The organism is Streptomyces flavalbus (assembly GCF_042674625.1).
Classification (GTDB): Bacteria; Actinomycetota; Actinomycetes; order Streptomycetales; family Streptomycetaceae; genus Streptomyces; species Streptomyces flavalbus.
The window spans coordinates 678140-908825 of sequence record NZ_JBHTEB010000001.1 but is presented as its reverse complement, the minus strand read 5'-3'; the positions used below and the strand labels follow the sequence as shown (position 1 = coordinate 908825).

General features: G+C 73.8%; 164 protein-coding genes and 3 pseudogenes (2 of these 167 cut by a window edge). 90 read left to right on the top strand and 77 right to left on the bottom strand.

Annotated features, from left to right (window positions below; translation table 11 throughout):
- A protein-coding gene (locus ACFQZ6_RS03845) for a cation-translocating P-type ATPase (protein WP_381604934.1) crosses the window boundary here: on the top strand, positions 1 to 1149 show its final stretch. 3168 nt of this gene lie to the left of the window's left edge; the window shows 1149 of its 4317 coding nt (coding positions 3169–4317); its start codon lies beyond the left edge, outside the window; the stop codon is at positions 1147 to 1149.
- On the opposite strand, the gene ACFQZ6_RS03840 is transcribed toward ACFQZ6_RS03845, so the two are convergent.
- Both ACFQZ6_RS03840 and ACFQZ6_RS03835 read right to left on the bottom strand, forming a co-directional pair.
- On the bottom strand, positions 1146 to 2567 hold the full coding sequence (locus ACFQZ6_RS03840; protein WP_381604933.1) for a nucleobase:cation symporter-2 family protein: 1422 nt from the start codon (positions 2565 to 2567) through the stop codon (positions 1146 to 1148). The genes ACFQZ6_RS03845 and ACFQZ6_RS03840 overlap by 4 nt on opposite strands.
- Positions 2568 to 2731: 164 nt before the next feature.
- The gene (locus tag ACFQZ6_RS03835; protein WP_381604932.1) at positions 2732 to 4072 is read right to left on the bottom strand and encodes an FAD-dependent oxidoreductase; all 1341 of its coding nucleotides are present in this window, start codon (positions 4070 to 4072) and stop codon (positions 2732 to 2734) included.
- Between the two features lie 190 nt (positions 4073 to 4262).
- Between ACFQZ6_RS03835 and ACFQZ6_RS03830 the strand changes: the two genes are divergently transcribed.
- Complete coding sequence (locus ACFQZ6_RS03830) at positions 4263 to 4727, top strand: DUF6214 family protein (protein ID WP_381604931.1); 465 nt, start codon at positions 4263 to 4265, stop codon at positions 4725 to 4727.
- Between the two features lie 70 nt (positions 4728 to 4797).
- Here ACFQZ6_RS03830 and ACFQZ6_RS03825 read toward each other — a convergent pair whose 3' ends face one another.
- Positions 4798 to 5463, bottom strand: a complete 666-nt coding sequence (locus ACFQZ6_RS03825) for a DUF305 domain-containing protein (protein ID WP_381604930.1) — start codon at positions 5461 to 5463, stop codon at positions 4798 to 4800.
- A 190-nt stretch (positions 5464 to 5653) separates the two neighbouring features.
- On the opposite strand from ACFQZ6_RS03825, the gene ACFQZ6_RS03820 reads away from it, so the two are divergent.
- Positions 5654 to 7156 (top strand): LVIVD repeat-containing protein, encoded by a 1503-nt coding sequence (locus ACFQZ6_RS03820; RefSeq protein ID WP_381604929.1) that lies wholly within the window; start codon positions 5654 to 5656, stop codon positions 7154 to 7156.
- Here the strand turns inward: ACFQZ6_RS03820 and ACFQZ6_RS03815 are convergent.
- The 5 genes from ACFQZ6_RS03815 to ACFQZ6_RS03795 form a co-directional block, all read right to left on the bottom strand.
- The gene (locus ACFQZ6_RS03815) at positions 7144 to 7848 is read right to left on the bottom strand and encodes a TetR/AcrR family transcriptional regulator (RefSeq protein WP_381604928.1); all 705 of its coding nucleotides are present in this window, start codon (positions 7846 to 7848) and stop codon (positions 7144 to 7146) included. The two genes, ACFQZ6_RS03820 and ACFQZ6_RS03815, sit on opposite strands and share 13 nt — an antisense overlap.
- A gap of 127 nt (positions 7849 to 7975) precedes the next feature.
- Positions 7976 to 8689 (bottom strand): HAD family hydrolase, encoded by a 714-nt coding sequence (locus ACFQZ6_RS03810; protein ID WP_381604927.1) that lies wholly within the window; start codon positions 8687 to 8689, stop codon positions 7976 to 7978.
- A gap of 50 nt (positions 8690 to 8739) precedes the next feature.
- Entirely contained in the window at positions 8740 to 9435 is a 696-nt protein-coding gene (locus ACFQZ6_RS03805; protein ID WP_381604926.1) for a phosphatase PAP2 family protein, read from the bottom strand.
- 79 nt (positions 9436 to 9514) lie between these two features.
- On the bottom strand, positions 9515 to 10450 hold the full coding sequence (locus ACFQZ6_RS03800; RefSeq protein ID WP_381604925.1) for a M56 family metallopeptidase: 936 nt from the start codon (positions 10448 to 10450) through the stop codon (positions 9515 to 9517).
- 112 nt (positions 10451 to 10562) lie between these two features.
- The gene (locus ACFQZ6_RS03795) at positions 10563 to 11117 is read right to left on the bottom strand and encodes a DUF5134 domain-containing protein (protein ID WP_381604924.1); all 555 of its coding nucleotides are present in this window, start codon (positions 11115 to 11117) and stop codon (positions 10563 to 10565) included.
- 145 nt (positions 11118 to 11262) lie between these two features.
- Between ACFQZ6_RS03795 and ACFQZ6_RS03790 the strand changes: the two genes are divergently transcribed.
- Together ACFQZ6_RS03790 and ACFQZ6_RS03785 are read left to right on the top strand one after the other, a co-directional pair.
- The gene (locus ACFQZ6_RS03790) at positions 11263 to 12981 is read left to right on the top strand and encodes an FUSC family protein (RefSeq protein ID WP_381604923.1); all 1719 of its coding nucleotides are present in this window, start codon (positions 11263 to 11265) and stop codon (positions 12979 to 12981) included.
- Entirely contained in the window at positions 12978 to 13538 is a 561-nt protein-coding gene (locus ACFQZ6_RS03785) for a MarR family winged helix-turn-helix transcriptional regulator (protein ID WP_381604922.1), read from the top strand. Before ACFQZ6_RS03790 ends, ACFQZ6_RS03785 begins: the two co-directional genes overlap by 4 nt.
- 92 nt (positions 13539 to 13630) lie before the next feature.
- Here the strand turns inward: ACFQZ6_RS03785 and ACFQZ6_RS03780 are convergent, their stop codons facing one another.
- Positions 13631 to 14395 carry a VOC family protein gene (locus tag ACFQZ6_RS03780; protein WP_381604921.1) on the bottom strand — a complete coding sequence of 255 codons (765 nt, stop codon included), beginning with the start codon at positions 14393 to 14395 and terminating at the stop codon, positions 13631 to 13633.
- Positions 14396 to 14565: 170 nt separating this feature from the next.
- Between ACFQZ6_RS03780 and ACFQZ6_RS03775 the strand changes: the two genes are divergently transcribed.
- A complete protein-coding gene (locus tag ACFQZ6_RS03775) occupies positions 14566 to 15510 on the top strand; it encodes a GNAT family N-acetyltransferase (protein ID WP_381604920.1) in 945 nt (314 codons plus the stop codon).
- On the opposite strand, the gene ACFQZ6_RS03770 is transcribed toward ACFQZ6_RS03775, so the two are convergent.
- Positions 15492 to 15884 (bottom strand): VOC family protein, encoded by a 393-nt coding sequence (locus ACFQZ6_RS03770; protein WP_381604919.1) that lies wholly within the window; start codon positions 15882 to 15884, stop codon positions 15492 to 15494. The two genes, ACFQZ6_RS03775 and ACFQZ6_RS03770, sit on opposite strands and share 19 nt — an antisense overlap.
- Positions 15885 to 15961: 77 nt before the next feature.
- On the opposite strand from ACFQZ6_RS03770, the gene ACFQZ6_RS03765 reads away from it, so the two are divergent.
- Complete coding sequence (locus ACFQZ6_RS03765; RefSeq protein WP_381604918.1) at positions 15962 to 16516, top strand: GNAT family N-acetyltransferase; 555 nt, start codon at positions 15962 to 15964, stop codon at positions 16514 to 16516.
- A gap of 65 nt (positions 16517 to 16581) precedes the next feature.
- Here the strand turns inward: ACFQZ6_RS03765 and ACFQZ6_RS03760 are convergent, their stop codons facing one another.
- Positions 16582 to 17265 (bottom strand): glycerophosphodiester phosphodiesterase, encoded by a 684-nt coding sequence (locus ACFQZ6_RS03760; RefSeq protein WP_381604917.1) that lies wholly within the window; start codon positions 17263 to 17265, stop codon positions 16582 to 16584.
- 198 nt (positions 17266 to 17463) lie between these two features.
- On the opposite strand from ACFQZ6_RS03760, the gene ACFQZ6_RS03755 reads away from it, so the two are divergent.
- The 4 genes from ACFQZ6_RS03755 to ACFQZ6_RS03740 all read left to right on the top strand — a co-directional run bounded on the left by ACFQZ6_RS03755 (position 17464) and on the right by ACFQZ6_RS03740 (position 21424).
- The gene (locus ACFQZ6_RS03755; RefSeq protein WP_381604916.1) at positions 17464 to 18861 is read left to right on the top strand and encodes a DUF6421 family protein; all 1398 of its coding nucleotides are present in this window, start codon (positions 17464 to 17466) and stop codon (positions 18859 to 18861) included.
- A gap of 56 nt (positions 18862 to 18917) precedes the next feature.
- On the top strand, positions 18918 to 19664 hold the full coding sequence (locus ACFQZ6_RS03750; protein ID WP_381604915.1) for an SDR family NAD(P)-dependent oxidoreductase: 747 nt from the start codon (positions 18918 to 18920) through the stop codon (positions 19662 to 19664).
- Positions 19661 to 20731 (top strand): threonine aldolase family protein, encoded by a 1071-nt coding sequence (locus tag ACFQZ6_RS03745; RefSeq protein WP_381604914.1) that lies wholly within the window; start codon positions 19661 to 19663, stop codon positions 20729 to 20731. The genes ACFQZ6_RS03750 and ACFQZ6_RS03745 overlap by 4 nt, the downstream gene beginning before the upstream one ends.
- Before the next feature lie 87 nt (positions 20732 to 20818).
- On the top strand, positions 20819 to 21424 hold the full coding sequence (locus ACFQZ6_RS03740; RefSeq protein WP_381604913.1) for a transglutaminase domain-containing protein: 606 nt from the start codon (positions 20819 to 20821) through the stop codon (positions 21422 to 21424).
- 2 nt (positions 21425 to 21426) lie between these two features.
- Here the strand turns inward: ACFQZ6_RS03740 and ACFQZ6_RS03735 are convergent, their stop codons facing one another.
- Positions 21427 to 22155 carry a lysophospholipid acyltransferase family protein gene (locus ACFQZ6_RS03735; RefSeq protein ID WP_381604912.1) on the bottom strand — a complete coding sequence of 243 codons (729 nt, stop codon included), beginning with the start codon at positions 22153 to 22155 and terminating at the stop codon, positions 21427 to 21429.
- Positions 22156 to 22394: 239 nt separating this feature from the next.
- On the opposite strand from ACFQZ6_RS03735, the gene ACFQZ6_RS03730 reads away from it, so the two are divergent.
- From ACFQZ6_RS03730 to ACFQZ6_RS03710, 5 genes are all read left to right on the top strand, one after another.
- A complete protein-coding gene (locus ACFQZ6_RS03730) occupies positions 22395 to 22721 on the top strand; it encodes a TlpA family protein disulfide reductase (RefSeq protein ID WP_381604911.1) in 327 nt (108 codons plus the stop codon).
- 130 nt (positions 22722 to 22851) lie between these two features.
- Positions 22852 to 23361, top strand: coding sequence for a flavin reductase family protein (locus ACFQZ6_RS03725; RefSeq protein WP_381604910.1), 510 nt, complete (start codon positions 22852 to 22854; stop codon positions 23359 to 23361).
- A gap of 217 nt (positions 23362 to 23578) precedes the next feature.
- Positions 23579 to 24364 (top strand): electron transfer flavoprotein subunit beta/FixA family protein, encoded by a 786-nt coding sequence (locus ACFQZ6_RS03720; protein WP_360219802.1) that lies wholly within the window; start codon positions 23579 to 23581, stop codon positions 24362 to 24364.
- Positions 24365 to 24418: 54 nt separating this feature from the next.
- Entirely contained in the window at positions 24419 to 25381 is a 963-nt protein-coding gene (locus ACFQZ6_RS03715) for an electron transfer flavoprotein subunit alpha/FixB family protein (protein WP_381604909.1), read from the top strand.
- 170 nt (positions 25382 to 25551) lie between these two features.
- Positions 25552 to 26856, top strand: coding sequence for a DUF6986 family protein (locus ACFQZ6_RS03710; protein ID WP_381604908.1), 1305 nt, complete (start codon positions 25552 to 25554; stop codon positions 26854 to 26856).
- 51 nt (positions 26857 to 26907) lie between these two features.
- On the opposite strand, the gene ACFQZ6_RS03705 is transcribed toward ACFQZ6_RS03710, so the two are convergent.
- Together ACFQZ6_RS03705 and ACFQZ6_RS03700 are read right to left on the bottom strand one after the other, a co-directional pair.
- Positions 26908 to 27636, bottom strand: a complete 729-nt coding sequence (locus tag ACFQZ6_RS03705; protein ID WP_381618051.1) for a hypothetical protein — start codon at positions 27634 to 27636, stop codon at positions 26908 to 26910.
- 121 nt (positions 27637 to 27757) lie between these two features.
- The gene (locus ACFQZ6_RS03700) at positions 27758 to 28822 is read right to left on the bottom strand and encodes a LacI family DNA-binding transcriptional regulator (protein WP_381604907.1); all 1065 of its coding nucleotides are present in this window, start codon (positions 28820 to 28822) and stop codon (positions 27758 to 27760) included.
- A gap of 186 nt (positions 28823 to 29008) precedes the next feature.
- On the opposite strand from ACFQZ6_RS03700, the gene ACFQZ6_RS03695 reads away from it, so the two are divergent.
- The 3 genes from ACFQZ6_RS03695 (at position 29009) to ACFQZ6_RS03685 (ending at position 31543) form a co-directional block, all read left to right on the top strand.
- Positions 29009 to 29962, top strand: a complete 954-nt coding sequence (locus ACFQZ6_RS03695; protein ID WP_381604906.1) for an ROK family protein — start codon at positions 29009 to 29011, stop codon at positions 29960 to 29962.
- A gap of 138 nt (positions 29963 to 30100) precedes the next feature.
- Complete coding sequence (locus ACFQZ6_RS03690) at positions 30101 to 30352, top strand: hypothetical protein (protein ID WP_381604905.1); 252 nt, start codon at positions 30101 to 30103, stop codon at positions 30350 to 30352.
- Between the two features lie 144 nt (positions 30353 to 30496).
- Positions 30497 to 31543 carry an NUDIX hydrolase gene (locus tag ACFQZ6_RS03685; protein ID WP_381604904.1) on the top strand — a complete coding sequence of 349 codons (1047 nt, stop codon included), beginning with the start codon at positions 30497 to 30499 and terminating at the stop codon, positions 31541 to 31543.
- A gap of 115 nt (positions 31544 to 31658) precedes the next feature.
- Here ACFQZ6_RS03685 and ACFQZ6_RS03680 read toward each other — a convergent pair whose 3' ends face one another.
- Positions 31659 to 33014: a dipeptidase gene (locus ACFQZ6_RS03680; RefSeq protein WP_381604903.1), complete on the bottom strand. Its 1356-nt coding sequence runs from the start codon at positions 33012 to 33014 to the stop codon at positions 31659 to 31661.
- 193 nt (positions 33015 to 33207) lie between these two features.
- Here ACFQZ6_RS03680 and ACFQZ6_RS03675 point away from each other — a divergent pair, with 193 nt between their 5' ends.
- Positions 33208 to 34500, top strand: coding sequence for a geranylgeranyl reductase family protein (locus tag ACFQZ6_RS03675; protein ID WP_381604902.1), 1293 nt, complete (start codon positions 33208 to 33210; stop codon positions 34498 to 34500).
- A 9-nt stretch (positions 34501 to 34509) separates the two neighbouring features.
- Here ACFQZ6_RS03675 and ACFQZ6_RS03670 read toward each other — a convergent pair whose 3' ends face one another.
- Complete coding sequence (locus ACFQZ6_RS03670; RefSeq protein WP_381604901.1) at positions 34510 to 34965, bottom strand: nitroreductase family deazaflavin-dependent oxidoreductase; 456 nt, start codon at positions 34963 to 34965, stop codon at positions 34510 to 34512.
- 149 nt (positions 34966 to 35114) lie between these two features.
- On the opposite strand from ACFQZ6_RS03670, the gene ACFQZ6_RS03665 reads away from it, so the two are divergent.
- From ACFQZ6_RS03665 to ACFQZ6_RS03655, 3 genes are all read left to right on the top strand, one after another.
- On the top strand, positions 35115 to 35831 hold the full coding sequence (locus tag ACFQZ6_RS03665) for a TetR/AcrR family transcriptional regulator (RefSeq protein ID WP_381604900.1): 717 nt from the start codon (positions 35115 to 35117) through the stop codon (positions 35829 to 35831).
- Positions 35832 to 35932: 101 nt separating this feature from the next.
- Positions 35933 to 37219: a sensor histidine kinase gene (locus ACFQZ6_RS03660; protein WP_381604899.1), complete on the top strand. Its 1287-nt coding sequence runs from the start codon at positions 35933 to 35935 to the stop codon at positions 37217 to 37219.
- On the top strand, positions 37216 to 37881 hold the full coding sequence (locus tag ACFQZ6_RS03655; RefSeq protein ID WP_381604898.1) for a response regulator: 666 nt from the start codon (positions 37216 to 37218) through the stop codon (positions 37879 to 37881). The genes ACFQZ6_RS03660 and ACFQZ6_RS03655 overlap by 4 nt, the downstream gene beginning before the upstream one ends.
- On the opposite strand, the gene ACFQZ6_RS03650 is transcribed toward ACFQZ6_RS03655, so the two are convergent.
- From ACFQZ6_RS03650 to ACFQZ6_RS03640, 3 genes are all read right to left on the bottom strand, one after another.
- The gene (locus tag ACFQZ6_RS03650; RefSeq protein ID WP_381604897.1) at positions 37842 to 38078 is read right to left on the bottom strand and encodes a DUF6332 family protein; all 237 of its coding nucleotides are present in this window, start codon (positions 38076 to 38078) and stop codon (positions 37842 to 37844) included. The two genes, ACFQZ6_RS03655 and ACFQZ6_RS03650, sit on opposite strands and share 40 nt — an antisense overlap.
- A 27-nt stretch (positions 38079 to 38105) precedes the next feature.
- Positions 38106 to 38600: a hypothetical protein gene (locus tag ACFQZ6_RS03645; protein WP_381604896.1), complete on the bottom strand. Its 495-nt coding sequence runs from the start codon at positions 38598 to 38600 to the stop codon at positions 38106 to 38108.
- Between the two features lie 101 nt (positions 38601 to 38701).
- Positions 38702 to 45067, bottom strand: coding sequence for a DNRLRE domain-containing protein (locus tag ACFQZ6_RS03640; RefSeq protein ID WP_381604895.1), 6366 nt, complete (start codon positions 45065 to 45067; stop codon positions 38702 to 38704).
- A 217-nt stretch (positions 45068 to 45284) separates the two neighbouring features.
- Here ACFQZ6_RS03640 and ACFQZ6_RS03635 point away from each other — a divergent pair, with 217 nt between their 5' ends.
- Complete coding sequence (locus ACFQZ6_RS03635) at positions 45285 to 46451, top strand: sensor histidine kinase (RefSeq protein ID WP_381604894.1); 1167 nt, start codon at positions 45285 to 45287, stop codon at positions 46449 to 46451.
- On the opposite strand, the gene ACFQZ6_RS03630 is transcribed toward ACFQZ6_RS03635, so the two are convergent.
- On the bottom strand, positions 46392 to 46994 hold the full coding sequence (locus tag ACFQZ6_RS03630) for a response regulator transcription factor (RefSeq protein WP_381604893.1): 603 nt from the start codon (positions 46992 to 46994) through the stop codon (positions 46392 to 46394). The two genes, ACFQZ6_RS03635 and ACFQZ6_RS03630, sit on opposite strands and share 60 nt — an antisense overlap.
- Positions 46995 to 47137: 143 nt before the next feature.
- Complete coding sequence (locus ACFQZ6_RS03625) at positions 47138 to 48625, bottom strand: MFS transporter (protein WP_381604892.1); 1488 nt, start codon at positions 48623 to 48625, stop codon at positions 47138 to 47140.
- A gap of 86 nt (positions 48626 to 48711) precedes the next feature.
- Between ACFQZ6_RS03625 and ACFQZ6_RS03620 the strand changes: the two genes are divergently transcribed.
- A complete protein-coding gene (locus ACFQZ6_RS03620) occupies positions 48712 to 49107 on the top strand; it encodes a MarR family winged helix-turn-helix transcriptional regulator (protein ID WP_381604891.1) in 396 nt (131 codons plus the stop codon).
- A 19-nt stretch (positions 49108 to 49126) separates the two neighbouring features.
- Here the strand turns inward: ACFQZ6_RS03620 and ACFQZ6_RS03615 are convergent, their stop codons facing one another.
- Positions 49127 to 49876: a maleylpyruvate isomerase family mycothiol-dependent enzyme gene (locus tag ACFQZ6_RS03615; protein ID WP_381604890.1), complete on the bottom strand. Its 750-nt coding sequence runs from the start codon at positions 49874 to 49876 to the stop codon at positions 49127 to 49129.
- A 237-nt stretch (positions 49877 to 50113) separates the two neighbouring features.
- Here ACFQZ6_RS03615 and ACFQZ6_RS03610 point away from each other — a divergent pair, with 237 nt between their 5' ends.
- Together ACFQZ6_RS03610 and ACFQZ6_RS03605 are read left to right on the top strand one after the other, a co-directional pair.
- Positions 50114 to 51004 carry an SDR family oxidoreductase gene (locus ACFQZ6_RS03610; RefSeq protein WP_381604889.1) on the top strand — a complete coding sequence of 297 codons (891 nt, stop codon included), beginning with the start codon at positions 50114 to 50116 and terminating at the stop codon, positions 51002 to 51004.
- Positions 51005 to 51145: 141 nt separating this feature from the next.
- Positions 51146 to 52189, top strand: a complete 1044-nt coding sequence (locus ACFQZ6_RS03605) for an N-acetylmuramoyl-L-alanine amidase (protein WP_381604888.1) — start codon at positions 51146 to 51148, stop codon at positions 52187 to 52189.
- Between the two features lie 3 nt (positions 52190 to 52192).
- Here ACFQZ6_RS03605 and ACFQZ6_RS03600 read toward each other — a convergent pair whose 3' ends face one another.
- Together ACFQZ6_RS03600 and ACFQZ6_RS03595 are read right to left on the bottom strand one after the other, a co-directional pair.
- Positions 52193 to 52987 carry a thioesterase II family protein gene (locus tag ACFQZ6_RS03600; protein ID WP_381604887.1) on the bottom strand — a complete coding sequence of 265 codons (795 nt, stop codon included), beginning with the start codon at positions 52985 to 52987 and terminating at the stop codon, positions 52193 to 52195.
- 52 nt (positions 52988 to 53039) lie between these two features.
- Complete coding sequence (locus ACFQZ6_RS03595; protein WP_381604886.1) at positions 53040 to 53249, bottom strand: ferredoxin; 210 nt, start codon at positions 53247 to 53249, stop codon at positions 53040 to 53042.
- Between the two features lie 484 nt (positions 53250 to 53733).
- Here ACFQZ6_RS03595 and ACFQZ6_RS03590 point away from each other — a divergent pair, with 484 nt between their 5' ends.
- Both ACFQZ6_RS03590 and ACFQZ6_RS03585 read left to right on the top strand, forming a co-directional pair.
- Positions 53734 to 54774, top strand: coding sequence for a ParB/RepB/Spo0J family partition protein (locus ACFQZ6_RS03590; protein WP_381604885.1), 1041 nt, complete (start codon positions 53734 to 53736; stop codon positions 54772 to 54774).
- Between the two features lie 78 nt (positions 54775 to 54852).
- On the top strand, positions 54853 to 55065 hold the full coding sequence (locus tag ACFQZ6_RS03585) for an MbtH family protein (RefSeq protein ID WP_381604884.1): 213 nt from the start codon (positions 54853 to 54855) through the stop codon (positions 55063 to 55065).
- 47 nt (positions 55066 to 55112) lie between these two features.
- Here ACFQZ6_RS03585 and ccrA read toward each other — a convergent pair whose 3' ends face one another.
- Complete coding sequence (gene ccrA, locus ACFQZ6_RS03580) at positions 55113 to 56456, bottom strand: crotonyl-CoA carboxylase/reductase (protein WP_381604883.1); 1344 nt, start codon at positions 56454 to 56456, stop codon at positions 55113 to 55115.
- A 380-nt stretch (positions 56457 to 56836) separates the two neighbouring features.
- Here ccrA and ACFQZ6_RS03575 point away from each other — a divergent pair, with 380 nt between their 5' ends.
- The 8 genes from ACFQZ6_RS03575 (at position 56837) to ACFQZ6_RS03540 (ending at position 90525) form a co-directional block, all read left to right on the top strand.
- Positions 56837 to 65479, top strand: coding sequence for an SDR family NAD(P)-dependent oxidoreductase (locus tag ACFQZ6_RS03575; protein ID WP_381604882.1), 8643 nt, complete (start codon positions 56837 to 56839; stop codon positions 65477 to 65479).
- The gene (locus ACFQZ6_RS03570; protein WP_381604881.1) at positions 65476 to 68766 is read left to right on the top strand and encodes a type I polyketide synthase; all 3291 of its coding nucleotides are present in this window, start codon (positions 65476 to 65478) and stop codon (positions 68764 to 68766) included. Before ACFQZ6_RS03575 ends, ACFQZ6_RS03570 begins: the two co-directional genes overlap by 4 nt.
- Positions 68763 to 72101 carry an amino acid adenylation domain-containing protein gene (locus ACFQZ6_RS03565; RefSeq protein ID WP_381604880.1) on the top strand — a complete coding sequence of 1113 codons (3339 nt, stop codon included), beginning with the start codon at positions 68763 to 68765 and terminating at the stop codon, positions 72099 to 72101. The genes ACFQZ6_RS03570 and ACFQZ6_RS03565 overlap by 4 nt, the downstream gene beginning before the upstream one ends.
- 5 nt (positions 72102 to 72106) lie before the next feature.
- Positions 72107 to 77809, top strand: coding sequence for a type I polyketide synthase (locus tag ACFQZ6_RS03560; protein ID WP_381604879.1), 5703 nt, complete (start codon positions 72107 to 72109; stop codon positions 77807 to 77809).
- Positions 77810 to 77876: 67 nt separating this feature from the next.
- Entirely contained in the window at positions 77877 to 78623 is a 747-nt protein-coding gene (fabG, locus tag ACFQZ6_RS03555; RefSeq protein ID WP_381604878.1) for a 3-oxoacyl-ACP reductase FabG, read from the top strand.
- Positions 78624 to 78723: 100 nt separating this feature from the next.
- Positions 78724 to 88002: an amino acid adenylation domain-containing protein gene (locus ACFQZ6_RS03550; protein WP_381604877.1), complete on the top strand. Its 9279-nt coding sequence runs from the start codon at positions 78724 to 78726 to the stop codon at positions 88000 to 88002.
- Positions 88003 to 88067: 65 nt separating this feature from the next.
- Positions 88068 to 89276: a cytochrome P450 gene (locus ACFQZ6_RS03545; protein ID WP_381604876.1), complete on the top strand. Its 1209-nt coding sequence runs from the start codon at positions 88068 to 88070 to the stop codon at positions 89274 to 89276.
- Between the two features lie 34 nt (positions 89277 to 89310).
- Positions 89311 to 90525, top strand: a complete 1215-nt coding sequence (locus ACFQZ6_RS03540; protein ID WP_381604875.1) for an MFS transporter — start codon at positions 89311 to 89313, stop codon at positions 90523 to 90525.
- 16 nt (positions 90526 to 90541) lie between these two features.
- Here ACFQZ6_RS03540 and ACFQZ6_RS03535 read toward each other — a convergent pair whose 3' ends face one another.
- Genes ACFQZ6_RS03535 through ACFQZ6_RS03510 form a run of 6 tightly spaced genes read right to left on the bottom strand, consistent with a single transcriptional unit; the run spans position 90542 to position 96718 of the window.
- Complete coding sequence (locus ACFQZ6_RS03535) at positions 90542 to 91396, bottom strand: STM4011 family radical SAM protein (RefSeq protein WP_381604874.1); 855 nt, start codon at positions 91394 to 91396, stop codon at positions 90542 to 90544.
- A 10-nt stretch (positions 91397 to 91406) separates the two neighbouring features.
- Positions 91407 to 92759: an STM4012 family radical SAM protein gene (locus ACFQZ6_RS03530; RefSeq protein WP_381604873.1), complete on the bottom strand. Its 1353-nt coding sequence runs from the start codon at positions 92757 to 92759 to the stop codon at positions 91407 to 91409.
- The gene (locus tag ACFQZ6_RS03525) at positions 92756 to 93562 is read right to left on the bottom strand and encodes an STM4013/SEN3800 family hydrolase (RefSeq protein ID WP_381618048.1); all 807 of its coding nucleotides are present in this window, start codon (positions 93560 to 93562) and stop codon (positions 92756 to 92758) included. The genes ACFQZ6_RS03530 and ACFQZ6_RS03525 overlap by 4 nt, the downstream gene beginning before the upstream one ends.
- 31 nt (positions 93563 to 93593) lie before the next feature.
- Positions 93594 to 94805 (bottom strand): STM4014 family protein, encoded by a 1212-nt coding sequence (locus ACFQZ6_RS03520; RefSeq protein ID WP_381604872.1) that lies wholly within the window; start codon positions 94803 to 94805, stop codon positions 93594 to 93596.
- Positions 94786 to 95754 (bottom strand): STM4015 family protein, encoded by a 969-nt coding sequence (locus ACFQZ6_RS03515; protein WP_381604871.1) that lies wholly within the window; start codon positions 95752 to 95754, stop codon positions 94786 to 94788. Before ACFQZ6_RS03515 ends, ACFQZ6_RS03520 begins: the two co-directional genes overlap by 20 nt.
- A 7-nt stretch (positions 95755 to 95761) precedes the next feature.
- A complete protein-coding gene (locus tag ACFQZ6_RS03510) occupies positions 95762 to 96718 on the bottom strand; it encodes an STM4015 family protein (protein WP_381604870.1) in 957 nt (318 codons plus the stop codon).
- 204 nt (positions 96719 to 96922) lie between these two features.
- On the opposite strand from ACFQZ6_RS03510, the gene ACFQZ6_RS03505 reads away from it, so the two are divergent.
- The 7 genes from ACFQZ6_RS03505 (at position 96923) to paaE (ending at position 102335) form a co-directional block, all read left to right on the top strand.
- Positions 96923 to 97249, top strand: a complete 327-nt coding sequence (locus ACFQZ6_RS03505; protein WP_381604869.1) for a hypothetical protein — start codon at positions 96923 to 96925, stop codon at positions 97247 to 97249.
- Between the two features lie 225 nt (positions 97250 to 97474).
- Positions 97475 to 98491 carry a DUF6745 domain-containing protein gene (locus tag ACFQZ6_RS03500; protein WP_381618045.1) on the top strand — a complete coding sequence of 339 codons (1017 nt, stop codon included), beginning with the start codon at positions 97475 to 97477 and terminating at the stop codon, positions 98489 to 98491.
- 128 nt (positions 98492 to 98619) lie between these two features.
- A complete protein-coding gene (gene paaA, locus ACFQZ6_RS03495; RefSeq protein ID WP_381604868.1) occupies positions 98620 to 99573 on the top strand; it encodes a 1,2-phenylacetyl-CoA epoxidase subunit PaaA in 954 nt (317 codons plus the stop codon).
- Entirely contained in the window at positions 99570 to 99866 is a 297-nt protein-coding gene (gene paaB, locus ACFQZ6_RS03490; RefSeq protein WP_381604867.1) for a 1,2-phenylacetyl-CoA epoxidase subunit PaaB, read from the top strand. The genes paaA and paaB overlap by 4 nt, the downstream gene beginning before the upstream one ends.
- A gap of 20 nt (positions 99867 to 99886) precedes the next feature.
- Positions 99887 to 100726 carry a 1,2-phenylacetyl-CoA epoxidase subunit PaaC gene (paaC, locus tag ACFQZ6_RS03485; RefSeq protein WP_381604866.1) on the top strand — a complete coding sequence of 280 codons (840 nt, stop codon included), beginning with the start codon at positions 99887 to 99889 and terminating at the stop codon, positions 100724 to 100726.
- A complete protein-coding gene (gene paaD / locus ACFQZ6_RS03480) occupies positions 100720 to 101235 on the top strand; it encodes a 1,2-phenylacetyl-CoA epoxidase subunit PaaD (RefSeq protein WP_381604865.1) in 516 nt (171 codons plus the stop codon). The genes paaC and paaD overlap by 7 nt, the downstream gene beginning before the upstream one ends.
- A complete protein-coding gene (gene paaE / locus ACFQZ6_RS03475) occupies positions 101235 to 102335 on the top strand; it encodes a 1,2-phenylacetyl-CoA epoxidase subunit PaaE (RefSeq protein ID WP_381604864.1) in 1101 nt (366 codons plus the stop codon). The genes paaD and paaE overlap by 1 nt, the downstream gene beginning before the upstream one ends.
- Positions 102336 to 102353: 18 nt before the next feature.
- Here paaE and ACFQZ6_RS03470 read toward each other — a convergent pair whose 3' ends face one another.
- Positions 102354 to 103226, bottom strand: coding sequence for an alpha/beta fold hydrolase (locus tag ACFQZ6_RS03470; RefSeq protein WP_381604863.1), 873 nt, complete (start codon positions 103224 to 103226; stop codon positions 102354 to 102356).
- Positions 103227 to 103568: 342 nt separating this feature from the next.
- On the opposite strand from ACFQZ6_RS03470, the gene ACFQZ6_RS03465 reads away from it, so the two are divergent.
- The 3 genes from ACFQZ6_RS03465 to ACFQZ6_RS03455 are packed head-to-tail and all read left to right on the top strand — an operon-like array spanning position 103569 to position 106347.
- Positions 103569 to 104684 carry a Gfo/Idh/MocA family protein gene (locus ACFQZ6_RS03465; RefSeq protein ID WP_381604862.1) on the top strand — a complete coding sequence of 372 codons (1116 nt, stop codon included), beginning with the start codon at positions 103569 to 103571 and terminating at the stop codon, positions 104682 to 104684.
- The gene (locus tag ACFQZ6_RS03460; protein WP_381604861.1) at positions 104681 to 105607 is read left to right on the top strand and encodes a DUF6807 domain-containing protein; all 927 of its coding nucleotides are present in this window, start codon (positions 104681 to 104683) and stop codon (positions 105605 to 105607) included. Before ACFQZ6_RS03465 ends, ACFQZ6_RS03460 begins: the two co-directional genes overlap by 4 nt.
- A complete protein-coding gene (locus tag ACFQZ6_RS03455) occupies positions 105604 to 106347 on the top strand; it encodes a cupin (RefSeq protein ID WP_381604860.1) in 744 nt (247 codons plus the stop codon). Before ACFQZ6_RS03460 ends, ACFQZ6_RS03455 begins: the two co-directional genes overlap by 4 nt.
- Here the strand turns inward: ACFQZ6_RS03455 and ACFQZ6_RS03450 are convergent.
- The 10 genes and pseudogenes from ACFQZ6_RS03450 to ACFQZ6_RS03405 all read right to left on the bottom strand — a co-directional run bounded on the left by ACFQZ6_RS03450 (position 106337) and on the right by ACFQZ6_RS03405 (position 115484).
- A complete protein-coding gene (locus ACFQZ6_RS03450; protein WP_381604859.1) occupies positions 106337 to 107227 on the bottom strand; it encodes an ABC transporter permease in 891 nt (296 codons plus the stop codon). The genes ACFQZ6_RS03455 and ACFQZ6_RS03450 overlap by 11 nt on opposite strands.
- Entirely contained in the window at positions 107214 to 108002 is a 789-nt protein-coding gene (locus ACFQZ6_RS03445; RefSeq protein ID WP_381604858.1) for an ABC transporter ATP-binding protein, read from the bottom strand. Before ACFQZ6_RS03445 ends, ACFQZ6_RS03450 begins: the two co-directional genes overlap by 14 nt.
- A gap of 36 nt (positions 108003 to 108038) precedes the next feature.
- Positions 108039 to 109148 carry an aliphatic sulfonate ABC transporter substrate-binding protein gene (locus ACFQZ6_RS03440; RefSeq protein WP_381604857.1) on the bottom strand — a complete coding sequence of 370 codons (1110 nt, stop codon included), beginning with the start codon at positions 109146 to 109148 and terminating at the stop codon, positions 108039 to 108041.
- Between the two features lie 310 nt (positions 109149 to 109458).
- Entirely contained in the window at positions 109459 to 110364 is a 906-nt protein-coding gene (locus ACFQZ6_RS03435) for a TauD/TfdA dioxygenase family protein (RefSeq protein WP_381604856.1), read from the bottom strand.
- 25 nt (positions 110365 to 110389) lie between these two features.
- Positions 110390 to 110638, bottom strand: a pseudogene (locus tag ACFQZ6_RS03430) (LLM class flavin-dependent oxidoreductase); the annotation flags it as partial.
- 95 nt (positions 110639 to 110733) lie between these two features.
- Positions 110734 to 111651: an ABC transporter permease gene (locus tag ACFQZ6_RS03425; RefSeq protein ID WP_381604855.1), complete on the bottom strand. Its 918-nt coding sequence runs from the start codon at positions 111649 to 111651 to the stop codon at positions 110734 to 110736.
- Positions 111648 to 112481, bottom strand: coding sequence for an ABC transporter ATP-binding protein (locus ACFQZ6_RS03420; protein ID WP_381604854.1), 834 nt, complete (start codon positions 112479 to 112481; stop codon positions 111648 to 111650). The genes ACFQZ6_RS03425 and ACFQZ6_RS03420 overlap by 4 nt, the downstream gene beginning before the upstream one ends.
- A 4-nt stretch (positions 112482 to 112485) precedes the next feature.
- Positions 112486 to 113508: an ABC transporter substrate-binding protein gene (locus tag ACFQZ6_RS03415; RefSeq protein WP_381604853.1), complete on the bottom strand. Its 1023-nt coding sequence runs from the start codon at positions 113506 to 113508 to the stop codon at positions 112486 to 112488.
- A 202-nt stretch (positions 113509 to 113710) separates the two neighbouring features.
- Positions 113711 to 114883, bottom strand: a complete 1173-nt coding sequence (locus tag ACFQZ6_RS03410; RefSeq protein WP_381604852.1) for an acyl-CoA dehydrogenase family protein — start codon at positions 114881 to 114883, stop codon at positions 113711 to 113713.
- A gap of 19 nt (positions 114884 to 114902) precedes the next feature.
- Positions 114903 to 115484, bottom strand: coding sequence for a winged helix-turn-helix domain-containing protein (locus ACFQZ6_RS03405; protein ID WP_381604851.1), 582 nt, complete (start codon positions 115482 to 115484; stop codon positions 114903 to 114905).
- A gap of 429 nt (positions 115485 to 115913) precedes the next feature.
- On the opposite strand from ACFQZ6_RS03405, the gene ssuE reads away from it, so the two are divergent.
- Positions 115914 to 116471 (top strand): NADPH-dependent FMN reductase, encoded by a 558-nt coding sequence (ssuE, locus tag ACFQZ6_RS03400; protein ID WP_381604850.1) that lies wholly within the window; start codon positions 115914 to 115916, stop codon positions 116469 to 116471.
- A gap of 31 nt (positions 116472 to 116502) precedes the next feature.
- On the opposite strand, the gene ACFQZ6_RS03395 is transcribed toward ssuE, so the two are convergent.
- The gene (locus ACFQZ6_RS03395) at positions 116503 to 118071 is read right to left on the bottom strand and encodes an amidohydrolase (RefSeq protein ID WP_381604849.1); all 1569 of its coding nucleotides are present in this window, start codon (positions 118069 to 118071) and stop codon (positions 116503 to 116505) included.
- A 290-nt stretch (positions 118072 to 118361) separates the two neighbouring features.
- On the opposite strand from ACFQZ6_RS03395, the gene ACFQZ6_RS03390 reads away from it, so the two are divergent.
- Positions 118362 to 119438, top strand: coding sequence for an iron-siderophore ABC transporter substrate-binding protein (locus tag ACFQZ6_RS03390; RefSeq protein ID WP_381618042.1), 1077 nt, complete (start codon positions 118362 to 118364; stop codon positions 119436 to 119438).
- A 62-nt stretch (positions 119439 to 119500) separates the two neighbouring features.
- Here ACFQZ6_RS03390 and ACFQZ6_RS03385 read toward each other — a convergent pair whose 3' ends face one another.
- Both ACFQZ6_RS03385 and ACFQZ6_RS03380 read right to left on the bottom strand, forming a co-directional pair.
- Positions 119501 to 119710, bottom strand: coding sequence for an MbtH family protein (locus ACFQZ6_RS03385; protein ID WP_381604848.1), 210 nt, complete (start codon positions 119708 to 119710; stop codon positions 119501 to 119503).
- A 35-nt stretch (positions 119711 to 119745) separates the two neighbouring features.
- Positions 119746 to 138561 (bottom strand): amino acid adenylation domain-containing protein, encoded by an 18816-nt coding sequence (locus ACFQZ6_RS03380; protein ID WP_381604847.1) that lies wholly within the window; start codon positions 138559 to 138561, stop codon positions 119746 to 119748.
- Between the two features lie 210 nt (positions 138562 to 138771).
- Here ACFQZ6_RS03380 and ACFQZ6_RS03375 point away from each other — a divergent pair, with 210 nt between their 5' ends.
- Genes ACFQZ6_RS03375 through ACFQZ6_RS03365 form a run of 3 tightly spaced genes read left to right on the top strand, consistent with a single transcriptional unit; the run spans position 138772 to position 141770 of the window.
- Complete coding sequence (locus ACFQZ6_RS03375) at positions 138772 to 139812, top strand: FecCD family ABC transporter permease (RefSeq protein WP_381604846.1); 1041 nt, start codon at positions 138772 to 138774, stop codon at positions 139810 to 139812.
- A 4-nt stretch (positions 139813 to 139816) separates the two neighbouring features.
- Positions 139817 to 140914 (top strand): FecCD family ABC transporter permease, encoded by a 1098-nt coding sequence (locus ACFQZ6_RS03370; protein ID WP_381604845.1) that lies wholly within the window; start codon positions 139817 to 139819, stop codon positions 140912 to 140914.
- Positions 140915 to 140918: 4 nt separating this feature from the next.
- On the top strand, positions 140919 to 141770 hold the full coding sequence (locus tag ACFQZ6_RS03365) for an ABC transporter ATP-binding protein (protein WP_381604844.1): 852 nt from the start codon (positions 140919 to 140921) through the stop codon (positions 141768 to 141770).
- Between the two features lie 3 nt (positions 141771 to 141773).
- On the opposite strand, the gene ACFQZ6_RS03360 is transcribed toward ACFQZ6_RS03365, so the two are convergent.
- Positions 141774 to 142721, bottom strand: coding sequence for a methionyl-tRNA formyltransferase (locus ACFQZ6_RS03360; RefSeq protein ID WP_381604843.1), 948 nt, complete (start codon positions 142719 to 142721; stop codon positions 141774 to 141776).
- Between the two features lie 123 nt (positions 142722 to 142844).
- Between ACFQZ6_RS03360 and ACFQZ6_RS03355 the strand changes: the two genes are divergently transcribed.
- Entirely contained in the window at positions 142845 to 144170 is a 1326-nt protein-coding gene (locus ACFQZ6_RS03355; RefSeq protein WP_381604842.1) for a lysine N(6)-hydroxylase/L-ornithine N(5)-oxygenase family protein, read from the top strand.
- A 21-nt stretch (positions 144171 to 144191) separates the two neighbouring features.
- Here ACFQZ6_RS03355 and ACFQZ6_RS03350 read toward each other — a convergent pair whose 3' ends face one another.
- Both ACFQZ6_RS03350 and ACFQZ6_RS03345 read right to left on the bottom strand, forming a co-directional pair.
- Positions 144192 to 145064 (bottom strand): cytochrome c biogenesis CcdA family protein, encoded by an 873-nt coding sequence (locus tag ACFQZ6_RS03350; protein ID WP_381604841.1) that lies wholly within the window; start codon positions 145062 to 145064, stop codon positions 144192 to 144194.
- Positions 145065 to 145070: 6 nt separating this feature from the next.
- Positions 145071 to 145664, bottom strand: a complete 594-nt coding sequence (locus ACFQZ6_RS03345; protein ID WP_381604840.1) for a redoxin family protein — start codon at positions 145662 to 145664, stop codon at positions 145071 to 145073.
- A 132-nt stretch (positions 145665 to 145796) separates the two neighbouring features.
- On the opposite strand from ACFQZ6_RS03345, the gene ACFQZ6_RS03340 reads away from it, so the two are divergent.
- Positions 145797 to 146447, top strand: a complete 651-nt coding sequence (locus tag ACFQZ6_RS03340) for a phosphoribosyltransferase (protein WP_381604839.1) — start codon at positions 145797 to 145799, stop codon at positions 146445 to 146447.
- A complete protein-coding gene (locus ACFQZ6_RS03335; RefSeq protein WP_381604838.1) occupies positions 146444 to 147310 on the top strand; it encodes a universal stress protein in 867 nt (288 codons plus the stop codon). The genes ACFQZ6_RS03340 and ACFQZ6_RS03335 overlap by 4 nt, the downstream gene beginning before the upstream one ends.
- 11 nt (positions 147311 to 147321) lie before the next feature.
- Here the strand turns inward: ACFQZ6_RS03335 and ACFQZ6_RS03330 are convergent, their stop codons facing one another.
- The 3 genes from ACFQZ6_RS03330 to ACFQZ6_RS03320 form a co-directional block, all read right to left on the bottom strand.
- Positions 147322 to 147780 (bottom strand): archease, encoded by a 459-nt coding sequence (locus tag ACFQZ6_RS03330; RefSeq protein ID WP_381604837.1) that lies wholly within the window; start codon positions 147778 to 147780, stop codon positions 147322 to 147324.
- Positions 147781 to 147824: 44 nt separating this feature from the next.
- Positions 147825 to 149678, bottom strand: a complete 1854-nt coding sequence (locus tag ACFQZ6_RS03325) for a glycoside hydrolase family 15 protein (protein ID WP_381604836.1) — start codon at positions 149676 to 149678, stop codon at positions 147825 to 147827.
- A 94-nt stretch (positions 149679 to 149772) separates the two neighbouring features.
- The gene (locus ACFQZ6_RS03320; protein WP_381604835.1) at positions 149773 to 150552 is read right to left on the bottom strand and encodes a DeoR/GlpR family DNA-binding transcription regulator; all 780 of its coding nucleotides are present in this window, start codon (positions 150550 to 150552) and stop codon (positions 149773 to 149775) included.
- A gap of 128 nt (positions 150553 to 150680) precedes the next feature.
- Between ACFQZ6_RS03320 and ACFQZ6_RS03315 the strand changes: the two genes are divergently transcribed.
- Together ACFQZ6_RS03315 and ACFQZ6_RS03310 are read left to right on the top strand one after the other, a co-directional pair.
- Positions 150681 to 151613, top strand: coding sequence for an SIS domain-containing protein (locus tag ACFQZ6_RS03315; RefSeq protein WP_381604834.1), 933 nt, complete (start codon positions 150681 to 150683; stop codon positions 151611 to 151613).
- Positions 151601 to 152464 carry a class II fructose-bisphosphate aldolase gene (locus ACFQZ6_RS03310; RefSeq protein ID WP_381604833.1) on the top strand — a complete coding sequence of 288 codons (864 nt, stop codon included), beginning with the start codon at positions 151601 to 151603 and terminating at the stop codon, positions 152462 to 152464. Before ACFQZ6_RS03315 ends, ACFQZ6_RS03310 begins: the two co-directional genes overlap by 13 nt.
- Here ACFQZ6_RS03310 and ACFQZ6_RS03305 read toward each other — a convergent pair.
- On the bottom strand, positions 152445 to 153578 hold the full coding sequence (locus ACFQZ6_RS03305) for a methyltransferase (RefSeq protein WP_381618039.1): 1134 nt from the start codon (positions 153576 to 153578) through the stop codon (positions 152445 to 152447). The genes ACFQZ6_RS03310 and ACFQZ6_RS03305 overlap by 20 nt on opposite strands.
- A gap of 231 nt (positions 153579 to 153809) precedes the next feature.
- Here ACFQZ6_RS03305 and ACFQZ6_RS03300 point away from each other — a divergent pair, with 231 nt between their 5' ends.
- The 4 genes from ACFQZ6_RS03300 to ACFQZ6_RS03285 all read left to right on the top strand — a co-directional run bounded on the left by ACFQZ6_RS03300 (position 153810) and on the right by ACFQZ6_RS03285 (position 158800).
- The gene (locus tag ACFQZ6_RS03300) at positions 153810 to 155057 is read left to right on the top strand and encodes an ROK family protein (RefSeq protein ID WP_381604832.1); all 1248 of its coding nucleotides are present in this window, start codon (positions 153810 to 153812) and stop codon (positions 155055 to 155057) included.
- A gap of 148 nt (positions 155058 to 155205) precedes the next feature.
- A complete protein-coding gene (locus tag ACFQZ6_RS03295; RefSeq protein ID WP_381604831.1) occupies positions 155206 to 155487 on the top strand; it encodes an SHOCT domain-containing protein in 282 nt (93 codons plus the stop codon).
- Entirely contained in the window at positions 155484 to 156242 is a 759-nt protein-coding gene (locus ACFQZ6_RS03290; RefSeq protein WP_381604830.1) for an ABC transporter ATP-binding protein, read from the top strand. Before ACFQZ6_RS03295 ends, ACFQZ6_RS03290 begins: the two co-directional genes overlap by 4 nt.
- Positions 156239 to 158800 carry an ABC transporter permease gene (locus tag ACFQZ6_RS03285; RefSeq protein ID WP_381604829.1) on the top strand — a complete coding sequence of 854 codons (2562 nt, stop codon included), beginning with the start codon at positions 156239 to 156241 and terminating at the stop codon, positions 158798 to 158800. The genes ACFQZ6_RS03290 and ACFQZ6_RS03285 overlap by 4 nt, the downstream gene beginning before the upstream one ends.
- Positions 158801 to 159025: 225 nt before the next feature.
- Here the strand turns inward: ACFQZ6_RS03285 and ACFQZ6_RS03280 are convergent, their stop codons facing one another.
- Positions 159026 to 159514 (bottom strand): ATP-binding protein, encoded by a 489-nt coding sequence (locus ACFQZ6_RS03280; protein WP_381604828.1) that lies wholly within the window; start codon positions 159512 to 159514, stop codon positions 159026 to 159028.
- Positions 159515 to 159697: 183 nt separating this feature from the next.
- Positions 159698 to 160018 carry a hypothetical protein gene (locus ACFQZ6_RS03275; RefSeq protein WP_381604827.1) on the bottom strand — a complete coding sequence of 107 codons (321 nt, stop codon included), beginning with the start codon at positions 160016 to 160018 and terminating at the stop codon, positions 159698 to 159700.
- A 338-nt stretch (positions 160019 to 160356) separates the two neighbouring features.
- Here ACFQZ6_RS03275 and ACFQZ6_RS03270 point away from each other — a divergent pair, with 338 nt between their 5' ends.
- The gene (locus ACFQZ6_RS03270; protein ID WP_381604826.1) at positions 160357 to 161511 is read left to right on the top strand and encodes a PLP-dependent cysteine synthase family protein; all 1155 of its coding nucleotides are present in this window, start codon (positions 160357 to 160359) and stop codon (positions 161509 to 161511) included.
- Between the two features lie 22 nt (positions 161512 to 161533).
- Here the strand turns inward: ACFQZ6_RS03270 and ACFQZ6_RS03265 are convergent, their stop codons facing one another.
- Both ACFQZ6_RS03265 and ACFQZ6_RS03260 read right to left on the bottom strand, forming a co-directional pair.
- Positions 161534 to 162010 carry an SRPBCC family protein gene (locus tag ACFQZ6_RS03265; protein ID WP_381604825.1) on the bottom strand — a complete coding sequence of 159 codons (477 nt, stop codon included), beginning with the start codon at positions 162008 to 162010 and terminating at the stop codon, positions 161534 to 161536.
- Positions 162011 to 162106: 96 nt separating this feature from the next.
- Entirely contained in the window at positions 162107 to 162946 is an 840-nt protein-coding gene (locus ACFQZ6_RS03260; RefSeq protein WP_381604824.1) for a DeoR/GlpR family DNA-binding transcription regulator, read from the bottom strand.
- 288 nt (positions 162947 to 163234) lie between these two features.
- Between ACFQZ6_RS03260 and ACFQZ6_RS03255 the strand changes: the two genes are divergently transcribed.
- Positions 163235 to 165571 carry a hypothetical protein gene (locus tag ACFQZ6_RS03255; protein ID WP_381604823.1) on the top strand — a complete coding sequence of 779 codons (2337 nt, stop codon included), beginning with the start codon at positions 163235 to 163237 and terminating at the stop codon, positions 165569 to 165571.
- 12 nt (positions 165572 to 165583) lie between these two features.
- Here ACFQZ6_RS03255 and ACFQZ6_RS03250 read toward each other — a convergent pair whose 3' ends face one another.
- The 4 genes from ACFQZ6_RS03250 to ACFQZ6_RS03235 form a co-directional block, all read right to left on the bottom strand.
- Positions 165584 to 168022, bottom strand: coding sequence for a right-handed parallel beta-helix repeat-containing protein (locus tag ACFQZ6_RS03250; RefSeq protein ID WP_381618036.1), 2439 nt, complete (start codon positions 168020 to 168022; stop codon positions 165584 to 165586).
- A gap of 131 nt (positions 168023 to 168153) precedes the next feature.
- Positions 168154 to 168756, bottom strand: a complete 603-nt coding sequence (locus tag ACFQZ6_RS03245) for an Rv1733c family protein (RefSeq protein ID WP_381604822.1) — start codon at positions 168754 to 168756, stop codon at positions 168154 to 168156.
- 186 nt (positions 168757 to 168942) lie between these two features.
- Positions 168943 to 169767 carry an MOSC domain-containing protein gene (locus ACFQZ6_RS03240; protein ID WP_381604821.1) on the bottom strand — a complete coding sequence of 275 codons (825 nt, stop codon included), beginning with the start codon at positions 169765 to 169767 and terminating at the stop codon, positions 168943 to 168945.
- Positions 169768 to 169810: 43 nt separating this feature from the next.
- Positions 169811 to 170257 carry a DUF6643 family protein gene (locus ACFQZ6_RS03235; RefSeq protein ID WP_381604820.1) on the bottom strand — a complete coding sequence of 149 codons (447 nt, stop codon included), beginning with the start codon at positions 170255 to 170257 and terminating at the stop codon, positions 169811 to 169813.
- Positions 170258 to 170560: 303 nt separating this feature from the next.
- Between ACFQZ6_RS03235 and ACFQZ6_RS03230 the strand changes: the two genes are divergently transcribed.
- Entirely contained in the window at positions 170561 to 171898 is a 1338-nt protein-coding gene (locus ACFQZ6_RS03230) for a TerD family protein (protein WP_381604819.1), read from the top strand.
- A gap of 1 nt (position 171899) precedes the next feature.
- Here ACFQZ6_RS03230 and ACFQZ6_RS03225 read toward each other — a convergent pair whose 3' ends face one another.
- Entirely contained in the window at positions 171900 to 173075 is a 1176-nt protein-coding gene (locus ACFQZ6_RS03225) for a glycosyltransferase (RefSeq protein WP_381604818.1), read from the bottom strand.
- A gap of 57 nt (positions 173076 to 173132) precedes the next feature.
- On the opposite strand from ACFQZ6_RS03225, the gene ACFQZ6_RS03220 reads away from it, so the two are divergent.
- On the top strand, positions 173133 to 173918 hold the full coding sequence (locus ACFQZ6_RS03220; RefSeq protein ID WP_381604817.1) for a glutamate racemase: 786 nt from the start codon (positions 173133 to 173135) through the stop codon (positions 173916 to 173918).
- A gap of 73 nt (positions 173919 to 173991) precedes the next feature.
- The gene (locus ACFQZ6_RS03215; RefSeq protein ID WP_381604816.1) at positions 173992 to 174549 is read left to right on the top strand and encodes a hypothetical protein; all 558 of its coding nucleotides are present in this window, start codon (positions 173992 to 173994) and stop codon (positions 174547 to 174549) included.
- Here ACFQZ6_RS03215 and ACFQZ6_RS03210 read toward each other — a convergent pair whose 3' ends face one another.
- A complete protein-coding gene (locus tag ACFQZ6_RS03210; protein WP_381604815.1) occupies positions 174550 to 175608 on the bottom strand; it encodes an O-antigen ligase family protein in 1059 nt (352 codons plus the stop codon). It lies immediately after the preceding gene.
- Positions 175609 to 175844: 236 nt separating this feature from the next.
- Here ACFQZ6_RS03210 and lnt point away from each other — a divergent pair, with 236 nt between their 5' ends.
- The 4 genes from lnt (at position 175845) to ACFQZ6_RS03190 (ending at position 180908) form a co-directional block, all read left to right on the top strand.
- On the top strand, positions 175845 to 177455 hold the full coding sequence (gene lnt / locus ACFQZ6_RS03205) for an apolipoprotein N-acyltransferase (protein WP_381604814.1): 1611 nt from the start codon (positions 175845 to 175847) through the stop codon (positions 177453 to 177455).
- 68 nt (positions 177456 to 177523) lie between these two features.
- Positions 177524 to 178003, top strand: coding sequence for an NUDIX hydrolase (locus ACFQZ6_RS03200; protein WP_381604813.1), 480 nt, complete (start codon positions 177524 to 177526; stop codon positions 178001 to 178003).
- Positions 178004 to 178057: 54 nt separating this feature from the next.
- Positions 178058 to 178858 carry a 3-hydroxybutyrate dehydrogenase gene (locus ACFQZ6_RS03195; protein ID WP_381604812.1) on the top strand — a complete coding sequence of 267 codons (801 nt, stop codon included), beginning with the start codon at positions 178058 to 178060 and terminating at the stop codon, positions 178856 to 178858.
- 76 nt (positions 178859 to 178934) lie between these two features.
- Entirely contained in the window at positions 178935 to 180908 is a 1974-nt protein-coding gene (locus tag ACFQZ6_RS03190) for a helix-turn-helix domain-containing protein (RefSeq protein WP_381604811.1), read from the top strand.
- Positions 180909 to 180954: 46 nt separating this feature from the next.
- Here ACFQZ6_RS03190 and ACFQZ6_RS03185 read toward each other — a convergent pair whose 3' ends face one another.
- Together ACFQZ6_RS03185 and ACFQZ6_RS03180 are read right to left on the bottom strand one after the other, a co-directional pair.
- On the bottom strand, positions 180955 to 182340 hold the full coding sequence (locus tag ACFQZ6_RS03185; RefSeq protein WP_381604810.1) for an MFS transporter: 1386 nt from the start codon (positions 182338 to 182340) through the stop codon (positions 180955 to 180957).
- A 310-nt stretch (positions 182341 to 182650) separates the two neighbouring features.
- Positions 182651 to 183378: pseudogene (locus ACFQZ6_RS03180) on the bottom strand (dienelactone hydrolase family protein).
- 521 nt (positions 183379 to 183899) lie between these two features.
- Here ACFQZ6_RS03180 and ACFQZ6_RS03175 point away from each other — a divergent pair.
- From ACFQZ6_RS03175 to ACFQZ6_RS03140, 8 genes are all read left to right on the top strand, one after another.
- A complete protein-coding gene (locus ACFQZ6_RS03175; protein WP_381618033.1) occupies positions 183900 to 184508 on the top strand; it encodes an ATP-dependent Clp protease proteolytic subunit in 609 nt (202 codons plus the stop codon).
- A 50-nt stretch (positions 184509 to 184558) separates the two neighbouring features.
- Positions 184559 to 185215: an ATP-dependent Clp protease proteolytic subunit gene (locus ACFQZ6_RS03170; protein WP_381604809.1), complete on the top strand. Its 657-nt coding sequence runs from the start codon at positions 184559 to 184561 to the stop codon at positions 185213 to 185215.
- Positions 185216 to 185657: 442 nt separating this feature from the next.
- Positions 185658 to 186845 carry a cytochrome P450 family protein gene (locus ACFQZ6_RS03165; protein ID WP_381618030.1) on the top strand — a complete coding sequence of 396 codons (1188 nt, stop codon included), beginning with the start codon at positions 185658 to 185660 and terminating at the stop codon, positions 186843 to 186845.
- A 166-nt stretch (positions 186846 to 187011) separates the two neighbouring features.
- Positions 187012 to 188064, top strand: coding sequence for a methyltransferase (locus tag ACFQZ6_RS03160; protein ID WP_381604808.1), 1053 nt, complete (start codon positions 187012 to 187014; stop codon positions 188062 to 188064).
- A gap of 240 nt (positions 188065 to 188304) precedes the next feature.
- Entirely contained in the window at positions 188305 to 189051 is a 747-nt protein-coding gene (locus ACFQZ6_RS03155) for an SDR family NAD(P)-dependent oxidoreductase (RefSeq protein ID WP_381604807.1), read from the top strand.
- A gap of 54 nt (positions 189052 to 189105) precedes the next feature.
- Positions 189106 to 190209, top strand: a complete 1104-nt coding sequence (locus ACFQZ6_RS03150; protein WP_381604806.1) for an SIS domain-containing protein — start codon at positions 189106 to 189108, stop codon at positions 190207 to 190209.
- Positions 190210 to 190255: 46 nt separating this feature from the next.
- Positions 190256 to 197473 (top strand): amino acid adenylation domain-containing protein, encoded by a 7218-nt coding sequence (locus ACFQZ6_RS03145; protein ID WP_381604805.1) that lies wholly within the window; start codon positions 190256 to 190258, stop codon positions 197471 to 197473.
- The gene (locus ACFQZ6_RS03140; RefSeq protein WP_381604804.1) at positions 197470 to 198651 is read left to right on the top strand and encodes an FAD-dependent monooxygenase; all 1182 of its coding nucleotides are present in this window, start codon (positions 197470 to 197472) and stop codon (positions 198649 to 198651) included. Before ACFQZ6_RS03145 ends, ACFQZ6_RS03140 begins: the two co-directional genes overlap by 4 nt.
- 185 nt (positions 198652 to 198836) lie before the next feature.
- Here the strand turns inward: ACFQZ6_RS03140 and ACFQZ6_RS03135 are convergent, their stop codons facing one another.
- Complete coding sequence (locus ACFQZ6_RS03135; protein ID WP_381604803.1) at positions 198837 to 200483, bottom strand: glycoside hydrolase family 27 protein; 1647 nt, start codon at positions 200481 to 200483, stop codon at positions 198837 to 198839.
- Between the two features lie 511 nt (positions 200484 to 200994).
- Between ACFQZ6_RS03135 and ACFQZ6_RS03130 the strand changes: the two genes are divergently transcribed.
- Positions 200995 to 201684 carry a TetR/AcrR family transcriptional regulator gene (locus ACFQZ6_RS03130; RefSeq protein WP_381604802.1) on the top strand — a complete coding sequence of 230 codons (690 nt, stop codon included), beginning with the start codon at positions 200995 to 200997 and terminating at the stop codon, positions 201682 to 201684.
- 834 nt (positions 201685 to 202518) lie between these two features.
- Positions 202519 to 204444: a hypothetical protein gene (locus ACFQZ6_RS03125; protein ID WP_381604801.1), complete on the top strand. Its 1926-nt coding sequence runs from the start codon at positions 202519 to 202521 to the stop codon at positions 204442 to 204444.
- 24 nt (positions 204445 to 204468) lie between these two features.
- On the opposite strand, the gene ACFQZ6_RS03120 is transcribed toward ACFQZ6_RS03125, so the two are convergent.
- From ACFQZ6_RS03120 to ACFQZ6_RS03110, 3 genes and pseudogenes are all read right to left on the bottom strand, one after another.
- Complete coding sequence (locus ACFQZ6_RS03120) at positions 204469 to 205119, bottom strand: CBS domain-containing protein (protein WP_381604800.1); 651 nt, start codon at positions 205117 to 205119, stop codon at positions 204469 to 204471.
- Between the two features lie 184 nt (positions 205120 to 205303).
- Positions 205304 to 206173, bottom strand: a pseudogene (locus ACFQZ6_RS03115) (oxygenase MpaB family protein); the annotation flags it as partial.
- Positions 206174 to 206329: 156 nt separating this feature from the next.
- The gene (locus ACFQZ6_RS03110; protein WP_381604799.1) at positions 206330 to 206911 is read right to left on the bottom strand and encodes an AMIN-like domain-containing (lipo)protein; all 582 of its coding nucleotides are present in this window, start codon (positions 206909 to 206911) and stop codon (positions 206330 to 206332) included.
- Between the two features lie 509 nt (positions 206912 to 207420).
- On the opposite strand from ACFQZ6_RS03110, the gene ACFQZ6_RS03105 reads away from it, so the two are divergent.
- The 3 genes from ACFQZ6_RS03105 to ACFQZ6_RS03095 all read left to right on the top strand — a co-directional run bounded on the left by ACFQZ6_RS03105 (position 207421) and on the right by ACFQZ6_RS03095 (position 212763).
- A complete protein-coding gene (locus ACFQZ6_RS03105; protein ID WP_381604798.1) occupies positions 207421 to 208626 on the top strand; it encodes a cytochrome P450 in 1206 nt (401 codons plus the stop codon).
- Between the two features lie 24 nt (positions 208627 to 208650).
- Positions 208651 to 209679 (top strand): (-)-alpha-amorphene synthase, encoded by a 1029-nt coding sequence (locus ACFQZ6_RS03100; protein WP_381604797.1) that lies wholly within the window; start codon positions 208651 to 208653, stop codon positions 209677 to 209679.
- 168 nt (positions 209680 to 209847) lie between these two features.
- Positions 209848 to 212763 (top strand): ATP-binding protein, encoded by a 2916-nt coding sequence (locus ACFQZ6_RS03095; RefSeq protein ID WP_381618027.1) that lies wholly within the window; start codon positions 209848 to 209850, stop codon positions 212761 to 212763.
- A 16-nt stretch (positions 212764 to 212779) separates the two neighbouring features.
- Here ACFQZ6_RS03095 and ACFQZ6_RS03090 read toward each other — a convergent pair whose 3' ends face one another.
- The gene (locus ACFQZ6_RS03090; RefSeq protein ID WP_381604796.1) at positions 212780 to 213256 is read right to left on the bottom strand and encodes a CBS domain-containing protein; all 477 of its coding nucleotides are present in this window, start codon (positions 213254 to 213256) and stop codon (positions 212780 to 212782) included.
- A 185-nt stretch (positions 213257 to 213441) separates the two neighbouring features.
- Here ACFQZ6_RS03090 and ACFQZ6_RS03085 point away from each other — a divergent pair, with 185 nt between their 5' ends.
- Entirely contained in the window at positions 213442 to 214023 is a 582-nt protein-coding gene (locus tag ACFQZ6_RS03085) for an Rv1733c family protein (protein ID WP_381604795.1), read from the top strand.
- A 46-nt stretch (positions 214024 to 214069) separates the two neighbouring features.
- Here the strand turns inward: ACFQZ6_RS03085 and ACFQZ6_RS03080 are convergent, their stop codons facing one another.
- Together ACFQZ6_RS03080 and ACFQZ6_RS03075 are read right to left on the bottom strand one after the other, a co-directional pair.
- On the bottom strand, positions 214070 to 215368 hold the full coding sequence (locus ACFQZ6_RS03080) for an ArsB/NhaD family transporter (RefSeq protein ID WP_381604794.1): 1299 nt from the start codon (positions 215366 to 215368) through the stop codon (positions 214070 to 214072).
- Positions 215369 to 215444: 76 nt separating this feature from the next.
- The gene (locus tag ACFQZ6_RS03075) at positions 215445 to 216695 is read right to left on the bottom strand and encodes a cation:proton antiporter (RefSeq protein WP_381604793.1); all 1251 of its coding nucleotides are present in this window, start codon (positions 216693 to 216695) and stop codon (positions 215445 to 215447) included.
- 217 nt (positions 216696 to 216912) lie between these two features.
- Here ACFQZ6_RS03075 and ACFQZ6_RS03070 point away from each other — a divergent pair, with 217 nt between their 5' ends.
- From ACFQZ6_RS03070 to ACFQZ6_RS03045, 6 genes are all read left to right on the top strand, one after another.
- Positions 216913 to 217650, top strand: a complete 738-nt coding sequence (locus tag ACFQZ6_RS03070) for a hypothetical protein (RefSeq protein WP_381604792.1) — start codon at positions 216913 to 216915, stop codon at positions 217648 to 217650.
- Positions 217651 to 217808: 158 nt separating this feature from the next.
- A complete protein-coding gene (locus ACFQZ6_RS03065; protein ID WP_381604791.1) occupies positions 217809 to 218249 on the top strand; it encodes a hypothetical protein in 441 nt (146 codons plus the stop codon).
- A gap of 107 nt (positions 218250 to 218356) precedes the next feature.
- On the top strand, positions 218357 to 223225 hold the full coding sequence (locus tag ACFQZ6_RS03060; protein WP_381604790.1) for a DNA repair ATPase: 4869 nt from the start codon (positions 218357 to 218359) through the stop codon (positions 223223 to 223225).
- A 96-nt stretch (positions 223226 to 223321) separates the two neighbouring features.
- Positions 223322 to 223846, top strand: a complete 525-nt coding sequence (locus tag ACFQZ6_RS03055) for a MarR family winged helix-turn-helix transcriptional regulator (RefSeq protein WP_381604789.1) — start codon at positions 223322 to 223324, stop codon at positions 223844 to 223846.
- Between the two features lie 127 nt (positions 223847 to 223973).
- The gene (locus ACFQZ6_RS03050; protein ID WP_381604788.1) at positions 223974 to 224258 is read left to right on the top strand and encodes a hypothetical protein; all 285 of its coding nucleotides are present in this window, start codon (positions 223974 to 223976) and stop codon (positions 224256 to 224258) included.
- Positions 224207 to 224668 carry a hypothetical protein gene (locus ACFQZ6_RS03045; RefSeq protein ID WP_381604787.1) on the top strand — a complete coding sequence of 154 codons (462 nt, stop codon included), beginning with the start codon at positions 224207 to 224209 and terminating at the stop codon, positions 224666 to 224668. Before ACFQZ6_RS03050 ends, ACFQZ6_RS03045 begins: the two co-directional genes overlap by 52 nt.
- On the opposite strand, the gene ACFQZ6_RS03040 is transcribed toward ACFQZ6_RS03045, so the two are convergent.
- The 6 genes from ACFQZ6_RS03040 to ACFQZ6_RS03015 form a co-directional block, all read right to left on the bottom strand.
- The gene (locus tag ACFQZ6_RS03040) at positions 224669 to 225967 is read right to left on the bottom strand and encodes an ArsB/NhaD family transporter (protein ID WP_381604786.1); all 1299 of its coding nucleotides are present in this window, start codon (positions 225965 to 225967) and stop codon (positions 224669 to 224671) included.
- A gap of 207 nt (positions 225968 to 226174) precedes the next feature.
- Positions 226175 to 226642, bottom strand: a complete 468-nt coding sequence (locus ACFQZ6_RS03035; RefSeq protein ID WP_381604785.1) for a CBS domain-containing protein — start codon at positions 226640 to 226642, stop codon at positions 226175 to 226177.
- Between the two features lie 140 nt (positions 226643 to 226782).
- Positions 226783 to 227505 (bottom strand): potassium channel family protein, encoded by a 723-nt coding sequence (locus ACFQZ6_RS03030; RefSeq protein WP_381604784.1) that lies wholly within the window; start codon positions 227503 to 227505, stop codon positions 226783 to 226785.
- Entirely contained in the window at positions 227498 to 228877 is a 1380-nt protein-coding gene (locus ACFQZ6_RS03025) for a TrkH family potassium uptake protein (protein WP_381604783.1), read from the bottom strand. The genes ACFQZ6_RS03030 and ACFQZ6_RS03025 overlap by 8 nt, the downstream gene beginning before the upstream one ends.
- Before the next feature lie 190 nt (positions 228878 to 229067).
- On the bottom strand, positions 229068 to 230072 hold the full coding sequence (locus ACFQZ6_RS03020; protein WP_381618024.1) for a PucR family transcriptional regulator: 1005 nt from the start codon (positions 230070 to 230072) through the stop codon (positions 229068 to 229070).
- 276 nt (positions 230073 to 230348) lie between these two features.
- Positions 230349 to 230686: the 3' portion of a TetR/AcrR family transcriptional regulator gene (locus ACFQZ6_RS03015; RefSeq protein WP_381604782.1), read on the bottom strand. 340 nt of this gene lie beyond the right edge of the window; the window shows 338 of its 678 coding nt (coding positions 341–678); the start codon falls outside the window, past its right edge; the stop codon is at positions 230349 to 230351.

The following is a 230686-nucleotide window of genomic DNA, read 5'->3' as shown; positions in this document are numbered from 1 at the left end:
GCCGAGCAGGACACGGACGTCCTCGAAGAGCCCCTGCGCGACCTGGAGTTCACTGGCCTCCTTGCGCTGGCCGACGTGGCGCGCGACACCTCCACCGCGCTGGTCAGCGGGCTGCGCGAGGCGGGCGTACGGCCCGTGATGCTGACCGGCGACCATCCGCAGACCGCCCGCGCGATCGCCGTCGAGCTGGGCTGGCCCGAGGACACCGCCGTGATCACCGGCGACGAACTCGCCGCCGCCGACCGCTCCGAACGCTCCCGGCTGCTGCACGGCGTCGACGTCGTCGCCCGGGTGGCGCCGGAGCAGAAGCTCCAGGTCATCGAGGCCCTGATGGACGCGGGCCGGGTGGTCGGCATGGTCGGTGACGGCGCCAACGACGCCGCCGCCATCCGCGCCGCCGACATCGGCGTCGGCATCAGCGCCCGGGGTTCGGCCGCCGCGCGCAACGCGGCCGACCTGGTGCTCACCAGCGACGACCTCACCGTCCTGGTCGAGGCGATCGCGGAGGGCCGCGCCCTGTGGCACAGCGTTGCGGACGCCGTGGCGATCCTGATCGGCGGCAACGCGGGTGAGATCGGCTTCGGCGTCGTCGGCACCCTGCTCGCCGGGTCCGCGCCGCTGTCCACCCGTCAGATGCTGCTGGTGAACCTGTTCACGGACCTGTTCCCGGCGATGGCGGTGGCGGTCACCCCGCGGCGGGAGCCGGAGGAGGACGCCTCCGCCCTGGAGGTGGCGGGCGGCGCCCCGCTCGGCAACGAACTGCTCGGTGAGCCGCTGATGAAGCAGATCCGCGACCGTGCCCTGACGACGTGTCTGGGCGCGGTGACCGCCTGGCTGATCGGCCGCTTCACCCCGGGCACCGCCCGCCGCTCCACGACCATGGCCCTGTGCGGCGTGGTCGGCACCCAACTGGCGCAGACCCTGGCCGACCGCCGCGACAGCCCCCTGGTCCGCGCCACCTCCCTGGGCTCCGCCGCCGCCCTGGTCGCGCTGATCCAGACCCCGGGCCTGAGCCAGGCGTTCGGCTGCACGCCGCTGGGCCCGGTCGCCTGGGCCGGGGTGGCCGCGGCCATCGCGGTGGCGGTGACGGGCCAGCGGGCGCTGCCGCGGCTGGAGCAGGCGGTCGCCACCCTGCGCCGTACGGCCTAGGCGGTCTGCTGGACCGTTTCTCCCGTGCCGTCCTTCCCGACTCCCTCGCCCGCCTCCGCAACCGGGGCGGGCGAGGCGGGCGAGGCGACAGAGGCGGGCGACCCCGAACCGCCGCGCGACGGCAGGTGGTTGAACAACAGGTTCAGCACGATCGCCGTCAGGCACCCCGCGCTGATGCCGCTGTGCATGATGGTCTGGAACCAGTCGGGGAACCTGTCGTACACGGTCGGCACCCCCACCGGCAGCACCCCCATCGCCACCGACACGGCCACCACGGTCAGGTTGTCGTTGCCCTTGAAGTCGACCGCGGCCAGGGTCCGCAGACCGCTGGCCGCCACCGTCCCGAACATCACCAGGCCCGCGCCGCCCAGCACCGGCGCCGGTATGGCCGCCACCACCGCGCCCAGCTTGGGCAGCAGACCGAGCACCACCAGGATGCCGCCCGCCGCCGCGACCACCCAGCGGCTGCGCACCCGGGTCATGCCGACGAGGCCCACGTTCTGCGCGTAGGCCGTGTACGGGAAGGTGTTGAAGACACCGCCGAGGACGGTCGACAGGCCGTCGGCGCGCAGCCCGTCCGCGAGGGAGCGCGGCTCGACCTTGCGCCCGGTCAGCTCCCCGACGGCGATGAAGTCACCGGTCGTCTCGGTCATGCAGACCAGGGCCACCACCAGCATCGAGATGACGGCCGACGCCTCGAACGTGGGCGCCCCGAAGTGGAACGGCGTACTCACGCCGACCCAGTCGGCGTCGGACACCCCGCCGAAGTCCGTGAACCCGAACGGCACCGCCACCGCCAGCCCGACCACGATGCCGACCAGCACCGCGATCCGGCTCAGGAACACCGGCGCGAACCGCTGCACCCCGACGACCACGGCCAGCACGAACGCGGCCAGCGCCAGGTTCCTGGGCTCCCCGAAGTCCTCCGCACCGGCGCCGCCCGCGGCCCAGTTCCCCGCGACGGGGAGCAGCGACACCCCGATGATCAGGATCACCGTGCCCGTCACCAGCGGCGGGAAGAACCGCAGCAGCCTGCCGAAGACCGGCGCCAGCAGCACGATCGCGAGCCCCGCCACGATCACCGAGCCGTAGATCGCGGGCAGTCCGCCGCCCGTCGTACCGATCAGCACCATCGGCGACACGGCGGCGAACGTACAGCCCTGCATGATCGGCAGCCGGACCCCGAACCGCCAGAAGCCGACGCACTGGATCAGCGTGGCGATGCCGCACACCAGCAGGTCGGCGGTGATCAGGTACGCCAGGTCGGCGGGCGGCAGCCCCATCGCGCCGCCGACGATCAGCGGTACGGCGACGGCGCCCGCGTACATCGCGAGCACGTGCTGCAGGCCGAAGGCGGCCAACTGCCGTACGGGCGGGACCTCGTCGACGGGGTGGACGGTGGGCGTGGTGGAGGCCATGGGCACACTCCAGAGCGGCGATCGGGGAAGCGGGGGGCGGGGAACATCCGAACTGCCGACGACCGTAAGCCGCTTGAACAGTTTGTTGATTTCCGGTGTGTTGCCGGTGTGTGTCCCGGCCACCGACCCGGACCGACCGATCCCGCCGCCCCGGACAGGGCGCGCTACGAGGCCCGCCGCGCCGCCGTCCGCAGCGACTCCCAGTCCGGCAGCTTCACCACACCCCGCCCCAGCGAGGCCCCAAGCTCCGCCTCCGCCCGCTCGATGGCCTGCCACCCCGTCCACCCGACCGGCTCGATCCCGAGCGCCCGCAGCGCGGTGAGGGGATCCTCCCGGACCTCCCCGCGTACGAGCGTGGCGGCGTCCGCGAGCAGCGAGGCGACCGTCTCCTTGGCGCAGGGCCGGTTGGTGCCGATGACCCCGGTCGGGCCCCGCTTGATCCAGCCCGCCACGTACTCGCCCGGCGCCACCACGCCCCCGCGCAGCACCCGCCCCGCCGACTGCGGCACCGTCCCGTGCTCGGCGTCGAACGGCAGCCCCGCCAGCGGCACCCCGCGGTAGCCCACCGACCGCAGCACGAGCTGCGCCTCGACCTCCTCGTGGCGCCCGGTGCCCACCACCCCGCCCCGCCCGTCCGGCGCCGTGTGCTCGAAGCGCACCGCGCCCACCCGGCCGCCCTCGGCGAGCAGTTCCACCGGCCGCAGGAAGAACCGCAGCCGGACCCGCCGCCCCGCACCCCGCGGCGTGCGCTCCGCCCACTCTCGCAGCACCTCGACGTTCCGGCGCCGCGCGGCGGGCAGCGCGGACGGGTCGGCGTAGGCCGGGTCCAGGGCCAGCTCCGCCGGGTCCACCAGGACGTCGGCGCCGGGCAGGGCGCCCAGTTCGCGCAGCTCCTTGGTGGTGAACCGGGCCTGCCCCGGACCGCGCCGCCCCACCATGTGGACGTCGGTGATCCGGCTCGCGGTGAGCGCGGTGAGCGCCGACTGCGGCATGTCGGTGCGGCTCAGCTCCGCCGCGCCGCGCGCCAGGATGCGGGTGACGTCGACGGCCACGTTGCCGACGCCGATCACCACGGCCGAGCGGGCGCCGAGCGCGAAGGAGTCGGCGGCGGCGTCCGGGTGGGCGCTGTACCAGGACACGAACTCCGTCGCCGAGAAGCTGCCCGGCAGGTCCTCGCCGGGGATGCCGAGCCGCCGGTCGGCCGCCGCGCCCACGCAGTACACCACCGCGTGGTACAGCTCCCGCAGCCGGTCCACGGGCACCCCGCCCGGCCCGACCTGCACGCCGCCGAGGAACCGCACCCGCTCGTGTTCGAGGACCGTACGCAGGTTGTTCTGGAGCGACTTGATCTTCTCGTGGTCCGGTGCCACGCCGTACCTGACCAGGCCGTACGGGCACGGCAGCCGGTCCAGGACGTCCACGAGCACCCCGGGGTCCTGCTCGACCAGTCCCTGGGCGGTGTAGACCCCGCTGGGTCCGGAGCCGACGACGGCGACACGAAGCACTGGGGAACTCCTCGTCCGAGGGGGTCAACAGGCGATCGCTGACGCCTCCAGCATCGCACTGGGGCGGTTGCGCTGACAGGGTGCGGGAGCGCGTGTCCGTTCGTATGGAATGTGATCATGCGGTTACGTTGCGTGTGTGCTCGCAGCATCCTTTCTTCATCTTTCTGATCGCCACCCGGCGGACGGCGCCGTGTCCGTGGGGCCCGTATGGGAAGTGCAGGAGGACGCCGGTGCGACGACCTGGTCGCAGGTGCGGCTGACGTTCACCGATGGCGCCGAGGTGGCCGTCGTCGCGGTGGTCTCCGGCGGCCGCGTCTGCCTGGAGGAGGTGCGCGCCCGGCCCGCGCTGTCCCTCGACGACCTGACCGTGCTCGCCGACTGGCTGGAGGGGCCGCTCGCGGAGGCGTGCGGCGCCGGGGAGGGGCCGGTGGCGGAGGGCGGGGCGCGGCGCGCGCGGCCCGGCTGGCCGCGCGGGAGCGAGGGGCGGTGGCTGGTCGCGCGGGAGTACCGGACGGCCCAGGAACAGGGCGCGGACCCCGTTCTCGCGGTGATGCGCGCGACCGGGCACAGCCGCCACGGGGCGCTCCGGCTGATCGCGGGGGCGCGGGACGCGGGCTTCCTGAACAGGCGCCACGCGCGCCCCCACCGCTGCTGAACGCGCGCCACGCGCGCCCCCACCGCTGCTGAACGCGCGCCACGCACGCCCCCATCGCCGCTGAAGCGCGTCAGAGCATCTTGCGCATCCGCGTGATCTCACTGCTTTGCTGCGCGATCACGTCGTCCGCCATCTCCTCCACCCGCACGTTGTTGCCCTGCGCCTTCACATCCGTGGCCATGGTGATCGCCCCCTCGTGATGGGTGATCATCAGGGTGAGGAAGAGCTGGTCGAAGGCGTCACCACGCGCCGCCCGCAACTTCTTGAGCTGCGCCTCCGTCGCCATCCCTGGCATCGAGCCGTGGTCGTGGCCGCCCGCGTCCCCGTCGCCCCCCTTGTCCTTGCCGTACTGGGTGAGCCAGCCCTCCATGGCGCCGATCTCCGGCCCCTGCGCGGCGGATATCCGCTCCGCGAGCGCCGTGACCTTGGACGACTTGGCGCGGTCGGGGACGAGTTCGGTCATCTGCAGGGCCTGCCCGTGATGCTCGATCATCATCCGTACGTAGGAGACGTCGGCGGAGTTGGGGGTGTCGTCGTCGGAGCGGTGCTTGGCCGCCTCCTCGGCGGACATCGTGCGGTTCTCCTCGCCGGGCTTGCCGGGGACCAGCACCGAGGGGCCGCTCGCCGCGTCCGGCGCGGGATCGGAGCCGGAGTCGCAGGCCCCGAGGGCGAGCACGGCGAACGCGGTCAGCGCCCCCAGGACGTGGCGGACGCTGCGGTTTCGGCGGTTGGGCACGACGACCTCCTGTAGCAGGCGCAGGGCTGACACCTCGTGAGTGTCGACGACCGTCCTAGCACTGTTCCGCGCCTGAGTGATCAAAAACCTCAACTACGGCTCCGAATACCTCTTTTGATCTGGCCATGTCCAGGACCATACTTCGTTGATCCGTGCACCGTTCTTCGTGAACGGAACGAGGGAGGAAGCAGTGACCCTGTCGAACGATTCCCGAACGCGGCACAGACGCCTCGGCGTGGCCACGGCGGCCGTCGGACTCCTGGCGGCCCTGCTCACCGCACACCCCGCGGTGGCGACCCCCGACCCCGGCGACGCGCCGCCCGCCCGCGAGGGCGTCTCCCGCGCCACGCAGGAGCAGGTGAGGGAGGCGATCACCGAGGGGGACATACCCGGCCAGGACGAGATCGTCCACTCCGCCAACATCGAGCACCTGACGAACATCCCCAAGGACCTGCTGCCCGGCACCAACTCGGACCTCGCCTTCCAGGGCAAGTACGCCTTCGCGGGCAACTACGACGGCTTCCGCATCTTCGACATCAGCGACCCGACGGCGCCCGAGACGGTCGCCCAGGTGCTGTGCCCCGGCTCCCAGAACGACATCTCCGTCTCCGGGAACCTGCTGTTCCTGTCCACCGACTCCTCCCGGAGCGACGACAGTTGCAACAGCACCACGCAGCCGGTGACCGAGAAGTCCTCCTGGGAGGGCATGAAGGTCTTCGACATCAGCGACAAGAGCAACCCGAAGTACGTCGCCGCCGTCGAGACCGCCTGCGGCTCGCACACCCACTCGCTGGTGCCCGAGCGCCGCAACGTCTACATCTACGTCTCCTCCTACTCGCCGAACGCCGCCTACCCCGACTGCCAGCCGCCGCACGACGGCATCTCGGTCATCAAGGTGCCGCGGAACGCGCCCGAGAAGGCGGCCGTGGTGAGCTTCCCGGTGCTGTTCCCGGGTGAGGGCCCCGACGGCGGCGGCAACCCGGGCGCGCCCACCAACCCGGGCGTCTCCAAGACCACCGGCTGCCACGACATCACCGTCCTGCCCTCCGAGGACCTCGCGGCGGGCGCCTGCATGGGCGACGGCATCCTGATGTCCGTCAAGGACCCGGAGCACCCCAAGGTCATCGACCGGGTGCAGGACAACGTCAACTTCGCGTTCTGGCACTCGGCGACCTTCAACCAGACCGCGCGCAAGGTCGTGTTCACCGACGAACTGGGCGGCGGCGTCGGCGCCACCTGCAACGAGGAGACCGGCCCGACCCGCGGCGCCGACGGCATCTACGACATCGTCGGCAAGGGCGAGAAGAGCAAGCTCGTCTTCCGCAGCTACTTCAAGATCCCGCGCCACCAGGCCAGCACCGAGAACTGCGTCGCCCACAACGGCTCGCTGATCCCGGTCAAGGGCAAGGACCTCATGGTCCAGGCGTGGTACCAGGGCGGTGTCTCCGTCTGGGAGTTCACCGACTCGGCCCACCCGAAGGAGATCGCCTACTTCGAGCGCGGCCCGCTCAGCACCACCAGCCTGGTCACGGGCGGCTCCTGGTCGGCGTACTACTACAACGGCTACATCTACTCCAACGACATCGCCAAGGGCTTCGACGTCCTGAAGATCAGCGACCGGCGGACCGACCCGGCCAAGCGGGTGCGGCTCGGGGAGCTCAACGTGCAGACCCAGCCGGACTACTTCGACTGATCCCCGGCCGTCTCACCCGTTTCACCGGTTCCGAGCGGCTCGCCCGTCGCGAAGAACCGTGACAGATCATCGCGGCACGCCCCGCCGGACGCCTCCACGGTGTCCGGCGGGGCCCCGTGCCGCCAGTCGAGCCGGTAGCGCCTGAACAGCTCGGCGCGCAGCGGCCGTACCGGCATCCCGGCGTTCGGCAGCACCATCGCGTACACCGCCCCCATCAACTGGGCGCGCAGCATCGGGTAGTCGGTGTCGACCTCGCACGAGCCGTGCCGGACGACGGTGTCGCGCAGCAGCTCCGCGAGCCGCTGCTGCTCCGGGCACTGCACGAAGCCCTCGGAGTCGAGCAGGCCCGCCATGTGCTGGCGCATCAGCACCGGCCGGTCCCTGGCGAGACCGAGGATCGCGTCGATGGCGCGCGCCATCCGCTCCCGCCCGTCGTCGGTGCGCGGCTCGCCCTCCAGGGCCTCCTCCAGCGTGCGGTGCATCAGCCGGTGCACGGCCGACTGCACCAACTGGCGCTTGCCGGGGAAGTAGTACGACACCAGTCCGCGGGCCGACCCCGCCCGGTCGGCGATGTCCGCCAGCGTCGTGGCCTCGTACCCCCGCTCCGCCACGATCTCGACGGCCGCCTGGAGCAGCCGTTCCCGGGAACGCCGCCGCAACTCTTCATTGACCGCGGGGCTACGAGGGGACATGCTGGACTCCGACGTTGACTGGCTGCCAGCCAACTATACTCAGAGCGTCCGGTCCGGCCCTGCGCCGGGCCGTGCGGCCGTTCCGCTCTGGGCGACGCGGGGGATCGTCCAGAGCGGACCGGCATGGTCAGGGCCGCCCGGCGACCCCGCCGTGATCTACCAGGTCGAGCACCGGGCGCAGCCCGTCCGGCCGTTCGGCGACCGGCAGGTGGTCCACGAAGTGCACCCGGCAGCCCAGCGCCGCCGCGCCGCCGTCCGCCCGGCGGTCGTCCCCCACCATCAGCGTCCGCCCCGGCTCCACGCCGAGCGCCGCGCAGGCCGTGGCGAACAGCCGCGCGTCGGGCTTGCGGACACCGTGCTCGTACGACAGCACGTACGCGTCCACCAGCGGGTCGAGGCCGTGCGCGCGGAAGACCGGCCGCAGGTCCCAGCCGATGTTGCTGACCACCCCGACCTTCACGCCGCGCTCCCGCAGCGCGCCCAGCACCTCCACGGCGTCGGGGTACGGCGCCCAGGCGGCCGGGGTCATATGGCGGTCGTACAGGGCGTCGTGCAGCGCCGGATCGGGCAGCGGAACCAGGCGGGACAGGCCGGTGTACGCGGCCCGGTGCAGCGCGGAACTCTCGTCCCGCACCTCCCACACCCCGGCGAGCGCCGCGGGCAGCCGCTCGGGGTACGCCCCGCCCGGCAGCGCGCCCGCCGCCTCCAGGGCCCGCGCGGTGGCGGCCAACTCGGGCTCCGGCAGGGCGGTTCCGCGCTCCGCGAGGACGCTGCGCAGCCATGACTCGGCGGACTCGATCCGGAACAGGGTGCCCGAGAAATCGAACAGGACAGCGGTCATACGGCGATCCTAGGACGCACGCGGCGTCCGTCCCGCGGGTCTCGGCGTCCTCACGCCCCGCGCCCCACACCCGGCGCGGCCGGTGACCGGTGCTCGAAGACGGCCACCGCCACCGCCACCACCGTCGCGCCGAACAGCCAGCCGCCGACCACGTCCGTGATCCAGTGCACGCCCAGCCACACCCGGGTCAGCCCCACGCCGACCACGGACACCAGCGCCACCCCGAGGGCGGTGCGCCACAGGACGCCGTCCACGCCGTGGCGGCGCAGCAGCCACAGCAGCAGCCCGCACACCACCGTCGCCGTCATGGCGTGCCCGGAGGGGAAGGCGGCGTAGTGGGCGGAGTCCACGGGGTCCGGCCAGACCGGGCGGGCCCGGCCCACCGCCGCCTTCAGGACCTGCTGGAGCGCCGTGGCCAGGGCGACGGTCACCAGCAACCAGCCCGCCGTCCACCACGCCGAGCGCCGCCACACCAGCCACACCAGCACGACCCCGACGAGGACGCGCAGGGTGTTGGGGTCCCAGACCCAGTCGGTGAGGACGCGGCAGGCCCGGGTCAGGGCCGGGTCCTGGTGGGCCCAGCGGTGCGTGGTGCGGGCGATGCCGTCGTCCAGGGAGATCAGCGGCCCCCACTCGAGCGCGACGAGGGTGAGCAGGAGCAGCGAACACCCGGCGAGGGCGAGCGCGGTACGGACGGCGGCACGTTGGTCCGGCGGGCGGGGCGGGGCGGCGGGCGCGTTGTGCATGGTGCGATCCTCGCCGAACCGTGGGGCGCGACACCAACCCCGGGGCGGAAGAAGGCCGGACGGCCCCCTCCCCGGCGCGCTACCCGAGCGCGTGCAGACCCGGTCCGAACGCCACCAGCACCGGCACCACCGGCACCAGCGCCGCCGTCGCCGTCAGCCCGAGGCGGCGGGCCGCGGTGAGCCGGTCCGGGGGCGTGAGCAGGCGGTTCACCCGCTGCGGCACCTGCGCCTGCGGGGTCGGGCAGGGGCCGAACGCGCCGCGGTCCTCGTTGAGGCCGACCAGGGCCAGCGCGGTGGTGAGGCGGCCGAAGCGCCGGGAGGCCACGTCGTCGGCGGCGAGCTCCACCAGCCGGTGCATCTCGTCGCGGAACGCCGCGAACACCGGCACCTGCGGAAAGCCCTCCGCGAGCGCGGACGAACAGTGCCGCAGCCAGTCGTGCCGGGCCTGCGCGTGCCCCTGCTCGTGGGCGAGCAGGGCGTCCAGTTGGCGGCCCTTCAGTCGGCGCAGCGCGGCGGTGGTGACGACCAGCCGGGGCGCCGTCCCCGGCAGCCACCAGGCGTCGGGCCGCTCGCCCTCCAGCACCACCAGGCGGCCCTCGCCGGGCTGCTCGCCCGGCAACAGCGGGGCCCGCACCAGCAGTTCGGCCCGGCGACGGCGCCGTCGCGCGCGGGCCCGCAGCACCTCGCGGACCAGCATCGCCGCGCTCCACAGCCCGCCGCACGCCAGCGCCACCGCGGTCGCCGCCGCCCAGGGCCCGGCCGCGCCGAGCGCGTACGCCTCCACGACCGCGCTGGGCGCCGGGGCGAACACCGGGCCGCGCACCGCCTGCCAGGCCGCCGCCGCGCTGAGCGTCATCGACAGCGCGCAGCACAGCAGTACGGCCGCCACCACGCACTGCCACGCCCACAGCGCGACCACCGGTTCGCGGTCCGGCCAGTCGGCCCGGGCGAGGAGTCGGGGACCGGCGAGGGCGGTCAGCGCGCCGAGCAGCAGCAGTACCGCGGGGACCATCATGGGACTCACCCTAGGAGGGCGGGCTGGCCGGGGGCACCGCCTGCGGGCCGAAGTGACACAGACCACGGTTTCGTCCACGCGGGCACCGCGGCCACTCGGCCGCTCCCGGTGCTCACATGGTCAGCAGCATCGCGACCATGGCGATCCCCATCGACAGCCTGCACGCCCGCGCCAGCTCCGGCCGGTCCGCCCACCCGGTGACCGGCGGGCCGCCCGCCACGCCCGGTACGGGGACCAGCCGGGCGCCGGACAGCAGGACGTACCCGGTGAAGTAGAGCAGCAGCGCGCCGGTGAGCGCGGGGACGCCGGAGCCGCCGTGGCCGTGCCCGGCGGCGTGGGCGGGGGAGCCCGCCATCACCACCGCCATGTAGACCATGGCCGCCGCCCCCACCAGGTGGTGCAGATGGCGGGCGTCGGCGCGCGCCACCCACAGGGCGTGCAGCGCCGCCGCCCCGAACACCGCGCCGTACAGCGGCCACGCCCACCACGGCGGCGTGAACACCGCCGTGGGCACCGCCATCGCGGCCATCCCGAACCCCATCAGCGCCTCGCCGCCCGCGGCCCGGCGCTGCTCCTCGACACCGCTCCTCAGCCGCAGCAGACAGTAGGCGCCGGTCGCCGCGCACAGCGCCACCAGCAGCCAGCCGGGCGAAGCCGATCCGTGCACGCGCACCTCCCGCTCGGACGGTCAGCAGCAGTCGACACCTGCCCGGCCCTCACGGCGCGCACGCGAGCGCAAGGGTGTACGGCGGGGGGCGTGCGGCGGTACATGGATTCATTTACGAGTAAAATACTTGCTAAGCTCTTTCTCCATGAGCACCACGAGCACCCCCAGCACCGCTCCCCACCCCCGCCGTCTCCCGCTCGCCGGTGTGCTGCGCCTGGGCCGCCCCTCCGACATCTGGTTCAAGCCCGCGCTCAGCGTGGTCGCCGCGGTCGCCCCGCCCAACCTGCTCCTGCTCGCCCTCGGCCGCCTCGACCTGGCGACGTACACGATGGCCGGGTCCCTGTGCGCCCTGTACGCCCACCACCGCCCCTACGCCGCCCGCGCCCGCGTCCTCGCCTGGGTCGTGCTCGGCATGGTCGGCGGCCTCGCCGTCGCCCTGCTCACCGCCGCGCTCACCCGCGACGCGGTCGTGCTGGTCACCGTCGGCGCCCTGCTGGCCGCCGCGCAGAAGGCGCTCAGCGACGCCACCCGGCTCGGCCCGCCCGGCAACGTCATCCTCACCTTCGTCAGCTCCGCCGCCCTGTTCGCGCCCCAGACCCCCGGCCAGATCCCCGGCCACCTCGGCCTGGCCGCCGCCGCGGGCCTGTGGGCCTGGCTGGTCGGCATGGCCCCCGGGCTGCTCCGCCCGCACGGCCCCGAACGCCGCGCCACCGCCGCCGCCCTGACCGCCGCGGCCACCCACGCCGCCGCCCGCTCCGCCGAGGACCACGCCCGCACCCGCGCCACCACCGCGGCCGCCGTCCAGACCGCCTGGCAGACCCTGCTGGCCTCCAAGGCCCCCACCCGCACCCGGCACGCCCTGGAACGCCTCCTGGTCCGCGCCGAGGTCGCCCTCGCCGCGCCCGCCGACACCGACCCGGCACGCCTGCGCGCCTGGGCCCGCGACCTGCGCGGCACCGGCCCCGTACCCCGCGCGCAAGCCCCCGCCGACGACCACGGAGCCGCCGCCGACGAACTCCTCGGCGTGGACACCGAACTCGCCGCCCCGCCCCGCTCCCTGTGGGCCCGCCTCGGCCCGCTCACGCCCCTCGCCGCGCGCACCGCCCTCGGCTGCGCCCTCGCCGGGTACGCCTCCCTCGCCCTCGGCATCGGCCGCCCCTACTGGGCCCTGGTCACCGCCGCCGCCCTCTACCAGGCCAACCTCACCCTCACCTGGAGCCGCTGCGTCCAGCGCGTCGTCGGCAACCTCGCCGGGGTGCTGCTGTTCGCCGCCGTCGCCCCGCTGGCCCATCTGGGCGAGGTGGCCCTCGTGCTGTGCTGCCTCGCCCTCAACTTCGGCGCCGAGGCGCTGATCAGCCGCAACTACTGGCTCGGCAGCGTCTGCGTGACCCCGATGGCGCTGCTCATCACCGAGTTCACCGGCTTCCAGGACCCCGGCCGACTGATCACCGAACGGGTCGTGGACACCGTGGTCGGCGCGCTCGTCGGCCTCGCCGCCGCCGTCGCCGTGACCAACCGCCGTACCGGAGACCGCCTGGAGCGGTCGCTCGCGCACGCCGAGCGGGCCCGGGAGCGCGCCGCCCGGCTGCTCGCCGCGCCCGACGCCACCCCCGGCGCCCTGGAGGCCGCCCGCCGTGCCCTCGCCGCCGCGCTGGCCGACCTGCGCGCCACCGCCGACGCCGCCTCCGGCGAGTGGTGGCAGCGGGCCCTGCCCCAGGAGCGGGTCGTGCTCGCCGAGCAGGCCGGACACCGTACGCTCGCCGTTACGGTACGACGCCAGGGACTGCTCCCGGACGGGCCCGCGCACGCGGCCGGTGGGGCGCCCGGAACGACGGACGAGGAAGCGGAGGACGTACGGCGATGACGGGGACGAACGGACGGCCGACGGGCGGCGGCGCGGGGGGCCGCACGGCAACGGATGACACGGTCGCCGCGGTCGTACGGCAGTGGCGGGCCGTCCACCCCGGGCTCGACACCGGCCCCATCGAGATCATCGGCCGGGTCAACCGCTGCGCCGCCCTCCTCCAGCAGGCCGAGGACGCCCCGTTGCGCCGGGCCGGGCTCAGCCGCCCCGAGTTCGACCTGCTCGGCGCGCTGCGCCGCACCGGCCATGAACTCACCCCGGGGGAGCTGGCCCGCGAGACGTACTCCTCGGGCGCCGCCGTCACCAAACGGCTGAAGCAGCTCACCGAACGCGGACTGGTCGAGCGGCGCGGCGACACCCGGGACCGCCGGGTCGCCCACGTCCGCCTCACCGACGCCGGACGCGACGTCGTCGACGGCATCCTGCCCGAGCAACTCGCCTACGAGACCGCCGTACTGTCCGGCCTCGGCCTGCCCGAGCAGGGCGAACTGGCGGCCCTGCTGGGCGAGTTGCTGGCCCAGCTAGAGGGCCGCCTGGCGGCACCGCCGCGCGCCTGAGGGCCTACCTGGGCCGCCCCGGGAGCGCCTGAGTCCCCGCCAGGGCCGCCCGAGGGGCACCTGGTGCCCCACCGGCGCCCTCTGGACCGTGCTCAGAACCCGGACCCCGCCCGGTACACCCCGAACACCGCCCCCTGCGGGTCCCGCAGCACCGCGATGCGCGGGCCGTCCGGCAGCGACGTCGGGTCCATCAGGGCCGCGCCGCCCGCCTGGACCGTGTCGGCGTTGGCGGCGTCCACGTCCGCGACGGCGAAGTACGGCAGCCAGTGCGGGGGCACCTCGGGCGGGAACTTCTCGTCCATCGTGACCATGCCGCCGAAGTCCCGGCCGTCCACGCCCCACTGGTTGTAGTTCCGTGAGGCGTGCACGGTCCAGCCGAACACCGCCGGGTAGAAGTCGGTGGCCCGCGCCGGTTCCCGGGTCAGCAGCTCCGCCCAGCCCAGCGAACCGGGCGCGTTGAACACCCCGGCGCCGGGGAAGTCCCGCGCCTGCCACAACTGGAAGACCGCGCCGCCCGGGTCGACGGCCACCGCGAACCGGCCCGCGTCGAACACGTCCAGCGGACCGAACAGGACCGCGCCCCCGGCCCCGGTCACCCGGCGGGCGGCGGCGTCCGCGTCGGTCACCGCGAAGGACACGTTCCAGGCGACGGGCTGCGCCTCCTGGTACAGCGGGGTCAGCGCGGCGACCGCGGCGCTCCCGAGACGCGCGGTGGTGTACCCACCGGCCTCCGGGCGGGGGTCGGTCTCGGTCCGCCACCCGAACAGCGCCTCGTAGAAGCGCCGCGCCCCGGCCACGTCGCTCGTCCCCAGCTCCACCCAGCAGGGCCCGCCGGTCACCGGCCTGTCCAGCTTCATGCCATTCCTCTCGCAGCGGGGGCACCCCCACGAGCACGCTAAGCGGCACCCCGGCCCCCGGCCAGCCGACGCCCGGCCCTCTGGTGCCCGGCCCTGGTGGCGGCGTACCCTCGGCCGCGTACCGCACCGCATGGCGGCCTCCACCCCACCACCCCGTCCGGAGGACCCCCATGCCCGCAGCGCAGGTGGCGCAGGTGCGCCCCTTCCACCGTGCCGACCGCGACCAGCTCACCGACCTGGTCAACCGGCACGTCGCCGCCGTCGTCCCCGGTGTCTCGGTCTCCGTGAACACCGTGCTCAGCGAGCTGGAGCGGCGGCCCGACGAGTTCATCGTCGACCCCTGGGTGAGCGAGCGGGCCACGCTGGTGGCGGAGCTGCGCGGCCATGTCGTCGCCGCGGCCCACCTGCTGCGCTACCGCGCCGACGACGAGGTGGGACCCCACTACCGCGACGTGGGCGAGGTCGCCTGGTTCGTGAGCCACCCGCCCGCCTCGTTCCAGCCCGGCACCGACGAGGCCGCCGACCTGCTGATGACCGCCTGCCTCGCCCAGTTGGCCCGCTGGCGGGTCCGCGCCCGCCTCGCCGACGGGTCGCTGCCCGCGCCGCTGGTCTACGGCCTGCCCCGCACCTGGCCGCACGTCCGCGCCGTCTACGAGCGCGCGGGCATCCGGCACACCGGCGACACCGAGGTGATCCTGCTGGCGCGGGTGGCCGACCTGCCGGTGCCCGAGCCCCGGCCGGGCGTGACCTGTGAGCGCACGGTGGGGGAGTGCGGCACCCGCCTCACGGCGTACGCCGACGGGCGCGCCCTCGGCTTCATCGAGGTCGACACCGCGCTCGCCCGCCCCGAACGGCACCCGCGCGGGGCGGGCCTCGCGGACGTCGGCAACCTGCGCACCGACCCCACCGAGCAGGGGCGCGGCCTGGAACGGCACCTGCTGGCGCGGGCCGCCGACTGGCTGCGGCTGTGCGGCGTCGACCGGCTCGCGGCCTACGAGGCGGCCACCGACCGGGCGGCGATCGACCGGCTGACGAGCGCCGGGTTCGCCGAACTCACCCGCACCGACCGCGGCTGGGAGCACCGGCCCGGCACGGCTCAGACGCCCGGCCGGTAGCGCAGCGGATGGTCGGCCGGGACCTCCACCAGCACGATCGGCACGCCGTCCGGGTCCGCGACCCACATCTCGACCAGGCCCCACGGCTCCCGCACCGGCGGTCGCGTGACCTCGACGCCCGCCTCCCGCAGCTCGGCGTGGGCGGCGGTGACGTCGGGGACCTGGAGCCAGAGCCGGACGGCGGGGGACGGCGGCTCGGCCGAGCGCCCGGACAGCTCCAGGAAGCCACCGCCGAGGAAGTACACGGTGCCGCGCTCCGGCCCGGTGCCGAACTCCCGGTACACGGGCAGTCCCAGCCGCTCGCCGTAGAAGGCGCGGGAGCGGTCGGGATCGGTGGGCCGGAGCAGGACCCGGCTGCTCAGTACGTGCACCATGCCGGGAGCCTAACCAGGAGGCGCCGGGGTTAGGCTCGTCCCGGTCCGAGCCGCGCCGAGATCGGAGACGTACCCGTATGGACACCGCCGCCACCGCCGCCACCGCCACCGCACTGAGCTTCCGTGATGCCACCGTCGACGACGTGGACACGCTGGTCGCGCTGATCGAGTCCGCGTACCGGGGCGACGCCAGCCGGGCCGGGTGGACCACCGAGGCGGACATCCTCCAAGGGCAGCGCACCGACCCGCGGGGCGTGCGGGAGGTCGTCGAGTCGTCCGGCAGCCGGTTGCTGACGGTGGAACGGGACGGGGCCGTCGTCGCCTGCTGCCAGTTGGAGCACCGCGGCGCGCACGCCTACTTCGGGATGTTCGCGGTCAGCCCCACCCTCCAGGGCGGCGGCGTCGGCAAGGCCGTGATAGCGGAGGCGGAGCGGCTGGCGCGCGAGGAGTGGGGCGCGACCGAGATGCACATGACCGTGATCTCCGTACGCGAGGACCTCATCGCCTGGTACGAGCGCCGCGGCTACCGCCGTACGGGCCGGATGACCCCCTTCCCGTACGGCGACGAGCGGTTCGGCATCCCGCAGCGCGACGACCTGGAGTTCGAGCTGCTGGTGAAGGAACTGGCCTGAGCGCGCCGCTCGGCTCCCCTGCCTGAACGCGCCGCTTCGTTCCTTGCCCGCCCTGAGCGCGCCGCTCAGCCCCGCTCTCCCAGCGCGCGGGCGGTCTCCGGCAGGTCGGTCGTCGCGCCGTCCAGGCCGAACGCCCGCACCAGGCGCACGTGCTCCGGTGTGTTGACCACCCAGCCGATGATCCGCAGGCCCGCCTCGCGCGCGTGCTCCACGGTCTCCAGGGTGAGCCGCCGGATGTTGAGGCAGACGGTGGCCGCGCCCACCGCCACGGCGCGCTCGACCACCCCGGTGTCGTACCGGCTGGCGATGAGCGCGGTGCGCACGCCGGGCACCAGCCGGGCGACCTCGGCCACCGCCTCGTCGTGGAACGAGGAGACCTCGACCCGTCCCACCAGGTCCCGCGCGGTCAGCACCGCCGCCAGCGCCCGTGCCGCCCGCACGTCCTTGATCTCCGCCTGCAACGGCGTGTCCACCGCGTCCAGGACCTCCTCGAACACCGGCACCCGCTCACCCCGCCCGGCGTCCAGCGCGCGCAGCTCGGCGAGGGTCAGCTCGGCGATCGGACCGCTGCCGTCGGTGGTGCGGTCCACGTCCTGGTCGTGCATCACGACCAGCGCGTCGTCCTTGCTGAGGTGCAGGTCCAGCTCGATGACATCGACCCCGGCCGCCCGCGCGGCGACGAAGGACCGCAGGGTGTTCTCCGGCTCGGCGCCCATGATCCCGCGGTGTCCGATGGTGACGAAGTTCAAGGTTGGCTCGCTTCCGTCGACGGCGGTGCATGGGCAGCCTAGTTGTGGGTAGAAGTCGCCGCGTTAGCCGTAGCCGACAGGAAAAAGTGAGGTTAACCCCCGGGTTGGGCAGAAGAATTTTCACCCGCTCGTCTTGCTGGAGTGAACCCGCTGTGTATACGGTTTCCATACGCAAGGTTCTCCAGTGGAGGATGGGACATGACGGAAATTCTTGTGCAGGCGGCGACGGAGGACAGGGTTCCTCCCGCGACCAGGGTGGTGGAGCACCCGGCGTGGCCCGTGCTCAAGGATGCCGTGGAGCGGATCCGGCCATGGCAGTCCAAGGACGGGTCGATCGACTTCGACGCCGACGGCGCCCCGGCCCGCGCGACCGCGGAGGCCGCCGTACGCCAGGTCACCGAGGCCGTCGAGGCGCTCTCCGGGCTGCTGCCGCACGACGCCGCCTACCACCGCGCCCTCGTCGCGGACCTGCGCAAGTGGGCCGACGGCGGCTTCGCCGTGCCGGACTTCCTCGACTCGCTGCTCGCCTTCCACCCCGCGGCGGACCGCCGGGACGGCCTCCAGCACCTGGTCGTCTTCCCGATGTACACCCAGAACGGCAACCCGGACCGCAACCTGGAGGCGGTCGTGCTGCGCATGGTCTGGCCCGACTGGCTGGCGGAGCTGGAGCGCACCCGCTACGACAACCCGCTGTTCTGCGGCATCTCCTTCGAGGACTTCACCTCCGGCTACGACACCAACTCGGCCGTCCTCTTCCCGGAGACCATCGCCGTCCGCGAGGCCCCCGAGCGCTTCACCTGGGGCGGCATCTTCTGCGACCGCGAGGCCGCCCGCTTCCGCCGGGTCACCGCCGCCGCCGTCGACCTCCTCGGCCTCGAACTGCCCGAGGACATCGCCGCGATGGTCCACGACCAGAAGCGCAGCGAAGAGGCGTTCGTCCTGTGGGACATGGTCCACGACCGCACCCACAGCCACGGCGACCTGCCCTTCGACCCGTTCATGATCAAGCAGCGGCAGCCGTTCTGGATGTACGGCCTGGAGGAGCTGCGCTGCGACCTCACCGCCTTCAAGGAGGCCGTGAAGCTGGCCGACGAGGGCGTCCCGCAGGCCCGTGACGTGCAGTACGCCGTCCTGTTCGACCGCATGTTCCGCTTCCCGGTCACCGGTGAGCGCACCCGCAACTACGACGGCCTCGGTGGGCAGCTCCTCTTCGCCTACCTGCACCAGCACGACGTCGTCCGCTGGACCGACAACAAGCTGTCCATCGACTGGCAGCGCGCCCCGCAGATCACCAACCAGCTCTGCGCCGAGATCGAGAAGCTCTACCGCGACGGCATCGACCGGCCCAAGCTGGTCCACTGGTTCGCCGGGTACGAGCTGGTCTCCACCTACCTCGCCCCGCACCCCGGCTCCAAGTGGGCCAAGGGCCCGGACGCCCTGGACCTGACCCTCCCGCCGCGCAAGCTCGTCGACGACGTGCTTCCGGACGAGTTTCCGCTGAGCATGTTCTACGAGGCGCTGTCCAAGAAGCTCAAGAACGTGATTGCCTCGACCCGGGGCATAACGGCGGACGGCACCGAGCGGGCCGCCGCGTGAGCGACGGCGCGCGCGGCACGGCCCAGACGGCCCGGACGGCTCAGGAGGCGAGGACCATGGGGAACGGGGCGCTCAACGGTGCGGTGATCGCGGTCGCCGGTGCGGGCGGACCCGCCGGGCGCGCGGCGCTGCGGCGGCTCGCCGAGGCGGGCGCGACCGTCGTCGGCGCGGACAACGACCCGGAGCGGCTCGCCGAGGCCGTGGACGCCGCGCGGTACGCGCACGGCGGCGCCACCGTCACCGGCGAGACCGTCGACCTGCTCGACCTCGACTCGACCCGGGACTGGGCCGCCCGCACCGAGAAGGAGTTCGGCCGCGTCGACGGCCTGGTCCACCTCGTCGGCGGCTGGCGCGGCAGCGAGACCTTCATCAAGACCAGCCTCGACGACTGGGACTTCCTGGAACTGCTGCTGATCCGCACCGTCCAGCACACCTCGCTCGCCTTCTACGAGGCACTCCAGCGCAGTGAGCGCGGCCGGTACCTGCTGATCAGCGCCGCGGGCGCGACGAAGCCGACGGCGGGCAACGCCTCGTACGCCGCCGCCAAGGCCGCCGCCGAGGCGTGGACGCTGGCGCTCGCCGACGCCTTCCGCAAGGCGGGGGGCGGGCAGGAGCTGACGTCGGCGGCTGCGATCCTGGTGGTGAAGGCGTTGGTGCACGACGCGATGCGCGCCGAGCGCCCCAACGCGAAGTTCGCGGGCTTCACGGACGTCGAGGATCTCGCCGAGGCCATCGTCGGTGTCTGGGACCGGCCCGCCGCGGAAGTGAACGGAAACCGTCTGTGGCTCACCGAGAAGCCGTGAACCCCGCGAAGACCGACGCGCGTCGCCACCACGACCCCGAGGTACGCGGTTTCGCCAGCGACAACTACGCCGGGGCCCACCCGGAGGTGCTCGCCGCCCTGGCCCTGGCCAACGGCGGGCACCAGGTCGCCTACGGCGAGGACGACTACACCCAGAACCTCCAGCGGATCGTCCGCAGCCACTTCGGCGCCACCGCCGAGGCGTTCCCGGTCTTCAACGGCACCGGGGCCAACGTCGTCGCGCTCCAGGCGGTCACCGACCGCTGGGGCGCGGTGATCTGCGCCGAGAGCGCGCACATCAACGTCGACGAGGGCGGCGCTCCGGAGCGCATGGGCGGGCTCAAGCTGCTCACCGTGCCCACCCCGGACGGCAAGCTCACCCCCGAGCTGATCGACCGGCAGGCGTACGGCTGGGACGACGAGCACCGCGCGATGCCGCAGGTCGTCTCGATCACCCAGAGCACCGAGCTGGGCACCCTCTACACCCCGGACGAGATCCGCGCGATCTGCGACCACGCCCACGCGCACGGCATGAGGGTGCATCTGGACGGCTCCCGGATATCCAACGCCGCCGCCTCCCTGGACGTCCCCATGCGGACCTTCACCAACGCGGTCGGCGTCGACCTGCTCTCCCTCGGCGGCACCAAGAACGGCGCCCTGTTCGGCGAGGCGGTCGTGGTCATCAACCAGGACGCCGTGCGGCACATGAAGCACCTGCGCAAGCTGTCCATGCAGCTCGCCTCCAAGATGCGGTTCGTGTCCGTGCAGTTGGAGGCGCTGCTGGCGAAGGACCTGTGGCTGCGCAACGCCCGCCACTCCAACGAGATGGCCCAGCGCCTCGCCGAGGGCGTCCGCTCCGTGCACGGCGTGGAGATCCTCTACCCGGTGCAGGCCAACGCGGTCTTCGCGCGCCTCCCGCACGACGTGAGCGAGCGGCTGCAGAAGCGGTTCCGCTTCTACTTCTGGGACGAGGCCGCGGGCGACGTCCGCTGGATGTGCTCCTACGACACCACCGAGGACGACGTGGACGCCTTCGTCGCGGCGCTCAAGGAGGAGATGGCCCGCTAGCGAGCCCTCTGGACGGCAGTGCATAGATATGCGGTCACCTGGAAATTCATTGACTGTCGGGTGATCGCATACCTATGCTCTGCGGACATGCAACTCATCCAGGAAAACCCTGACCTCTCGGCGTACCTCCAAGCCGACGAGGTCATCGACCATGAGCACCCGGTGGTACGGGACACCGCCGCACGGCTCGCCAAGGACGCCACCGACTCGTATGGCTATGCACGGGCGGCCTACGAGTACGTCCGTGACACCATCCCGCACTCGCAGGACTCCGGCGACCTGCGCGTCACCTGGCGCGCCTCCGACGTGCTCACCCAGCGCACCGGCATCTGCTACGCCAAGGCGCACGCCCTCGCCGCGCTGCTGCGCGCCGAGGACATCCCCACCGCGCTCTGCTACCAGCGGCTGGCCGACGACGACGGAGCCGGACACGTCGTCCACGGACTGGTGGCCGTACGCTTCCACGGCGCCTGGCACCGGCAGGACCCGCGCGGCAACAAACCCGGCGTGGACGCCCGGTTCTCCCTGGACGGCGAACGGCTCGCGTGGGTCCCCGACCCGCGGTCAGGCGAGGCCGACTACCCCGAGCTGTACGCCGCGCCCCACCCGGACGTGCTCGACGCCCTCAGGACCGCCCAGGACCGGCCGCACCTGTGGCGGACGCTGCCCACCGCGCTCGGCGCCGAGGGCTGACGTCAGCCCGCCTCGGCCGCGCGGACCTGCTCCGGCGTCGGGGCCGTGCCGCCGAGGTGGGCGGGCAGCCACCAGGAGTCGTCCGCGCCCTTGGGCCGCGCGGGGTAGGCGCGCTGTGCGGCGTCGAGCAGCTCCTGCACGCGCTCGCGCAGCCGCCGGGTGATCGCGCCCGCGTACTGCTCCCGGGACGCCTCGATCGCCTCGCCGACCCGGATGGTCACCGGGATGTGGCTGCGCTTGAAGTTGCGCGGGTGGCCCTTCGTCCACAGCCGCTGGGTGCCCCACACCGCCATCGGGACCAGCGGCACGCCCGCCTCCTGGGCCAGGCGCGCGGCGCCCGACTTGAAGCTCTTCAGCGTGAACGACGGGGAGATGGTGGCCTCGGGGAAGACGCCGATCACCTCACCCGAGCGCAGCGAGTCCAGCGCGTGGGCGTAGGCGGCCTCACCCTGCTCGCGGTCCACCGGGATGTGCTTCATGCCGCGCATCAGCGGACCGGAGACCTTGTGGCGGAAGACGGACTCCTTCGCCATGAAGCGCACGAGGCGCTTCTGTGGCAGCGCGGCGAGACCGTTGAAGATGAAGTCCAGGTAGCTGATGTGATTGCTCACCAGCACGGCACCACCCGAGCGCGGGATGTTCTCCGACCCCTTGCAGTCGATCTTCAGGTCCCACGCCTTGAACATCGTGAGGGCGAGACCGATGACGGGACGGTAGACAAGCTCGGCCATGGACGGTGTTGGCCCTTCCTTCTTCTCTGCCTGGGAAGGGGATCCCGGCGGGAAAGTTACGCAGCCGTAGGTTTACGGCATCTCGCAGATCGTGCCCGAAGAACGCACGGGTAGCCAGCCCTGGTGCCGGTAACCGGCGAGATCCTCGTCACGTCCCGCGCGGACCATCGGGGAATCAACGCGCCCCCGGGGGCGCTGAGAGGGGGAAGGCGGTCACGGAGGGAACGAGGGAGTGGCGTATGCGGGAGGGCCAACAGCGGCTGCTGCCAGCCGAACTGGGCGGACGGCTCGGTGAACGCGCCACCCTCGTACAGTTCTCCACCGCCTTCTGCGCGCCCTGCCGCGCCACCCGGCGAATCCTCGGAGAGGTCGCCGCCCTCGTTCCCGGTGTCACCCACGTCGAGATCGACGCCGAGGCCCGGCTGGACCTGGTGCGCGCCGTGGGCGTCCACAAGACGCCGACTGTACTGGTCCTCGACGCCGAGGGCCGTATCGTGCGGAGGGCGGTCGGGCAGCCGCGCAAGGCGGACGTGATCGCGGCGCTGGGAGCGGCGGTTCAGGGGTGAGAGCGTCCGGAAGCGCGACCCGTCCGGGGGTGAGAGTCGCTGGTGAGAGTCATCTCCCACTTGCTGGGACGAACTTGACTGCACGGACCAACTATCGTCAGTCTGACCGTATGTCTGCGGAGACCACTCCATGACGGCAACGTCCGACCTCGGGGTCCATCAGCTCGCCTCACCCGACCTGCTGCGGTCCGCCTTCCGGCGGCACGCGGCCGGGGTCGCGGTGATCACCGCCCGTGGCGAGGCGGGCCCCGTCGGCTTCACCGCCACCTCCCTCACCTCGGTCTCCGCCGAGCCCCCGATGCTCTCCTTCGGCATCAGCGCGGGCTCGTCCAGTTGGCCCGCGATATCCAGCGCCGACCACGTCGGCATCCACATCCTGGGCGAGCACCAGCGGGACCTCGCCGCCACCTTCGCCCGCAGCGGCGCCGACCGCTTCGCCGCCCCCACCTCATGGCGGGAGGGTCCGGAGGGCGTCCCCGTCCTCGACGGCGTGCTCGTCTGGCTGGTGTGCCGGGTGGTGGCGCTCGTGCCCGCCGCGGAGAACCGCATCGTGCTGGCCGAGGTCGCCGTGGGCGACCCCACGGGCACCGGACGCCCGCTCCTCTACCACCAGGGCCGCTTCACGGCGCTGCGGGATTGATCACTCTCCGTCCGCTCTGCGGAACCGTCCGGTTCCGGTTACGCTGCGTTGCGAAGGTCACAGTTCAAAGCGCTTGCTTAGCGGGCATGAACTGGGTGTACTGGCGAGTAATATTTCGGTCGGAGCGCGGGTCGCCCCAACCGGGATCGGCCGCTTGGGGCGCCTATGCTGCCTGCAAGAGGCAGCCGAAAAATGACGATGCAGTAGGAGAGCCGGCGTGAGCTTGAGGATCGTTGTCACTGTGAAGTACGTGCCCGACGCCACTGGCGACCGGCACTTCGCCGATGACCTGACCGTCGACCGCGACGACGTGGACGGCCTGCTCTCCGAACTGGACGAGTACGCGGTCGAGCAGGCCCTCCAGATCGCCGAGGACGCCGACGACGCCGAGGTGACCGTGCTGACCGTCGGCCCCGAGGACGCCAAGGACGCCCTGCGCAAGGCCCTGTCGATGGGCGCCGACAAGGCGATCCACGTCGAGGACGACGACCTGCACGGCACCGACGCCATCGGCACCTCCCTGGTGTTGGCCAAGGCGATCGAGAAGGCCGGTTACGACCTGGTCGTCTCCGGCATGGCCTCCACCGACGGCACCATGGGCGTCGTCCCCGCGCTGCTCGCGGAGCGCCTGGGCGTCCCGCAGGTCACGCTGCTCTCCGAGGTCTCCGTCGAGGACGGCACGGTCAAGGGCCGCCGCGACGGCGACGCCGCGAGCGAGCAGTTGGAGGCGCGGCTCCCGGCGGTCGTGTCCGTCACCGACCAGTCCGGCGAGGCGCGCTACCCGTCGTTCAAGGGCATCATGGCCGCCAAGAAGAAGCCGGTGGAGTCCTGGGACCTCTCCGACCTCGACATCGACGAGGACGAGGTCGGCCTGGAGAACGCCTACACCACGGTCGACGCCGCGGCCGAGCGCCCCGCGCGCACCGCGGGCACGATCGTCAAGGACGAGGGCGAGGGCGGCAAGCAGCTCGCTGAGTTCCTCGCGGGCCAGAAGTTCATCTGAGCCGCAGTTAGCTGACCGCCCCTCATCTTTCGCAAGCAGGAGAGAAGAAGTCCCATGGCTGAAGTTCTCGTCTACGTCGACCACGTGGACGGCGCCGTCCGCAAGCCGACCCTTGAGCTGCTCACCCTCGCGCGCCGCATCGGCGAGCCGGTCGCCGTCGCGCTGGGCAACGGCGCCGCCGACACCGCCGCCGCCCTCGCGGAGCACGGCGCGACCCGCGTCCTGACCCACGAGGCCGCCGAGTACGCCGACTACCTGGTCGTCCCGAAGGTGGACGCCCTCCAGGCCGCCTACGAGGCCGTGTCCCCGGCCGCCGTGCTGGTGCCGTCCTCCGCCGAGGGCAAGGAGATCGCCGCCCGCCTCGCGCTGCGCGTCGGCTCCGGCATCATCACCGACGCCGTCGACCTGGAGGCCGGTGACGAGGGTCCGGTGGCCACCCAGTCGGTGTTCGCCGCCGCCTTCACCACCAAGTCCCGCGTCACCAAGGGCACCCCGGTCATCACCGTCAAGCCGAACAGCGCCGCCGTCGAGGCCGCCCCGGCCGCCGGTGCCGTCGAGGCCCTGTCGGTGACCTTCTCCGCCCAGGCCACCGGCACCAAGGTCACCGCGCGCACCCCGCGCGAGTCGACCGGCCGTCCGGAGCTGACCGAGGCCGCGATCGTCGTCTCCGGTGGCCGTGGCGTCAACGGCGCGGAGAACTTCGCGATCATCGAGGCGCTCGCCGACTCGCTCGGCGCGGCCGTCGGCGCCTCGCGCGCCGCGGTGGACGCGGGCTGGTACCCGCACACCAACCAGGTCGGCCAGACCGGCAAGTCGGTCTCGCCGCAGCTCTACATCGCCTCCGGCATCTCCGGCGCGATCCAGCACCGCGCCGGTATGCAGACCTCGAAGACGATCGTGGCCATCAACAAGGACCCCGAGGCCCCGATCTTCGACCTGGTCGACTACGGCGTCGTCGGTGACCTGTTCGACGTCGTCCCGCAGCTCACCGAAGAGGTCAAGACCCGCAAGGGCTGATCCCGCGCCAGCAGTACGAGGCCCCCGCGACCGCCGCCGGTCGCGGGGGCCTTCGCGTCCCGGGAGGGTGTTGACCGGCGGGAAGCGCGCCGGATAACTTCATTCAACGGATTGTTGATTCCGTACTGCGGAAAACGTAAGGCGTACCGCGGAAGACGAGAGGACGTGGCATGGACCAGGGCCAGCAGGAGCAGGTGGCGACGAGCCTCGCGGGCGCCGTCAGCGCGGAGATCAGCGCCTCCCTCGCACCGGTCGACGCCGAACTGGCGCGCCGCTACCCCGGCGACCCCGGTACCCGCCAGCCCGTCCACACCGTCTACGTCCCCGGCGACGCCCTCACCGCCGACACCCCGCGCACCTGGGGCGACCGCGCCCTCGCCGCCCTCGACGAACACGCCCCGGACGCCGCCGCCTTCGCCGCCGTCCTCGGCCTCGACGACGACCTCGCCGGACCCGTGTACGCGCGTGTGCGGGCCAAACTGGAACGCGAACCCGTGGAAGACCTCCGCGTCGACTTCGAGGACGGCTACGGCCCCCGCCCCGACGCCGAGGAGGACCAGACGGCGGCCCGCGCGGCCCGCCTGGTCGCCGCCGCGTACGCCGACGGCACCGCCGCCCCCTACACGGGCATCCGCATGAAGTGCATGGAGGCCGCCGTCCGCGACCGGGGCATCCGCACCCTCGACATCTTCCTCACCGGCCTGATGGCCTCCGGCGGGCTGCCCGCGGGGCTCGTCCTCACCCTCCCCAAGGTGACGTACCCCGAGCAGGTCACCGCCATGGTCCGGCTCCTGGAGTCCTTCGAGCGGGCGCACGGCCTCGCCCCCGGGCGGCTCGGCTTCGAGATCCAGATCGAGACCAGCCAGGCCATCCTCGCCGCCGACGGCACCGCCACCGTCGCCCGCATGATCCAGGCCGCCGAGGGCCGCGCCACCGGACTGCACTACGGCACCTTCGACTACAGCGCCTGCCTCGGCGTCTCCGCCGCCCACCAGGCCAGCGACCATCCCGCCGCCGACCACGCCAAGGCCGTGATGCAGGTCGCCGCCGCGGGCACCGGCGTACGCGTCTGCGACGGCTCCACCAACGTGCTGCCGGTCGGTCCCACCGAGCGGGTGCACGACGCCTGGCGGCTGCACTACGGCCTCACCCGCCGCGCCCTGGCCCGCGCCTACTACCAGGGCTGGGACATGCACCCCGGCCACCTCCCCACCCGCTACGCCGCCGTCTTCGCCTTCTACCGCGAGGGCTTCGCCCAGGCCGCCGCCCGGCTCGCCCGCTACGTCAGCCGCGCCGACGGCGACGTCATGGACGAGCCCGCCACCGCCAAGGCCCTCAGCGGCTACCTGCTGCGCGGCCTGGACTGCGGCGCCCTCGACACCGCCGAGGTGGCCCGCGCGACGGGTCTGACACGGGCCGACCTGGAGGGCTACGCCGGGCCCCGGCGCGGGGACCTGACGGCCGCGGGGAGGTGACCCGGGGGAGCGGCGGGCCGGGTGGGCTGGCGGTGCCTCAGCCGGGCCCGCTCACTGGGTCACGTACCCCTCAAGCCCCGACCGCGTGACGAGCTTCTCCTCCGCCAGCAGACGGGTGCCCCGGGCGCACAGGGCCGGATTGCCGCGGGCACGGGCGCAGAACTCCTCGGGGGTCACCCCGAAGAGCTCCCTGAGGCGCGGCAGGGTCAGCAGCAGTTCGCTGAGCAGGGCGCGCTGGCCGGGGTGGCGGCGGGGCGCGCCGGTGCCGTCGTGCAGGACGCCGTGCTGGTTGACGTAGACGTGGGCGCCCGGCAGGCGCTGGCCGCCGTCGAGTTCGACGCGCACCTCGCCGTCGGGCAGCCAGGCGCGGCGGTAGTTGCCGTCCGGCAGCGGGACGCCCTCGCTGGCGTCGACGACGGCGAGCTGGCGGGCGTCCAGCCAGATGACGAACAGCTCACGCATGGTCCCCGGCGCGCTGACCGGTGAGGCGCTGACGTACCCCATCCGGCTCACGTGCGCGGAGACGCCCACGTCGACCCCGGTGACCCGGGCCTTGACCATGGGCAGCGGCGAGTCGATCCCGAACCGGGCCATCTTGTGGCGGAGTTGCCCGGGACTGGCGTTGGAGCCGATGGCGAGCACCGGCGTGCGGTCCTCGTGCACCAGCCGGGTGAGCGGCAGGAACCGGTCGCCGTCCAGCAGCCCGGACTCCGCGGGCCAGGTGCCGGGGTACGTCAGCGGGTGCTCGCGGGGCGCGGCGGCCAGGCCCAGCGACTCCAGGGTGCGGTCGTCGGGGGAGGGCGGGCTGGTGCGGGGGTGGTGGTCGACGGGCGCGGGGGTGTCGTCGTGAGGGTGCAGGGCCGTCTCCGGTCTACTCCGGGTGCGTCCGGGCGTACGGGTGTCAGTCCGCCGGGGGGAGTTCACCCGAGCCGCGGGTGACGAGGCGGGTGGGCAGCTCTATCCGCTCCGGTCGCGGCAGCGTGCCGTCGAGCTGGCGGAAGAGCCGCTCGGCGGCGGTGCGGCCGAGGGCGGCGGAGTCCTGGGCGACGACCGTGACACCCGGCTGCAGCAGGTCGGCCAGCTCGATGTCGTCGAAGCCGACCAGGGCCACCGGGCGGGTCTGCTCGGCGAGGACGCGGATCACGGTGACCGTCACCCGGTTGTTGCCGGTGAAGATCGCGGTGACCGGGTCGGGCCCGGAGAGCATCTCCCGCGCGGCCCGCCGCACCCGCTCCGGATCGGTGACGCCCAGGGACATCCAGGCGTCCGCCACGGCTATCCCGGCGTCCTCCATCGCCGCCCGGTAGCCGCGCAGCCGCTCCGCGGCGGTGTGGATGCGGGGCATGTCGCCGATGAAGCCGATCCTGCGGTGGCCGTGCGCGATCAGGTGGGCCACGCCGTCGCGGGCGCCGCCGTAGTTGTCCGACAGCACCACGTCGGCGTCGATCTGCCCGGCCGGGCGGTCCACGAAGACCGTGGCGACGCCCGCCTTCAGCTCGGGCTCCAGATAGCGGTGGTCGTCCCCGGCCGGGATGACCACCAGCCCGTCCACCCGCCGCGCGCACAGCGCGAGCACCAGTTCCTGCTCGCGCTCGGGGTCCTCGGCGCTGGAACCGTTGATGAGCAGGGCGCCGTGCGCGCGGGCCACCTCCTCCACGGCCCGGCTGAGCGGCCCGTAGAACGGGTCGGCGAGGTCCTCCAGGACCAGGCCGATGCTCGCCGTACGGCCCTTGCGCAGCACCCGCGCGCTGTCGTTGCGGCGGAAGCCGAGCGCGTCGATGGCCTCCTGGACGCGGCGCTCCGTCTCCGGGGTGACGCCGGGCTCACCATTGACGACACGCGAGACCGTCTTCAGGCCGACCCCGGCACGTGCGGCGACGTCCTTCATGGTCGGGCGGTTGCCGTAGCGGCTCTCGGATCGGCGGTGGGTGTCGGGCACGTTTCGGCGTCCTGTCCTGTCGGTCACGGGGATGCGTCAGCTCGTGGTTTGTATGAGGATGTGGCGTCGAGCATAGAGCCTGGACAACGTTGTCAGGCGCAGGGGACACTGTCCCTACCAACTTCCGGCCCGCGCCCCCACCGCTGGACCGGCCTGCCCTTTTCCCCCGCTCGCGGGGGATGCCGACCTGGTTGACGGGGAGTTCTGAGACTCATGCACACCGATCTCGTGGCCGCACTGGACATCGGCGGGACCAAGATCGCCGGAGCGCTGATCGACGGTCACGGCCGGATCCTGGTGCGGGCACAGCGCCCGACGCCCGCCCAGCAGGACGGCGACACCGTGATGCGGGCCGTCGAGGAGGTGCTCGGCGAGCTGACGGCGGCGCCGCTGTGGGCCCGCGCGGGCGCCGTCGGCATCGGCAGCGCGGGGCCGGTGGACGCGTCCGCGGGCACCGTCAGCCCGGTGAACGTGCCCGGCTGGCGGGACTATCCGCTGGTCGAGCGGGTCCGGGCGGTGACCGGGGGGCTGCCGGTCGAGCTGATCGGCGACGGCGTCGCGATCACCGCCGCCGAGCACTGGCAGGGCGCGGCGCGCGGGCACGACAACGCGCTGTGCATGGTGGTGTCCACCGGCGTCGGGGGCGGTCTGGTCCTCGGCGGCCGACTGCACCCCGGGCCCACCGGCAACGCGGGCCACATAGGGCACATCAGCGTCGACCTCGACGGTGACCCGTGCCCGTGCGGGGCGCGCGGCTGCGTCGAGCGCATCGCCAGCGGTCCGAACATCGCCCGCCGGGCGCTGGCGGACGGCTGGCGCCCCGGTCCCGACGGTGACGCCTCCGCCGCCGCGGTGGCCGCCGCGGCCCGGGCCGGGGACCCGGTGGCGGTGGCCTCCTTCGAGCGGGCGGCGCGGGCGCTGGCCGCCGGGATCGCCGCGACCGCGACCCTCGTGGAGATCGACATCGCCGTGATCGGCGGCGGGGTCGGCAAGGCGGGCGACGTCCTCTTCGCCCCGCTGCGCAGGGCCCTCGGCGACTACGCCACCCTCTCCTTCGTCCGCCACCTGACGGTGGCCCCGGCCCGCATGGGCACGGACGCGGGCCTGGTGGGGGCGGCAGCGGCGGTCCTGGTGGGGCGGGAGAGGGCGGCTGCGGCGGGGGTGTGAGGGGCGGGGGCGCGGGGGTCGGGTCGCGGGCGGCTCGCGCGGGTGGGCGGTCGCACCGGGTTCGTCCGGGCCGGGGCGCGTGCGACGTTCGCGGGAGCAGGGCGTGACCTCCGTTCGGTTCCGGGCGTTGGGCCGGGCATGAAGAAGCGCAGCATGTTCGCCATCGCCTCCCTCGCCGCCGGGTTCGTCGTCGCGGCGGTCACCCCGTCCCACGCCGCCACCGGCCCGCTGGGCGGCGTGGACGTCGAGAAGGCCCTCGGCACGGTCGGCAAGACCCTCGGCAAGGACAGCCTGTCCATGGAGGACAGCCCCAAGGACAAGGCCAAGGAGGCCAAGGAGGCGGACGACGCCGCCGAGGCCGCCGACGCCGGGTCGCGGGAGAGGGACTGACCAGCACGACAGCCGACCCCGAGGCGCCGGGCCCCCACCGCGGGGGCACCGGCGCCCGTCGCTTTTCGGGCCCTCAACTGCGGCTGGTTTCCATGGCAGGGTGGAGCGGGCAAGCCTCAGGGGTCCAAAAGAAGAGGGGGAAACGTGATCGTTGTTTGGATCAACGGCGCGTTCGGTGCGGGGAAGACCACGACCGCACGGGAACTGATCGAGCTGATCCCGAACAGCACGCTCTTCGACCCCGAGGTCATCGGCGGGGCGCTCACCCACCTGCTGCCCGCCAAGCACCTGGCCGAGGTCGGCGACTACCAGGACCTGCCCATCTGGCGACGGCTCGTCATCGACACGGCGTCCGCGATGCTGGCCGAACTCGGGGGCACCCTGGTCGTGCCCATGACCCTGCTGCGCCAGGAGTACCGCGACGAGATCTTCGGGGGCCTCGCCGCCCGTCGGATACCGGTCCGGCACGTCCTGCTCGCCCCGGCCGAAACGATACTGCGCGAGCGGATAGCCCACCGCGAGACACCGTCGGACCTGCCCGACGCGGAGCTCCGCGTGCGCCAGTGGTCCTACGACCACATCGAGCCGTACCGCGCCGCCCTCGCCGCCTGGCTCACCGCCGACGCCCACCCCGTCGACAACGGCGGCCTCACCCCGTACGAGACCGCCGCCCGGATCGCCGAGGCCGTCACCTCGGGCACCGTGCCCGCCTGCGACATCGTGCAGTCCCCGGAGCCCACCGCCGAGACCCTCGCCGCGGGCGTCCTGCTCTTCGACGAGGACGACCGCGTGCTGCTCGTCGACCCGACGTACAAGCCGGGCTGGGAGTTCCCCGGCGGCGTCGTCGAGCCGGGGGAGGCGCCCGCCCGCGCCGGGATCCGCGAGGTCGCCGAGGAGACCGGCATCCGCCTCGACGAGGTGCCGCGGCTGCTCCTCGTCGACTGGGAACCGCCCGCCCCGCCCCGCTACGGCGGGCTGCGCCTCCTCTTCGACGGCGGACGGCTCGCGCCCGCCGAGACCGCGGGGCTGCTGCTGCCCGGCCCCGAACTGCGCGACTGGCGCTTCGTCACCGAGGAGGAGGCGGCGGCGCTGCTCCCCCCGGTCCGCTACGAGCGCCTGCGGTGGGCCCTGCGGGCCAGGGAACGGGGGGCGGCGGTGTACCTGGAGGCGGGGATTCCCGTCGGGGGGTGAGGGGAGGGTGGGGCGGGAGCGGCCGCCGGGTCCTCCCCGCGCGCCCGTCGCCTCAGCCGGTCGGTGGGTTCTCGCCGAGCCCGTCCGCCCTCATCGGGCCCCCGCCCCCGTCGGCTCAGCCAGCCGCGTAGTTGCGCAGGAACAGGGCCTCCGCCACCGACAGGCGCTCCAGTTCCTCCGGGGAGACGCTCTCGTTCACGGCGTGGATCTGGGCCTCCGGCTCGCTCAGGCCGATCAGCAGGATCTCCGCGCTCGGGTACAGGGCGGCGAGGGTGTTGCACAGCGGGATCGAGCCACCCTGACCGGCGTACTGCATCCGCTGCCCGGGGTACGCCACCGCCATCGCGTCGGCCATCGCCTGGTACGCCGGGCTGCTGGTGTTGGCGCGGAACGCCTGCCCCTGCCCGACCTGCTCCACGCTGACCCGCGCCCCCCACGGCGTGTGCGCCTGGAGGTGGGCCGTCAGCAGCTTGGTCGCCTCCGCCGCGTCCACGCCCGGCGGCACCCGCAGGCTGACCGACGCCCGCGCGCTGGCCTGCACGGACGGCGTGGCGCCCACCACGGGCGGGCAGTCGATGCCGAGCACGGTGACCGCGGGGCGGGCCCAGATGCGGTCGGCGACCGTGCCCGAGCCGATCAGGCCGACGCCGTCGAGCACCTTGGCGTCCGCGCGGAACTGCTCCTCGTCGTACTGGATGCCGTCCCACGACGCCTCGCCGGTGAGCCCGTCGACGGTCGTCGAACCGTCCTCGGCGCGCAGCGAGTCCAGTACGCGGATCAGCGCGGCCAGCGCGTCGGGGGCGGCGCCGCCGAACTGGCCCGAGTGCAGGTTGCCCGCCAGCGTGTCGACCTTCACCCGCAGCAGGGTCATCCCGCGCAGCGTGGCGGTCACCGTCGGCAGCCCGACGCGGAAGTTGCCCGCGTCGCCGATGACGATGGTGTCCGCCTCCAGCAGCTCCGGGTGGTCCTCGGCGTACCGCTCCAGACCGCCGGTGCCCTGCTCCTCCGAGCCCTCGGCGATCACCTTCACGTGCACGGGTATGCCGCCGTTGGCCTTCAGCGCGCGCAGCGCCAGCAGGTGCATGATGACGCCGCCCTTGCAGTCGGCGGTGCCGCGCCCGTACCAGCGCCCGTCGCGCTCGGTCAGCTCGAACGGCGGAGTCGCCCACCCGGCCTCGTCGAGCGGCGGCTGCACGTCGTAGTGGGCGTACAGCAGGACGGTCTTCGCGCCCTCGGGGCCGGGCAGGTGGCCGTACACCGACTGGGTGCCGTCCGGGGTGTCGAGCAGGGCGACGTCCTCGAAGCCCTCGGCGCGCAGCGCGTCCGCGACCCAGCGCGCCGCGCCCTCGCTCTCCTCGCGGGGGAACTGGTCGAAGTCCGCCACCGACTTGAAGGCCACCAGCTCGGTGAGTTCCGCCTTCGCCCTGGGCATCAGGGAGGCGACGGTCTCGGCGACCGGATTCGACGACATGGGCACGCTCCTCGTGGGTGCGACGTTGTACTGACGGGTGGCGGTCCGCGCGCCCGTGGCCGTCCGGTCGCGTGGACCGGGCGCCCGGCGCGGCGGACGCCGCCGATCCTCCCACAGTGGCCTGCGGAGATCGCCGCCGTAGGATGCGGGGGACAACACGGGCAGGCGGCTGGATCGGGAGCAGTAGACCATCGTGAGCAGCGAGAACTCTTCGGCGGACGATGTGCGGCAGGTGTGGGACGTCGTCGTGGTGGGCGCGGGACCCGCTGGGGCGTCGGCGGCGTACGCCGCGGCGGTCGCGGGGCGCCGTGTGCTGTTGCTGGAGAAGGCTGAGCTGCCCCGGTACAAGACCTGCGGCGGCGGGATCATCGGCCCGTCACGCGACGCCCTGCCACCCGGCTTCGACCTGCCGCTGCGCGACCGGGTGCACGCCGTGACGTTCTCCCACAACGGCCGCTTCACCCGGACCCGGCGCTCCCGGCAGATGCTGTTCGGGCTGATCAACCGGCCCGAGTTCGACCAGCAGCTCGTGGAGCACGCGCAGAAGGCGGGCGCCGAACTGCGCACCGGCGTCACGGTGTCGCGGGTCGAGCAGCACGGCTCGGCGGTGCCCGACCGGCGCACGGTCGCCGTCGTCCTCCAGGGCGGGGAGACGCTGCTCGCGCGGGCCGTGGTCGGCGCCGACGGCAGCGCCAGCCGGATAGGAGCGCACGTCGGGGTCAAGCTCGACCAGGTCGACCTCGGTCTGGAGGCGGAGATTCCGGTGCCAGAGACCGTCGCGGAGGACTGGCGGGGGCGGGTGCTGCTCGACTGGGGGCCCATCCCGGGCAGTTACGGCTGGGTCTTCCCCAAGGGCGACACGCTCACCGTCGGCGTGATCTCCGCGCGCGGCGAGGGCGCCGCCACCAAGCGCTACCTGGAGGACTTCATCGGGCGGCTGGGCCTCGCCGGGTTCGAGCCGAGCGTCTCCTCCGGTCATCTGACCCGCTGCCGGGCCGACGACTCGCCGCTGTCGCGCGGCCGGGTGCTGGTCTGCGGGGACGCGGCGGGCCTGCTGGAGCCGTGGACCCGCGAGGGCATCTCCTTCGCGCTGCGCTCCGGGCGGCTGGCGGGGGAGTGGGCGGTGCGGATCGCGGAGGCGCACGACGCGGTGGACACCCGGCGGCAGGCGCTGAACTACGCCTTCGCGATCAAGGCGGGCCTGGGCGTGGAGATGGCCGTCGGCAAGCGGCTGCTGACCGTGTTCGAGCGGCGGCCCGGGGTCTTCCACGCGGCGCTGACCGGACTGCGGCCCGCCTGGCGGGCGTTCATGGACATCACCCGGGGCTCCACCACCCTGGGCGAGATGGTCCGCAACCGCCCGATGGCCCAGCGCGCCCTCGCCGTGCTGGACCGCCGCGTCGGGGGCGGCGACGGCCAGCTCCCGGTCGGCGGACCCGCGGCGAAGGAGTCCGGCGACGACGGTGACAGTGACGCCACTTCGTGACGGTGACGTTCACTTCGTGACGGTGACGCGGAAGACGGGGTGGTCGGGGGCGGCGGCGATGATCTCCTCGTCGGAGGACTTCGCCGTGACCCCCTGGAAGTACTGGTTGACCTCCCAGCCCCACTTCTCCAGGTAGCTCCGCAGGATCGGGAGCTTCTCGTCGTCGGGAAGCTCCCCCACGGTGAAGGCGCGCACCTTGCGCCCGACGCGCAGCTCCCCGCCCCCGGCGGCGCGCATGTTGCGCACCCACTGGGAGTGGCCGCGGGCCGAGACCAGGTACTGCGCGCCGTCATACGTGTGCGGGTTGACCGGGATGCGCTGGAGGGCGCCGCTCTTGCGGCCGCGGACGGAGAGTTCGGCGGTCCCCGCGACGCTGACGCCGTGCCGGGCGAGCCAGCCGACGACCGTGTTGAAGCGGGTGGCGATGGGGCCCGCCTGGAAGTAGTAGGGCTGCGACGACGCCATGAGGGCCTCCGGTGAGAGAATGAGAGCACCGCTTCCTTTGGTGAGCACTGCTCTCGCTTGAGAACAGTGTGCGCCGCGTCGGCACCGGAAAGCAAGAGCGCTGCTCTCCTTTGTGTGCGCCGCTCTCTTCTCGTGCGACACTCGTCCCCATGAGCACCGCACACGGAGTCCGAGCCCGGGCCAGGATCGAAGTCACCGCCGCCATCAAGGACGCGGCGCGCGAGCAACTCGCCGCCGACGGCGCCGCCAAGCTCTCCCTGCGCGCCGTCGCCCGCGAACTCGGCATGGCCTCCTCCGCGCTCTACCGCTACTTCCCCAGCCGCGACGACCTGCTCACCGAGCTGATCATCGACGCCTACAACTCCCTCGGCGAGGCCGCCGAGATCGCGCACGCCGAGGTCGCCGACGCCGGTCCGGTCCGGCGCTGGACGCGGGTCTGCGAGGCGGTGCGGGCCTGGGCGCTCGCGCACCCGCACGAGTACGCGCTGATCTACGGCTCCCCCGTGCCCGGCTACAGCGCGCCCCAGACCACCGTCCCGGCCGCCGCCCGCGTGGGGCTGCTGCTCATCGGCGTCCTGCGCGACGCGCACCAGACGCACGGCGTGACCCCGCCCCCGCTCGCCGCCGCACTGCGCGCCGAGGCCGAGCGGATGACCGCCGACCTCGCCCCCGACCTGCCGCCCGAGGCGGTCGCGGCACTCGTCGCGGCCTGGGCGCAGCTCTACGGGCTGGTCGGGTTCGAGGTGTTCGGACAGTTCCACCGGGTGGTGGAGGACCGCGAGCCGTTCTTCCGGCAGGCGGTGGGCCAGCTCGCGCGGGGGGTGGGGCTGACCGACCCGCCCGAGGGCGCCGGGCCCGGGGCCTGACACCGAGTCTTCGCGGTGGCGTGCGTACTTCGCGGGGAGTACGCGCGGTCACCTCGCGCGGGTGACGTCCCCGTGGGCGCCCGGCGTCTAGCGTGGCGGGCATGGACGAGCAGCGCGTACGGGGTTCGGGGCCGCCGTCGGCCGGGCGGTTCCGGCACGGCCCCGCGTGGTGGCGGAGTGGGCCGCCGTGGGCCGCCCGGTGGGGGGACGACGGCGAGCGGAACGCCGTCGCCGCCTGGCCCTGGGCGTCCACGCTGCTGCTGACCGCCTTCGTGCTGGTCGGCTCCACCTTCGCCGCGCGGGGCCAGGAGGGCGAGCGGGCGGACCTGGACCTGTTCGCACGGGTGCTGCTGGTGATCGCCGCGGGGCTGCTGCTGTGGCGCGGGCGGTACCCGGTGGCGGTGCTCTTCGGCACGGCCACCGCCACCGCGACCTACCTGGGCGCCGGGTATCCGTACGGGCCGGTCTTCCTGACCGTCGCCGTCGCCTGCTTCAGCGCCGTCGTCGCCGGGCACCGGCGGGCCGCCTGGGCCGCGGTGGGGGCGTTGTGGGCGGCGCACGTGCTGGTGGCGCACTGGCTGTACCGGTGGTTGCCGCCGAGCGGGGACGCGGCGGCGTCCTGGGGGCAGGAGGCCGTGGTCCTCGCCTGGGTGGCGGCGATCATGGCCGGGGCGGAGTTGGCGCGCGCCCGGCGTGAGCAGTGGGCCCGGGAGCGGGCCGAGCGGGCGCAGGCGGCGCGGCGGCGCGCGGACGAGGAGCGGCTGCGCATCGCCCGCGAACTGCACGACGTCCTCGCGCACAGCATCTCCGTGATCAATGTGCAGGCGGGCGTCGGCCTCGCCCTCCTGGACAGCGACCCCGAGCAGGCGCGTACGGCGCTGACCACCATCAAGTCCGCCAGCAAGGAGGCGCTGGGCGAGGTCCGCCAGGTGCTCGACAACCTCCGCGCGCCGGGAGAGGCGCCCCGCGCGCCCGCGCCCGGCCTGGACCGGCTCCCCGAGCTGGTGGCCCAGGCGGCGAGCGCGGGCCTCACCGTCGAGGTCGAGGGCGAGCCGCCCCGGCTGCCGCCCGGCACGGACCTCGCCGCGTTCCGGATCGTGCAGGAGGCCCTCACCAATGTCGTACGGCACTCCGGTTCGCGGCACGCGCGCGTGCGGCTCGACCGGGCGGGCGGTGCGGGGGGCGGCGCGCTGCGGTTGTGCGTGGACGACGACGGGCCCGCGACGGGGGCCGACGCGGGCGGCAGTGGCAACGGTCTGGCGGGGATGCGGGAGCGGGCCGCCGCGCTGGGTGGCACCATCGAGGCGGGCCCGCGTCCGGAGGGCGGCTTCCGGGTGCTCGCCGTACTGCCGTTGGGTGCCGCCACGGCCAAGGAGGGTGACCGGTGATCCGCGTCCTGCTCGCCGACGACCAGTCGCTGGTCCGCGCCGGGTTCCGGGCCCTGCTGGACGCGCAGTCCGACATCGAGGTGGCCGGGGAGGCCGCCGACGGTGCGGAAGCGGTGCGGCTGGTGCGTGAACTGCGGCCGGACGTCGTCCTGATGGACATCCGGATGCCCGCGCTGGACGGACTGGCCGCCACCCGGCGCCTCACCGCCGACCCGGCCCTGGCGGACGTCCGGGTCGTCATGCTGACCACCTTCGAACTCGACGAGTACGTCTTCGAGGCGATCCGCTCGGGCGCCTCCGGGTTTTTGGTGAAGGACACCGAGCCGGAGGAACTGCTGCGCGCGGTACGGGCGGTGGTCGCGGGCGACGCGCTGCTCTCCCCCGGGGTGACCCGACGGCTGATCGCGGAGTTCGCGGCCCGCTCCAAGGAACCCGCCGGGGCCGACGCCCTCGCCGGGCTCACCGAGCGGGAGCGGGAGGTGATGGCGCTGGTCGGCATCGGCCTGTCCAACGAGGAGATCGCCCGCCGCCTCGTCGTCAGCCCCCTCACCGCCAAGACCCACGTGAGCCGCACCATGGTCAAACTAGGCGCCCGCGACCGCGCCCAACTGGTCGTCCTCGCCTACGAGTCGGGCTTGGTCCGACCGGGCTGGCTGGGCTGACCGGCACCCCGCCCGAACCGGACGAGGACGGCGACGACGCGGACGGCGAACAGGAGCGGCGCGAGGACCGTGCCGGTGCGCAGCAGCGCCGTCTCCACGGGGCGCGGCAGGTCGAACAGCAGCGCGGGGCCCGCGACCGCGCCGAAGACCACCGCCGCCGCGAACGCCGCGCTGCACAGCGCGTACCCGTGAGCCAAACAGGGGGAGCCCTGCGGGGCGGTGGGTCAGCGGCCGTTGGCGGGCAGGAAGGCCCACACGCAGGCCGCGAGGAACGGTAGGAGGAGGATGTCGGACCAGCCGATGCGGAGGGTGCGCTTGACGGTCGGGTCCACGTGCTCGTCCGTCTCGTGGGCCTGGAGCACCGCGTGGCGCAGGGCGCGGCGGGCCTCGTTGGCGCGGGGGCCGTCGAAGAGGGAACGGGTCAGGGCCCAGGGCGTTGCCTGGCCGAGTCCCTCGATGGACAGGGCGCCGCCCTTCTGGGACCTGCCGAGCAGCCGCACCCGGGACAGGGGCGCGGAGTAGCGGACGAAGGGGTTGCAGATGGTGAGCCGTCCCCCGCCCCACTGGACGTACGGGGTCAGACCGACGCGCAGCAGGACCCAGACGACGCCGCTGGGGACGGCGAGGGCCAGCACCACGTCCCACGGGTCGCGCGGCGCGCCCGAGTCGAGGAACAGGAAGTAGACGGCCGCCGCCAGCATGGCCACGGTCAGTGCCACGGACACGGCGTGAACCGGCCGGTTCTTGTAGTGCATTCCGGTCTCCAGGATCACGGGGTGCCGTGCGCGACGCACGGCACCCCGGCTTCAGCGACGAGCGCCTAGCAGTAACGCATCTTCCAGCTCATGCCGCACGTGAGCGTTCCCGTCCACGCGTTACCGGCATAGTTCCAGGCCGTACGCCGGTAGGAGAACCGCATCCGGTGCCTGGCCCGGCCCGCGGCGTGGCGGCCCGAGCGGGCGAAGCCCCGGCTGGACTTCCACCAGGAGCCCGCCGCGAAGCGGCCCGCGCCGACCCCGACCGCCGTCCAGGCCGCCGAACGGGCCGTGGACCTCCAGTAGCTCCGCGTCCGCCACCTGCCGTGTCGGCCGTCGGCCACCGCCGTGGCCGCGAACACCGCGACGCTCGCCACGGCGCACGTCCCGGCCGAGGCCACGATGCACGCGGCGGTCGCCCCGTACCCGGCATAGGTGCGCCAGTTGCGGCGCACATGGCGGCCGACGCGGCGCGCGGCCCGCTTGACCTTCTTCCAGCTCCACCACTTGCCGTCGAGGTCATAGCGGTTCAGCGGGTCCGCGTACACGTAGTCGTACGCGTTGGCGCCACCGCCGTAGACCGGGTCCATGGACAGGAACCGGCCGGTGACGGGGTTGTAGAGCCGTACGCCCATCAGCGTCAGGCCGGTGAGCGTCTCGCTGGAGCGCTGCTTGCCGCCGAGCCAGCCGTAGCGCGCCGCGGTCTGGCCGACGCGCGGGTTGCCGTACTCGTCGGCGTCCAGGGCGACGGGTGCCCTGCTGGTGTCCAGCGGGAGCTGGAGCGCCACGTCACCGTGGATGTTGGACAGGTGCAGCACCGTGTCGCCGGTCTTCGTGGTCGTCGCGGCCAGGTCGCCGGACGCGGAGTCGACGTTGCGGCTGACGGCGCCGGTGGCGGTGTCCTCCACCACCCAGCGGGGGTTGTCGCCGTCGCTGTCGTAGTGGTTCAGCTTGGCGGCGCTCTGCGTCCACGTGCTGCCGCTGCCGGTCTCGACCGTCCAGGAGCGGAACCGCAGCGCGGCGTCGAGCTGCCAGGTCTGCCGCCTGCCGTTCGCGGTCTGCCGGTACGCCAGGTCGTTGGCGTAGTAGCCGACGGTGCCCTGCCCGGGAACCGCCGTGGTGCGGCCGAACGCGTCGTAGGCGTACCCGGAGTCGACGATCCGGTCCGCGCTGTCGTACGTGGAGCGGGTGGTGGTGCCTCCGCTCGTCGGGCAGTCGGCACCGGGGGTGCCGGTCGCGGTGGTCAGGGAGGTGCGGTTGGTGCGCGCGTCGAAGCCGTACGAGCGTCGGGTGCAGACCGTCTCGGAGGTGTCCTCGACGGTGGACAGCCGCCCGATCGCGTCGTACCGGTACGTCTGGTCGGACCAGCCCGCGTGCCGGGTGACCTGGCCGTGGACGGACTCGGCCACGGTGTCGGCGTAGACGATCGTGCCGTCGCTGTCGCGCGTGTACGTGCGGTCGGTGGCGGACCCGGTGGTGTCCTCGCCCTGTGTGAGGGTGTACCCGCCGGGCAGCTTCTCGGTGGCGACCGAGCCGTCCGCGTCGTAGGTGGCCCGGAAGGTGCCCGCGACCGAGTCGGTGGTGCTGGTGACCAGGCCACGCGGTTCGGCGGTGTGGTCGTAGGTGTAGGTGACGGTCGACGGGACGGTGTCGGTGACCTTGACCGGCCGGTTCAGCAGGTCGTACTGGGTCGTGGTGGTGCCGCCGTCGGCGTCGGTGTACGAGATCTGGCGGCCGAGCTTGTCGTACGCCTTGGTGATCGTGCCGCCGGTGGGCGAGGTCGTCCTGACCGCCTGGCCGGTGGCCGGGTCGTACTCGGTGGTGGATTCGGGGACCGCCTGGCCGACGCCGCCGGTGATGGCGACCTTGGTCTGCCGTCCCCCGTCGTCGTAGGACGTGGTGGTCGTGCGGGTGCTGCCGTTGGCCGTCTCGGTGACCTTGTTCGGGTTGCCCCACCAGTCGTACTCGGTGGTCGTCGTGGGCAGTCCGGTCGGCTGGGAGCCGCCGCCGGTGATGGCGCCGCCCGCGGACACGGAGCAGACCAGGTCCGCCCACTCCGGACGCCCGGCGCAGGCGCCGGTGCCCGTCGCGGACCAGTAGGTCGTCACGCGCGTCCCCGCGTCGGTGCCGGTGGCGTCGGGCAGGAGCTGGCGGACGGTGCGGCCCTGGGCGTCGTACTCGGTGACGGTGGTGAGGGCGAGACCGGCCGGGTCCTGGACGGTCTTCGTGGGCAGGCCCTTGGCCCAGTCGTACACCGTCTGGGTCACCCGCGTCTCACCGTGGACGGAGGGGTGCTCGCGCACCTGGGCGCCGACCGTGGCCTTGGTGACCTGGTCCTTGACCTTGGCGGTGCCGTCGGTCGGGCGGCCCGCGTCGTACTCGTTCACCGTCCAGGTGCGGGCCGTCACCGAGGTGCCGGAGGGGACCAGGGTGGTGGTGCCCTGCTTCAGGTCGGCGGTCAGGTCGACGCGGCGCAGCGGCCCGAACTCCTCCAGCTCCCGGGTGCCGGTGTCGTTGTAGACGGACCGGGTGGCCAGCAGGTCGGCCCGCTCGGCGCTGCCGAGCTGGGCGATGCCGAGGTCGGCCTGGGCGGCCCGGTCACCGGCGGTCAGGCCGAGGGCGACGGCGCGGTTGGCGGCGCTCAGCGCGCGCACCGTGTTGCCGAACCGGTCGTACTCGGTGCTGGTGATGTGCCCGCCGGGGGTGGCGGAGTTGACCTCGCGGCCGGAGACGCCCAGGTAGTGGACGTCGGCCCGCCGGTAGTCGGCCGCCGTCAGCGTGCCCCCGGAGTGGGCGGCGGGCACGGCGTCGGCGGGGAAGACCGCGGTGGCGTCCGTGGGGGCGTCGAGCTGGCCCCACGCCCGCACGTCGGAGGCGCCCAACTGGTAAGGGGCGGCGGTGCCGGTGAGCGGCACGTCGTAGACCACGCTGGTCGCCGCCGTGCCCTCCTCGACATCGGCCGTGCCCTGCTTCAGCCCCGGGCGGGACGCCTTCAGCAACATGCCCTCACCGGCGGTCGCGGCGTTGCCCGCCTTGCCGTAGGTGAAGGTCCACGGCAGTTCGCCCGCCGGGGTGAGCCTGGTGACGCGGCCCGCGGTGTCGTAGCCGTACTCGGTCTTCAGCGAGGGGCTGATCTGCGGGTTCCACGCCTGGCGCAGTCGGCCGCCGCCGTCGTACAGGTACATCTGCACCGACTTCGAGGTGGCCGTGGCCGCGCCCGGCGCGGTGGACCACAGGCGGATCTCCTTGACCTGCCCGGCGAAGTCGCCGTACGCGGTGTCGGTGGCCGTGGTGGTGGTCGCGTACACGAAGTCCAGCAGGCGGCAGCCCTTGGTGGACGGGTCCGAGGTGCAGGCGGCGGCCGTCGCGGCGGAGGTGGGCGCGATGATCCGCTTGGGGCGGGCGACCTTCTTGCCGTCGACCGTGACCGTCTCGGAGACCACGGTGGTGGTGGAGTTCGACAGCCCGTCCAGCAGGGTGCTGGAGACCTGCCAGGTGGTGGCCGCGCTGTCGGGCCTGGTGAACTCGGTGACCGTGCCCTCGGTGTCGGTGAGGGTGAAGCTGCCGGTCACGCTGCCCCTGAGCGTCAGGTCCTCGGAGCCCGGCTCGGGTATCCAGGCCGTCCTGGCGGCGTTGGTGGTGAAGTGGGTCTCCTCGCCCTCGGAGTCGACGACGGCCACCGCGGTGTCGGAGATCCGGCGCACATGGCTGTAGTCGGAGTCCGTCATCTCGGCGGCGGTGCCCGCCACCCACTCCTTGCCGAAGATCGGCGCCTGCCCCTCCTGCCTCGCGCCCTGGTCCGGGGCGCGCGAGGACGCGCTGCGCGACACCGCCAGGTCGAACGCGGAGGCGTCCGTGGCCGACAGGGTGTAGTCACCGGTCAGCAGGTTCACGCTGCCCGGCCCGACCTCCTCGGCGGCGGCGCCGTCGGCGTTGCGGTCGACGACGACGGTCAGCGGCTCGGTGCTGCCGGAGGCGCCGTTCGGGCCGGTGAAGTCGGCCTTGATCTGCACGGTCCCGTCCGGGTCGACCGTACCCGCGGCGTTCCACACGAGCCGCGCGTTCTTGCCGCCCGCCAGCGGTACGGGCCACGCGGTGAGCGCGCTGCCGTCGGAGGTGACGTCGCCGACAGGGATCTTCGTCCAGGTGTCGGCCTCGGAGCGGCGCCAGGAGAAGGAGACGCTGTCGTACTTGGCGGCGTCGGCTTCGGCGACCAGGGGCAGTCGGCGGGCGGTGCGTTCGCCGTCGGAGGGCTGGACGAAGCCGCCCGGTCCGGCGTGGAAGGTGTACTCGACCGCCTCGGACTTGTTGTCCGCCTTGTCGACGGCGCGGACCTGGAGGGTGTGGGTGCCGTCCTTCGGCGGGGTGACGGTCAGCGCCTTGTCGCCGCTCGCGCCGCCGGTGGCGACCTTGGTCCAGGTGACGCCGTCCAGCGACCACTCCAGCCAGTTGTGGTCGGCGGCGGGCGGGGTGACGGTGAAGGTGCCGGGCTGGCCCGCGCCCTTGACCCACGCGGTGGACGGGTAGTCGGTGGAGGTGACCCGCGTCGGGGCGGACGGGGCGCTGGTGTCGACGGTGAACGTCTTCCACGCCGACCAGCCCACGTTGTAGTGCGTGCCGTCGTAGGGGCTGGTACGGAACTTGTACGTCTTGCCGTTGGCCAGCACTCCCGCGGGCACGGTCACCGAGGCGACCTGCCCGGAGGGCACGTACGTGGAGACGAGGACGTCGCCGACCTGGGTGTTGGTGGCGTTGTCGAAGATCTGGAAGGTGCCGTTGACCTTGTCACCGTCGGCGTCGACGAAGGTGTCGCGCAGCGTGGGCGTGGCCGTGTTGACGGTGTAGGCGCCGCCGTAGGAGAAGTACGGCGGTCCGGCCTCCTGCTTGGTGCCGGTGCGCGGCCGGTAGTTGTAGGTCACGACCAGCTTCGGCGGGTTCGTCGCCGCGTTGGCGGAGCGGACCTGCTTCCACTCGGCGGTGGCGGCCGAGGGAGCGCGCAGCCCCATGTGCGAGCGGGTGTTCTTCGCCGACGCCCACACCTGGGCCAGGTTGGTGACGTCCGCGCTGATCCAGCCGTCGCCGCCGCAGTTGTCACGGCCCTTGGTCTGGGTGGAACTGGCGTACTGCTGGAGCCAGGTGGGCTGGCTGGTCCACCGGGAGGCGGTGGACGGCGCCGTGGTCTCCCACACCGTCCAGGTGGCTCCGGCGCAGTCGGTGTTGCCGGAGTGGAAGTTGTAGAGGGACAGCTTGGCGTCGAGGACCAGCGCGTCCTGGATCGGCGTGGTGTTCCAGGTGATGAAGGACCGCGCGTAGCGGGGGGTGCCGTCGGCGTTGAAGGTGCCCGGGTTGCCGAGGTCCAGCTCGGTGTCGGTGGACCAGTCGACGGTCTCGCCCTGCTGGACGTAGGTGTCGAAGACGTTGGACAGCGCGGAGGTGGACGGGTCGACGGTGACCGGGTACCGGGTGTCGGGGTCCGCGAGGAACTCCGCGTCCGGGGTCACCACCAGGTCGACGGACGATCCCTTCTGGACGACCTTCAGGCCGACCTTGGCGCGGTGCGTGTGCTCGCCGGAGCGCTCGTCGACGGTGGCGTCCCACATCACCGGGGCGGGCATCACGGCCCGCTTCCTGTTCTTCCGGTCGGTGAACAGCACACTGCCGTCAGCCAGTTGCCTGGCCTTCAGCCCCTTGGCCTTCAGCGGCAGGGTGTACGTGTAGTCGCCCGCCGCGGGCCGCTCGTTGATCTCGACGAACTGCTCGAAGCCGGTGCGGGTGGCCTCCACGACCACGTCCGCGCCGGGGACGGCGTTGAGGTACTCCGCGCGGGTGCCGTCGAGCTTCGGCTTCGGCAGACCGCCCTTCCACTGGAGGGTGATCTCCTGGTCGCCCTCGCCGAGTGTCACCAGGTCGGTGGCCTCGGCCTCGCGGGCGGCCTTGAGCGAGCGCGCCGGGGTTCCGGTCCGGCCCGCCAGCCGCAGCCCCTCCGGGTGCGCCTTCGGCTCCACGCCGCCGGGGACCTCCCGCAGCGCCACGTCGACGTCGGTCCACTGGCCGTCGCGCTGGAACCGGACGGGTCCCGCGGCCAGTTCGGTGGTGAGGCTGCCGTCCTCGTTGACCCACGTGGTGGACGTCTCGGTGCGCTCGCTCAGCGCCTCCACGCGGTGACCGTACAGCCGGGCGGCGACACGGGCGGAGGGGATGTCGTCGGCCTGGCGGACGCCGGGCTTCTCGGGCTGGGCGGCCTTCGCCTCTTGGCGGTTACCGGAGAGGTTGAGCGCCACGGCGTCACCCGTGTCGCCGACCAGCATGGCCGCCTCCACGACCAGCAGCGCGGCGGCGCTGAGAGCGATGTGCGACAGGGCCCGTCCGCGGCGCTGGGGGGCTGGTCGGGAGCCCTCCGGGTCTCGTGGCGGGGGAACGTGATGTCTCATCGAACAGGCATCCTTCGGGTGTCCGAACATACGGCCGCCCGATCCGATCACCTTCCTGATCACCGGGGAAGTGAGATCTTCACCAGTTCCCCGCACAACCTCCGCGCTTCCCCGGCGGTCATAATCTTCCGGTGACGTGTGCCGCGAGCCCGCAGGGGAACGGGGGACGGGTGCGCAGCGGCGTGCGGTGTGAGGGCAACGCGCGGGAGGGAACGCAGTGATACGTCGGGCACGTCCGAGCCAGGGCGCCGCCGTGGCCCTCGTCGCCGTGGCCGTCCTGGTCGCCGGGTCCCTCGCCCTGCTGGCGGTGGACGTCCTGGGCCAACCCCTCAGCAGACGCACCCTGATCACCGGCGTCGTCCTGCTGATCCTGCTGCCCGCGGTGCTGCTCGGCCAGTACGCGCCCCCGCCCTACCGCCTGCCGTACCGGTGGCGCTGGCGCCTGCTGGGCGTGCAGGCGCTCCTCACCTATCTGCCGGTCCTCCTCTTCGAGTACGCGTGGCTGAGCCTGCTCGGCTTCCTGGCGGGGGCGGTGCTGCTCACCGTGCCCCGGCCGGTGTCCGTGGTGATCGCGCTGGCCGTCGTCGCCAGCGGCCCCGCCCTGGTGCACAGCAGCCTGGCCAGCACGCACCGCAGCGGGATGAGCGTGCTGGTCTCCACCGTGGTCACCGGCAGCGCCGTCTACGCGGTGGTGCACCTCGCGCTGCTGGCGGCGCGCCTCCAGGCGTCTCAGACGCAGGCGGCCCGGCTCGCCGAGTACCGGGAGCGCGCCCGGATCGCCCAGGACCTGCACGACCTGTTCGGCTCCTCCCGCGTCTCCATCGCCGTGCAGAGCGAGGGCGCCCTGCGCCACACCGAGCCCGCCACCCCCGCCCACGAGGCGCTGAGCGAGATCGCGCGGCTGGCCCGGCAGGCCCACCACGAGGTGCGCGGCCTCACCAGCGCCCACGCGCCCGCCCAGCTCCACGCGGAACTCGCGCACGCCCGGCGCCTGCTGTCCGGTGCCGGGGTCGCCACCACGACCACCCTGCCGCCGCGGCTGAAGCTCCCCGCCGCGGTCAGCGGCTGCGTCGGGGCCGTACTGCGGGAGGCGGTCAGCAACGTCCTCCAGCACAGCCGGGCGACGCGGTGCGACATCGTGCTGACGGCCCGTCCGTCCCGGGTGCGGTTATCCGTCCGCAACGACGGCGCTCCGCCCAGGGCCGCCCCGGGCCCGCACGCCGGGAGCGGACTGGCGGGCCTGCGGTTCCGCGCCCTGGTGCTGGGCGGCACGGTCGAGACCGCGTGCGCGGACGGCCGTTTCGCGTTGACCGTGGAACTGCCCCTAGATCCAGCCGTTCCGCTCGGCGATGCGGATCGCGTCCACCACGGTGCGGGCGTGTAGCTTCCCCACCGCCGCCGAGAGGCGGTTGCGTACGGTGCCCACGCTCAGGAACAGGTCGCCCGCGATGGCCCGGCTGTCCGCGCCGCTCGCCGCCAGCCGCAGTACCTCCGCCTCGCGCGGGGTCAGCGGGGTCACCGTGCGCGCCGACTCGGCCAGTTCGGGCGGCTCGATCACCCGGCCGCCGGTGGCGACCGCGCGTACCGTCTCCGTGAGCGCCGTCGGGGAGACGCTCTTCAGCAGGTACCCGGCGACGCCCGCGTCCAGGGCGCGCCGCACATGGCCGGGTCTGTCCAGCGCGGTGAGCATGACGGTACGGCAGGACGGCGCGCGCCCGGCCAGTTCGCGGGCCAGGGCGAGTCCGTCCACGCCCGGGAGGTCGATGTCGAGCAGGGCGACGTCGGGCACCCCGTGGGTGAGGGTGGCCAGGGCGTCGGGGGCGTCGCCCGCCTGAGCGACGACCTCCATGCCGAACTCGGCGTCGATGAGAGCGACCAGGCCCGCCCGGACCACCTGCATGTCTTCGACGACCAGGACCTTGATCATCATTGCATGATCCGCCGCGTTCCCGCCGTGCGCATTGCCTGCCTGCGGCAATGTGGGTGCTGTCCTGACTGCCGGGTTCCGGCAGCACCGAGCGCCCACTCCTGCCGGGTGGCGGAGCGGGCGCTCGCGGTGCGGGGCGCGGGTCAGTCGCGGACGGCCACCCGCTCGTCCTCGAACTCCGCCTCCGGGGCCGCCGACTTGGCGACCACCACCGACTGCTGGGCGGGGCGGGTGCGCAGGCCGGTCAGGGTGATGAGGAGGCCAGCGAGGGCTATGCACATGATGACGATCAGGCCGGGGCGGTAACTGTCGAGGACGGCCTGGGGGGTGGGGTTCTCCGGGGCGTGTGCGGTGACCACCGCCGTCACCACGGCCAGGAAGATCGCGCCGCCGACCTGCACCGAGGTGTTGAGCAGCCCGGAGACCATGCCCTGCTCGTGGTCCTCGACCCCGTTGGTGGCCTGGATGTTGAGGGAGGGGAAGACCAGCGCGCAGGCCGCGCCGATCAGCAACATGCTCGGCAGGATCGCCACCGCGTACACCGGGTCAAGGTCGACGCCGAGGAACAGCGCGTAGCCGACGGCCATGAAGGCGAAGCCGAGGGTGAGCAGCCGCGGGGTGCCGAAGCGGTCGACGATCGCGCCCATCTTGGTCGCGGACAGCGCGACCAGCACACCGGCGGGCAGGAAGGCGAGCGCCGTGTGCAGCGCGGACCAGCCCAGCAGGGACTGCATGTAGAGCGTGACCAGGAACTGGAAGCCGACGTACGAGCCGAAGAAGGCCATCGCGCCGAGCTGGGCGCGGATCTGGTTGCCGGAGCGCAGCACGCCGAGCCGGATCAGCGGGCCGGGGGAGCGCCGTTCGACGGCCACGAAGACGGTCAGCAGGACGGCGACGGCCAGGAAGGACAGCAGCGTGCGGGCGCTGGCCCAGCCGACCTCGGGCGCCTGGACGACGGTGAAGACCAGCAGCAGCATCGAGGCGGTGCCGATGACGGCGCCCGGGATGTCGTAGCCGTCGTGGTCCTTCTCGCGGGTGCTGCGCGGCAGCAGCTTCAGACCGGCGAGCAGGGCGAGCAGCGCGATCGGCGCGGGCAGCAGCATGGTCAGCCGCCAACTGGCCTCGGTGAGCAGGCCGGAGAGCACCAGGCCCATGGAGAAGCCGGTGGCGGCGCAGGTGGTGTAGATGGACAGGGCGCGGTTGCGCAGGGTGCCCTGCGGGAACGTGGTGGTGATGATCGACAGGCCCGCGGGAGCGGTGAAGGCCGCGCTGAGGCCCTTGATGAAGCGGCTGGCGATCAGCAGCGGACCCGAGTCGACGAGGCCGCCGAGCAGCGACGCGAGCGCGAAGACGCCGAGGGCGACGAGGAAGACCTGGCGGCGGCCCAGCAGGTCGGCGGTCCGGCCGCCGAGGAGCAGCAGACCGCCGTAGCCCAGGATGTAGCCGCTGACGATCCATTGCAGCGTCGAGGTGGACAGGCCGAGGTCGGAGCCGATGGAGGGGAGGGCGACGCCGACCATGGAGACGTCGAGCGCGTCGAGGAACATCGCGGCGCAGAGCACCAGCAGGGTGCCCCAGAGCCGGGGCGTCCAGCGGCCCTCGGACGCGGGGAGGGTGTGCGGAGTGGTCATGACCCCAGACACTACATGCACATGCATCGAATGCAAGCGCATTTAATTCCGATGCAATAAGTTTGTTTCTCTGCTACCGTGCCGTCATGGCGGCGAAGACGGCTGAACAGGCTCTCGTGGAGCAGTGGCGCGACATCCTGGCGCTGCACTCCCGCACCCAGTGCGAACTCGACCGCGCCCTGCACGAACACGGCCTGTGCGCCAGCGACTTCGAGGTCCTCGACGTGCTCGCCGAGAACGGCGACGCGGCGGACTGCGTCCGCTCCTACCGCGTCCAGGAGATCGCCGAGCGCGTCCACCTCAGCCAGAGCGCCCTGTCCCGGCTGATCGCCCGGCTGGAGAAGGACGGCCTCGTCGAACGCGGCATGTGCCCGGAGGACCGCCGAGGCGTCCGCGTGGGACTCACGGAGCGCGGGCGCGCGCTGCACGGGCGGGTGCTGCCGGTGCAGCGCGCGGTCCTGACCCGGATGCTGGCGGGCTGAGCCCGCCCCGGTCGAGCGCTCAGCTCCAGGTGACGGCGGAGGTCGCGCGCCACAGGTCGGCGACGGCGCCGTCCCCGGTCACCTCCGGGAACGGCGCCCGGTTCCACAGCGCGAGGTAGAGCCCGCCCGCCGGACCGCTGATCTCACAGTCGGCGTCGCCGGTGCCGGTCCCGCGCTCCGTCACCAGGGGCTCGTCGGAGAGCCGTACGGTCCACAGCCCGCCGTCGTCCGGCACGTCCGTCGCCCGTATCCGCAGCACCCGGGGCTCGGCGCTGCGGACCCGGCTCTTGCCGCGGGCGTGGAAGCCGCGCAGCAGCTCGTCGACACCGTCCACCGCGAAGCCCGGGTCGATCCCGGTGGGTGTGCCGCCGCGGGCCGACTCGGCGTCGTAGCGGTGCACGGTCGTCTCGTGCGCCTGCCGCCGCGCCCAGAACGCCACCGGTGACGGGGCGGGCAGGAAGTGCCAGCAGTCCAGGTCGGACGGGGCGGCGGCGAGGGTGTCGACCAGCGTCCGGTGGCCCTGTGCGAACCAGTCGAGCAGCGCGTCGCCGTCGAGGTCGGGCAGCCCGCCGTCGGGGCGGTACGAGGTGAGTCCCTCGGCGACGAACGCGGTGGCCCAGCGGTGCACCATGCCGGTGTGCCGCAGCAGGTCGCGCACCTGCCAGCCCGGACAGGTCGGCACCTTGGCGTCGGGCCCGGCCCCGGCGGCGGCAGCGGCCAGGGCGCGGCCCTCCCGGTCCAGGACGTCGATGTAGTCGGCGGTATCCATGCGCAGGAGTCTGCCCGATGGAACAGGCCCAGGGCAGGGGCGTCTCACGGGCGGGGCGCCGCCCGGGGCGGGCTGGCTGGCGGGCGCCTGCCGGGAGGGCGAGGGGCCGTGGGCGGATAGTCGAACGAGAGGGGCGGCGGGGGAGAGGGCCCGGGGCGGGCTTTTCGGACAGGGCGGGGCGGGAACCCGGCACAGGACCCACGCCCCACGCGTTCCACCGGTACCGAGGAGGCCCCTGTGACCGGCGCACCGCACTCCCCCCAGAACCCGGCTACCCGCCACCCCCGGCCGGACTTCCCCGCGCAGGATCAGCCGCACCCGGGCTGGACGGGACCCATGGACCCGCCCCCCGACCACGGTGAGGAGACCTACCGCGGCAGCGGTCGGCTCGCGGACCGCAGGACCGTGATCACCGGCGGGGACTCCGGCATCGGACGCGCGGTCGCCCTGGCCTTCGCCCGGGAGGGGGCCGACGTCCTCTTCACGTACCTGGACGGGGAGGAGGACGACGCCCGCGAGACGGCCCGGCTGGTGGAGGACGCGGGCCGCAAGGCCGTCGCCGTCCGCTGCGACATCCGCGAGGAGGCCAACTGCCGGGAGCTGGTCGATCGGGCGGTCGCCGAGTTCGGCCGCATCGACGTGCTCGTCAACAACGCGGCGTTCCAGATGTCGCGGCCCGAGGGCATCGAGGCGATACCGACCGAGCAGTTCGACCGGGTGATGCGGACCAACCTGTACGGCATGTTCTGGCTGACCAAGTTCGCCCTGCCGCACATCCCCGCGGGCGGCAGCGTCATCAACTCCACGTCGGTGCAGGCGTACAAGCCCAGCCCGCACCTGCTCGACTACGCGATGACCAAGGGCGCGATCGTCACCTTCACCCACGGGCTCGCCCAGTCGCTCGCGGAGCGCGGCATCCGCGTCAACGCGGTCGCGCCGGGCCCGGTGTGGACGCCGCTGATCCCCGCGACGCTGCCCGACACGGTCGAGTTCGGCAAGCAGAGCCCGCTGGGCCGCCCCGCGCAGCCCGCCGAACTCGCCCCCGCCTACGTCTACCTGGCGTCACAGGAGGCGAGCTTCGTCACGGCGGAGATCCTCAACGCGACCGGAGGCACACCGCTGCCCTGAACGCGGCCACCCCACCGCCGCAACGGCGGAATTTCCCGGTCCACTCGGCGGATCGGCCCCGAGGTCAATGGGCACACTACAGACGGCCCCGCCGCGCGGCGCGGCCGTCAGCCCGCGTCGGAGACCTCGACGGGAGGAACGATGAGGACCGGACCCCAGCGCTATCCGGGTGCCTCGACGGCGTACTGGTACCAGAACGCCTATCCGGGCTCTCCGATGGAGACCAACGTCATACTCTGGCACTCCACGGAAGGCACCTCGCTGCCCTCCTACGGAGGCGGCGCGTCCGCGCCGAACTTCACCGCGAAGCCCGACTTCGCCGCCAGGCGGCTGGTCTGGTACCAGCACTTCGACTTCGACACCTCAAGCCGGGCCTTACGCAACCTGTCCGGCGGGGTGGAGACGAACACCCTGAACGTCTGCCAGGTGGAGATCGTCGGCACCTGCGACCCGACCACCCACCGGCGGTGGGGTTCGACCCGCCACCTCTACACGCCCGAACTGCCCTCCTGGGCGGTGCGGGACCTGGCCGCGTTCGCGCGTTGGGCGCACGAGCGGCACGGGGTGCCGCTCACCTCCGGGCTGACCTTCAAGCCGTACCCCAGCTCGTACGGCGCCAACGGCGTGCGCATGTCGGCCTCGCGGTGGCTCAGCTTCAAGGGCCACTGCGGGCACCAGCACGCCCCGGAGAACGACCACGGTGACCCCGGCGCGTTCCCCATGGCCGCCATCCTCGCCGCCGCCAAGGGCACCCCCCAGGAGGACGACATGCCCAAGTACGTCAACCTCGGTCTCGCCGAGCCCTACACCCTGCGGCCCGGGACCTGGGACTCCGTCGAGTTCACCAAGGAGTGGAGCGACGAGACCGGCGACCACGCCACCAACGGCAGCGTCTGGGCGCGCGGCCCGGCCCGTTTCACCGGCTCCCTCAGCCTGACGGTCATCGGACTGCCGGTCGGCGCGGTGCTCCAGGCCCGCATGTCGGAGTACGAGGGCGACGAGCACCGCACCGACCACCCCATCCACGAGATCGTCGGCACCTCCGGCAGCACGTTCGCCGTCATCCCGGTGACCAAGCGGCTCGGCTCCCGCCGCGGGATGCGCGTACGGCTGCTCAACCAGGCCGACGAGCCGGTCACCATCAACAGCGCGGTCCTCACCCTGATGGTGTGGAAGGAGAGCTGACGGTCACGACACCGGCGCCCCCGACCCCGCGGCGGTCCGCGGGTCGGCGGTGCCGGGCGGGGTCGGTGGCAGGGCGCGGGCGATCGTGTCCATGATCGTGGGTGCCGTGGTGTGCAGGAAGAAGTGGCCGCCGGGCAGCATCCGGAGCTGGGACCCGGCGGACGACTGCCGACGCCAGCCGTGCAGCCGGGCCGGGGAGACCAGGGCGTCGGCGTCCCCGCCGAACACCGTCAGGGGCACCGGCAGCGGGGGCTCGTCGCGGTACTCGTAGCTCTCCAGCACCGAGAAGTCGGCGCGCACCGTGGGCAGCACCAGCTCCATCAGCTCCGCGTCGTCCAGCAGGCTGCGCGGCGTGCCGCCGAGCTGACGCAGGTGGTCCAGCACCTCCGCGTCCGGCGCGTCGTGCAGCCGCCTGCCGTCGTCGGGCGCGTCGGGCGCGGAGCGGCCGGACACGAACAGGTGGGCGGGCAGCGGCTGGCCCCGCCGGACCAGGGCCCGGGTCAGCTCGAAGGCGAGCAGGCCGCCCATGCTGTGCCCGAAGACCGCGAACGGCCGGTCCAGGAACGGCCCGACCGCGCCGGCCAGCGCGTCCACCAGCGGACGCAGCCTGCTGATCGGGGGATCGGCGATCCGGCCACCCCGGCCGGGCAGCTCCAGCGGGCACACCTGGATGTGCGCGGGCGCGAGCGCGTGCCACTGGCGGTACGCCGCGGCGGCACCACCGGCGTACGGCAGGCAGAACAGCCGGTAGGCGGCGTCCTCCCGGGGTCTCCAGGGGCCGAACCACGGGTCGTTCACTTCGCGTCTCCTTCACAGCTCGGGCCGGTTCCCCGGCGGGCGGTGCGCGCGGTCAGCTCGCGGCGACGGTGCCCACCAGCCGCAGGGCGCGGGAGGGACAGCGCTCCACCACCCCCCGGACGGCCGGGAACCGGTCGGCCGGAGGGACGGAGCGCAGCACCACCACGGTGCCGTCGTCGTCGGACTGGTCGAACAGGTCGGGCGCGGCCAGGGCGCACATGCCCGAACCGACGCAGACCTCGGGATCGGCCTCGATGCGCATCCTCGTCGCTCCAGATGGTCAATGGGTGGTCAGGAACGGGGAGCAAATCACGCGTTGACGGCGGTGGTGACGGTGATGGCGGTCATGACGGTATTCCGCCTCCCCTTTGCCGTCCTATTCGCCGCCCGTGTGCAGGGCCCAACCTTCCAAGAACGGGGCGAGACCAGTCAAGGGCCCCGGGTGCCGTGGCGGCGGGGCCGGATGCCATCGGAAGATCCACTCAAGAGATGCTGTACACCTGGTCGACATTCGAGTAAGACGCGCGTAGATGTGCCTTGACACGTGTGTTGGCAGCGGCCGATATTAACCGCCGTAAGGACGCTCCCCTGGGGCGCCCCCGCCGCACGACCGACCGCACGTCACGTCTGGTCGGCATTCCGCGCGCTACCCCACCGGCGTTTCTCCGACGTCGCGCGTCTGCGGGTGTCATCGCCTTCGCCGAAGCAGTCCTGCCGCACCACCAGAACTACGGAGGAACCACCACGTGTCCGAAGCATGGGCCGGTGCAGAGCCGCAGTCACCCACTGACGAACCCGTCGTCTCGCAGCAGACGCACTTAGTCCCCCTCGACTCCCTGGTGGCGGCCGACTCACCGCGGCTGACGGGGGAGGTCGAGGAGCACGCGAGGACGCTGGCCGAGTCGGAGGCCGCCCTGCCGCCCATCGTCGTCCACCGGCCCACCATGCGGGTCGTCGACGGGATGCACCGGCTGCGGGCGGCCGTACTCCGCGGGGACGACGTCATCGAGGCGCGGTTCGTGGAGGGCTCCGTCCAGGACGCCTTCGTCCTCGCCGTCAAACTCAACGCCGAGCACGGGATGCCGCTGTCCCGGCAGGACCGGGTGGCCGCGGCGGGCCGCATCCTGGAGAGCCACCCGGCCTGGTCCGACCGGCGGATCGCCGCGGTCACCGGCCTGTCCCCGGGGATGGTGGGCTCGCTGCGCGCCCGGGTCGGGGGCGGTCCCCAACTGGCCCTGCGCATCGGGCGGGACGGCCGCAACCGCCCCGTCAACGGGGCCGCCGGACGGCTGGCCGCCAGCAAGGTCATCGCGGAGAGCCCGAACGCCTCGCTGCGGGAGATCGCCAGCCGGGCGGGCATCGCGGTCGCCACCGCACGGGACGTCCGCAGACGCATCCGGCTCGGCCAGGACCCGGTGACCCCGCGGCTGGCGCTCAGCATGAAGGTCGGCGACGACACCGGCGAGCGGGCCGACGACTCCGCGACGCCGCCGCTGGGCCTGGAGGCCGTACTGGCCCGTATGCGCAGGGACCCCTCGCTGCGGATGTCGCAGGTCGGGCGCACCCTGCTGCAACTGCTGCGCACCCATCTGCTCACCGCGGAGCAGCGCAAGGACCTCATCGACGGCATCCCCGCCCACCGCGCCGCCGACGTGGCGCAGATGGCCCGGCTCTGCGCCTCCCGGTGGCTGCAGTTCGCCCGGGACGTCGAGGGCAGGCTCCCGGCCGGGGAGGGCGCGGCGGGCGGGCAGCAGCAGGTGCCGCAGCACCTGTCCCGCGGCGCCTGAGCCGCTGCCCGGACACCACCCACGACCTATGACGCACGGCCGGTGACCTGAGCGGCACCGGTCGGGAGGGGAACCGAGATGGCCAGCCCGTTCGACGACCAGCAGGCGCGTTACCTCGTGATCGTCAACGCCGAGCACCAGCACTCCCTGTGGCCCGCGTTCGCCGCGGTGCCCGACGGGTGGACCGTGGCGCACCAGGAGGCCGGGCACCAGGAGTGCCTGGAGTACATCGAGCGCGCCTGGACGGACATGCGGCCCCGAAGCCTGGTCACCGCAGTGGGCGAGGACTGACCCCCGAAACCGGCGGCGGCGCCCCCGGGGGCGCCGCCCACCCCCCGTCACCCGGCCACGGGTTCGGTACGGAACCGGTTGATCGCGGCCTCGTGACGCGCCCGCAGCTCCGCGTTCCGCACCCCGAGCCCCTCCTGCGGCGCGAGGCACAGCACGCCCACCTTGCCCTGGTGCCGGTTGTGGTGGACGTCGTACACCGCCTGCGGGGTCTGCTCCAGCGGTACGACGCGGGAGAGCGTCGGGTGGACGCGGCCCTTGGCGATGAGCCGGTTCGCCTCCCACGCCTCCCGGTAGTTCGCGAAGTGGGTGCCGACGATCCGCTTCAGGTGCATCCACAGGTAGCGGTTGTCGTACGTGTGCTCGTAGCCGCTGGTGGACGCGCAGCTCACGATGGTGCCGCCGCGGCGCGCCACGAACACGCTCGCCCCGAACGTCTCCCGGCCTGGGTGCTCGAAGACGATGTCCGGGTCGTCGCCCCCGGTCAGCTCCCTGATCCGGGACCCGAACCGCCGCCACTCGCGCGGGTCCTGGGTGTGCTCGTCGGACCAGAAGCGGTACCCCTCCGCCGACCGGTCGATCACCAGCTCCGCGCCCATCCGACGGCACACCTCCGCCTTCTGCGGGCTGGACACCACGCACACCGGCGTGCCCCCGCCGTTGAGGACGAGCTGGGTGGCGTACGAGCCGAGGCCGCCGGACGCGCCCCAGATCAGCACCGTGTCGCCCTGCTTCATGCGCGCCCCGGCCGGTGAGACGAGCTGCCGGTAGGCGGTGGAGTTGACCAGGCCGGAGGCGGCGGCCTCCTCCCAGGTGAGGTGGTCCGGCTTCGGCATCAACTGGTTCGCCTTGACCAGCGCCAGCTCGGCCAGCCCGCCGAAGTTGGTCTCGAACCCCCAGATCCGCTGCTCCGGGTCGAGCATCGCGTCGGCGTGCCCGTCGGGGTGGTCCAGCTCCACCGACAGGCAGTGCGCCACCACCTCGTCGCCGGGCCGCCAGGCGGTCACCCCGTCGCCGCAGCGCAGCACCACCCCGGCCAGGTCGGAGCCGAGCACGTGGTACGGCAGGTCGTGCCGGGCCGCCTGCGGTGACGTCCTGCCGTACCGGGACAGGAAGCGGAACGTCGGCATCGGCTCGAAGATCGACGACCAGACGGTGTTGTGGTTGATCCCGCTGGCCATCACCGCGACCAGCACCTCCCCGGCGGCGGGCCGCGGTACGGCCACCTCGTCGAGGTGCAGCGAGGCACGCGGGTCCTTGTCCCGGCCGTGGAGGCCGTCGAACATCGCGACCTCGTCGGCGTGCAGCGTGATGCCCCGGCAGAAATCGGGCACCGGGAGGGCCGCGACGGCGTCCGGCTCACCGGCCAGGATCGCGTCGAGGATCTTCTGCATGTTTCGGGCCTTTCGATCGTGAGAAAAAGGACATGCAAGAATTACGGGATTCGCGAATTATTCATGCTGCACGCGGTCGGCGTGCGAGTCCAGCGAACCGGTGAGTGCCGCACCGCGCGGGGTGTTCAAGTGTCCGGGAAGGTCAGTTGAACACCGGGTTTCCACCCCCGGTGGAGCCGGAAACCGGACGTTTTGTGCGAGGCCTCAAGGACCGGCGGAGCGGTCCTCAATAGACGCCTGAAATCCGCATGAGCAACTCGAATGCTTTGACGATGCGGATGCGCTCGTGGATCCTGACTTGCCGAACAGGGTGCATGTTGCCGGAATTGAATTCGGGCAAAGGCTTTCCCGTAGGTTGTCCAAAGTGAGAGGACGGTTTGATGCCGGGCCCCGATTCCGAATCGCTCGTCGATCATTTCCGGACGGCCTTCGGTGAGAACCCGCGGTTCCAGACCTTCCGGTTCCTCGTGGACGGTGAGGGCGAGCCGCAGCGGCTGACCAACGCCGAGGTCGACCTGCGGGCGCGCGCCATCGCCGCCGTCCTGCGGGAACGATTCCCCGTGGGGGAGCGGGCGCTGATCCTGTGCCCGGCCGGGCTGGACTACATGGTGTCCTTCTTCGCCTGCCTGTACGCGGGCATCATCGCCGTCCCCGCCTATCCGCCGGACCCGGCGTTCCTCAAGCGGACCCTGCCGCGGCTGGTCGCCGTCATGGAGGACGCCGAGCCGGTGGTGATCCTCGCCCCGGCGAAGACCGTCGCCCTGGCCGACTCCTTCGCCGAACACGCCCCGGCGCTGCGGGACATCACCTGGGTCGCCGTCGACGACCTGGACACCGCGGCGGCCGACGACTGGCGGCACCCCGGCACCCGCCGGGACGACATCGCCTTCCTCCAGTACACCTCCGGCTCCACCAGCCGCCCCAAGGGCGTGATGGTCAGCCACGGCAACCTGCTGCACAACTTCGACGCCATGAACGGCAGGTTCTTCGCCAACGACCCCGACCCGCACGTGGTGAGCTGGCTGCCGCCCTTCCACGACATGGGCCTGATCTTCAGCCTGCTCACCCCGGCGTACGCCGGGTTCCCGGTCACGTTCATGGCGCCGTACTCCTTCCTCAAGCGGCCGTTCCGCTGGCTGAAGGCGCTCTCCGACACCGGGGGCACCGCGAGCGCCGCGCCCAACTTCGCCTACGACCTCGCGGTGGCCAAGGTGACGCCGCAGGAGCGCGCCACGCTGGACCTGAGCAGGTGGCGGGTGGCGGCCAACGGCGCGGAGCCGGTGCGCCGGGAGACCCTGGAGCGCTTCTCCGCCACCTTCGCCGAGTGCGGGTTCCGGCCCACCGCGCACGGGCCGTCCTACGGCCTCGCCGAGGGCACCCTGATGGTCTCCACCGGCGACCCGGAGAACGACCCGGTCTCGCGCGACCTGAGGCCGGACGCGCTGGCGGCGGGCACCGCCGAGGACGCCGCGCCGGGCGAGCCGTCCCGGACGCTGATGGGCTGCGGCTACTCGGTGCTCGACCAGCGCGTGGTGATCGCGGACCCGGAGACCCGCACCGCCGTGCCGGACGGCACGGTCGGGGAGATCTGGGTGTCCGGGGCGAGCGTCGCCCACGGCTACTGGCGCCGCGGCCCGGAGACCGAGGAGACCTTCCGCGCCCACCTGGCCGACACCGGCGAGGGCCCCTTCCTGCGCACCGGCGACCTCGGCTTCGTCGACGGGCCCGAGCTGTACGTCACCGGGCGGCGCAAGGACGTCGTCATCATCGCGGGCCGCAACCACTACCCGCAGGACATCGAGCGCACCGTCGAGGCGGTCGACCGCGGACTGCGGCCGGGCTGCGGGGTGGCGGGCTCCCGGGACATCGACGGCGAGGAGCGGCTGATCGTCGTCCAGGAGTACCGGGGCAGCAAGGACCCCGCGGAGCACCAGCGGGTCATCGCCGCGATCCGCGCCGAACTCGCCCGCGAGCACAGCCTGCAGGCCTTCGCCGTCGCCCTCGTGCGGGCGGGCACCGTGCCGAAGACGTCCAGCGGCAAGCTCCAGCGCTCCGCCTGCCTGGACGCGTTCATGGACGACACCCTGAAGGCGGTGGCGATCTGGCGGCAGGACCGGGACGGCGCGCTGCCGACGGCGCCCGCCGCCCCCGCCGAGCCCGCCGCACCCGCCGTCTCCGTGGCGCCGCCCGTCACGGTGACCGCCGTCGAGATCGAGGGGTGGCTGCGGGAAGCGCTGGCCGACGCGGTCGGCGGCCGGGCCCAGGACATCGACCCCGCGCTGCCGTTCGCCTCGTACGGCCTCCAGTCGGTGCAGATGGTCACCATGGCCGGTGACCTCGAACGCCGCCTCGGCCGCCCGGTGGACGCCACCGCCGCGTGGCACCACCCCACCGTGGAGAAGCTGGCCCGGCACCTGGCGGGGGGGCCGGACACCGGCGCCGCGCCGGACACGGACACCGCGTCCGCCCTGCCCACCGTTTCCGCCCCCGCCACCGCGCCCACCCCCGACACCGAGGCCGACCCCGTCGCCATCGTCGGCATCGGCTGCCGCTTCCCCGGGGGCGCCGACGGGCCGGACAGCTTCTGGCAGTTGCTGCGCGAGGGCCGGGACGCCGTCACCGAGGTGCCCGCCGAGCGGTGGAGCGCCGAGGAGTTCACCGCCGACGACCCCAAGACCCCCGGCCGCACCAACAGCCGCTGGGGCGGGTTCCTGGAGGGCGTCGACCAGTTCGACCGCGGCTTCTTCGGCATCGCGCGCCCGGAGGCCGAGCGCATGGACCCGCAGCAGCGGGTGCTCGCCGAGGTCGCCTTCGAGGCGCTGGAGGACGCCGGACTGCCCGCCGACCGGCTCGCCGGCACGGCGACCGGCGTGTTCGTCGGCATCTCCTCCTTCGACTACGCCGCGCACCAACTGCGCGACCTGGACGCCATCGACGCCTACACCGGCACCGGCAGCGCGCTCAGCATCTCCGCCAACCGGCTGTCGTACCTGCTGGACCTGCGCGGTCCCAGCATGGCCGTCGACACCGCGTGCTCGTCCTCGCTGGTCTCGGTCCTCCAGGCCGCCGCGAGCCTAGCCCGGGGCGACTGCGACCTGGCGCTGGCCGGTGGCGTGAACCTGGTGCTCTCCCCGGCCATGGCCATCAACTTCAGCAAGGCGGGCGCGATGTCCGCCGACGGCCGCTGCAAGCCCTTCGACGCCAGCGCCAACGGCTACGTCCGCTCCGAGGGCGCCGGGATCGTCGTCCTCAAGCCGCTCAGCCGGGCGCTCGCGGACGGCGACCGGGTCTACGCCGTGATCCGCGGCGGCGCCGTCAACTCCGACGGCGCCAGCAACGGCCTCATGGCCCCCAACCCGCAGGCCCAGGAAGCCGTCCTGCGCACCGCCTACACCCGCGCCGGGGTCAGCCCCGCCGACGTGCGCTACGTCGAGGCGCACGGCACCGGCACCATCCTGGGCGACCCGATCGAGGCCAAGGCGCTCGGCGCCGTCCTCGGCGAGGGCCGCGACCCGGAACGGCCCTGCCTGATCGGCTCGGTGAAGTCCAACGTCGGGCACATGGAGTCCGCCGCGGGCATCGGCGGCCTGATCAAGACCGCCCTGGTGCTGCACCACCGCGCCGTGCCGCCGACCGTGCACTACCGCGAGCCCAACCCGCACATCCCCTTCGACACCCTGCCGCTGCGGGTGGCGGACGCCCTCCAGCCCTGGCCCGACGGCGACGGCCCCGCCCTCGCGGGCGTCAGCTCCTTCGGCTTCGGCGGCACCAACGCCCACGTCGTGCTCCAGGAGGCGCCGCCCGCCCCCGCCGCCGCCCCGCCCGCCCCGGACGGCGCGGTACTGCTGCCGGTGTCGGCCCGCGACGAGGGGGCGCTGCGCGAGCTGGCCGCCCGCTACGCGACCCTCCTGACCGACGCCGCAGCCGACCTCACCCCCGGCGTCCTCGCCTCGGCGGCGGCCCTGCGCCGCACCCACCACGAGCACCGGCTGGCCTGCACCGGCACGACCCTCGACGAACTGCGCGCCGCCCTGGCCGCCTTCGGCCGCGGCGAGCAGACCACCGGCCTCTCCTCCGGGGTCCGCCGCGTCGGCTGGCGCCCCCGCCCGGTGTTCGTGTTCTCCGGGCAGGGCCCCCGCTGGTGGCCGGTCGCCGCCGACCTGCTCGACGGCGAACACGGCGAACCGGCGTTCCGCGCCGTCGTCGAACGCGCCGACGCGCTGCTGCGCCGCCACACCGACTGGTCGCTCCTCGACCAGCTCACCGCCGACCAGGACCGCTCCCGGCTGGCGGACACGGCGGTCGGCCAGCCCGCGCTGGTCGCGGTGCAGATCGCCCTGGCCACGCTGTGGCGGTCCTGGGGCGTGGAACCGGCCGCCGTCGTCGGGCACAGCGTCGGCGAGATCGCCGCCGCGCACGTGTCGGGGGCGCTGTCCCTGGAGGACGCCCTCGTCGTCGCGCTGCACCGCGGCACCGCCCTGCACAGCGCGTCGGGCAAGGGCCGGATGGCCGTCGTCGGCCTCTCCCTGGACGAGGCGCGGCGGCTGCTCGACGAGCGCAGGCCCGGACCGGTGTGGGTGGCGGCGGCCAACAGCCCCGGCGCGACCGTCCTGTCCGGCGAGAGCGCCGCGCTGACCGAGCTGGCCGCGGTCCTGGAGGCCGAGGGCGTCTACTGCCGACTCCTGGAGTCCGTCGACTTCGCCTCCCACTGCCCGCTGATGGAACCCGTCGCGAGTGAGCTGTGGCGGCTGCTGTCCGGCCTCAAGCCGCGCGTCGCCGCCCTGCCGATGCTCTCCACCGTCACCGGCGAACTGGTCGCCGGGGACCAGCTCGACGCGGAGTACTGGGCCGCCAACCTCACCCGCCCGGTGCTGTTCGACACCGCCGTCACCGCGCTCGCCGAGTCCGGGCACGACGTGTTCGTCGAACTCTCCCCGCACCCGATGCTCACCGACGCCATGACCGAGCGGCTGTCCTCCTACGACCACACGGTCACCGTCTCCTCGCTGCGCCGCGACGGCTCCGGCCGGGCCGCCGTGCTCTCCGGGCTCGGGCAGCTCTACAGCGCCGGGTTCCCGGTCGACTTCACCCGCGTGTACGGCACGTCCGGTCCCCTGCCCGCCCTACCGACGTATCCGTGGCAGCGCACCCGGTGCTGGTTCGGCCGGGACACCGCCGTACGCCGCGCCGTCTGGGACGGCCACCCCGTGCTGCGGTCCTTCACCCGCTCCGCGGTCGCGCCGTACGCCGACCACTGGTCCGCGCCCGTGGACCTGGCGGGCTTCGGCTACCTGAAGGACCACCAGGTCGCGGGCGGCGCGGTGCTGCCCGCCAGCCTGGTCCTGGACGCGGCGCTCGCCGCCGCCCGCACCCGGCTCGGCCCGGACGTCGCCGTCACCGACCTGCACCTGACCCGGCTGACCCCGGTGCCCGACCGCTGCGCCGACGCCACCGTGCAACTCGTCCTCCAGCCGGAGACCGCCGAGACCGGCGCGCTGCGCCTGTTCAGCCGCGGCGGCGAGGACGACGACTGGGCACCGGCCGCCCACGGCTCCTACCACCGCGCCACCGGTCAGCCCGACGCCGCGCCGCTGGCCGAGCTGCGCGCCCGCTGCGCCGACGCCGTCGAGGCCCGCGACCACTACGCCGCGCTGCACCGCTCCGGCCTGCCGTACGGACCGGCGTTCCAGGGCATCGGGGAGCTGTGGCGGGGCTCAGGCGAGGCCCTCGCGCGGCTGCGCGACGCGACGGAACTCACCGACGACCGCGGCGCCCACCTCGTCCACCCGGCCGTCCTGGACAGCGCCCTGCAGACCCTCGGCGCGGCCCTCCGCGGCGCCGACGAGCGCACCTACCTGCCGGTGCGGGTGGGCCGCTTCACCCTCTTCACCGACCGCGCGCTGCCGCGCTGGGCCCACGCCACGGTGCCCGCGCGGGAGCCGGACGCCGACGAGATCACCGACGCCACCGTGGTGCTGTACGACGACTCCGGCGCCGTCCTCGGCGAGCTGACCGGCATCGCCCTGCGCGCGGCGCAGCGCACGGACTCCGGCGACCAGGCCAGCCGCGACCTGTACCGGATCGACTGGGTCGAGCGGGCGGCCGACGAGCCCGCCCCGTCGGTCCGGCCCGGCCGCTGGCTGCTGTTCACCGACCGCGGCGGCGTCGGCACCGGCGTCGGGGCCGCGCTCACCGCCCGCGGCGGCACCTGCGTCACCGTCACCGCCGGTCCCGGTTACCGCCGTACGGAACCCGGCCGGTACGAGGTCGACCCCGCGAGCCCGGACGACCTCGCCGCGCTGCTGGCCGACGTCACCGTGTCCGGCGGCGTCGACGGCATCGTGGACGCCCGGGTCCTGGACCTCGACCTGACCGAGGACGCCACCGTCGAACAGCTCCTCGACGCGCAGGACGCGGCCTGCGTGCCCGTTCTGCACCTGGTCCAGCGGCTCGCCTCCGCCCCACTGGAGCCGACGCCCCGGCTGGTGCTGCTCACCCGGGGCGCCCAGCAGGCCGACGACACCGGCCAGGCCGCCGTCGCCCAGTCGCCGCTGTGGGGCCTCGCACGGGTCATCGGCCTGGAGCACGGCGAGCTGCGCCCGCTGATCGTCGACCTCGACCCGGCCCGCCCCGCCGACGAGGCCGAGCACGTCGTGGCGGAGCTGCTGCGCCCCGGCGATGACGACCAGGTGGCCCTGCGCGCCGGGACCCGCCGCACCCCCGCCCTGCGCCCCTGGAAGGACGGCGGCACCGGAGTGGACCGGGCGCCGCGCTGGCCCTTCGACGCCGAACGGGACGGCAACCACCGCCTCCTGGCCGCCCGTCCGGGCCTGCTGTCCAGCCTGCGGCCCACCCTGTGGCACCGCACCCCGCCGGGCCCCGGCCAGGTGGAGATCGAGGTGACCGCCGCGGGCCTCAACTTCAGCGACGTCCTCAAGGCGCTGAACACCTACCCGGGCGCCGAGGGCGTCGTGCCGCTGGGCGCCGAGTGCGCGGGCCGGATCAGCGCCGTCGGCGAGGGCGTGACGCAGTACCGGGTCGGGGACGCGGTGCTCGCCGTCGGCGGCAGCAGCATGGCCGCCTTCACCACCGTCGCCGCCGACCTGACCGCCCCGCTGCCCGAGGGCCTCACCTTCGAGCAGGGCGCCGCGCTGCCCATCGCGTTCCTCACCGCCGTACACGCCCTGGAGCGGCTCGCCCGCCTCCGCAAGGGCGAGAAGGTGCTGATCCACTCCGCGACCGGCGGCGTCGGCCTCGCCGCGCTCCAGGTCGCCCAGCGCAACGGCGCCCAGGTGTTCGCCACCGCGGGCACCGAGGAGAAGCGGGAACTGCTGCGCTCCCTCGGCGTGGAGCACGTGATGGACTCCCGCTCCCTGGCCTTCGCCGACGAGGTCGAGCGGGCCACCGACGGACGCGGCGTCGACGTGGTCCTCAACTCCACCACCGGCGAGGCCCTGGTCCGCTCCATGCGGCTGCTGGCGCCCGGCGGGCGGTTCGTGGAGATCGGCAAGCGGGACATCCACGACAACAGCCACATCGGCCTCGGCTTCTTCAAGGACAACCGGGCCTTCTTCGCCGTCGACCTCGAACGCAGCATCCGCGAGCGGGACGACCTCATCCCGGAACTCCTGCACGAGGTGAGCCAGGGCTTCGCCCGCGGCGAGTTCAGCGCGCTGCCGGTGACCGTCCACCCGTACGCCGCCGCCTCCGAGGCGTTCACCGCGATGGCCAGGGCCCGGCACACCGGCAAGCTCGTGCTGTGCCCCGACCCGCGCGAGACGGTCACCACCGGCCCGGAGCGGGCCCCCGTCCGGCCGGGCGCCACCTACCTGATCACCGGCGGTCTGGGCGCCCTCGGCCTGGAGACCGCCCGCTACCTGACCGAGCAGGGCGCCCGGCACCTGGTGCTGGTCGGCCGCAGCGCCCCCTCGCCCGACGCGGAGCGGGCCGTCGCCGCGCTGCGCGCCACCGCCGAGGTGAGCACCGTACGCGCCGACCTGTCGCGGTACGACGCCGTCGCGGACGTCCTCGCCCGGATCGACGCGGAGATGCCGCCGCTCGCGGGCGTCGTGCACGCCGCCGGTGTCCTGGACGACGGACTGCTGACCGGGCTCGACCGGGACCGGTTCCGCACCACCGCCGCGCCGAAGTCCCTCGCCGCCTGGCACCTGCACCGCGCCACCGCGGACCGCGACCTGGACTTCTTCGTCCTGTACTCGTCCGCCGCCGCCGTGCTCGGCTCGCCCGGCCAGGGCAACTACGCCGCCGCCAGCGCCTTCGTCGACGCCCTCGCCCACCACCGCAGGTCCCGCGGCCTGCCCGCGCTCACCATCGACTGGGGCCCCTGGTCGCGGATCGGCCTCGCGGCCCGGCCCGACCGCGGCGGCGCCCTCGCCACCCGCGGCGTGCAGAGCATCAGCCCAGAGCAGGGCATCGCCACCCTCGACCTGCTGCTGCGCGGCTCCGCGACCCAGGTGTGCGTGCTGCCGCTGGACCGCGACGCCCTGCGCGGCCACACCGCCGCGGGCCTGCTGCGCACCCTGGCCGACCGGCCCGCGCGGACCGGAGCCGAGGAGCGGGACGACGTACGGCGCCGGATGCTCGCCGTCGAGCCCGGCCGCCGCCGCAGGGCCGTGCTGACCGAGCACTGCCGCACCCTCGCGGCCCGCGTCGTCGGCGGCCAACCGGCCGCGATCGACAGCAGCGCCCCCTTCACCGCCCTGGGCTTCGACTCCCTGCTCTCCCTGGAGCTGCGCGTCGGCCTCGAAACCTCCCTCGCGGTGTCCCTGCCGTCGACCGTGACCTGGCGCTTCCCCACCATCGACCAGCTCGTGCCGTTCCTCGCCGAGCGCATGGGGATCGAGCTGGAGGCCGCGGCCGAGCCGAGGCCGGAACCCGAAGCCGCCACCCCCGCAGCCGCCGAGGAGGACGGGCTGCCGGACCTCGACACGATGTCAGCCGCCGAACTCGAAGCCCTGCTGCTGGCCAAGACCCAGCAGATAGACGAAGGGGGCCAGTCATGACGGAGCCGGGCCAGGACCGCGTGTCGGCCGACACGCTCAAGCGCGCCTACCTGACCATGGCGCGCCTGCAACGCCAGGTCGAGGAGTACGAGCGGGCCAGGAGCGAACCGATCGCCATCGTCGGCGTCGGCTGCCGCTTCCCCGGCGGCGTCACCGACACCGACACCTACTGGCGGCTGCTCACCGACGGCGTCGACGCCATCCGCGACATCCCGGCGGACCGCTGGGACAACGACGCCTTCTACGCCGAGGAGCCGGGCAGGCCGGGCACCATCAACACGCGTTCCGGTGGCTTCCTGGACCGCATCGACCAGTTCGACCACGACTTCTTCGGCATCTCCCGGCGCGAGGCCCTGGCCATGGACCCGCACCAGCGCCTCACGCTGGAAGTGGCCTGGGAGGCGCTGGAGAACGCGGGCCAGGCACCCTCCGCGCTCGCCGGGAGCCGTACCGGTGTGTTCATGGGCGTGGCGACCTCCGACTACGTCACCGCGCAGATCCGGCACATCGAGGACGTCAGCGCCTACACCAGCTCCGGCGCCGCGCAGAGCTTCATCCCCGGCCGGATCGCCTACCTGCTCGACCTGCGCGGCCCCAACCTCGCCGTCGACACCGCCTGTTCGTCGTCGCTGGTCGCGGTGCACCAGGCGTGCCAGAGCCTGCGCACCGGGGAGTGCGACACCGCGCTGGCCGGGGGCGTCAACGTGGTGATGTCGCCGGTGCTGCTGGTCTCCCAGTCGCAGTTCGGCTCGGTGTCCCGCCAGGGCAGGGCGATGACGTTCTCCGACAGCGCGGACGGCTACGTGCGCGGCGAGGGCTGCGGTGTCGTCGTCCTCAAGCGGCTCTCCGACGCCGTACGGGACGGCGACCGCGTGCTCGCCCTGGTCCGGGGCGGCGCCGTCAACCAGGACGGCCGCAGCTCCGGCATCACCGCGCCCAACGGGGCGGCGCAGCGCGAGGTGTACCGGGCCGCCCTCGACGCCAGCGGCGTCAAACCGCAGCAGGTCGGCCTGATCGAGACGCACGGCACCGGCACCCGGCTCGGTGACCCGATCGAGGCCGAGTCCCTCGCCGACGTCTACGGCCGCCCGGACGGCGACCCCGTCTACCTCGGCGCCGTCAAGACCAACCTCGGCCACCTGGAGGCCGCGGCCGGGGCCGCCGGGCTGATCAAGGCGGCGCTGTGCCTGGCGCACGGCGAGATCCCGCCCAACCTGCACTTCACCAAGCTGAACGCCAACATCTCCTTCGAGGGCACCACCTTCGCCGTGCCCACCCGGGTCACCCCCTGGCCGGAGTCCGACGGGCCCCGGTTCGCCGCCGTCAGCAGCTTCGGGCTCAGCGGCACCAACGCCCACCTGATCCTGGAACAGGCCCCGGCGGCCCCCGCGCCCGACCCCGACGAGCGCCGCCCCGCCTCGGTGCTGCCGCTGTCGGCCAGGAGCGAGACCGCCCTCACCCACCTCGCCCGCCGCTACCGCGACCGCCTCACCGCCGCCGACGACACCCCGCTGGCCGACCTGTGCCACACCGCGGGCACCGGCCGCTCGACGTTCCGGCACCGGCTCGCCGCCGTCGGCGGCACCCGCCAGGAGGTCGCCGACCGGCTGGACGCCTTCCTGCGCGGCGAGAGCGCCCCCGGCCTGGTCCACGACGAGGCCGAGAACACCGACGTCGTCTTCCTCTTCACCGGCCAGGGCGCCCAGCGCCCCGGCATGACGGCCCGCCTCTACGACACCCAGCCCACCTTCCGCGAGGCCGTCGACACCTGCGCCGAGATCCTCCAGCCGCTGCTCGACCGGCCGCTGCTGTCCGTGCTGTTCCCCGCCGACCCCGACGACGGCCGGATCAACGACACCGCCTACGCCCAGCCCGCCACCTTCACGGTCGAGTACGCCATGGCGCGGCTGTGGCGGTCCTGGGGCGTGGAACCGGCCGCCGTCCTCGGCCACAGCTTCGGGGAGATCGTGGCCGCCTGCGTCGCGGGCGCCATGTCGCTGGAGGACGGCCTCCGGTTCACCGTGGAACGGGCCCGCATCATCCAGGAGTTCTGCAAGCCCGGCACGATGGCCGCGGTGTTCGCGCCGGAGGCGGAGGTCGCCGCCCGGATCGCGGACGACCCCGACCGGATCTCCATCGCCGCCGTCAACGGCCCCGCCAACACCACCATCTCCGGTGAGCGGGAACTGGTGGAGGAGGTCTGCGCCGACTTCGCCGCCCGCGGCGTCACCGTCAAGCCGCTGCGCATCGCCTCCGCGGGCCACTCACCGCTGATGGACCCGGTGGTCGACCCGCTGCGCGCCGCCGCCCGCAAGATCACCTTCAGCGCCCCGGCCATCCCGCTGGTCTCCAACGTCACCGGCGAGCTGTGGCCATGGGACCAGGCGCCCGAGGCCGACTACTGGTGCCGCCACGTCCGGCAGGCCGTGCGGTTCGCGGACGGCGTGCGCACCCTGCACGACCTGGGCTACCGCGCCTTCGTCGAGGTCGGCCCCGCCCCCACCCTGCTCGGCCTGGTCAGCGACGCGCTGCCGCCCGACCACGACGACCTGCTGCTGCCCAGCCTGCGCCCGCGCACCGACGACTGGGAGGTGCTGCTGCCGACCGTCGCCGCCCTGTGGGCGCGCGGCGCCACCGTCGACTGGGCGGGCTTCGACAAGGACTACACCCGGTCCAAGGCGGCGCTGCCCACCTACCCGTTCGACCCGACCGAGTGCTGGCAGCCGCCCCGGCCCTGGCACGACGGCACCGCGCCCGCCGCCCCCCGGGAGGCCGACGGCGCGCCGGACGCGCCCCGCCAGGAGACCGCCGCGGCCCCGGCCCGGCGCAGGCGCAGGCAGAGCCCGATCCCCACCGCCGAGGAACTGCTGGCCCTGCCCGAGCAGGACCGGCTGGCCACCCTCACCGACCGGTTCGTGCTCGTCGTCAGGAACGTGCTCGGCTCCGCCTCCGCCTCGGTCGGCGTGGACGAGCAGCTCACCGGCCTCGGCCTGGACTCGCTGATGGCCGTGGAACTGCGCAACGACATCCAGAGCAGGCTGCGGGTCACCCTCCCCGTCACCGACTTCCTCGGCGGCGCCACCATCCGGTCCCTCGCGGAACGCGCCCTCGCCCAGCTCCCCACCGACGGCGACGCCGCGCTGCCCGCCCAGGACAGCGGGCCCGCCCGGGGCGCCCGCTCCGCGCCGATCCGCCGCCGACGGCGCGCCGACGCCAGCGCCGCCGCCGACGTGCTGGCCCAGCTCGACGCCCCCGCCTCCGGTACGACGGGAGAGGACCGGACGTGACCGACGACCTCGCCACCCGGCTGGCCGCCCTCACCCCCGAGCAGCGGGCCCGGTTCGACGCGCTGATGGCCGAACGCGCCGCGGCCGAGGACACCTTCCCGCTGTCCGTGCTGCAACGCGGCACCTGGTTCCTCGAACAGCTCCGCCCCGGGAACCCCGGCTACATCGTGCCCGGCGCCGCCCGCGTCGTCGGCCCGCTGGACGCCACCGTGCTGCGGGCCGCCGTGGCCGAGATCGTGCGCCGCCACGAGGCCCTGCGCACCACCTTCCGCGTCGAGGACGGCACCCCCGTCCAGGTCGTCCACCACGAACTGACCGTGGACGTCCCCGAGACCGACCTGCGCGGCGAGCGGTTCACACCCGCCGACCGGCAGCGCCACGTCGACGAGGCGCTCGCGGAGCCGTTCGACATCACCACCGGGCCGCTGCTGCGGGTGCGGCTGCTGCGCACCGGCGCCGACGAGTCGGTGCTGGTGACCGCCATGCACCACCTGATCTCCGACCGCTGGTCCACCGCGGTGTTCCTGTCCGAACTCTCCGAGCTGTACGAGGCGTTCGCCGCGGGCAGGCCCTCACCGCTGCCCGAGCTGGAGATCCAGTACGGCGACTTCGCCGACTGGCAGCACCAGCAGCTCGCCGACGGCGCCTGGGACGAGGACCTGGCCTACTGGCGCCAGCACCTCGACGGCGCCCCCGCCGCGCTCGACCTGCCCACCGACCGGCCCCGCCCGCCCGTCCAGGGCTTCAACGGCCGCTCCGTCCCCGTCGAACTGCCCGAGCCGCTGATGCGCGCCCTGGGCGCGCTGGCCGGACGGCACGGCGCGACCCCGTACATGGCGCTGCTCGCCGTACTCCAGATCCTGCTGCACCGCCACAGCGGCCAGGACGACATCGTCGTCGGCGTGCCCATCGCGCAGCGGGACCGCGTCGAGGTCGAGCCGGTGATCGGCTACTTCGTCAACACCCTGGCGATCCGCGCCGACCTGGGCGGCAACCCCTCCTTCAGCACCGTCCTGCACCGGGTCAGGGACGCCTGCCTCGGCGCCTACGCCCACCAGGACGTGCCCTTCGAACTCGTCGTCGCCGACCTGAAGCTGGCCCGCGACCTCAGCCGACCGCCGCTGTGCCAGGTCAGCTTCAGTTACGGCCGGGAACCGGTGCCGCCGCGGGCGCTGGGCGGCGCGCACCTGAGCAGGCTGCCGGTGCGCAGCGAGGGCGCCCGCTTCGACCTGGAACTCCAGGCGTTCGACAGCGGCGGCGCCCTCACCGGCTGGTTCGAGTACGACCGCGATCTGTTCGACGAGGCGACGGTGGTCCGCCTCGCCGCCCGCTTCCACCGGCTGGTGGAACAGGCCACCGCCCACCCGGACACCCCGGTGGACGACTTCGAGCTGCTCGACGACGCCGAACGGCACCTCGTCCTCACCGAGTGGAACGCCACCGACCGCGACTGGGGCACCGAGGACGGCTGGGTCCACCAGTGCTTCGAGGCGCGGGCCCGCCGCCACCCCGACGCCGAGGCCGTCCGCTTCGACGGCCGGTCGCTGACCTACGACGCCCTCAACCGCCGCGCCAACCGGCTCGCGCACCGGCTGCGCCGCCAGGGCGTCGGCCGCGACACCGTCGTCGGCGTGGCCATGGAACGCTCCCTGGACCTGGTGGTCGGCCTGCTGGCCGTCCTCAAGGCGGGCGGCGCGTACCTGCCGCTCGACCTCGACCTGCCGGAGGCACGCCTCGCGGCCATCGTCGAGGACGCCCGGCCGCCGGTGGTGCTCACCCACGGCCCGGTGACCGACCGGCTGCCCGCGCTCGACTGCCCCGTCCTCGACGTCGACGCCCTCGCCGCCGACCTGGCTGCCGAGCCCGAGGACAACCCCGACGTCCCCGTGGACGGCGAGGACCTGGCCTACGTCATCTTCACCTCCGGCTCCACCGGCCGCCCCAAGGGCGTGATGAACGTCCACGCCGCCCTGCGCAACCGGCTGCTGTGGATGCAGGACGCCTACCGCCTCGACGCCTCCGACCGGGTGCTCCAGAAGACGCCGTTCTCGTTCGACGTCTCGGTGTGGGAGTTCTTCTGGCCGCTGATGACCGGCGCCACCCTCGTCGTCGCCCGCCCCGGCGGCCACCGCGACAGCGGCTACCTCGCCCAGGTCATCCAGGACGAGGCCATCACCACCTGCCACTTCGTGCCGTCCATGCTGCACGTCTTCCTCACCGAACCGGTGGAGAAGTGCACCAGCCTGCGCCGCGTGGTGTGCAGCGGCGAGGAGCTGACCCGCGACCTGCACGACCGGTTCCTCGCCCGCTCCCAGGCCGCACTGCACAACCTCTACGGCCCCACCGAGGCCGCCATCGACGTCACCGCCTGGCACTGCCGCCCCGACGACACCGACCGGCGGCCCGTCCCCATCGGCCACCCCATCGCCAACACCCGCCTGTACGTCCTCGACCAGCGGCGGCGCCCGGTGCCCGTCGGCGTGCCCGGCGAACTCCACATCGGCGGGCGCGGCCTGGCCCGCGGCTACCTCAACCGCCCCGACCTGACCGCCGAACGCTTCGTCGACGACCCCTTCGTCCCCGGCGAGCGCGTCTACCGCACCGGCGACCTGGCCCGGTACCGGACCGACGGCGCCCTGGAGTTCCTCGGCCGCGTCGACCACCAGATCAAACTGCGCGGCCAGCGCATCGAACTCGGCGAGATCGAGGCGGTGCTGACCACCCACGGGGCCGTCCGGGAGGCCGTCGTCGTCGCCCGCGAGCACGCCCCCGGCGACATCCGCCTCGCCGCCTACGTCACCCCCGCCACCGACACCGCCCCGGCCCCCGGCGACCTCGCCGCCCACCTGCGGCGCCGCCTCCCCGAGTACATGGTGCCCGCGTCCTTCACCACCCTGGAGCGCCTCCCGCTCACCCCCAGCGGGAAGACCGACCGCAAGGCCCTGCCCGCGCCCGCGCCGACCCGGCCCGACCTCGGCACCCGGTTCGTCGCCCCCCGCGACGAGACCGAGCGGGCGCTCGCCGCCCTCTGGCGCGACCTGCTCGGCGTGGAACGCGTCGGCACCCGCGACAACTTCTTCGACCTCGGCGGGCACTCCCTGCTCATGGCCGAGTTCCGGACCGCCCTCGCCGCCACCCTCGGCCACGACCTGACCATGGTGGAGCTGTTCCAGCACCCCACGGTCGGCTCCCTGGCCGAGTACCTCAGCGGCACGCGGACGGCGGCGTCCGAGTCCCGAAACGGCGCCCGCGAACGCGCCGAGAACCGTCGACAGTCCCGCAACCGGCGGCAGCAGGCAGCCGAACGTCGGGCTCTTTCCCGCGAGGACAGGTGAACCACGTGTCAGAGCCAGACCACGCCCAGGAACGCGCCGAGGACCGGGACCTCGACCGCATCGCCGTCATCGGCATGGCGGGCCGCTTCCCCGGCTCCCCGGACGTCGAGACGTTCTGGACCCACCTCGAACAGGGCGAGGAGGGCATCAGCGCCTTCACCGACGAGGAACTCCTCGCCGACGGCGTCGACCCGGCCCTGCTCACCCGCGACGACTACGTCAGGGCCAAGGGGTTCCTGAAGGACGCCGACCTGTTCGACGAGGGCTTCTTCGGCTACAGCCCTCGCGAGGCGGAGATCCTCGACCCCCAGCACCGGGTCTTCCTCGAATGCGCCTGGCAGGCCCTGGAGTCCGCCGGTGTCGACCCGCACCGCTTCGACGGCCGGATCGGCGTGTTCGCCGGGGCGGGCTTCAACTCCTACCTGCCGCTGAACCTGATGAACAACCAGCGGGTCCTGGACGCGGCGGGCATGTACCAGGTGATGCTCGGCGGCGACAAGGACTTCCTGGCCACCCGCACCTCGTACAAACTCGACCTCAAGGGCCCCAGCGTCACCGTCCAGACCGCCTGCTCCACCTCGCTGACCGCGGTGCACCTCGCCTGCCAGGCCCTCCTCAACGGCGAGTGCGAGATCGCCGTCGCGGGCGGCGTGTCGGTCTCCGCGCCGCTGCGCTCCGGCTATGTGCACGAACCCGGCGGCATCCTGTCACCCGACGGGCACTGCCGCCCCTTCGACACCGCGGCGTCCGGAACCGTCGCGGGCAACGGCGTCGGCGTGGTGGTGCTCCGCCGCCTCGCCGACGCCCGGGTCGGCCACGACAACGTCGACGCCGTCATCCTCGCCACCGCCGTCAACAACGACGGCTCCCTGAAGGCCGGGTACACCGCGCCCAGCGTCGACGGCCAGACCGACGTCATCTCCGAGGCGCTTGCCCTGGCCGACGTCGACCCGGCCACCATCGGCTACGTCGAGACCCACGGCACCGGCACCCCGCTCGGTGACCCCATCGAGATCGCCGCCCTCACCCGCGCCTTCCGGGACGGCACCGACGAACGCGGCTACTGCGCCATCGGCTCGGTCAAGAGCAACGTCGGCCACCTCGACGCCGCCGCCGGGGTCACCGGCCTGATCAAGGCCGCCCTCGCCCTGAAGCACCGGGCGATCCCGCCGACCCTGCACTGCGAGACGCCCAACCCCGACCTCGCCCTGGACTCCAGCCCGTTCTACGTCAACACCGAGCTGCGGCCCTGGCCGCGCACCGGTGAGCCGCGCCGGGCGGGCGTCAGCTCCTTCGGCATCGGCGGCACCAACGTGCACGTCGTCCTGGAGGAGGCACCGGCCACCGACCCGGCCGACCCCGGCCCGGGCCCCGGCCGCCCGCGACGGCTGCTGACGCTGTCCGGGAAGACGCCCCAGGCGCTCGCCGACAACGCGAGCCTCCTGGCCGACCACCTCCAGGCCCACCCGGACACCGACCTCGACGCCGCCGCCCACACGCTGGCCTGCCGCAGGCACGCCTTCGACCACCGCGCCACCGTCGTCTGCGAGGGCACCGACGACGCCGTGACGGCGCTGCGCGACCTCGCCGGGTCCGCCACGTCCGTACCGGCGAGCGCCGAACGCGCCCCGGTCGCCTTCCTGTTCCCCGGGCAGGGCGCCCAGTACGTCGGCATGGGCCGCGAACTGTACGAGCGGGAGCCGGTGTTCGCCGCCGAGTTCGACCGGTGCGCCGACCTGTTCGCGGAGCACCTGGACACCGACCTGCGCACCCTGGTCCTCGCCCCGGACGGGGACGCCGAGGCGACCGCCCGGCTCACCCGCACCGAGTTCGCGCAGGCCGCCCTGTTCAGCGTCGAGTACGCGCTCGCCCGGCTGTGGAACTCCTGGGGCGTGACCCCGAGGGCCATGGCGGGCCACAGCGTCGGTGAGTTCACCGCCGCCTGTCTGGCCGGGGTGTTCTCCCTGCCGGACGCGGTACGCCTGGTCGCCGCCCGCGGCCGACTGGTGGGGGCGATGCCGCCGGGCGCCATGCTCAGCGTCTTCCTGTCGGAGGAGGAGACCGCCCGGTGGCTGGAAGACGGGCTGTCCATAGCGGCCGTCAACTCCACCGCCCTGACCGTGGTCTCCGGCAGCGCGGGTGCGATCGACGCCCTGGAGGCCCGGCTGAAGGCCGCCTCCGTCGCCTGCCGACGGCTGCACACCTCGCACGCCTTCCACTCGCCGGACATGACCGGCGCCGTCGAGCCGTTCACCGACGAGGTGCGCACCGCCGTCCTCAAGGCCCCGCAGATCCCGTTCCTGTCCAACGTCACGGGCACCTGGATCACCGACGAGCAGGCCACCAGCCCCGAGTACTGGGGCACCCACCTGCGCCAGCCCGTCCGGTTCCGCGACGCCCTCGACGTGCTCTGCGCCGACCCGGCGCTGCTGCCGCTGGAGGTCGGCCCCGGGCAGACCCTCGCCAACTTCGCGCGCGCCCACCGCTCCTGGACCGCCGGGCGGACCGTGGCGGGCTCGCTGCCGCACCCCGGCGACCACACCGCCGACAGCGCCCTGCTGCTGGCCAGCCTGGGCGCGCTGTGGAGCGCAGGGGCCGACGTGGACTGGGACGCCTTCTACGGCGGTGGGCCGCGCCGCCCGGTCCGGCTGCCCGGGTACGCCTTCCAGCGGCGCCGCTACTGGGTGGAGCCCGACGCGCGGACCGCGCCCTCCCGCCCGCAGGCCCCCGAGGCCCTCTCCCCGGCCGACTGGTTCTCCAGCCCCGGCTGGAAGCGGCTGCCGTTCACCCCGCGACCGGACGCCTCCGGCGCCGTCTGGGTGCTGCTCGGCGCCGAACTGCCCCTCGGGCGCGCGCTGGCCGCCCGGCTGACGGCGGCGGGCGAACAGGTCGTGCCGGTCACCGCGCCCGGCGCGGGCGCCGACGGCGACCACACCGCCGACCCCGCCGACCGCGGACAACTGGCCGCGCTGCTGCGCTCACCGGCCGTCCAGGACGCCGGGGAGGGGCGGGGCGTCCACCTGGTGCACCTGTGGAGCACGGCGACCGCACCGGCCGACGGCCCGCCCACCGAACGGCGCCTCGACGACGCGCGGCGGCTCGGCTTCGACAGCCTCCTCGCCCTCGCCCAGGCCCTGGCCGACGCCCGCCCGGACGCCCCCGTGACGCTCGACGTCCTGTGCCGGGGCGTGTTCGCGGTCACCGGCGACGAACCGCTCCAGCCGGAGAACGCCACCGTCCTCGGCGCCTGCACCGTCATCCCGCAGGAGACCGCGGGCGTCACCTGCCGGGCCCTGGACATCACCGGCGCCCAGCCCCACGAGACGCTGGCCGAGGCCGTGCACACCGCCCTCGCCGCGCCCGCCGACACACCCGAACTCGCCCTGCGCGGACGGCACTGGTGGTGCCGCGACTTCGACCGGGTGAACCTCAAGAGCGCGGACGGCGCCGACCGCACCGGCCTGCGCGACGGCGGCGGCTACCTGATCACCGGCGGCCTCGGCGGCATCGGCCTGGCGATGGCCGAGCACATCGCCCGCACCGCCGACCGGCCCGTGCTCGGCCTGCTCGGCCGCTCCGCGTTCCCCGCCGAGGACACCTGGGACGCCTGGCTCGCCGACCACGACGACCAGGACCCGGTCAGCGTCCGCATCCGCCGCCTGCGGCACCTCGCGGAACTCGGCGCCCGGGTCCTCGTCCTGCGGGCCGACGTCACCGACGAGGAGCAGACCGCCGCCGCCGTGCGGCGGGTACGCGACCTGGCGGGCGCGCTGCACGGCGTCGTCCACGCCGCCGGGCGGCCCTCCCAGGGCATGATCCTCACCAAGACCCGCGCCGAGAGCGACGACGTGCTCGCCGCCAAGACGCTCGGCACCCTCGTCCTGGACCGCGTCTGCCACGCCGACCAGCTCGACTTCCTGCTGCTGTGCTCCTCCGTCACCGCCCTGCTGGGCGGCCCCGGCCAGAGCGACTACGCCGCCGCCAACGCCTTCCTGGACGCCTTCGCCCAGTACAAGCGGCAGGTGAGCGACGTGCCCGTCACCGCCGTGGGCTGGGACACCTGGCGGGAGGTCGGCATGGCGGCCGGGCTGGGCGACCGGTTCGGCGCCGGTGCCAGCGGCGCCCCGACCGGGCACCCGCTGCTCCAGCGGCTGGTGCACACCGGGCCCACGTCACGCACGTACGCCACCACCTTCAGCACCGCCGACCTGTGGATCGTCAACGACCACCGCATCATGGGCCACGGCCTCGTGCCCGGCACCGCCTACCTGGAACTGGTGCGGGCCGCCGTCGCCGAACAGGCCGACGGTCGCGTGATCGAGATCGGTGACGTGCAGTACCTGACGCCGGTCGTCGTCCCCGACGGGCAGACGCGGGAGGTGTTCACCACCGTCGAGGAACGCGACGGCGGCTGGCGGTTCGCGGTGCGCAGCCGTACCGGCGCCCCCGGGGCGGTGTCCTGGACCGACCACGCCCTGGGCACCGTCGCCTTCCACGAGCCCGGCCCCGACACCGTGCGGGACCTGGCCGCGCTGGTGGCCGACTGCGACGTCACCGACGTACTGGACACCACCGAGGCGATCACGCGGGGGCTGCGCCTGGACCGGTTCCAGTCCGGCGGCCCGATCGAGTTCTCCTTCGGCCCCCGCTGGGACTGCATGGACCGCATCGAGGTCGGCCCGCGCAGCCTGTTCGCCACCCTGAGCCTCGGCCCCGAGCACACCGCCGACCTCGACGCCTACCTGCTGCACCCGGCGCTGCTCGACGCCGTCGGCGGCACCGCCCGGGTCTACGCCACCGACACCTACTACCTGCCCTTCAGCTACCGGAGCCTGCGCGTCCACCACGGGCTGACCCCGACCATCCACTGCCACGCCCGGCTCAAGGAGTCGAGCGACGCCACGGGCGAGACGATGACCTGCGACTTCGAGGTCCTCGATACGGACGGCCGGGTGCTGGTGGAGATCACCGACTTCACCATCAAGCGGATCAACGACCTCCACGGCCTGCGCGAGCAGATCACGCGCGCCGCCGAACCACCCGCCGACACCGAGGCGGAGGGCGCGGGCGGTGTCCTGCGCGCGCTGGGCGAGGGCATCAGCGAGCGGCAGGGCCAGGACGCCTTCGCCCGCCTCCTGGCCGCCCCGGACCGGCCCGGCCACCTGCTGGTCTGCCACCGGGACATAGCGGAGCTGCGGGAGCTGGCCCGCACCCTCACCCCCGAGCTGCTGGCCCAGGAGATGGACCAGTTCGCCCCGCCCGGCGGCGTCCACCCGCGCCCCGACCTCGCCACCCCCTACGTCGCCCCGCGCACCGAGCGGGAACAGGCCGTCGCCGGGGTCTGGTGCGACATCCTCGGCCTCGAACGGGTCGGCGTCGACGACGACTTCTTCGCCCTGGGCGGCCACTCGCTCGCCGCCGTCCAGATCGGCACCCGGATCAAGGGCCTGCTGGGCGTCGAACTCGACCTGCGGGCGTTCTTCGAGAACCCGACCGTCGCGCACACCGCCGCGCTGCTGTCCGCCGGACCCGGCGAGGACAAGCCGGAGGACGTCATCGAGGTCATCTCCCGCGACGACGACGGCCCGGACGCGGCGGACGCGCTCGACGACCTGTCCGCGCTGTCCGACGAGGAAGTGGAAGCCCAACTGCGCGCCCTGCTGGCCGCCGAGGCGAGCGACGAGACGACCGGGGGAGAACCCGCATGAACGACCGGGGGAGGACCCGCACGAACGACCGGGGAAGGACCCGCATGAACGACCGGGGAGAACCCGCATGACCGCGTCCCCGGCCCCCGTCGCCCTCGTCTCGGGCGGCTCCCGGGGCATCGGCCGGGCCATCGCCCTGCGCCTCGCCGAGGACGGCTACGACATCGCGACGTGCTACGCCACCAGCGACGACGCCGCCCGCGCGCTGGAGAAGGAGATCACCGGGCTGGGCCGCCGCGCCCTCGTCCGCCGCGCCGACGTCAGTGACCCGGCCGCCGTGGACGCGCTGGTCGAGGAGGCCGAGAGCGCGCTCGGCCCGCTCGACGCCGTGGTCACCTCCGCCGCCGTCCTGCGCGACAACCCGCTGATCGCGATGGAGGACGAGGACTGGCACGACGTGCTGCGCGTCAACCTCGACGGCGTCTACCACGTCTGCCGCTCCGCCATCGAGGGCATGGTCAGGCGCCGCCGCGGCGCGATCGTCGCCCTGTCCTCGATCGCGGGCCTGCACGGCAACGCCGGACAGACCAACTACGCCGCCTCCAAGGCCGGGATCATCGGCTTCATCGGCTCCCTGGCGCGCGAGGTGGGCCGGTACCAGGTCCGCGCCAACGTGGTGGCGCCCGGCTTCATCACCACCGACCCGGTCATGAGCCTGCCGCAGGACCTGCGGGACGGCTTCGCGCAGCGCATCGCGCTCGGCCGGTTCGGCCGCCCGGAGGAGGTCGCGGACCTCGTCTCCTTCCTGGTCTCGGACCGCGCCGCCTACATCACCGGCGGCACGTTCCGGATCGACGGCGGCATGAGCGGCTGACCGGCGCCCCGGGCAGGCCCGGGACCACTCGACGACCACCTTCGTAACGCGGCCCACGGCAGCCGTCCGCCGCCGAGACCAACGATCAGGAGCAGGGCGCATGACCGACATCGACCTGACCAGCCTCACCCCGGAGCAGAAGCGCGCGCTGCTGGCGGAGCGGCTGCGGCGCACGGGCGGCGGTCGGACACCGGCGCGCAAGCGGCGGTTCCCCGCGTCGTTCCCGCAGCAGCGCATGTGGTTCCTCGACCAGCTCAACCCGGGCAGCGCCGCCTACAACATCCCGGCGGCGGCGCGCGTGCACGGCCCGCTCGACGTGGAGCTGTGGCGCCGCGCCCTCGCGGAGATCGTCCGCCGCCACGAGTCGCTGCGCACCACCTTCGACGAGGAGGACGGCGAGCCCGTGCAGGTCGTGCACGACTCCGGTGAGCTGGAGCTGACCGTCGTCGAGTGCGGGCACCTGCGCGGCCCCGACGGTGAGGAGGGCGTGCGGGAGCTGGCCCGCCAGGAGTTCGCCCGCCCCTTCGACCTGGGCACCGGGCCGCTGATGCGGATGACGTTCCTGCGGCTGGCCGACGACGAGCACGTCCTGCTGCTCACCATGCACCACATCGTCGCCGACCTGTGGTCCACGTCGGTGCTCTTCGGTGAGCTGATCGCCCTCTACCAGGGCTACCTCACCGGCACCGCACCCCAACTGCCCGAACTGCCCGTGCAGTACGCCGACTACGCGGCCTGGCAGCGCAAGAAGCTCGCGGGACCGGGCTTCGCGGACGAGCTGGAGCACTGGAAGAAGACCCTCGACGGGGCCGCGCCGATCCTCGAACTCCCCACCGACCGGCCGCGCCCGGCCGTCCTCGGCACCTCGGGCGGCTCACGCCCGTTCCGGCTGCCCGCCGAGGTGATGAACGACGTGCGCGAACTGAGCCGCCGTACCGGGGTCACCCCGTTCATGACGCTGCTCGCCGCGTACGTCGTGCTGCTGCACCGGTACAGCAGGCAGGAGGACGTCGTCGTCGGCGTGCCGGTGGCCAACCGGGGGCAGTCCCAGGTGGAGCGGCTCATCGGCTACTTCGTCAACACCCTCGCGATCCGCAACGACGTCTCCGGGAACCCGACGTTCACCGAACTGCTCGGCCGGGTGCGCGCCGCCGCCCTCGACGCCTTCGCCCACCAGGAGGTGCCCTTCGAGCGGCTGGTGGAGGAGCTGGCGCCGGAGCGGGACCTGTCGCGGTCGCCGGTGTTCCAGGTGTCGTTCGTGTTCCAGAACATCCCGGTGCCCGAGTTCGACGTCGGCGGGCTCCGCTTCGAACTGCTGGAGGTCGCCAGCTCCACCGCCCGGTTCGACCTCGAACTCCAGGTGTTCGAGCGGGGCGAGGCGCTCGACGGCTGGTTCGAGTACAACACCGAGCTGTTCGACGCGGCCACCGTCGACCGCATGGGCGGCCACCTCCGGGTGCTCCTGGACCACCTCCTCACCGACCCGGACCAGCCGGTCCTGGACGTCGCGCTGCTCACCGAGGAGGAGGAGCGGGCCCAGCGCCAGGAGCGCGAGGACACCCGCGCCGAGTGGCCCGACGAGCTGCTCACCCACCAGCGCGTCGAACGGCAGGCGGCGCTGCGGCCGGACGCCGAGGCCGTGTACTGCCAGGGCGAGACCCTCACCTACGCCCAGCTCGACGCCGCCGCGAACCGGCTCGCCCGCAGGCTGCGCGGCCTCGGCGTCGGACGGGACGTCATGGTCGGCGTCTGCCTGGAGCGCTCCCTGGACATGGTCGTCGCGGTGCTGGCCGTGCTGAAGGCGGGCGGCGCCTACGTGCCGGTCGACCCGAAGCTGCCCAGGGACCGGATGGCGTTCATGATCGAGGACGCCGGGCTGCCCGTCCTGATCACCCAGACCTCGGTGGCGCCCCACCTGCCCGAGTCGGCCGCCACGACCCTGTGCGTGGACGCGCTGCGCGAGGAGCTCGCCGCCGAGTCCGCCGAGGCCCTCGACGCGCCCGTCGACGGCGCCGACCTCGCCTACGTCATCTACACCTCCGGCTCCACCGGCCGTCCCAAGGGCGTCCAACTGCCGCACCGCGCGCTGCGCAACCTGTTCCACGCCATGAAGCAGTGGCCCGGCATCGACGCCGACGACAGCCTGCTCGCCGTCACCACCCTGTCCTTCGACATCGCCACGCTGGAGCTGCTGCTGCCGCTGGTCGAGGGCGCCCGCGTCGTCCTCGCCACCCGCGAGGTCGCCACCGACGGCCACCTCCTCGCCGAGGAGATGGCCCGCACCGGCGCCACCATGATGCAGGCGACCCCGTCGACCTGGCGGATGCTGCTCGACGCGGGCTGGCCGGGCAGGCCGGGGCTGCGAGGGCTGATCTGCGGCGAGGCGCTGCCCCCCGACGTGGCGCGGCGGCTGCTCGCCAAGGGCGTCGACCTGTGGAACATGTACGGCCCCAGCGAGACGACCATCTACTCGCTGGGCACCCGCATCGTCGACGACACGATCACCATCGGCAGGCCCATCGCCAACACCGAGGTGCACATCCTCGACCCCGAGGGCCGCCCGGTGCCGCCCGGCGTCCCCGGCGAACTGTGCATCGGCGGCGCCGGACTGGCCCGCGGCTACCTCAACCGGCCGGAGCTGACGGCGAAGCAGTTCATCGCCAACCCCTTCGCCTCCGACCTGGCCGACCGCCTCTACCGCACCGGCGACCTGGTGCGGCGCCGGGTCGACGGCACCGTCGACTACCTCGGCCGCATCGACCACCAGGTCAAACTGCGCGGCTACCGCATCGAGCTGGGCGAGATCGAGTCGGTGCTGATGTGGCAGGAGCAGGTACGGGACTCGGTGGTCGTGGTCCGCGAGGACCGGCCCGGCGACCAGCGCCTCGTCGCCTACGTGGTGCCCGACCAGGCCGCGGGCCCGCACGACGAACTCCGCCGCCGACTGCGGTCCGCGCTGGGCGGCACGCTCCCCGACTACATGGTCCCGTCGTCGTTCGTGTTCCTCGACGCGCTGCCGCTGACCCCCAGCGGCAAGACCGACCGCAACGCGCTGCCCGCCCCCGAACGAGGCGAGGAGACCCGCGCGGCGACGGCGTACGTCGCCCCCCGCGACGCCGCCGAGACGGCCCTGTGCGACCTGTTCGCGCAGGTGCTGGGCGTGCCGAAGGTCGGCATCGACGACAGCTTCTTCGCCCTCGGCGGGCACTCCCTGCTCGCCACCCGGCTGGTCGCCCGCATCCGCGCCGCCCTCGGCGTGGAGCTGCCGGTGCGCGCCCTGTTCGAGAAGCAGACCGTCGCCCAGCTCGCGGAACTGCTGCGGGACGGCGGCGGCGACGCGCGGCCCGCGCTCACCCCGATGGACCGGCCCGAGACGCTGCCGCTGTCGTTCTCCCAGCAACGGCTGTGGTTCCTGCACCAGATGGAGGGCCCGTCACCGACCTACAACCTGCCGGTGGTGCTGCGGCTGACCGGCGCGCTGGACGTGGACAGCCTGCGGGCGGCCCTCGCCGACGTCGTCGCCCGCCACGAGGCGCTGCGGACCGTCTTCCCCGACACCGGCACCGCGGCGTCGCAGCGCGTCCTCGACCCCGCCGAGGCGCGGCCCGCGCTGCCGGTGACAGAGGTCGACGAGGCCGGACTGGACGCCGCGGTGGCCGCCGCCGTCCGCCACGCCGTCGACCTGACCACCGACATCCCGCTGCACGCCGAGCTCTTCCGCGTCGCCGCCGACACCCACGTGCTGGCCGTCGTCGTCCACCACATCGCGGCGGACGGCTGGTCGCTGGCGCCGCTGCGGCACGACCTGGCGACCGCCTACCGGGCGCGGCTCGCCGGACACGCGCCCGACTGGGAGCCGCTGCCCGTGCAGTACGCCGACTTCACGCTGTGGCAGCGGCAGCACCTGGGCACGCCGGACGACCCCACCAGCACCTGGTCCCGCCAACTGGACTACTGGCGCGGCGCGCTGGACGGCCTCCCGGAGCGGATCGCCCTCCCCGTCGACCGGCCGTACCCGGCCCAGGCGTCCCACGACGGCGACACGCTCACCTTCCGCTGGGAGCAGGACCTGCACGAGGGCCTCGCCCGGCTGGCCCGCGACTGCGACACCAGCGTGTTCATGGTGCTCAACGCCGCCCTCGCGGTACTCCTCGGCCGCCTCGGCGCCGGTACGGACATCCCCCTCGGCGTGGCGACCGCGGGCCGCGACGACCAGGCCACCGAGAACCTGATCGGCTTCTTCGCCAACACCGTCGTCCTGCGCACCCGCACCTCGGACCGCCAGACGTTCCGCGAACTCCTCACCGAGGTGCGCGAACGCACCCTCGACGCGCTCGCGCACCAGGACATCCCGTTCGAGGCGCTCGTGGACAGCCTGCGGCCGACCCGGTCGATGGCGCACCACCCGCTCGTGCAGGTCATGCTCTCCTGGCAGAACGTGACCGACGAGAGCCTGGACCTGCCGGGCGTGACCGCCGAGCCGCTGGTCAAGGGCACCGGCACCGCGCGCATGGACCTGGTGTTCCTGCTCCGCGAGCACCTCGCGGACGACGGCGTGCCGCGCGGCATCGACGGCGGCATCGAGTACCGCGCCGACCTCTTCGACCCGGAGACCGTGCGCACGATGGTGCGCAGGCTGCGCCAGGTGCTGCTGGCGATGGTCGCCGACCCCGACCAGGCCGTCGGTGACGTCGACCTGCTCACCCCGGCCGAACGGCACCGCCTGCTCACCGAGTGGAACGGCGCGGGCGGCGCGGCCATCACGGCCGGGCTGGCCGAGCTGTTCGCCGCGCAGGCCGCCCGCACCCCGGACGCCACCGCCGTGAGCTGCGGCGACGACCGGCTGACCTACGCCGAACTGGGCGCCGCCGCCGACCGGCTCGCCGTACGGCTGCGCGCCCTCGGCGTCGGCGCCGACGGCGGCGAGGACGCCGTATGCCTGCTGATGGAGCGCTCCGTGCGGCTGCCCGTGGCGATCCTCGCCGTGGTCAAGGCCGGTGGCGTGTACGTGCCGCTGGACCCCCGCTACCCCGCCTCCCGGATGCGGCTGATCATGGCCGACACCGCGGCGGGCGTCCTCCTCGTGGACGGGGAGGGCCTTGAGCACCCCACCACCGACGGGATGCGCGTCCTGGACGTGGCCGCCGAACTGGCCACCGCGCCCGAGGGCGCCGTCCCCGCCCCCGTGGGCGGCCCGGACCGCACCGCCTACGTCATGTACACCTCCGGCTCCACCGGGCGGCCGAAGGGCGTGGCGGTCACCCACCGGAACGTCGCGAGCCTCGCCGCCGACCACGTGTGGCGCGGCGGCCACCACACCCGCGTCCTCATGCACGCCCCGACCGCGTTCGACGCCTCAACCTACGAACTGTGGGTGCCGCTGCTGTCCGGCGGCGAGGTCGTCGTGGCACCCGGCGGCGAACTCGACCCGGACGCCCTGGTGCGTACCCTCACCGAACGCCGCGTCACCTCCGCGTTCTTCACCGCCGCCCTGTTCAACCTGCTCGTCGAACGCGACCCCGCCGCGCTCGCCGGGATGCGCGAGGTGCTCGCGGGCGGCGAGGCCCTGTCGCCGCCCGTGGTCGCCAAGGCGCTGGCCGCGTGGCCCGAGACCGTGCTCACCAACGGGTACGGGCCCACCGAGACCACCACGTTCGCCGTGCTGCACAGCACCCGCGAACTGACCGACGGCACCGTGCCGATCGGCACGCCCATGGACGACACCCGCGCCTACGTCCTCGACGAGCGGCTGCGCCCGGTGCCCGCGGGCGTCCCCGGCGAGCTGTACCTCGCCGGAGCGGGCCTGGCCCGCGGCTACCTCGGGCAGCCCGCGCTGACCGCGCAGCGGTTCGTCGCCTGCCCGTACGGCGCCCCCGGCGAGCGCATGTACCGCACCGGCGACCTGGCCCGCTGGCGCGCGGACGGCCGCCTCGAATACCTCGGCCGCACCGACGACCAGGTCAAGATCCGCGGCTTCCGCATCGAACCCGCCGAGATCGAGAAGGCGCTCGGCAGCCACCCGGCGGTCGCGGACGCCGCCGTGACGGTCCGCGAGAAGCCCTCCGGCGGCAAGGACCTCGTCGGCTACGCCGTCCTCGCGGACGGCGCGCACGCCGAGCCCGCCGAGCTGCGCGCGTTCGTCGCCGAGCGGCTGCCCCAGTACATGGTGCCGGTCGTGGTGATGGTGCTCGACGCCTTCCCGATGACCGGCAACGGCAAGCTCGACCGCCGCGCCCTGCCCGCCCCCGACCTGGGCGACGCCACCGGGTCCCGGGCCCCGGAGACCCCGGCCGAGCGGACCCTGTGCGCGGTGTTCGCGGAGATCCTCGGGGTGCCCGAGGTCGGCGCCGACACCGGCTTCTTCGACCTGGGCGGCGACAGCATCCAGGCCACCCAGCTCGTCGCCCAGGCCCGCACCGCCGGGCTGGTGTTCACCGTCCGGGACGTGTTCACCCACCAGACGGTCGCGGGCATCGCCCGGGTGGCGCGCACCGCCGACGACGACACCGGCGCGAGCGTCACGGACGTCGGCACCGGCGAGATCCCGCTGCTTCCCGTCATGGAACGGCAGCGCCAACTCGGCGGCTCCCCGGTCGGCTTCGACCTCTCCGCGACGGTCGGCCTGCCGTCCGGCGTGGACGAGGACCGGCTCACCACGGCACTCCAGGCGCTCGTCGACCGGCACGACGCCCTGCGCACCCGCCTCGTCACCGAACCGGACGGACAGTGGACGCTGCACGCCGACGAGGTCGGCGCGGTACGCGTCGCGGACGTCCTGCGCCGCGTCGACACCAGCGGCCTCAGCGAGACCGCCGCGCGGACGCTCATCGCCGAGGAGACCGCCGCCGCCAAGCACCGGCTCGACCCGGCCCGGGGCGCCATGCTGCAACCGGTGTGGTTCGACGCCGGACCCGACCGCGCGGGCCGACTGCTGCTCGCCGTCCACCACTTCGCCGTCGACGGCGTGTCCTGGCGCATCCTGCTGGCCGACCTCGCCGCCGCCTGGGACGCGGTGGCCGCGGGCCGCGCACCGGTCCTCGCGCCGGTGGCGACGTCGCTGCGCGGCTGGGCCGACCGGGTCGCCTCCGCGGCGGCCGTCGCCCGGCACCGCGCCGAACTCCCCGTCTGGGAGGACGTCCTGCGCGACGCGGAACCGCTCGTCGCCGGGGAGCCGGACCCCGACCGGGACGTCACCGGCACCGAGGGACGCCTCACGGTCACCCTGCCCGTCGACGACACCATGCCGCTGGTCGGACAGGTGCCCGCCCTGTTCCACACCGGCATCCAGGACGTGCTGCTGACCGCCCTCGGCCTCGCCGCCGCCCGCTGGCGCCACCGCAGGTCCGGCGCCGACGCCGGGCCCGTGGTGCTGGACGTGGAGAGCCACGGCAGGCACGAGCACCTCGTCGACGGCGTCGACCTGTCCCGCACGGTCGGCTGGTTCACCAGCGTCCACCCCGTCCGCCTCGACGGCGCCCTGCCCTGGGACGAGGTGACCGGCGCGGGCGACGCCCTGGCCGCCGCCGTCGTCCGCACCGGCGAACAGCTCCGGGCGCTCCCGCGGCGCGGCCTCGGCTACGGCGTCCTGCGCTACCTCGACCCGCGCGGCGCCGGACGGCTCGCCGCACTGCCCGCACCCCGGATGCTGTTCAACTACCTCGGCCGGGTGCCCGTCACCGACGCGGAGACGCCGTGGCTGCCGCTGCGCGACGACACCGCCCCCGGCACCACCGGCGCCCGGCCGCTGCCGTACCCGCTGGAGGTCAACGCCGTCACCCAGGACGGCCCCGACGGGCCCCAACTGGTGGCCAACTGGAGCTGGGCCGCCTCACTCCTCACCGAGGACGAGGTACGCGACCTCGCCGACGCCTGGTTCGAGGCGCTGCGCGCCGTCGCCCGCTGCGCCCGCGCCGTCGAGGACGGCACCGTCACCCTCGCCCGCGCCGCCGACCCGCACGCCACCGCCGCCAGCGCCACCGACCTGCTGCACGCCCCGATCCCCAGGGCCGACCGGAGCGACGGCGCCGGACTGTCCTTCGGACAACTGGAGTTCCTGCTCCAGCCGGTGGGCCCCAACCACCCCCACCACGGCGTCATCACCGCCTGGCGCCTGCGCGGCCCGCTCGACACCGCCGCGCTGCGCCGCGGCCTGGACGACCTCGTGCGACGGCACGACATCCTGCGCACCCGCTACGTCCAACGCGGCTCCGCCACCCTCCAGTTCGCCGACGGCAGCCCCACCTGGCCCCTCGAAACCGTCGACCTGCGCGGCCACGCCGAGCGGGACCGCCACGAGGAGTTGCGCGCCCTGCTGACCCGGGAGACCGGGCGGCCGTTCCGCATCGAGGACGGCAACCTGGTCCGCGCCCTCCTCGTCCGCCTCACCGACGAGGAACACGCGCTGGTCCTCGTCGCCCACCACATCCTCGTCGACCACTGGGGCTTCCTCGTCATCGTCGACGAACTGTCCGAGCTGTACGCCGCCCACACCACCGGACGGCACCCGGAACTGCCCGACGTCCAGGTCCAGCACCTCGACTACGCCGCCTGGGAGCAGGGACTGCTCGCCAGCGGCGCCCTCGACCAGCACGTGGAGCACTGGCGCGGCGAACTCGACGGCGCCGCGCACGCCCTCGACTTCGACGCGCCGCCGCACCAGCACGACGACCACGTCGACGGCTACAGCCACGCCGTCGTGATCGACGCCGAGCTGATGGCGGCGGTCAGGGACGCCGCCCGCCGCGAGGGCGTGACCCTGTTCATGATGCTGATGACGGCGTTCCACGTGCTGCTGCACAGCTACACCGGCGCCACCGACATCGCGGTCAGCCACCCGCTCGCCGGACGCGAACGGCCGGAGACCAAGTCGATGGTCGGCCCGTTCATCAACATCATCCTCAACCGCTCCCGGATGGCCGACGACCCGACCGCCCACGAACTCGTCCAGCGGGTGCTGCGGAGCGAACTCGACGCCTACTCGCACCAGAACGTGCCGCTGCGCGCCCTGGTCCACGACGGCGTCGTGGGCGACGGCAACCAGCTCCCGCTGCGCGTGATGCTCAACCTGCTCGGCGTGCCCAGCGGCGCGCTGACCCTGGACGGCCTCGACGTGGCGCCGCTGGACGTGCAGGTCGGTGACGAGAGCCCGCTGCCCGGACTCATCCTCGACATCGAGCCGCACAACCTCGACCTCTACCTGGTGGCCCGCGAGGTCGACGGCGAACTGCGCGGCCTGTGGGTGTACTCGCCGGACAAGATCGCGCCGCCGGTCATGGGCGCGCTGGTCCGCCAGTGGCCGCGAGTGCTGGAACTCGTCGCCCGACACCCCGAACTGACGGTCTCGCAACTGCGCGAGCGGGTGCGCGCCGCCTCCGACTGACACCCCCCCTTTCCACCGATCACCGCCTGAGGAAGACGTACCACACCATGGGAGAGACAGCAGACATGGCAGAGATGGCAGACATGGCCGAGAAGAAGTGCCCCATCACCAACGGGCTGCCGACGCTGCGGGAGCGGCCGTTCGACCCGCCGGAGGCGCTGCGCGCCGTGGACACGTTCTCCCGGATGACCTTCCCCGACGGCCACGAGGGCTGGCTCGTCACCGGGTACCGGCAGGGCCGGGAGATCCTCGCCGACAAGCGGTTCAGCTCGGCCGCCCGGCACAAGCACCTGGCGTTCCCCTCCAACCGCGCCTCCGACCTGGAGGCCGAGATCCCCGGCCTGTTCGAGCACATGGACCCGCCGGACCACACCCGCTTCCGCAAGCTCCTGGCCGGTCAGTTCACGCTGCGCCGGATGCGGCAGCTCACGCCCCGCATCGAGGAGATCACCGCCCAGTACGCCGACGCGATGCTGCGCAAGGGACCGCCCGCCGACCTCGTCACCGACTACTCGGTCCCGGTCTCCTCGCAGGTGATCTGCGAACTGCTCGGGGTGCCGGTCACCGACCGGGACCGGTTCGAGGCCGCCTCCGAGAAGCTGCTGCGTCTGGACATCGACCCGCAGGAGGTGCAGGCGGCGCTGATGGACCTGGTCGACCTCACCGCCCAGCTCCTCATGCGCAAGCAGGCCGAACCCGCCGACGACGTCCTCAGCGTGCTCGTCGCGGGGGAGGACGTCACCCTGGAGGAGTCGATCGGCGCCACCCTGCTGCTGCTCGTCGCCGGGCACGAGACCACCGCGAACATGCTCTCGCTGGGCACCTACGCGCTGCTGAACAACCCCGACCAGATGGACCTGCTGCGCATGGACGAGTCCCTCGTCGAGAACGCCGTCGAGGAACTGCTGCGCTACCTGACCGTCGTCCACGTGGGTGTGCAGCGCAGCCCCACCGAGGACGTCGAGATCGACGGCGTCACCCTGCGCGAGGGCGAGACCGTGCTGATCCACCTGCCCACCGTCAACCGCGACCCGCACCAGTTCACCGACCCCGACCGCCTCGACGTCACCCAGGGCGGCCTCGGCCACCTCACCTTCAGCCACGGCATCCACCAGTGCCTCGGCCAGCAGCTCGCCCGCCTGGAGCTGCGCATCGGCTACACCACCCTGCTGCGGCGCTTCCCGGGCCTGCGCCTGGACGCCAAGCCGGACGACATCCCCATGCGCTCCAACATGACCGTCTACGGCGTGCACCAGCTGCCGGTGGCGTGGTAGCGGCGATGCGCCAGGCCCGGACGGGGGCGGCGCGGTGACCACCGCGCCGCCGCGCCGCTCACCCCTGCGGAGCTGGCAGTTCCGCAGGGTCATCACCGCGGAGTTCATCTCCTCGGTCGGCACGCAGATGACGACGCTGGCGCTGCCGTGGTTCGTCCTGACCACCAGCGGCTCACCGGCGCGGATGGGTCTGGTGTTCGTCATCCAGATCCTGCCGGTGCCGCTGCTGAGTATGCCCGCCGGGCTCCTCGTGGCCCGGTGGGGTGCCCGCCGGGTCACGATCGTCGGGGACGTCGTGAACGCCGTCCTGCTGGCGGCCGTGCCCACGCTGTACCTCGCGGACATGCTGCCGTTCTGGGCGCTGCTGGTGATCGTCGCCCTCGTCGGCAGCGTCGCGTCGGCGTACCTGTCCGCGCAGCGCATGTTGCTGGCCGAGGCCATCGGCCCGGACGAGGGCGCCGTCACCGCGGGCAACGCCCTGTTCGAGACGGCGACCTCGTCGGCGCGGCTGGTCGGGCCCGCCGTCGCCGGTTTCCTCATCGCCCAGTTCGGCGCGCTGAACGTGCTGTGGATCGACGCGGCCACGTTCGCGCTGTCGGCCGCGCTGATGACCGGCCTGCCGCGCCGCGAGACGGTGCCGGAGAAGCTGTCGGCGAACAACATGGCGGAGGGCGTGCGCTACCTGCTCCGGGACCCGGTGCTGCGCACGATGTCGCTCGCCGCCCTGGGCTACGGCACCCTCATGCCCGTCGTGCTGCTCGCCCTGCCGGTCATGGCCAAGGCCCGCTACGGCGAGGACCCGCACGTCGCCGGACTGCTGCTGGCCGCGTGGGGCGGCGGCACCGCGGTGGGCACCGTCGCGGTCGCCCGGCTCGCGCGGCGGATCTCACCGACGCGGTTCGCGGCGTACGGCGGGGTGGGCGCCGCGGTCATGCTGTGGCTGCTGCCCTGGGACCAGCCAGCCGCCACCGTCGCGGTGGTGGTGGCGGCCAGCTGCATGTTCCTGCCCGCGGTGACCGCGCCCGCCGTCGCGCTGCTGACGCTGCGGCCACCGGAGCACCTGCGCCCGCACGTGCTGCCGGTGTTCGGCGCCGCCGTCTTCCTCGCGAGCCCGCTCGCCTACGCGGTCGCGGGCGTCCTCTTCGAGCACCTCGCGGTGAGCACGGTGCTCGTGGCGGTCGCCGTGGGCGCGACCCTGTGCGCGCTGGTGCTGCTGAACCTGGCCGGTCGCAAGGCGGAGGCGGCCTGACCCGCGCCCCGGCGGGTCAGGCCGTGGGCAGGGCGGCGGGGACGCGCTCCAGGACACCGCCCGCGAACACGTCGTACAGCGGCAGCGTCTCCAGGTGGACGTAGCCGATGTGGCAGTCGCAGACCGCCAGCGGGCAGGGGCGCGGGCGCAGCGCGTCCCGGTAGGAGCCGTCGTAGAGGTTGCCCAGTTCGGCGCGGACGAAGTGGCAGCGGCGGACCGTGCCGTCGCCGTCCACCGAGACCACCGACGCGCCGGTGCGGCACGGCAGTCCCGCGCTGCGGTGCGGGTGGCGGCTGTAGGGGAACAGCGGGTCGAGGGCCGTCCACGCGTCGGCCTCCGGGTCCGTGTAGGTGTGCCCCTCCGCCGCGTTGACCCACAGGTACACGTGCGCGGGCAGGTCGGCGCGCAGCCGTCGGGCGTGCTCCAGGTGCTCGGGCAGCCCGACGACGCCGACGCTGAACCGGATGCCGCGGGCCGCCAGGTCCCGGCACTTGGCGAGGAAGCGGTCGTACGGCGTCTGCCCCGGGTGGTATGTGCACCACAGGGCGAGGGTGTCCGGGTCGGCGTCCGCCAGCCAGTCGGTGCGGCAGCTCAGGTTGGTCTGGATCGCCACCCGGTCGATGTGCGGCTGGTGGCTCAGCTCGGCGAGGGTACGGCGGTACCAGGAGCGCACCAGGCCCTCGCCCCACGGCGTGAACAGCAGCGACAGCCGGTCGTCGCGCCGCGCGGTCGCCCAGTCGGCGAAGCGGGCCAGCGCCTCCCGGTCCGCCGTGAGCTGGGCGCGGCTGTCGCGGCGCTTGGCGAACGGGCAGTACGGGCAGTCGTAGTCGCAGGACGCCAGCGGGCCGCGGTACAGGATCGTCAGGTCCATGGCCGCGCCGTCACTTGGTCTCGTAGGCGGCCATGCGCTCCCGCACCGCCGGGGAGAACAGCTCGGGGCCCAGCGCGTCGGAGTGGGCGAGGCCCTCGGGGGTCAGGCGCAGCAGGTCGGGCGCGGCACGGTCGTCCAGCCAGCCACGGGCCGCGAAACCGGCCAGCTCACGCCCGAAGTCGGCCTCCGGCGCCGTGCCGAAGCGGGCCCGGTAGTCCGCCACCGCCATGCCCTCCGCCTGGAGCAGCGACTGGAGCAGATGGCGGCGCCGGGACTCGTCCGCCGTCATCCGCCAGCCGAAGTCCGCGTGCCGGAACTCCTCGGCCGAGCGGGCCGTGTAGTCGTCGACGATGCCCCGGATACGGCGCATGTCCACGGCGTAGTCGAAGGAGTAGTGCAGCCTCGACGTGTACGAGCGGGCGCCGCAGCCCAGGCCGATCATGCCGTCGGACTGGCAGGAGTAGTCCTCGCCGCCGCTGTCCGGGGCGTCCGCGCGGCGGAACATGCGCATCGACACCTGCTCGTAGCCGTGCGCGAGGAGGTGGTCGCGGCCCTCGCGGTACAGCCGCAGCCGCTGCTCGTCCCAGTCGGCGTCGGCCGTCGTGCCGCCGCGGTGCCGGTCCAGGCCGGTGAGGGGACGCACGTACAGGGGGTACAGGTACAGCTCCTCGGGGCGCCAGGCCAGCGCGGCGTCCAGGGAGGTGCGCCAGGTGTCGGCCGTCTGGCCCGCTATGCCGTAGATCAGGTCGATGTTGAGGACGGGGAAGCCCGCGTCGCGGATCCGGGCCAGGGCCGCCTCCACGTCGGCGCGGCGCTGCGGGCGGACCGCCGTGCGGGCCTCGCTGTCGACGAAGCTCTGCACGCCCAGGCTCAGCCGGGTGGTGCCGCGCCCGGCGAGCACGGCCAGCCGGTCCGCCGTCGCGGTGGCGGGCGACGCCTCCACCGACACCGGCACCGCCCGCAGGTCGGCGCCGAGACCGTGCTCGGCCAGGTCGCACAGCCGTTCCAGCTCGGCCGCCGTCAGGAACGTCGGGGTGCCGCCGCCGAAGGCCGCGTTCGCGAACCGGGCGCCCTCGCCCAGCGCCTCGCGCACCGCCGTGGCCTGGCGTTCCAACGCGTCCAGGTAGGCCGTGGTCAGGCCGTCCGGCGCGCCGATCCGGGTGAAGAGGTTGCAGAAGCCGCAGCGCACCTCGCAGAACGGGATGTGGAAGTACAGCGACAGGGCGTCCTTCGGTTCCCCCGCCCACATCTCGCGCAGGTCCGCCGCCTCGCGCGGCAGCGGGCGGTAGGCCGTCTTGTGCGGGTAGGCGTAGACGTACTGCTGGTACGGGCTCAGGGTGCGGGGGGCTGCTGCGGTGGTCATCGGGCCTCGTCGAGGAAGAAGTGGGCGTAGGGCACGGTCCAGACCACGTCGTGGCCTATCCGGTGGCCGGTGTGGCCGTCCTCGCCGTACGCGGTGCCGTGGTCGGAGCAGACGACGGCGAAGCACGGGCGGCGGGAGCGGGCGGCGTCGAAGAGGCGGCCGACGTGCCGGTCGACGTACTCCAGCGCCGCGGCGTGCGTCTCGCGCGTGTCGCCCGCCTCGCGGGTGGCGCCGGGCAGGTGGAACCAGTTGGGCTGGTGCAGCGCCGACACGTTCACGAAGAGGAACAGCCGCCGCTCACGCGGGAGCGCGGCGACGACCTCCTCGGCGCGGGCCACCTGCGCCTCGAAGGACGTGGGCGACGGCACCCCGAACTCCGGCTCCCAGTGGCTCTCCTGGAAGAAGCCGGGCAGCACCGAGCCCAGCGGGCCGCGCTTGTTGAAGAACCCCACGCCGCCGACGCACACCGTGTGGTAGCCGACGGCGGCCAGACCGGACACCAGGTCCGGGGTGTCGTAGACGAAGGTGCCCTCCGCCGTGGACTCGCTGCCCGCGAACGCGGCGGCGAACAGCCGCGGGTGCGGGCCCGGGGTCGCCGGGGTCGGCAGGAAGCCCGCGAACATCGCCTGGTGGGAGGCGTAGGTGAAGCTGCCCGGCGCGTGCCGCCGCTCCCACGCACCGCCGGGCAGATGGCGGGCCAGGTTCGGGATGCGGCCCTCGGCCGCCAGTTGCTGGGCCACGTCGTAGCGGAGCGTGTCCAGGGTGACCATCAGCAGGTCGTGGCCGCCGACGACCTCGTTCATGTCGACCGGCGGCATCGTCGCCGACAGGGGGTCAGCCGGTGGCGTCATGGTGGTGCTCCTCGTGCCGTTCTCCGTGTTCCTCGCGCCGGTGGTCCTGCTGTCCTCCGTGCCGGTGGCGCCGCATCGCCTCCGGTACGGCGGCCACCTGCGCGCCGTAGGTGTCCAGCCCCTCCGCGCCGCTGCCGGGCAGACCGGTCAGCCGGGGCAGCAGGTCACCGAAGGCGTTCACCTCACCGACGGTGAAGCGGCGCCAGCCGGTGGACGGCAGGACGTCCACGCCGACGCAGAGCGTGCCCGGGAAGCAGGCCGCGGCGCGTTCCGCGAGGCGCAGGGCGTCCTCGAAGGCGCCGCCCGCCGCCCGGACCGCCGCGCGGGCGGCGCCCAGGTCACCGCGGGCGCCGCCCAGGTGGAGGTTGGTCATCGGGTGCCGACTGGTGCGCACGACGGCGTGCGTGGCGCGCCCGGCGACCACGACCACGCGCAGGTCGGCGGCCCGGCCGCGCTGCGTCGCCTTGGGCAGCCAGCGCTCGACGTGCAGCCCGTCCGGGGCGAGCGCGTCGACCAGGGCGGCGACCTCCGGCTCCGAGGTGTAGTGCCGGACCCGCAGGGAGTTGAAGAGCCCGCCGTCGGGCGCCGTCTCCACCGAGGTGGTCGCCTTGACGCGGCCCCGCCCGGCCACCGTGAGCGCCAGCACGCCGGACGCCGACGACCCGTGCGCCGGTTTCACGAACGCCCGCGGGACGCCCGCCGCCGCCAGCCCCTCCCGCAGGTCCGCCCAGCCGCGGACCGGGCCCGGCAGGGCCCACGGCACCGCGACGTCCGCCGCTGCCAGCCGGGCGTGGCAGCGCCGCTTGTCGAACATCACCGCCACCTCCCCGGCGTCCACGGACGGCACGGCGCCCGCGCGGCGTGCCGTGTCGGTCAGCTCCCGGACCGCCGCGGTGAAGCGGCGGTACCACAGGGCCGTGCCTTCCACGCGCGTGGGATCGTCGGTGCCCCGCAACAGCCGGTCGACCTCGGCATTCTCCCCCGGGGAGTCGATCCGCGCGAACTCCCCGGGCGCGAAGGCGTACTCACCGCGCAGCACGTCGCGCCAGGCCAGCACCCGGGGCGCCGGACGGCCCGCCGCGCGGACGGCGTCCGCGAACAGCGTCGTACGCCGGTTCTCCGGGTTGCCGACGACGACGCACCGCCAACCGGCGTCAGCCGCCTCGCCCGCGCGGTCACTCGGAGACGGCGACATAGCGCCACTCCGTGTCCCGCCACACCTGCGGCACCTGCCGGTCCGACAGGTCCACCTCGGTCCCGGCCGCGGCGAGGGCGGCGCGCACCCGGTCGGCCATGGCCTCGCTCAGGAAGTGGTGGTGCAGGTCGAGCCGCTTGAGGTGACCCAGCGGCTGCCCGCCGAGCAGCGCCTCGGCGCCGGTGTCCGTCAACGTGCCCATGGCCAGGCTCAGCGACTCCAGTTGGGCGACGACCGGGGCGGAGGCGACCGCCGCGGCGATCTCGTCCTGGATCTCGCTGTCCTCCAGGCCGAGGTGGCGCAGCGCCGGGAACCGGCCGCCGCCCAGGATCGGCGCGAGGTCGGCGACGGCCGCGTCACCGCCGTACTGCCGCACGCCGAGCCACATGTCCAGGCGTTCCAGGGCGGGCAGTTCGCACGCGCCGACCGCCCGCACCACCTGACCGGGCAGACCGCCCGACTCGAACCGCAGGACCCGCAGCGCCTCGTGCCGCACCGGGCGCAGCGACAGCGGCTCCTCGCCGAGCCCCGACGAGTCACCGCCGCGCACCCCGAACTCCTCCAGCAGGGGGAACGCCTCAAGGGCGGGGGTGACATCGGTGAGCTGCAGCCAGGAGATCTCGCACTCCTCGCTGGTGGCGTCGGCGAGGAACAGGGCACGCAGCGCGGGGAACCGGTCGGCGGCGGCCACGATCTTCTCCAGCACGGGGAGCAGGTCGTCGTAGCCGTCCTCGCCCCACCAGGGGCCGATCACCAGGGCCCGCACGGACGCGCTCGGCACCCGCTCGGTGAAGCTCTCCCACAGCTTGTCGAAGGCCACCAGGTCGGCCGCGAAGGTGTCCAGCCGCCAGGCCACCGAGTCGGCCGCGGGGAGCTCCTCCGCGTCGAGACCGGGATAGGTGTGGACGGGAAGGCCGTTGAACGTCGTGAGGTGTTCCGCGAAGGTCATGACGGCCTCACTCCGCGACGGCGGTGAAGCGGTGGACGACGCCGTCGTCCTCCCACTCCTCGCCGGTCTCGGACAGGTCGACCTCCACACCGGCCGCCTCCAGCGCCGCGCGGGCGCGCTGGGCCACCGCGTCGGAGACGAAGTTGTGGCGCAGGTCGAGCCAGGTCAGATGGGTCAGCGGCTGGCCGTCGAGGAGCGCCGTCAGACCCTCGTCGGTGAGCACGCCGAGCGACAGGTCGAGCGACCTGAGCTGGGCGACGACGGGAGCGGAGGCGACCGCCGCGGCGATCTCGTCCTGGATCTCGCTGTTGCGCAGGCCGAGGTGGTGCAGCGCCGGGAACCGGCCGCCGCCGAGGATCGGCGCGAGGTCGGCGACGGTCGCGTCACCGCCGTACTCCTCCACGCCGAACCACAGCTCCAGGTACTCCAGGGCGGGCAGTTCGCTGGCGGCGACACCGCGCACCACCTCGCCGGGCAGGCCGCCCGCCTCGAAGCTGAGCGTGCGCAGGCGCTCGTGGCGGACGGCCGGGAAGCGCAGGCCGGTGCCGCCGCGCACGCCCAGCTCCTCCAGCAGCGGGTAGGCGTCGAGGACCGGGGTCACGTCGGACTGCTCGATCCAGGAGATCTCCGCCTCCTCCATCTCCAGGTCGCCTATGAACACCGCCCGCAGCCCGGTCAGCCGGTCCTTGGCGTCCACCAGCCGCCGTACGACGACCCCCGAGTCGTTGTCGTACGGCTCGCCCCACTGGCCCACGACGAGCGCGCGGACCCCGGCCGGGTCCACCGTGTCGAGGAACCGGTCCCACAGCTCGCCGAAGTTCTCCTTGGCGTCGCTGGCGTAGGGGTTGACGGACAGTCGCCAGGCGACGGCCCCGGCCTCCGGCAGGTCCCCCGGCCCGTCCGGTGGGGGGAAGTCGTAGGCGGCGAGGCCGTGCAGTTCCCGCAGGTGCTCGACGTAGGACATGACTGGTCTCCTCGGATGTACGGCCCCGGCGCGCTCGGCCGGTCCGCGAGATTTCTACCAAGCCGCACTGACAACGCCGTTCGCGGGCCGCCCGGACCACCGGCGCCCGGCGGGCGGGGGCTTGGGCGGGGGGCGTTGTCAGACCCCTGCCGTAGCGTCGTGGACATCGGGTCGGCGAAGTGCCGACGGCGGAGGGAGACACGTATGTACCGGCAAGGGGATGTCCTGATCGTGCCTGTGAGCGAGTCGGCCGTGCCCCCGGGCACCGACCGGCTGCCGCGGCAGCCGAGGGACGCGCGGGGGCGGCTGGTGCTGGCGCTCGGCGAGGTGACGGGGCACGCCCACGCCGTGGTCGGGCCGGGCACGCTGGTGCGGGAGAGCGGGCCGTTCGGCGCCGCCTACCTCCATCTCCCGGACGGCGGCCGGGTGGTGCACGAGGAGCACGCGGCGATACCGCTGCCGAAGGGCTGGTACCGGGTGGTGCGCCAGCGGGAGTACGTGCCGGGCGCGGTCCGCGTGGTCGCGGACTGACGAACACGGCTGACAAACGGCTGACGAACGACTGACGACTGACGACTGACGGCTGACGACTTACGGCTGGCCGCTGACACCTGACGGCTGGCGCTGACGGACCCGGTGGTCCGAGACGGCGAACCGGGAAGACGGACGGGAACAGTGGGGGAGAGCGAGACGATGACGACGACGGAGACCTTGGTGACCGCGCCCGCGACGACCGCACCGGCGGACGCGACGGTGCTGGAGACGACGGCGCGCTGGCGCGAGGTCGCCGCCGCCACCGGCCCGGCGGACCGCGCCGCCGCCGAGGAGGGGGTGCGCCTCGCCTACCGGCTGGCCGGGCTGCCCGAGCCGGAGCGGATCGTGTGGGCGGGCTCGCCCCGCGAGGCCGCGGTCCTGGCGACCCGGCTCATGGAGGAGGACGCGACCGGGCGCGGCGTCCGCGAGGAGGTGCGCACCCGGCCGTGGGCCGCCGCCCGGCAGCGGATCGCCGAGCGGCTCGGACCGGCCGGATGGGCGGAGCGCTGGTCGCAGACCGGCGCCCAGCTCTGGGACGGCACGACCGGGCTGACCGAGCGCGTCAAGACGGGCGTGGTCGAGGCGCTGTCCGAGACGCCCGACGGCGAGCGCGCCGTCCGGCTGGTGCTGCTCGACGCGGTCCTCGGGCAGCACGACGCGGCCTGGCTCGCCGCCTTCGAAGGACTGGACGGCGCGGAGCCGCTCGCCGGGATCGCCGCCGTCGCCCGCGCGGCGGGCTGGTGGTGGCCGTACGAGAAGGTCGCCGTCGTCGCCGAGCGCCCGGTGGAGCTGCACCGGGACGAGGCGGGCCGACTGCACCGCGGGGACGGGGCGGCGCTCGCGTTCCCCGACGGGTTCGCGCTGCACGCCTGGGGCGGGATGCCGGTGCCCGCCGCCTTCCTCGACGAACTCGCCGCCCTCACCCCGCGGCGGATACGCGAGGAGGAGAACGCCGAGCTGCGCCGCGTGATGCTGGAGCACTACGGCTACGACCGGTACCTGGAGGAGTCCGGCGCCGAGCCCGTGCACCGGGACGAGACCGGGGTGCTGTGGCGGATCGAGCTGGAGGGCGACGAGCCGCTGGTGATGGTGGAGGTCGTCAACTCCACCCCGGAGCCGGACGGCAGCCACCGCACGTACTGGCTGCGCGTGCCGCCGCGCACCCGCACCGCGCGGGAGGGCGTCGCCTGGACCTTCGGCCTGGACGCGGCGGACTACACGCCGGAGCGGGAGACCTGAGCGCGGACCTGACGGAGTGAGCTGAGGAGGGGACCGCGCACGGAAGATCGCGTGCGCGGTACTTACCAGAACACCGGTGGCCGTCGTAACATGGAACCGAACGAATGGTCGGTTGGGGAGAGGGATGGATGGACACGGAGCCGGAACTCCAGACGCACTTCGAGGCGACCATCGCGCGGGACCAGCGGATCGAGCCGCGTGACTGGATGCCGGACGGCTACCGCGGCACGCTCGTCCGGCAGATCGCCCAGCACGCGCACTCGGAGATCATCGGGATGCAGCCGGAGGGCGAGTGGATCACCCGCGCCCCGTCGCTGCGCCGCAAGGCCATCCTGTTCGCCAAGGTCCAGGACGAGGCCGGGCACGGCCTCTACCTGTACTCGGCGGCGGAGACGCTGGGCGCCGACCGCGCGGAGCTGACCGAGCGGCTCATCGAGGGCCGCCAGAAGTACTCGTCGATCTTCAACTACCCGACCCTGAGCTTCGCCGACGTCGGCGTCATCGGCTGGTTCGTGGACGGCGCGGCGATCTGCAACCAGGTCCCGCTGTGCCGCAGCTCCTACGGGCCGTACGCGCGCGCGATGGTGCGCATCTGCAAGGAGGAGTCCTTCCACCAGCGGCAGGGCTACGAACTGCTGATGACGATGATGCGCGGCACGGCCGCCCAGCGGGAGATGGTGCAGGACGCCGTGGACCGCTGGTGGTGGCCGTCGCTGATGATGTTCGGCCCGCCCGACCACGACTCACCCAACTCGGCGCAGTCCATGGCCTGGAAGATCAAGCGGCACAGCAACGACGAACTGCGCCAGCGCTTCGTCGACATGACGGTCCCGCAGGCCGAGAGGCTCGGCGTGACCCTCCCCGACCCGGAGCTGCGCTGGAACGAGGAGCGCGGCCACCACGACTTCGGCACCCCCGACTGGGGCGAGCTGAAACGGGTCATCAAGGGCGAAGGACCGTGCAACGCCCAGCGCGTGGAGCGGCGGCGCACGGCCCACGAGGAAGGCGCCTGGGTGCGCGAGGCGGCGAGCGCGTACGCGGCCAAGCAGGCGGCACGCGCGGCGAAGGGAGCGGTGGCATGACCGCCGAGAAGCAGCACGGCTGGCCCCTGTACGAGGTGTTCGTGCGCGGCAAACGCGGACTGAACCACGTCCACGTGGGCTCGCTGCACGCCGCCGACGACCGGATGGCCCTCACCCACGCCCGGGACCTCTACACCCGCCGCAACGAGGGCGTCAGCATCTGGGTGGTGCGCTCCGAGCACATCACCGCCTCCACCCGCGACGAGAAGGACCCCTTCTTCGAGCCCAGCGCCGACAAGGTCTACCGCCACCCGACCTTCTACGACATCCCCGACGACGTCCCCCACATCTAGCCCCGCCCCGAGGATCAGCCATGAGCGCCGCGCATGACGACGACCACGTCTACCTGACCCTCGCCGAGGGACACGAGGACGACACCCGCTGGGCCTACGGCACCGGCTTCGAGGACCCCCTGCACGGCGTCGACACGACCGTGCCCGAGGGGGTGGACGCCGCCGCGCTGGCCGCGCTGTGCCTGGCGCTCGCCGACGACGCCCTGGTCAGCGCGCAGCGGCTGGCCCAGTGGATCACCCGCGCGCCGGAGCTGGAGGAGGAGGTCGCCCTCGCCAACACCGGCCTCGACCTGCTCGGGCAGGCCCGGCTGCTCTACACCCGCGCCGGGCAGGCGGACGGCACCGGGCGCGGCGAGGACGCCTACGCCTACTTCCGCGACCCCGGCGACTTCCGCAACGTACGCCTCGCGGAGCTGCCCAACGGGGACTTCGCGTTCTCGATGGTGCGGCTGCTGGTGCTGTCCGGCTGGCGGCTCGCGCACTTCCAGCACCTGGCCTCGCACGCCGATCCGGTGCTGGCGGCGGTCGCCGCCAAGGGCGTCAAGGAGCTGGCGTACCACCGGCAGTACGCGGCCGAGTGGGTCGTGCGCCTCGGCGACGGCACCGAGGAGTCGCACCGCAGGACCCGGGCGGCCCTGGAGCGGGTCGGCCCCTACCTGGGCGAGCTGTTCACCGCCTATGACGCCAGGGACGAGGTCGTCGGCGTCCTGAAGCAGGTCACCGACGCGGCCGGGCTGCCCATGCCCGTCTACCGGCCGCTGCCCGGCGCCGGACGCGCCGGGGAGCACACCGAGCACCTCGCTCCGCTGCTGGCCGAGCTGCAGGACGTGGCCCGCGCCCACCCGGAGGCGACATGGTGACGACCCACCTGGACGCCCACCGCGCCCGCCGCGTCGCCGAGCGGGTGCCGGACCCCGAGCTGCCCATGCTCACCCTGGCCGACCTCGGCGTCCTGCGCGCCGTCGAACTCACCGACGACGGGACGGTGGTCGCCAGCCTCACCCCCACCTACTCCGGCTGCCCGGCGATGGCGGAGATGCGCGCCGACGTGGCCGCCCGGCTGCGGGACGCCGGGTACGCGCGCGTGGAGATCCGCACCGTCCTCGACCCGCCCTGGACCAGCGACTGGATCACCCCGGCCGGGCGCCGCAAGCTCACCGAGCACGGCATCGCCCCGCCCGGCGCCGCGCCCCGTCGCGACCCCGGCCCCGTCCCGCTGGTGCTGTCGCCCACCCGGCGCACGGTGCCCTGCCCGCGCTGCGGCTCCGCCGACACCGAGGAGACCTCCCGCTTCGCCGCCACCTCCTGCAAGGCGCTGTGGCGCTGCCGCGACTGCCGCGAGCCGTTCGAGTACGTCAAGGAGATCTGATGACCGCGACCGTCCCGTCCCGGGCCGTGCGCCCGCGCCGCCGTGCGGCCTTCCACCCGCTGCGCGTCGCCGAGGTGCGGCGGCTGTGCGCGGACGCGGTGTCCGTCGGCTTCGAGGTCCCGCCGGAGCTGGCCGAGGAGTACGCGTTCGTGCCGGGCCAGTCGCTCACCCTGCGCCGTGACGTCGACGGCCGGGACGAGCGCCGCTCGTACTCCATCTGCGCCCCGGCCGGAGCGGCGCCCCGCATCGGCGTCCGCGCGGTCCCCGGTGGACTGTTCTCCTCCTGGCTGGTCAACGAGGTGCGCCCCGGCGACACCGTCGAGGTGATGGCCCCCACCGGCGCCTTCACCCCCGACCTGACCACCCCCGCCCACCACGTCCTCATCGCGGCCGGTTCCGGCATCACCCCGATGCTGTCCATCGCGGAGTCCGTCCTCGCCGCCGACGACCGCTCCACCGTCACCCTGTTCTACGGCAACCGCCGCACCGACACGGTGATGTTCGCGGAGGAGCTGGCCGACCTGAAGGACCTCCACCCGGCCCGCTTCCACCTCGCCCACGTGCTGTCCCGGGAACCCCGCGAGGCCGAGGTGCTCTCCGGCCGCCTCGACGCCGACCGGCTGTCCGCGCTCGTCGGCGCCCTCGTCGACGTGTCCACGGCCGACCACTGGTGGCTGTGCGGCCCGCACGGCATGGTCGAGGACGCCCAGCGGGTGCTGTCCGGCCTCGGCGTGCCCCGCGACCGCGTCCACCGCGAGCTGTTCTTCGCCGACGACGAACCGGTGCGCGAGGTCCGCCACGAGGAGACCGGCCCGAGCGGACCCGTCAGCCAGGTCACCCTCACCCTCGACGGCCGCTCCACCACCGCCGCCCTCCCCAGGGACCGCACCCTCCTGGAGGGCGCCCAGCGCACCCGCCCCGACCTGCCCTTCGCCTGCAAGGGCGGCGTGTGCGGCACCTGCCGCGCCCTGGTCACCGACGGCGAGGCGGACATGCGCCGCAACTTCGCCCTGGAGGACGCCGAGGTCAGCGCGGGCTACGTCCTGACCTGCCAGTCGTACCCGGTGTCCGAGACGCTCACCGTCGACTACGACTCCTGAGGCCAGGGCGGCGGCGCGTCAGACCGCCCGGCCGAGGAGCCGTTCCAGCGCGGTGTTGACCTCGGACGGGCGCTCGTCCATCACCCAGTGCCCGGCGTCGTCGATCATCGTCAGCTCGGCGTGCGGAATGCGGGCCGCCAGCTCGGTGGCGATGGCGGGGCTCAGGTACTTGTCGCCGCGCCCCCAGATGACCGCCGTGGGGCAGCCGACCTGGCCCAGGCGGCGGCGCAGCTCGGGGCGCGCGGCGGTGCGGTAGTGGCCGAAGAAGTGCAGCAGCCAGCGGCGGCTCTCCAGGGGCCGCACGTGGTCGAGGTAGCCGTCCATGACCTCACGGTCGACGTAACCGGCCTCGACCAGCGGCCCGAAGGCGATGCGGTGCAGGGCGCCGTAGGGCAGCCGCGCGGCGAGCGACCGCAGCACGGGCGTCCGGCCCGCCAGCGTGAACGCGGTGAACAGGGCCCGCCAGTGCGGGACGAAGGTGGCCTGCGAGCGGCTGTTGAGGAGGGCCAGCCTGCGCACCCGGCCGGGGTGGGTCTGGGTGAAGCCGAGGGAGAGGAAGCCGCCGTAGTCGTGGCCGACGAGGTTGACGTCGTCGATGTCGAGGGCGTCCAGCAGCCGTCCGATCCGGGCCACCTCGCTGTCGTAGTCGAAGGCGAGGCCGTGGGGCTGCTCGGAGTCGCCCCAGCCGAGCAGGTCCGGGGTGATCACGCGGTGGGCGCGGGACAGCGCGGGGACCTGGTGGTCCCAACTGTGGTGGTTCGCGGGGTAGCCGTGCAGCAGCAGTACCGGCTCGCCGTCCTCGGGTCCCGACTCCCAGCAGACGAGCCGGGCGCCGTCGACCTTGACGGTCCGGGCCCGGGTCCGCTGGGTGGTGGGGCCTGTCGTGCTCATGGATCGCTCCTCGCCGTTTCGCGTGTCGTGCCGCCCCTGGTCAGCGGCTCTGCCTCGAAGAACGCCCGTCCTCCGCACTGGATTACGTACCGGCGCGAAGGACATCCGTGGGGGTGGCGTACCGGGCGCACGGCGCCGTCATCACTTCGGGTGACCGTGCGCGTCCGGGCGGCGGACAGGGGCGGCGCGGGGAGTGCGGGCTTTCGTACGCGCCCCCAGGGGGGTTGTTCCGTCCTGGTGGGGGCGCCTAAGGTCTCCCCTCGGGGAGGGCAAGCGCTTTCTATCTCCATCGGTGCTCTCCACTCCCCGCCCGTCCGTCGGTCGGCCGTCGAGGAGCGCCGCATGTCCCTACCGCAGGTCCGCCGCCGTGTCGCCGTGGTCGGCACCGGCGCCATCGTCGTCGGCAGCCACCTCGACGCGCTCACGGCCCACGCCGACCGCACCGAGCTGGTCGCCGCCGTCGACGTCGACGAGGACCGCCTCACCGCCTTCCGCGCGCTGGCGGGCGACCACGTCGCCGGGTACACGTCGATGGCGGACATGCTGGACGCCGTACGCCCCGACCTGGTGCTCATCGGCACGCCGCCGTCGCTGCACCGGGAGCAGACCGTCGCGGCGCTCAAGGCGGGTGCCTGGGTGCTCTGCGAGAAGCCGCTCGTCCTGTCCCTCGCCGAGTACGACGAGATAGCCGCCGCCGAGGAGGCGTCCCGGGCGTACGCGTCCGTCATCTTCCAGCACCGCTACGGCTCCGGCGCCACGCACGCCCGCGAGCTGATCGCCAGCGGCGAGCTGGGCGCCCCGCTGGTCGCGCACTGCCAGACCACCTGGCACCGCGACGCCGCCTACTACGCCGTGCCCTGGCGTGGACGCTGGGCCAGCGAGGGCGGCGGGCCCACCATGGGCCACGGCATCCACCAGTACGACCTGCTGCTGCACCTGCTCGGTGCGTGGGAGGAGGTCCGCGGCATGGCCGCGCGCCTGGTCCACGACACCGAGAGCGAGGACGTCTCCACCGCCCTGGTCCGCTTCCGCAACGGCGCCCTGGCCACCGTCGTCAACAGCGTGCTCTCCCCGGACGAGGTCAGCCGCGTCCGCGTCGACTGCGCCGACGCCACCGTCGAGCTGACCCACCTGTACGGGCACCGCAACGACGACTGGACCTACACCCCCGCCCGGCACGTCGCCCCCGAACGCGCCGCCGCCTGGCGCACCCCCGCCGCCGACGTGCCCAGCTCGCACACCGCGCAGCTCGGCGCCGTCCTCGACGCCTACGACACCGGCACCCGCCCGCCGGGCAGCGGACCCGAGGCCCGCGCCACGCTGGAGTTCGCCGCCGCCCTCTACAAGTCGGCGTTCACCGGCTGCCCCGTGCGGGCCGGGGAGATCGGGCCCGGCGACCCCTTCCACGCGGCGATGCACGGCGGCCACCCCGACTGGGCCCCGAAGGAGCGCGCGTGAGCATCCGCGTCAGCCACACCCACGGCGACCACCTCGCCGTCACGGCACCGGGCGGCACCGAGATCCTGCGCTACGTCTACCGCCCCGACCCCGACCCGTTCGAGTCCCGCAAGCCCTACGCCCATCCCGTGCGCACCCTCGCCGGGCGCACCGTGACCGGGTACCGCCCCAACGACCACCGCTGGCACAAGGGCCTCCAGATGACCGCCAGCCACCTGTCCGGGCAGAACTTCTGGGGCGGCAACTCCTACGTCCACGGCGAGGGCTACCTCGCCCTGCCCGAACGCGTCGGCTCCATGCGGCACGACGGCTTCGACGCGCTCACCGCCACCGGCGACCGGCTCACCGTGACCGAGCGCCTGACCTGGGTCGCGCACGACGGCGCCGAGTGGGCGCGCGAGCGGCGCGGGCTGACCGTGCACTCCGTCGACGAGGACGCCGGTGCCTGGGCGTTGGACTGGTCGATCCACCTCACCAACGTGCGCGCCGCACCGCTGCTCTTCGGCTCCCCGACCACCGCGGGCCGTGAAATGGCCGGGTACACCGGCCTCCAGTGGCGCGGCCCCCGCGACTTCACCGGCGGCCACGTCTTCGCCCCCGACTCCGACGCCGGGGCGGCGCGGCTGATGGGCAGCCAGGGCCCGTGGCTCGCCTTCACCGCCGAGCACGACGAGGTCGACGCGCACTCCACCCTCGTCTTCGCACACGCCCCGGAGAACCTCGACGAGCGGACCGCGATCCACCCCTCCCACTGGTTCGTCCGCGCCGAGCCGATCCCGTCCGTGGCGTTCTCCTGGGCGTTCTTCGAGGAGTTCGCGCTGGAGCCGGGGGAGTCCTTCGCCTACCGCTACCGGATCGTCGTCGCCGACGGCGCCTGGGACCGCGACCGCGTCGGCGCCCACCTGGCGGCCCTGCCGTGGTGAGCCACCCACTGCCGGGCGCCGTCGGCCTGTCCCACCTCAGCGCCTACGACTGGGAGGCCGCCGACGGCGTCCGCGGCGGCACCCCGCACCTGCACCTGGTGTGCGCGGAGGCGTACGTCGTCACCGGCGGCCGGGGTGCCGTGCAGACGTTGAGCCCCGACGGCTACCGGGACATCCTCCTGGAACCGGGCGCGGTCGCCTGGTTCACGCCGGGGACCGTGCACCGCATGGTGCAGGGCGGTGACCTGCGCATCACGGTGCTGATGCAGAACAGCGGCCTGCCCGAGGCCGGGGACGCCGTGTTCACCTTCCCGCCGGAGCTGCTCGCCGACCCCGACGCCTACGCCGCGGCGGCCACGCTGCCGCCGGGCACCGGGCCTCGGACGGAGGCCGCGGCCCGGCGGCGCCGGGACCTCGCCGTCGAGGGGTACCTGCCGCTGCGGGAGGCCCTGGTCGCCGGGGACGCCGGTCCGTACCGGGAGTTCCAGCGGGCCGCCGCCCAACTGGTGCGGGCCAGGGTGCCCGACTGGCGTGAGCTGTGGCGCGCGGGCGCGCTCGCCGCGGCGGAACGCACCGGCGCCCAGCTCGCCGCGCTGGCGGACGGCGACGCCGCCTACCTCGACGAGGCGACGGCGTACGCGTCCGGGCCGACCCGTCGCGGCGGCTACGGCATGTGCGGGCGCCGCGACGAGTACGCCCTGCCGGGGACGACCCTGCCGTACGACGGCGTCAGCGGCTGACCAGCAGCCCGCGCCCGCGCAGCACCCAGCGCTCCAGCGGGCTGAAGACGAGCAGGTCGATGGCGATGCCGACGACGAGGATGAGGAGGATGGCGAGGAAGACCATGGACATGCTGCTGTTGTTGCGGCCGTTCTCCAGCAACTGCCCGAGGCCGACGCCGAGGTCGGGCGAGGAGGCGATGATCTCGGCGGCCATCAGGGAGCGCCAGGCGAACGCCCAGCCCTGCTTCAGCCCCGCGACGTAGCCGGGCAGCGCGGCGGGCAGCACGATGTGCCAGGTGCCCTTGAGGCCGGTGGCGCCGAGGGTGCGTCCGGCGCGCAGGTACAGGGGCGGGATCTGGTCGACGCCCGCGACCAGGCCGTTGGCGATGGAGGGGACCGCGCCGAGCAGGATGACGGCGTACATCATCGAGTCGTTGAGGCCGAGCCAGATCACGGCGGGCGGCACCCAGGCGACGGACGGTAGCGACTGGAGGCCGGACAGGATCGGGCCGATGGCCGCCCGCACGAAGGGGACGCGGGCGACGAGCAGACCGAGCGGGGTGCCGATGGCGAGGGCGAGCAGGAAGCCGAGCAGGCCGCGGGAGACGGAGGTCCAGACGTACTCGTGCAGGGTGCCCTGGAGCCAGGCGGCGCGCAGCTCGTCCCAGACGTCGGCGGGGGCGGGGAGCTTGTAGTCGGGGGCGACGTCGGCCCAGACCAGCACCTGCCAGACGGCCAGCACGAGGACGACGGCGACGGTGGGCGGCAGCACCTTGCCGGTGAGGGTGGTGCGCAGCGGGGTGCGGGCGGCGGGGGCGGTGTCGAGGGCGTCGAGGCCCGCTTCGAGCCCGGCGAGGTCGTTGCCGTCCCTGGCTGGGGTGGTGTCAGTGCTGGCCATGGCGGCGGATCTCCCCACGGAGTTCTTCGGTGATCTCGACGGACAGCTCGGCGACGGCGGTGTCCTCGATGCGGCGGGGCTGCGGGATGCCGACGGTCCACTCCCGGGCGACCCGCCCCGGCCGGGACGACAGCAGCACCACGCGCTGCGCCAGCTTCACCGCCTCGCGGACGTTGTGCGTGACGAACAGCACCGACAGTCCCGTCTCGCGCCAGATGCGGGTGAGTTCGTCGTGCAGGACGTCGCGGGTGATGGCGTCCAGCGCGGCGAACGGCTCGTCCATGAGGAGGAGCTTGCTGTCCTGGGCGAGGGCGCGGGCCATGGCGACGCGCTGGCGCATCCCGCCGGAGAGTTCGTGGACGCGCTTGCCGTGGGCGCCCTGGAGGCGGACCAGTTCGAGGAGTTCCTCGGCGCGCTCGCGCCGCTCGGCCTTCGGTACGCCGCGCAGTCTGAGGGCGAGTTCGATGTTCTTGCCCGCGGTGAGCCAGGGGAACAGGGCGTGTTCCTGGAACATCAGCGCGGGGCGGCCGTCGGTGGTGATGGCCCCGGCGGTCGGCTTGTCCAGGCCCGCCACCAGGTTGAGCAGGGTGGACTTGCCGCAGCCGGAGGCGCCCAGGAGGGTGACGAACTCGCCCGGGGCGACGTCGAGGGAGATGTCGTCGAGGACGAGCTGCGCCCCGGTGGGGCCGGTGAAGGACTTCGACACGTGGTCGATGCGTGCGGCGGGCTCCACGGACGTGTCCGTGTCGGCGGCCTTGGCGAGGGCGGTTGCCATGGTCGTCACCTCCTGGGTTCTCACGGGGTTGCGGGGTTACTTGGCGCCGAGTCCGGCGTCGTCGACGGTCGGTTCGCCCTCGGCCTTGAGGACCTTGTTCAGCGGGGCGAGGTCGTAGATGCCGTTGAGGTCGGGCTGTTCGAGGAGTCCGGCCTTGACGGCGTGGTCGGCCTGGGCGTCGAGGGTGGCGGCCAGCGGGTCGTCGAGGAAGGCGATCGACTTCCACGCCGGGTCGAGCACCTCGGCGGGCAGCGCCTTGCCGGACAGCTTCTCCAGCGCCGCGTTGGCGGACGCCTTCGCCTTCTCGGGGTTGGCGTTGATCCACGCGTTGGTCTTCACCGAGCCGCGCAGCACGGCCTCGACGACGTCGGGGTGCTCCTTGAGGAAGCTCTGCGAGACGATGATGTTGGTGATCACGAACTTCTTGTCCGGCCACAGGTCGGCCTCGTCGAGCAGCACCTTCGCGCCCTCCGCGACCAGCTTGGACGCGGTCGGCTCCGGCACCCAGGCGCCGTCGAGGGAGCCCGCCTTGTAGGCGTCGGGCGTGACCTTGTTGTCGGAGCGGACCACGGACACGTCGCCCTTGCCGCTCTCCGCGTCGACCTTCCAGCCCTGCTCGGCTATCCAGTTGAGGAAGGCGACGTCCTGGGTGTTGCCGAGCTGAGGGGTGGCGATCTTCTTGCCCTTGAGGTCGGCCACGCTCTTGACCCGGTCCGGGTTGACGACCAGCTTGACGCCGCCCGACGCCGCCCCGGAGACGATGCGGAGGTTCTTGCCGCCCGACTTGGCGTAGCCGTTGATCGCCGGGGACGGGCCGATCCAGCCGATGTCGATGGACCCGGCGTTCAGCGCCTCGATCTCGGAAGGTCCGGCGTTGAACGTCGCGGTCTTGATCTCGGTGCCGCCGAGTTCCTTCTGGAGCAGGCCCTCCTGGACGCCCACCAGGGCGGTGGCGTGGGTGAGGTTGGGGAAGTAGCCGATCTTCACCTCGTCGGCGGAGAGCTTCTCGGCGTCCGCCGCGACCTTGGCGCGCTGGTCGTCGTCGGTGGACTCGGCGCCGTAGCCGCAGGCGGTCAGCAGGAGGGGGAGGGCGGCCAGGGCGGCGAGGGTGCGCAGGGCGGCGGTGCGCGGTCGTGCGGCAGACACGTGGGTGTCCTCTCAGGAAGGTCAGGAAAGCGCGATCAGGGTGGCGCCGTAGTGGCGCGGTGGCGGGGGAGGCTCGTCCGGACGCGACAGAGGGCGGTGGCGGTGCGGCCGTAGTCGATGTGGCGGCGCGAGGTCAGCAGGGGCAGTGACCGGTCGACGCGGTGCGACGCGCCCATGGGCCACCCCCTCCCGTAGATCCCTAGCTTTCCTACCTGGTTGCTAGGGATCGTGGCAGAAGGTGGCCCGCACCCCAAGGGGGCGTTCATATGATGGACAGATGTATTCCGATGGGTGAGACTGCGATCGGGCGTCAGGCCGCGGCGGCCGGGGTGTAGTGGGCGGCCTCGTCGCCCTCGACGACCTGGCTGAGGGTGCCGTCGACCCCGGCCGGTACGTCGCCCGCGACGGTCACCCGGTGCAGCAGGCGCGGCAGGTCGCCGTAGTCGTCCGGGGCGAGGTGCTGGGTGATGCGGTTGTCGAACAGGACCAGGTCACCCGGGTTCCAGGCGATCCGCACGATGTTCTCCGGGCGGGTGACGTACGACTGGAAGATGCGCAGCAGGTCACGGGAGTCGGAGTGGGAGAGGCCGACGAGGGTCTGGGCGAAGCCGCCGATGAACAGCCCGCGCTCCCCGGTCTCGGGGTGCACGCGGACGACGGGGTGGGCGGTGCGGTACTTCCGGGACACGAACCGCCTGCGGTACTCAGCCGCCTTCTCGTTCTTCGGCGCGGCGTAGTCGTAGTCGTTGGTGTGCACCGCCCACAGCTTGTCCGCCAGCTCGCGCAGCGGCTCGGGCAGGTCGCGGTAGGCGGCACCGGCGTTGGCGATGAGGGTGTTGCCCCCGTAGGGCGGGATCACGAGCGCCCGCAGGGTGGACGCCTTGGGCGGGGTCCGGACGAAGGTGACGTCCGTGTGCCACTGGTTGGCGCGGACGCCCTCGTCGCCGTCGACCGGCAGGATGTGCGGCTGTCCGTCCACCGAGGCGACGGTGGGGTGCGCGGTGGTGAGGTCGCCGAAGAGGGCGGCGAAGCGGAGCTGTCCGGCGTCGTCCAGCCGCTGGCCGCGGAAGACCAGCGCCTTGTGCTCCAGGAGGGCGGTGTTGAGGTCGGTGACGACGGCGGGGTCCAGCTCGGCCGACAGGTCGACGCCGACGATCTCGGCGCCGATCCGGCCGCCGATCCTGCGGAGGCCGAAGGTCGTGGTGCTGGTGGTCATGGGTTTCCTTCCGGTGGGTGGGCGGTCACGGGGTGGGCCGTGGCCGTGGGGCGGGCAGGCCGTAGTGGTCGCGCAGGGTGCGGCCGGTGTACGCGGTGCGGAACAGGCCGCGCCGCTGGAGGATCGGGACGACGTGGTCGACGAAGTCCTCCAGGCCGCCCGGCAGCAGCGGCGGCATGATGTTGAACCCGTCGGCGGCGCCGTGCGTGAACCACTCCTCCAACTGGTCGGCCACCTGCTCGGGCGTCCCGGCGAACACGCGGTGGCCGCGTCCGCGTTCATCAGGAAGGCGTTGAGGCGCAACTGCCGGGGGCGGTGTGCGGGCATGGGTGTCCTCACGTACGGGGGTCGGGCGAGCCGGTGGGGGCGTCAGGCGTCGGAGGGGAGCCGCCAGGAGCTGAGCCGTCGTTCGACGGTCACCAGGAACTGGTTGAAGGCCACGCCGATGGCGGAGATCGTGACGATGCCCGCGTACATCTGCGGGATCGCGAAGTTGTACTGCGCGGAGTTGACCAGATAGCCGAGGCCCGCCTTCGCGCCGATCATCTCGGCGGCGACCAGCACCAGGATCGACACCGCCCCGGCGAGCCGGATGCCGGTGAACACCACCGGCACCGACGCGGGCAGGATGACCTTCCGGAACAGCCGGGGCGTCGACAGGTCCATGGACCTGGCCAGCTTCAGCAGCGTCGGGTCGACGTCGCGGACCGCGCTGATGGTGTTGAGCAGGATCGGCCAGGTGCACGCGTACACCACGATGGCGATCTTCGACGTCTCACCGATGCCCAGCAGCAGCACGAACACCGGCAGCAGGGCCAGCGCGGCGGTGTTGCGGAACACCTCAAGGAGCGGGCCCAGCAGGTGGTCGAGCGGCCGGTACCAGCCGATCAGCAGGCCCAGCGGCACGGCGAGGACCAGGGCGAGCCCGAAGCCGCTCAGCGAACGCACCAGGCTGGCGCGGGCGTTCTCGGCGAGCTGGCCGTCGGCCGCCAGCTCCCACCAGGCGCGGGCGACCTCGCTGAACGGCGGCAGGAAGGTCCGGTCGACGAGCCCGAGCCGCGGTGCCGTCTCCCACAGCAGGAGCAGCGCCACGACCGCCGCGGACCTCGTCACCGCCCTCAGCAGCAGGGACGGCAGCCCGCGCGCCATCCGGAAGCGGCGCGGGCGCGGGCCCGGGTCCGGGACGGGCGGCGCGGCGGCGGCGCCGGTCCGCACGGTGCCGGTCGCCGTGTCGTCGGTCGCCGGGTTGCCGGTCGTGTGGGTGCCGGTCGTCGTCGTGGTGCTCATGCGGCGGCCTCCGCCCGCTCCCACTGCCGCGCCCGCGCCACCTCGTCGTGGAGCAGCGACCAGACCCGGTGCCGGTGGTGCGCGAACTCGGGGCTGGAGCGCAGGTCGTCGGTGGCGGAGCGGTCCCCCAGGTCGACCGGCACGACCTGCTTGATCCGGCCCGGCCGCGAGGTCATGACGGCGACGCGCTGGCCCAGGTAGACGGCCTCGTCGATGCCGTGGGTGATGAAGACGACCGTCTTGCCGGTGCGCTGCCAGATGTGCCGCAGTTCGTCCTGGAGCGACTCCCGGGTCTGGGCGTCGAGCGCGGCGAACGGCTCGTCCATCAGCAGCACGTCCGGGTCGTAGGCGAGGCTGCGGGCGATCGCGACCCGCTGCCGCATCCCGCCGGACAGCTCATGGGGGTGCCGGTCCTCGAAACCGGCGAGCCCGACCAGGCGCAGGAAGTCCCGAGCCAGGGCGGCGCGCTTGCGCCGGGGGACGCCGGTGGCCTCCAGGCCGAACTCGACGTTGCCCAGCGCGGTGCGCCACGGCAGCAGCGCGTACTGCTGGAAGACGATGCCCCGGTCCAGGCCGGGACCGGTGACGGGCCTGCCGTCCAGCAGGATCCGCCCGCCGGTGGGCCGGGTGAGGCCGCCGAGCAGGTCCAGAAGGGTCGACTTGCCGCAGCCGCTGGGGCCGACCAGGACGACGAACTCGCCGTCCGCTATCTCCAGGTCGATGCCGTCGAGGGCGACGAACCGCTCGGCGGTGGGCTTCGGCCCGTCCTTGACGGTGAATTCCTTGCGCACGTCGGCGAACACGATTTTCGGTGGGGTGGATTCGGGCATGGGATCAGCTCCGGGCGGCCTTGTTGAATTCATTGGTGAAGAGGTCCGGTGCCTTGACCCGGCCCTTGGGTATGTCGCCGCGGTCGGCGAGCCAGTCGATCCACAGTCGGATCTCCTTTTCGGTGATCCGGCCCGCCGTTCCGGCGACTCCATAGGAGCGCCAGTACGTGAGCGGCGCGGTGTCCTCGTTGCGGCGGCGTCTTTCCACGATGTCCGTCATCCGGGCGACGACTTCCTCACGCGGTGTGGTCCGGGACCATTCGATGGCCTTTCCGACACCGGTGACGAACACCTCCGCCGTGTCGGGGTTCCGTTCCAGGAACCGGTTCGTCATCACGTAGGTCCCGGCGCTGAAGGAGCCCAGCAGTTGGTGGTCCGTGAACAGCGGGCGCACGCCCCCGGCCGCCAGCGCCTTGTCGCGGAGGACCCCGCCGAGCACGGCCACGTCGATCTGCCGCTGCCGCAGCGCCTGTTCGGTGCTGACCGGCGGTACCACCAGGGCCTCGACGTCGTCGGTGTCCGCCCGGGACAGTCCGCCGCGTTGCAGGTAGATGTCGAGCATCGCCTCGGCGTGGGCGCCGAGCGTGTTCATCCCGACCTTCCTGCCGACCAGGTCCCGGGCCGAGCGCAGGGGGCTGTCCTCAAGGACGTAGTAGCCGTTGTAGGCGTACTTGTCGGAGCCGTAGTAGCTGATGACCGACGTCACGGGGGCGTTGTTCGCGGCCAGTTTGACGACCGCGCCGTTGAACGCGCCGCCGAAGTCGGTCTGTCCGGTGGCCGCGGACTGGATGTCCTGCGGTCCGCTGATGGTGTTGCCGACCCACTCCAGCCGTACGTCCTCCAGATAGCCGAGGTCCGCGGCCAGCTCCGGAGGGGTGACCTGGCCCGCCCAGCCCTGGTAGCGCAGCGTCCTGGTACGCCCCTGGCCGGACGCGGCCCCGGTCGCCGCGGTGCCGCAGCCCACGGCGACCGTCGAGAGGCCGAGCAGGGTGAGGAACTGGCGTCGGGTCGATGCCGTGGTGGCCATGGAAAGGTCTTCCTGTTCAGGGAGGGGGAGGGGAAAGGGAATTCGGGAAAGCGCCCATTGACGCGGGCGGTGCTTTCTGAATTCAGCGAAAGACTTTCAGCCGGTTCCGGCCGGGTCAATATCGACCACCCGGACGTTGCGCGTTCTCCATGGCGCGACATACGGCCGAAGTACGGCGTTCACGATGACCGTACGGCGATGTTCAGGCGGGCAGCGCGAACGGCGGGTGGGTGCCGTTGAGGAAGTAGTCGCCGACCTCGCGGACGCGGTGGGCGACGGGCTCGTACAGGGTGTGGGTGCGGGCGTTGCGCCAGAAGCGGTCGAAGCCCAGCCGCGCGGAGGCGGCGCGGGCGCCGATGACGTCCAGGGCGCGGGCGGTGGACTCCTGGGCGGCGCGGGAGGCGGCGGCCCCGGCCATGGCGACCAGGACGGAGATCTCCGCGCACTCCTCGTGGTCGAGGTCGGCGCCCCGGGCCAGCCCGTCGCGTACGGCGGCCGTCGCCTGGTCGGTGAGCGCGGACGCCGAGCGGGTCAGCACGGTCAGTTCGCCGTAGGCGGTCAGGACGTGCGGTTCCCGGGGGGAGCCGGAGCCACGGTACTCGCGTACCTCCGCGAGCACTCCCTCGGCCATGCCGAGCAGGAGGTGCACGGAGACCAGGTGCCCGAGCGGCGCGGCCAGCGCGGTGGCGGGCGGCAGGACGTCCTCGTCGGCGGCGAGGGAGCCGAGCACGTCGTCGGCGCCGACCGGCACGGCGTGGAACTCCACGGTCCCGCCGCCCGCCAGCCGCTGGCCGAAGGTGTCGCCGTCACCGTCGACGCGCACCCCGCGGCGGGCGGGGTCGATCACGACGGCGAGCGGCTCACCGGTGTCCGCGCGCACCGCGCGGACCACGAGCCGGTCCGCGACCAGCGCCCCGGTGGCGTAGCCCTGCCGACCGTCGAGGACCCGCCCACCGGCCGTCCGCACCAGCCGCGGGGACGGCTCCCGCTGGCCGAGGCCCCCGCCCCAGCACCACTCCTCGGCCGCCGACCGCCGCTCCAGTTGGGCGGCGAGCGCCGGTTCGGCGAAGAACCGGGCGCTCCACGACAGGAAGTAGTGACCGCCGAGGAGTTGACCGACCGCGGCGTCGGCCGCGGCCAGCTCGCGGACCACGGCACAGGCCGTCACCCAGTCCCCGCCGCCGCCCCCGGCCCCGGCGGGGGCCAGCAGCGTGAGCAGGCCCGCCTCCCGCAGTCGTGACAGCTCGTCGAACGGGGCCTTGCCCGCCTGCTCCCTGGCCGCCGCGTCGATGGCCAGGTCGTCCGCCGCCTCGCGGGCCGTGCGCAGCCAGTGCGCGCGGCCCGGCGTGACGGCGGTCTCCGCCGAAGCTGTCATCTCGGGTCCCGGGACCGGCTCAGGTCCGGTCGGACGACGCCGGGGCGCGGGTGTCCGCCAGCGGGCCCGGCACGTACTTGTAGCCGACCCGCCGCACCGTGACGATCCGGCCGCGGTGCGCCGCGCCGAGCTTCTGGCGCAGCCGGGCGATGTGCACGTCCACGGTGCGCCCGTCGCCGATGTGGTCGTAGCCCCAGACGGCGGCCACAAGACGGTCGCGCGGGTGCACCTGGTGGGGATGCCGTACGAGGTGCGCGAGCAGCTCGAACTCCAGGTACGTCAGGTCGAGTTCGCGTCCGTCGACCTCGGCGACGTGCCGCGCGGGGTCGATGCGGACGGCGTCGTCCCCGGTGCTCCGGCGGTCGGCGGCCGGAGCGGTGGTGGGCACGGGACGGATCTCGGGCCGTGGGCCGTCCTTGACGAAGAGCGCGGCGAGATCGGTGCCCTCGGGGACGAACACGAGGTAGCCGACGAGGGGCGGGGAAGGGGGTGGTGCGGTGGCGCCGGGAGCGGGGTCGGCGGCCACCAGGCGCAGGCGGCGGGGAGTGGTCTCCTGGGCCTCTGCGGGCCCTGCGGTCTCTTGCGGAAGTGCCGTGGTCATGGCGGTTGTCCCTCAGGAAGTGGTGTCGGGCCGTCGGACGCGGTGCGTCAGGCGCGACAGCACGCGGCGCTGACGACGTGACCAAAGTCGACATGCCGACGACGAACGAGCCGAAGCCGCGTAGGGGACATGGGCCTCATCCTGCGCGGCCCCGCCGGGCACCGTCAAGGCTTTCCTAGTAAGTCGGTAGGAAAAGTGGGGAAGATGCCGGACCAGGCTTGACGGACCGCCGACGCGTCCTGCTCAATTGATCGTGGGCCGTCCGCCCCCTCCCCCCGAACCCGCCCACCTCACCGCGGTCCGGGCCGGTTCCCCGTTCTTCCTCGTTCTTCCCCGTTCTTCCTTGTGCTTCCTCCCCTCCCGCCGGGTCCGAGCGCGCGCCGTCCGCCCTCCCCGGTGTCTTCCCGCACCCCTGTGAAAGGTCCCCGCATGGCCACCGTCCTGTCCGTCTCCGGCAGCCCCTCCGCCACCTCCCGCACCGCGCGGCTGCTGCGCCACCTCGACGGCCGACTCGCGGCCCAGGGCCACGAGGTGATCCCGCTCGACGTCCGCACCCTGCCGCCCGAGCCCCTGCTGCACGCCGACGTCGCCCACCCCGCGATCGCCCGCGCCACCGCCCTGTTCGAGCGGGCGGACGGCGTCGTCATCGGCACGCCCGTCTACAAGGCCGCCTACTCGGGGCTGTTGAAGTCCCTGCTGGACCTCCTCCCGCAGCACGCGCTGGCGGGCAAGACTGTCCTGCCGCTGGCCACCGGCGGCACCACCGCCCATGTGCTGGCCATCGACTACGCCCTGCGGCCGGTGCTGAACTCGATGGGCCCGGCGCACATCACCCCCGGCTGGTTCACGCTCGACAAGGACATCACGGTGGGCGACGACGGCTCGCTGACCCTCGCCCCCGGCCCCGCCGCGGCCCTCGCCCGGGTCACCGACAGCTTCTCCGGGGCGCTGGGGGGCCGTACGGCGAGTCTGGCGGCCACCGCGTGAGCGGAACGCACCGTGTGAGCCGAACGCCGGGTCAGAGCCGGTCGTCGCCGTCCAGGAAGGTGCGCAGGACCTCGATGCCGCCGATCTTCGACGGCTCCACCCGGCGCGGATCGTCACCGAGGACCACCAGGTCGGCCCGCTTGCCGGGGGCGAGGCTGCCGGTCTCGGCCTCCCAGTGGCAGGCGCGGGCGGCCTCGGTGGTGTAGGCGCGCAGGGCCTCCTCCACGGTGACGGCCTCGGCGGGCCCGATGATCCGCCCGGACAGGGACGCGCGTTCGACCATGAACTGGATCGCCCGCAGCGGGGCGCCGTCTGCGACCGGCCGGTCCGAGCTGCCGACCAGCGGGATGCCGTGGGCGAGGAAGGCCCGCCCCCGGTAGAGCCAGTCGGCGCGCCCGGCGCCCAGGACGGTGGCGTAGTCGTCGCCGTAGTGGCGCAGGAAGCTCGGCTGGACGACGGCCGTCACGCCGAGGTCGGCCAGCCGGGGGAGCTGGTCCGGCCGGACCAGGCCCGCGTGTTCGACGCGGTGCCGGGCGTCGGGGCGGGGCGCGCGCCGCTGGGCCTCGGCGAAGGCGTCCAGGGCGACGTCCACGGCCCGGTCGCCGATGGCGTGCACCGCCACCTGCCAGCCCGCCAGGTGCCCGGCGACGATCGCCGCCGTCAACGCCTCCGGCGTGTCCTGGAGTTCACCGGTCGAGCCCGAGCCGTCCTCGTAGGGGGCGGTCAGGGCCGCCGTACGGGCCATCATGCCGCCGTCCGTGAACACCTTCAGGGCGCCCAGCGAGAGGCGGCCACCGCCGAAGCCGGTGCGCAGGCCCAGGTCGAGGGCGTGGCTCGTGGTGTCCTCCGGGGCCGCGGTCACCGGGTGCAGGGCGTCGGCGGCCACCATCAGGCGCACCCGCAGGGGCAGTCGGCCGGTCTCGTGGGCGAGCTGGTAGGCGGCGGCCTCCACCGGGGTGCGGCCGAACAGCCTGCCCCCGACGCCCGCCTCCGCGCACGCCGTGACGCCCTCGGCGCGGCAGGTCAGCGCGGCCCGCTCGATCGCGTCCGTGAGTTCGGCGAGGGAGTGCGGGGGCCGGGTGCGCAGCGCCGCGCCCATCGCGCCCTCGGCCAGGAAGCCGTCGGCGCGCACCCCCTCCGTCGCCGCGAGGTCCCCCAGGACCGCCGAGTTGACCAGGCAGGCATGGCCGGACAGATGCCCCAGGTACACCTTCCGTCCGGCGCTGACCGTGTCGAGGTCCGCCGCCGTCAGGGGCCGGTCCAGGGTGCGCTGGTCGTAGCCGCCGAAGTCGAGCCAGGTGCCCTCGGGGCTGCCCTCGACCGCCCGCGCCACCGCGCGCAGTACGTCGTCGGCGCGGCGGCAGGGTGCCACGCTCGGGGCGGCGGCCTTCAGGCCCGCCCAGGTCAGGTGCACATGCGGGTCGATGAAGCCGGGCAGCACCACCGCCCCGTCCAGGTCGACGGTGCGCCGGGCGGGCAGCCCCGCGACCTCCTCGTCCAGGCCGACGATCCGGCCGTGCCAGACGCCCAGTTCCCGGGCTTCGGGTCGGGCCGGGTCCATGGTGATGACACGGGCGTTGGTGATCCTCAGAGCGAGCACGGCCGGTTCCTTCCGGTCCTCGGGGCGGGCGGCGGGCACCCCGCGCCCGGCTCCTCCGTGGGAGCCGCCCTTCGGGGCACGGGGTCTGGTCCGCGTCCGCAATTCTAGTTAGCCTTACCTAAGTTGACTCCCCGTGCGGAGGGATGCGGGAGAAGAGCGGACCCCTCGGCGGGCGGGACCCACGACCGACTCCGCGCCGCGGACGGTCCGTGCGCCGACCTCTGGCACCCCTGGACGGCCCCCCGAACGCCCTGGACCCCGAGCACACGAACCCGACCGAAGGACCGCCGATGTTCCGCTCCCGCAGAGCCCCGCGGCTCGCCGCCGCGCTCGCCTCCGCCCTCCTGCTCCTGACCGCGGCCACGGCCTGCGGCGGCGACGACTCGGACCCGGGCTCCGACGCCACGGGCGCCGGTGCGGAGGCGAGCGCCCCGGGGGACGCGGCCTTCCCCGTCACCCTCGCCCACAAGTACGGCAGTACGACGATCAAGTCCGCGCCCGAGCGGATCGTCACCGTCGGCCTCACCGACCAGGACGCGGTCCTCGCCCTCGGTGAGGTCCCGGTCGGCACCACCGAGTGGCTCGGCGGCTACCCCGGCGCCATCGGCCCGTGGGCGAAGGACAGGCTCGGCGGGGCGGACGTACCGACCGTCCTGAAGGACACCGGCACCGGCCCGCAGGTGGAGAAGATTGCCGCGCTCAGGCCCGACCTGATCCTGGCCCTGTACGGCGGGCTCACCAAGGAGCAGTACACGACCCTGTCGAAGTTCGCGCCCGTGGTCGCCCAGCCGAAGGAGTACAACGACTACGGCATCCCCTGGCAGGAGCTGACCGAGAAGGTCGGCCAGGCCCTCGGCAAGCCCGACGAGGCCGCCAGGGCCGTGAAGGAGACCGAGGACGCGATCGCCGCCGCTGCCGCCGAGCACCCCGAGTTCCAGGGCGCCACCGCCCTGATGGCGACGCCGTACGAGGGCATGTTCGTCTTCGGCAGCCAGGACCCGCGCTCCCGCCTCCTCACCGGCCTCGGCTTCGAACTCCCCGCCGACCTCGACCGGGCGATCGGGGACCAGTGGGGCGCCAACATCAGCAAGGAGCGCACCGACCTGCTCGACCAGGACGCCCTGGTGTGGTTCGTCGGCGACGTCGCCAAGGACGCCGACAAGCTCCACGAGGACGCCTCCTACCAGGACCTCGGCGTGGTGCGGGAGGGCCGCGAGGTCTTCGTCGCCGAGAGCACCGACTACGGCCACGCCTCGTCCTTCGTCACCGTCCTCAGCCTGCCGTACGTCATCGAACGGCTGGTGCCGCAACTGAGCGCCGCCGTCGACGGCGAGCCCGCCACGAAGGTGACGCAGCCCGCGTCCTGACCCACCCGCGGGACAGGGCCCGGCCACCCACGGCCGGGCCCCTCCCGCGTGCGCGCGGCGGGTCAGCCGTCCATCGCCTCCGCCAGGCTGCGCGGGCGCATGTCGGTCCAGTGCGTCTCGACGTACTCCAGACAGGACTGCCGGGGCGCGGGCCCGTGGACGGCGCGCCAGCCCGCGGGCACGTCCACGAAGTCCGGCCACAGGCTGTGCTGGCCCTCGTCGTTGACCAGCACCAGGTACACGCCGTCGGGGTCCTCGAACGGATTGGTCATGGCTCGCCCTCTCTTCCTCGTTGCCGGGTTCTCCGTCACTTGGTCCGCGCCCGTGCGACCATCCCCTCCAGCGCCCGGAACCAGGTCCCGGCGAGGTCCTCGACGGCCACCCGGGGCAGCAGTTCCGCCAGATGGGCCCAGTGGGCGGCCAGCACGGGGCCGTCCGCCCGGTCCTCGGTCACCACGTTGACCTCCAGCGCGTGGCCCTGCCGCATCGCGGGCTCCGGGCCGACGTCGGCCACGTCGTCCTCCGGCGCGTACGACCAGTCCGTCTCCTCCGGCACCCCGAACCGGCCCAGGTAGTTGAACTCCACCCGCGCCGGTTCGCGGGCGGCCAGCGCCTCGCGGGTACGGGGGTTGAGGTACCGGAGCAGCCCGTAGCCGACGCCGTGCGCGGGCAGCGACCGCCGGTGCTCCCGCACCCGCCGTACCGCCTCCTCCGCCTCCGGGCCGCCCGCGAACGCGGCCTCGGGGTCCAGCGGGCCCGTGTCGAGGCGGACCGGGTGGACGCTGGTGAACCAGCCCACCGTCCGCGACAGGTCCGCGTCGTCCCCGGCCAGCTCCTCCGCCCGCCCGTGCCCCTCCAGGTCCACCAGCAGGGACGTCTCCGCGTCGCCCCGGCGCCGCCGCCAGTCGGCGTGGGCGAGGGCGAGCGCGGCCAGCAGCACGTCGTCGACCCCGGCGCCGAACGCGGCGGGCACCGTGGACAGCAGCGGCCCGGTGCGGTCGGCGGGCAGCCGCAGGACCACCTCCCGGCGGGTCGCGGCGGTGTCCCGGTCGGGGACCGGCCGCCGGGCGAGGGGGAAGGGAGCCGCGTCGAGTACGGCCGTCCACCGCGCCAACTCGGCCTCCCGACCAGGCTGTTGGGCGTACTCCGTGAGCAGCCGCGCCCAGCGCGCGAACGACGTCCCCACCGGGTCCAGCCGTGCCGGGCGCCCGGCGCGCACCTCCCGCCAGGCCGCCGCGAGGTCCGGGAGCAGCACCCGCCACGACACCCCGTCGACCACCAGGTGGTGGGCCATCAGCAGCAGCCGCCCCGGCGCGTCGGCGCCCGCGTCGAACCACACCGCCCGCACCATCACCCCCGCCTCGGGGCGGAGCAGCGCCCGTGTCGCGTGGGCGTGCTCCCGCACGGTCGCGGCGAGCGCCCGCCCGTCGAGCCCGCCGACGTCCACCCGCGCGATCCAGTCGGCGGCGTCCACCGCGCCGGTCGGCGGCACCAGCAGCGACCAGTCGTCGCCGGGCGCGCGCACCAGCCGGGCCCGCAGCATGTCGTGCCGGTCGGCCAGCGCCCGGAGGACGGCCGTCAGGCCCGGCAGGTCCAGCGCGGCGGGCGTCCGCACGACAGCCGCCTGGTGGTACGACGCGAAGGGGCCGCCCAGCTCCCGCAGCCAGTGCATCACCGGCGTCAGCGGCACCACGCCCGTGCCGTCGTCCGCCCCGCGCGGCGGCCCGGCGGACCCGGCGGCGGCGCCCAGCGCGGCGGGCGTACGGTGCCGGAACACCAGCCGGGGCGTGATCCGCACCCCCTGTGCCCGGGCCCGGCTCACCACCCGCATGGCGACGATGCTGTCCCCGCCGAGGGCGAAGAAGTCGTCGTCCGCGCCGACCCGGTCGAGCCCCAGCACCTCGGCGAAGACCGCGCACAGCGCCTCCTCCACCGGGGTCGCGGGCGGACGCCCGCCGGACAGGGCGGAGAAGTCCGGCGCGGGCAGCGCGGCCCGGTCCAGCTTGCCGTTGGCCAACTGCGGGAAGCGGTCCACGACGACCACGGCGGCCGGGACCATGGGGTCGGGCAGCCGGGCCGCCACGTGCCCGCGCACCTCGGCCGGATCGGGCGCCGCCGCGACACCGGGCGCCGGGACGACGTGGGCGACGAGCAGCGTGCGCGCACCGTCCTGACGTACCGTCACCAGCGCCTGGCCGACGCCCGGATGACCGGCGATGACCGACTCGATCTCGGCCGGTTCGATCCGGAAGCCCCGTACCTTGACCTGGTCGTCGGCCCGCCCCAGGTAGTCCAGACGCCCGTCCGGCGTCCAGCGGGCCAGGTCGCCGGTGCGGTACAGCCGCCCGCCCGGCGCCCCGAACGGGTCCGCGACGAACCGCTCCGCCGTCAGCCCCGGCGCCCCGAGATACCCCCGGGCCAGCCCGCCGCCCGCGAGGTACAGCTCCCCGGTCACCCCGGGCGGCACCGGCCGCAACCCGCCGTCCAGCACATACGCCCGCGTCCCCGCCACCGGCCGCCCCACCAGCGGGCGTTCGCTGTCCCGCACCCGCGCCACCAGCGCGTCGACGGTGGACTCGGTGGGCCCGTACAGATTGAACGCCGTCGTGCCGGACAGCGCCGCCAGCCGCCGCCACAGCGCCACCGGGACGGCCTCGCCGCCCACCCCGACGACCGTCAGCGGACACCCGTCGCCGTCGAGCAGCCCGGCCTCGGCCACCTGCGTGAAGAGCGACGGCGTGACCTCGAGGAAGTCGAAGCGGTGCGCGACGACCGCCGCGGCCAGCAGCTCCGGGTCGCGCCGCACCTCGTCGGACACGATGTGCACACAGTGCCCGTCGAGCAGCCACAACTGCGGCTGCCAGGAGGCGTCGAAGAAGAACGACCAGGCGTGCCCCGCCCGCAGGTGCCGCCGCCCGGCCGCCGCCACCGCCGGTCGGTACAGCGTCGCGCGGTGGCTGTGGAAGAGGTGCCCGAGCGACTCATGGGTGACGACCACACCCTTCGGGCGGCCCGTGGAGCCGGAGGTGTAGATGACGTACGCCGGGTGCCGGGGCGTCAGCGGCGCCGCGCGGTCGGCGTCCGTCAGGTCGGAGGCGTCCCGCGCGGTGGTGTCGACGTCATCGAGCAGCAGGACGTCAGCCCCCTCGGGAAGCGCCCCCCGCAGCTCGCGCGTGCTGAGCGTCAGCACCGGGCGGGCGTCCGCCAGGACCGACGCCGTACGCTCCACCGGCGCCTCCGGGTCCAGCGGCAGATACGCCGCCCCCGCCTTGTGCACCGCGAGGACGGCGACCAGGAACCGCGCGGTACGCGGCAGCGCCAGCGCCACGTACCGCTCCGGACCCGCGCCGTGCGCCACCAGCAGCCGCGCCAGCCGGTTCGCCTCGGCGTTGAGCTGCCCGAAGGTCAGTTCCACCCCGGCGGAGGCCACGGCGGGCAGCTCCGGCACGCGACGCGCCTGGGCCTCGAACAGGGCGGGCACGGTGGTGGGCGCCGCGAGCGGCGGGCGGGCGTGCCAGCCGTCCAGCAGCCGCCGCCGCTCCTCGGCACCCAGTACGTCGATGCCGCCGAGCCGCACGTCCGGGTCCGCCGCCACGGCGCGCAGCACCCGCCGCAGCCGGTCCGCGAGGGACCGCGCGGTCGTGTGGTCGAACAGGTCGGCGCTGTACTCCAGGACACCGTCGACGCCGTCGCCGTCCGCGCGCTCCACGAAGTCGAAGGACAGGTCGAACTTGGCGGTCGTCGCCGCCACCTCGTGCCCGCGCGCCCGCAGCCCGGGCAGCGGCTCGGGCGCCTCCGCCCCGGACGCCAGGTACACCACCATCACCTGGAACAGCGGGTGCCGGGCCAGCGACCGGGCCGGGTTGAGCACCTCCACCAGCCGTTCGAAGGGCACGTCCTGGTGGTCGAACGCGACGAGGTCGGCCTCCCGCACCCGCGCCAGCAGCTCCCGGAACGTCGGATCGCCCGAGGTGTCGGTGCGCAGCACCAGCGTGTTGAGGAAGAACCCGGCCAGCCCCTCCAGGGCCGCGTCCGTGCGCCCGGAGATCGGGCTGCCGAGGGGGATGTCGTCGCCCGCGCCCAGCCGGGACAGCAGCGCGGCCACGGCGGCCTGCACCACCATGAACACGCTCACGCCGTGCGCCCGCGCCAACTCACTTATTTTGCAGGATAGTTCGCTGTCCAGGCCCAGGTCGGCGGCGCCGCCCCGATAGCTGGACTCCAGCGGGCGCGGCCGGTCCACCGGCAGCGACAGCTCATCCGGCAGCCCCGCCAACGCCTGTCTCCAGTAGGCGAGCTGGCGGGCCGCCAGGCTGTCCGGGTCGCGCTCGTCGCCCAGTACGTCCCGCTGCCACAGCGTGTAGTCGGCGTACTGCACGGGCAACGGCTCCCACACCGGCGACCGCCCCGCCGCCCGCGTGGCGTAGGCGTGCGCCAGATCGGCGGTCAGCGGGCGCTCCGACCACTCGTCACCGGCGATGTGGTGCAGCAGGAGCAGCAGCGTCCACTCATCGGCGCCGGTACGCAGCGCGTGCACCCGCAGCGGGGGCTCGCGGTCCAGCGCGAACCCGTACGCCGCCGCCTCCCGCAGCCGCGCGTCGAGCAGCGCGGGGTCCGTGTCCTGCGCCACGGTGACGGGGATGTGCGTCTCCTCCGGGCTGAGGACGCGCTGGTAGGCGCTGCCGTCCTCGTCCGGGAACACCGTGCGCAGCGTCTCGTGGCGTACGGCGACATCGTGCACCGCCGCCCGCAGCGCGCCGACGTCCAGCGGCCCGGACAGCCGCCACGCCCACGGGATGTTGTACGTCGCGCTGGGCCCCTCCACCTGGTACAGCACCCACAGCCGCCGCTGCGCCGAGGACAGCGGCAGCCGCTCGGGACGCGGCCGGACGGCCAGGGCGGGGCGGTCGGCGGAGGCGCCGGTGCCGAGCCGTTCCGCGAGCCCGGCCACCGTCGGCGCGTCGAACACCGTGCGCAGGGACACCTCCCGGCGCAGCGTCGCCCTGATCCGCGCCGCCAGCCGCATCGCCAGCAGGGAGTGGCCGCCCAGGGCGAAGAAGTCGTCGTCGACACCGACCCGGGTCACGCCGAGGACGTCCGCGAACAGACCGCGGAGGATCTCCTCCAGCGGGCCGTACGGCCGGGCCCCGCCGTGCGTGGCGGCCCCCGTCGTGAAGTCCGGCGCGGGCAGCGCCCCCCGGTCGAGCTTGCCGTTGCGGCTGAGCGGCAGCGCGGCCAGCGTGACGAAGGCGGCCGGGACCATGTGCTCGGGCAGCGCGGCGGCCGTGTGACGGCGCAGCACCGCCGGGTCAGGGGCGGCCCCGTCCGACGCGCCGTCCGCTGCCGGGTCCGGTGCGCCGTCCGCCCTCGCCGCCGGGACGACGTACGCCACCAGCCGCTGCTCGTGCGCGACGACCACCGCCCGGCCCACCGAGGCGTGCCGGGTGAGCACCGCCTCGATCTCGCCGGGCTCGATCCGCACACCCCGCAGTTTCACCTGGTCGTCGGTGCGCCCGAGGAAGTCGAGCGTGCCGTCGGGCAGCCAGCGGACCAGGTCGCCGGTGCGGTACAGCCGGGCGCCGGGCGGGCCGTACGGGTCGGCGACGAACCGTTCGGCGGTCAGCCCCGGCCGGTCGAGGTACCCGCGCGCGAGCTGCACGCCCGCCAGGTACAGCTCACCCGCGACACCGGGCGGCACCGGCCGCAGCGCCGGGTCCAGGACCAGGGCGCGCGTGTTCCACACCGGACGCCCGATCACCACCCGCCCCGCCCCGGGCGGCACCTCGCCCGCGGTCACGTCGACGGACGCCTCGGTCGGCCCGTAGAGGTTGTGCAGCTCCGCCCCGGGAAGCACCCGGTGGCAGGTCCCGGCCACCGGCAGGGGCAGCGCCTCGCCGCTGCACAGCACCCGGCGCAGGCCGTCGCACCGGGCGGCGGCGGGCTCCTCCAGGAACACCTGGAGCATCGACGGCACGAAGTGCACGGTCGTGACGGACTCCTCGCGGATCAGCTCCGCCAGGTAGGCCGGGTCCCGGTGCCCGTCCGGGCGCGCCAGCACCAGCGCCGCCCCCGTGACCAGCGGCCAGAAGAACTCCCACACCGACACGTCGAACCCGGCCGGGGTCTTCTGGAGCACCCGGTCGTCCGCCGTCAGCCCGTAGGCGTCCGTCATCCACAGCAGCCGGTTCACGATGCCCGCGTGCGGCACGACCACGCCCTTGGGGCGGCCCGTCGAACCCGAGGTGTAGATCACGTACGCCGGGCTCGCGGGGCGGTACCCGGCGGGCAGCTCGGCCTCGTCAGGACCGTCGGGCAGCGCGTCCTCGATGACGCACACCGGACGCGCCTCCGCCAGCACCAGCGCCCGCCGCTCCTCGGGCTGGTCGGCGTCCAGCGGCAGGTAGGCGCCGCCCGCGCGGTGCACCGCCAGCAGCGCGACGACCAACTCGACCGACCGGGGCAGCGCCACCGCGACCGTACGCTCCGGACCCACCCCCAGCCCGGCCAGCACCCGCGCCGTCCGCTCCACGCGCGCGTCCAGCTCCGCGTACGTCAGCCGCCGCCCGCCGCACACCAGGGCGAGCGCGTCCGGCGTCCGCGCGACCTGCGCGCGGAACAGCTCCGGCAGCGTGGTGGCGGGCACCTCCCGCGCGGTGTCGTTCCACTCCAGGAGTACGGCCCGCCGCTCCTCCTCGGTGAGGATCTCCAGCTCGGCCACGGGCAGGTCGGGTCCGGCCGCCGCCCGCTCCAGCAGCCGCTCCAGCCGCCGCGCCAACCGCTCGGCGGTCGCCGGGTCGCAGCGGTCGCGGGCGTACTCAAGCGCCAGCACCACCCGGTCGCGGCCCACCTCGTCCACGAACGTGAAGTGCAGGTCGAACTTGGCCGCGCCGGTGTCCATCTCGTACCACTCGGTGGGCAGTCCGAGCACGTCCGGGTCGCCGTCCGGCCGGTAGTGGTAGCCCAGCATCACCTGGAACAACGGGTTCCGGCCCGCCACGCGCGGCGGGTTGACGGCCTCCACCACCTGGTCGAACGGCACGTCCTGGTGCTCGAACGCGGCGAGCGCAGACTCCCGTACCCGCCCCAGGAGTTCCCGGAACGTCGGTGCCCCGGACAGGTCGGTGCGCAGGACGAGCGTGTTGACGAAGAAGCCGACCAGGTCGTTCAGCGCGTCGTCGGTGCGGCCCGCGACGGGCGCGCCGAGGGGGATGTCGTCCCCGGCGCCCAGCCGGTGCAGCAGGGCCGCGGTGGCCGCCTGGAACAGCATGAACATGCTGGTGCCGGTCGCGCCGGACAGCTCCCGCAGCGCCCGCCCCGTCGCCGGGGACAGCTCCAGGCGGACCTTGCCGCCGCGCCCGGTCGGCTCGGCGGGGCGCGGCCGGTCCAGGGGCAGCGCCAGCTCCTCCGGGAGGTCGCGCAGCGCCCGCGTCCAGTGGGCGAGCTGGGCCTCGCCGACCTGGCCGAGCAGCCTCTCCTGCCAGAGCGTGTAGTCGGCGTACCGCACCGGCAACGGCGCCCACTCCGGCGCCCGGCCCGCGCGGCGCGCCTGGTAGGCGGCGGTCAGATCGGAGAGGAACGGCCGGTCCGACCACTCGTCGGTGGCGATGTGGTGCAGCGTCAACGCCACCACGTGGTCGTCCGGCGCCAGCCGCGACACCTCGGCCCGCACCGGCGGTTCGGCGCCCAGGTCGAACGGGCGGCGCTGCGCCGCCGCGATCCGCGCGGGCAGCTCCTCCGCCGCGCAGTCCACCACCGAGCACTCCGGCACGGCCGCCACGACCTCCTGGTACGGCTCCCCGTCCGCCACCGCGATCCGCGTCCGCAGCACCTCATGACGCTCCGTCACGTCTCGCAGCGCGACCCGCAGCGCGGCCACGTCCAGCGCGCCGCGCACCCGGAACACCAACGGGAAGTGGTACGCCACCCCGCCGCCGGTGATCCGCTCCACCAGCCACAGCCGCCGCTGCGCCGCCGACAGCGGCACCCGCGCGGGACGCCGTGCCACGGGGGCGAGCACCGGGCGTGCCGGGCGGCCCACCGCCGCCCGCGCCGCCAGCGCCTTGGGTGTGGGCGCCTCGAACAGGTCGCGGATCGCCAGCTCCGCGCCCAGTTCGGTGCGGGCCCGGCTGATCAGCCGGGTGGCGAGCAGCGAGTGCCCGCCCAGGTCGAAGAAGTCGTCCTCCACGCCGGTGCCGGGCAGCCCCAGCACCTCGGCGAAGAGACGGCACAGCACCTCCTCCACGGGCGTGCGCGGCCCACGCCCCCGCGACAGCGCCACCGCGGGCTCGGGCTCCGGCAGCGCCCGGACGTCCAGCTTTCCGTTGTCGTTCATCGGCAGCCGGGGCAGCACCACGAACGCGGCCGGGACCATGTAGCCGGGCAGCCGCCGCCCGAGGCCGTCCCGCAGCCGCCGCACCAGCGCGCCGTGCCCGCGCGTGGCCGCCGGGGCGTTGGCGTACGGGGCGCCACCCCGGTCGGCGCGGGGGCGGTACAGACCCAGGGTGCGCGCGGGGGACGCCGTGTCGGGCACGAACACGGCGTCGTAGAACCCGGGCTCGTCCGACCAGGTGGTCAGCGTCCGGTACCCGTGGGCGGCGCCCAGCTCCCGCAGTGCCTCGGGCTCCACGCCGGGACGCGGGGCCGTCCCGCGCAGCGCCGCCAGGTCGTCGGCCGTGCGCGCGTCCGGGACCCGCCGCACCCGCAGCGGACCGGGGTGCGCGTCGAAGCGGAGCCCGGTCACGCCCGGCCAGTCCAGCGCCGGGGCGTCAGCGAGGTCCAGGGCGCCGCTGGTGTCCTCGTACAGGACGACGTCGTACCGGTACCGGGTCAGTTCGTTGTGGTGCCAGCCCGCCTTGGTGCGCAGTTCCACGCCGACGCCCAGGGTGGCGAACCAGTCGGGGTCGACGAGGAGTTCCTTCTCCAGGGCCAGCGCCCGCGCCACGGCCCGGCGTACGGCCTCCGGGTCGGCGTCGGCGCCCGCGCGGGCGCGCCGCACGCCGGTCTGGAAGACGCGCGCCTGCCGCAGGTCGCGCACGTCCCCGAGGAACAGGGCGCCGCCGGGCGCGAGCAGGCCGAGGGCGCCCCGGATCACCGTGCGCAGGTGGTCCAGGCTGGGGAAGTACTGCACGACGGAGTTGATGACGACGGTGTCGAAGAAGCCGGTCGGCAGCCCGTCCGTCACCTCGGCGCCCTGGCAGCGCAGTTCGACCTTGCGGGCCAGCTCCGGGTCGGCCGCGAGGTCCTCGCCCAGCTTGCGGATCACCGGCGCGGCGAAGTCTGTCGCCCAGTACGCCTCCGCCCGCGGCGCCAGCCGGGACAGCAGCAGCCCCGAGCCGACGCCGATCTCCAGCACCCGGCGCGGGTTCAGCTCCCGGACGCGCTCGACGGTGGCCTCCCGCCACTCCCGCATGTGGTCCAGGGGGATGGGGGAGCCGTCGTAGGAGCTGTCCCAGCCCGCGAAGTCCTCGGTGAACAGGGCGGTGCCGATCTCGGTGTACTCGGCCGAGTAGACGTCCCGCCACTCGCCGATCTGCTCCCGCTCCGCCGACTCCCGTGCCGCGGCGTCCGGTTCGGCCGGGACGACGTAGCCGACCAGCCGCCGCGTGCCCGGCGCGGCGGTGTCGTCGCGGGCGAGGACGGCGGCCTGGGAGACCTCCGGGTGCTGGGCGAGCGCCGTCTCGATCTCGCCCAGCTCCACCCGGTGGCCACGGATCTTCACCTGGTCGTCGGTGCGGCCGAGGAAGTCCAGGTTGCCGTCCGCCCGCCGCCGCACCAGGTCGCCGGTGCGGTACATCCGCTCGCCGGGCCGCCCGAACGGGTCGGCCACGAACCGCTCGGCGGTCAGCCCCGGCCGGTCCAGATAGCCACGGGCCAGCCCCACCCCCGCGATGTACAGCTCACCCGGCACCCCGTCCGGCACCGGCCGCAGCCAGCCGTCCAGGACATGGGCCCGGGTCGCGCGGATCGGCCGCCCCACGGTCGGCGTCGCGCTGTCGCCGGTGCCGCCGCCGAGGGTGTTGATGGTGTACTCGGTCGGCCCGTACAGGTTGTAGCCGTAGGTGCCCTCGGTGTCCCGCAGGGTGTTCCACACCGTCTCCGTGACGGCCTCACCGCCGAGCAGCACCAGCGGCGGCCGGTGCCCCTCCAACAGCCCCTCCTCGATGAGGAGGTGGGCGTACGTCGGGGTCACGTTGACGACGTCGACACGGTGCCGTTCGCAGTAGGCGACCAGCGCGGTGGCGTCCCGGCGCAGTTCCTCGTCGCAGACGTGCACCTCGTGGCCCTCGACGAGCCACAGCAGCTCCTCCCACGACATGTCGAACGCGAACGACACCGTGTGCGCGATCCGCAGCCGCCGCCCGCCCGCCGCCGCGATCGCCGGGCCGAAGATCTCCTTCTGGTGGTTGAGCCGCATGTTCGTCAGACCGGCGTACGGCGTCACCACGCCCTTGGGACGCCCCGTCGAGCCGGACGTGTAGATGACGTAGGCCGGGTGGTCAAGGCTGAAGGACAGCCGTACGGGGTCCTCGGGCAGTCCGTCGAGCACCCCGGGCTCGTCGAGCAGCACGCGCGGGGTGGGGCCGGTCAGCGTCTCCGACACCGCCCGCGTCGTCAGCAGGAGCAGCGGACGCGCGTCGGCGAGCGTCGCCGACAGCCGCTCGGCCGGGTGGTCCAGCTCCAGCGGCAGATAGGCGGCGCCCGTGCGCAGCACCGCGAACAGCGCCACCACCATGTCGATCGACCGGGGCAGCCCGAGCGCCACCACCCGCTCGGGCCCCGCGCCCCGCGCCAGCAGCAGGCGCGCCACCCGGTCGCAGCGGGCGTCGAGTTCGGCGTACGTCACCGTCCGGTCGCCGCAGACCAGGGCGGTGGCGTCGGGGGTGCGGGCGGCCTGCGCGGCGAGCAGGTCGGCCACCGTCTCGTGCGGCACCGGCTGCCGTTGGGCGGCGTCCTCGCGGGCCAGCGCGGCACGCTCGGCGGGCAGCAGCGCGGTCAGCGAGCCGACGGCCGCGGACGGGTCGGCCACCAACTGGTCCACCAGCAGCACGAACCGGTCAAGCAGACCGCGCGCGTACGACTCGTCCAGCAGGTCCGGCCGGTAGGCGAGCGTGACCCGCACCCGCTCGCCCGGCGTGACGACCAGGTTGGCCGGGTAGTGCGTGGCGTCCACGTTGGCGACCGCGCTCGCCCCGTGCCGCTCCCGCAGCTCCGCCAGCCGCTCGTCGGTGTCGGCGTTGCGCAGCACGAACAGCGTGTCGAACAGCCGCCGGTGCCCGGTCTCGGCCTGGAGCACCCCGAGCCCCAGGTACTCGTACGGCATCAGCGCCAGCCGCTCGCCCTGTACCCGGCGCAGCAGCCCGAACACCGGCTCACGCGGGTCGAAGGCGATCCGGGCGGGCACGGTGTTGAGGAACATGCCGATGACGTTCTCCACGTCCGGGACCTCGCTCGGCCGCCCCGCGACCATCGTACCGAACACGACGTCCGCGCGGCCGGTCGCGCTCGCCAGGACCAGCCCCCAGGCCGCGTTCAGCACCGTGTTGGGCGTGAGCCCGTGGCGGCGCGCGGTCTCCCGCAGCCGCCCGGCCGACTCCGGGGCGAGTACGGCGTCCAGATGGCGGGGGATCACCGGCTCCGCGCCCCGGTCGGGGACGCCCGGGGCCAGCAGCGTCGGCTCGTCGAGCCCGGCGAGCGCGGACCGCCACGCCCGGGTCGCCTCCGCCACGTCCTGCCGCTCCAGCCAGCCCAGGTAGTCACGGTAGGAGCCGGGCGGCCGGGGCAGCCCCGCCGGGTCGCCGCCGCTCTCGTACAGCGCGAAGAGCTGGTCGAGGAAGAGCCACGCCGACCAGCCGTCCCACAGGACCAGGTGCCGTCCGACGACGAGCCGGTCGCCGCGTCCGGTGCCGAGCCGGACCAGCAGCATCCGGAACAGCGGCGGGCGGGCCAGGTCGAAGCGGCGGGACCGCTCCTCGTCCAGCAGCCCGGCCAGTCGCCGGTCCTGTTCGGCCGCGTCCAGCGCCGACAGGTCCACCTCCCGCAGCGGCACCCCGGCGTCCCGCACGATGAACTGCACCGGCCTGCGCTGCCCCTCGCTGGTGAACCCGGCCCGCAGGCTCGGGTGGCGGGCCAGCAGGGCGCGGGTCGCGGCGCGCAGCCGCCCCGCGTCCACGCCCGCGGCGAAGTCGAAGGACTCGTGCACCGTGTAGACGTCCAGCGCGCTGTCGTCGTACGCCGCGTGGAAGAACAGGCCCTCCTGGAGCGGGGCCAGCGGCCAGACGTCCTCGACGCCGCCGGGCGCCAGGCGCTCGACGCGGGCGCGCTCGTCGTCGGTCAGCGTGAACTGCGCTACCGGGCCGGTCCTGGGCTCTTCCGGGACGGTCGCGGCCGCCGCGAGCGCGGCCGGGGTGCGGTGGGTGAAGACGTCGCCGGGGTCGAGCGCCAGACCGGCGCGGCGGGCCCGGCTGGCGACCGCGATGGAGCTGATGCTGTCGCCGCCGAGCAGGAAGAAGTCGTCGTCGACGCCGACGTCCGGCAGCCTCAGTACGGCGGCGAAGACCTCCGTGAGCAGCCGCTCACGGAGGTTGCCCGGGGCGCGGGTGACGGCGGCCCGCACCGCCCGTGGGGCGGGCAGCGCGGCCCGGTCCAGCTTGCCGCTGGGGGTGAGCGGCAGCGCGTCGAGGACGACCCAGGCGCCCGGCACCATGGCGGCGGGCAACCGGTCCGCCACGGCCGAGCGCAGCCCGCGCACGTCCACGTCGGCGGGCGCCACCACGTACGCCACGAGCGTGTCGTCCCGTACCGTCACCGCCGCCCCCGCCACCTCGGGGAGCGCCGCCAGCGCGGCCTCCACCTCGCCGGGCTCGATCCGGTTGCCGCGCAGCTTGACCTGCCGGTCGGTGCGGCCCAGGTACTCCACGGCGCCGTCCGCCCGGCGCCGCACCAGGTCGCCGGTGCGGTACATCCGGCCGCCGGGCGGGCCGTAGGGGTCGGCGGGGAACCGTTCGGCGGTCAGCGCCGGGCGGGCGTGGTAGCCCCGGGCGAGCTGGACGCCGGTCAGGTACAGCTCGCCGGGGACGCCGTCCGGCACCGGGCGCAGACAGGCGTCCAGGACGCGCAGGCCGGTGTTCCACACGGGGCGCCCGATGGGCACGGACGTGCCCCGCCCGGCCGGGTCGTACGGGTGGTGGGTGACGTCGACGGCGGCCTCCGTCGGCCCGTACAGGTTGTGCAGCGGCACGCCGGTCAGCTCGTGCCAGCGGCGCGCGGCGGCCACCGGCAGCGCCTCCCCGCTGCTGAACACCCGGCGCAGCGACGCCGCCCAGCCGGGGTCGGCGGTGACCTCCTCCGACGCGAGGAACGCCTCCAGCATTGACGGCACGAAGTGCAGCGTGGTCACGCCCCGTTCGCGCACCAGCCCCGCCAGATAGGCGGGGTCGCGGTGCCCACCCGGCCGGGCGAGGACGACCGCCGCCCCTTCGAGGAGCGGCCAGAAGACCTCCCACACCGACACGTCGAAACTGGACGGCGTCTTCTGGAGCACCCGGTCGTCGGCGCGCAGCCCGTACGCCCCCTGCATCCAGGCCAGCCGGTTGACGACCGCGCGGTGCGTGACGACGACGCCCTTGGGCAGGCCGGTGGAACCGGAGGTGTAGATGAGGTAGGCGGGGTCGTCGGGGTGGGCGGGCCGGGCCGACGGGCCTGGGGGAGCGGGCTCCTCCGCGTCGAGTACGAGGACGGTCGCGTCCGTCCCGCGCGGCAGCCGGTCCGCCGTCGCCGCCACGGTGACGACCGTCGTGGCGCCGGAGTCGGTGAGCATGTGGGCCACCCGGTCCGCCGGGTAGTCCAGGTCGACCGGCAGATAGGCGGCGCCCGACTTCAGCACCCCGAGCAGCGCCACCACCAGCTCCGCCGACCTCGGCGCGGCGACCGCGACGAACCGCCCCGGACCGGCGCCCCGGCCGCGCAGCCGCACGGCCAACGCTTCGGCGCGGGCGTCGAGTTCGGCGTAGGTGAGGTGGACGTCGGCGAAGACGACGGCCGTCGCCTCCGGGGCGCGGGCGGCCCGCGCGGCGAACGCCTCGGCGAGGGTGGTCGGCGGGACCGGGCGGTCCTCCCCGGACAGGTGGGCGGCGAGCGCCTCGTCGGGGGAGAGCAGGTCCACGCTCGCGGGGGGCCGGGCCGGATCGTCCGCGATCGCCTCCAGGATGCGGGCCAGCCGGTCCCCGAGCGCGTGTGCCGTGGGGCCGTCCAGCCGGTCCGTGTGGTGCTTCAGCCGCAGGTCGAGGCGTCGGCCCGGCTTGACGACCAGGGCGAGCGGGTAGTGCACGGCGTCGTGGAAGCGGGTGCCGGTGATCCGCACCCGGCCCGAGGCGTCCCGCAGCTCGGGCTCGGCGGGGTAGTTCTCGAACACCACCAGAGTGTCGAAGAGTTCACCGCCGCCCCCGTGCCCCGCCAGCCGCTGGATCTCCGCCAGCCCCAGGTGCTGGTGGTCCAGCAGCGCCGCCTGCTCCTCCTGGAGCCGCGCCAGCAGCTCCCCGAGCGTCTCGCCCGGCCGCCAGCGGAAGCGGGTGGGCAGGGTGTTGATGAACAGGCCCACCATCGAGGCGACACCGTCGACCTCGCCGTCCCGGCCTGAGACGGTGGTGCCGAACACCACGTCGCCCCGGCCCGTGAGCCTGCCGAGCAGCAGCCCCCACGCCGCCTGTACGACCGTGCCGAGGGTGACCCCCAGCTCGCGGGCCCGCCCGGTGAGCCGCGCGGTCACCGCCTCGGGCAGCTCGACGCGGACGTGCGCGGGCCGCAGCGGACCGGCGCCCGGTCCGGCCCCTGGACCGAAGACCGGTCCGGAGCCGGGTCCGGAGCCCGCCCCGGCGCCCGGCGCGGGGTCCACCAGCCGGGTCGGCTCGTCCAGCCCGGCGAGCGCCGCGCGCCACGCCTCCCGGGCCGCGTCCCGGTCCTGTGCGGCGAGACGGCTCAGGAAGGCGCGGTAGGGCGTGACGGCGGGCAGGTCCGGGGCGTCGGTGCCGTAGCAGGCCATGAGTTCGCGGTGCAGGACCGGCAGCGACCAGCCGTCCGCGACGATGTGGTGGAACGTCAGCAGCAGTTGGCCGCGCTCCTTTGACAGCCGGACCAGGGCGCAGCGCAGCAGCGGCGGCGCGGCCAGGTCGAAGCCCGCCGCCCGCTCCTCCGCCGCCACCGTCTCCCGCTCGCCGGGCCCCACCTCACGCCACGGCAGCTCCACCCCGGTGGCGATGATCTGCACCGGCGTGCCGTCCGGGCGCTGCCGGAACGCCGCCCGGAGCGGCGCGTGCCGGTCCAGCAGGCGCCGCGCGGCCCGGCGCAGGGCGGCGGGGTCGACCGGTCCGGACAGGTCGAGGACCTGCTGCACCACGTAGGCGTCCCCGCCGCCGCTGGTCTGGGCGTGGAAGTAGAACCCCTGCTGGAGCGGGCTGAGCGGCAGCACCTCCTCGACGGTGAGCGGCCGGTCGCCCTGGATCTCGGCGAGTTCCCCCGCGTCGACGTCGATCAGCGGCGCGGTCTCCGGGGCCGTACCCGCCCGCTCCACCGCGGCCCGTGCCAGCGCCTCGACCGTGCGGTGCCGGAACACGTCCCGCGTGGTGAGCGCGAGGCCCGCCGCCTTCGCCCGGATCAGCAACTGGATGGCGGTGATGCTGTCGCCGCCGAGGGCGAGGAAGTCGTCCTGCGCCGTCACCGAACGGACGCCGAGCACCTCGGCGTACAGCGCGCACAGCAGCCGTTCGCGGTCGGTGCGCGGCGGGCGTCCGGCGCTGAGGGCGGCGTGGTCCGGGGCGGGCAGCGCACGGGCGTCGATCTTGCCGCTCGGGGTGACGGGCAGCGCGTGCAGCGGCACGAACGCCGAGGGGACCATGTACTCCGGCAGCCACTCGGCGGCGTGCGCGCGCAGGGTGCGCATCAGCGCGGCCACGTCACGGAAGGGCGCGGGACGGTTGGCGTGCGGGTGGGCGCCCGAGGGCCGGTACAGCGCGTCGAGGGGGCCGTCGCCCGCGACGAGGACGGCGTCGAACGCGCCGTCCTCCGCGCCGCCGTGCCAGGTCAGGCCCGCCCGGTAACCGTGCCGCTCCGCGAGGGCGCGCACGTCCTCCGGGTCGGCGCCCGGCGCCGTCTCGTGCCCGCTGCCCTCAAGCCGCCACAGGTCGGCCAGGTCGTCGGCGAGGCGCGCGTTGGGCACACCGCTGACCCGCAGCCGCGGGGGACGGTCACCCAGCGACCGCTCAAGCCCCGCCAGCCCGCCGACAGCCGCCCAGGGCACTTGCCGCTCCTCCTCCGCCGCCGCTCGCCGGGGACAGGGCCGCAGGACGACGTCGTACCGGTACCGGCTCAGCTCGTTGTGGTGGGCGGCCCGCTTGAGCTGGATGTCGGCGTCGAAGCCGTCGAGGGCGGCGAAGTAGTCCGGATCGAGGAGGAGTTCGCCTTCCCAGCGCACCGACCGCTCGACGGCGGCCCGCAGCGCGGCCTTGTCCTCCCTGCCCCCGGTGTCCGCGCGGCGGGTCTCCACGGCGGCGCGCAGGGTGCGCAGCAGCCGCAGGTTGCGCACGTCACCGACGAAGATCCGCCCGCCCGGCGCGAGCAGCGCGGCGGCCTTGCGCAGCACGTCCTCCAGGTACTCCACGTCGGGGAAGTACTGGGCGACGGAGTTGAGGACGACCGTGTCGAAGTGACCGGCGGGCAGGCCCTCGGTGTCGTGCGCGGGCCGGGCGCTCAGGTGGACCCGGGCCGCCAGCTCCGGGTCGGCGTCGAGCCGCGCGCGCAGGGCGGCGACGGCCCGCTCGGAGAGGTCGGTGCCCCAGTACTCCACGCACTCCGGGGCGATCCGGGACAGGACCAGCCCGCTGCCGACACCGATCTCCAGCACCCTGCGCGTCGGGCCGAGGGCGCGGACGCGGTCCACGGTCGCCGTACGCCACTCGCGCATCTCCGCCACGGGGAGGGGGTGGCCGTCGTAGGCGCTGTTCCAGCCCGCGAAGTTCTCCCGCAGCCCGGCGCCCTCCGTACCCGCGGCGCCGTAGAGGAGTTCGTGGACGTCCTTCCACTCCTCGACCCGGGCGGCCGGGCCGTCCAGCGCGGGGACGACGTACGCGGCGAGGCGGCGGTCGCCGGGGCGGTCCTCGCGGGCGACGACGGTGACCTGGTCGACGGCCGGGTGGCCGCGCAGCACGGACTCGATCTCGCCGGGCTCGACGCGGAAGCCGCGGATCTTCACCTGGGCGTCCGCCCGGCCGAGGAACTCCAGGCGCCCGTCGGACCGTCTGCGCACCAGGTCGCCGGTGCGGTACAGCCGCTCGCCGGGCGCGCCGAACGGGTCGGCGACGAACCGCTCGGCGGTCAGGCCGGGGCGGCCCAGGTAGCCGCGCGCCAGGCCCGCGCCGCCGAGGTACAGCTCGCCCGTCACCCCGGCGGGCACCGGGCGCAGCCAGGCGTCGAGGACGTACGCGCGCGTGCCGGGGTCCGGGACGCCGATGGGCACGATGGCCCCGGCCGGGACGTCCGGGTCGCACCGGCCGAGCGTGGAGTTGGTGGTGGCCTCGGTGGGGCCGTAGGCGTTGAACATCATCCGCCCGCGCGCGTAGCGCGCCACCAGCTCCGGCGAGACCCGCTCGGTGCCCGCGAGCAGCGTCGCGGTCGGCGGTAGCGTCACGTCGTCGGGCAGCGCGGACAGCAGGGCAGGCGGCAGGATCATGAAGGTGACGCCGTGCGCGTGCGCGTACTCCGCGAGCGGCGCGCCCGGCACCCGGCGCTCCGCCGGTACGACGACGAGCCGCCCGCCGGACAGCAGGCCGAGGCACAGGTCCCAGAACGCCACGTCGAAGCTGGGCGAGGCGAATTGCAGCACCCGGCTGTGCGGGCCGATCCCTAACCGCTCGCTCTGCGTGGCGACCAGCTTGGCCACCCCGCTGTGCGCGAGGACGACGCCCTTGGGGCGGCCGGTGGACCCTGAGGTGTAGATGACGTACGCGGCGTTCAGGACGGTGAGCGGGGCGCCGCGGTCGGCGTCGGTCGGGTCGTGGGCGGGGCGGGACGCCAACTCGACGCCGGTGGCGGGGGAGTCGAGGGGCAGGAGATCCGGGGCTGCGGCGTCGGGGAGGTCCCGCGCGGTCTCCTCGGTGGTGACCAGGCAGACGGGCCGGGCGTCACCGAGCAGGTAGGCGATGCGGTCGGCCGGGTAGTCGTGGTCGATGGGCAGGTAGGCGGCGCCCGACTTGAGCACGGCCACCTCGGTGACGATCAGGTCGGCCGAGCGCGGCAGGGACAGCGCCACGATCCGCTCCGGCCCCGCGCCCCGCGCGATCAGGGCGTGCGCCAGCCGGTTGGCCCGTTCGTCGAGTTCGGCGTAGGTGAGCCGTTCGTCCTCGAAGACGAGCGCCACGGCGTCGGGCCGCAGTCTGACCTGCTCGGCGAACACCGCGGGCCAGGTGGCGGCGGGGACGGTGTGGTCGGTGGCGTTCCAGTCGTGGACGACCTGCCGGTACTCCTCGGCGTCCAGCAGCGTCAGCCGGGCGACCGGGGTGTCGGGCCGGGCGACGGCGTCGGTGAGCAGGGTGCGGTAGTGGCCGAGGACGCGGTCGACGGTGGTGGCGTCGAGGATGCGGGGGTCGTAGACCGCGCGGGCCGTGCCCGCCTCCACCTCAAGGAGGAGGTCCAGCGGTCCGGGCGGCTGGCCCACGGGCCGGGCGGGGGTGGCGAGCGCCGTGTGGAAGAACAGGCCGCCGCCCCGGGTGGGCGCCGGGGTCAGCTCGTCGACGAGTAACTCGACGGGGACGCGGTGCGTCTCGGCGTCCTGCCACGCCTCGGTGACCCGCCGGGTCAGCTCCCGGAAGTCGGGCCCGTGGTCGACGGAGACCCGTACGGGCAGGCCGTCATGACCGACCGTCAGATCGGTGGCGCCGCTGTAGTGGTGCAGCAGCGCGACGAAGGCCGCGAGCAGCACGGGCGCGGGGGCGTCGGGGAGGCCGTCGAGGGCGCGGGTCTCCCGGTCGGAGGTGGGTTCCGGTGGGTGGGGACGGTCGGTCGGGAGCGCGATCTCCGGCGGGGGCGGAGTCAGCGACCGCCGCCAGTAGGCCAGGACTTCCTCGGAACCGCACACGGCAGCGTGCCTCCCCAGGGGGTAGGTCCCGGCCCTGGGCCGGGGATCGGCGCCATACTAAGGTAAGGTTTACCTAAATAACAGGATGCTCGCGGAGTTCCCGCAAGGGGTGGGGCGGGAACGGGACACGCCCTACAGTTAAGGCAAGCCTCAGCTAAGACAGACCTTGACATCAGACGCGAAGTCAGGCCACACCAAAGGAAGTTGGACGTGGGGACCTCGGCGGTCCGGGCGGCGAAAGGCCCCCGCGCGGCACTCCTGATCGCGCTCAGCGGCGCGGCGCTGCTCACCCTGTGCGCGCTGTCGATGGCGTACGGCGCCCTCGGCGTCCCCCTCGACCAGGTCTGGCACACCCTCCTCGGGGACGCCCCCAACGCCCGCGTCCACGACGTGATCTGGTCGGTACGGCTGCCCCGTACCGCCCTCGGCCTGGCCACCGGCGCCGCGCTCGGTCTCTCGGGGGCGCTGATGCAGGCCCTCACCCGCAACCCGCTCGCCGATCCGGGCATCCTCGGGGTCAGCGCGGGCGCCGCCTTCGCCGTCGTGCTGTCGGTCGGCGTGCTCGGCGTCGGCTCGGTCCACGGCTACATCTGGTTCGCGTTCGCCGGGGCGCTCGGCGCGAGCGTGCTGGTCTACCTCCTCGGCGGCCTCGGCCGGTCCGGCTCCACGCCGGTCAAACTCGCCCTCGCCGGGGTCGCGGTGACCTCGCTGCTGTTCTCCCTGACCAGTGCCGTCGCGCTGACCGACCCGGACGCCCTGAACCGCTACCGCTTCTGGTCGGCGGGCTCCCTCGCCACCCAGGACGGCGAGGTGCTGCTGCGCGTCCTGCCGTTCCTCGCCGTCGGCGCGGTGCTCGCCCTCGCCTGCGCGCCCGCCCTGAACAGCCTCGCCCTCGGTGACGACGTGGCCAGGTCGCTCGGCCTGAAGCTGGGGCTGGTCCGGGTGCAGGGGGTCGTCGCGGTGACCCTGCTGACCGGTGGGGCGGTCGCCGTCATCGGGCCGGTCGTCTTCGTCGGGCTGGTCGTGCCGCACATCGTCCGCGTCCTCGCCCAGTACGCCGGGGTCGGCCCCGACCACCGCTGGCTGCTGCCGCTGTCGGCCGTCCTCGCCCCCTGCCTGCTGCTCGCCGCCGACATCGCCGGGCGGCTGATCGCCCGGCCGGTGGAGATCCAGGCCGGGATCCTCGTCGCCTTCGTCGGCGGCCCGTTCTTCGTCGCGCTGGTCCGCCGCCGCCGACTCGCGGAGCTGTGAGCCCATGACCACCGACCTCACGGGCCGCCCGACGCCCCCGCCCCCCGCTCCGGAGCGCACCGCGCGCCGGATCACCTTCCGGCTGCCCGCCCCGCCCGTCTCCGGCGTGCTGCGGCCCCGGCTGCTGACCGTGACCCTCGCCCTCGCGGCGCTCACGTTCCTCGCGTTCTGCGTGGAGACCGCGACCGGCGACATCGACCTGCCCCTCCCCGACGTCGTGCGCGCCCTCCTCGGCGCCGCCGACCCCGGCACCGAGCTGATCGTCCACGAACTGCGCCTCCCGCGCGCCCTCGCGGGCCTGCTCGTCGGCGTGGCCTTCGGCGTCGCGGGCGCCCTGCTCCAGACGATGACCCTCAACCCGCTGGCCAGCCCCGACATGATGGGCCTCACCCAGGGCGCCGGGACCGCCGTCGTCGCCGGGATCGTCCTCGGCTGGGACGGCGGCCTGTCCACCCAGACCCTCGGCCTGCTCGGCGCGCTCACCGCCGCGCTCGTCGTCTACCTGCTCGCCTGGAAGCGCGGCACCACCGGCTACCGCATCGTCCTCGTCGGCGTCGGCGTCGCGTGGATCTGCACCAGCGCGACCGACTTTCTCATCGCCCACGGACTGCGGTTCCAGGCGCAGGCCGCCCTCGGCTGGCTCGTCGGCAACCTCAACGGCCGCACCTGGGGGCAGATCCGTCCCCTCGCCCTGGCCCTGGCCGTGCTGCTGCCGGTGGCGCTGCTGCTCGGGCGGCAGATCCGCACCCTCCAGCTCGGCGACGACGTCGCCCGGGGCCTTGGCACCCGCGTCCAGCTCGTGCGGGTGTCGGCGCTGCTCGTCGCCGTGGGGCTGGTCGCCTTCGGCACCGCCGCCGCCGGGCCGGTCGCGTTCGTCGCGCTGGCCGCGCCGCAGGTCGCCCAGCGGCTCGCCGGTACGGCCGTGCCGCCGCCGGTGGCCGCCGGGCTGACCGGCGCCGCGATGGTCCTGGTCTCCGACCTGATCGCCCGCACCCTCGTCCCGGACACCGAACTCCCCGTCGGCATCGTCACCGGGGTGCTGGGCGCCCCGGTACTGCTGTGGCTGCTCGTCCGCGCCAACCGCGCGGGCTCAGGAGGCTGATGACGTGAAGGACCACCACGAGCCCCTCCCCGCACCACCCGGCCCCGGCCTGCGGGCCACGTCCCTGCGCCTGGCCTACGACGACCGCGTCGTCGTCGACGGCCTCGACCTCGCGATACCCACCGGCAAGGTCACCGCGATCGTCGGCGCCAACGCCTGCGGCAAGTCCACCCTGCTGCGCGCCCTCGCCCGCCTCCTCACGCCGAAGTCGGGGGCCGTCCACCTCGACGGACGGGACGTGCACGCGATCCCCACCCGGGTGCTCGCCCAGCGCCTCGGCATCCTCCCGCAAGGGCCCGTCGCCCCCGAGGGGCTGACCGTGATCGACCTGGTGGGGCGGGGCCGCTCCCCGCACCAGACCTGGTGGCGGCAGTGGTCGGCCGCCGACGAGGAGGCCGTGCACGAGGCGCTGCGGGCCACCGCGCTGACCCCCCTCGCGCACCGCGCCGTCGACGAACTCTCCGGCGGCCAGCGGCAGCGCGCCTGGATCGCCATGGCGGTGGCGCAGGGCACGCCCGTGATGCTGCTCGACGAGCCGACGACGTACCTCGACCTCGCCCACCAGATCGACGTGCTCGACCTGGTCACCGACCTCAACCGGCACCAGGGCCGCACCGTCGTCATGGTGCTGCACGACCTCAACCAGGCCGCCCGGTACGCCGACCACGTCGTGGCCATGAAGGCGGGCCGGATCGTCGCCGAGGGCGACCCGGCCGACGTCGTCACCGCCGAGATGGTGGCGGACGTGTTCCAGCTCCCGTGCGTCATCGGCAAGTGCCCGGTCAGCGGGATGCCGATGGTGGTCCCGGTCGGCCGCCACCACACGGCGGCGGTTCCCGTCTCCGGGACCGGCTGAGGGCTACGGACGGTCCGTCAGGTAGCCGCCCATCGCACGGAAGTAGTCCGTCGCCGCCAGCTCCGCGCCGTCCTCCGTGCGCACCCGCCGCACCACCAGTCCTGGCAGCCGCCCCGAGCGGGCCCCGGCCCCGGCGACGATGACGACGCCGTCGCCCTCGCGGATGAAGATCCGGCCGGGTGTGCCGCCGTAGCGGCCCGCGGAGACGGCGGCCGAGACGATCCGCAGCCGCTTGCCGCGGTGGTGGGTGAAGGCGTTGGGGTACGGGTCCGACTGGGCCCGCACGAAACGCTCCAGGTCCTCGGCGGGCCAGGTCCAGTCGATCCGGCTGTCCGCCACGGACCGCTTGTGGAAGAAGCTGGCCCGGGACCGGTCCTGCGGGGTCCACACCGCGCGGCCTGAGGCGATCAGGTCCAGGGAGTCGGTGACGAGCGGCCCGATCAGCTCCACCGTGCGGTGGAACAGGTCGGTCGCGGTGTCCTCGGCGCCCACCGGGACGGCCCGCTGGAGCAGGATGTCCCCGGTGTCCAGACCGCTGTCCATGCGGTGCGCGGTGACCCCGACCTGCCGCTCGCCGTTGATGAGCGCCCAGATCAGCGGGGAGAAGCCCGCGTACGACGGCAGCAGCGAGTCATGGATGTTCAGGGTGCCGTGCGGCGGCAGGTCGTAGACCTCCGGCGGCAGCCAGGTGCGCCAGTTGTTGGCGACGATGACGTCCGGCGCGGCCTCCTTGAGCGCCCGCAGCAGTCCGTCGTCGTCGGGCCGGTCCCGCAACAGCACCGGCACACCGTGCTCCTCGGCGAGACCGGCGACCGAGTCGCTCCAGATCCTCTCGTACGCGTGGTCGCTCTTCGGATGGGTGACGACCAGCGCCACCTCGTGCTCGGAGTCCAGCAGCGCGCGCAGCGTGCGGTGACCCCAGGTCTGGTAGCCGAACATGACGACCCGCATCTGAGCCCTCCTCAGCCATTGCTAGGTAAGGCTAACCTTATCTAACATGTGCCTGCTTGGGGGAGGCCGTGTTCCCGCCTGGGGAGCGCCGTGCTCCCCTTCATCACGGGAGGCGATGAAGCGGTGACGACGCTGCGCGGCGGGCCTGACTCCGTCTACGACCTCTTGGGCATCGGCTTCGGCCCGTCGAACCTGGCGCTCGCGATCGCGCTCCACGAACACGGCGCGACCCCCGACGGAGGAACCGGCCCCCGCGTCGGCTTCCTGGAGAGGCAGCCCGCCTTCGGCTGGCACCGGGGGATGCTCATCGACGACGCCACCATGCAGGTGTCCTTCCTGAAGGACCTGGTGACGATGCGCGACCCGACCAGCGACTTCAGCTTCCTGTGCTACCTGCGCGAGCGGGGACGGCTGGTCGACTTCCTGAACCTGAAGACCCTCTTCCCGCTGCGCGTGGAGTTCCACGACTACTTCGCCTGGGCCGCCGCCCGCCTCGCCCACCTCGTCGAGTACGGCGCCGAGGTGGTGACCGTACGGCCCGTCACCGAGGACGGCGAGGTCCGCTTCCTCGACGTCACCAGCCGCGACCCGCACCACCCCGACCGGCTCACCGTGCGCCGCGCCCGCGCCGTCTGCGTCGCCACCGGCCTGGAACCGCACGTCCCGCCCGACGCCACCCTCACCGAACGCGTCTGGCACACCAGCGAGTTACTTCCCCGCGTCGCCGAACTCACCCGCTCCGGCGCCCCGGTGCGCCGCGCCCTCGTCCTCGGCGCCGGACAGAGCGCCGCCGAGGCCGTCGACTACCTGCACCGCAGCTTCCCCGACGCCGAGATCTGCTCCGTCTTCGCCAAGTACGGCTACACCCCCGCCGACGACAGCCCCTTCGCCAACCGGATCTTCGACCCCGAGGCCGTCGACCTCTACTACCGCGCGCCCCGCGAGGTGAAGCGGTCCCTCCTCGACTACCACCGCTCCACCAACTACTCCGTCGTCGACATGGAGTTGATCGAGTCCCTGTCCCGCACCATGTACCAGGAGCGGATCCAGGGGCGGCAGCGGCTGCGGATGCTCAACGTCTCCCGGCTGCGCGAGGTCGTCACCCGCGCCGACGGCGTCCGGGCCACCGTCGAGTTCCTGCCCACCGGCGAACGCCAGACCCTCACCGCCGACCTGCTCGTCTACGCCACCGGCTACCAGCCGCAGGGCATCGGCGACCACCTCGGTGAGATCGGCAAGCTCTGCCTGCGCGACGAGGAGGACGCGCTGCGCGTCGGCCGCGACCACCGCGTGGTCACCGCGCCCCACGTCACCGCCGACCTCTACCTCCAGGGCGGCACCGAGCACACCCACGGCCTGACCTCGACCCTGCTGTCCACGACCGCCGTGCGGGCCGGGGAGATCTGCACGTCCCTGCTGGCCCGCCGGGGGGTGGGCGCCCCGGGGTGACCGAGCCTCTCACCCGGTGGCCTACGGCGTCGCCTCGCCGCGCGCCGAGCGGCGGAGCAGTCGGCGGCGGTGACGCAGGCCCAGCGCCGCCAGCAGCAGGACGGCGCACAGCACGGCGACGGCCCCGGGACCCGCCGAGTCCACCGCGTCGGCCAGCGCCCGCTGCACCGACCCCGCCGCGTCGACCACCGGGTCCGTCGTCGTGGGATCACGCTGGACCCGGATCTCGTACCAGCCGTAGTACGCCACGTACGCCCCCACCAGCAGGAGCAGCCCCCCGCCCAGCCGGGGCGCCACCGACCCCGCCCGGCGCAGCCGGGTCACGGCGGTGGTGCGGGTGAGCGCCACCGTCAGCGACGCCGCGCCGACGATCAGCCCCATCCCGGCCGCGTACGCCACGAACAGGGCGACGCCCTCACCGGTGGAGCCGCCGCGGAACGCCGAGACGACGATCGCGAGGAACGGCGCGACCGTGCAGCCGAGCGACGCCGCCGCGTACGCCATGCCGAACAGCGCCATCGCCGGGACCGACCGGCTCAGCTTCGGCGCCCGGCGCATCTTGGGGGCCAGCGCGGGCAGTTGCCGCCCGGCGAGCAGCCACCCCCCGGCCGCCGCCAGCAGCAGCCCGAACCCGACCGTGAACCACGGCAGGTGCTCCTGCACCCGCCCCGCGACCGGCTGCACCGCCAGCCCGAACACCCCGAAGAGCGCGGCGAACCCGAGGGTCATCGACACCGTCGCCGTCAGGGCCCGGCCGACCGCGACCGTACGGCCCGGCCGGTCGTCGCCCAGCACCAGCAGCGACAGGTACGCGGGCAGCAGCGCGAAGCCGCACGGGTTGACGGCGGCCAACATGCCCGCGCCCAGCGCGAGCGCGAGTGGCAGGTCCCCCACGGCCGGTCAGCCGGTCAGCCCGGCGACCTTGCCGGACAGCCCCTCGCCGCCCGGCAGCACCCCCTCGTAGACGGTCTCGCCGTCCTTGTCGAGGATGACGTAGCGGCTCTGCTCGGTCACCTCGAACCGCTTCCACACCGCACCGGCCTCGTCGGACACGTGCGGGAAGGAGCCGGTGCCGGTCTGGTCGACGAAGTCGCGCATGGCGTCGTTGCCGTCGAGGCCCGCGACGCCGACGACGTTCGCCTCGCCCTCGTACTCCTTGGCCACCTTCGCGGTCTCGGCGGCCTGGGCGCGGCACTTGGGGCACCAGGGCGCCCAGAACCACAGCACGGTCGGACGGCCCGCGAGGGCGGCCCCGTCGAACGGCTTCCCGTCGACCGTGGTGCCCGTGAACCGCAGCGCCTCCGGCACCTCGGCCGACCCACCGCCCTCGGACGCGCCGCCCTCCGGGGCGCTGGCGGACGCGGTGGCCGACGGCGCCTGCGACGACGCCGCGTCCACCGCACCGGACCCGGAGTCGTCGCTCCCGTCCCCGCACCCCACGAGCGTGAGCGACGCGACGGTCAGGACGGCTGGCAGCAGGGTGCGGGTGCGCATGAAGGACTCCTGGGCTCACTCGGGATCGAGCCGACTGTAGGGCTCCCGGCGCCGGGCGGGCCCCCGCGGGGCCCTTACGGTTCCGTGACGTCCCGTGCATGGCCCGCGCGCCCCAGGGGTACCCGCAGGCCCATGCAGTTCCGTGACCGTAGGCAGGCCGGGCAGGAACTGGCCGGGAGGCTGCGCATCCTCCAGGAGAAGGGTGCGCTCGCCCACCCCGTCGTCCTCGCCCTGCCCCGGGGTGGTGTCCCGGTGGCCCGGGTGGTCGCCGAGGCGCTTGAGGCCCCGCTGGACGTGCTGGTCGCCCGCAAGATAGGGGCACCCTTCCAGGAGGAGCTGGGCGTCGGCGCGATCGTCGGTGACGCGCCCCCGGTCTTCGACCCCCGCACCCTGGAACGCCTCGGCCTCACCGAGGAGGAGCTGGCCCCGCTCGTGGCCCGCGAGCGGGAGGAACTGCACCGCAGAGACCGCCTGTACCGACGCGGCCGACCCCTGCCCGACCTGCGCGGACACACCGTCATCGTGGTCGACGACGGCCTCGCCACCGGCGCGACCGCCCGCGCCGCCGTGCGCTGGGTGCGCGCCCAGGAGCCGGAGCAGGTGGTGCTGGCCGTGCCCGTCGCCGCACCGGAGGCCGCCGAACTGCTGCGCGCCGAGACCGACGACGTGGTCTGCGTGCAGCGGCCCGGCGGCTTCCTGTCCGTCGGGAGCTGGTACGAGAACTTCGACCAGCTCAGCGACGACGACGTGCTGGCGGCGCTGGAGCACATGGCTGAGGGGTGAGCGATCCCATGCACGCGGCGCCCGGCCGCGTCGGCACCGTGATCGTCGGCGTCGACGACACCTCGTACTCCTGGCTGGCCGCGCAGTGGGCCGCCGCCGAGGCCCTGCTCCGCGGCGACGTGCTGCGCGTCGTGCACGCCGTGGGGCCCGGCGACGACCCCGGCGCCGAGGCGCGCGTCCTGGACGCCGCCGCGAGCGTCCTCGACGACGCCCGGGTGCGGATCGCCACCGCCCGGCCCACGCTGCGCGTCGACACCGTCCTCGGCCGCGAGGAACCCGCCGACGCCCTGCTCAGCGCCTCCCGCGACGCCGACCTGATCGTCGTCGGCACGCGCGGGCGCGGCGGCTTCGCCGGGCTGCTGCTCGGCTCCGTGAGCCTGAAGGTCGCCGCGCACGCCGACTGCCCCGTGGTGATCACCCGCGACCACCCGGAGAAGGCCACCGGCGGCGAGATCGTCGCCGGGGTGCGGGACGGGGGCGACGAGGACGCCGTACGGTTCGCGCTCGCGGAGGCCGAACGGCGCGGGGTAGGGGTGCGGCTCGTGCACGCCTGGACGCCGTTCGTGCGCTCCGGGATGACGGTGCCGCAGCCCAGCCAGCTCGACGACGAGCAGCGCCTCCACGAGAGCTTGCTGCGGCACGCCGCCCGCCCGGTCGCGGACTACCCGGACGTGCCCGTCGACACCGAGCTGAGCGTCGGCCCGCCCGCCGCCGCCCTGGTCGACGCCTCGGCCCGCGCGGCCCTGGTGGTGCTGCCGCGCCACCCGCCCCACGGGCTCGGGCTGCGCCTCGGCTCCGTCGTGCACGCCGTCCTGCACCACGCGGACTGCCCCGTAGCCGTCGTCCCCACCGACCCCGGCTGACGCCGGTCCTGTCACGCGTCGACGGTCACCGCGCACGACCAGCCGTACGGATCCGGACCCATCCGCAGCCCACGCCAGGAGACCGCCCTCGGCACCGCCCCGGTGACCGCGACGTCGGACACCCCGGCGACCGCCAGCCGTACCTCAAGCCCGCGCCCCGCCACCTGCCCGGCGGCCACGTCGACGGGGACCTGGCCGTACGCCTCCATCCGGTGGATGACCTCGTCCAGCAACTCCGCGAGCAGCGCCGCGTCGCCCACCCCGGTCGGCCGCAGCCGCTCCACTCCGCAGGGCCGTACGCCCGTGACGTCGGCGAAGCACTCCACCATCCCCAGCACCGCCTCCACCAGGCAGCGCTCCCGGCTGGCGCCCCACGCCTCGATCCGCACGTCATCGGTGTGCGGCAGCGCCCGGTGCCCGCCCTCTCCCTCGCGGCGCGCCCGCACCACGTCGTCAGCATCACCGACCATGCACCCCGACTGCCCAGCCGGTCCCGTTCCACACGCCGGGGGCGTCAGCCCAGCGCCCGGTCCAGGTTGAAGGCCGCGCTGATCAGCGACAGATGGGTGAACGCCTGCGGGAAGTTGCCCTGCTGCTCCCCGGTGTGGCTGATCTCCTCGGCGTACAGGCCGAGATGGTTGGCGTACGTCAGCATCTTCTCGAACGCCAGTTGCGCCTCCTCCACCCGGCCCGCGCGGACCAGCGCCTCCACGTACCAGAACGAGCAGATGGAGAACGTGCCCTCGTCGCCGCGCAGCCCGTCCGGGCTGGCCCGCGGGTCGTAGCGGTAGACCAGCGAGTCGGAGACGAGTTCCTGGGTGAGGGCGTCGAGGGTGGCCAGCCACTTGGGGTCGGTCGGCGCGATGAACTTCGCCAGCGGCATCATCAGCACGGACGCGTCGAGCACCTCGCAGTCCTCGTGCTGCACGAACGCGCCGCGGCCCGCGCACCAGCCCTGGCTCATGATCCGCCGGTAGATGGTGTCCCGGCAGGTCTGCCAGCGCGGCAGGTCGGCGGGGAGCCCGCGCCGGTGCGCCATCCGCACCGCCCGCTCGATCGCCACCCAGCACATCAGCCGCGAGTACAGGAAGTTACGGCGCCCGCCGCGGGTCTCCCAGATGCCCTCGTCGGGCTGGTCCCAGTTCTCGCACACCCACTCCACCAGCGCGCACACGTTGTCCCACTGGTCGCTGGAGATCGGCTCGGCCCATTTGTCGTAGAGGTAGATCGAGTCGATGAGCGCGCCGTAGATGTCGAGCTGGAGCTGGTCGGCGGCGGCGTTGCCGACCCGGACCGGCGCGGAGCCCTCGTGGCCCTCCAGGTGCGGGAGTTCTCGTTCGGGCAGCTCGGTGCGGCCGTCGATGCCGTACATGATCTGGAGCGGCCCGGAGGGCTTGCCGTCGCCGGGGCTGACGTGGCGGCTCACGAACCGCATGAACTGCGCGGCCTCGCCGGTGAAGCCCAGCCGCAGCAGCGCGTACACGCAGAACGCGGCGTCCCGCACCCACACGTACCGGTAGTCCCAGTTCCGCTCGCCGCCCAGGTGCTCGGGCAGGCTGGTGGTCGCGGCGGCGACGATCGCGCCGGTGGGCGCGTAGGTGAGCAGCTTCAGCGTGAGCGCGGAGCGGTGCACCATCTCCCGCCAGCGGCCCCGGTACTTCGACGCGGACAGCCAGCGCCGCCAGTACGCCACCGTCTGCCCGAACTGCTCCTCGGCCTCCGCGATCGGGCACCGGCGCGGCTCCACCGCGCCGCTGACCTGGTCGAGGGCGAACACCGCCGACTCGCCCTCGGAGAGCTTGAAGTCGGCCCGCGCGTCCGGCCCTTGGACCTCCAGCGGCACCGTCGCGGTCAGGGCGAGGGAGAGCGAGGCGGACTCGAAGACGGCGACGTCGTCGACCATGGTCAGGACGTGCGGCTGGGCGCCGTACTCGAAGCGGGGCGCCACCCGCACCCGGAACGGGATCGAGCCGCGCACGCACAGCACGCGCCGGATCAGCCGGTGCCGCTCCGCCTCGGCGGCGCCCTGCCCCCCGGCGCCGTGGGCGCCCTCGCTGACCGGCATGAAGTCCTGCACCTCACCGACGCCGTCCTCGGTGGAGAACCGGGTGATCAGGACGTTGGTGTCGGGGAAGTAGAACTGCTTGGTCCGGGCGGGCACCGAGGCCGCCAGCTCGAAGCAGCCGCCCCGGTCGGCGTCCAGGATGGCGGCGAAGACGCTGGGCGCGTCGAAGGACGGGCAGCAGTACCAGTCGATCGTCCCGTCCGTGCCGACCAGCGCGACGCTGCGCAGATCGCCGATCAGCCCGTGCTCGGCGACCGGCAGGTACCGCCGCCGACCGTCGCCGTACCCCGGTGTCCCGACCATCCCAGCCTCCCAGGCCGACCGAACTCCAGCTTAGGCGCCGAGGGCCGGGCGGGCGCCCGGTCGCGGTCGCCCGGCGGGGACTACCGCACCCGCGTCACACCGCGACGACCTCCACCCCGGCCTCCCGGAACCGGCGGACCGTGTCCGGGTCCGCCGCCGTGTCCGTGACCAGGGTGTCCACCGCGTCCGTGGCGCAGATCCGGGCGAACGCGCGCCGTCCCAGCTTGCTGGAGTCGGCGGCGACCACGACCCGCCCCGCGCGCTCGCACAGCAGCCGGTTGACCGCGGCCTCCGCCTCGTCGTGCGCGGCGGCGCCGTGCTCGGCGTCGAAGGCGACCACCCCGAGCACCGCCACATCCAGGGTGACCTGGCCCAGCACCCCGTCGGCGAGCGGCCCGGTCAGCTCGTACGACTGCGCCCGCGCCACCCCGCCCGTCACCACGATCTTGAACTGAGGGCGCACGGCCAGCTCGTTGGCGATGTTCAGCGCGTTGGTGACCACGGTCAGCGCGGGGGAGCCCGACGCCAGCTCGGGGCGCACCGCGAGGGCGCGCGCCACCTCGGTGGTGGTCGTGCCCCCGGTCAGCCCGACCGCCTCACCGGGCCCGACCATCGCGGCCACCGCCTGGGCGACCCGCTGCTTCTCCGAGGCGCGGCGCGCGGTCTTGTAGCGCAGCGGCAGCTCGTACGACACCCCGTGCACGACCGCGCCGCCCCGGGTGCGGACGAGCATCTGCTGCTCGGCGAGCTGGTCGAAGTCGCGCCGGATCGTCGCGGCCGACACCGCCAGCTCCCCGGCCGCCTCCTCGACGTCCAGGCGGCCCCGCTCGACGAGCAGTTCCAGCAGCGTCTTCCAGCGGGCGTCCCGCGACATCCGCACCGTCCTCCCAGGTCCGTACCTGCCTCCGGCGACCCTAGCGCAGCATGTGTGTGTGCTTGAAGATGCTCGAAATGTGGCGCTATCTTGCAGGAACGAGCATCGACAGGAGGGGGTCCGGCCGTATGACGTACGCCGAGGACGAGCTGAACAGCCAGCCCGAGTGCTGGCTCCGCGCCGTGGAGACGGCGGCCAGGCAGCGCGCGGACCTCCCGGCGCCGGGGGAGCGGGTGGCGATCACCGGGTGCGGCACCTCGTACTCCATGGCCCAGGCCGCCGCGGCGCTGCGGGAGGCCGCGGGGCAGGGGGAGACGGACGCGTTCGCCGCCTCCGAGTTCCCGCGCCACCGCCGCTACGACCGCGTCGTGGCCCTCACCCGCTCCGGCACCACCACCGAGGTCCTCGACCTGCTGGCCGCGCTGCGCGGCACCACCCGCACCACCGCCGTCACCGCCGACCCGCACACGCCCGTCGCCGCCACCGCCGACGACCTCGTGGTCCTCGACTACGCCGACGAACGCTCCGTCGTGCAGACCAGGTTCGCCACCACCGCTCTCACCCTGCTCCGCGCCCACCTGGGGCGGCACCCGGACACGGCGGTCACCGACGCCCGCGCCGCCCTCACCGCCGACCTGCCCGAACACCTCGTCAGCCGCACCCAGTTCACGTTCCTCGGCCGCGGCTGGACCGTGGGCCTGGCCCACGAGGCCGCGCTGAAGATGCGCGAGGCCGCCCTCGCCTGGGCGGAGTCCTACCCCGCGATGGAGTACCGGCACGGCCCCATCAGCATCGCCGCCGACACCACCGCGACCTGGATGCTCGGCCCCGCCCCGGCCGGACTCCCCGACCAGGTGCGGGCCACCGGCGCCGCCTGGGTCCACGACGACCTGGACCCGCTCGCCGCCCTGGTCCGCGCCCAGCGCCTCGCGCTCGCCGTCGCCGCCGCCCGCGGCCTCGACCCGGACCGGCCGCGCCACCTCACCCGCTCCGTCGTCCTGCCCGGCACCCCGGAGGGCCTGCCCCACGGACCGGAGGGGGAGCGGCCGTGCCCCTCGTGACCACCGGCCACCTCGTCACCGCCGCCGCGGCGGCCCACCGCGCGGTCGCCGCCTTCAACATCATCACGCTGGAGCACGTCGAGGCCGTCATCGCCGGGGCCGAGGCCGCCGCCGCGCCCGTCGTCCTCCAGGTCAGCGAGAACGCCGTCACGTACCGCTACGGACGGCTCCTGCCGCTCGCCCGCGCCGCCGTCGCCGCCGCCGAGCGCGCCGCCGTCCCCGTCGCCCTGCACCTCGACCACGTGCACGGCGACGCCCTGCTGCGGCAGGCCGCGGACGCCGGGTTCAGCTCCGTGATGTACGACGCCGCCCGGCTGCCGTACGCCGAGAACCTCGCCGCCACCCGCGCCGCCGCCGACTGGGCGCACACCCAGGGGCTGTGGATCGAGGCCGAGTTGGGGGAGGTGCGCGGCAAGCACGGCCAGCCCCCGCCCGACCCGCACGCCCCCGGCACCCGCACCGACCCGGACGAGGCCCGCGCCTTCGTCGCCGACTCCGGCGTGGACGCCCTCGCCGTCGCCGTCGGCAGCACCCACGCCATGACCACCCGCACCGCCGCCCTCGACCACGGCCTGCTGAAGAGACTCGCCGCCGCGCTCGACGTCCCCCTCGTCCTGCACGGCTCCTCCGGACTCCCCGACGCCGAACTGCGGGCGGCCGTCGCGGGCGGCATCACCAAGGTCAACATCGGCACCGCCCTCAACCTCGCCATGACCGGCGCGATCCGGCGCTTCCTCGCCGACCACCCCGAGGCCGCCGACACCCGCGGCTACCTCGCCGTCGGCCGGGAGGCCATGGCCCGCACGGTGACGGCCATGGTCCGCATCCTGGCTACCGCTTCACCGCCCTGAGCACCACGAACCTCGGGTCGCTCGCCACCAGTTCGCTGTTGCCGAACAGCCGCCGCAGCTTCACGTGGTACCCGAGGTGCCGGTTGCCGATCACCCACAGCTCACCGCCCGGCCGCAGCGCCCGCCGCGCGCCGGTGAACATCCGCCACGCGGTCGCGTCGGTCGTCGCCTGGTGCGAGTGGAACGGTGGATTGTTGAGGACGACGTCCACACTGTCCGACGCCACCCCGGCCAGCCCGTCCCCGACCCGGAACTCGGCGTGCCCCGGCACCCCGTTCGCCTTGTACGTCGCCTCCGCTGACGCCACCGCCTGGAACGACTCGTCCACGAACAGCACCTCGGCCGCCGGATCGGCCAGCGCCACCGCCGTCCCCACGACCCCGTTGCCGCAGCCCAGGTCCACCACCCGGCGCGCGCCCCGGGTGTCGGGCAGGTGCTGGAGGAAGAACCGGGTGCCGACGTCGAGCCGGTCGGCGCAGAACACCCCCGCGTGGTTGACGACCGTGCCCCCCGACACCGCCCCGAGCCCGTCCGGCACCGGATAGCTGTACGGCCAGGGGTTGTCGGGCCGCGCCAGCGCCGGGTCGGGCGCGCAGAAGACCAGCCGGGCCTTCTTCTCCGCCAGGGAGGTGCGGGTCGGCCCGAGGATCCGCTCGAACAGGCGCAGCGTGGAGGTGTGGATCTCCTTCACCATGCCGGTGCCGACGACGACCGTGCCCGCGTGCACGCCGGGCGCGAGCCGCAGCAACTGGTCCTCCAGGAGCGCCAGGCTCTTCGGCACCCTGACCAGCAGGACGTCGATCCGCTCCGGCGGCGGGTCCTGCGTGGTCAGCAGCCGCACCGCGCCGGGCTGCACACCGGCCCGCGCGAGGTTGGCGCGGGTCGCCTCCTGGGTCAGGAAGGAGTCGGTGATCTGCGTTGGCGCGTGCGCCGCGAGCGCCGTGGCCAGCGCGCCCCAGCGGTCCCCGACGACCACGACCGCGCCGGACAGGGGCACGCCCTCGGCGGCGAGATGTCTGAGCAGGTACTCGTCGGACGCGTCCCAGGCGCGCAGGCGGTCCCGCGGGTCCTCGGGGAAACGGGTGAGCGCGAGATCGCCCCAGGGCGTCGGCATACGGTCGTTCATCGCGTCCAGGCTAGCGGAGCCGCAGTTCAGCGCGGGTGGGGGAGGACGGGCGCACGGACGCCGAGCCGTTCCCCCGCGTCCGCACACAGGTCGCGACGGGCGCGGCGCACGCCCCGGACCGGCTCGCCCCGCACGCGCGACGCGCCCTGCCGCCTCCGCCCCGGCCCCGAACGGGCACACCCGAACGGCACGTATCCGGATCATGGGAGACTCCCCCTCATGAGTGGCAAGGCGGACCCCCGGCAGGCAGGGGAAGGGACCACCTCACGGACGCGGCTCGACCGGGGGCGCGGCGCCCTCGGACCCGCGCTGGAACTGGTGCACACCGGACGGGCGCCCACCCGTGCCGTCCTCACCGCCGAACTCGGCGTCACCCGGGCCACGGCGGGCGCGGTCGCCGCCGAACTGGAGGCGCTCGGCCTGATCCGCGTCGACGCCCGCCCCGGCGCCGCCGCCGGTTCCCAGGGCCGCCCCTCCCACCGCCTCCAACTCGCCGAGGACGGCCCCGTGGCGCTCGCCGCGCAGGTGCACGCCGACGGCTTCCGCGCCGCGCTCGTCGGCCTCGGCGGGCGGATCGTCGCCACCGCGCCCGGCTGCGAGACCGTCGACGCCGACCCGGCGAAGGTGCTCGGCTCCGTCGTCGAGGCGGGCGCCGCGCTGCTCCGCGACACCGGCCGCCGCTGCGTCGGCGCCGGACTCGCCGTGCCCTCCGCGGTCGCGGAACCCGAGGGCCTCGCCCTGAACCCGCTGCACCTGGCCTGGCCCGCGGGCGCCCAGGTGCGGGAGATCTTCGCCGACCGGGTCCGCGCGGCGGGCATCACCGGCCCCGCGTTCACCGCCAACGACGTCAACCTCGCCGCCCTGGCCGAACACCGGCACGGCGCCGGACGCGGCGCCCGTGACCTGCTGTGCGTGGCCACCGGCCACCGCGGCGTCGGTGGCGCGCTGGTGCTCGACGGGCGGCTGCACACCGGCAGCGCGGGCCTCGCCCTGGAAGTCGGCCACCTCACCGTCAACCCCGAGGGCCGCCCCTGCCACTGCGGCAGCCGCGGCTGCCTGGACGTCGAGGCCGACCCGCTGGCCCTGCTCACCACCGCCGGACGCGACCCGGGCCCCGAGGTGTCCCTCCTCCAGCAGGCCAACGACCTACTCCGCCACGAGTACGCCGACCCCGCCGTCCGCACCGCCGCCGAGGCCCTCATCGACCGCCTCGGCCTCGGCCTCGCCGGGCTGGTCAACATCCTCAACCCCGACCGCATCATTCTCGGCGGCCTGCACCGCACCCTGCTGGACACCGACCCCGACCGGCTGCGCGCCGTCGTCGCCGACCGCAGCCTGTGGGGCCGCAGCGGCGGCGTGCCCATCCTGGCCTGCTCCCTGGACCACAACAGCCTGGTCGGCGCGGCCGAACTCGCCTGGCAGCCGGTCCTCGACGACCCCCTGGCCGCCCTGGCGGGCGGCGGCTGACCGGCCCGGGAGTACGGCACGTCAGCGCGCCTACTCCCGGGGAGGTACGCACACTGCCGCTGGCCGTACGACGACCCGGGCCCCTCCCGGGAGCCACTGTCGAGACATCACCGAAAACACGTCCTGACCGACTCGGAGATGAATCGACATGGAGACCCTGGCACACTTCGCGGACGGCGGGCCCGGCCCGTGGATCCTGCTGTTCCCGCTGATTTGGGCGGCGGTGATCGTCGGCGGCGTCACCCTCCTGCGCCGCACCGTGTGGCGCGGCCGGGGCGGCCCGCGGCGCCCCGCCGACGACGACCACTCGCCCCTGACCGTCCTCGGCCACCGCTTCGCCTCCGGCGAGATCGACGAGGACGAGTACTGGCGCCGCCTGTCCGTCCTGGACGAGCGGTTCGGCCGCACCGGCAAGGGAGGCGCGGCATGACCACCCCCGCCTCCTCCCCGACGGCCGCCCGGGTCGTCGACGCCGTCAAGGTGTACGGCACCGGCGACACCGCCGTACGGGCCCTGGACGGGGTGAGCGTCGGCTTCCCCGCCGGACGCTTCACCGCGATCATGGGCCCGTCGGGCTCCGGCAAGTCCACCCTGATGCACTGCGCCGCCGGTCTGGACACCCTCACCTCGGGCTCCGCCCACATCGGCGGCACCGAACTCGGCACCCTCGACGACCGCCGCCTCACCCAACTGCGCCGGGACCGCGTCGGCTTCGTCTTCCAGGGGTTCAACCTGGTGCCCACCCTGACCGTCGCCGAGAACATCCGCCTCCCGCTCGACCTGGCGGGCCGCACCGGCGACCCCGACTGGCTCGACACCCTCATCGACATCGTCGGCCTGCGCGACCGCCTCCACCACCGCCCCACCGAACTCTCCGGCGGCCAGCAGCAACGCGTCGCCGTCGCCCGCGCCTTCGCGGGCCGCCCCGACGTCGTCTTCGCCGACGAACCCACCGGCAACCTCGACTCCCGCTCCGGCGAGGAGGTCCTCGGCCTCCTCGGCCGGGCCGTGCGCCAGACGGCCCGCACCGTCGTCATGGTCACCCACGACCCGGTCGCCGCCGCCCACGCCGACGAGGTCGTCTTCCTCGCCGACGGCCGCCTGGTGGACCGGATGGCCTCCCCGACCGCCGACCACATCCTCGACCGGATGAAGGCGTTCGAGAAGGCGCAGGTGACGTCATGAACGCCGCCGTCCGCCTCAGCCTCGCCGCCCTGCGCGCCCACCGCCGCCGCTTCGCCGGAACCTTCCTCGCCGTCTTCCTCGGCGTCTCCTTCCTCGCCGGAACCCTGGTCATGGGGGACACCCTGCGCTCCGGCTTCGACGCCATGTTCGGCAAGGCGGCCAGCGGCACCGACGCGGTCGTCCGCAGCGCCGACGCCATCACGACACCGGGCGAGAGCGAAGGGGTCCGCGCCCCCGTCGACACGGCCCTCGTCCGCACCATCGCCGCCGTCCCCGGCGTGGCCTCCGCCGTCCCCAACATCGAGGGCGCGGGCCAGCTCGTCGGCTCCGACGGCGAACCGATCGGCGGCCAGGGCCCGCCCACCCTCGCGGGCAACTGGATCACCGACCCGCGACTCAACCCCTACGAACTGGCCGAGGGACGCGCACCGCGCCACCCCGGCGAGGTCGTGGTCAACCGGGGCGCCGCCGAACGCGGCGGACTGCACCTCGGCGACACCACCACCCTGCGCACCCCCGACCCCGTCCAGGTCACCGTCGTCGGCCTCGCGACCTTCGGCGGCGAGGACGGCATGGCCCAGGTCACCTTCACCGGCATGACCCGTGCCGACGCCGAGAAGTACCTCACCGCCCGCCCCGGCCAGGCGGCCAGCATCCAGGTGCGCGCCGACCCCGGCACCGGCGAACGGGAACTGGCGGACGCCCTGGAAGCCGCCCTGCCGCCCGGTGTCGAGGCCATCACCGGCACGGAGGCGGCCCAGGAGAACACCGACATGATCTCCGCCCAGTTCCTGACCGTCTTCACCACGCTCCTCCTGGTGTTCTCCGGCATCGCCCTCCTCGTCGCCACCTTCTCCATCCACAACACCTTCGCCATCGTCGTGGCCCAGCGCACCCGCGAGAACGCCCTGCTGCGCGCCCTCGGCGCCTCCCGCCGCCAGGTCACCGTGGCGACCCTCACCGAGGCGGTCGTGGTCGCCGTGACGGCGTCGGCCGCGGGCCTCGCGGGCGGCATCGGCATCGCCGCCGGACTCCAGGCCCTGTTCCCCGCCATCGGCTTCCCGTTCCCGGAGAGCACCCTGGTGATCAGCGCCCTGTCCCTTGCCCTCCCGCTCGCCGTGGGCACCGTGGTCTGCGTCGCCTCCGCCCTCCTGCCCGCCGTACGCGCCGGACGCACGGCGCCCCTGGCGGCGCTCAGGGAAACGGCCGTCGACACCTCCGGCGCCTCCCGCCCCCGCGCCGTCACCGGCACGGCCCTGCTCGCGCTCGCCGTGGCCCTCGCCCTCACCGGCACCCTGCTCTCCCCGTCGGTGTGGCTGGCGGGCACCGGCGCGGTCCTGGCCCTGGCCGCCTTCGTCGTCCTCGGCCCGGTCACCGCCACCACCGCCGTACGCGTCCTCGGCAGCCCCCTGGACCGACTGCGCGGCGTCACCGGCGGCCTGGCCCGCCGCAACGCGCTGCGCAGCCCCAAGCGCACGGCGGCCACCGCCGGGGCGCTGATGATCGGCGTGGCCGTGGTGTCCCTCTTCACCGTCTTCGGCGCCTCCCTGAAGGCGACCATGGACCAGACGGTCTCCCGCTCCTTCGCGGGCGACCTGGCCGTCAGCACCCCGTCCTTCGGCGCGGGCGGCAGCGGCCTCAGCCCCCGGCTCGCCGGGGCGGTCGACGCGCTCCCCGAGGTGGACACCGCCGTCGGACTCGGCCGCGGCGTCGCCGAGGTGGACGGCGCGGGCCGCGCCCTGACCGTCACCGACCCCGTCGCCCTGCAACGCACCTTCGACCTCGGCACGGTCGACGGCTCCCTGCGCGCCCTCGGCACCGACGGCATCGCCATCACGGAGAAGGAGGCGGACCGCCAGGGACTCGCCCCCGGCGACACCACCCGTCTCACCTTCACCGACGGCGACACCCGCACCTTCACCGTGCGCGCCGTCTACGGCCAGTCCGAACTCGCGGGCGACTACGTCATCACCCGCGCCGCGTGGGCCCCGCACCGCGTCCAGGACTCCGACACCCTCGTCGCCGTGACCTTCGCCGACGGCGTGGACCCGGCCGACGGCAAGGCGGCGGTGGCCCAGGTGGCCGCCCGCTACGGCAACCCCGAGGTCCAGACCCGCGACGAGTACGCCGAGTCCTCGGCGGGCGGCATCGACATGATGCTCACCCTGGTGTACGCCCTCCTCGCCCTCGCCGTCCTCATCGCCCTCCTCGGCATCGCCAACACCCTGACCCTGGCCGTCCACGAGCGCACCCGTGAGCTGGGCCTGCTGCGCGCCGTGGGCCAGACCCGGGCGCAGCTCCGCGCCATGGTCCGCTGGGAGTCGGTCCTGGTCGCCGCCTTCGGCACGACCGGCGGCCTCGGTCTCGGCGCCTTCCTCGGCTGGGTCCTGGTCAGGGCCTCCGACGGCGCGAGCGACAGCGCCTTCGCCTTCGCCCTGCCGCCCGTCCAACTGACGGTGGTCCTGCTGGTGGGCCTGACGGCCGGGGCCCTGGCGGGCCTGCGCCCAGCGGGCCGGGCGGCCCGTCTCAACGTCCTGAGGGCCATCGCGGCTGAGTGAGTCAGAGAGCTGGGCGCGGGCCCACCAACGCCCACTGTGCCCACGCGTCGGCCGCGAGGGAGCCGAAGGGGCGCGCCGGTGTCGAGAGCGCGAACGCGCGGAGGCCCGAAGGGCTGAGCACGATCGCGCTCTCGACACCGGCTGAGAGCGCCCCGTAGGCGACCGAGCCAGATATTCGGCACGGTGACTGGTCTTGTCGAGCCTGCCCCCGGAGCCCCGGCCCTTTCAGGCAGGCGCCCCCTCAACCTCCACCGCCACCCCCACCGGCTCCACGTCAACCACCCCCAGATCCGGTGCCGGAGCACGTTCGGACGCACTCCCCGCCGTGGGCAGCGTGAACCACACCACCTTCCCGAACTCCCCGTCCCGCCGCGCCCCCCAGCTCTCGCTCATCGCGGCGATCATGGCGAGCCCCCGCCCGCAGGTGGACAGCTCCGCGGCGTCCTCCACGACGGGGAGCCGGGGATCGTGGTCCCGTACGGACACGGTGAGCCGGTCGAGCAGCAGCTCGATCTCGACGGTGCACATCTTGTCGGGCTGGGCATGTCGGTGGACGTTGGTCAACAGCTCTGTCACACCGAGCGCGGCCCGGTCTATCAGTTGGTCCAGATGCCAGTAGCGCAACTGCGCAGAAAGGATTCTGCGGACCTGGCCGATCCGCGACGGCAGAGCCTGGAGCTCCACCGTGCACTGCCTGCTCGGGTGACTGATCACGGCTGCGACTCCCCGACGTGAGGTCCGGAAGAACACTGAGGACGGATCCAGCAGGGTGCTTGCTGTCAAACGGCCGCCTGCTGTCATGGCCGGCGGGCTGGTTCGCAGCGTTATCGCCGGTAAACCCAGAGTGACGTGTGACCAGCGTGACGCAAGGGGTTCGGCACCGCAACTCGCGCGTAGCTATCCGCGTCCCGCCGCCCGCCGTACGGCTTCGATGAACCGGCGTGCCGCGGGCGGCCCCGGCTCACCCGGCGCGGGGTCACGACCGCCCAGCGTCAGCGAGTACCGCGTGCCGTTGAGGTCGGCGAGCGCCCGGTCGGCGGAGGCGAACCACGGCTTCGAGGCCCGCACCGTCCGCACCGGCGCGCTGTCGATCTCGCTGCCGTAACTGGTCAGCAACTCCACCCTCCCGTCACTGATCCGCACCTGTCCGGCCCGGGTGAGCGAGCGCAGGCCCTTGCCGATCCGTACGCCCACGGCTGTGAACTCCGGCTCCGCCATGCCCCGCCCGCCCCCTCGCCGCACCTTCCACCGCGCTGCTCCCGCACGGTCGTGTTCCCGCGTCGTCCTGACCCGGTGCAGTCTGCCCGCCACCCCGCGTGAACACCAGTGCGCACGACGGCCAGGAGCCGCACCACCCGAAGCACTCGCCGAATGCGCCCCCTGTCCGCCCCCGCGCCTCCCCGTGCCGCGGCGCCCCGCCCCCGCCCTCCCCAGCCCGCCTTTGACCCACCCAAAGATGCGTTTATGCAGGTGGGAAGGTGTGCGGACGGTGCCTATCATCGTCAGTACCCGGCCGCGCGACGCGCCGTCGGCGCGCAGCCCTAAGGAGCCCCGCCGTGACCACCCCCCAGCAGATCCACCCCGACGGGACCGCCGGCCCCGGCCCCGACACCGGCCGGACCCTGGACGTCGACCGCTCCGACGCCGCCTACCGCACCTGGCTGAAAGAAGCCGTCCGCAAGGTGCAGGCCGACGCCAACCGGTCCGCCGACACCCACCTGCTGCGCTTCCCGCTGCCCGAGCACTGGGGCATCGACCTCTACCTCAAGGACGAGTCCACCCACCCGACCGGCAGCCTCAAGCACCGCCTCGCCCGCTCGCTGTTCCTCTACGGCCTGTGCAACGGCTGGATCCGTCCCGGCCGCCCGGTGATCGAGGCGTCCAGCGGCTCGACGGCCGTCTCCGAGGCGTACTTCGCCAAGCTGATCGGCGTTCCCTTCATCGCCGTCATGCCGCGCACCACGAGCGCCGAGAAGTGCCGTCTGATCGAGTTCCACGGCGGGCGCTGCCACTTCGTGGACGACTCGCGGAAGATGTACGAGGAGTCGGCGCGCCTCGCCGCCGAGACCGGCGGCCACTACATGGACCAGTTCACCTACGCGGAACGGGCCACGGACTGGCGCGGCAACAACAACATCGCGGAGTCGGTCTTCCGCCAACTGCGCCTGGAGCGCTACCCGGAGCCCGCCTGGATCGTCGCCACCGCGGGCACCGGCGGCACCTCGGCGACGATCGCCCGCTACGTCCACTACATGCAGCACGACACCCGCGTCTGCGTCGCGGACCCGGAGAACTCCTGCTTCTTCGAGGGCTGGACGACCGGCGAGCCGGGGGTCACCTGCGAGAGCGGTTCCCGGATCGAGGGCATCGGCCGCCCCCGGATGGAACCGAGCTTCGTACCCGGTGCCGTCGACCGGATGATGAAGGTGCCGGACGCGGCGAGCGTCGCCGCCGTGCGGGCGCTGGAGCGGGCCATCGGCCGCAAGGCGGGCGGCTCGACCGGCACGGGGCTGTGGAGCGCGCTGAAGATCGTCGCGGAGATGGTGGCGGAGGGCCGTACCGGCAGCGTGGTGACCCTGCTGTGCGACCCGGGGGACCGCTACCTCGACAAGTACTACTCGGACGCGTGGCTGGCCGGACAGGGCCTGGACATCACGCCGTACACCGCGGCCATCGACTCACTGCTCGCGACGGGGGAGTGGCGCATCTGAGCCGGTGACCGGACGGACCGGCTCAGCCGTCCCCCACCCGCTTCTCCAGTGCCTCCACCGCTCCCTTGAACGCCCGCCCCAACCCGCCACGCGCCAGCCTCAGTACGCCCCGGAGCGGCCCTGTACCGTCAGCGGCGAACGTCCACCGCACCCGCGTCCCACCCGGTGCCGGCGTGAGCCGCCACTCCTCGACCAGGGCCCTGAGCCCCGGCGCGTTGGTGACGTCCACCCGGTAGGCGTACACCTCGGGCTCCTTCGCCACGATCACCGTCTCCCGGAACCGTCCCCCGCCCGTGAGCCGCACATCGCGTCCGGCCCCGTCGTCGACCGGCCGCAGGGACCGCACCCCCGGGAACCACTCCGCCCAGGCCGCCACGTCCTCGGCGAGCGCGCGGTACACCGCCTCGGGACCGGCCGCGATCTCCCGGACGAAGACCAGCCGTACCGGGGCGTGGGCGACGAAGTCGAGTTCCACCGGACGGAGCCGTCGAGCGGCCATGGACGTAACCCCCTTGCGTGGCACCGGAGTTCAGGCAGCCATACCCTAGCTGGGGAGCTGTCGGATGTCAGTGGCGTGCCGTCCCGGGGGCGACCGCTACTCGGCCGCCGCCTCGGCGTCGGTGTCCGCGTCCCCCGCCACCACCAGCCGCCGTACCCGCTCCTCGATCGCCGCCCGCGCCTCCCTGGGCAGCCCGGCGTCGGTGACCCAGGTGTCCACCTGGTCCAGCGCCGCGAACGAACTGAGGCCCACCGTGCCCCACTTGGTGTGGTCCGCGACCACCACGACCCGGCGTGCGGAGTGCACGAGGCGCCGGTTGGTCTCGGCCTCCGCGAGGTTCGGCGTCGACAGACCGGCCTCCTCCGATATCCCGTGCACGCCGAGGAACAGCACGTCGAAGTGGAGGGTCGCGATCGCCTGGTCGGCTACCGGGCCCACCAGCGAGTCCGACGGGGTGCGCACCCCGCCGGTGAGCACCACCGTGGCCGCGCCCTGCCGGGGGCCCGAGGTGCGCTGCGCGGCGTGGAAGACGTCGGCCACCCGCACCGAGTTGGTGACGACGGTGAGGTCGGGGACGTCGACCAGCCGGTGCGCGAGCGCGTACGTCGTCGTACCGCCGGACAGCGCGATCGCCGCGCCGGGCGCGACCAGGTCGGCGGCGGCCCGCGCGATGTCCTCCTTGGCGGTCAGCTCCAGGGCGGACTTGGCCTCGAAGCCCGGTTCGTGGGTGCTGGCCTCCGTGACCGGCACCGCGCCGCCGTGCACCTTCTCCAGGACGCCCTGCCGGGCGAGCGCGTCGAGGTCGCGGCGGACCGTCATGTCCGACACCCCGAGCTTGCGGGTCAGCTCGTTGACCCGGACGCCGCCGCGCCGCCGCACCTCGTCGACGATCAGGGCGCGCCGCTGCTCCGCGAGGAGGTTCTGATTCTCGCTCACGTACGCTCCGGTCCTTTCGCCTCAAGCCGTCCGACACGCCGTACGCACCCGCTCCGACTAGGACAGATGTGCCGTTCCGGGCGTGCGGCGGTCCCATCCTCGCACGGCCCGTGGTGGGCCGCGCCACCGGCCGTACCGTCGCGCACATGTCATTTACGTCTCATCCTTGGCACGGCTGTCACACGGATCGGGGAGATTCGGTGACAACGGGTGTGCGCGGGCGGGCCCCGGCGGGATCCTGATGCCCGCACCGACACCAGCCGACGGCGCGTCACGGGGGACGGAACAGTGGAACGGGCGCAGACGAGCAGTCAGGACGGCATCCTCACCAGCGGCACGGACGGCCCGGCCGAACGGCCCGGGGAGGCTCTGGAACTCCTCGTCCACGGGGTGGGCGGAACCACCCCGGAGGAGATGTTGGACGATCCGCGCACCGTGCGGATCGCGGGCGACGACACCGCGGCCGTCTTCCGGCGCGCCGCGGACACCGAGGAGGCGGACCCGCCCGCCGACCGGTCCCGGTCCCGGCCGGTCCCGGAGGCGTACGTCTGGTGCAACCTCACCTCGGGCAACGGCTCGCGCGCGCTGTGGCTGCTCCTGCTGCCGTTCATGGTGGTCAACCTCGCGCACTGGATGCGGCCCAGCGTCCCGGACCGGCAGATCCGCACGGTGCGGCTGTACGGCGCGCTGGTGCGGCTGGTCGGGCTGACCCTGACCGTGCTGCTGGTCGCGGCGGCCTGCGAGGTCGCCCTCGATCTGACGGCCTGGCAGTGCGCGGGCACGCGCGCGTGCGCCGAGGACCACTCCTGGCTGGGGTTCCTGTCCCCGGCCGAGTCCGGCGGCGGCTGGTGGAGCGCCCCCGGCAGACGGCTCGCGCTCGCCTCGGTGGTGCCGCTCGCGCTGACCGGCCTGCTCTGGTACCTGTCGCGGCGCACCTGGAACGCGTACGAGTCCCAGCCACCGCTGGACCGCGGCACCGAGCAGCCGGGCGGCGGCAGCGCGCTGGCGCAGCCCGGGTTCTGGTACGGGCGGCGCCTGGTGGCCCGGCTGCGCGCCGCGCACACCGCGGCGGGCCTGTTCACGGTGGCCGCGGGGGTCGGCCTCGCCGCCGCCCGCGAGGACCGCGCGCCCGGTGGGTCGGCGGTCCTGGACGCGCTGGGCTGGCTGCTGTCGCTGGCCCTGGCGGCCGGTGCGGTCACCGTGATCTGGGTGGTGTGCGGCCGCGGCGGCACGGACCGGCGCGTCGACGTCACCCTCGACGGGCGGCTCGTACGGTGGCTGCCGCTCGGGTCGCTCGCCCTGCTCGCCGTGACCCTGGTGTACGCGGGCTGGGAGCGGCCGGGCTGGGAGTCGCGGGGCAGGCTGCACGACGACGCGCCCTTCGGCAGCCTCGCGCTCACCCACGGGCTGCTGGTCGTCGTCCTCGCCGTCGTCGCCCATCTGCTGCACCGCTCCCAGCCCGACGCGCGCGCCGCGATGCGCGGGCTCGGCGGGCCCGCCGTCGCGCTGCTCGCCTGCGCGCTGGGCGGGGTGATGGCGGGCGGGGTCGCCCTGCGGGTCGCGGACTGGCTGGACGGCACCGGCACCTCCCTCGACGGCCCGCCGGTCGTGCTGACCTGGCAGGCGTCCGTGATCCCGCCGCTGCTGCTGATCCTGCTGGCGCTCTGCCTCTGGCTGGTGCGGCGCACCCTGCGCGGGGCCCGCGCGGAGCGGGACGCGGTGGAGCGCGACTACCCGGACGAGACCCGCGACCCCGAGCGCACCGCGGCGATCGCCCGCACCCGCGCCATGGCCGCCCTCACCGACGCGGCGCCGCTGCTGATCGCCGTCACCACCACCGTCACCCTGCTCCTCGGCACCGCCGCGCTCGTCGGCGCCTTCGCCGCCGGGGAGGCGCCCGGACCGGCCGCGCGGGACGCCCACCCGTTCGTCGAGGGCGCCGCCGAGACCGCGCAGGCGCTGGGCTCCTGGCTGATAGGGCTCGGGTTCATACTGTTCGTCACCTGGGGCAGGCGCGCCTACAAGGACGCCTCCGCGCGGCGCACCATCGGCATCCTGTGGGACGTCGGCACCTTCTGGCCGCGCGCCGCGCACCCGTTCGCGCCGCCCTGCTACGCCGAGCGGGCCGTGCCGGACCTGACCTGGCGGATCGACACCTGGACCCGCGCCACGGGCGGACGGCTGGTGATCTCCGGGCACTCCCAGGGCAGCGTCCTCGCCGCGGCGACGGCCTGGCAACTGCCGCCGGGGGTGCGCGGACGGGTCGCCCTGCTGACGTACGGCTCGCCGCTGGAGCGGCTGTACGGGCGCTGGTTCCCGGCCCACTTCGGCCCTGAGGCGCTGGCCGCGCTGCACCAGGACGTGGACTGCTGGCGCAACCTGTACCGGCTCACCGACCCGATCGGCGGCCCCGTCCGGCTGCCCGACGGCGGCGGCCCCGACGTGGACTGCGTGCCCCTGAAGGACCCCCTCGCGCACGGCCGTACCGTCCGGCACCCGCTGCCCGCGCCGGTCCTCGGCCACTCCGACTACCAGGCCGACCCGACGTTCGCCGAGGAGCGCGAACGGCTCCTCGCCCGGCTGCGTCCGGAGGTGCCCGCGCCACGGCCGGAGCCGGGGGCGTAGGGCCCCCGCGCGTCACGGCAGTTCCGGCAGGTCCTCCGGGTACAGCAGGGTCAGGACGTCCGTGCTGGGCTCGTCGACCTGGGCGACCCGGCTGGCGTGGCGTTCCACCATGGCCTCGAAGGTCTGGCGGGCGGTGCGGCCGTTGCCGAACGCCGGGCCCTTCGGGATCTCGCCGAAGTACTTCAGCAGGGCCTGGTCCGCGCCCGGCGCCAGCCGGTACTCGTGCTCCTCGGCCTGCTGCTCCACGATCCGCAGCAGTTCCTCGGGGCCGTAGTCGCTGAAGGTGATGGTGCGGGAGAAGCGGGAGGCGACCCCGGGGTTGACGGACAGGAAGCGCTCCATCTCCGCCGTGTAGCCCGCGACGATCACCACGACCGCGTCGCGGTGGTCCTCCATCAGCTTCACCAGGGTGTCGATGGCCTCCTTGCCGAAGTCGCGGCCCGCGTCCTCCGGGGACAGCGCGTACGCCTCGTCGATGAACAGCACCCCGCCGCGGGCCCGTTCGAACGCCTCCTGGGTGCGGATCGCGGTGGAGCCGATGTGCTCGCCGACCAGGTCGACCCGGGACACCTCGACCAGGTGGCCGCGCTCCAGCACGCCGAGGGAGGCGAGGATCTCGCCGTACAGCCGGGCGACCGTGGTCTTGCCGGTGCCGGGGGAGCCGGTGAAGACCAGGTGCCGCTTGACGGACGCCGCCTTGAGCCCGGCCTGCTGGCGGCGGCGGCCCACCTCGATCATGTCGGTGAGGGCGCGCACCTCCCGCTTGACGCTGTCCAGGCCGACCAGCGCGTCCAGTTCGCCGAGGACCGCCTTGGAGGTGCGCACCGGCTGCGCGGGCTCCTCGGGCGCGGCGGGCGGCGCCGGTTCGGCGGTCCGCTGCCCGGGGATCGCGCCCAACAGCCCGGGGGCCCGCTCGGTCGTCTGCTGGGCCGTCTGGAGCGTGGGCGAGGGCCGTACGCCGCCGCTCTCGTCGCTGGTGCAGTCCTCGACGACCGGGCCGGTGCCGGGGGCGGCGTCCGGACCGGCGTCCGCGAACTCGTACCCCCCGCGCGCGCAGCGCTCCGTGCGGCAGCGGCGCAGCGTGGTGCGGCAGCCGTCGAGGACGTGGAAGCCGTAGCCGCCGCTGCCGGTGACCTTGCAGTGCTCGAAGGTGCCCCGGCCGCCCGCCGAGACGTAGAAGCCCGCCTCGGCGGGGGCGTCGACGGTGCACCGCTCGATGACGGGGTCGGCGCCCTTGGTGACGATGACGCCGGTCTGGGTGCCGTCCAGGGCGCAGTTGTTGAGGGTGCCGCCGCTGCCGTGGTCGCGGAACCAGGCGCCGGTCGCGGCGTCCCGGATGCGGCAGTCGTCGAGCTGCGCGGTCGCCCCGTCGCTCACCGACACGGCGGTGTTGCGCACCTGGGTCAGATCGCTGTCGACGACGTCGGCGCGGGAGCCGCGGTCCAGGACGAACAGCGCGTCCGGCACGTCGTGCACCCGGCAGGAGTCGAGGACGGCGGTGGCGCCGTCGCTGACCCACACGGCCGGGTAGTCGCCGGTGCTGTCGAAGATCTCGCACTGGTTGGCGTCCACGCGGGTGCCCGGGTCCCACACCGACAGGCCGTTGCGGCCGAACCGGCACACGCTGGAGCGGGTCAGCGTCAGCACCGCGCGGGAGCGCAGGTCGACCGCGTTCTCCGGGATGTCGTGGATGCGGCAGTCGGCGAGGGTGAGCACGGCGTCGGTGTCGAGGGTGACGCCGTCGGCGGTGGTGCGGTGCACGTCGCAGTCGGTGAGGTGGGCGGTGGCCCGGCCGGTGATCTGCACCCCGCTGCCGCGCACCTCGTACACCTCGCAGCCGACGGCTTCCAGCGCGGTGTTCTCGCCGGTCGCGGTGAGGCCCGCGCCGGAGGTGTGGTGCACCCGGCAGCGCTCCAGGCGCGGGTGGGCGCCGCCGCGCGCCGCGACGCCGGACTGCCCGGCCGCGACGACCTCGCACTCCTCGAAGACGCCGCCCCCGCCGTCGACCACGGCGATGCCGATGCCCGCGGGGTTGTCGACGGTGCAGCGGCGCACGGTGGGCCGGGCGCCGTCGCGGACCTCTATCCCGGCGGCGGAGCGGGTGACGACCCGGATGTCCATCAGCTCCGGGGTGCCCTCCTCCACCAGCAGGGCGGGCGCCGCCGCGTCCTGGCCCTCGACGTGCAGGTCCTGCACGACCGCCGAGGCGCGCACGGTCAGCGGCACCCCGTCGACGGGCGCGATCCGTACCGAGCCGGGGGAGCCCTCCGGGCCGCGCAGGGTCACCGCCCGCTGGACGACGAGGTTCTCCCGGTAGGTGCCGGGGGCGATGGTGAGGACGTCACCGTCGGCCGCGGCGTCGAGGGCGGCTGCCAGTGACGCGTACTCACCCGTGCGGCGCCGCCACCGCGATGTGCCGGTGTGCGTCACCTGGACCGTGCCCTGTGCCATGGCGTTGCTGTGCCCCCACCTCGTCGTACGCGGGTCGATGCCGATGAAGTCCGGCCGGTCCACCGTAGCGTGCGCGCGGACGGCAGGTGACCAGAGGCGTCAGGCCGCCATGGGCCCTTGGGCCGCTGCCTCTAACTGCCGGTGCCGGTCCTGCCCCAGTCCGGACCCGCCTGTTCCCAGGCCCGGTCCAGGCGGGCGTATCTGCGGCGGACCATCCGCCACAGCACCAGCCGTCTGACGGCCTCGACCAGACAGGCCGTCAGCAGCGCGGTGCCGAACCCGGCGAGGACGGCGTGCGTGGTGGCCGTCTCGGGGTCCAGGGGGCGGGCCGCCGGGCGTCCCTGGTCGTCGGTCCACAGGCGGAACCGGTCGCCTGGCGCGGGGTCGTCGACGCGGGCGATGACGGGGCCGCGCCGCGGGGTGCCGTCCGCGGCGGTCCAGTCGGCGAGGACGCGGCTGCGCAGGTCCCTGGCGGTGGTCTCCGGGTCGGCGGCCAGGGCGCTGTCGGCGAGCAGGCGGACCACGGTGGCCGTCACCTCGTGCCGCTGGGCGCGCTGTTCGCGCACGGACCGCTGGAGCGCGCCCTCGGCGGCGGCGCCGAGCAGGACGCCGATCAGCGGCGCGGCGACGAGGATCAGCAGTAAGGAGGCCAGCGCCAGCCAGGACTCGACCAGGTCGGTCGTGCGGCGCAGCGGGTTGTGCCGCCACCGCCAGAGCCCGCCGATCGCTCGCACCGCCCGGCACCCCCGTCCCTTCAGCCTGGTCCCGCTCGTCCCGGTCCCCTCACGGATTTCTCACGAGACCTCAACGAGCGGGCGGCGCACAGGGGTTCCCATGGGCGGCGTCCGGGTGTACGTCTGGCCGGGATCCGCCGGTCAGCGCGGGTGGGGCCGCCGAAGCCGCAGCGGCTCCGGCGGGTGTCAGTCGAGGACGCGCACCGGGTCTCCGACGCGGAGGGTGCCCCCGGACTGCGGGACGAGGTTCTGGCCGAAGACCAGTCCGTCCTTCAGGCGGCGGTGCTGTCCCAGGGTGTGCAGCGGCTCCCGGCCGCGTTCCGCGGTGCCCTGGTCGGTGGTGGTGACGACGCACCGCCCGCACGCCCGGGGGATGCGGAAGACGACCTCCCCGATGGCGATGCGCGACCAGTCGTCCTCGGCCCACGGCTCGGTGCCGGTGACGACCACGTTGGGCCGGAAGCGGTTCATGGGCAGCGGTCCCTCGGCGGCGTACCTGCCCCGCGCGATCAGGGAGTTGAGGGCGTCCAGCGACGCGGCCGAGGCGAGCAGCAGCGGGTAGCCGTCGGCGAAGGAGACGGTCTCGCCGGGCAGCGCGTACTCGGGGTCGACGGGTCTGCGGGTGGCCGGGTCGTCCATGTGGATCAGACGGACGTCGACGCCCAGGTAGGCGCTGCACCAGGCGTGCGCGGCGGGATCGCCCGGCACCCCCTCCACCTTGGTGCCGAAGACGTCCACCAGCACCGTGTCGCCCGGTGCGGGCACGGGCACGGTCAGCGGCTGGGCGCCGGGCGCGGACAGACGAAGGCCGCCGTCGGGCAGGAGCCCGGCGGCGGCGAGCGCCAAGCGCGGCTGCTGGCGCTGGGTGACGATCTTCCCCCCGTCGTCAACCAGCACCCAGCGGCGGTCTCCGGCCAGCCCCCAGGGCTCCACCACGGCCTCCTGACGCGGCAGCGCCCGGAACGCCTTGACCGGATGCACGTGGATCGAATGCAGTTGCGGCTTCCCCATGGCGCCATCGTGCCAGGCGACGCCTACCGCGCGCGCGGAGTTGTCAGTAGCCGCCGCGGTACTGCTGCTGGTTGTACGGGTCCTGGTACGGCGCCGGGGCGGGCCGCGGGGCCGCGGGGCGCATCGCCTCGTAACCCGTGCCGTACGGGGCGGCGGGCCGGGGCTGCTGCGGCTGCGGGCCGGGGTAGCCGCGCGGGGCGGTGGCCTGCTGGGGGATGTACGCCGCGGGCGCCTGCTGGAGCGGAGCGGGCTGCGGGGCCTGCGGGTAGCCGTACGCCGCGGGCTGCGGGGACGGGGCCGCCGGGAGGGCGGGCAGCGCCGACGGCAGCGCGGGCAGATGGTGGTTGCCCGGGGTGTCGTACGGCGCGGGGACCCGGATCGGGGCGATCTGCGGGGTGCCCCGCTCGGCGACGAGCGAGTCGTAGATCGGGGTGTCCGGGAAGGAGGCGGAGTAGTAGCCGCCACCATAAGTGGAGCGGGGGGAGGTCATGGCACATAAGTTAAGCCCACGATGTGCTGGTTGGGGAGACCGATAAGAGGGTTGTTTTCCGTGTCCGCGGTGACCTGCTGTCCCCAATGCGAGCGAACTTGGCAAAAAGGGGCATCAGGCGGCTCCTGAGTCGTGTAAAAGCTCAGCTCCTAGCGGGTTACCGGCGGTTGACCTCCCGGGTTCGGTACCCGTGCGATGGGACTTCGGCGCCCTGGGCAATAGGTTGGGCGCGTGAAGGACCCGAAGGACGGGACGGCCGGGTGCTGCCTGGCGTGACGACACGTGATGGGGGCGGACATGTCAATGCCTAAGGGATCGAACGCGCCGGTGCCGACGGCGGCGCTGCGGGTCGAGGTGGGGTGGCGCTCCGGGCCGGGCGTCCCGGACGCCGACGCCTCCGCGCTGCTGCTGACGGGCGGCAAGGTCCGCTCCGACGCCGACTTCATCTTCTACAACCAGCCCGCGCACTCCTCCGGCGCGCTCCGCCACGAGGGCAAGCGGAACTCCGGCGGGCAGGTCACCGACACCCTCCTCGTCGACCTCGCGCGCGTGGACCCGGCCGTCGACCGGGTGGTGCTGGCCGCCTCCGCGGACGGGGGCAGCTTCGGTCAGGTGCCGGACCTCTACATCGACGTCCGGGACGGCCAGGGCGCCTCGGTCGCGCGGTTCGACAGCACCGGCGCCACGGTCGAGACCGCGTTCGTGCTCGGCGAGTTCTACCGCCGCCAGGGCGCCTGGAAGTTCCGTGCCGTCGGCCAGGGCTACAGCAGCGGCCTGGAGGGCCTCGCGACCGACTTCGGCATCACGGTGGACGAGCCCCAGCAGCCCCAGCAGCCCCCGCACGTCACAGCGACCCCGGCCGCCGCCCCGGTGCCGCCCGTCGCGCCGTCGCCCGCCATGACCCCGCCCACCATGCCCCCGCCGCCGGTGCCCCCGGCCACCCCCACCATCACCCCGCCGGTCGGCTCGCCCACGCCCCCGCCGCAGGCGCCGCCCGCCCCGGTGCGGCTGACCAAGGTGACGCTCACCAAGGCCGCCCCGTCGGTGTCGCTGACCAAGCAGGGCGGCACCACGGGCTCGATGCGGGTCAACCTCAACTGGGAGGTGCGCAAGCAGTTCTCCGGGTGGGGCCGCAAGCTGGGCCGGGCCGTCGCCAACCACTCCGACCTTGACCTCGACCTGTGCGCCCTGTTCGAACTCAGCGACGGCAGCAAGGGCGTCGTACAGGCCCTCGGCAACGCCTTCGGCGCGCTGAACCAGCCCCCGTTCATCCACCTCGACGGCGACGACCGCACCGGCGCCGTGTCGACCGGTGAGAACCTCACCATCAACCTCGACTACAAGCAGTACTTCCGGCGCATCCTCATCTTCGTCACCATCTACGAGGGCGCCCGCTCCTTCGCGGACCTGCACGCCACCGTCACCCTCACCCCCCAGCACGGCGCGCCCATCGACTTCTCCCTCGACGAGTGCACCGTGCCGTCCCCGGTGTGCGCGCTGGCCCTCATCACCAACAACGGCGGCGACCTGGTCGTCCAGCGCGAGGCCCGCTACCTGATCCCCGAGCGGGGGGTGAGCCCGCAGCGGACCGTCGACTACGCCTACGGCTGGGGCATGAACTGGACCCCCGGCAGGAAGTGACTCAGCCCTCGTCGGCGACCGTCTCCGGGCGCGCGTAGGTGCGGCCCTTCCAGGCCGCGCCGCGCCCCTGGTAGTGCCGCACCGCGGAGTCGACGGTCATCAGCAGGTACAGCGACGCCGTGAACGGCAGCAGCGGCGCCAGCCACGGCGGCTGCCGGTAGTAGCGGAGCATCGGCAGGTACGTGCCCGTCATCACCAGCCACGCCGCCGCGCCGAGGGCCGCCGTCACGCCGTCGCCCGCGAGCAGCCCCGCCGCCAGCGCCACCGGCGGCACCAGGTACACCAGCGCCAGACCCGCGACCGTGCCCGCCAGCAGCAGCGGGTTGTGCCGCAACTGGGCGTAGGCGCTGCGCGCCACCATCCGCCACAGGTCACCCAGCCGGGGGTACGGGCGCACGCTGTCCACCCGGTCGGCCAGCCCGAGCCAGATGTGCCCGCCGCCGCGTTTGACGGCCCGCGCGAGCGCCACGTCGTCGATGACGGCGTGCCGGATCGCCTCCGGTACCCGTGCCCGCTCGGCCGCCTCGGTCCGCAGCAGCACACAGCCACCCGCCGCTGCCGCCGTCCGGCCGCCCCTCCGCCCGATCCACCGGAACGGATAGAGCTGCGCGAAGAAGTAGACGAACGCCGGGACGACGAGCCGCTCCCAGCCGCTCGCCACCCGCAGCCGCGCCATCTGCGACACCAGGTCGAAGCCGCCCGCGCGGGCCGCCGCCACCAGCGCGCGCAGACTGTCCGGCGCGTGCGCGATGTCGGCGTCCGTGAGGAGGAGGTACTCCGGCTCACGCGCGCGTGCCAGGTCGATGCCGTGCCGGACCGCCCACAGCTTGCCGGTCCAGCCCGCGGGCGGCTCACCCGGCGAGGCCACGGTCAGCGGCAGCCCGCCGTGCCGCCGCGCCAGCTCACGCGCGAGGTCCCCGGTGCCGTCCGTGCTGCCGTCGTCGACGAGGAGGACCTCCGCCCGCCCCGGATAGTCCTGCGCGAGCAGCGACGGCAGGCTCGACGCCAGCACCTCCGCCTCGTCCCGCGCGGGCACCACCACACAGACGGCGGGCCACGCGCCCGGATCGCGCGCGGGCGGGAGCCTGACGTCCGTACGCCAGAAGAAGCCCTGACCGAGCAGCAGCCACAGCCAGGCGGCGAGTGATCCGGCGGCGATCCACATCAAGGCGCTCATCCGCGCAGTGTCCCCCACCCGACCGGCCGGGCGGGGCACATCGTCTATCGTGGCCGGGTGAAGATCGCGCTCATGGACTCCGGAATCGGACTGCTGGCGGCCACCGCCGCGGTACGGCGCCTCCGCCCCGACGCGGATCTCGTGCTCTCCCTCGATCCCGACGGGATGCCCTGGGGCCCGCGCACCCCCGAGGACCTCACCGCCCGCGCCCTGGCCGTCGCCGAGGCCGCCGCCGCGCACGGCCCGGACGCCCTCATCGTCGGCTGCAACACCGCGACCGTGCACGCCCTGCCCGCCCTGCGCGCCCGCCTGGAGCCCGGTCTGCCGGTCATCGGCACGGTCCCGGCGATCAAACCGGCCGCCGCCGGTGGCGGCCCCGTCGCCATCTGGGCCACGCCCGCCACCACCGGCAGCCCCTACCAGCGCGGCCTCATCGAGGACTTCGCGGACGGCGTGCCCGTCACCGAGGTGCCCTGCTGGGGCCTCGCCGAGGCCGTGGAGCGCGCCGACCAGACGGCGATCGACGCCGCCGTGGCCGCCGCCGCGGAGCTGACCCCGCGCGAGGTGACGACCGTCGTCCTGGGCTGCACCCACTACGAGCTGGTCGCCGAGCGCATCCGGACCGCCGTCCAGCGCCCCGGCCACCCGCCGCTCGCGCTGCACGGCTCCGCGGGGGCGGTCGCCGCGCAGGCGCTGCGCAGGCTCGGCGAGCCCGCCGCGCCGCCGTCGGCGCCGCTCGGCTCCGTGACGGTGCTGCTCAGCGGGCGCGCGGGCGCGCTGCCCGCCGCCGCGCTCGCCTACGCCGAGGGCCGTCTCCTCCAGGCGGCCAGCCCCGTCCGGTGACCGGGGTGCGACCGGCCTGATCACTGTGTGCGACGGGGTACGCGCGCACCGAAACGTGAGTAGTCTCGAATCCATGAGGGACCACCCCCACGGCAGCCACACGCCGTACCCCGAGGTGTGGACCGGACGCGCCACCAACCGGATCCAGTGGCTGCTGGCCACGCTGGGCGCGGCCTGCATGGCGCTCGGCATCGAACTCGCCGTCGACTCCGCCTGGACGTCCGGCATCCTCCCGCTCGCGATGGCCGTCGTCGGCTGCATCGCGGCCGGGCTGCTGGTCCTGTTCGGCACCCTCGCCTTCGTGCACGTCGCCCTCAGGGTGGACCGGGAGTCCCTGGAGGTGCGCTGCGGCCACATCGGCGTACCGCGCCGCCGCATCCCGCTCTCCCGGGTCGTCGACGCCGAGTTCATCGCCCACGTCACCCCGCGCCACTGGGGCGGCTGGGGCTACCGGTGGCGGCCCGAGAAGGGCACCGCCGTCGTCGTACGCCGTGGCGAGGGGCTGCTGCTGCGGCTGTGGGACGGGCACACGTTCACGGTCACCGTGGACGACGCGGAGGCCGCCGTACGCGTCATCCGCGAACGCCTGCGGCCAGCGGCCTCGGGGCGCCCGGGACCGGCCGCGCGCTGATCACACCTGCCGGGCCGGGACGCCGTGCGGGCTGCCCGGAGGGCCCTGCGCCAGCGGGCGGGCGGTGGCCAGCCCGGCGAGCAGGCCCGCGCCCGCGGTGACCGTGGTGAAGCTCAGCGCGTTGCCCACCGAGGCGACCACCGCGAGCGCGGTCAGCGCCGCGCCCGCCGTGAGGGCGACCGGCGTGGGGCGGGCGGTGCGCCACAGCGCGAACAGCATCCAGCAGTACACCCCCGCCAGCAACAGCACGCCGACGACGCCCTGCTCGGCCGCCTGCTGGAGCGGCGCCGAGTGCGGCTTGCCGTCGGAGAGCGGCAACCGCGCCACCGTGGGACTCAGCTCCCCGAACCGGCCGGGCCCGACGCCGAGCCCGGCGTCCCCGCGCGCCATGGCCAGCGCGTCGTGCCACAGCTCCACGCGGTGCGCGGTGAGCTGGCCCTCCAGCGCCACCGTGAGCCCGTCGGGCAGCGCCCGTCCGGCCACCGCCCAGATCGTGCCGGTCGTCAGCGCCGCCGCCAGCGCCAGCCCGGCCAGGCCCACCCCGCGCCCCCGCATCCGGCCCGCGGCGAGGGAGCAGAGCAGCACCGCCGTGCAGGCGGTCACCCCGATGGCGGAACCGAGCAGCAGCGCCGTCACCGCCATCCCCGCCGCCAGCAGCCGCAGGGCCAGCCGCACGCCCGGCGCGGCGGCGGCCCAGGCCGCGCAGCAGGCGGCGCCGGTGGCCAGCGCGAGCAGCGCGGCGACCGCGCCGGAGTGGCCGAGCGGCGCGTCGGGACGCGCCGCCCCCGGGGCGAGCCACGGCACGGCCACCGCCAGCGCCAGCCCGGCCACGGCCCCGACGCCGGGCGCCGCCACCGGCAGCACCGCCCCGGCGATCCGCCCCGCCGCGTGGCCCGCGGCCACCGCGAGCACCGCGAGGAGCACCCCCTCGGGGCGCCCGCCGTGCACCGCGGCCGACACCACCGCCCACACCGCGCACCCCGTCAGGACGACGGCCCCCGCCGCGTCGGAGGCGCTGCGTCTTTCCCCCTCGGCGTCCGGACCGGCCACCGATGTCATCCCCGTGGACCCCACCCCGCGCCCCCCGCACCCCGGCCGCCCCCGCGACCCGTGATCGCCCGCCGCCGCGGGCGTGACGCCCGGCCGTGCGACGAAGGCTCCGGCTCACCGTAACGGCTGGTGGGCGATTTGGGGATGACTGGCGCGAGGTCCCGCGGAAACGATCAGGCACCCTCCGGGAGGGCCGCGCGGACCGTACTTGTCGGCGGCGCGGTCACCCGCCGTACACTCCCCGGGTGACCGTCACCGCAACCTCCGTGGGCCCGTCGGACCAGGCACAGCCCGAGACCGCGCCCCGGCCGCGGGCCGCCCGGCTGCTGCGTCTCGTCCCGGCCGCCGCCGCGGCGCTCTCCGGAGCGCTGCTCTACGTCAGCTTCCCGCCGCGCACCCTGTGGTGGCTGGCCCTGCCCGCCTTCGCCGTCCTCGGCTGGGTGCTGCGCGGCCGGAGCTGGAAGGCGGGCGCGGGCCTCGGCTACCTCTTCGGCCTCGGCTTCCTGCTGCCGCTGCTGGTGTGGACCGGCGTCGAGGTCGGCCCCGGCCCGTGGCTCGCCCTGGTCGTCATCGAGGCGCTCTTCGTCGCGCTGGTCGGCGCGGGCGTCGCGGCGGTGTCGAGGCTGCCCGGCTGGCCGCTGTGGGCGGCGGCGCTGTGGACCGCGGGCGAGGCGGCACGCGCGCGTGTCCCCTTCAACGGCTTCCCCTGGGGCAAGGTCGCCTTCGGCCAGGCCGACGGCGTCTTCCTGCCGCTCGCCGCGGTCGGCGGCACCCCGGTGCTCGGCTTCGCGGTGGTGCTGTGCGGCTTCGGCCTGTACGAGACCGTACGGCTGCTCCTCGCACGGCGCGCGGGGACGGCCGTACGACGCCCCGTCGCGGCCCTCGCGCTGCTGAGCCTGGCGCTGCCGGTGGCGGCGGCGCTCGCCGCGCGTCCGCTGGTCAGCGACGCGGCCGAGGACGGCACCGTCACGGTCGCGCTGATCCAGGGCAACGTGCCCCGCGCGGGACTGGGCTTCAACGACCAGCGCCGCGCCGTCCTCGACTACCACGCGCGGGAGACCGAGCGGCTGGCCGCCGAGGTCCGCGCGGGCAAGGTCGCACGGCCCGACTTCGTGCTCTGGCCGGAGAACTCCTCCGACATCGACCCGTTCGCCAACGCCGACGCGCGGGCCGTCATCGACGGTGCCGCGCGGGCCATCGGCGCCCCCATCTCGGTGGGCGGCGTCGTCTCCCGGGACGGCGAACTGCTCAACGAGCAGATCCTGTGGGACCCCGACAAGGGCCCCGTCGACACCTACGACAAGCGGCAGATCCAGCCGTTCGGCGAGTACCTGCCGCTGCGCTCGCTGCTCGACGCCGTCAACGAGAACTGGACCAGCATGGTCCGCCAGGACTTCAGCCGGGGCACCGAGCCCGGCGTGTTCACCCTGGACGGCGCCCGCGTGGGCCTCGCCACCTGTTACGAGGCCGCCTTCGACTGGGCGGTGCGCGACACCGTCACCGACGGCGCCCAGATGATCTCCGTACCCAGCAACAACGCCACCTTCGACCGCAGCGAGATGACCTACCAGCAGCTCGCCATGTCCCGGATCCGCGCCGTCGAGCACAGCCGGACCGTCACCGTCCCGGTGACCAGCGGCGTCAGCGCCGTCATCATGCCGGACGGGCGGATCACCCAGCGCACCGGCATGTTCGTCGCCGACTCGCTGGTGCAGGAGGTGCCGCTGCGCTCCTCCAGGACCCCCGCCACCGAACTGGGCATCCTGCCGGAGATCGCCCTGGTGCTGGTCGCCGCGGGCGGTGTCGGCTGGGCGGTCGCCGCCGGTGTGCGCGGGCGGCGCGCGGGTGACGTGTAGCGGTACGACCGCCGTACGCCCCCGGCGCTGGTCCGGGGCCCCGGTGGCGGCCCGTTAGGGTCGGTGCCATGGCAACTCCTGACTTCATCACCACCTTGCGCGCGTCCGCCGGTCACCAGCTCCTGTGGCTCCCCGGAGTCACCGCCGTCGTCTTCGACGACGAGGGCAGGGTGCTGCTGAACCGGCGCTCGGACACCCGGAAGTGGGCGGTGATCGGCGGCATCCCGGAGCCGGGCGAGCAGCCCGCGGCGTGCGCCGTGCGGGAGGTCGAGGAGGAGACCGCGGTGCGCTGCGTCGCCGAGCGGGTCGTGGTGGTGCAGGCCCTCAGCCCCGTCACCTACGACAACGGCGACCTGTGCCAGTACATGGACATCACCTTCCGCTGCCGTGCCGTCGGCGGGGCGGCACGTGTCAACGACGACGAGTCGCTGGAGGTCGGCTGGTTCGCGGTGGACGCCCTGCCCGACCTCAACGAGTTCGGCCGACTGCGGATCAAACAGGCCATGTCCGAGGGCCCCACATGGTTCGAGCCCACAAGCCTTCAGTGAAGTATGGGTGGTGACCACATGGGTCGGGGGGTAAGCGCTGCCTAGGGTCGGACCATGAGCCTGTCCCGTGCCCTCCCTGGCGCCCCCGACCCCACACTCGACCTCGGCGGTCGCACCGCCCTCGTCACCGGTGCCGCCGGTGGCATCGGCCGCGCCTGCGCGCTGCGGCTGGCCGCCGCCGGGGCCAAGGTCAGAGCCGTCGACCGCGACGACGCCGGTCTCGCGGCGCTCGCCGAGGCCGCCGCGGGCCTGCCGGGCACCGTCGAACCGCGGCTGCTCGACCTCACCGACCTGGACGCCGCCGAACACGCCGCCGCGGGCACCGACGTCCTGGTCAACAACGCCGGACTGCAACTGGTGCGGCCCATCGAGGAGTTCCCGCCCGACGTCTTCCACACCGTGCTCACCGTGATGCTGGAGGCGCCGTTCCGGCTGATCCGCGGCGCCCTGCCGCACATGTACGGGCAGGGCTGGGGCCGCATCGTCAACGTGTCCTCCGTGCACGGGCTGCGCGCCTCGGCGTACAAATCGGCGTACGTGGCCGCCAAGCACGGCATGGAGGGGCTGTCGAAGACCGCCGCCCTGGAGGGCGCCGCCCACGGCGTGACCTCCAACTGCGTCAACCCCGGCTATGTGCGCACCCCGCTGGTCGAGCGGCAGCTCGCCGACCAGGCGAAGGCGCACGGCATCCCCGAGGAGCGGGTGCTCACCGAGGTGCTGCTCCAGGACAGCGCCCTCAAGCGGCTCATCGAACCGGAGGAGGTCGCGGAGGCCGTGGCCTACCTGTGCGGGCCGCGGGCGTCCTTCATGACGGGGACGTCCCTCGTCCTCGACGGCGGCTGGACCGCGCACTGACCTGCCCGGAACCGGGGGCCGCGGAAGTTATCCACAGGGCTGACGGGACGCCCGGGTGATGAGGAATCCTGTGACCATGTCCCGTGATCACGCGCAGTCCGCGCCCCGCCCGGCAACCGAGACGCCGCACCGCTCGGCGGAGCGGGTGGCCGAGCCGCTGGTCGTGGGCGTCGAGGCGCCGTACCTGGAGCTGCTGGCCCGGGGGGCCGCCGCCGACGCCTATGAGCAGCCCGTGCTGCTCGCCCGCGCCGGGGGCCACCCGGCCGAGCGGATCGCCGCCCTGGAGCACGCCAAGCTGCTCGCGCTGCGGGTGCGCGCCGAGCTGGAGGGGCGCCGCCGCCGCGAGGCCGAGCTGTCGGCGCTCTTCGAGACCGCCCACGACCTGGCCGGGCTGCGCGACCTCGACGCCGTCCTCCAGGCGATCGTGCAGCGCGCCCGCTCCCTGCTCGGCACCGACGTCGCCTACCTCAGCCTCAACGACCCCGAGCGCGGCGACACCTACATGCGGGTCACCGAGGGCTCCGTCGCCGCCCGCTTCCAGCAACTGCGGCTCGGCATGGGGGAGGGGCTCGGCGGCCTCGTCGCCCAGACCGCCCGGCCGTACGTCACCGAGGACTACTTCCAGGACGAGCGCTTCCAGCACACCACCGCCATCGACTCCGGCGTCCGCGACGAGGGCCTGGTCGCCATCCTCGGCGTCCCGCTGATGCTGGGCCACCACGTCATCGGCGTGCTCTACGCCGCCGACCGCCGCGCCCGGGTCTTCGAACGGGAGCAGATCGCCCTGCTCGGCTCGTTCGCCGCACTGGCCGCCGCCGCCATCGACACCGCCAACCTGCTCACCGAGACCCGCGCCGCGCTCGCCGGTCTGGAGCGCGCCAACGAGATCATCCAGGACCGCAGCGGCGTCATCGAACGCGCCTCCGAGGTGCACGACCGGCTCGCCGAGCTGGTGCTGCGCGGCGGCGGCGTGCACGACGTGGCCGCCGCGGTCGCCGAGGTCCTCGACGGCACGGTGGAGTTCACCGAGGCCGCCGCCGCGCCCCCCGAGGCGCTGGAGGCGTCCCGCGCCGAGGGCCACGCCGTCCGGCACGGCGACGGCTGGATCGCCGCCGTCGCCGCGGGCGGTGAACTCCTCGGCGCCCTGGTGCTGCGCGGCCACCCGAACCTCGACCCCGTCGACCAGCGCACCCTGGAGCGGGCCGCGATGGTCACCTCCCTGCTGCTGCTCGCCCGGCGCTCCGCCGCCGAGGCCGAGCAGCGGGTCCGCGGCGAACTCCTCGACGACCTGCTCGACGCCCGCGACCGCGACCCGCGCCTGCTGCGCGAACGCGCCACCCGGCTGCGCGCCGACCTGGACGCCACCCACGTCGTGCTCGCCGCCCGTCTCGACGGCACCGCCGCCGACGCCGAGCAGGAGGCCGACGCCCGCCGTCGCCTGTGGTCCGCTGCCTCCCACCTCGCCGCCACCCGGCAGGGCCTGGCCGCCGCCCGCGACGGCGGCACCGTCCTGCTGCTGCCGCTCACCCCCGGCGACACCGCCACCGCCGTGGCCCGCCGCACCGCACGGCAGCTCGGCACCGCGGTGCACGAGGCGGTCACCGTCGGCGCCTCCGCCCCGGTCGCGGACCTCGCCGAGCACCCGGAGGCGGTGGCCGCCGCCTACGCCGAGGGCCGCCGCTGCCTGGACGCCCTGCGGCTGCTGGGCCGCGCCGGGGACGGCGCCGCCGCCGAGGACTTCGGCTTCCTCGGGCTGCTGCTGGCCACCGACCGGGACATCGCCGGGTTCGTGGACCGCACCATCGGCCAGGTGACGTCGTACGACGACCGCCGCGGCACCGAGCTGCTGCGCACCCTGGACGCCTACTTCGCCTGCGGCATGAGCCCCGCCCGCACCAAGGACGAGCTGCACGTGCACGTCAACACCGTCGCCCAGCGCCTGGAGCGCGTCGGACGGCTCCTCGGCGACGACTGGCAGAGCCCCGCCCGCGCCCTGGAGATCCAGCTCGCCCTGCGCCTGCACCGCCTGTCCGCCCCCGAACGCCACTGACCCCCGCACGCGGGCCGCGTACGGGGGCCGGGAGCCCTGCCGAGGATCAGACGGAGTGCGCGTCCGCCTTGCGGACGTCGGCGGTGCCGGTCTCGTCGGCCGGTCCCACGTCGGACAGGTCGCGGTGCCGGGTCTCCTTCGCCGCCCCGACGGCGACCACGGTCAGCAGGGCCGCCGCGATGACGTACAGGGCGATCGGGGTGGAGCTGCCGTAGTCGTCCAGCAGCGCGGTGGCGATCAGCGGGGCGGGGGCACCGGCGGCGACCGAGGAGAACTGCGCGCCGATGGAGGCGCCGGAGTAGCGCATCCGGGTCGCGAACATCTCGGAGAAGAACGCCGCCTGCGGCGCGTACATCGCCCCGTGCATCACCAGGCCCACGGTCACCGCGAAGACCAGGCTGCCGAAGCTGGCGGTGTCGATGAGCGCGAAGAACGGGAACATCCAGGCGCCGATGCCGACCGCGCCGATCAGGTACACCGGCCGCCGTCCGACGCGGTCCGACAGCGCGCCCCACAGCGGGATCACCGCGAAGTGCACGGCGGACGCGATGAGGACGGCGTTCAGCGCGGTCTGCTTGGACAGGCCGGTCTCGTTGGTGGCGTAGACGAGGATGAACGCGGTGATGACGTAGTAGCTGATGTTCTCCGCCATCCGGGCGCCCATCGCCACCAGCACATCGCGCCAGTGGTGCCGCAGCACCGCCACCAGCGGCAGCTTCTCGGTCTCCGCCGCGCGCTCCGCCTTGCGCGCCTCGGCCCGCTCCAGCGCCTGCCGGAACACCGGCGACTCGTCCACCGACAGCCGGATCCACAGCCCGACGATCACCAGCACGCCGGAGAGCAGGAACGGCACCCGCCAGCCCCAGGACTCGAACGCCGCGTCCGAGAGCACCGCCGTCAGCAGCGACAGCACGCCGGTGGCGAGCAACTGGCCCGCGGGCGCCCCGGTCTGCGGCCAGGACGCCCAGAAGCCGCGCCGCCGCGCGTCCCCGTGCTCGGAGACCAGCAGCACGGCGCCGCCCCACTCACCGCCGAGCGCGAACCCCTGGATGAGACGCAGCACCGTCAGCAGCACCGGGGCCGCGCTGCCGATCGTCGCGTGCGTCGGCATCAGCCCGATCGCGAAGGTCGCCCCGCCCATCATCAGCAGGCTCAGCACCAGCAGCTTCTTGCGGCCGAGCCGGTCCCCGAAGTGCCCGAAGACCAGCGCCCCGATCGGCCGGGCAGCGAAGCCGACCGCGTACGTCAGGAAGGACAGCAGCGTGCCGACGAGCGGGTCGGAGTCCGGGAAGAACAGCTTGTTGAAGACGAGCGCCGCCGCGGAGCCGTAGAGGAAGAAGTCGTACCACTCGATGGTGGTGCCGATGAGGCTGGCGGCGACGATGCGCTTGAGGTTGCCCGGGGATGGGGGAGCGGATGCTGCGGAGGCCATGTTCGCCACTTCCTCGTGTGCGGTGGGGACGGGTACGTGTCGGGACACGGTAGGAAGCAGCAGGTCAAGGGCACATGTGGTGGGGCACCATAGTTCAGCGCTTGGCTATGCGCGCAACCACCATGCTGGCTGGCGGCAGGGGCTTCAGGGGCGGGGGCCCGCCCACCCGCCCCGGCACCGCGCCTGGAGCAGGTGTTCATGACTCCACAGACGGCCATGTCCAAGGAACCGACGTCCTCCTCGGACAACCGTCCGGCCGCCGCTCACCTGATGCCCTCACTGGGTTCGCCAGCCGCCACCCCCTGTCGCGTCACCCCGTCAAGGGCAGGCACTCGGCCAGCAGGTCCACCACGTCGCGCCAGGCCGCTCCGCGTGCCGTGGGTGGTGGGCGACGCCGGGGACCACCGGCTGGTCGACGGGAGGGTGGTGGAAGGCGTGCAGGGCGCCGCCGTAGAGGACGAGGCGCCAGTCGACACCCGCGTCCTGTATCTCGGTGGCGAACGCCTCCCGCTGGGCCGGAGGCATGATCGGGTCCTCCGATCCGACCCCGGCCCACACCGGGCACCGGATGCGCGCCGCCTCGCCCGGCCGACCGGTGGTGAGGGCGTTGACGGTGCCGATGGCCCGCAGGTCGACGCCGTCGCGGCCGAGTTCGAGGGCGATCGCGCCCCCGGTGCCGTAGCCGATGGCGGCGATCCGGTCGGGGTCGGTGCGTGGTTCGGCGCGCAGGACGTCGAGGGCCGCGTGGCCGATGTCCCGCATCCGTTCCGGGGCGCTGAGCAGAGGGGTGGCGCGCGCCAGCATCTCCTCGGGGTCGGTGAACCAGCGTCCGCCGTTGATGTCGAAGGCCAGTGCCACATAGCCGAGTTCGGCCAGGGCGTCGGCACGGTGCCGCTGGAAGTCGTTCAGCCCCGGCCCCTCGGGGCCGATCAGGACCGCGGGCCGACGGCCGCTGCCAGCCGGGAGCGCGAGGTGGCTGACCATCGTCAGGCCGTCGGCCGGATACGTGACCGTGCGCGTCGTAACCGTCGTCGTCATGGGCACAGACTGTAATCGGTGGGAGTCGTTGGGGGTGGCTGACGCCGCCGGGGGTGGAGGGATCGGTGTGCGTTCGACGTGCGGTCTTTCTCCGTTGAGTGGTGGGTGTGGGTCGACCGGACGGCGGACCTCGCGCGGGTGTCGGTGTTGACGCAGAGTGAGGTAGGGGGGTGGCGAAGCGTCGAGTCCGGCATTCCTCTTGCGCGGTGGGTATTTCGCCCTGGCTTGATCCAGGCGTCGATTATTCCCCTATGTGCCCATGAATGAGGGGGCGGGTTCGCGGGGCGGGACTTCCGTGCCCGGGAGGGGAACGTGTATCCCCCCTATTTTCAAGCCAGTTGAGCGTCATGCGCGTCCTCTGCTGTCAGCGAACCGCCTGTCTCTTCCCAACGGTGCGGGCTGAATAGCGTGTTAGCTTCACGGTTGGGTGGGGGCGCTCGCACCCGCCGCCTTGCCCGCGCGCGAACAAAGGAGTGGAACGGATGAGTAATCAGCAGTTGCCTTTCGCTGCACAGCAGACGATGCCCTATGCCCGGGCCAATGGTGACATCATTGGCTCGGACGCGGTCTACAACCGCCTTCTCGACGACCGGATCGTCTTTCTGGGCAAGGAAGTCGACGACGAAATCGCCAACCGCATTACGGCGCAGATGCTGATGCTCGCCTCGGACCCGACCCGTGACATCTACCTGTACATCCACTCGCCGGGTGGCTCGGTCACCGCGGGTATGGCTGTCTACGACACGATGCAGTACATCAAGAACGATGTCGTGACCATCGCGATGGGATTCTGTGCCTCCATGGGGCAGTTCTTGCTCACCGCCGGGACGAAGGGCAAGCGCTTCGCGCTGCCGCACACCAAGATCCTGATGCACCAGCCCTCGGCGGGCCTCGGGGGCTCGGCCTCCGACATCAAGGTCTACATGGACCAACTGATCCGCACCAAGCAGGAGATGGCCGAGCTCATCGCCTACCACTCCGGCCAGGACGCCGAGACGATCACGCGTGACTCCGACCGTGACCGCTGGTTCACCGCCCAGGAGGCCAAGGAGTACGGCCTGATCGACGAGGTCCTGTCGTCGGGCGACAACCACCCCGCCCTGGGTTCGAGCGCCCAGTCGTCTTCCTGACCGGCACGTTCGGCCACCCCCCAGAAGGGCCAAGTCCAGTGAGCACGCCCATGTCCACCCCCGCGGCAGGTCCGGCCGGATCCGGCCGACTGCGCCCCGAAAGCCGCTACGTCACGCCGCGCTTCGTCGAGCGCACCGCCCAGGGCACCAGGGAGTACGACCCCTACGCGAAGCTCTTCGAGGAGCGCGTGATCTTCCTCGGCCACGAGCTCGACGACGTCGTCGCGAACGACGTCATGGCCCAGTTACTCTGCCTTGAGTCGCTGGATCCGCAGCGGGACATCTCCATGTACATCAACTCGCCCGGTGGTGACCTCACGTCGCTCACCGCGGTGTACGACACGATGCAGTTCGTGCAGCCCGACATCCAGACGGTCTGCCTGGGGCAGGCCAGTTCGGTGGCCGCCCTGATCCTCGCCGCGGGCACGCCCGGCAAGCGCCTGGCGCTACCGGGGGCCCGGGTCGTCCTCAGCCAGCCGCACAGCCCCGGCAGCCAGGGCCAGGTCTCCGACCTGGTGATCCACGGCCGCGAGGTGCAGCGGCAGCGAGACCTCGTCGAGGGGTTCCTCGCCCGCCACACCGGCCGTGATATCGCCAAGGTCCACCAGGACATCGAGCGAGACCGCGTGCTCACGGCGGAGCAGGCCCTGGAGTACGGGATCGTCGACCAGGTGGTGTCCCCGCGTTCGGTCGCAGGGGTCCGCTGACCCTTCCCGTTCCGCCCGCCTTCTCGCACGTCCCTTCCGAATACCGTGAGCCCGGCGCAAGTGCGGAAGTATCTCGCCGGGCTCATTGGCGTGCCCGTTTCCCCGCTGGGTTTCTCTCAGGCGACTTTGAGTCGCTGGGCGGGTCTGTGCCCGGTCTGTCCTTGACCATTGGACTGCTTTGGCCAGGCGTTTAGCGGTTGCGTGGCGCATGATTCACGCCACTGTCGCGGATGGTGGAACCTTGAACACCTTGTGCCACCACCGGGTTTGGTGTTCCATCTGTGGCTGAAGAGACCATCTAAGTGAGCGGCCGTGCTCGGAGTGGTCGGCGGGGCCGGTAACCCGGGCCTGAGGGAAGGGAATTTCCGTCGTGACCGAGACCGAAAATGCCGCCACCGATTCCGCGACACCCGGCTTAACCGACGGCCCCGGAGGGGTCGAGGTGCTCGCCTCCCTCAGCCCCGACTTCACCGCCGACCCGTACGTCGCCTACGCGCGGCTGCGTGAGCGCGGTCCGGTGCACGAGGTCATCACGCCCGACCGAGGCCGGGTGTGGCTCGTGGTCGGGTACGAGGCCGCGCGCGAGGCCTTCGTCGCCCCCCAGCTCAGCCGGGACTGGCACCGCGAGTGGCGGCAGAGCGGCTGGAGCCCGCCGTACGCGCTGAACATGCTCGGCAACGCCAACATGCTGATGAGCGACCCGCCCCACCACACCCGGCTGCGGAAGCTGGTCGCGCGGGAGTTCACGGCCCGGCGGGTCGAGGCGATGCGGGGCCGCGTCCAGGAGATCACCGACGAACTGCTGGACCGCATGACGGCGGACGGAGCGCGCCGCGCCGACCTCATCGACGCGTTCGCCTCCCCGCTCCCCATGATCGTCATCTCCGAGCTGCTCGGCGTCCCCAACCTGGACCGCGCCGCCTTCCACGCCTGGTCCAACGAGACCCTCGCGCCCACCAGCCCCGAGGCGGAGAAGGACGCGTACGAGCACGTCATGCCGTATCTCACGGGGCTCATCGCCGCCAAGCGCGAGAACCCGGGCGACGACCTGCTCAGCGCCCTCGTGCACACGGTCGACGAGGGCGGCGACCGGCTCACCGAGGACGAGCTGGTCTCCTTGGCCTTCCTGCTGCTCGTCGCCGGGCACGAGACGACCGTCAACACGATCGGCAACGCCGTACGCGCCCTCTTCGCGCACCCCGAGCAACTCGCGGCCGTACGGGCCGATCCGGCGGGGCTGGCGGAGGGCGTGGTGGAGGAGACGCTGCGCTGGGACGGGCCGGTGGAGACCACCACACCGCGCATCGCCCTGGAGGAGACCGAGATCGCCGGTGTACGGGTGCCGCGCGGTGCCATCGTGCTGATCACCATGGCGGGCGCGGACCGCGACCCGGCGCGCTTCCCCGACCCGGACCGCTTCGACGTACGCCGCAGCGACGCCCGGGCCCACCTCTCCTTCGGTCACGGGATGCACTTCTGTCTGGGCGCCCCCCTCGCCCGCCTGGAGGGCGAGGTGGCGCTGCGCACGCTCCTGGAGCGCTGCCCCGACCTGACGGCGGACGGGGAGCCGGGAGAGTGGCTCCCGGGGATGCTGATCCGGGGGGTGCGGGAACTGCCGGTGCGGTGGTGAGACGGCCCGCCGCGGGGCGGGCTGACGGGCGGGTGAGCGGTTGCGGCACGACGTATGTCCATTCCGCGGAGAGCACCAACCGAAGAGAACCGGACGTCGCGGAACGTGACTGCCTCATAGCCAAAAGCGCTTGCTCGCGAGCTGCGAGAAACGTGGAGGACACACTGTGAAGGAATCTTCGGAGACGGCCTTAGACGAGCTGTGGAAGCTGGTGTACACCAGCTTCCGGTTCCCGTTCATGCACGCCGCCATGCGCCTGGGGCTCTTCACCCTGCTCAAGGACCGGCCGGGCAGCGGTCTTGACGAGATCACCGCCGAACTCGGGCTGCGGGAACGTGCCGGACACGTGCTGCTCCTCGGGTGCAGTGCCTTCGGCCTCGTACGCAAGGACGGCGACGGCTACCACAACACCGCGGCCACCGACCTGCTGGCGGGCGATCAGGACGCGTTCATGCCGGTGATCGTCCGCTACACCCACGAGATGCTGTACCAGCCGATCGGCTGGCTCCACGAGTCCCTGGTGAACGACACCAACGAGGGCCTGCACCGCGAACTGCTCGCCAACTCCCCGGCGACCACGCTCTACGAGCTGCTCGGGGAGGACAAGAACCTGGAGCAGGTCTTCACGGCGATGATGGAGCACCAGAGCCGCTCGGTCGTCGAGGACCTCGTCAACGCCGTGGACTTCTCCTCGTACACGAAGGTGCTCGACGTCGGCGGCGGCACCGGGACCAACTCCATCGGGTTCGTGCAGCGCTGGCCGCACCTCCGGGCGACCATCCTCGAACTTCCCAACGTGGCGGAGATGGCCGCCGCCCGCGTCGCCGAGGCGGGCCTCACCGATCGCGTCACCGCGGTCGGGACCGACATCTGGAAGGACGAGTTCCCCTCGTCCCACGACTGCGTCGTCTACTCCCGCTTCCTGGAGATCTGGTCGCCCGACCAGGTACGCGACCTCTTCGCGAAGACGTACCGCGCCCTGGAGCCGGGCGGTCACATGGTGATCGTCGCGTGTGCCCAGGACGACGACGAGACCGGGCCCGCCCACGCCGCGTTCATGGCGGGGTACGTCCAGACGGTCGCGTCACCCGAGGGCCGTATCTACACGGCGCGGGAGTTCGAGCAGTGGTTCACCGAAGCGGGCTTCGAGCCGATGGACCGCCAGTACCCGGGCCGCTTTGACGTCATCCTGCGGGCCCGCAAGCCCCTCGACAGGTAAGTCCGGTCCGCTCCGTGCCGCCCCGCCGATCCGCCGGGCGGGCCACCGCGACCGTCTGACACGGGACGGCCCGCCCGTCAGGGCGCGGTCGCATCACTTCGTCGGGTGACGCACCCTCCACGCATTCCGTGCGGCCTCGCGCGCCGCCCCGCCCGCCCTCCCGCCTCCTCGGCGTCGGGGGGCGGGGCGGCGTGCCCTGTTCGCGTCCCCGCGCCGCTTCCACGAAAGGGAGCCTGAGCAGTGAACTCGTCTGACCGGCTTGCCATCGTCACCGGTGGCACCAAGGGAATCGGTCTCGCCTTCAGCCGCCGTCTGACCCGGATGGGATTCCGGGTGGTCGCCACCTACCGCAGTGACGAGGAGTCGGCGAACCTCGCCCTGCGGGAGGTGGAGAAGGGGCTGTCCGTCGTACGGTCGAACGTGTCAGACCCGGACGAGGTCGCCGGACTCGCGGAACTCGTACGGACCGAGCACGGCGTCCCGCGGGTCCTGGTGAACAACGCCGGTCTCAACATCGACCGTCCGGTGCTGGAGATCTCCGACTCCGACTGGCGCCGGGTCCTGGACACCAATCTGTCCGGCCCGTTCTACATGACGCGGGCCTTCGCCCCGGCCATGCTGGAGGCCGGTGGCGGTTCCATCGTCAACATCGGTGCGACCACGGCGATCCGGCCCCGGCTGAACGGCGCCAACTACTGTTCGAGCAAAGCCGGGCTGCTCCATCTCACCAAGTGCCTGGCCATGGAACTCGCCCCGAGCATCCGCGTGAACTGCCTCATTCCGGGAATGATCGACACGGAGGAAATGCGGACGCGGTACCGCGTGGCCGAGCCGGAGTACAGGGACGCGCTGCTGAGTGAGATACCGCAGCGCCGAATAGGCGCCACCGACGAGATGGCCGACGCACTGGAATTCCTGATCGGTGACGGCGCCACCTACGTCACGGGTCAGAAGCTGATCGTGGACGGCGGCCAGTTCATGTGGTGAGGAATCGCCAGCACTCCCTTGAATTCCTGTGATTCCCTAGGAAGAGGAACAGTCATGCGATCACGCCTTGAGCGCTACCAGGAGTTCCTGGAGCAGGAGTACCACGCGGGGTTCACCAAGTTCGACGAGTATGACATCTCCGGCATCTCCTCCGACCTTCTGAAACGGCTGAAGAACGGCCACTTCACACGTGTCGTCTTCAGCGGAATGGGCTGCTCGGCCATCGTGTCGGACGTCATCAAGGTGTTCTTCGACGCGATCCGCAGCGAGCTCGAAGTGTATGTCTTCAACGACTACGACTTCGAGTACCTCGTGCCGCGCGCGGTGATCGAGGACGAACGCACGCTCATCATCCTGAGTTCGTACAGCGGCTACTCCAACGAGCCGGTCCACGCCTTCCACGCGCTGCGCCCCCTGCACGACCGGGTGCTGCTGCTCACCTCGGGCGGTCGGCTCGGCGAACTGGGTGAGGAGCACGGCGTGTCCATCGCGCGCTGGACGCTGAGCAAGCCGGACCGCGAGTACCCGCTGTTCCACGTCGGCCAGTACTTCTCGATCCTGATGGACATGTTCCTGCAGCTCGGTCTGCTGGACAAGGACTACGGGCCCGAGGTCCGCGCCCTGGCCGAGCACCTGCGGTCCGACTTCACCCCCGAGTTACGCGCCCTCGCCGCGGACGCCGCCGCCCGCAGCGAGAACGCCAACGTCATCATGCTCGGTTCGCCCAAGTGGCACGAGAGCCTGCTGAAGCTGGCCAAGATGCACTTCAACGAGATCGCCATGGTCCCGGCGACGCGCAATTTCTTCCACGAGTTCTGCCACAGCGAGGTCGCCACGCTCACCGACCCCGAGCGAAGGCACAGCGTCCTCGTCTTCGCCGACCCGGAAGAGGACGACTACACCCGGGCCAAGCGGAGGAACCTGGTGGCGTTGCTGACCGCCCCGATCCCGCAGAACGCGAAGGTCACCGTCACCGAGATCGAACTCGACCAGCCGACGTTCCTCCGGCAGTACTTCACGGCCCTGGAGTTCGTCCAGTACCTCACCCTCGACCTGGGCAGGGCGCGGGAGACGAAGTCGCGCAACCTCATATCCGAGGCCGCCGGAAACCCCTGGTACCACGGCAGCACCATCGCCGCTGAGAAAGAAGGTAGCTGAACAGTCCGGGAATCGAAGGCCAGAGCCGAGGAAAAATGGAGCGATCGTGAATCCACGGGAGCGTTACTCCCTCACGGCCTACCAGCAGGACATCTGGGCCGCGAACTCTCTCTTTCCGGAACTCCCGCAGTTCAACTGCTTCATCACCGACCGGTTCACCGGTGACGTGGACGTCGACCTCCTCAAGACGTGCCTGCGCCGTGCGGTCGACCGCAATGACGCGTTCCGGATCCGGATCGACCCGGAGGAGGGAACGCCGCGCCAGTGGACCGAGGACGAGGCGTACGACATCCCGACGATCGACCTCTCCGACGCCCCCTCGCCACGGGACGCCTGCACGACGTGGATCAAGGACGCGTTCGACGTGCCCTTCGAGGTGGAGCGCGGTCGGCTGTTCCGGCTCGTGGTCCTCAAGGAGGGCGAGGGAGTCTTCCATTCCTACGTCAAGGTGCACCACATCGTCGCGGACGCCTGGGGCCTGAACCTCTTCATGTCCCAAGTCCGCGCCGAGTACGACCGGATGCGCCGCACCGGGCGGTTCGAGGAGCCGTCCGTGCCGTCGTACCGGGAATTCACGGAGGAAGAGCGCCGCTACCGTGCCTCGGACGACCACGCGGAGGACCGGGCCTATTTCCAGGAGCGGTTGCGGGGTGTCGCACCGGCCCTCTTCCGCCGCTCGGCCCCCGCCGGATCGCGTAGCAGCGCCCGGCACAGCTTCCTGATCGAACGCGGCGTCATCGACAGCATCCGCGAACGCGGCCACTCGGTCTTCGCGTTCGTCGCGGGCGCCTTCGCCGTCTACCTGTCCCGGGTGCACGGCAGCGACGAGGTCGTCCTGGGCGTACCGCTGCTGAACCGGCCCACCACCGCGCAGAAGCAGACCGTGGGCCACTTCGCGAACACCCTGCCGCTGCGGGTGACCGTCGGCGAGGACCGCACGATGAGCGACCTCGTCACCCAGGTGCAGGCCTCGACCCGGGAGCTGAAACCCCACGAGCGCTTCTCCCTGGGCGACCTGCTGCGCTGCGTCCCCCTCCAGGAGAGCGGCCCCAAGCGGCTGTTCGACACCACCCTCGCCTATCTGCGCTGGCCCACTCCGCTGGCCGTCGAAGGCGTGCGGTACGAGACCGTCGTGCAGGCACGCGCCCACGACGACGACGTGCTGGCCGTGGTCGTCAACGAGCTGGACGACGTCGGTGACGTCCTGGTCGACATGGACTACGCCCTGGACGTGTTCGACGCGGACTTCCCCGTGGAGTCGGTGGCCACCCACATCGACGCGATCCTCAAGGGCGCGCTCGCGGGCGCGGACCTGCCGCTGTCGCGGATCGCCATGACCGGCGAGGAGGAGCGGGCCGCCCTGATCGCGACGGGCACCGGCCCGGTGCGCGCGTTCACCGAGGACGCCACCGTCCACGCGCTCTTCGAACGGCAGGCGGCGCGGACGCCCGACCGGGTGGCCGTCGTCACCGACGACCCCGCTCGGTCGCTGACGTTCGCCCGGCTCGACGGCTGGGCCAACCACATCGCGCAGCGGTTGCGGGAGGACGGCGTGCGCACGGGCGACCGGGTCGCCGTGGTGGCCGAGCGCGGCCCGCACCTGGTCGCGGCGCTCCTCGGCGTCCTCAAGGCGGGCGCCGCCTACGTCCCCGTCGACCCGGACCACCCCGAGGAGCGGGTCCGGTTCGTCCTGGCGGACAGCCAGGTGACGGCGGTACTGCTGGGCGGCACCGTGCCCACCGCCCTGGTGGGCGACGCCGTGCCCGTACGGCGCCTGGACCCCGCGGCGCCCACCGCGCCCGCCGCCCCCGTCCCGCGGGGCGGGCCGCGGGACCTCGCGTACGTCATCTACACCTCCGGCTCCACCGGGCGGCCCAAGGGCGTGCAGATCGAGCACCGCTCCGTGGTGAACCGGCTGGAGTGGATGCAGCGCCGCTACCCCATCGGCGAGGGCGACGTCCTGCTCCAGAAGACCCCGGCGACGTTCGACGTGTCGGTGTGGGAGCTGTTCTGGTGGGCGCTGACCGGCGCCGGTCTGGCGCTGCTGCCGCCCCGGGGGGAGCGCGACCCCGACGTCATCCTCCGCACCGTACGGGCCCACCGGGTGAGCGTGCTCCACTTCGTGCCGTCGATGCTCGGCCCCTTCCTCGACCTGGTCGAGGAGGACCCGTCCCGAGCGGCGGACGCGGCCTCCCTGCGCCAGGTGTTCTGCAGCGGCGAGGCGCTGACCCCGGCCCAGGTGAACCGCTTCAACCGGGCGCTCTCGGCCGCCGGTGCCCCGGCCCCCCGGCTGACCAACCTCTACGGCCCCACCGAGGCCACGGTCGACGTCACGTACCACGACTGCCCCGGCGCGACGGACGGCGAGGTGCGCCGGGTGCCGATCGGGCGACCGATCGACAACATCCGGTTGTACGTGGTCGGCGCGCACGGGCACCTCCAGCCCACCGGCGTCGCCGGTGAGCTGTGCGTCGCGGGCGTGGGCGTGGCGCGCGGCTACCTGGACCGGCCCGAGCTGGACGCCGCGGCGTTCGTGCCGGACCCGTTCACGCCCGGCGGGCGCATGTACCGGACCGGCGACCGGGCGCGGTGGCTGGCGGACGGCACCCTGGAGTACCTGGGACGGCTGGACGACCAGGTCAAGATCCGCGGCAACCGCGTGGAGCTGGGCGAGGTGGCCAACCGCCTGGCGGCCTGCCCGGGCGTGCGGGACGCCCTCGTGGTGGACCGGACCACCCCAGGCCGCGGTGTGCACCTGGTGGGCTACTACGTCGCGCACGAAGGGGAGGAGGCGGTGGAGGCGGCCCGCCTCCGCTCCCAACTTCTGGAGTCCTTACCGGAGTTCATGATCCCGGCGTACTTCGTGCGGATCGACCGGATACCGCTGACCGCCAACGGCAAGGCCGACCGGCGGCGGCTGCCCGCCCCCAGCGTGGAGACGGACACCGGCGCGCGGACGCCGTCCAACGAGACCGAGGCGAAGCTCGCGGCGGCCTGGGCGGCCGTACTGGGAACCGACGCGGTCGGCGTCGACCAGGACTACTACTCCCTGGGCGGGGACTCCATCCAGATGCTCCGCATCCAGGCGGAGGCACGGCGCGCGGGCGTCCACTTCACCCTGGCGGACCTGGTCCGCAACCCCACCGTCGCCGGGCTCGCGGCGGTCGCGACGACCGCGCCGAGACAGGAGGACGACGCACCGCTCGCACCGTTCGCCCTGGTCTCGGGCGTCGACCGGGCACGGCTGGCCGGCCTGGCGGACGCCTACCCCGCCACCCACCTGCACCTGGGCCTGCTCTACCACAGCCGGGAACACGAGGGGTCGTCCGTCTACCACGACGTCTTCCGCTACACGTTGAAGTCGCCGTGGGACGAGCGGGCGCTGCGCCGCGCCTTCGACGGCCTCGTACGGCGCCACCCCGTGCTGCGCTCCGCCTTCGACCTCGGCGGCTACTCCGAACCCCTCCAACTGGTGCACCGGGAGGCCGACGGCGGACTGGACGTCGTGGACCTGCGCGGCCTCGACGAGCGGGAGGCGCGGGACGAGGTGGACCGGCACGTCCAGGAACGGCGCTACCACGCGTACCGGCTGGACCGGCCGCCGCTGTACCTGTTCCGTATGCACGTCCTGCGCGACCGCCTGGAGCTGGTGTTCAGCTTCCACCACGCGATCCTCGACGGCTGGAGCGTGGCCACGCTGGTGCGCGAACTGCTCCAGGACTTCCTCCACCACGCCGGACAGCCCGTCGCCGCCGTCCCGTCGCGGGAACTGCCCTCGCCCGCCCTGTACGTACGCGAGGAGCGCCGGGCCCTCGCCTCACCGGAGAGCAGGCGGTACTGGCAGCGGCTCCTCGACGGCGCCGAACTCGCCCAGCTCGACGGGCTGCGGCCCTACGAGCCCGCGGGCGACACGGGCCTCGTCGTGCACCAGGTCGAACTGCCCGACGGCCTCGCCGACCGGGTGGGCCGCCTGGCGCGCGCCCACGGCCTGCCGGTCAAGTCCCTGCTGCTCGCGGCGCACTGCCTGACGCTGCGGCTGTTCGCCGACGTGGCGGACATCACCACCGGCCTGGTGACCGGCGGACGGCCGGAGCGCGCCGACGCCGAACGGATCACCGGGCTGTTCCTGGAGACACTGCCGCTGCGCCTGGACGCCCGCCCGCGTTCCTGGCTGGACGCGGCACGCGCGGTGTACGCGCAGGAGCGGGAGAGCCATCCCCACCGGCGCTACCCGCTCAGCGCCATCCAGCAGGACCGCGGCGGCGCCGTCGTCTTCGACACCGCCTTCAACTACGTCGACCCGCACGTGCTCACCTCGCTCTTCGAGGGCACCGGCATGGAGCTGACCGAGTTCACGACCTGGGAGGAGACGAACTTCAAGCTCCTGGTCAACGCCGTGGTCGACCCGGTGGACGAGCGCCTGTGGCTGCGCATGGACGCCGACGGGCGCACCTTCTCGCGCTCCCAGGTCGAAAGCGTCGGACAGGCGTACGTCGCCATCCTGCGGCGCATCACCGAACAACCCGAGGAGGACGTGGACTTCGCCTTCCTGGGCGGCGGGCAGGTACCCGCGCGGCCCGCGGGGGAGGCGCCCCCGGACGTCATCCGGCTGATCGAGGAGCACGTCGCCCGTACGCCCGACGCGGTGGCCGTCAGCAGCGGTACGCGTAGCTGGACGTACGCCCAGCTCGACCAGGCCGCCCACCGGATAGCCCACGGCCTCGTCGGCGCCGGGGCGCGCGCCGGTTCCACCATCGGCGTCGCCATGGACCGCTCGCCCGAGACCCTGGCGACCGTCCTGGGCGTCGGGAAGGCGGGAGCCACCTGCGTCCCGCTCGACGTCAGCTACCCGCGGGCCCGGCTCGCGGTGATGACCGCCCAGGCCGACCCGCTGTGGATCGTCACCAGCGAGACGCACGCACCGCTCTTCGACGACCCCTCCCGGCTGCTGTACGTGGACCGGCTGCTCGCCGCCGAACCGGACCCGGGCGGCACCGCGGAACTGCCGGAGATCACCGGCGAGACCGTCGCCTACCTGCTGTTCACCTCCGGGTCCAGCGGTGAGCCCAAGGGCGTCGAACTCCCGCACCGGGTGCTCGCCAACTACATGCGCTGGCAGGTGCCCTCCGCCAGCGGCGCGGCGGGCGGCAAGACCCTCCAGTTCGCCCCCCTGAGCTTCGACGTGGCGTTCCAGGAGATCTACTCCACCCTGTGCGGCGGCGGCACCCTGCAACTCCTCGCCGAGGACGAGCGGCGGGACATGCCAGCCCTGCTCAGGCTCCTGGACCGCGAGGAGGTGGAGCGCGTCTTCATGCCCTACGTGGCGCTCCAGCAGCTCGCGGAGACCTCCCAGGCGCTGGGCATCCGCCCGCGCGCCCTGCGGGTGGTCATCTCCTCCGGTGAGCAGCTCCGGATCACCGACGAGATCCGCCAGTTCTGCGCCGCGCGGCCGGACACCGTACTGGAGAACCAGTACGGGCCGACCGAGACCCATCTGCTCACCCACCACACCATGACCGGTGACCCGGCCCGCTTCCCCGACCTGCCGCCCATCGGCGTCCCCGTCGACGGCATCGAGCTGCACCTGCTCGACAGCTTCATGCGGCCGGTCCCCGCGGGCGCCAAGGGAGAGATCTACGTCGGCGGGGTGTGCCTGGCGCACGGCTACCGCGACCGTCCCGACCTGACCGAGGAGCGGTTCGTCCCGCACCCGTCCGGTGAGCCCGGCGCCCGCCTCTACCGCACGGGCGACCTCGCCCGGGTCATGCCCGACGGCAACCTCGCCTGGCTGGGCCGCGCCGACTCCCAGGTGAAGGTGCGCGGCTTCCGGGTCGAGCTGGCCGAGGTCGAACTGGCCATCGCCAAGCTCGCGGAGGAGCAGTCCGGGTCCGGCATCCGCGAGGCGGCGGTGGTGTCCCGGCGCCGGGAGGGCGGCGACGCGTTCCTCGCGGCGTTCCTCGTCGGCGACCCCGAGGCCGTGGACCTGGACGAGGTGCGCGGCCGGTTGCGGGCGGTGCTGCCCGACTACATGGTGCCCTCGCACCTGGAGTGGCTGGCGAGCCTGCCCCTGACACCCAGCGGCAAGCGCGACGACGCCCTGCTGCGCCGGATGCCGCTGTCCGCGCCGACGTCGGACCCCACCGAACCCGCCGACGAGCACGAGAGGGCGCTGGTGGGCATCCTGGCGGAACTGCTGGAACTGCCCGCGCTGGGCGTGCGGGACAACTTCTTCGACATCGGCGGCACCTCCCTGACCGCGATGCGGCTGGTGATGACGATCGAGAAGCGCTACGGCGTCAGCGTGCCGCTGTCGGCGTTCGTCGCCGCCCCGACCGTCGCCGGGCTGGCCAGGCGCCTGCGGGGCAGCGACGCGGCGGCCCGGTTCGACCCGGTCGTGCCCATCCGCACCGAGGGCGACAGGCCGCCGCTGATCCTGGTCCACCCGCTGGGCGGCCACGTGCTGTGCTACGTACGCCTCGCCCGCCACCTGCCGCAGGACCAGCCGGTCTACGCGCTCCAGGCGTGGGGGACCGTGCCCGGCACGGAGCCGCTCAGCTCGGTCCCCGAGATGGCGGCGGGCTACCTGGAGGCCGTGCGGCGCGCGTGCCCCGAAGGGCCGTACGTGATCGGCGGCTGGTCCTTCGGCGGTTTCGTCGCCTTCGAGATGGCGCGCCAGCTCCGCCGCGGTGACCCGGACGCCCTGCACGGGACCGTGCTGATCGACCCGATCGCCGTCAAGCGGGGGGAGCGGCCCGACATCGCCGACCACTCGCTGCTGGAGTGGTTCTTCTGGGAGCTGCTGTGGATGGAACGCGGCGGCACCGCCCCGGTGGTCTCGCTGCCGGACGGGCTGGCGGAGGAGGCCACGTTCGACTTCATCGTCGGACACGCCACCCAGGCGGGTGTCCTGCCCGCGGGCAGCTCGCGCACCACCGTGCGGCGCCTGTTCCAGATGTTCAAGGCGCACTGGCGGGCGATCCTCACCTACCACCCCGAACCGGGCGACGAGGACGTGGTGCTGCTGCGCGCGACCTCGGAGCTGCCGGAGATCCTCCAGCCCATGCACGGGGCGGCACGCAGCCTGCACGAGGACCCCACCAACGGCTGGGGCGATTTGACCACGGGCCGACTCCAGGTGGTCGACGTCCCCGGTGACCACCTGGTGCTCCTGGAGGAACCGCACGTGCACGTCGTTGCCGAGCAGCTCGTACAGGCGGTGGCCGACCGACCGGGCCGACGACCGTCGGAGAGGAATGGGACATGACCGAGTTCCCCCCACGCAAGGCCCTCATCGTCGGATCGGGCGTCGGCGGCCTCGCCGCGGCGGCGGCGCTGCGCCGGGTGGGCGTCGAGGTGCGGGTCTTCGAGCGGGCCCCCGAGCTGCGCCCTGGCACCACGGCGGTGTCGCTGATGTGCAACGCGGTCCTGGCGCTGCGCGAGCTCGACATCGACATCGCCCCGGGCCTGGACAAGCGCGGCGCGGTCTTCGACGAGCTCACGTTCCGCACCCGGCGGGGCCGTCCGATCAGGGCGCTTCCGTTCCGGGAGGTCTCGGACCGGCTGGGGGCGTCGAACTACGCCGTCCACCGGGCCGATCTCCAGCAGACGCTGCTGGACGCCCTCGGGGACGAGAGCGTCATCGAACTCGGCGCCGCGGCGACGGGGTTCGTCAGCGGCGACGAGGGGGTCGAGGTCACCTTCGAGGACGGCAGGACCGCCTCGGGCGACCTCCTGATCGGCGCGGACGGCTTCAACTCCGCGATCCGCCGCCAGGTGGCCGACGCCGACGCCGACGCACCGCGCCCCGGCCACTACGCCTGCTGGCTGGCCACGGTGCCCTTCACGCACCCGCGGCTGAGCAAGGGCTACGCGGCGCACTACTGGGGGCGTGGACAGCGCTTCGGCCTCGCCGACATCGGCCGGGGCCGCGCCTACTGGTGGGCGACGAAGAACGTGCCCCCGGGCGCCTCCGGACACCTGCGGCGCGGCAAGCAAGGGCTCGCGGGCCTCTTCGCGGGCTGGGCCGACGAGGTGCGGGAGGCGATCCGCGTCACCCCCGAGGAGTCGATCGTCCACATCACCGCCCAGGACCGCCCGTTCCTCCAGCGGTGGGGCACCGGGCGCATGACCCTGCTCGGTGACGCGGCCCACCCGATGCTCGTGAGTCTGGGCCAGGGAGCGGCGCTGGCCATCGAGGACGCCGTCGTCCTCGCCCAGCACCTGCGGGCTACGGCGGACCCGGTCGCGGCGCTGCGCGGCTACGAGGACGAGCGCAGGCCCCGGACGGAGGGGCTGGTCGCCGCGGCCCGTGCGCTGAGCGAGACCGAGCAGTTGGAGGGCTTCTTCCCCGCCCTGGCGCGCGACCTCTACTTCCGGTTCGTACCGCTGTCCAAGCTCACCAGCCAGAACGAAGCGGTCCTCACCTGGCCCCCGCTGGGCTGACCCCCCTCACCTGGGCGAGGGCACGAGCGAGGTCCAGCGCACGGTGATCGCGAGGGAACTGGGGCTCCCGGCGGCCTGAGTTCTCGTCCCAGGACGGGACCGTGCCCGCCCGGAGGGCTTCCGGGCGGGCACGGGTGTTCAGCCGTGGGTGGTGCCACTCCGGGTGGAACCCGGCGCCGTGACGCTCACACACGGGTCCACTTCTGGTTGGCCTGGCCGTTGCAGGTCCACAGCACCAGCGGGGTCCCGTTGGCGGTGGCGGCGCCGTTGGCGTCGAGGCACAGTCCGGAGTGGACGTTGCGGATCGTGCCGTCGGAGCCGAGGGTCCACTTCTGGTTGTTCTGGCCGTTGCAGGGCCAGGTGATGACCCGGGTGCCGTTGGCGGTGCCCTGGTTGTAGGCGTCCAGGCACTTGTCGCCGTAGACGCGGATCTCGCCGCCCGCCCAGGTGGTCCAGAGCTGGTTGGCGGCCGTGTGGCAGTCCCACAGCAGGGTCGTGGCGCCAGCGGCGGTGGAGGCGTTGTCCACGTCCACGCAGCGGCCGGAGCCCTCGCCCCGCAGGCGTGAGGTGGTGGCGGCCAGCGGACTGCCGCCGCTCACCCGGTACACGGCGACCCCGTGCGCGGGGACGCTCGCCGAGATCTGCCCGGACGTGCTCGACGCACCGCCGGTCCACAGGTCGGTGAGGGTGAACGCCCCGCCGCTCAGGCCGACCTGGGCCGCCGTCGTGGTGACCGTCGCCGTGCTCCCGCCCCGGTTGAACAGGCCCACCGCGACCGAACCGTCCGCCAGGGGCTTGGCGAACACCTCGGTGTTGCCGTCGTCGCGCACCCGGCGTCCGCCCGCGCCCAGGGAGTCCTGGTTCACCGCCAGCAGGCGCGGGTTGCGCAGGATCGCGCTGACGTCGGCGGACATCGTGCGGATGTCGTTGCCGGCCATCAGCGGGGCGCTCATCAGCGCCCACAGGGCGAAGTGGGAGCGGGACTCGGTCAGCGACAGGCCGGGGCGGCCGACGACCAGCATGTCGGGGTCGTTCCAGTGCCCCGGGCCGGACTGCGCGGCCAGCGGCGCGTTGACGTCCACGACGTTGCCGACGCCCATCGGGTAGCTGTTGGTGTTGCCGTTCTGCCAGATGTCGAGCAGGTCCTCGGTCGTCCGCCACAGGTCGGCGACCTCGCCCCAGTTGTACGTGGACCCCGTGATGGCGTGGAAGCTGTTGGGGTTGATGCTGTAGACGATGGGCCGACCGGTGGCGCGCAGGGCGTCGCGCATCAGCGTGAACCGCGCGACCTGCTCGTCCCGCGTCCCGCTTGAGGAACACCAGTCGTACTTGAGGTAGTCGACCCCCCATGAGGCGAACGTGTTGGCGTCCTGGACCTCGTGGCCCCTGCTGCCCGTGGAGCCCGGGTACGTGCCCACGGTCTGCGCGCAGGTGCGGTCGCCCGGCACCTGGTAGATGCCGAACTTCAGGCCCTTGCCGTGGATGTAGTCCCCGAGGGCCTTCATCCCGCTCGGGAACTTCGTCGGGTTGGCCCGCAGGTTGCCCTGCGCGTCCCGCTGCGGGTCGAACCAGCAGTCGTCGACGACCACGTAGCGGTACCCGGCGTCACGCATCCCCGAGGACACCATCGCGTCGGCGGCCTGGCGGACCTGGGCCTCGGTGATCCCGCACCCGAAGCTGTTCCAGCTGTTCCACCCCAGCGGCGGGGTGAGCGCCGGACTGCCCGGCGCGGCGGTGGCAGGGGACTGCGCTGAGGCCGTCACGGCCGCGGTCACCGTCAGCGCGGCGGCGGTGAGGAGGCGGAACAGTCGTCTGCCTGATCGTCTGAGCACCCGGAGCTCCTTCGGCAGGAGAGAGGGACAGGGGGGTTCGAAATTTCGGTCAACGTTCGGAAACTTTTGATGCCTCACGGATACTAGAGAGGCGTCCGGTCCTGTCAACACCCCTGGGAAGCACAGGTTTTGGCGCGTTATCAGCTCACGACTGATGCGAAAGGGCTGACGCGGCGCGCCGGGTTCCTCTTCATCCGTCTGCTCCGTCCACGACAGCGGCTCGTCGCGGCTGGGCGCCCAGTCCGCGTCGTCCGCCTCAGCCTCGTCCTCGTCGTTCTCGTCGTCGTAGAAGCGGTCACCGGAGGCGAGGTCGTGGAGGGCTGTCCAGCCGTGGCAGCCGACGGGCGTCGCTGCCGGATCGCCCGGGATCATGAGGAGGCCCACGTCAGGGGCGTACTTGATGGCTTCGCGGCTCGACATGGGTGGACTATGTCAAAAGCATATGCACACTAGGGAAGCCGTGCCCAGGTGCCGAACCCGCGGCGCCGGGACCGACTTAGGATGGGCGGTCATGAGCAAGTCACCCGCACGGATCCGGCTCGCGGATGCCGCCTTCGCCCTCTTCGACGAACGCGGGTACGAGCAGACGACCGTCGACGACATCGCGGAACGGGCGGGAGTCGGGCGGACGACGTTCTTCCGGCACTACCGGTCCAAGGAAGCGGTCATCTTCCCCGACCACGACCGGATGCTGGAGCTGATCAAGGACAGGCTCGCGACGTCCAGCCACAGCACCGCGCTGGTCGCCGTCTCCGACGCGGTCCGCCTGGTGCTGCTGCACTACGTGGAGGAGGGCGACCTCGCCCGCCGCCGGTACGCGCTGACCAGCAAGGTCGCCGTGCTGCGGGACCGGGAGATCGCCAGCGTCGCCCGCTACCAGCGGCTGTTCCGGGAGTTCATCGCCGAGTGGATGGGGGACCCGACGGCCTCCGCGTCGCTGCGGGCGGAGTTGATGGCGGCGGCGGTCGTCGCGGCCCACAACCACGTGCTGCGGCGGTGGCTGCGGGACGAGTCCGCGGACCCGGTGCGGGAGGTCGACGAGGCGATGCGGGAGGTGCTCGCGCTGTTCCCGGCGCCCGCCGAGCAGGCCGCCACCCGCGACGGCGGCACCACCGTCGTCGCCTTCCGCAGCGGACAGGACCTCGACGCGCTGCTGCCGTCCCTGCGGCGGCTGATCGAGGGCACCGCCTCCGGCCCCTGAGCCACGCCCGGCCGTCTGCCCGCGCGTCCCCTTCCGACCCGCCCGCCCCCGCGGGACCACCAGTCGCGATGAGCGGGGCGCTGGGGGCGGGTGCTCGGCGCGGTGGCGGACGGCACGGGAGTGCGCCTGCGGATGCGCGGGGCCCGCGGCACGCGGGGGCGCGCTGCGCCTGGGCGGTGGACGCGACGGGCCGCCGCGCGACCCTCGCCAGGCGCCGGGCCGCCCCGCTGCGCCAGGACCGGCTGATGGCCGTACACGTGCTGCTGCCCCGCCCGGGACCGCCGGGTGCCGAGGCGTCCGACACCGAGTCACGCATCCTCATCGAGCCGGTGCCGGGCGGGTGGTGGTACACGGCGCTGACCCCGGGCGGCCGGATCGCGGCCCATCCGACCGACGCCGACCTCGTCGAGCCCGCGCCGCGCACCCCCGAGGGGTTCCTGCGCGCCGCCGCCCGCACCCGGCACCTCAGCGACCGGCTCACCACCGTCGACCGCGGCCACCCCCCCCGCTATCGCGCTGGACCCCCGCCCGCCCACGGACTGCGCCTGACCCCCGGCTGTGGCCCGGGAAGGATCGCCGCGGGGGACGCGGCCCTCGCCTTCGACCCGCTCTCCTCACAGGGCATCCTCACCGCCCTGCACACCGGGCCCGCGCCGGGCTCGCGGTTCCCTGTGCCGCGCGGGCGTGCCGCCACGGCCGGTCCTGGCCGCGTACACCGGCTTCCTCGACGGGGTCGCCGCCGCCCTCGAAGATCCGGACCCCGGTCCGGATCCCCGCCCCGCCCCGCCCCACCCCGCTCACGCACTCCCCACCCCGCTCTGGGGGTTCCGCACCATGTCTTCGCAGCCACACGCAGTCCTGGACGCCGCCGAGATCACCCAGGCCGTACAGGACCTCAACCACTCGGTGACCCTGATCGCGGGGAAGACCACCGTCGTCCGGCTCTACCTCAGGAGCACCTCGGGTCCGGCGGTCTCCGTGCGGGGCGCCATCGCCGTCCGCCGCTCCCCGGCGGAACCGGCCACCACCGTCACCTCGATGAACGCGATCACCCTCGATCCGGTGCAGCCCCCCGACCTCGCCACCCGGCGCGGGGACGCCGGTCTCAGCCTGAACTTCGTGCTGCCCAGCTGGCTGACGACCGAGGGCGCGCTCAGCGTCAGCGGCGTCAACGTCGTCGACGCGGCCAGCGGCGTACCGCTGCCGCTGACCGGCCCCGCGGGCCCCACGGTCTGGTTCAGGGCCGGGCCGCCGCTGCGGGTGCGCGTCCTCGGGATGCGCTACCGGTACGGGGACCCGCCCACCGTCCGCGCCCCGAGGGAACTGGACTACCAGGCGCTGCTGTCCTGGCTGAAGCGCGCCTACCCCGTGGCCGACGTCATCAGCAGCCGCGGCGAGGTCGACGCGCTCGCCCCGCCCGACTTCCTCGCCGTCCAGGTCAACGCCCAACTCGCCGCGCTGCGCGCCCTGGACATGAGCGCGGGCGGCGACCAGCGCACCCACTACTACGGGCTGGTCGCCGACAGCGGGTTCTTCATGCGGGGCGAGGCGTCCGGCATCCCGGTGCTCCCCGACGCCGCCACCGTCGCCTCAGGGCCGACGGGCAGCGCCACCTTCGGCTGGGACTTCGACGGCGTGTACGGCGACTGGTACGGCGCCCACGAACTGGGCCACACCTTCGGACGCAAGCACCCCGGCTTCTGCGGCGAGAGCCACAGCGACCTGCTGAACTACCCGTTCGAGAACGGCCAGCTCGGCGACGCCACCCACGGCTACGTCGGCTTCGACGTCGGTGACCCCACCCTCGGGCTGCCCATGCGGGCGCTGCCGGGGGAGCAGTGGCACGACGTGATGACGTACTGCGCCCGGCAGTGGCTCAGCTCCTACACCTACGACGGCATCCGGCTGCGGCTGCTGGCCGAGGACGCCCTGGTGGCGGGCGGCGCACCGGCGGCCGAGCCGGTGCCCGTGCCCGCCCCGCCGCTGTGGACGACGGCGTCGGCGGCGGGGACCGGCACCGGCAGCGGTCGGCCCGACGAACGCAACCCGGCGCGCACCGTCACCACGGTGCGGGAGCCGGGCCCCGCCGGACGCGCCGCGGGCCCCGGACCGGACGGCGGGACGGCCGGACGACTCGTGAGCGTCGTGGGGACGGTGAACCTGACCCGTCGGGAAGGCGGCATCCAGTTCGTGAACCCGGTGGCCCCGGCCGCCGTGCCGCCGAGCCTGGCGAGCGGTCCCGCGCACGGCGACGAGGAGAGCGGCCCCACGGCCGTACTGCGCGTCCTCCAGTCGGGCGGGGCCCCGCCGCGGGAGATCCAGGTCCCGGTCAAGCTCGGCTCGGAACCGGAGCCGGGCGGCGACCGGACCGGTCTGATCGACGCGGTGACACCGGCCGGACCCGCCCCCGAGGCCGTCGAACTGGTCCTCGACGGTGAGGTGGTGGACACCTTCCACCCCGCGGGCGGCCCGCCCCGGCTACGGGCCGCGCGGGACGCGGGCGTCGCCGACGGCATGGTCCGCATGGCCCTGGAGTTCGACGAGGACCCCGAGGCGGGCTACTCCTACTCCGCCCAGGTCAGCGCGGACGGCGGCCGGACCTGGCGCACCGTCGGCGTCGGCCTGAAGGAGCCCACCGTCGACCTGGACCGACGCCAGTTCGGCCCCGGGGACGACGTACGGCTGCGCATCACGACGACCAACGGGTTCACCAGCACGACGGCCGAGACGAGCCTCTCCGGCGGCGGCGCCCCGGGTTAGGGCGCGCTTGACGTATCCGCCGGGTCAGGGCCCGCTGACGTAGTCGTCCGTCACCCCGTGCAGCGCCGCCTCCTCCGCCGGGCGCGGATGGGAGTCGTCGACGCGGTAGGAGAGCTGGTCGAGGACGCTGACGACGCCGCCCAGGCGGCTGGTCATGCCGACCGCCACGGCGGTGTCGCTGCGCCGCTCCAACTGGCCGGTAAGCGTGACCACGCCGTCGTGTACGGCGATGTCGACGGCCCGCGCGGGCACGCCGAGGGTGTCGGTGAGGACCTTCCGGCTGATCTCCCGCCGGATGTCGTCGTCGCTGCTCAGGAACACCTGGAGCAGCTCACGGCGGGTGACCATGCCGACCAGCCGGTCCTCCTCGTCGACGACGGGCAGCCGTTTGACGCCGTGCTCCGCCATCAGCCGCGCCGCCTCGGGGACGGGGGCCTCGGCGTGCACGGTGACGGCGGGCGCCGACATCACCCCCGCCGCCGTCCCGTCGCCCGAGCCGCGCAGCACGAGGTCCCGTTCGGCGATCACCCCGACGACCCGGTCGTCCTCGTCGATCACCGGGAGACCGCTGACACGGTGGTCCCGGAGTCTGCGGACGACGTCCCGGAGCGGGGTGTCCCGGTCGGCCGTGACGACGTCACCGACCATGACCGCGCCGATACTGGTGGCCTTCATCGCTGTTCCTCCTCGACCGGTCGCGGGCCTCGTCAGCGGCCCTGGATGGCGGGCCCGCGCTCGTCGCGGGCTCCTCCACTCCAGGTTCCGTGGCGCGACCCCCGGCACACAGGGGCTGAGCGGGCCCCGCGCCGGGCCGATCGGCCCACCCCTCCGCGCCCCGACCGTCCCGGTGCGGTGGCCTCTCGTCCGGGAGCGGGGTGAGCGGCCTGGACCGGGACCAGTGCGGGCCGAGGTCGTCCAGCGTCCAGCCGAAGGGGTAGCTGCGCGGCCTGGGCCGACGCGGCAGCCGCTCCGGGCGGGGCGGCAGCAGCCGTATCAGCGCGGCCCGCAGCCGCAGGGCGCGATGGGTGGCGGTCCGCAGCCAGCGCGGCTGCCGGGGGAAGCCGAGCGCGGTGAGCAGCGGCTCGTCGAGTACGGCGAGCGAGGCGCGGGCCGCCAACGGGCGTAACGGGCGCGGGTACCAGTCGGTGAGGATCCGTAAGGTGGCCGCCGCGACCCGGCGGTTGGCGGGATCGTAGGCGAACATCTCCCGCTCGTAGGCGTCGTGGAGCCGCTCGAACCCCGCGTAGGTGTCGGGGATGCCGGTGATGCCCATCATCTCGCCCATGCGCCGCCCCACCAGCGCGAGGCTCTCGGCCTCCTGCCAGCACAGCGGGCGCCAGCCGTACCGGTCGATCCACCGCTTCGGGCCGACCACCGTGGTCGCCAGGACGTACAGGTAGTCCTCGTTGGGGATCTGGTAGCGGCCGTGGATGCGGTTGAGGTGGCGCAGGGTGGCCCGGCCGTGCGCGGAGTCCATGCCGTCGCGGACCATCTCGTACGCCATCAGCACCGTGTCGTCGTAGCGCTTCTGTCCGGCGCGCTCGAACTCCTGGGTGCGGTCCAGGAGCCGGGAGATGCGGGGGACGCCGTAGTCGCGCAGGAAGGCGACGGAGACGCCGTTGAGGTAGTCGCGGGGGAACTCGTACTGGGTGATCCAGCGGAATATCCGCTCGTGGTCCTGTCGCGGGTCCATGTGCCGGATGCGGCGGAGTCGGCGGTAGCGTCCCATGGGTTCCTGCTCCTCTCGGCGCGCGCTGCGGTCCCGTTCATGAGCCGGAGATACAAAAACTATTGACTTGTCTCAGGGGGGCGTCAAGAGTCCGGACGGAGAGGCCCGGCCGGTGGGCGACGGTCACCGGCCGGGCGGGACTGACCCGCGGCGGGGTCAGCCGCTGGTCCACGCGTGCGCGACGTCCACGACCACCCGGTCGGTGAGCGTCAGCACACGGAACGGCAGCCGGGCGCGGACCCCGAGCCCGAGCTGGGTGTCACCCTCGAAACTCCCGACGAAGCGGGCGTCCCGGAAGGTCCGGTACCCGGTCAGGTCGACCCCGGGCAACGGGCGGCCCGGCCGTGCCGGATAGGTGGGGACGCCGGTCTCCGGGTCGTAGGAGGGCGCCATCACCCGCACCTCCAGGACGGCTCCGCCCGCGACGGGTACGACCTGTCCCGAGCCGTCCTGGCGGAGCTGGTCGACGTACCTGACCCAGTAGCCGGTGCCGGTGCCCGCGCCGGGGACGTCCACGACCATCCGGTCGTAGCAGTCGTGACGGCCGGTCCTGACGTTCGTCAGCGAGGCGGTCGCGGTCGCGGCGCCGACCTTGTCGAGGCTGCCCCAGCCGGTGGGGCACGCCGTCTGGGCGACGGTGGCGGAGGTGGCGGAGGCGGTCTGTGCGGGGAGGACGGGGACCGTCAGTGCGGCGCTCAGCAGCGCCAGCGACACCCAGGTTGTTCGGCTTCGTCTCATGGTGTCCCCCAGTGGAGGGAAGGGTGCTGTTATCGGGTGAGACACGCGCCTTGCCGCAAAGGTTGTGCTACGCCCCACCGAAGCTCCGCAAGCGGCAGCCGGAATTCCGTGCCGGAATCCCGGGAGAAGTCAAGGGATATTCCGTGCACATTCCCGTTGACTGAGGTTCGCTCGTGCTTCCCCGTGCACCCGTGCGCCCCCGCGCTCAGAGGATTCAGTGCGCCGTACCCGGGTTGGACTGGGCAGAACATGAATTCAAGCGCATGTCGGTGGGGGGACGCCGATTTCCGTGTGTCGACTGAGGCAGGGGGTATTCGATGACCGATGCCATGACCGAGCCGCAGCGAGTATGGACAGTGGGTACTGCGCCAGGCATATTCCCGTTCGCCAGCCATGCTATTGCCTTGTTCCGTCGCCCGCTGGATTTCCTGAGTTCCCTTCCCGCGCGCGGTGATCTCGTCGAGGTCCGGCTGGGCCCCGTACGCGCCTGGATGGCCTGTCATCCGCGCGTGGTCCACCAGGTCCTCATGGACCCGCACACCTACGACAAGGGAGGTCCCCTCTTCGACCGGCTGCGCGCCCTGATGGGCGACGGCCTCGTCACCTGCCGCCAGGACGCGCACCGGCGCCAGCGCAGGCTGGTCCAGCCCGCGTTCCGCCCCGCCCGCGTCGCGGAGCACGCCCGGCTGACGGGACAGGAGGCGCGGGCCGCGTCCCGCGCCTGGCGACCGGGCCAGCGGGTCGACGTCACCGCGGAGATGATGGCGCTGACGACCCGGGCCACCAGCCGGTTGCTGTTCTCCGGCTCCCTGGACGCCGGGCGCTCCGCCACCGTGCGCGACTGCCTCGGCGCCGTCGTGCGGGGCCTGTTCGTCCGCACGGTGGTGCCCTTCGACGCGCCGTTCAAGGTGCCCACCCCCGCCAACCGGCGCTACCGCGACGCCCTGGCCCGGCTGCACGCCCTCGTCGACGAGATCATCGCCGAGCGCGGGCGCGGTGGCGCCGCGTACGACGACCTCCTGGCCACGCTGCTGGAGGCCGCCGACGGCGCGACCGGTACCGCCACCGGCGCCACGCCGCCCGGCGAGCGGGAGATCCACGACCAGTTGGTCACCCTGCTGCTCACCGGAGTCGAGACCACGGCGATGTGCCTCGCCTCCGCCTTCGCCCTCCTCGCGGACCACCCCGAGGAGGAACGACGGCTGCACCAGGAGGTCGACGACGTCCTCGCCGGTGACCGAGCCCCGGACCACGCCGACCTGGCCCGGCTCGGCCACACCCGACGCGTCATCACCGAGACCCTGCGCGTCCAGCCGCCCGGCTGGCTCTTCACACGTGTCACCACCCGGGACACCGAACTCGCCGGACAGCGGCTGCCCCGCGGCACGATCGTCCTGTACAGCCCCTACGTCCTGCACCACGACCCCGCGTCCTTCCCCGACCCCGAGGCGTTCCTGCCTGACCGCTGGCTCCCGGAGCGGGCCGCCGGGGTGCCGGGCGGCGCGATGCTGCCCTTCTCCGCGGGCAACCGCAAGTGCGTCGGGGACAGCCTCGCCGTGGCCGAGGCGACCGTCGCCCTCGCCGCCGTCGCCGCGCGCTGGCGGCTGCGCCCGCCGCCCGGCCGCCGCCCCGTGCCACCACGGCCCGCGGTGACGCTGGGCCCCCGCTCCCTGGAGATGATCTGCGCACCGCGCCGCCCCGTACCGGAGTCCTGACCGCCTGAAAGGAAGTGACCCACGGTGCACACGGTCCACACGGTCCACGAGGAGATCCCGGCCGACGCAGCCGGGGAACCACGCACCCGCAGTCTCAGGGAACTCGTCGACGACACGCTCTACATGCCCTTCCCCTTTCAGAGCCACCCCCGGCAGTCCGAGGCCGAGGCGGGCGTCACCGAGTGGCTGCGCTCCCGCGGCCTGACGGAGGACCCGGCCGTCGCCGACATGATCGACCGGACCCGCCCGGCCGAACTCGCCTCCTACAACAGCCCGTCCGTCGACCTGGACATCCTCCAGATCGTGGCCAACCAGATCGCCTACCAGTTCGTCTTCGACGACACGGCGGAGGAGGTGGGCCGCCGGAACCCCGGCCAGCTCCTGCCCATGCTCTGCGAGAGCGTCGCCATCCTCCGCGACGGCCAACCACCCACGACCCACCTCGGCGCGGCCCTGTCCGACCTCTACCGCCAGGTCCGCGAGCGCTGCACACCGGCGCAGGCGGCGCGGTGGGCGTGGCGCAGCCGGGAGTACGTCCACGGCCTGCTGTACGAGTCGGTCGCCCAGACGCAGGCCGGGCCCGTGGAAGTGGGCCTGTGCTGCTCCGTCCGCGCGCTCATCGCGGGCGTCGAGCCGTTCTACCCCCTCTACGAGGCCGCCCAGCCCCGGGAACTGACCGACGCGGAACTCGACCACCCCGTGATGCGGCGCCTGGAGCGGCTCTCGGCCGACGCGGCGGTGTGGATACCGGACCTCTTCTCCGCGGTGAAGGAGCAACGCACGGGCGGGCTGATCAACCTGGCCCTCGCCTACCAGCGGGCGGGGTGCTTCACCCTGCCGGAGGCCGTCAGTCTCGCCGTCCGCAAGATCAACGGAACGATTGAACAGATCGAGCGGCTGTACCAGGAGATCGAACCGGAGCTGACACCCGCCGGAGTCGGGTATGTGGAGGGCATGATCGGCTGGATACGCGGGTGTTACTACTGGTCCCGCACCGTGCCCCGGTACGCGGACGCCACCAAGGTGGCCGCAGAGGTATCAGGGAGGGTGTAACGGGCGTAACCAAGGGACGCTACCCGAAGAGCGGACCACAAACCCCAAGCTGCTGGTATTTCACTCGTTCCTGTCAACCTCGCTTGGCAACCCGGGCATCGTGCCCGCAGGACCGGCGTACGCTCGGCGCTTACGTCCGAGGACCAACGACAGGAAGCGAAAGTGCACATGGTGCATGGGTCGCGGGAACCGATCGGCGAAGGTCGCCCACTGGTCGAACGTCAGCGGGAACTCGACGCGCTCGCAACCGCCTTGTCGGAACTCCACGGCGCGGCCCACGCCGTGGCACGCGCCCGGCACGGAGGACTGCTCGCCTTCACCGGGCAGGCCGGACTGGGCAAGACGGCGCTCATCACGGAAGCGCGCGCCCGTGCCACGGCCCTGGGCTGCACGGTGCTCTCCGGCCGGGGCGGGGAGACCGAACAGGAACTGGCGTTCCACGTGGTGCGCCAGTTGGTCCAGCCGGTCCTGGCGGCGATGAGCGAACCGGAACGCCGTGCCTTCCTGGGCAGTTGGTACGACATCGTCGCCACCGCCCTCGGTCTCGAAGCCAAGGACACCCCGCATACGCCCGACCCGACGGGTGTCCGCGACGGCCTGGACTGGGTCATGACCCGGCTCGCGGTGCTGAAGGCTCCCGTCGTCCTGCTCCTGGACGACCTGCACTGGGCTGACCTGGAGTCCCTCGGCTGGCTGACCGCCTTCGCCGCCCGCGCCGCGGACCTTCCCCTGCTGATCGTCGCCGCCTTCCGGCCCGACGAACTGCCCGCCGGGGCAACCGCCTTCCGCGCGCTGTTCACCGGGCACGCCGCCCGCCCCCATGCCCTGGTACCGCTCACCCCCACCGGTGTCGCGCGCATCGTGCGGTCCAAGGTGGGGGAGAGCGCCGAGGACGAGTTCTGCCAGGAGTGCTGGGAGGTCACCGGCGGCAGCCCGTTCGAGACCGTCGAACTCGCCATCCGGCTCGCGGAACGGAGCGTGCAGGGCACGGAGGCGGAACTGCCCGTCATGCGCGACCTGGCGTCCGAACTCAAGGGCCCGGGGCTGGTCGAGCGACTGCGGCAGCTCGGTACGGCCACCGTCCGCTTCGCCGAGGCCGTGGCTGTGCTGGGCACGCCAGCGAGGCCGGACCTCGCCGCGGGCATCGCGGTGGTCGGCGACAGCGAGGCCGCCATGGAGGCGATCCGCAAGCTGCGTGCCGCCCGCATCCTGGCCGAGGAGGACGGACCGGGCGGCGGCCTCGAATTCGTGCACCCGCTGATCGCCACGGCCATCTACCGCTCCATCAGCCCGCACCTGCGGGTCGGTATGCACAACGCCGCCGCGGTGTCCGTCCGGGCCGCGGGCTACGGACCCACCGCCGCCGCGCGCCACCTGCTGGAGGTCCCCTGCGAGGGGAAGCCCGAGGCGGTCGAGTGCCTGCGGAAGGCCGCCCGCGAATACCTCCGCGCCGGTGCGCCGGAGGCCGCCCGGCGCCTGCTCACCCGCGCGCTCCAGGAGCCGCCCCTCCCTGAGGACCGTGCCGCGCTGCTGCACGAACTCGCCTGCGCCACCTTCCTGATCGAACCCACGGCCACCGTCACCCACCTGCGGGAGGCGCTGGCCGAGCCCGACATCCCGGCCGACCTGCGCGCCTCCATCGTCTACCGGCTGACCCAGGCGCTGGCCCACACCGACCGCGTCGCGGAGGCCGCGACGGTGGCCGCCGAGGAGGTGAACAACGCGCCCAACCCGCGCATCCGGCTGCGGATGCGGGCCGACCACCTCGTGTGGAGCGCGTTCCGCACCGACGAGCCCGACTCCGCCGCCCGCTCGCGCAGGCTGACCCGGCTGGCCGAACGGCTGGCCGACCGCCAGGGACTGGAGGAGCGGTACATCCTCGGGCTGCGGGCCTGGGACGCCCTGGTGCGAGGCGAGCCGCGGCACACCGCTCTGGGGTGCGCCGAGAAGGCCCTCCACGGCGGGATGAGCTGGACCGACGAGAACCGTGGCTTCGAGGTGCCGGTCTCGGTGGCGCTGGTGTTCATGCACGGCGACCAGCCGCGCCGCGCCGAGGAACTGTTCATCAAGGGCATAGCCGAATGCGAGGGCAAGGGCTGGCGGGGCTCCCACCTGGCCCTGGGGCAGGCGCTCTTCGGGTACATCCGCTACCGGCGGGGCTCCCTGGCCGAGGCCGAGCACTACGCCAGCGAGGGCCTCCGGACCGCCGAGCGCGTCGAAGGTGCCGTCCCCGCCCAGTGGTTCGCCATCGGGATCGTGGTCCAGACCCTGCTCGCCCGGGGCCGCACCGCCGACGCGCGGCGGCTCGTGGACTCCTACCGGTACGGCGAGGTCGTGCCGAACGCCGTCATCTACCCCGACCCGCGCACCGTGTACGCCGAGCTGCTCATCGCCGAGGGGCGCTACCCGGAGGCGCAGCGGCTGCTGACGGAGGTGGGGGAGCGGCTGGACGCGCGGGGCTGGCGCAACCCGGGGTGGTGCACCTGGCGGCTGGACCTCGCGGACGCGCTCGCCCCGACCGACCCGGAGCGGGCGGTCCGGCTGGCCCGGGAGGCCGTCAAGCTGGCCCGGGACTTCGGCGCCGCGTCGGTGATCGGGCAGGCGCTGCACACCGAGGCCCGGGTGACCGGGGGACCGGCCGCGCTCGAACTGTACGAGGAGGCCGTGGAGCAGTTGCTGACGTCACCGGCCGCCTACGAGCTGGCCCGCGCGCTCATCGGGCACGGCGCCGCGCTGTCCCGGACCGGCAGGGTGCAGGAGGCCGCCGACCGGCTCTACCAGGGCCTGGAGGCCGCCGTGCACTGCGGTGCCGAGGCGCTGGCGACGCGGGCGCGCGGGGAGCTGGCCGCGGCCGGGCTGCGACCGCTGCCGCTGCGGTACGCGCAGACCGACACCCTCACCGCGCGGGAGCGCGAGGCCGCCGAGCGGACGGCGCTGGGCCACCCGCTGGCCGTGGTCGCGAAGGACCTGCGCCTGACCGAGCAGGGCGTACGGCAACTGCTGTCCGCCGTCTACCGGAAGATCGGCACCGACGCGACCGGGCTCGCCAGGGCCCTGGAGACGTTCCCCCGGCCCCGCGAGTGACCGCCTGGTCAGCCGCTCACGGCGCGCCGATCGTCCCGGCGTGGGCGAGGAGCTGGTGCAGCAGGTGGGAGGCCGTGATCACGCCGAGCAGCCGGGTGCCGTCCGGCGTCCGCTCCGCCACCGCCACCACCGGGCTGTGCACCCGTGCCATCAGCGCGGCCACCTCAAGGGCGGTGTCGTCGGGGTCGGCGACCGGCGGCGGCGCCGCCCTGCCGGGCAGGCAGTCGCCGACCCGGCGGCCCACCAGCGCCAGGCAGAGCCGGTCGGCGTGCGGCTCGTCGACCACGGCGGCGAGGGCGGGGTCCTCCACGACGTAGTTCGGCACCAGCATCTTGATCATCTCGGCGGCGGGCAGCACCGCCCGCGGGGCGCCGCGCCGGTCCAGCACCAGCAGTCCGGGCAGGCTGTGCTCGGCCATCAGCCGGGCCGCCGCCAGCGCGTCGCTGTCGACGTCCACCGTCTCGTAGTCGACCACCAGTTCACGGGCACGCACGGCACCCTCCTCGTCTGCCCTCGGCGGGCGGCACGGCCAACGGCGTACCTGTCCGCACCCAGCGTCGTACACCGCCGGGTGCCCGGCCAGGGGACGGACGGCACGTGTTCGGGGGCGGTGCCGTTCGGGGCGGGCGGGAGCACACTGGAAGGGTGCCGTCGGTGCTCACGAGGGGGTGTCGGCCGATGCCTGCGTCACGGCGTGCCAGGGTGCGGCTGTGGCGGTGGCGGCGCAGTCCGCTCAGGCGGCGCTGCGACGTCATCGAAGCCTGGGTCGTGCTGCTCGGCTGGGTCCTCGCGCTGCTCGGCGGGGCGCTGGCGGGCATGGCGGCGGCGCACGGCGTGCAGCGGGCCGCCGACGCGCAGCGCGCCGAACGGCAGCGGGTGACGGCGGAACTCGTCGAGGACGCGGGCGACCAGGTGCCGTCCCGGGTGCCGTCCGACTACCGGGTGTGGGCGACGGTCCGCTGGACCGACCGCGACGGCCTGACGCGCACGGACGAGGCGCGGGTACCGGCGAGGTCCGCGGCCGGGAGCGAGGTCGCCGTGTGGACCGACCGGGGCGGCGCTGTCGTGCCGGAGCCGCTGAGCGCGGGTGAGGCGCGGATGCACATGGCGGCGGGCGGGGTGCTGACGGCGCTGGGGACCGGGGGAGCGGTCCTGGTGACGGTGTGGCTGGTGCGGCTCGGTCTGGACCGGCAGCGGATGGCGCGCTGGGAGGCGGACTGGGAGCGGTTCGACACCCCGCGCGGCTGGAAGACCGGCTGACGCCGTGCCGCGCCGGGTGGTGGTCCGGCACGGCACGGGAGCGGCGTCAGGCGAGGGCGAAGTAGCGCAGCCAGACGTACAGGGCCGCGAGTCCCACCGTGACGACGGTGACGACCAGGCCGTACTTGGTGAACTGCCAGAAGGAGATCGGCTGGCGGCTGCGTTCCGCGATGCCGAGGACGACGACGTTGGCGCTGGCGCCGATCGCGGTGGCGTTGCCGCCGAGGTCCGCGCCGATGGCCAGGGCCCACCACATCACGTGGTCCCCGCCGCCGCCCATGGACGCCACCAGGTCGGAGGTGATGGGGGCCATCGTGGCGACGTAGGGGATGTTGTCGACGATGCCGGAGAGCGCGGCCGAGGCGCCCAGCAGCAGCATCGAGCCGCCCATCTCGTTGTCCCCGATGGTGTCGGCGAGTGTGGTGGAGATCTCGCCGATGACGCCGGTCTCGATGAGGCCGCCGATCATGATGAACAGCCCGGCGAAGAAGGCGAGCGTGGGCCACTCCACCTCGCGCAGGACGTCCCCGGTCTCGGCGGTGGAGATCGCCACCAGCAGTCCGGCGCCGAGCAGGGCGACGACGCTGGGCTCGTAGTGCAGTACGGGGTGCAGCACGAAACCGGCGACGACCAGGGCCAGCACGATCAGGCCCTGCACGAGCAGGCGGGGGTCGCGGATGGCCTCGCGCTCCTCCAGCGCCATGACCTCGGCGGCGCGCTTCTCGTCGTACTGGAACGAGCTGCGGAACAGGAAGCGGCACAGGGCGATCAGGACCAGGATGAGGATCGCGGACAGCGGGGCCATGTGGACCAGGAAGTCGTTGAAGGTCAGGCCCGCGCGGCTGGCGATGATGATGTTGGGCGGGTCACCGACGAGGGTCGCGGCGCCGCCGATGTTCGAGGCCAGCACCTCCGCGATCAGGAACGGCGCGGCGGGCAGCGCGAGGCGTTCGCAGACCAGCAGGGTCACCGGGGCGACGAGGAGGACCGTGGTGACGTTGTCGAGCAGGGCCGAGGCGAGCGCGGTGATGACGACGAGCATCACCATGACCCGGAAGGGTTTGGCGCGGGCCCGCTTCACCGACCAGATGGCCAGGTACTCGAACATGCCGGTCTTCTTCAGCACGCCGACGATCATCATCATGCCGAGCAGCAGGAAGATGACGTTCCAGTCGACGCCGGAGTGCTCGGAGTAGAAGGCGGACTTGTCGTCGGTCGCCCCGATGGCCAGCATCAGCGCCGCGCCGCCGAGGGCCGCCGCCACCCGGTGGATCTTCTCGCTGATGATCAGGGCGTAGGCGCCGACGAAGACGGCGATCGCCGCCCAACTGTGCCAGTCGTTCACGATTCTCCGACGTGTCGTGTCCTCGGGCGGCGGCCGGATCGGCCACCGCCCTCCGTGCGGGGCTGGTGCGGAAGGGTCAGGCGCCGACCCGGGCGCCCTGGTCGGTCCTGTCGTCCGGGGTGGTGCGGGACTCCTCGTCGCCGCCGTCCACCCCGGCCAGGTCCTCGACGTCGAAGAGGCGGGCGATCGGGACGTCCGTGGAGCTGTGCGCGATGATCGAGAAGGCGATGCAGACGGCGATCAGCGTGAACGCCTCCTCGCCCTGCGGGATACCGGCCTGGAGCACCAGCAGCCCGTACACCACCGAGGCGAAGCCCTTCGGCCCGAACCACGCCGCGACCAGCTTCTCCCGCCGGGTGAAGCGGGTGCCGAGCAGCGACAGCAGCAGCGACGCGGGCCGGATCAGCACGATGGCGAGGACCACCGCGACATAGCCGCCGAAGGACAGGTCACCGAAGAGGGACGGCGTCAGCAGCGCGCCGAACACCAGCAGCGCCGCGAACTTGGCCAGCTCCGCCAGCGCCTCCCCGAGCGGCTCGAACGCCTCCTTCGACTCCGTCGAGTAGGCGGTGAGCACGGCACCCGCGGAGAACGCCGCCAGGTACGGGTTGGCGTGCGTCAGGTGGCAGGCCGCGTACAGGATCACGCCGATCGCCAGCGGCAGCAGCGGCTGGAGCTTGGGCTCGGCGCCCAGCAGCCGGAACCGCACCAGCGTGATCACGGCCAGCGGCAGGACGACGCCGAAGAGCAGGCCGAGCACCAGCTCCAGCAGGATCGTCGGCAGGTCGGACTCCACGTGCCCGCTGGTCGGCCCGGCCGCGGCGAGGAAGATGAGCACCACCGGCAGGGCGAGCCCGTCGTTGATGCCGCTCTCCACGTTCAGCAACTGCCGCAGCTTCGACGGGACCTCCTTGCGCCCGACGATCGCCGAGGCGAACACCGGGTCGGTGGGCGCGAGGACCGCGCCGACCAGGAACGACGTCGTCCAGTCCAGGCCCACCAGGAAGTGCGTGAGCAGCGCCATGCCGACGAACGCGATCGGCATCCCGAGTCCCAGGGCGCGCGCCGGGTTCTTCCAGTTCTCCCGCAGCTTGGGGAACGAGACGTGCATCCCGTCGGTGAACAGCACCGCGAACAGCGCCAGGTCCGCCGTGACGGAGACCAGCTCGCTCTCCGGCGTGATGTGGATCAGCCCGAGGAACCCGTCGCTGACCAGGGCGCCGCCGACGAGGAAAAGGAACGACGTCGACAGGACGGTCCTGGCGGCCAGCCCGGACAACAGCACCGCGATGAGCAGTGCCACCCCGAAGACCACGACGAGCACCATGGTGAACCCCCGATCGGCAAAGAGACTTCTGTCAAGACCGCCGACCAGGCTTCCCGGCACACCGCTGGGAACCCTACACGGTCCTTACGCGGCATTGACAGGGGTCCCGCGCGCACTCCGGGCCCACGCTCGTTGCCGGGTTCCGGCATGGTGCGGGACCGTGCCCTGCCGTACCGGGGCCTGACCGCCGCGGTGCCCGGGTCGGCATCCTGCCGTCATGGTCACTGCGCGACACACGGTGCTCGTCGAAGCCGTACCCCGTCCCTGGGCCCTGACGGCCCTCGCCCTCCTCGACGACCTGACGCGGGACACGCGTGCCGAGTCCGGCCGGGTGCTCCTGCCGGACGGGACCGCCGTCCCCGACGTCCGCCTGGTGACGGGACGGCACCTGCGGCCCGGCGCGGTGTACGCCGACGACGAGGGCGCCACCCGGGTCACCGTCCGGGAGTGGAACCGGCGCGGGGTACGGCTCGGCCTCGACGCGAGCTGGCCCGACGGCGCCCTCCGTGCGGAGGGCGCGCTGCGCGGCCTGGACCGGCCGCGGCTGGTGGAGGTCTCGGGCGAGCTGGCGGGCACCGGCCGCTGGCCGTCGCTGCTGCGGGTGCGCGGCCGGGCGCGGCTGCGTCCGGAGGACTGGTGGGCGGCGTTCGACCACAAGCGCCCCCCGCGCGGCGCCCCCGCCCGCGCCCGCCTCGACCACCGACTGGTCCGCGCCGACGCACGCGCCGAGCCGGTCCGCCACACCCCCGACGGCCACTGGGAGGTCCGCGTCACCCTCTCCCTCCGCGGACGCGGCCCGCTGCGCCCCCTGACCTCCCTCGCCCTGCACCTCTTCGGCGCCCGCGTACGACGCTCCGTCACCCAGGGCCTGGACGACGCGGCCCGGCAGTGGAACGCACAGGTGCCCGCACTGGTCGCCGGGGACCCGGCGGACCTGCGGCGCAGGCTCACCTGACGCCCCCTGGGCGCTGACCGGCACCCAAAACCCGGCGAACACTGCCGGGAACCGGCAATGCGCGGCGGCCTGTTCGGCGGTCAGCATGGGGTGCGGCAGGCACGGTGATCGGTGTCGATGCCGTAGACCGGCAGTACGCACGGGAGAGAGGGCGGGTCGTGGGGACGTTTCTGGACGCTGCCACGGGGCTGCCGACCCTGCCGCTCACGGCCGCACTGGTCGTCGTCGGCTGCTTCTGGCTGCTGGCCGCCCTGCGGCTGACCACCGTGAGCGCCTTCGACGCGGACGTGGACCTGCGCGGCTGGGGCCTGGACGGGGTGCCGGTCGCCGTCGCGTTCTCCCTGCTGACCGTGGTCGCCTGGGGCCTCTCCGTCGGCGCCGCCGTGCTACTGGCCCACCTCGTACCCTCCGGTGCCCTGGCGGGCGCGCTGCGGCTGGTGACCACGGCCGCCGCGCTGTACGTCGCCTGGCGGACCACGCGGCGGGCGGTGCGGCTGACGCGCCGTCACCGACGAGCGGCTGGGCGACGGCCAGCGCCGCCGCCCCGGCCCGCCGATCGCGCGACCGGCGCGCGCACCCACCCCCGCCGCGCCGCCTGAACGCCCCCCGCACCGCCGTACCGGCACTTCGCTGCCGTCACCACCCCGGCCGCCCGGCACCGCCCGACCGGCCCGGCTCTCCCCTGACCTCCTGAGAGGGACCCCGCATGACAACCGGTCTGGACACCGGCTCCTACGAGGTGCTGCGCGACCGGCTCGCCGCACAGGCCCGGGAACTGGCCCGGCGCGCCGAGCAGTTGAACGCCCGCCGGATCGAGGAGTTCGGCGCCACCCGCCTCGAACTCACCGGCACCGAGCGGCTCCGCACCGAACAGCCCTGTCTGCCCCGCGACATCGTCGCCATCGGCGGACACCTGCTGCTCGGCCGCAACACCTCCCTCGCCCGCACCGGCGAGCCCGCCGTCGCCGATGTCCTCGGCCTGTACGACCGCGACCTGAACCCCGCGCCCGACAGCGCCGTCCCCGGACTGCTCGACGACCCCGCCTTCGTCCGCGAGTTCGCCGCCCTGCACCGCTACTACCGGCAGGCCCGGCTGCTCCAACTGCGCCGCGTCGAGGGCAGACTGCTGGCCGTCTTCCGCACCGGCGAGAAGGCCGCCGACATCCGCGTCCTGCGCTGGGCGGTCACCGACGACGACACGGTGACCTTCCTCGACGCCCGCGGCGAACGCGACCACGTCCTGCCCGCCGCCCAGGACGTCGAGTGGACCCCCACCACCCGCGAGGACCACGTCCTCGGCCGCCACCCGCACGTCCGCGTCCAGGACGAGGTCTACGTCGACACGCTCGGCGGCACCCTCACCGTCAAGACCGACGACGACACGGAGACCGGCGAGGGCGTGTACGCCGAACCCGTCGACGAGCCCCTCCAGTCCCTCGCGGACGCCGACATCGCGCACGCGCGCGTGGGCCCGCTGATCCTGCTGCGCGTCCGCCCCTACAAGGAGAGTGCCGACCGCCACCTCGTCTTCAACACCCTCACCAAGGCCGTCGTCCGCCTCGACGGCATCGGCCGGGCCTGCCGCCGCCTCCCCGAGGACCAGGGCGTCGTCTTCCCCGGCGGCTACTGCCTGGCCAGCGGCGCCCACAAGACGTACGACGTCGACACCGACGGCCTGGAGTTCGAGCGCGAGGTGCGTTCACCCAACGGCGAGGACGTGCTGTACGCGTTCCACGCGCGCGTGCCGGGCCGCAGCCTCCTGCTGCCGTACAACATGATCCGCAAGGCGGTCGCCACCCCGCTGACCTGCCACGGCTGGGCGCTCTTCGACGACGGCACGCTGATGGCGCTGCGCGCCGCGGGCGACGAGCCCGCGCGGGTGCACCCGCTCCAGGTGTGGTCCTCCCCGTACGTCTCCGACACCCACGCCGCCGCCGCGCCCACCGGCGGCGGACCGCTCGCCCGGGTCGGCAACGCCGACCTCGTCCGCGGCATCTCCGACTGCCTGTCCCTGACCCGCGCCGCCGAGGACACCAGCCCGACGACCGAGATGTACGAGGCGCTGATCGCCGCCTGCGCCCGCGCGGCCGACGCCCACCACTGGCTCGACGACCCCGAACTCGGTGACCTGAACGGGCCGTTGAGCGAGATGCGGGACACCGCCGAGCAGGTGCTGGCCGAGTTCGAGACCGTCCGCACGCTGACCCGGCGGGCCGCCGACGCCCTCGACGAGGCCGACGCGCGGATCGCCGCCGTGGTGCGCCGACTGCGCGGTGAGGCACCCCGCGAGGCCGCCGCCTGGGTGACCGGGCTGACCGAACTGCGGCACGCCCTCGGCCACCTGCTGACCTGCAAGGAACTGCGGTACGCCGACACCGCCCGGATCGACGAGCTGGCCGGGGCGGCGCAGGCGGACCTCGCCGCGTTCGGCCGCCGCGCCGTCGCCTTCCTCGCCCGCGAGGACGCCTTCAGCGACCAGCGCCAGGACGTCGAGCGGCTCGTCGCGGACGCCGAGGCGCTCACCACCGCCGCCGACGCCGCGCCCGTCGCCGCCCGCCTCGACCAGCTCACCGACTCGCTGCGCACGGTGACCGAGGTCGTCGGCGGCCTCGACATCGCGGACACCACCGTGCGCACCGCCATCCTGGAGCGCGTCGCCGAGGTCCTCGGCGGCGTCAACCGCGCCCGCGCCACCCTCGACGCCCGCCGCCGCGCCCTCCTGGACCACGAGGGCCGCGCCGCCTTCGGCGCCGAGTTCGCCCTGCTCGGCCAGGCGGTCACCGGCGCGCTCCAGGCCGCCGACAGCCCCGAGGAGTGCGACGCCCGGCTCGCCGGGCTGCTCGTCCAGATCGAGGACCTGGAGTCCCGGTTCGCGGAGTTCGACGACTTCCTCACCCGGCTCACCGACCAGCGCGCCGAGGTCCACGAGGCGTTCGCCGCCCGCAAGCAGTCCCTCGCGGACGCCCGCGCCAGCCGCGCCGAACAGCTCGCCGCCGCGGCCGACCGCGTCCTTCAGACCGTCACCCGCCGCGCCGCCACGCTCCCCGACGCGGACGCCGTCGCCGCCTACTTCACCTCCGACCCGCTGCCCGCCAAGGTCCGCCGCACCGCGGCCGAACTGCGCGCCGCCGGTGACACGGTCCGCGCCGAGGAACTCGACGGCCGCCTCAAGGCCGCCCGCCAGGAGGCCGTGCGCGCCCTGCGCGACCGCGCCGACCTGTACGCCGACGACGGCCGCACCCTGCGCCTGGGCCGCCACCGCTTCGCCGTCAACACCCAGCCCCTGGACCTCACCCTGATCCCGCACGGCGACGGCCTCGCCTTCGCGCTCACCGGCACCGACTACCGCGCCCCGGTCACCGAGGCGGCCTTCCCCGGCCTCGCCGCCACCCGCCCCTACTGGGACCGGCACCTGCCCTCCGAGTCCCCCGAGGTGTACCGCGCCGAGCACCTCGCCGCCCGGCTGCTCGCCGCCCACGGCCCGCAGGCCCTCGCCCACCACGACGACCTGCCCGCCCTGGTCCGCGACGCGGCGGGGGCGGCGTACGACGAGGGCTACGAGCGCGGCGTCCACGACCACGACGCCACCGCCATCCTCACCGCCGTGCTCCGCCTGTACGACGCCGCCGGGGCGCTGCGCCACGAGCCCGCCGCCCGCGCCACCGCCCAACTGTTCTGGGCGCACGGCACGACGGACGCGTCCCGCGCGGACTGGCGGCGCCGCGCCGTCTCCCTCGCCCGCGCCCGCGACACCTTCGGACCGACGCCCGCGATCGACGGACTGCGCGCCGAACTCGCCGCCGCCATAGCGGACTTCGGCATGGGTCCCAGCGCGCCCGAGCCCGCCGCCGACTACCTCTTCGACGAGCTGACCGGCGGCCCCGAGGGCTTCGTCCTCAGCGCCGCCACCCGCACCCTGCTCGACAAGTTCCGCCGCACGGTCGGCTCCCCGGCCTACGACGACGACCTCGCCGCCCTCGACGACCTCACCGCCCGCCACCAACTGGCCGAGGCATGGCTCAGCTCCTACGCCACCGCCACCGGCACCCCCCTCACCCCCGGCGACCTCGCCGAGGCCGTCGCCGCCGAACTCTGCCCCGACCTGCCCCGCCACACCAGCGAGGCACCCCTGACCGCGACCGTCACCGGCCTGCTCGGCAGCCACCCCCGCCTCACCGACCGCACCCTCACCGTCCGCGTCGACGAGTTCCTCGCCCGCACCCGCGCCTTCCGCGAACAGGACACCCCCGCCTACCGCGCCTACCAGCGCCACCGCACCGACCTGGTCGCCGCCGAACGCGCCCGGCTGCGCCTGGATGAGCTGCGCCCGCGCGTGATGTCGTCGTTCGTCCGCGGCCGACTCGTCGACGAGGTCTACCTCCCGCTCATCGGGGACAACCTCGCCAAGCAGCTCGGCAGCACCGGCGCCGACAAGCGCACCGACACCGGCGGCCTGCTCCTGCTGCTCTCCCCGCCCGGCTACGGCAAGACGACCCTCATGGAGTACGTCGCCGACCGGCTCGGGCTGGTCCTGGTGAAGGTCAGCGGCCCCGCCCTCGGCCACACCGTCACCTCCCTCGACCCGGCCGAGGCGCCCAACGCCACCGCCCGCCGGGAGATCGAGAAGGTCAACTTCGCGCTGGCGGCGGGCAACAACACGCTGCTCTACCTCGACGACATCCAGCACACCTCGCCCGAACTGCTCCAGAAGTTCATCCCGCTGTCCGACGCCACCCGCCGGATCGAGGGCGTCTGGGAGGGCGCGCCGCGCACCTACGACCTGCGCGGCAAGCGGTTCGCCGTCTGCATGGCGGGCAACCCCTACACCGAGTCCGGGACCCGGTTCCGGGTGCCGGACATGCTCGCCAACCGCGCCGACGTGTGGAACCTGGGCGACGTGCTCTCCGGCAGGGCCGACGCTTTCGCCGTCAGCTTCGTCGAGAACGCGCTGACCGCCAACCCGGTCCTCGCGCCGCTCGCCGGACGGGACCGGGCCGACCTGGACCTGCTGATCCGGCTGGCCGAGGGCGACCCGGCGGCCCGCGCCGACCGGCTCACCCACCCCTACGCGCCCGCCGAGCTGGAGCAGATTCTTGCCGTGCTGCGCCACCTGCTGACCGCCCGGGAGACCGTCCTCGCCGTCAACGCCGCCTACATCGCCTCCGCCGCGCAGTCCGACGAGGCCCGCACCGAGCCGCCGTTCCGGCTCCAGGGCTCCTACCGCAACATGAACAAGATCGCCCAGCGGATCCAGCCGGTGATGAACGACGCCGAACTGGCCGCCGTACTCGACGACCACTACACCGCCGAGGCCCAGACCCTCACCTCCGGCGCCGAGGCCAACCTGCTGAAGCTGGCCGAGCTGCGCGGCACCCTCACGCCCGCGCGGGCGCAGCGGTGGGCGGAGCTGAAGGCCGCGCACGTCCGTGCCCGGGCGCTCGGCGGCGCCGAGGGCGAGCCGCTCACCAGGGCCGTCGCCGCGCTGGGCCTGCTGGCCGACCGGATCGCCGCCGTCGAGTCCGCCATCACCCGCGCCGCCGACCCCCGCAACGCGCTGCGGCGCCAGGACCGGTGACCGCCGTGCGGCCGACCCAGGGGCGCGGCCCGTCACCCGCCGCCCACCCGTCCCACCCCTGCCCGGACCGCCGCTCCGGCACGGTAGAAAGGACCCATGCCGGAGCATCCACCCCCCGCCGCGCACCACGACGACGTCGACGCGGTGACCCGTGCGGTCCTCACCGCCTCCCGCGTCCTGGTCGCCGTCTCGGCGCGGTCCCTGACGGCGGTGGAGGAACGGGTCACCCTGCCGCAGTTCCGGATGCTGGTCGTGCTGTCCAGCCGTGGTGCGACCAAGTTGGTCGCGCTCGCCGACCTGCTCGGGGTGGCGCCGTCCACGGCGATGCGCATGGTGGACCGGCTGATCGCCGCCGGGCTCGCGGACCGGCAGGTCAACCCGGCCAACCGCCGCGAGACCCTGCTGCGGCTCACCTCGGAGGGGCGGCGCACGGTCGAGGACGTCACCGCGCGGCGCCGCGCGGAGATCGCCGGGATCGTCGAGCGGCTGGCGCCGGAGCAGCGCGCCACGCTGGTCGAGGCGCTGTCCGCCTTCAACACCGCCGGGGGCGAGCCCGCGGCCGACGCCCCGGGTCCGCACCCGCTGGGCTGGACGGACGGCGTGGTGGGGCACGGCGTCTGAGGCGGTGCCGTGCCGAGGTGCCGACACGGGGTTTTGCATAATGCAAGGACGTCGTACGAGCCGAACGGCCGTCGCTGCCGGACCCCGGCAAGCGACCCCGAAGACCGAGAGACCCCGGAGGTGGGCAATGCGGATACGGCGTACGCTCCGCCAGCCGCCCCCGGTGGAGCCGCGACTGCCCGCCCATGTCACGGCCACCGTGTGGGGCCCGGCGGAGTTCGTCGGTCTGCCGCCCTGGCGGCTGGCGGCGAAGGGCCTGGTCACCGGCGTGCTGGGCGCGTCGGCGATCGTCGGCGCCGGGCTGGCCGGGGCCTGGACGGGGGTGCCGCTGCTCGGCAGCGGTGAGGCGGCCTGCTGGCCGTGGCCGTACTCGGCCTGCGTCTGGCGGTGCTCCGGGCCGGGCGGGCGCTGATCGGCATCGTCGCCGTGCTCGGCGTCTGTCTCGTCGCGCAGACCCCGCCGGTCGCCGCGGGCGTGGTGCTGGCCGAGCGCGGCCATGTGCGGTCCGCGGTGGTGGTGTCGGTCGAGCACGGCGACCAGACCGGCGACGGGGACGACCGCTACCTCTGCTCCGTCACCGACCGCGACGGCGACCCGCTCGGCGTCCCCATCTGGCGCGGCTGCGGCCCGGCCACCCGGCCCGGCGACGCGCTCGCCGTGGTGTACGACCCGGAGGGGCGGGTGCCGCCGCGAGGGCTGGCGGGCGATGTCGCCGAGTGGGGTCCGCTGCGCGGTCTCGCCACGACCGCCGTGGCGCTGGTCGCGGCGAGCGCGCTCGCGGTGGTGCGGTCCTTCCGGCTGCGGGCCGCCACCCACCGCTGATCAGGCGAGGGCGAAGTACCTCAGCCACACGTAGAGCAGCGCCAGCAGCACCGTCACGGCGGTCACGATCAGGCCGTACTTGGTGAACTGCCAGAAGGAGATCGGCTGCCGGTTGCGCTCCGCGATGCCGAGGACGACGACGTTGGCGCTGGCGCCGATCGCGGTGGCGTTGCCGCCGAGGTCGGCGCCGAGGGCGAGCGCCCACCACATCACGTGGTCCCCGCCGCCGCCCATCGAGTCCACCAGGTCGGAGGTGATGGGGGCCATCGTGGCGACGTAGGGGATGTTGTCGACGATGCCCGACAGCACGGCGGACGCGCCCAGCAGGATCATGGAGCCGCCGAGTTCGTTGTCGCCGATGACGTCCGCGAGGGCGGTGGAGATCTCGTTGATGACGCCGGTCTCGATGAGGCCGCCGATCATGATGAAGAGTCCGGCGAAGAAGGCGAGCGTGGGCCACTCCACCTCGCGCAGGACGTCCCCGGTCTCGGCGGTGGAGATCGCCACCAGCAGTCCGGCGCCGAGCAGGGCGACGACGCTGGGCTCGTAGTGGAGTACGGGGTGCAGGACGAACCCGGCGACGACCAGGGTCAGCACGATCAGGCCCTGGACGAGCAGGCGCGGGTCGTGGATGGCCTCGCGCTCCTCCAGGGCCATGACCTCGGCGGCGCGTTCCTCGTCGTAGCGGAAGGACTTGCGGAACATCACCCGGCACAGCCCGAGCAGGACGACCACCAGCACGGCCACCAGGGGCGCCAGGTGGACCAGGAAGTCGTTGAAGGTCAGGCCCGCGCGGCTGGCGATGATGATGTTGGGCGGGTCACCGACGAGGGTGGCGGTGCCGCCGATGTTGGAGGCGAGCACCTCGGCGATCAGGAAGGGCGCGGCGGGCAGCGCGAGGCGTTCGCAGACCAGGAGCGTCACCGGGGCGATCAGCAGCACGGTGGTGACGTTGTCGAGCAGCGCGGAGGCCACCGCGGTGATGACGACCAGCATCACCATCACCCGGAACGGTTTGGCGCGGGCCCGCTTCACCGACCAGATCGCCAGGTACTCGAACATGCCGGTCTTCTTCAGCACCCCGACGATCATCATCATGCCGAGCAGCAGGAAGATGACGTTCCAGTCGATGCCGGAGTGCTCGGAGTAGAAGGCGGACTCGTCGTCGGTCGCCCTGATCGCGAGCATCAGGCCAGCGCCGCCGAGCGCCACGGCGACCCGGTGGATCTTCTCGCTGATGATCAGGGCGTAGGCGCCGACGAAGACGACGATCGCCGCCCAACTGTGCCAGTCGTTCACGGTCCTCCGTTGAATGTCGCAAGGCGGGCAGGCCGCTGAGTGTCGCAAGACGGGCAGGCCGCACCGCACCGGCGGCGGCGACAGCGGCCGGACGGCCACGGCGGCGAGCGCCAGCGCGACCCGTTCCCGGCTCGCTGATCATGCTCCCCCCGCATACCGGAGGGAACCCTACCTCTTACCGCTCCGGGGCCCGCCGAGCGGATTCGCTCAGCTCGCGCCCGCGGCGCCGAGGAGCCGTTCCAGCAGGTGGGAGGCGGTGATGACACCGAGCAGATGGCTGCCGTCCTTCGCCTTGTCCACCACCGCCACCAGCGGGCTGCGCACCTCCGCCATCAGCGCGGCGACCTCCAGGGCGGTGTCGTCCGGCGCGGCGACGGGCGGCGCCGGGGTGGTCCTCGACAGGCAGTCGCGCACCTTGAGACCGGCCAGGGCCTGGCAGAGCCGGTCGGCGTGCCGCTCGTCGACCACGGACGCCAGCGTCGGGTCCTCGATCACGTACCCCGGCACCAGCACCTTGATCATCTGGGAGGCGGGGAGGATCGCCTTCGGCATCCCGCTGTCGTCCACCACCAGCAGCCCCGGCAGCCGGTGCTCCGCAAGCAGCCGCGCGGCGTCGATGGCGTCGCTGCCCACGCCCACGGTCTCGTACTCCACCGCCATGTCACGTGCGCGCATGGTTCGGCCCCACTCTCGTTCTCGCTGTCTCGGCCCGAAGCGTCGTGCCGACACGGTATGCCGACCGGTCGCCGTACGGCGATGTCCGGTGCCTGCCCCGCGCCGTGACGCTCCACGCCACCATGATCGCTGCTTCCGGGTCAGCTCAGTTCGGCGAACTCCTCCACCGCGTGCGTCTTGCCGGTGACGATGATCACGTCCCCGCGCTGGACGACCGTCTCGGCGGTGGCGTACGTGAAGTCCTCGCCGGAGCGCTTGATGCCGACGACGGTGACGCCGAACCTGCTGCGGACCTGGCTCTGCCCGAGCGGCACGCCGGTGGCGACCTCCGGGGCGACGGTCTTGACCAGGGCGTAGTCGTCGTCGAACTCGATGAAGTCCAGCATTCGGCCGGTGACCAGGTGCGCGACGCGCTCGCCCATCTCGTGCTCGGGCAGGACGACGTGGTGGACGCCGAGGCGTTCCAGGATCTGCCCGTGCTGGCGGCTGATGGCCTTGGCCCAGATGTTGGGCACATCGGCCTCCAGCAGGTTGGTGCTGACCAGGATGGACGCCTCGATGTCGGTGCCGATCGCGACGACGGCGCTGGTGAACTCGTTGACGCCGAGCTGCCGCAGCGCCTCCGCGTCGGTGCAGTCGGCGACCGCCGCGTGGGTCAGGTCGTCGCTGTACTTCTGCACCAGCCGGGCGTCGGTGTCGATGCCGAGGACGTCCCAGCCGCGGCGCATCAGCTCGCTGGCGAGCGAGGAGCCGAAGCGGCCCAGACCGATGACGGCGACGCGCTGGTCGCCACCGCTGCGGGCGGCGGCGTCCAGGCGGCGCTTGCGGCGCCGTTCACGCAGGGAGTGCAGGTAGTTAGCCAATGACGGGTCGCTCCTCGGGCAGTTCATAACGTCGGGTCCGCTCGCGCAGGGCGAGCGCCGAGACCAGGGTGATCGGACCGAGACGGCCGACGAACATCAGGGCGATCAGCAGCAGTTCCCCGGCCGTCGGCAGATCGGCGGTGATGCCGGTGGAGAGCCCCACCGTGCCGAACGCGGAGACGACCTCGAACAGCACGGTCTCCAGCTCCTGCTTGGTGATGGCCAGCAGGGTGAGGGTGGAGGCGATGACCAGGCCGATGCCGAGCAGCGCCACGGTCAGCGACTGCCGCAGCACGTGCGGGGCGAGCCTGCGGCCCAGCACCGCGGAGGTGGGCTCGCCGCGCACCTCCGCGAACATCGCGGCGGCCAGCACCGCGAACGTCGTCACCTTGATGCCGCCCGCGGTTCCGGCGCTGCCGCCGCCGATGAACATCAGCACACACGTCATCAGCAGGGTGGAGGCGTGCATCGCGCCGATGTCGACGGCGTTGAAACCGGCGGTGCGGGACATCGCGGAGTGGAAGAAGCCGTCGAGTATCTTCCCGGCGACCGAGTGCCCGCCGAGCGTGCCCGGGTTGGACCACTCCAGCAGACAGGTCAGCACGGTCCCGGCGACCAGCAGGAGCGCGGTGGTGATCAGCGTGAGCTTGGTGTGCAGCGACCAGTTGCGGCGCCCGGTGCGGTGCCTGCGCCCGCGGTGCCGCAGCAGTTCCAGCAGGACCGGGAAGCCGATGCCGCCCAGGATCACCGCGGCGGCGACGGGCAGGGTGACCCAGCCGTCCTGCGCGTAGCGGGTCAGGCTGTCGGCGTACAGCCCGAACCCGGCGTTGTTGAACGCGGACACGGCGTGGAAGTACCCGAAGTACACGGCGTCGCCGACGCTCTGCCCGTAGCCGTACCGGAACCGCAGGGCGAGGACCGCGCCGACCGTCAGCTCGACGGCGAGGGTCGTCCCGGCGACGCCGAGCAGCACCCGGCGGACGTCACCGATGTCGAGGCTCTTGGTCTCCGCCTGCGCGGTGAGCTGCATCCGCAGCCGCAGCCGCCCCGAGATGAGCAGCGCCAGCAGGGACGCCATCGTCATGATGCCGAAGCCGCCGACCTGGATCAGGGCGAGGATCACGCCCTCGCCGAAGCCGCTCCAGTAGGTGCCGGTGTCCACGGTCACCAGACCCGTGACGCACACCGCGGAGGTCGCGGTGAACAGCGCGGTCACGAAGTCGGCCGCGGCGCGCTGCTCGGTGGCGAACGGCAGCGACAGCAGCGCCGAACCGGCGAGCACCACGATGGCGAAGCCGACCACGACCGCGCGGGCGGGATGCAGGGCCAGCAGCGCCAGGCGCGCCCGTGCCCGCGTCGTCGATCCCGCCATCACTGCCTTCCCTGCCCGTCCGGTCCGCCGTGCTCCCCGGCCCGGCGCAAAGGACTCATCAAGATCCCGGCCGCACACCTTACCTGCAAGGACACCGGTCGACCGTGTCCTTCGGCGCCCGTCCCGTCAAGGACGCGTCAAGGCCGGGCGGGGGCCGTACGGAGGGCGTCAAGAAGGCGGAGGGGCGGTGCTACAGGGCCTTCGCTGGCCAGTCGAGCAGCCGGGCGCCGATCACCGCGGTCTGGAGCATGTAGCGGTGCGCGGGGTCGGCCGGGTTGGCGCCGGTGAGCTTGTGGATGCGCTCCAGGCGGTACGTCAGCGCGCGCACGGACAGCGACAGCCGCCGGGCGGCCTCGGCGGCCACGCAGCCGGAGTCGAAGTAGGCGGTGAGGGTGTCGAGCAGCGGACCGGCGCCGCCGCGTGCCGCGCCGAGCGGACCCAGCGCCTCCCGCACCAGGTCGGCCATCGCCTGCCGGTCCCGGGTGAGCACCGGGTAGACCAGCAGGTCGGCGGCGCGCAGCACCGGGTCGTCGAGCCCGAGCCGCCCCGCCAGGTCCAGGGTGTTCAGCGCCTCCTCGTACGACTGGACGACCCCGCCGGGCCCCGGCTGGGCGCGGCCGATCGCGACCCGGCCGCCGTCGGTGGCGGCGTACGCCTGCTTGGCGAAGGCGGTGAGCACCTGCTCCTGGTCGCCGGGGGCGATGCACAGCATCCGGCCGTCCTTGGTGGTGAGCAGGATGCTGCGGTCACCGAAGCGGGTGATCAGGGACCGCTCGACATGGCGGGGGACCGGGTCGCCCTCGTCGTAGGCGGCGGGGCCCTCGGCGACGGCCACGGCGTGGGCGTGCGAGAGCCGCAGCCCGAAGCGTTCGGCGCGCTCCGCGAGCCTGCCCAGGTCGCTGCGGCCGTAGAGGAGGTCGTCGATGAACTCGCGGCGGGCCGCCTCCTCCTGGCGTACGGCGAGCCGCTGGGCGCGTTCGTAGCCCTCGGCGAAGGCGTCGACGACCTGCTGCATCGCCGCGAGGACGCTGTCGGCGGAGCCCGGGGCGCCCGGCCAGGCGGCGCGGGTGGCCGCGAGGTGCGCGCCGACCAGCGAGCGCAGTCCGAACCCGGCGTCGGCGGCCCGCTCACCGAGCGCCTTGCGGGACTCGATCTCGTCGCGGGTCAGCCGGCGGCCGGTGGCGGAGACTTCCATGAGGATGTCCGCGTAGCCGTTCAGGTACTCCTCCGGTACGTCCTGCTCCGCCACGTCCGCCCCCGTCAGGTGAATGTGCCGGTGGCGTCCCACGCACCGGCGACCGGCATGGAGACCGGCATGGAGACCCTAGTGAACGCTGCCGGGAACCGGCAATGCGGGGGTGGCTGTCGTGGGAGCACCATGGCGGTGGGGAGCCCTGAGAACGGTCCCGGTGCCGGAGCCCGGCAGGCGCCGCGCACCGGGACCCTGACGGTTCGCGGGTTCACGCCCCGGTCACACGGCGGGGGAGGACGGTCCGGCCGGGCGGTGCGCGTCCGGCGCGTAGTGCCCCAGGAACATGTCCACGCCGCCGACCAGCAGCCGTTCGGTGAGGTCGTCGTCGACGCGGGTGCCGTACGTGCCGAACACCATGTGCGGGAAGACCAGCAGCGAGTAGAGCTGGAGCAGGGCCGTCCGCAGGTCGGGGATCCGCAGGCGGCCCTGGGCGTCGAGGGCGCGCAGGGCGTCCGCGAGGGCGGGGTGGTGTCCCTCGGGCCCGTGGTGCCGCCAGGCGTCGGCGAGCGCGGGGAAGCGGTGGCCCTCCGCGGCGACCAGGGCGCGCAGCGCGGCCA

Coding starts and splice junctions, on each gene's coding strand:
- ACFQZ6_RS03770 (WP_381604919.1), bottom strand. CDS start 15,884: ATGGTGCACGTACTGAGCAGCCGGGTCCTGCTCCGGCCCACCGATCCC.
- ACFQZ6_RS03405 (WP_381604851.1), bottom strand. CDS start 115,484: ATGACCACGGCACTTCCGCAAGAGACCGCAGGGCCCGCAGAGGCCCAG.
- ACFQZ6_RS03465 (WP_381604862.1), top strand. CDS start 103,569: ATGTCCCTACCGCAGGTCCGCCGCCGTGTCGCCGTGGTCGGCACCGGC.
- ACFQZ6_RS03620 (WP_381604891.1), top strand. CDS start 48,712: ATGGCGGCGAAGACGGCTGAACAGGCTCTCGTGGAGCAGTGGCGCGAC.
- ACFQZ6_RS03665 (WP_381604900.1), top strand. CDS start 35,115: ATGAGCACCGCACACGGAGTCCGAGCCCGGGCCAGGATCGAAGTCACC.
- ACFQZ6_RS03330 (WP_381604837.1), bottom strand. CDS start 147,780: ATGGTCGGTGATGCTGACGACGTGGTGCGGGCGCGCCGCGAGGGAGAG.
- ACFQZ6_RS03740 (WP_381604913.1), top strand. CDS start 20,819: ATGCAACTCATCCAGGAAAACCCTGACCTCTCGGCGTACCTCCAAGCC.
- ACFQZ6_RS03055 (WP_381604789.1), top strand. CDS start 223,322: ATGCCGGAGCATCCACCCCCCGCCGCGCACCACGACGACGTCGACGCG.
- ACFQZ6_RS03755 (WP_381604916.1), top strand. CDS start 17,464: ATGACGGAAATTCTTGTGCAGGCGGCGACGGAGGACAGGGTTCCTCCC.
- ACFQZ6_RS03785 (WP_381604922.1), top strand. CDS start 12,978: ATGACGGGGACGAACGGACGGCCGACGGGCGGCGGCGCGGGGGGCCGC.
- ACFQZ6_RS03530 (WP_381604873.1), bottom strand. CDS start 92,759: ATGACCACCGCAGCAGCCCCCCGCACCCTGAGCCCGTACCAGCAGTAC.
- ACFQZ6_RS03210 (WP_381604815.1), bottom strand. CDS start 175,608: ATGACATCGGTGGCCGGTCCGGACGCCGAGGGGGAAAGACGCAGCGCC.
- ACFQZ6_RS03505 (WP_381604869.1), top strand. CDS start 96,923: ATGTACCGGCAAGGGGATGTCCTGATCGTGCCTGTGAGCGAGTCGGCC.
- paaE (WP_381604864.1), top strand. CDS start 101,235: ATGACCGCGACCGTCCCGTCCCGGGCCGTGCGCCCGCGCCGCCGTGCG.
- ACFQZ6_RS03190 (WP_381604811.1), top strand. CDS start 178,935: ATGTCCCGTGATCACGCGCAGTCCGCGCCCCGCCCGGCAACCGAGACG.
- ACFQZ6_RS03150 (WP_381604806.1), top strand. CDS start 189,106: ATGCGATCACGCCTTGAGCGCTACCAGGAGTTCCTGGAGCAGGAGTAC.
- ACFQZ6_RS03800 (WP_381604925.1), bottom strand. CDS start 10,450: ATGATGGTCCCCGCGGTACTGCTGCTGCTCGGCGCGCTGACCGCCCTC.
- ACFQZ6_RS03225 (WP_381604818.1), bottom strand. CDS start 173,075: ATGAGCGCCTTGATGTGGATCGCCGCCGGATCACTCGCCGCCTGGCTG.
- ACFQZ6_RS03410 (WP_381604852.1), bottom strand. CDS start 114,883: ATGACAGCTTCGGCGGAGACCGCCGTCACGCCGGGCCGCGCGCACTGG.
- ACFQZ6_RS03235 (WP_381604820.1), bottom strand. CDS start 170,257: ATGACCTCCCCCCGCTCCACTTATGGTGGCGGCTACTACTCCGCCTCC.
- ACFQZ6_RS03750 (WP_381604915.1), top strand. CDS start 18,918: ATGGGGAACGGGGCGCTCAACGGTGCGGTGATCGCGGTCGCCGGTGCG.
- ssuE (WP_381604850.1), top strand. CDS start 115,914: ATGGCCACCGTCCTGTCCGTCTCCGGCAGCCCCTCCGCCACCTCCCGC.
- ACFQZ6_RS03695 (WP_381604906.1), top strand. CDS start 29,009: ATGCACACCGATCTCGTGGCCGCACTGGACATCGGCGGGACCAAGATC.
- ACFQZ6_RS03630 (WP_381604893.1), bottom strand. CDS start 46,994: ATGATCAAGGTCCTGGTCGTCGAAGACATGCAGGTGGTCCGGGCGGGC.
- ACFQZ6_RS03345 (WP_381604840.1), bottom strand. CDS start 145,664: ATGCGCACCCGCACCCTGCTGCCAGCCGTCCTGACCGTCGCGTCGCTC.
- ACFQZ6_RS03125 (WP_381604801.1), top strand. CDS start 202,519: ATGTCTTCGCAGCCACACGCAGTCCTGGACGCCGCCGAGATCACCCAG.
- ACFQZ6_RS03595 (WP_381604886.1), bottom strand. CDS start 53,249: ATGCGCATCGAGGCCGATCCCGAGGTCTGCGTCGGTTCGGGCATGTGC.
- ACFQZ6_RS03025 (WP_381604783.1), bottom strand. CDS start 228,877: ATGGCGGGATCGACGACGCGGGCACGGGCGCGCCTGGCGCTGCTGGCC.
- ACFQZ6_RS03765 (WP_381604918.1), top strand. CDS start 15,962: ATGGACACCGCCGCCACCGCCGCCACCGCCACCGCACTGAGCTTCCGT.
- ACFQZ6_RS03050 (WP_381604788.1), top strand. CDS start 223,974: ATGCGGATACGGCGTACGCTCCGCCAGCCGCCCCCGGTGGAGCCGCGA.
- ACFQZ6_RS03360 (WP_381604843.1), bottom strand. CDS start 142,721: ATGCGGGTCGTCATGTTCGGCTACCAGACCTGGGGTCACCGCACGCTG.
- ACFQZ6_RS03095 (WP_381618027.1), top strand. CDS start 209,848: ATGGTGCATGGGTCGCGGGAACCGATCGGCGAAGGTCGCCCACTGGTC.
- ACFQZ6_RS03120 (WP_381604800.1), bottom strand. CDS start 205,119: ATGAAGGCCACCAGTATCGGCGCGGTCATGGTCGGTGACGTCGTCACG.
- ACFQZ6_RS03445 (WP_381604858.1), bottom strand. CDS start 108,002: ATGGCAACCGCCCTCGCCAAGGCCGCCGACACGGACACGTCCGTGGAG.
- fabG (WP_381604878.1), top strand. CDS start 77,877: ATGACCGCGTCCCCGGCCCCCGTCGCCCTCGTCTCGGGCGGCTCCCGG.
- ACFQZ6_RS03550 (WP_381604877.1), top strand. CDS start 78,724: ATGACCGACATCGACCTGACCAGCCTCACCCCGGAGCAGAAGCGCGCG.
- ACFQZ6_RS03660 (WP_381604899.1), top strand. CDS start 35,933: ATGGACGAGCAGCGCGTACGGGGTTCGGGGCCGCCGTCGGCCGGGCGG.
- ACFQZ6_RS03325 (WP_381604836.1), bottom strand. CDS start 149,678: ATGGTCGGGACACCGGGGTACGGCGACGGTCGGCGGCGGTACCTGCCG.
- ACFQZ6_RS03285 (WP_381604829.1), top strand. CDS start 156,239: ATGAACGCCGCCGTCCGCCTCAGCCTCGCCGCCCTGCGCGCCCACCGC.
- ACFQZ6_RS03170 (WP_381604809.1), top strand. CDS start 184,559: ATGTCCACCCCCGCGGCAGGTCCGGCCGGATCCGGCCGACTGCGCCCC.
- paaC (WP_381604866.1), top strand. CDS start 99,887: ATGAGCGCCGCGCATGACGACGACCACGTCTACCTGACCCTCGCCGAG.
- ACFQZ6_RS03805 (WP_381604926.1), bottom strand. CDS start 9,435: ATGCACAACGCGCCCGCCGCCCCGCCCCGCCCGCCGGACCAACGTGCC.
- ACFQZ6_RS03670 (WP_381604901.1), bottom strand. CDS start 34,965: ATGGCGTCGTCGCAGCCCTACTACTTCCAGGCGGGCCCCATCGCCACC.
- ACFQZ6_RS03300 (WP_381604832.1), top strand. CDS start 153,810: ATGAGTGGCAAGGCGGACCCCCGGCAGGCAGGGGAAGGGACCACCTCA.
- ACFQZ6_RS03520 (WP_381604872.1), bottom strand. CDS start 94,805: ATGTCGCCGTCTCCGAGTGACCGCGCGGGCGAGGCGGCTGACGCCGGT.
- ACFQZ6_RS03140 (WP_381604804.1), top strand. CDS start 197,470: ATGACCGAGTTCCCCCCACGCAAGGCCCTCATCGTCGGATCGGGCGTC.
- ACFQZ6_RS03690 (WP_381604905.1), top strand. CDS start 30,101: ATGAAGAAGCGCAGCATGTTCGCCATCGCCTCCCTCGCCGCCGGGTTC.
- ACFQZ6_RS03575 (WP_381604882.1), top strand. CDS start 56,837: ATGCCGGGCCCCGATTCCGAATCGCTCGTCGATCATTTCCGGACGGCC.
- ACFQZ6_RS03320 (WP_381604835.1), bottom strand. CDS start 150,552: ATGTCGCGGGACGCCCGCTGGAAGACGCTGCTGGAACTGCTCGTCGAG.
- ACFQZ6_RS03525 (WP_381618048.1), bottom strand. CDS start 93,562: ATGAACGAGGTCGTCGGCGGCCACGACCTGCTGATGGTCACCCTGGAC.
- ACFQZ6_RS03715 (WP_381604909.1), top strand. CDS start 24,419: ATGGCTGAAGTTCTCGTCTACGTCGACCACGTGGACGGCGCCGTCCGC.
- ACFQZ6_RS03605 (WP_381604888.1), top strand. CDS start 51,146: ATGAGGACCGGACCCCAGCGCTATCCGGGTGCCTCGACGGCGTACTGG.
- ACFQZ6_RS03200 (WP_381604813.1), top strand. CDS start 177,524: ATGGCAACTCCTGACTTCATCACCACCTTGCGCGCGTCCGCCGGTCAC.
- ACFQZ6_RS03315 (WP_381604834.1), top strand. CDS start 150,681: ATGACGTACGCCGAGGACGAGCTGAACAGCCAGCCCGAGTGCTGGCTC.
- ACFQZ6_RS03290 (WP_381604830.1), top strand. CDS start 155,484: ATGACCACCCCCGCCTCCTCCCCGACGGCCGCCCGGGTCGTCGACGCC.
- ACFQZ6_RS03370 (WP_381604845.1), top strand. CDS start 139,817: ATGACCACCGACCTCACGGGCCGCCCGACGCCCCCGCCCCCCGCTCCG.
- ACFQZ6_RS03265 (WP_381604825.1), bottom strand. CDS start 162,010: ATGGCCGCTCGACGGCTCCGTCCGGTGGAACTCGACTTCGTCGCCCAC.
- ACFQZ6_RS03710 (WP_381604908.1), top strand. CDS start 25,552: ATGGACCAGGGCCAGCAGGAGCAGGTGGCGACGAGCCTCGCGGGCGCC.
- paaB (WP_381604867.1), top strand. CDS start 99,570: ATGACCGCCGAGAAGCAGCACGGCTGGCCCCTGTACGAGGTGTTCGTG.
- ACFQZ6_RS03130 (WP_381604802.1), top strand. CDS start 200,995: ATGAGCAAGTCACCCGCACGGATCCGGCTCGCGGATGCCGCCTTCGCC.
- ACFQZ6_RS03195 (WP_381604812.1), top strand. CDS start 178,058: ATGAGCCTGTCCCGTGCCCTCCCTGGCGCCCCCGACCCCACACTCGAC.
- ACFQZ6_RS03435 (WP_381604856.1), bottom strand. CDS start 110,364: ATGACCACCAGCACCACGACCTTCGGCCTCCGCAGGATCGGCGGCCGG.
- ACFQZ6_RS03775 (WP_381604920.1), top strand. CDS start 14,566: ATGCCCGCAGCGCAGGTGGCGCAGGTGCGCCCCTTCCACCGTGCCGAC.
- ACFQZ6_RS03305 (WP_381618039.1), bottom strand. CDS start 153,578: ATGCCGACGCCCTGGGGCGATCTCGCGCTCACCCGTTTCCCCGAGGAC.
- ACFQZ6_RS03295 (WP_381604831.1), top strand. CDS start 155,206: ATGGAGACCCTGGCACACTTCGCGGACGGCGGGCCCGGCCCGTGGATC.
- ACFQZ6_RS03725 (WP_381604910.1), top strand. CDS start 22,852: ATGACGGCAACGTCCGACCTCGGGGTCCATCAGCTCGCCTCACCCGAC.
- ACFQZ6_RS03390 (WP_381618042.1), top strand. CDS start 118,362: ATGTTCCGCTCCCGCAGAGCCCCGCGGCTCGCCGCCGCGCTCGCCTCC.
- ACFQZ6_RS03840 (WP_381604933.1), bottom strand. CDS start 2,567: ATGGCCTCCACCACGCCCACCGTCCACCCCGTCGACGAGGTCCCGCCC.
- ACFQZ6_RS03275 (WP_381604827.1), bottom strand. CDS start 160,018: ATGGCGGAGCCGGAGTTCACAGCCGTGGGCGTACGGATCGGCAAGGGC.
- ACFQZ6_RS03340 (WP_381604839.1), top strand. CDS start 145,797: ATGCAGTTCCGTGACCGTAGGCAGGCCGGGCAGGAACTGGCCGGGAGG.
- ACFQZ6_RS03175 (WP_381618033.1), top strand. CDS start 183,900: ATGCCCTATGCCCGGGCCAATGGTGACATCATTGGCTCGGACGCGGTC.
- ACFQZ6_RS03020 (WP_381618024.1), bottom strand. CDS start 230,072: ATGGAAGTCTCCGCCACCGGCCGCCGGCTGACCCGCGACGAGATCGAG.
- ACFQZ6_RS03780 (WP_381604921.1), bottom strand. CDS start 14,395: ATGAAGCTGGACAGGCCGGTGACCGGCGGGCCCTGCTGGGTGGAGCTG.
- ACFQZ6_RS03185 (WP_381604810.1), bottom strand. CDS start 182,340: ATGGCCTCCGCAGCATCCGCTCCCCCATCCCCGGGCAACCTCAAGCGC.
- ACFQZ6_RS03250 (WP_381618036.1), bottom strand. CDS start 168,022: ATGGCACAGGGCACGGTCCAGGTGACGCACACCGGCACATCGCGGTGG.
- ACFQZ6_RS03070 (WP_381604792.1), top strand. CDS start 216,913: ATGGTCACTGCGCGACACACGGTGCTCGTCGAAGCCGTACCCCGTCCC.
- ACFQZ6_RS03510 (WP_381604870.1), bottom strand. CDS start 96,718: ATGTCCTACGTCGAGCACCTGCGGGAACTGCACGGCCTCGCCGCCTAC.
- ACFQZ6_RS03215 (WP_381604816.1), top strand. CDS start 173,992: ATGAGGGACCACCCCCACGGCAGCCACACGCCGTACCCCGAGGTGTGG.
- ACFQZ6_RS03615 (WP_381604890.1), bottom strand. CDS start 49,876: ATGGATACCGCCGACTACATCGACGTCCTGGACCGGGAGGGCCGCGCC.
- ACFQZ6_RS03385 (WP_381604848.1), bottom strand. CDS start 119,710: ATGACCAATCCGTTCGAGGACCCCGACGGCGTGTACCTGGTGCTGGTC.
- ACFQZ6_RS03625 (WP_381604892.1), bottom strand. CDS start 48,625: ATGACCACTCCGCACACCCTCCCCGCGTCCGAGGGCCGCTGGACGCCC.
- ACFQZ6_RS03230 (WP_381604819.1), top strand. CDS start 170,561: ATGCCTAAGGGATCGAACGCGCCGGTGCCGACGGCGGCGCTGCGGGTC.
- paaA (WP_381604868.1), top strand. CDS start 98,620: ATGGACACGGAGCCGGAACTCCAGACGCACTTCGAGGCGACCATCGCG.
- ACFQZ6_RS03415 (WP_381604853.1), bottom strand. CDS start 113,508: ATGGCCACCACGGCATCGACCCGACGCCAGTTCCTCACCCTGCTCGGC.
- ACFQZ6_RS03075 (WP_381604793.1), bottom strand. CDS start 216,695: ATGGTGCTCGTCGTGGTCTTCGGGGTGGCACTGCTCATCGCGGTGCTG.
- ACFQZ6_RS03735 (WP_381604912.1), bottom strand. CDS start 22,155: ATGGCCGAGCTTGTCTACCGTCCCGTCATCGGTCTCGCCCTCACGATG.
- ACFQZ6_RS03425 (WP_381604855.1), bottom strand. CDS start 111,651: ATGAGCACCACGACGACGACCGGCACCCACACGACCGGCAACCCGGCG.
- ACFQZ6_RS03515 (WP_381604871.1), bottom strand. CDS start 95,754: ATGACCTTCGCGGAACACCTCACGACGTTCAACGGCCTTCCCGTCCAC.
- ACFQZ6_RS03790 (WP_381604923.1), top strand. CDS start 11,263: ATGAGCACCACGAGCACCCCCAGCACCGCTCCCCACCCCCGCCGTCTC.
- paaD (WP_381604865.1), top strand. CDS start 100,720: ATGGTGACGACCCACCTGGACGCCCACCGCGCCCGCCGCGTCGCCGAG.
- ACFQZ6_RS03420 (WP_381604854.1), bottom strand. CDS start 112,481: ATGCCCGAATCCACCCCACCGAAAATCGTGTTCGCCGACGTGCGCAAG.
- ACFQZ6_RS03240 (WP_381604821.1), bottom strand. CDS start 169,767: ATGGGGAAGCCGCAACTGCATTCGATCCACGTGCATCCGGTCAAGGCG.
- ACFQZ6_RS03085 (WP_381604795.1), top strand. CDS start 213,442: ATGCCTGCGTCACGGCGTGCCAGGGTGCGGCTGTGGCGGTGGCGGCGC.
- ACFQZ6_RS03450 (WP_381604859.1), bottom strand. CDS start 107,227: ATGGCCAGCACTGACACCACCCCAGCCAGGGACGGCAACGACCTCGCC.
- ACFQZ6_RS03810 (WP_381604927.1), bottom strand. CDS start 8,689: ATGACCGCTGTCCTGTTCGATTTCTCGGGCACCCTGTTCCGGATCGAG.
- ACFQZ6_RS03470 (WP_381604863.1), bottom strand. CDS start 103,226: ATGAGCACGACAGGCCCCACCACCCAGCGGACCCGGGCCCGGACCGTC.
- ACFQZ6_RS03535 (WP_381604874.1), bottom strand. CDS start 91,396: ATGGACCTGACGATCCTGTACCGCGGCCCGCTGGCGTCCTGCGACTAC.
- ccrA (WP_381604883.1), bottom strand. CDS start 56,456: ATGCAGAAGATCCTCGACGCGATCCTGGCCGGTGAGCCGGACGCCGTC.
- ACFQZ6_RS03730 (WP_381604911.1), top strand. CDS start 22,395: ATGCGGGAGGGCCAACAGCGGCTGCTGCCAGCCGAACTGGGCGGACGG.
- ACFQZ6_RS03110 (WP_381604799.1), bottom strand. CDS start 206,911: ATGAGACGAAGCCGAACAACCTGGGTGTCGCTGGCGCTGCTGAGCGCC.
- ACFQZ6_RS03585 (WP_381604884.1), top strand. CDS start 54,853: ATGGCCAGCCCGTTCGACGACCAGCAGGCGCGTTACCTCGTGATCGTC.
- ACFQZ6_RS03570 (WP_381604881.1), top strand. CDS start 65,476: ATGACGGAGCCGGGCCAGGACCGCGTGTCGGCCGACACGCTCAAGCGC.
- ACFQZ6_RS03640 (WP_381604895.1), bottom strand. CDS start 45,067: ATGAGACATCACGTTCCCCCGCCACGAGACCCGGAGGGCTCCCGACCA.
- ACFQZ6_RS03815 (WP_381604928.1), bottom strand. CDS start 7,848: ATGTCCCCTCGTAGCCCCGCGGTCAATGAAGAGTTGCGGCGGCGTTCC.
- ACFQZ6_RS03060 (WP_381604790.1), top strand. CDS start 218,357: ATGACAACCGGTCTGGACACCGGCTCCTACGAGGTGCTGCGCGACCGG.
- ACFQZ6_RS03545 (WP_381604876.1), top strand. CDS start 88,068: ATGGCAGAGATGGCAGACATGGCCGAGAAGAAGTGCCCCATCACCAAC.
- ACFQZ6_RS03035 (WP_381604785.1), bottom strand. CDS start 226,642: ATGCGCGCACGTGACATGGCGGTGGAGTACGAGACCGTGGGCGTGGGC.
- ACFQZ6_RS03680 (WP_381604903.1), bottom strand. CDS start 33,014: ATGTCGTCGAATCCGGTCGCCGAGACCGTCGCCTCCCTGATGCCCAGG.